The organism is Aliiglaciecola sp. M165 (genome assembly GCF_007197995.1).
Taxonomy (GTDB): Bacteria; Pseudomonadota; Gammaproteobacteria; order Enterobacterales; family Alteromonadaceae; genus Aliiglaciecola.
In genome coordinates, this window is the sequence record NZ_VKKH01000001.1 from 230,686 (window position 1) to 461,371 (window position 230,686).

The 230,686-nt window shown below is 43.2% G+C and carries 200 protein-coding genes and 2 tRNA genes (2 of these 202 running past the window's edge); 96 read left to right on the forward strand and 106 right to left on the reverse strand.

The features are described 5' to 3' along the window. Positions 1–465, reverse strand: the 5' end (the start) of a protein-coding gene (locus tag FM019_RS00995; RefSeq protein ID WP_143834023.1) for an alpha/beta hydrolase. 1,128 nt of this gene lie to the left of the window's left edge; 465 of the gene's 1,593 nt are visible here — the first part of the coding sequence; the start codon lies at positions 463–465; the stop codon falls past the left edge of the window. Positions 466–621: 156 nt separating this feature from the next. On the opposite strand from FM019_RS00995, the gene FM019_RS01000 reads away from it, so the two are divergent. After that, a complete protein-coding gene (locus FM019_RS01000) occupies positions 622–1,686 on the forward strand; it encodes a GGDEF domain-containing protein (protein ID WP_143834024.1) in 1,065 nt (354 codons plus the stop codon). 42 nt (positions 1,687–1,728) lie between these two features. After that, positions 1,729–2,700 carry an IS481 family transposase gene (locus tag FM019_RS01005; protein WP_143834025.1) on the forward strand — a complete coding sequence of 324 codons (972 nt, stop codon included), beginning with the start codon at positions 1,729–1,731 and terminating at the stop codon, positions 2,698–2,700. Between the two features lie 14 nt (positions 2,701–2,714). On the opposite strand, the gene FM019_RS01010 is transcribed toward FM019_RS01005, so the two are convergent. The 6 genes from FM019_RS01010 to FM019_RS01035 form a co-directional block, all read right to left on the reverse strand. After that, positions 2,715–3,575: a phosphate/phosphite/phosphonate ABC transporter substrate-binding protein gene (locus FM019_RS01010; protein ID WP_143834026.1), complete on the reverse strand. Its 861-nt coding sequence runs from the start codon at positions 3,573–3,575 to the stop codon at positions 2,715–2,717. A gap of 126 nt (positions 3,576–3,701) precedes the next feature. Continuing rightward, positions 3,702–4,262, reverse strand: a complete 561-nt coding sequence (locus FM019_RS21110) for a methylated-DNA--[protein]-cysteine S-methyltransferase (RefSeq protein WP_143834027.1) — start codon at positions 4,260–4,262, stop codon at positions 3,702–3,704. Positions 4,263–4,459: 197 nt separating this feature from the next. Then, positions 4,460–4,933 carry a GNAT family N-acetyltransferase gene (locus tag FM019_RS01020; RefSeq protein ID WP_143834028.1) on the reverse strand — a complete coding sequence of 158 codons (474 nt, stop codon included), beginning with the start codon at positions 4,931–4,933 and terminating at the stop codon, positions 4,460–4,462. A gap of 226 nt (positions 4,934–5,159) precedes the next feature. Continuing rightward, on the reverse strand, positions 5,160–6,257 hold the full coding sequence (locus FM019_RS01025) for a WD40/YVTN/BNR-like repeat-containing protein (RefSeq protein WP_143834029.1): 1,098 nt from the start codon (positions 6,255–6,257) through the stop codon (positions 5,160–5,162). A 527-nt stretch (positions 6,258–6,784) separates the two neighbouring features. After that, entirely contained in the window at positions 6,785–7,069 is a 285-nt protein-coding gene (locus FM019_RS01030) for a hypothetical protein (RefSeq protein WP_143834030.1), read from the reverse strand. A gap of 47 nt (positions 7,070–7,116) precedes the next feature. Next, complete coding sequence (locus FM019_RS01035; protein WP_143834031.1) at positions 7,117–7,914, reverse strand: alpha/beta fold hydrolase; 798 nt, start codon at positions 7,912–7,914, stop codon at positions 7,117–7,119. Between the two features lie 395 nt (positions 7,915–8,309). Here FM019_RS01035 and FM019_RS01040 point away from each other — a divergent pair, with 395 nt between their 5' ends. Next, the gene (locus FM019_RS01040; RefSeq protein ID WP_221934346.1) at positions 8,310–9,263 is read left to right on the forward strand and encodes a homocysteine S-methyltransferase family protein; all 954 of its coding nucleotides are present in this window, start codon (positions 8,310–8,312) and stop codon (positions 9,261–9,263) included. Between the two features lie 585 nt (positions 9,264–9,848). Next, positions 9,849–11,639 carry a hypothetical protein gene (locus FM019_RS01045; RefSeq protein WP_143834032.1) on the forward strand — a complete coding sequence of 597 codons (1,791 nt, stop codon included), beginning with the start codon at positions 9,849–9,851 and terminating at the stop codon, positions 11,637–11,639. A 336-nt stretch (positions 11,640–11,975) separates the two neighbouring features. On the opposite strand, the gene FM019_RS01050 is transcribed toward FM019_RS01045, so the two are convergent. From FM019_RS01050 to mutY, 3 genes are all read right to left on the reverse strand, one after another. After that, positions 11,976–12,051, reverse strand: a tRNA-Phe gene (locus FM019_RS01050). Between the two features lie 168 nt (positions 12,052–12,219). After that, entirely contained in the window at positions 12,220–12,492 is a 273-nt protein-coding gene (locus tag FM019_RS01055) for an oxidative damage protection protein (protein WP_143834033.1), read from the reverse strand. 20 nt (positions 12,493–12,512) lie between these two features. Continuing rightward, positions 12,513–13,568, reverse strand: coding sequence for an A/G-specific adenine glycosylase (gene mutY / locus FM019_RS01060; protein WP_143834034.1), 1,056 nt, complete (start codon positions 13,566–13,568; stop codon positions 12,513–12,515). 81 nt (positions 13,569–13,649) lie between these two features. On the opposite strand from mutY, the gene FM019_RS01065 reads away from it, so the two are divergent. Beyond that, positions 13,650–14,357 carry an alpha/beta fold hydrolase gene (locus tag FM019_RS01065; protein WP_143834035.1) on the forward strand — a complete coding sequence of 236 codons (708 nt, stop codon included), beginning with the start codon at positions 13,650–13,652 and terminating at the stop codon, positions 14,355–14,357. A 1-nt stretch (position 14,358) separates the two neighbouring features. On the opposite strand, the gene FM019_RS01070 is transcribed toward FM019_RS01065, so the two are convergent. Further along, complete coding sequence (locus tag FM019_RS01070; RefSeq protein ID WP_185969139.1) at positions 14,359–15,186, reverse strand: DUF2306 domain-containing protein; 828 nt, start codon at positions 15,184–15,186, stop codon at positions 14,359–14,361. 376 nt (positions 15,187–15,562) lie between these two features. Between FM019_RS01070 and trmB the strand changes: the two genes are divergently transcribed. The 8 genes from trmB to FM019_RS01110 all read left to right on the forward strand — a co-directional run bounded on the left by trmB (position 15,563) and on the right by FM019_RS01110 (position 23,300). Next, the gene (gene trmB, locus FM019_RS01075; protein ID WP_143834037.1) at positions 15,563–16,282 is read left to right on the forward strand and encodes a tRNA (guanosine(46)-N7)-methyltransferase TrmB; all 720 of its coding nucleotides are present in this window, start codon (positions 15,563–15,565) and stop codon (positions 16,280–16,282) included. Beyond that, positions 16,282–17,298 (forward strand): 16S rRNA (guanine(1207)-N(2))-methyltransferase RsmC, encoded by a 1,017-nt coding sequence (gene rsmC / locus FM019_RS01080; protein WP_143834038.1) that lies wholly within the window; start codon positions 16,282–16,284, stop codon positions 17,296–17,298. The genes trmB and rsmC overlap by 1 nt, the downstream gene beginning before the upstream one ends. A gap of 144 nt (positions 17,299–17,442) precedes the next feature. Next, complete coding sequence (gene glgA, locus FM019_RS01085) at positions 17,443–18,864, forward strand: glycogen synthase GlgA (RefSeq protein ID WP_143834039.1); 1,422 nt, start codon at positions 17,443–17,445, stop codon at positions 18,862–18,864. After that, positions 18,858–19,199 (forward strand): hypothetical protein, encoded by a 342-nt coding sequence (locus FM019_RS01090; RefSeq protein WP_143834040.1) that lies wholly within the window; start codon positions 18,858–18,860, stop codon positions 19,197–19,199. Before glgA ends, FM019_RS01090 begins: the two co-directional genes overlap by 7 nt. Positions 19,200–19,327: 128 nt before the next feature. Beyond that, on the forward strand, positions 19,328–20,995 hold the full coding sequence (locus FM019_RS01095) for an ATP-binding protein (protein WP_143834041.1): 1,668 nt from the start codon (positions 19,328–19,330) through the stop codon (positions 20,993–20,995). After that, positions 20,995–21,534 carry a YfiR family protein gene (locus tag FM019_RS01100; protein WP_143834042.1) on the forward strand — a complete coding sequence of 180 codons (540 nt, stop codon included), beginning with the start codon at positions 20,995–20,997 and terminating at the stop codon, positions 21,532–21,534. Before FM019_RS01095 ends, FM019_RS01100 begins: the two co-directional genes overlap by 1 nt. Positions 21,535–21,598: 64 nt before the next feature. Beyond that, positions 21,599–22,303: a two-component system response regulator ArcA gene (gene arcA, locus FM019_RS01105; protein ID WP_143834043.1), complete on the forward strand. Its 705-nt coding sequence runs from the start codon at positions 21,599–21,601 to the stop codon at positions 22,301–22,303. Between the two features lie 313 nt (positions 22,304–22,616). Then, positions 22,617–23,300 (forward strand): helix-turn-helix domain-containing protein, encoded by a 684-nt coding sequence (locus tag FM019_RS01110; protein ID WP_143834044.1) that lies wholly within the window; start codon positions 22,617–22,619, stop codon positions 23,298–23,300. A gap of 294 nt (positions 23,301–23,594) precedes the next feature. Here the strand turns inward: FM019_RS01110 and FM019_RS01115 are convergent, their stop codons facing one another. Then, a complete protein-coding gene (locus FM019_RS01115) occupies positions 23,595–24,494 on the reverse strand; it encodes a serine protease (protein WP_143834045.1) in 900 nt (299 codons plus the stop codon). A 584-nt stretch (positions 24,495–25,078) separates the two neighbouring features. On the opposite strand from FM019_RS01115, the gene FM019_RS01120 reads away from it, so the two are divergent. Beyond that, positions 25,079–26,269: a peptidoglycan-binding protein gene (locus FM019_RS01120; protein WP_143834046.1), complete on the forward strand. Its 1,191-nt coding sequence runs from the start codon at positions 25,079–25,081 to the stop codon at positions 26,267–26,269. A gap of 430 nt (positions 26,270–26,699) precedes the next feature. Here the strand turns inward: FM019_RS01120 and pmbA are convergent, their stop codons facing one another. Then, a complete protein-coding gene (gene pmbA, locus FM019_RS01125) occupies positions 26,700–28,034 on the reverse strand; it encodes a metalloprotease PmbA (RefSeq protein WP_185969140.1) in 1,335 nt (444 codons plus the stop codon). A gap of 140 nt (positions 28,035–28,174) precedes the next feature. Between pmbA and yjgA the strand changes: the two genes are divergently transcribed. Genes yjgA through FM019_RS01140 form a run of 3 tightly spaced genes read left to right on the forward strand, consistent with a single transcriptional unit; the run spans position 28,175 to position 29,924 of the window. Continuing rightward, entirely contained in the window at positions 28,175–28,693 is a 519-nt protein-coding gene (gene yjgA, locus FM019_RS01130; RefSeq protein ID WP_143834047.1) for a ribosome biogenesis factor YjgA, read from the forward strand. A gap of 4 nt (positions 28,694–28,697) precedes the next feature. Then, positions 28,698–29,150 (forward strand): aldehyde-activating protein, encoded by a 453-nt coding sequence (locus FM019_RS01135; protein WP_143834048.1) that lies wholly within the window; start codon positions 28,698–28,700, stop codon positions 29,148–29,150. Between the two features lie 42 nt (positions 29,151–29,192). Beyond that, on the forward strand, positions 29,193–29,924 hold the full coding sequence (locus FM019_RS01140; RefSeq protein ID WP_221934347.1) for a hypothetical protein: 732 nt from the start codon (positions 29,193–29,195) through the stop codon (positions 29,922–29,924). A gap of 169 nt (positions 29,925–30,093) precedes the next feature. Here FM019_RS01140 and tldD read toward each other — a convergent pair whose 3' ends face one another. From tldD to pilM, 25 genes are all read right to left on the reverse strand, one after another. Further along, positions 30,094–31,536: a metalloprotease TldD gene (gene tldD / locus FM019_RS01145; RefSeq protein WP_143834050.1), complete on the reverse strand. Its 1,443-nt coding sequence runs from the start codon at positions 31,534–31,536 to the stop codon at positions 30,094–30,096. Then, the gene (locus FM019_RS01150) at positions 31,529–32,341 is read right to left on the reverse strand and encodes a carbon-nitrogen hydrolase family protein (protein ID WP_143834051.1); all 813 of its coding nucleotides are present in this window, start codon (positions 32,339–32,341) and stop codon (positions 31,529–31,531) included. The genes tldD and FM019_RS01150 overlap by 8 nt, the downstream gene beginning before the upstream one ends. Continuing rightward, positions 32,334–36,188, reverse strand: coding sequence for a YhdP family protein (locus FM019_RS01155; protein WP_143834052.1), 3,855 nt, complete (start codon positions 36,186–36,188; stop codon positions 32,334–32,336). Before FM019_RS01155 ends, FM019_RS01150 begins: the two co-directional genes overlap by 8 nt. After that, positions 36,185–37,651, reverse strand: a complete 1,467-nt coding sequence (rng, locus tag FM019_RS01160) for a ribonuclease G (RefSeq protein ID WP_143834053.1) — start codon at positions 37,649–37,651, stop codon at positions 36,185–36,187. Before rng ends, FM019_RS01155 begins: the two co-directional genes overlap by 4 nt. Then, positions 37,641–38,222 (reverse strand): nucleoside triphosphate pyrophosphatase, encoded by a 582-nt coding sequence (locus FM019_RS01165; protein WP_143834054.1) that lies wholly within the window; start codon positions 38,220–38,222, stop codon positions 37,641–37,643. The genes rng and FM019_RS01165 overlap by 11 nt, the downstream gene beginning before the upstream one ends. A 15-nt stretch (positions 38,223–38,237) precedes the next feature. Further along, complete coding sequence (gene mreD, locus FM019_RS01170; RefSeq protein ID WP_143834055.1) at positions 38,238–38,714, reverse strand: rod shape-determining protein MreD; 477 nt, start codon at positions 38,712–38,714, stop codon at positions 38,238–38,240. Further along, positions 38,711–39,604, reverse strand: coding sequence for a rod shape-determining protein MreC (mreC, locus tag FM019_RS01175; protein WP_143834056.1), 894 nt, complete (start codon positions 39,602–39,604; stop codon positions 38,711–38,713). Before mreC ends, mreD begins: the two co-directional genes overlap by 4 nt. 56 nt (positions 39,605–39,660) lie before the next feature. Further along, positions 39,661–40,704, reverse strand: a complete 1,044-nt coding sequence (locus tag FM019_RS01180; RefSeq protein ID WP_143834057.1) for a rod shape-determining protein — start codon at positions 40,702–40,704, stop codon at positions 39,661–39,663. 204 nt (positions 40,705–40,908) lie between these two features. Then, on the reverse strand, positions 40,909–46,734 hold the full coding sequence (locus tag FM019_RS01185) for a DUF6701 domain-containing protein (RefSeq protein WP_185969141.1): 5,826 nt from the start codon (positions 46,732–46,734) through the stop codon (positions 40,909–40,911). A 2-nt stretch (positions 46,735–46,736) separates the two neighbouring features. Continuing rightward, on the reverse strand, positions 46,737–47,180 hold the full coding sequence (locus FM019_RS01190) for a type II secretory pathway protein (RefSeq protein ID WP_260681491.1): 444 nt from the start codon (positions 47,178–47,180) through the stop codon (positions 46,737–46,739). Then, positions 47,170–48,015, reverse strand: coding sequence for a prepilin-type N-terminal cleavage/methylation domain-containing protein (locus FM019_RS01195; RefSeq protein WP_143834060.1), 846 nt, complete (start codon positions 48,013–48,015; stop codon positions 47,170–47,172). Before FM019_RS01195 ends, FM019_RS01190 begins: the two co-directional genes overlap by 11 nt. Further along, positions 48,015–48,614, reverse strand: a complete 600-nt coding sequence (locus FM019_RS01200) for a prepilin-type N-terminal cleavage/methylation domain-containing protein (protein ID WP_143834061.1) — start codon at positions 48,612–48,614, stop codon at positions 48,015–48,017. The genes FM019_RS01195 and FM019_RS01200 overlap by 1 nt, the downstream gene beginning before the upstream one ends. Then, on the reverse strand, positions 48,601–49,134 hold the full coding sequence (locus FM019_RS01205) for a type II secretion system protein (RefSeq protein WP_143834062.1): 534 nt from the start codon (positions 49,132–49,134) through the stop codon (positions 48,601–48,603). Before FM019_RS01205 ends, FM019_RS01200 begins: the two co-directional genes overlap by 14 nt. A 43-nt stretch (positions 49,135–49,177) precedes the next feature. Beyond that, positions 49,178–49,693 carry a prepilin-type N-terminal cleavage/methylation domain-containing protein gene (locus FM019_RS21070; protein ID WP_143834063.1) on the reverse strand — a complete coding sequence of 172 codons (516 nt, stop codon included), beginning with the start codon at positions 49,691–49,693 and terminating at the stop codon, positions 49,178–49,180. Between the two features lie 121 nt (positions 49,694–49,814). Next, positions 49,815–50,453 (reverse strand): prepilin-type N-terminal cleavage/methylation domain-containing protein, encoded by a 639-nt coding sequence (locus FM019_RS01215; RefSeq protein WP_143834064.1) that lies wholly within the window; start codon positions 50,451–50,453, stop codon positions 49,815–49,817. Between the two features lie 35 nt (positions 50,454–50,488). Continuing rightward, positions 50,489–51,019: a hypothetical protein gene (locus FM019_RS01220; RefSeq protein WP_143834065.1), complete on the reverse strand. Its 531-nt coding sequence runs from the start codon at positions 51,017–51,019 to the stop codon at positions 50,489–50,491. A gap of 29 nt (positions 51,020–51,048) precedes the next feature. After that, a complete protein-coding gene (locus FM019_RS01225) occupies positions 51,049–52,278 on the reverse strand; it encodes a type II secretion system F family protein (RefSeq protein WP_143834066.1) in 1,230 nt (409 codons plus the stop codon). Continuing rightward, positions 52,265–54,031 carry a GspE/PulE family protein gene (locus FM019_RS01230; RefSeq protein WP_143834067.1) on the reverse strand — a complete coding sequence of 589 codons (1,767 nt, stop codon included), beginning with the start codon at positions 54,029–54,031 and terminating at the stop codon, positions 52,265–52,267. Before FM019_RS01230 ends, FM019_RS01225 begins: the two co-directional genes overlap by 14 nt. After that, positions 54,031–55,278, reverse strand: a complete 1,248-nt coding sequence (locus FM019_RS01235; protein ID WP_143834068.1) for a tetratricopeptide repeat protein — start codon at positions 55,276–55,278, stop codon at positions 54,031–54,033. The genes FM019_RS01230 and FM019_RS01235 overlap by 1 nt, the downstream gene beginning before the upstream one ends. After that, complete coding sequence (locus FM019_RS01240) at positions 55,275–56,180, reverse strand: ExeA family protein (protein WP_143834069.1); 906 nt, start codon at positions 56,178–56,180, stop codon at positions 55,275–55,277. Before FM019_RS01240 ends, FM019_RS01235 begins: the two co-directional genes overlap by 4 nt. A 4-nt stretch (positions 56,181–56,184) precedes the next feature. Continuing rightward, the gene (gene mshL / locus FM019_RS01245) at positions 56,185–57,852 is read right to left on the reverse strand and encodes a pilus (MSHA type) biogenesis protein MshL (protein WP_143834070.1); all 1,668 of its coding nucleotides are present in this window, start codon (positions 57,850–57,852) and stop codon (positions 56,185–56,187) included. Then, a complete protein-coding gene (locus FM019_RS01250; protein ID WP_143834071.1) occupies positions 57,842–58,195 on the reverse strand; it encodes a hypothetical protein in 354 nt (117 codons plus the stop codon). The genes mshL and FM019_RS01250 overlap by 11 nt, the downstream gene beginning before the upstream one ends. Further along, a complete protein-coding gene (gene pilO, locus FM019_RS01255) occupies positions 58,188–58,868 on the reverse strand; it encodes a type 4a pilus biogenesis protein PilO (protein WP_143834072.1) in 681 nt (226 codons plus the stop codon). The genes FM019_RS01250 and pilO overlap by 8 nt, the downstream gene beginning before the upstream one ends. After that, the gene (locus FM019_RS01260; RefSeq protein WP_143834073.1) at positions 58,865–59,470 is read right to left on the reverse strand and encodes a PilN domain-containing protein; all 606 of its coding nucleotides are present in this window, start codon (positions 59,468–59,470) and stop codon (positions 58,865–58,867) included. Before FM019_RS01260 ends, pilO begins: the two co-directional genes overlap by 4 nt. Then, positions 59,460–60,395: a type IV pilus biogenesis protein PilM gene (gene pilM / locus FM019_RS01265; protein WP_143834074.1), complete on the reverse strand. Its 936-nt coding sequence runs from the start codon at positions 60,393–60,395 to the stop codon at positions 59,460–59,462. Before pilM ends, FM019_RS01260 begins: the two co-directional genes overlap by 11 nt. A gap of 255 nt (positions 60,396–60,650) precedes the next feature. Between pilM and FM019_RS01270 the strand changes: the two genes are divergently transcribed. Together FM019_RS01270 and FM019_RS01275 are read left to right on the forward strand one after the other, a co-directional pair. Continuing rightward, positions 60,651–61,676: an alpha/beta fold hydrolase gene (locus FM019_RS01270; protein ID WP_143834075.1), complete on the forward strand. Its 1,026-nt coding sequence runs from the start codon at positions 60,651–60,653 to the stop codon at positions 61,674–61,676. Between the two features lie 139 nt (positions 61,677–61,815). Beyond that, on the forward strand, positions 61,816–62,964 hold the full coding sequence (locus FM019_RS01275; RefSeq protein WP_143834076.1) for an alpha-hydroxy acid oxidase: 1,149 nt from the start codon (positions 61,816–61,818) through the stop codon (positions 62,962–62,964). Between the two features lie 13 nt (positions 62,965–62,977). Here FM019_RS01275 and FM019_RS01280 read toward each other — a convergent pair whose 3' ends face one another. Then, positions 62,978–65,575 carry a serine/threonine-protein kinase gene (locus FM019_RS01280; protein WP_143834077.1) on the reverse strand — a complete coding sequence of 866 codons (2,598 nt, stop codon included), beginning with the start codon at positions 65,573–65,575 and terminating at the stop codon, positions 62,978–62,980. 220 nt (positions 65,576–65,795) lie between these two features. Here FM019_RS01280 and FM019_RS01285 point away from each other — a divergent pair, with 220 nt between their 5' ends. From FM019_RS01285 to FM019_RS01315, 7 genes are all read left to right on the forward strand, one after another. Then, entirely contained in the window at positions 65,796–66,470 is a 675-nt protein-coding gene (locus tag FM019_RS01285; protein WP_143834078.1) for a hypothetical protein, read from the forward strand. 223 nt (positions 66,471–66,693) lie between these two features. Continuing rightward, a complete protein-coding gene (locus FM019_RS01290) occupies positions 66,694–67,782 on the forward strand; it encodes a PstS family phosphate ABC transporter substrate-binding protein (protein WP_143834079.1) in 1,089 nt (362 codons plus the stop codon). A gap of 149 nt (positions 67,783–67,931) precedes the next feature. Beyond that, positions 67,932–69,320 carry a phosphate ABC transporter permease subunit PstC gene (gene pstC / locus FM019_RS01295; RefSeq protein WP_143834080.1) on the forward strand — a complete coding sequence of 463 codons (1,389 nt, stop codon included), beginning with the start codon at positions 67,932–67,934 and terminating at the stop codon, positions 69,318–69,320. A gap of 6 nt (positions 69,321–69,326) precedes the next feature. Beyond that, positions 69,327–70,637 (forward strand): phosphate ABC transporter permease PstA, encoded by a 1,311-nt coding sequence (pstA, locus tag FM019_RS01300; RefSeq protein WP_143834081.1) that lies wholly within the window; start codon positions 69,327–69,329, stop codon positions 70,635–70,637. A 142-nt stretch (positions 70,638–70,779) separates the two neighbouring features. After that, positions 70,780–71,526: a phosphate ABC transporter ATP-binding protein PstB gene (pstB, locus tag FM019_RS01305; RefSeq protein ID WP_260681500.1), complete on the forward strand. Its 747-nt coding sequence runs from the start codon at positions 70,780–70,782 to the stop codon at positions 71,524–71,526. A gap of 17 nt (positions 71,527–71,543) precedes the next feature. After that, complete coding sequence (phoU, locus tag FM019_RS01310; RefSeq protein ID WP_185969142.1) at positions 71,544–72,257, forward strand: phosphate signaling complex protein PhoU; 714 nt, start codon at positions 71,544–71,546, stop codon at positions 72,255–72,257. Between the two features lie 378 nt (positions 72,258–72,635). Next, a complete protein-coding gene (locus FM019_RS01315; RefSeq protein ID WP_143834083.1) occupies positions 72,636–73,994 on the forward strand; it encodes an OprO/OprP family phosphate-selective porin in 1,359 nt (452 codons plus the stop codon). A 284-nt stretch (positions 73,995–74,278) separates the two neighbouring features. On the opposite strand, the gene ssb is transcribed toward FM019_RS01315, so the two are convergent. After that, on the reverse strand, positions 74,279–74,839 hold the full coding sequence (ssb, locus tag FM019_RS01320) for a single-stranded DNA-binding protein (protein WP_143834084.1): 561 nt from the start codon (positions 74,837–74,839) through the stop codon (positions 74,279–74,281). Between the two features lie 11 nt (positions 74,840–74,850). Beyond that, positions 74,851–76,197 (reverse strand): MFS transporter, encoded by a 1,347-nt coding sequence (locus tag FM019_RS01325; RefSeq protein ID WP_143834085.1) that lies wholly within the window; start codon positions 76,195–76,197, stop codon positions 74,851–74,853. A gap of 287 nt (positions 76,198–76,484) precedes the next feature. On the opposite strand from FM019_RS01325, the gene uvrA reads away from it, so the two are divergent. From uvrA to FM019_RS01340, 3 genes are read left to right on the forward strand one after another with little or no spacing between them, the layout of a single operon-like run. Beyond that, entirely contained in the window at positions 76,485–79,325 is a 2,841-nt protein-coding gene (uvrA, locus tag FM019_RS01330) for an excinuclease ABC subunit UvrA (RefSeq protein ID WP_143834086.1), read from the forward strand. A 17-nt stretch (positions 79,326–79,342) separates the two neighbouring features. Beyond that, complete coding sequence (locus FM019_RS01335; RefSeq protein WP_143834087.1) at positions 79,343–79,747, forward strand: acyl-CoA thioesterase; 405 nt, start codon at positions 79,343–79,345, stop codon at positions 79,745–79,747. Between the two features lie 5 nt (positions 79,748–79,752). Continuing rightward, positions 79,753–80,448 carry a 2OG-Fe(II) oxygenase gene (locus FM019_RS01340; protein ID WP_143834088.1) on the forward strand — a complete coding sequence of 232 codons (696 nt, stop codon included), beginning with the start codon at positions 79,753–79,755 and terminating at the stop codon, positions 80,446–80,448. Positions 80,449–80,702: 254 nt separating this feature from the next. Here FM019_RS01340 and FM019_RS01345 read toward each other — a convergent pair whose 3' ends face one another. The 4 genes from FM019_RS01345 to ppa all read right to left on the reverse strand — a co-directional run bounded on the left by FM019_RS01345 (position 80,703) and on the right by ppa (position 84,970). Further along, a complete protein-coding gene (locus FM019_RS01345) occupies positions 80,703–82,322 on the reverse strand; it encodes a methyl-accepting chemotaxis protein (RefSeq protein ID WP_143834089.1) in 1,620 nt (539 codons plus the stop codon). Between the two features lie 136 nt (positions 82,323–82,458). Further along, positions 82,459–82,929 carry a DUF3299 domain-containing protein gene (locus FM019_RS01350; RefSeq protein WP_409553238.1) on the reverse strand — a complete coding sequence of 157 codons (471 nt, stop codon included), beginning with the start codon at positions 82,927–82,929 and terminating at the stop codon, positions 82,459–82,461. A gap of 15 nt (positions 82,930–82,944) precedes the next feature. Continuing rightward, positions 82,945–84,162, reverse strand: a complete 1,218-nt coding sequence (locus FM019_RS01355; RefSeq protein WP_143834091.1) for an MFS transporter — start codon at positions 84,160–84,162, stop codon at positions 82,945–82,947. Between the two features lie 259 nt (positions 84,163–84,421). After that, positions 84,422–84,970: an inorganic diphosphatase gene (gene ppa / locus FM019_RS01360; RefSeq protein ID WP_143834092.1), complete on the reverse strand. Its 549-nt coding sequence runs from the start codon at positions 84,968–84,970 to the stop codon at positions 84,422–84,424. A gap of 338 nt (positions 84,971–85,308) precedes the next feature. On the opposite strand from ppa, the gene FM019_RS01365 reads away from it, so the two are divergent. Together FM019_RS01365 and FM019_RS01370 are read left to right on the forward strand one after the other, a co-directional pair. Further along, positions 85,309–87,306, forward strand: a complete 1,998-nt coding sequence (locus tag FM019_RS01365; protein WP_143834093.1) for a sodium-translocating pyrophosphatase — start codon at positions 85,309–85,311, stop codon at positions 87,304–87,306. A 180-nt stretch (positions 87,307–87,486) separates the two neighbouring features. Beyond that, positions 87,487–88,152: a hypothetical protein gene (locus tag FM019_RS01370; protein WP_143834094.1), complete on the forward strand. Its 666-nt coding sequence runs from the start codon at positions 87,487–87,489 to the stop codon at positions 88,150–88,152. Positions 88,153–88,207: 55 nt separating this feature from the next. On the opposite strand, the gene FM019_RS01375 is transcribed toward FM019_RS01370, so the two are convergent. Then, entirely contained in the window at positions 88,208–89,179 is a 972-nt protein-coding gene (locus FM019_RS01375) for a class 1 fructose-bisphosphatase (RefSeq protein WP_143834095.1), read from the reverse strand. Positions 89,180–89,378: 199 nt separating this feature from the next. On the opposite strand from FM019_RS01375, the gene mpl reads away from it, so the two are divergent. From mpl to FM019_RS01390, 3 genes are read left to right on the forward strand one after another with little or no spacing between them, the layout of a single operon-like run. After that, on the forward strand, positions 89,379–90,734 hold the full coding sequence (gene mpl / locus FM019_RS01380; protein WP_143834096.1) for a UDP-N-acetylmuramate:L-alanyl-gamma-D-glutamyl-meso-diaminopimelate ligase: 1,356 nt from the start codon (positions 89,379–89,381) through the stop codon (positions 90,732–90,734). Then, positions 90,724–91,338 (forward strand): flavin prenyltransferase UbiX, encoded by a 615-nt coding sequence (locus FM019_RS01385; RefSeq protein WP_143834097.1) that lies wholly within the window; start codon positions 90,724–90,726, stop codon positions 91,336–91,338. The genes mpl and FM019_RS01385 overlap by 11 nt, the downstream gene beginning before the upstream one ends. Before the next feature lie 33 nt (positions 91,339–91,371). Continuing rightward, the gene (locus FM019_RS01390) at positions 91,372–92,169 is read left to right on the forward strand and encodes a S1/P1 nuclease (RefSeq protein WP_143834098.1); all 798 of its coding nucleotides are present in this window, start codon (positions 91,372–91,374) and stop codon (positions 92,167–92,169) included. A gap of 62 nt (positions 92,170–92,231) precedes the next feature. Here the strand turns inward: FM019_RS01390 and rraA are convergent, their stop codons facing one another. Continuing rightward, positions 92,232–92,717 (reverse strand): ribonuclease E activity regulator RraA, encoded by a 486-nt coding sequence (gene rraA, locus FM019_RS01395; protein WP_143834099.1) that lies wholly within the window; start codon positions 92,715–92,717, stop codon positions 92,232–92,234. Between the two features lie 269 nt (positions 92,718–92,986). Between rraA and FM019_RS01400 the strand changes: the two genes are divergently transcribed. After that, positions 92,987–93,499, forward strand: a complete 513-nt coding sequence (locus tag FM019_RS01400; protein ID WP_143834261.1) for a phosphatase PAP2 family protein — start codon at positions 92,987–92,989, stop codon at positions 93,497–93,499. A 9-nt stretch (positions 93,500–93,508) separates the two neighbouring features. Continuing rightward, positions 93,509–94,582, forward strand: a complete 1,074-nt coding sequence (locus FM019_RS01405; RefSeq protein WP_143834100.1) for an MJ1255/VC2487 family glycosyltransferase — start codon at positions 93,509–93,511, stop codon at positions 94,580–94,582. Positions 94,583–94,599: 17 nt separating this feature from the next. On the opposite strand, the gene FM019_RS01410 is transcribed toward FM019_RS01405, so the two are convergent. Further along, complete coding sequence (locus FM019_RS01410) at positions 94,600–95,541, reverse strand: hypothetical protein (RefSeq protein WP_185969143.1); 942 nt, start codon at positions 95,539–95,541, stop codon at positions 94,600–94,602. 203 nt (positions 95,542–95,744) lie between these two features. Between FM019_RS01410 and FM019_RS21115 the strand changes: the two genes are divergently transcribed. The 6 genes from FM019_RS21115 to FM019_RS01435 all read left to right on the forward strand — a co-directional run bounded on the left by FM019_RS21115 (position 95,745) and on the right by FM019_RS01435 (position 100,481). After that, positions 95,745–95,975 carry a lipoprotein gene (locus FM019_RS21115; RefSeq protein WP_409553280.1) on the forward strand — a complete coding sequence of 77 codons (231 nt, stop codon included), beginning with the start codon at positions 95,745–95,747 and terminating at the stop codon, positions 95,973–95,975. After that, the gene (gene lysA / locus FM019_RS01415) at positions 95,976–97,226 is read left to right on the forward strand and encodes a diaminopimelate decarboxylase (protein WP_143834102.1); all 1,251 of its coding nucleotides are present in this window, start codon (positions 95,976–95,978) and stop codon (positions 97,224–97,226) included. A gap of 31 nt (positions 97,227–97,257) precedes the next feature. Next, complete coding sequence (dapF, locus tag FM019_RS01420; protein ID WP_143834103.1) at positions 97,258–98,088, forward strand: diaminopimelate epimerase; 831 nt, start codon at positions 97,258–97,260, stop codon at positions 98,086–98,088. Beyond that, on the forward strand, positions 98,085–98,780 hold the full coding sequence (locus tag FM019_RS01425) for a DUF484 family protein (protein WP_143834104.1): 696 nt from the start codon (positions 98,085–98,087) through the stop codon (positions 98,778–98,780). The genes dapF and FM019_RS01425 overlap by 4 nt, the downstream gene beginning before the upstream one ends. Positions 98,781–98,782: 2 nt before the next feature. Next, positions 98,783–99,676 carry a tyrosine recombinase XerC gene (xerC, locus tag FM019_RS01430; protein WP_143834105.1) on the forward strand — a complete coding sequence of 298 codons (894 nt, stop codon included), beginning with the start codon at positions 98,783–98,785 and terminating at the stop codon, positions 99,674–99,676. A gap of 85 nt (positions 99,677–99,761) precedes the next feature. Further along, positions 99,762–100,481, forward strand: coding sequence for an HAD-IA family hydrolase (locus FM019_RS01435; protein WP_143834106.1), 720 nt, complete (start codon positions 99,762–99,764; stop codon positions 100,479–100,481). On the opposite strand, the gene cysE is transcribed toward FM019_RS01435, so the two are convergent. Further along, complete coding sequence (cysE, locus tag FM019_RS01440) at positions 100,470–101,252, reverse strand: serine O-acetyltransferase (protein WP_143834107.1); 783 nt, start codon at positions 101,250–101,252, stop codon at positions 100,470–100,472. The genes FM019_RS01435 and cysE overlap by 12 nt on opposite strands. Before the next feature lie 188 nt (positions 101,253–101,440). Here cysE and uvrD point away from each other — a divergent pair, with 188 nt between their 5' ends. Both uvrD and FM019_RS01450 read left to right on the forward strand, forming a co-directional pair. Continuing rightward, the gene (gene uvrD / locus FM019_RS01445; RefSeq protein ID WP_143834108.1) at positions 101,441–103,609 is read left to right on the forward strand and encodes a DNA helicase II; all 2,169 of its coding nucleotides are present in this window, start codon (positions 101,441–101,443) and stop codon (positions 103,607–103,609) included. Between the two features lie 47 nt (positions 103,610–103,656). Further along, complete coding sequence (locus tag FM019_RS01450) at positions 103,657–104,895, forward strand: diguanylate cyclase (RefSeq protein ID WP_143834109.1); 1,239 nt, start codon at positions 103,657–103,659, stop codon at positions 104,893–104,895. A gap of 17 nt (positions 104,896–104,912) precedes the next feature. Here the strand turns inward: FM019_RS01450 and rarD are convergent, their stop codons facing one another. The 3 genes from rarD to FM019_RS01465 all read right to left on the reverse strand — a co-directional run bounded on the left by rarD (position 104,913) and on the right by FM019_RS01465 (position 107,029). Beyond that, entirely contained in the window at positions 104,913–105,818 is a 906-nt protein-coding gene (gene rarD, locus FM019_RS01455; RefSeq protein ID WP_143834110.1) for an EamA family transporter RarD, read from the reverse strand. Positions 105,819–105,898: 80 nt separating this feature from the next. Continuing rightward, on the reverse strand, positions 105,899–106,357 hold the full coding sequence (locus FM019_RS01460) for a DUF3010 family protein (protein WP_143834111.1): 459 nt from the start codon (positions 106,355–106,357) through the stop codon (positions 105,899–105,901). Between the two features lie 75 nt (positions 106,358–106,432). Then, complete coding sequence (locus FM019_RS01465; protein WP_143834112.1) at positions 106,433–107,029, reverse strand: TetR/AcrR family transcriptional regulator; 597 nt, start codon at positions 107,027–107,029, stop codon at positions 106,433–106,435. 109 nt (positions 107,030–107,138) lie between these two features. Here FM019_RS01465 and FM019_RS01470 point away from each other — a divergent pair, with 109 nt between their 5' ends. Both FM019_RS01470 and FM019_RS01475 read left to right on the forward strand, forming a co-directional pair. After that, positions 107,139–107,540, forward strand: a complete 402-nt coding sequence (locus FM019_RS01470; protein ID WP_143834113.1) for an MAPEG family protein — start codon at positions 107,139–107,141, stop codon at positions 107,538–107,540. Between the two features lie 165 nt (positions 107,541–107,705). Beyond that, complete coding sequence (locus FM019_RS01475; protein ID WP_143834114.1) at positions 107,706–110,426, forward strand: EAL domain-containing protein; 2,721 nt, start codon at positions 107,706–107,708, stop codon at positions 110,424–110,426. On the opposite strand, the gene FM019_RS01480 is transcribed toward FM019_RS01475, so the two are convergent. Then, positions 110,407–111,132: a hypothetical protein gene (locus FM019_RS01480; protein ID WP_143834115.1), complete on the reverse strand. Its 726-nt coding sequence runs from the start codon at positions 111,130–111,132 to the stop codon at positions 110,407–110,409. The two genes, FM019_RS01475 and FM019_RS01480, sit on opposite strands and share 20 nt — an antisense overlap. A gap of 80 nt (positions 111,133–111,212) precedes the next feature. On the opposite strand from FM019_RS01480, the gene FM019_RS01485 reads away from it, so the two are divergent. After that, on the forward strand, positions 111,213–112,532 hold the full coding sequence (locus FM019_RS01485) for an AarF/ABC1/UbiB kinase family protein (protein WP_143834116.1): 1,320 nt from the start codon (positions 111,213–111,215) through the stop codon (positions 112,530–112,532). A gap of 30 nt (positions 112,533–112,562) precedes the next feature. Continuing rightward, entirely contained in the window at positions 112,563–113,594 is a 1,032-nt protein-coding gene (locus FM019_RS01490) for a mechanosensitive ion channel family protein (protein WP_260681492.1), read from the forward strand. Positions 113,595–114,090: 496 nt separating this feature from the next. Here the strand turns inward: FM019_RS01490 and cas6f are convergent, their stop codons facing one another. The 5 genes from cas6f to FM019_RS01515 form a co-directional block, all read right to left on the reverse strand. After that, positions 114,091–114,696 carry a type I-F CRISPR-associated endoribonuclease Cas6/Csy4 gene (cas6f, locus tag FM019_RS01495; protein ID WP_143834117.1) on the reverse strand — a complete coding sequence of 202 codons (606 nt, stop codon included), beginning with the start codon at positions 114,694–114,696 and terminating at the stop codon, positions 114,091–114,093. After that, positions 114,697–115,728: a type I-F CRISPR-associated protein Csy3 gene (gene csy3, locus FM019_RS01500; protein ID WP_143834118.1), complete on the reverse strand. Its 1,032-nt coding sequence runs from the start codon at positions 115,726–115,728 to the stop codon at positions 114,697–114,699. It abuts the gene before it with no gap. Positions 115,729–115,740: 12 nt separating this feature from the next. Continuing rightward, a complete protein-coding gene (locus FM019_RS01505; protein ID WP_143834119.1) occupies positions 115,741–117,675 on the reverse strand; it encodes a type I-F CRISPR-associated protein Csy2 in 1,935 nt (644 codons plus the stop codon). Between the two features lie 2 nt (positions 117,676–117,677). Further along, positions 117,678–118,868 (reverse strand): TniQ family protein, encoded by a 1,191-nt coding sequence (locus FM019_RS01510; protein WP_185969144.1) that lies wholly within the window; start codon positions 118,866–118,868, stop codon positions 117,678–117,680. Between the two features lie 163 nt (positions 118,869–119,031). Continuing rightward, positions 119,032–119,238 (reverse strand): helix-turn-helix domain-containing protein, encoded by a 207-nt coding sequence (locus FM019_RS01515; RefSeq protein WP_143834121.1) that lies wholly within the window; start codon positions 119,236–119,238, stop codon positions 119,032–119,034. Positions 119,239–119,361: 123 nt separating this feature from the next. Here FM019_RS01515 and FM019_RS01520 point away from each other — a divergent pair, with 123 nt between their 5' ends. The 7 genes from FM019_RS01520 (at position 119,362) to FM019_RS20945 (ending at position 126,399) form a co-directional block, all read left to right on the forward strand. Beyond that, entirely contained in the window at positions 119,362–119,880 is a 519-nt protein-coding gene (locus FM019_RS01520; RefSeq protein ID WP_143834122.1) for a hypothetical protein, read from the forward strand. Next, complete coding sequence (locus tag FM019_RS01525) at positions 119,880–121,268, forward strand: DEAD/DEAH box helicase (protein ID WP_143834123.1); 1,389 nt, start codon at positions 119,880–119,882, stop codon at positions 121,266–121,268. The genes FM019_RS01520 and FM019_RS01525 overlap by 1 nt, the downstream gene beginning before the upstream one ends. A 212-nt stretch (positions 121,269–121,480) precedes the next feature. Next, complete coding sequence (locus FM019_RS01530; RefSeq protein ID WP_143834124.1) at positions 121,481–122,872, forward strand: toll/interleukin-1 receptor domain-containing protein; 1,392 nt, start codon at positions 121,481–121,483, stop codon at positions 122,870–122,872. Then, the gene (locus tag FM019_RS01535; protein ID WP_221934349.1) at positions 122,862–124,382 is read left to right on the forward strand and encodes a hypothetical protein; all 1,521 of its coding nucleotides are present in this window, start codon (positions 122,862–122,864) and stop codon (positions 124,380–124,382) included. Before FM019_RS01530 ends, FM019_RS01535 begins: the two co-directional genes overlap by 11 nt. A gap of 16 nt (positions 124,383–124,398) precedes the next feature. Beyond that, positions 124,399–125,160, forward strand: coding sequence for a cyclodeaminase/cyclohydrolase family protein (locus tag FM019_RS01540; RefSeq protein WP_185969145.1), 762 nt, complete (start codon positions 124,399–124,401; stop codon positions 125,158–125,160). A 345-nt stretch (positions 125,161–125,505) separates the two neighbouring features. Next, on the forward strand, positions 125,506–126,054 hold the full coding sequence (locus tag FM019_RS01545) for a cytochrome b (RefSeq protein WP_143834126.1): 549 nt from the start codon (positions 125,506–125,508) through the stop codon (positions 126,052–126,054). 126 nt (positions 126,055–126,180) lie between these two features. After that, on the forward strand, positions 126,181–126,399 hold the full coding sequence (locus FM019_RS20945) for a GDCCVxC domain-containing (seleno)protein (RefSeq protein ID WP_143834264.1): 219 nt from the start codon (positions 126,181–126,183) through the stop codon (positions 126,397–126,399). A 100-nt stretch (positions 126,400–126,499) separates the two neighbouring features. Here FM019_RS20945 and cadR read toward each other — a convergent pair whose 3' ends face one another. Next, positions 126,500–126,889, reverse strand: a complete 390-nt coding sequence (cadR, locus tag FM019_RS01555; protein ID WP_143834127.1) for a Cd(II)/Pb(II)-responsive transcriptional regulator — start codon at positions 126,887–126,889, stop codon at positions 126,500–126,502. Between the two features lie 358 nt (positions 126,890–127,247). On the opposite strand from cadR, the gene FM019_RS01560 reads away from it, so the two are divergent. The 7 genes from FM019_RS01560 to FM019_RS01590 all read left to right on the forward strand — a co-directional run bounded on the left by FM019_RS01560 (position 127,248) and on the right by FM019_RS01590 (position 135,057). Then, positions 127,248–127,859 carry a cation transporter gene (locus FM019_RS01560; protein WP_143834128.1) on the forward strand — a complete coding sequence of 204 codons (612 nt, stop codon included), beginning with the start codon at positions 127,248–127,250 and terminating at the stop codon, positions 127,857–127,859. Further along, positions 127,856–128,233, forward strand: a complete 378-nt coding sequence (locus FM019_RS01565) for a DUF3703 domain-containing protein (RefSeq protein ID WP_260681493.1) — start codon at positions 127,856–127,858, stop codon at positions 128,231–128,233. Before FM019_RS01560 ends, FM019_RS01565 begins: the two co-directional genes overlap by 4 nt. Next, on the forward strand, positions 128,220–129,128 hold the full coding sequence (locus FM019_RS01570) for a cation diffusion facilitator family transporter (protein WP_143834129.1): 909 nt from the start codon (positions 128,220–128,222) through the stop codon (positions 129,126–129,128). Before FM019_RS01565 ends, FM019_RS01570 begins: the two co-directional genes overlap by 14 nt. 22 nt (positions 129,129–129,150) lie before the next feature. Then, positions 129,151–129,534: a hypothetical protein gene (locus FM019_RS01575; RefSeq protein WP_313901673.1), complete on the forward strand. Its 384-nt coding sequence runs from the start codon at positions 129,151–129,153 to the stop codon at positions 129,532–129,534. Between the two features lie 76 nt (positions 129,535–129,610). Beyond that, the gene (locus FM019_RS01580; protein WP_260681494.1) at positions 129,611–130,948 is read left to right on the forward strand and encodes a TolC family protein; all 1,338 of its coding nucleotides are present in this window, start codon (positions 129,611–129,613) and stop codon (positions 130,946–130,948) included. Positions 130,949–130,953: 5 nt separating this feature from the next. Beyond that, entirely contained in the window at positions 130,954–131,886 is a 933-nt protein-coding gene (locus tag FM019_RS01585; protein WP_143834130.1) for an efflux RND transporter periplasmic adaptor subunit, read from the forward strand. Between the two features lie 60 nt (positions 131,887–131,946). Next, a complete protein-coding gene (locus FM019_RS01590) occupies positions 131,947–135,057 on the forward strand; it encodes an efflux RND transporter permease subunit (RefSeq protein ID WP_143834131.1) in 3,111 nt (1,036 codons plus the stop codon). 218 nt (positions 135,058–135,275) lie between these two features. Here FM019_RS01590 and FM019_RS20950 read toward each other — a convergent pair whose 3' ends face one another. The 7 genes from FM019_RS20950 to FM019_RS01625 all read right to left on the reverse strand — a co-directional run bounded on the left by FM019_RS20950 (position 135,276) and on the right by FM019_RS01625 (position 140,555). Beyond that, positions 135,276–135,494, reverse strand: coding sequence for a GDCCVxC domain-containing (seleno)protein (locus FM019_RS20950; protein WP_143834132.1), 219 nt, complete (start codon positions 135,492–135,494; stop codon positions 135,276–135,278). Further along, entirely contained in the window at positions 135,482–135,871 is a 390-nt protein-coding gene (merC, locus tag FM019_RS01600) for an organomercurial transporter MerC (protein WP_143834133.1), read from the reverse strand. Before merC ends, FM019_RS20950 begins: the two co-directional genes overlap by 13 nt. 56 nt (positions 135,872–135,927) lie before the next feature. Beyond that, the gene (locus FM019_RS01605) at positions 135,928–136,305 is read right to left on the reverse strand and encodes a MerR family DNA-binding transcriptional regulator (RefSeq protein ID WP_143834134.1); all 378 of its coding nucleotides are present in this window, start codon (positions 136,303–136,305) and stop codon (positions 135,928–135,930) included. Between the two features lie 115 nt (positions 136,306–136,420). Then, entirely contained in the window at positions 136,421–137,428 is a 1,008-nt protein-coding gene (locus FM019_RS01610) for a TniB family NTP-binding protein (protein WP_143834135.1), read from the reverse strand. A 5-nt stretch (positions 137,429–137,433) separates the two neighbouring features. Continuing rightward, a complete protein-coding gene (locus FM019_RS01615) occupies positions 137,434–139,284 on the reverse strand; it encodes a Mu transposase C-terminal domain-containing protein (protein WP_143834136.1) in 1,851 nt (616 codons plus the stop codon). Beyond that, positions 139,284–139,910: a TnsA endonuclease N-terminal domain-containing protein gene (locus FM019_RS01620; RefSeq protein WP_143834137.1), complete on the reverse strand. Its 627-nt coding sequence runs from the start codon at positions 139,908–139,910 to the stop codon at positions 139,284–139,286. Before FM019_RS01620 ends, FM019_RS01615 begins: the two co-directional genes overlap by 1 nt. A 132-nt stretch (positions 139,911–140,042) precedes the next feature. Further along, positions 140,043–140,555: a thioesterase family protein gene (locus FM019_RS01625; protein WP_143834138.1), complete on the reverse strand. Its 513-nt coding sequence runs from the start codon at positions 140,553–140,555 to the stop codon at positions 140,043–140,045. A gap of 119 nt (positions 140,556–140,674) precedes the next feature. Between FM019_RS01625 and recQ the strand changes: the two genes are divergently transcribed. Continuing rightward, positions 140,675–142,486, forward strand: coding sequence for a DNA helicase RecQ (recQ, locus tag FM019_RS01630; protein ID WP_143834268.1), 1,812 nt, complete (start codon positions 140,675–140,677; stop codon positions 142,484–142,486). Positions 142,487–142,517: 31 nt separating this feature from the next. Here the strand turns inward: recQ and FM019_RS01635 are convergent, their stop codons facing one another. Both FM019_RS01635 and FM019_RS01640 read right to left on the reverse strand, forming a co-directional pair. After that, positions 142,518–143,180 (reverse strand): glutathione S-transferase, encoded by a 663-nt coding sequence (locus FM019_RS01635; protein ID WP_143834139.1) that lies wholly within the window; start codon positions 143,178–143,180, stop codon positions 142,518–142,520. Positions 143,181–143,296: 116 nt separating this feature from the next. Further along, positions 143,297–143,620, reverse strand: coding sequence for a c-type cytochrome (locus FM019_RS01640; protein WP_143834140.1), 324 nt, complete (start codon positions 143,618–143,620; stop codon positions 143,297–143,299). A 138-nt stretch (positions 143,621–143,758) separates the two neighbouring features. Between FM019_RS01640 and FM019_RS01645 the strand changes: the two genes are divergently transcribed. The 4 genes from FM019_RS01645 (at position 143,759) to ribA (ending at position 149,107) form a co-directional block, all read left to right on the forward strand. Beyond that, the gene (locus FM019_RS01645) at positions 143,759–145,195 is read left to right on the forward strand and encodes a YdiU family protein (RefSeq protein WP_143834141.1); all 1,437 of its coding nucleotides are present in this window, start codon (positions 143,759–143,761) and stop codon (positions 145,193–145,195) included. Further along, a complete protein-coding gene (locus FM019_RS01650; protein WP_143834142.1) occupies positions 145,183–145,491 on the forward strand; it encodes a hypothetical protein in 309 nt (102 codons plus the stop codon). Before FM019_RS01645 ends, FM019_RS01650 begins: the two co-directional genes overlap by 13 nt. Before the next feature lie 40 nt (positions 145,492–145,531). Beyond that, complete coding sequence (locus FM019_RS01655) at positions 145,532–148,393, forward strand: EAL domain-containing protein (protein ID WP_143834143.1); 2,862 nt, start codon at positions 145,532–145,534, stop codon at positions 148,391–148,393. A 75-nt stretch (positions 148,394–148,468) separates the two neighbouring features. Further along, complete coding sequence (gene ribA / locus FM019_RS01660) at positions 148,469–149,107, forward strand: GTP cyclohydrolase II (protein WP_143834144.1); 639 nt, start codon at positions 148,469–148,471, stop codon at positions 149,105–149,107. Positions 149,108–149,149: 42 nt separating this feature from the next. Here the strand turns inward: ribA and FM019_RS01665 are convergent, their stop codons facing one another. Both FM019_RS01665 and FM019_RS01670 read right to left on the reverse strand, forming a co-directional pair. After that, on the reverse strand, positions 149,150–152,320 hold the full coding sequence (locus tag FM019_RS01665; protein ID WP_143834145.1) for an efflux RND transporter permease subunit: 3,171 nt from the start codon (positions 152,318–152,320) through the stop codon (positions 149,150–149,152). Positions 152,321–152,334: 14 nt separating this feature from the next. Beyond that, complete coding sequence (locus tag FM019_RS01670) at positions 152,335–153,441, reverse strand: efflux RND transporter periplasmic adaptor subunit (RefSeq protein ID WP_143834146.1); 1,107 nt, start codon at positions 153,439–153,441, stop codon at positions 152,335–152,337. Positions 153,442–153,682: 241 nt separating this feature from the next. Here FM019_RS01670 and FM019_RS01675 point away from each other — a divergent pair, with 241 nt between their 5' ends. From FM019_RS01675 to FM019_RS01700, 6 genes are all read left to right on the forward strand, one after another. Beyond that, positions 153,683–154,153 (forward strand): (2Fe-2S)-binding protein, encoded by a 471-nt coding sequence (locus FM019_RS01675; protein ID WP_143834147.1) that lies wholly within the window; start codon positions 153,683–153,685, stop codon positions 154,151–154,153. A gap of 3 nt (positions 154,154–154,156) precedes the next feature. Then, the gene (locus FM019_RS01680; RefSeq protein ID WP_143834148.1) at positions 154,157–156,343 is read left to right on the forward strand and encodes a xanthine dehydrogenase family protein molybdopterin-binding subunit; all 2,187 of its coding nucleotides are present in this window, start codon (positions 154,157–154,159) and stop codon (positions 156,341–156,343) included. A gap of 9 nt (positions 156,344–156,352) precedes the next feature. Next, on the forward strand, positions 156,353–157,504 hold the full coding sequence (locus FM019_RS01685; protein WP_143834149.1) for an AraC family transcriptional regulator: 1,152 nt from the start codon (positions 156,353–156,355) through the stop codon (positions 157,502–157,504). Positions 157,505–157,594: 90 nt separating this feature from the next. Next, on the forward strand, positions 157,595–158,671 hold the full coding sequence (locus tag FM019_RS01690) for an alpha/beta hydrolase (RefSeq protein ID WP_143834150.1): 1,077 nt from the start codon (positions 157,595–157,597) through the stop codon (positions 158,669–158,671). Between the two features lie 87 nt (positions 158,672–158,758). Then, positions 158,759–160,201, forward strand: coding sequence for a DUF3300 domain-containing protein (locus FM019_RS01695; protein ID WP_143834151.1), 1,443 nt, complete (start codon positions 158,759–158,761; stop codon positions 160,199–160,201). 162 nt (positions 160,202–160,363) lie between these two features. Continuing rightward, positions 160,364–162,007, forward strand: a complete 1,644-nt coding sequence (locus FM019_RS01700) for a response regulator (protein WP_143834152.1) — start codon at positions 160,364–160,366, stop codon at positions 162,005–162,007. On the opposite strand, the gene FM019_RS01705 is transcribed toward FM019_RS01700, so the two are convergent. Further along, positions 162,004–163,140, reverse strand: coding sequence for an aminotransferase class V-fold PLP-dependent enzyme (locus FM019_RS01705; protein WP_143834153.1), 1,137 nt, complete (start codon positions 163,138–163,140; stop codon positions 162,004–162,006). The genes FM019_RS01700 and FM019_RS01705 overlap by 4 nt on opposite strands. Position 163,141: 1 nt before the next feature. Continuing rightward, positions 163,142–163,897 carry a tryptophan 2,3-dioxygenase family protein gene (locus FM019_RS01710; RefSeq protein WP_143834154.1) on the reverse strand — a complete coding sequence of 252 codons (756 nt, stop codon included), beginning with the start codon at positions 163,895–163,897 and terminating at the stop codon, positions 163,142–163,144. A gap of 131 nt (positions 163,898–164,028) precedes the next feature. On the opposite strand from FM019_RS01710, the gene FM019_RS01715 reads away from it, so the two are divergent. After that, positions 164,029–164,478, forward strand: a complete 450-nt coding sequence (locus tag FM019_RS01715) for an Lrp/AsnC family transcriptional regulator (protein ID WP_185969146.1) — start codon at positions 164,029–164,031, stop codon at positions 164,476–164,478. Between the two features lie 44 nt (positions 164,479–164,522). Here FM019_RS01715 and FM019_RS01720 read toward each other — a convergent pair whose 3' ends face one another. The 4 genes from FM019_RS01720 to FM019_RS01735 all read right to left on the reverse strand — a co-directional run bounded on the left by FM019_RS01720 (position 164,523) and on the right by FM019_RS01735 (position 167,867). After that, positions 164,523–165,392: a RimK family alpha-L-glutamate ligase gene (locus tag FM019_RS01720; protein ID WP_143834156.1), complete on the reverse strand. Its 870-nt coding sequence runs from the start codon at positions 165,390–165,392 to the stop codon at positions 164,523–164,525. Positions 165,393–165,555: 163 nt separating this feature from the next. Further along, the gene (locus FM019_RS01725) at positions 165,556–166,050 is read right to left on the reverse strand and encodes a hypothetical protein (RefSeq protein WP_143834157.1); all 495 of its coding nucleotides are present in this window, start codon (positions 166,048–166,050) and stop codon (positions 165,556–165,558) included. Positions 166,051–166,220: 170 nt separating this feature from the next. Next, positions 166,221–167,129 (reverse strand): hypothetical protein, encoded by a 909-nt coding sequence (locus tag FM019_RS01730; RefSeq protein WP_143834158.1) that lies wholly within the window; start codon positions 167,127–167,129, stop codon positions 166,221–166,223. A 195-nt stretch (positions 167,130–167,324) separates the two neighbouring features. Further along, the gene (locus FM019_RS01735) at positions 167,325–167,867 is read right to left on the reverse strand and encodes a DsrE family protein (RefSeq protein ID WP_143834159.1); all 543 of its coding nucleotides are present in this window, start codon (positions 167,865–167,867) and stop codon (positions 167,325–167,327) included. 502 nt (positions 167,868–168,369) lie between these two features. On the opposite strand from FM019_RS01735, the gene FM019_RS01740 reads away from it, so the two are divergent. Together FM019_RS01740 and FM019_RS01745 are read left to right on the forward strand one after the other, a co-directional pair. Further along, complete coding sequence (locus FM019_RS01740) at positions 168,370–169,533, forward strand: efflux RND transporter periplasmic adaptor subunit (protein ID WP_143834160.1); 1,164 nt, start codon at positions 168,370–168,372, stop codon at positions 169,531–169,533. A 13-nt stretch (positions 169,534–169,546) separates the two neighbouring features. Continuing rightward, positions 169,547–172,696, forward strand: a complete 3,150-nt coding sequence (locus FM019_RS01745) for an efflux RND transporter permease subunit (RefSeq protein WP_143834161.1) — start codon at positions 169,547–169,549, stop codon at positions 172,694–172,696. Positions 172,697–172,778: 82 nt separating this feature from the next. Here FM019_RS01745 and FM019_RS01750 read toward each other — a convergent pair whose 3' ends face one another. From FM019_RS01750 to FM019_RS01810, 13 genes are all read right to left on the reverse strand, one after another. Beyond that, positions 172,779–175,892: an efflux RND transporter permease subunit gene (locus FM019_RS01750; protein ID WP_143834162.1), complete on the reverse strand. Its 3,114-nt coding sequence runs from the start codon at positions 175,890–175,892 to the stop codon at positions 172,779–172,781. A 2-nt stretch (positions 175,893–175,894) separates the two neighbouring features. Beyond that, on the reverse strand, positions 175,895–177,400 hold the full coding sequence (locus FM019_RS01755; protein ID WP_143834163.1) for an efflux RND transporter periplasmic adaptor subunit: 1,506 nt from the start codon (positions 177,398–177,400) through the stop codon (positions 175,895–175,897). A gap of 1 nt (position 177,401) precedes the next feature. Further along, positions 177,402–178,751, reverse strand: a complete 1,350-nt coding sequence (locus FM019_RS01760) for a TolC family protein (RefSeq protein WP_143834164.1) — start codon at positions 178,749–178,751, stop codon at positions 177,402–177,404. A 104-nt stretch (positions 178,752–178,855) separates the two neighbouring features. Continuing rightward, on the reverse strand, positions 178,856–179,242 hold the full coding sequence (locus FM019_RS01765) for a hypothetical protein (RefSeq protein WP_143834165.1): 387 nt from the start codon (positions 179,240–179,242) through the stop codon (positions 178,856–178,858). Between the two features lie 86 nt (positions 179,243–179,328). Then, the gene (locus FM019_RS01770) at positions 179,329–180,075 is read right to left on the reverse strand and encodes a substrate-binding periplasmic protein (RefSeq protein WP_185969147.1); all 747 of its coding nucleotides are present in this window, start codon (positions 180,073–180,075) and stop codon (positions 179,329–179,331) included. 120 nt (positions 180,076–180,195) lie between these two features. Further along, on the reverse strand, positions 180,196–182,607 hold the full coding sequence (locus FM019_RS01775; protein ID WP_143834167.1) for an Ig-like domain-containing protein: 2,412 nt from the start codon (positions 182,605–182,607) through the stop codon (positions 180,196–180,198). A 131-nt stretch (positions 182,608–182,738) separates the two neighbouring features. Beyond that, positions 182,739–184,019 (reverse strand): sensor histidine kinase, encoded by a 1,281-nt coding sequence (locus FM019_RS01780; protein WP_143834168.1) that lies wholly within the window; start codon positions 184,017–184,019, stop codon positions 182,739–182,741. Between the two features lie 75 nt (positions 184,020–184,094). Next, positions 184,095–185,465 carry a sigma-54 dependent transcriptional regulator gene (locus FM019_RS01785; protein ID WP_143834169.1) on the reverse strand — a complete coding sequence of 457 codons (1,371 nt, stop codon included), beginning with the start codon at positions 185,463–185,465 and terminating at the stop codon, positions 184,095–184,097. A gap of 19 nt (positions 185,466–185,484) precedes the next feature. After that, positions 185,485–187,878 (reverse strand): ABC transporter permease, encoded by a 2,394-nt coding sequence (locus FM019_RS01790; protein WP_143834170.1) that lies wholly within the window; start codon positions 187,876–187,878, stop codon positions 185,485–185,487. 9 nt (positions 187,879–187,887) lie between these two features. After that, positions 187,888–188,607, reverse strand: a complete 720-nt coding sequence (locus FM019_RS01795) for an ABC transporter ATP-binding protein (protein ID WP_143834171.1) — start codon at positions 188,605–188,607, stop codon at positions 187,888–187,890. 21 nt (positions 188,608–188,628) lie between these two features. Continuing rightward, the gene (locus FM019_RS01800; RefSeq protein ID WP_260681503.1) at positions 188,629–189,879 is read right to left on the reverse strand and encodes an efflux RND transporter periplasmic adaptor subunit; all 1,251 of its coding nucleotides are present in this window, start codon (positions 189,877–189,879) and stop codon (positions 188,629–188,631) included. A gap of 194 nt (positions 189,880–190,073) precedes the next feature. Further along, complete coding sequence (locus tag FM019_RS01805; protein ID WP_143834173.1) at positions 190,074–192,707, reverse strand: serine/threonine-protein kinase; 2,634 nt, start codon at positions 192,705–192,707, stop codon at positions 190,074–190,076. Positions 192,708–192,710: 3 nt separating this feature from the next. Then, positions 192,711–193,253 carry an ECF-type sigma factor gene (locus FM019_RS01810; protein ID WP_143834174.1) on the reverse strand — a complete coding sequence of 181 codons (543 nt, stop codon included), beginning with the start codon at positions 193,251–193,253 and terminating at the stop codon, positions 192,711–192,713. Positions 193,254–193,549: 296 nt separating this feature from the next. Here FM019_RS01810 and FM019_RS01815 point away from each other — a divergent pair, with 296 nt between their 5' ends. Further along, a complete protein-coding gene (locus FM019_RS01815) occupies positions 193,550–195,544 on the forward strand; it encodes a PKD domain-containing protein (RefSeq protein ID WP_143834175.1) in 1,995 nt (664 codons plus the stop codon). A gap of 74 nt (positions 195,545–195,618) precedes the next feature. On the opposite strand, the gene FM019_RS01820 is transcribed toward FM019_RS01815, so the two are convergent. The 11 genes from FM019_RS01820 to gmk all read right to left on the reverse strand — a co-directional run bounded on the left by FM019_RS01820 (position 195,619) and on the right by gmk (position 206,751). Then, positions 195,619–196,800, reverse strand: coding sequence for an NAD(P)/FAD-dependent oxidoreductase (locus tag FM019_RS01820; RefSeq protein WP_143834176.1), 1,182 nt, complete (start codon positions 196,798–196,800; stop codon positions 195,619–195,621). Positions 196,801–196,882: 82 nt separating this feature from the next. Then, entirely contained in the window at positions 196,883–197,356 is a 474-nt protein-coding gene (locus tag FM019_RS01825; protein ID WP_143834177.1) for a peroxiredoxin, read from the reverse strand. A 16-nt stretch (positions 197,357–197,372) separates the two neighbouring features. Further along, on the reverse strand, positions 197,373–198,146 hold the full coding sequence (locus FM019_RS01830; protein ID WP_143834178.1) for a class I SAM-dependent methyltransferase: 774 nt from the start codon (positions 198,144–198,146) through the stop codon (positions 197,373–197,375). After that, the gene (recG, locus tag FM019_RS01835) at positions 198,133–200,208 is read right to left on the reverse strand and encodes an ATP-dependent DNA helicase RecG (protein ID WP_143834179.1); all 2,076 of its coding nucleotides are present in this window, start codon (positions 200,206–200,208) and stop codon (positions 198,133–198,135) included. Before recG ends, FM019_RS01830 begins: the two co-directional genes overlap by 14 nt. A 28-nt stretch (positions 200,209–200,236) precedes the next feature. After that, positions 200,237–200,902: a peroxiredoxin-like family protein gene (locus FM019_RS01840; RefSeq protein ID WP_143834180.1), complete on the reverse strand. Its 666-nt coding sequence runs from the start codon at positions 200,900–200,902 to the stop codon at positions 200,237–200,239. 163 nt (positions 200,903–201,065) lie between these two features. Then, positions 201,066–201,695, reverse strand: a complete 630-nt coding sequence (locus FM019_RS01845; RefSeq protein WP_143834181.1) for a peroxiredoxin-like family protein — start codon at positions 201,693–201,695, stop codon at positions 201,066–201,068. Between the two features lie 701 nt (positions 201,696–202,396). Further along, positions 202,397–203,077 carry a tRNA (guanosine(18)-2'-O)-methyltransferase TrmH gene (gene trmH, locus FM019_RS01850; RefSeq protein WP_143834182.1) on the reverse strand — a complete coding sequence of 227 codons (681 nt, stop codon included), beginning with the start codon at positions 203,075–203,077 and terminating at the stop codon, positions 202,397–202,399. A gap of 30 nt (positions 203,078–203,107) precedes the next feature. After that, complete coding sequence (locus tag FM019_RS01855; RefSeq protein WP_143834183.1) at positions 203,108–203,494, reverse strand: RidA family protein; 387 nt, start codon at positions 203,492–203,494, stop codon at positions 203,108–203,110. Positions 203,495–203,505: 11 nt separating this feature from the next. Next, positions 203,506–205,623, reverse strand: a complete 2,118-nt coding sequence (gene spoT, locus FM019_RS01860) for a bifunctional GTP diphosphokinase/guanosine-3',5'-bis pyrophosphate 3'-pyrophosphohydrolase (protein ID WP_143834184.1) — start codon at positions 205,621–205,623, stop codon at positions 203,506–203,508. Positions 205,624–205,731: 108 nt separating this feature from the next. Then, positions 205,732–206,001, reverse strand: coding sequence for a DNA-directed RNA polymerase subunit omega (rpoZ, locus tag FM019_RS01865; protein ID WP_143834185.1), 270 nt, complete (start codon positions 205,999–206,001; stop codon positions 205,732–205,734). 105 nt (positions 206,002–206,106) lie between these two features. Then, on the reverse strand, positions 206,107–206,751 hold the full coding sequence (gmk, locus tag FM019_RS01870; RefSeq protein ID WP_143834186.1) for a guanylate kinase: 645 nt from the start codon (positions 206,749–206,751) through the stop codon (positions 206,107–206,109). Between the two features lie 89 nt (positions 206,752–206,840). On the opposite strand from gmk, the gene cyaY reads away from it, so the two are divergent. The 9 genes from cyaY to FM019_RS01915 all read left to right on the forward strand — a co-directional run bounded on the left by cyaY (position 206,841) and on the right by FM019_RS01915 (position 213,659). After that, a complete protein-coding gene (cyaY, locus tag FM019_RS01875) occupies positions 206,841–207,155 on the forward strand; it encodes an iron donor protein CyaY (RefSeq protein ID WP_143834187.1) in 315 nt (104 codons plus the stop codon). 23 nt (positions 207,156–207,178) lie between these two features. Further along, entirely contained in the window at positions 207,179–207,850 is a 672-nt protein-coding gene (locus FM019_RS01880) for an alpha/beta hydrolase (protein ID WP_143834188.1), read from the forward strand. A 112-nt stretch (positions 207,851–207,962) separates the two neighbouring features. Next, positions 207,963–208,409, forward strand: coding sequence for a YHS domain-containing (seleno)protein (locus FM019_RS01885; RefSeq protein WP_143834189.1), 447 nt, complete (start codon positions 207,963–207,965; stop codon positions 208,407–208,409). 110 nt (positions 208,410–208,519) lie between these two features. Then, positions 208,520–209,446, forward strand: a complete 927-nt coding sequence (gene hemC / locus FM019_RS01890; RefSeq protein WP_143834190.1) for a hydroxymethylbilane synthase — start codon at positions 208,520–208,522, stop codon at positions 209,444–209,446. Between the two features lie 19 nt (positions 209,447–209,465). After that, on the forward strand, positions 209,466–210,209 hold the full coding sequence (locus FM019_RS01895; RefSeq protein WP_143834191.1) for a uroporphyrinogen-III synthase: 744 nt from the start codon (positions 209,466–209,468) through the stop codon (positions 210,207–210,209). Continuing rightward, complete coding sequence (locus tag FM019_RS01900; protein ID WP_143834192.1) at positions 210,210–211,400, forward strand: uroporphyrinogen-III C-methyltransferase; 1,191 nt, start codon at positions 210,210–210,212, stop codon at positions 211,398–211,400. It begins immediately after the preceding gene. Further along, complete coding sequence (locus tag FM019_RS01905; protein WP_143834193.1) at positions 211,397–212,560, forward strand: heme biosynthesis HemY N-terminal domain-containing protein; 1,164 nt, start codon at positions 211,397–211,399, stop codon at positions 212,558–212,560. The genes FM019_RS01900 and FM019_RS01905 overlap by 4 nt, the downstream gene beginning before the upstream one ends. Positions 212,561–212,762: 202 nt before the next feature. Continuing rightward, positions 212,763–213,347, forward strand: coding sequence for a TetR/AcrR family transcriptional regulator (locus FM019_RS01910; RefSeq protein ID WP_143834194.1), 585 nt, complete (start codon positions 212,763–212,765; stop codon positions 213,345–213,347). Between the two features lie 235 nt (positions 213,348–213,582). After that, positions 213,583–213,659: transfer RNA gene (locus FM019_RS01915), tRNA-Arg, on the forward strand. Between the two features lie 187 nt (positions 213,660–213,846). Here the strand turns inward: FM019_RS01915 and FM019_RS01920 are convergent. Then, positions 213,847–215,160 carry a type II toxin-antitoxin system HipA family toxin gene (locus tag FM019_RS01920; protein ID WP_143834195.1) on the reverse strand — a complete coding sequence of 438 codons (1,314 nt, stop codon included), beginning with the start codon at positions 215,158–215,160 and terminating at the stop codon, positions 213,847–213,849. After that, positions 215,160–215,426: a helix-turn-helix domain-containing protein gene (locus tag FM019_RS01925; RefSeq protein ID WP_143834196.1), complete on the reverse strand. Its 267-nt coding sequence runs from the start codon at positions 215,424–215,426 to the stop codon at positions 215,160–215,162. Before FM019_RS01925 ends, FM019_RS01920 begins: the two co-directional genes overlap by 1 nt. A gap of 746 nt (positions 215,427–216,172) precedes the next feature. Here FM019_RS01925 and FM019_RS01930 point away from each other — a divergent pair. Further along, positions 216,173–217,429, forward strand: coding sequence for a hypothetical protein (locus FM019_RS01930; RefSeq protein WP_143834197.1), 1,257 nt, complete (start codon positions 216,173–216,175; stop codon positions 217,427–217,429). 447 nt (positions 217,430–217,876) lie between these two features. Next, a complete protein-coding gene (locus FM019_RS01935; RefSeq protein WP_143834198.1) occupies positions 217,877–218,434 on the forward strand; it encodes a redoxin domain-containing protein in 558 nt (185 codons plus the stop codon). A gap of 230 nt (positions 218,435–218,664) precedes the next feature. On the opposite strand, the gene FM019_RS01940 is transcribed toward FM019_RS01935, so the two are convergent. Together FM019_RS01940 and FM019_RS01945 are read right to left on the reverse strand one after the other, a co-directional pair. Then, positions 218,665–219,081, reverse strand: coding sequence for a hypothetical protein (locus FM019_RS01940; RefSeq protein ID WP_143834199.1), 417 nt, complete (start codon positions 219,079–219,081; stop codon positions 218,665–218,667). A 127-nt stretch (positions 219,082–219,208) separates the two neighbouring features. After that, entirely contained in the window at positions 219,209–219,643 is a 435-nt protein-coding gene (locus FM019_RS01945) for a DUF3293 domain-containing protein (protein WP_143834200.1), read from the reverse strand. 143 nt (positions 219,644–219,786) lie between these two features. Between FM019_RS01945 and FM019_RS01950 the strand changes: the two genes are divergently transcribed. The 7 genes from FM019_RS01950 (at position 219,787) to FM019_RS01980 (ending at position 227,950) form a co-directional block, all read left to right on the forward strand. Next, positions 219,787–221,310, forward strand: coding sequence for a DUF2235 domain-containing protein (locus FM019_RS01950; RefSeq protein ID WP_143834201.1), 1,524 nt, complete (start codon positions 219,787–219,789; stop codon positions 221,308–221,310). A 34-nt stretch (positions 221,311–221,344) separates the two neighbouring features. Beyond that, positions 221,345–222,073, forward strand: coding sequence for a protein phosphatase 2C domain-containing protein (locus tag FM019_RS01955; protein WP_143834202.1), 729 nt, complete (start codon positions 221,345–221,347; stop codon positions 222,071–222,073). A 110-nt stretch (positions 222,074–222,183) separates the two neighbouring features. Further along, the gene (locus FM019_RS01960; protein ID WP_143834203.1) at positions 222,184–222,429 is read left to right on the forward strand and encodes a hypothetical protein; all 246 of its coding nucleotides are present in this window, start codon (positions 222,184–222,186) and stop codon (positions 222,427–222,429) included. Between the two features lie 104 nt (positions 222,430–222,533). Continuing rightward, positions 222,534–222,752, forward strand: a complete 219-nt coding sequence (locus tag FM019_RS01965) for a hypothetical protein (RefSeq protein WP_143834204.1) — start codon at positions 222,534–222,536, stop codon at positions 222,750–222,752. Positions 222,753–222,971: 219 nt separating this feature from the next. Next, positions 222,972–224,693, forward strand: a complete 1,722-nt coding sequence (locus tag FM019_RS01970; protein WP_143834205.1) for a CotH kinase family protein — start codon at positions 222,972–222,974, stop codon at positions 224,691–224,693. 164 nt (positions 224,694–224,857) lie between these two features. Beyond that, positions 224,858–225,259, forward strand: coding sequence for a cytochrome c5 family protein (locus tag FM019_RS01975; RefSeq protein WP_143834206.1), 402 nt, complete (start codon positions 224,858–224,860; stop codon positions 225,257–225,259). A gap of 57 nt (positions 225,260–225,316) precedes the next feature. Further along, entirely contained in the window at positions 225,317–227,950 is a 2,634-nt protein-coding gene (locus tag FM019_RS01980; RefSeq protein ID WP_143834207.1) for an EAL domain-containing protein, read from the forward strand. On the opposite strand, the gene rep is transcribed toward FM019_RS01980, so the two are convergent. Further along, positions 227,921–229,939: a DNA helicase Rep gene (gene rep / locus FM019_RS01985; protein WP_143834208.1), complete on the reverse strand. Its 2,019-nt coding sequence runs from the start codon at positions 229,937–229,939 to the stop codon at positions 227,921–227,923. The genes FM019_RS01980 and rep overlap by 30 nt on opposite strands. A 121-nt stretch (positions 229,940–230,060) precedes the next feature. Here rep and ubiK point away from each other — a divergent pair, with 121 nt between their 5' ends. Then, positions 230,061–230,318, forward strand: coding sequence for a ubiquinone biosynthesis accessory factor UbiK (gene ubiK / locus FM019_RS01990; protein ID WP_143834209.1), 258 nt, complete (start codon positions 230,061–230,063; stop codon positions 230,316–230,318). 115 nt (positions 230,319–230,433) lie between these two features. Here the strand turns inward: ubiK and FM019_RS01995 are convergent, their stop codons facing one another. Beyond that, positions 230,434–230,686, reverse strand: the end of a protein-coding gene (locus FM019_RS01995) for a methyl-accepting chemotaxis protein (RefSeq protein WP_143834210.1). Its footprint extends 1,694 nt past the window's final position; the window shows 253 of its 1,947 coding nt (coding positions 1,695–1,947); its start codon lies off the right edge, out of view — the gene reads right to left on this strand; its stop codon occupies positions 230,434–230,436.

A 230,686-nucleotide genomic window follows, 5' to 3' on the forward strand; every position in this document is an offset into this window, starting at 1 on the left:
TTTGGAAAATGTATCTTTGAAAAAAGCTTTATCAATCGTTGCCCATTGGGAAAGCTCGTCAGAAAAGTCGAAGTTTACACCTTCCAAGTGCTCCTTATTTAGAAGCGAGAAAAGATGATTGAGTGTTTTCTTGCTGGCGTCACGAAGACAGTGTTTTGCTAACGATAAGTCATCAACCACTGTTAGTTGCTTAGATAATCTTATACTATCATTCGAGTATTCGAAAATGTCACATCTGAACGCTTTATTTATATCCGATAGAACTGTACGCAAAGCCCCCTTTGCTTTGGAAAAGTCTGAATCTGGCCAGAACAAAGATGACAATTTGTTTCTGTCATTCCACCCCTTGTTTGCGTGGAGGTACACAAGAAGAATTTTAGATTTTTTTCTTGAGAGCCGTATATTTTGACCACGAAACACAAATTCGAGCCTTCCGATAGTTTTAATCTGCAATTTGGTGGTCATAGCGATACGGTCGTTTAATGCTGATGACTGAGTTTACTAAATTTGAAAACAAAAAAATATCTGATTAGCCACCCTTTAAACGCTTTCTGACCGTCTATATTTCCTTCCGAAAAAACCACATTTATTGTACGATTACACTTCTTTTTCGGGGGTATTATGGCGACAAATCAAAACCGCAGTCTTGAAAAATTTTATTTTGTCCGAAATACAAAGCTAGCTGTTTTTGTTCACCCGTTACTATTCCCTATTTTATACTTTTCCACTGACGAAACCTTATTTGATTTTAACGTTTTCATTCAAATAGAAATTGCCTTTCTTTGTATTGGATTGACACGTTATTTTTGTGCTAAAAAGTTCCTAGATGGATCAAGCTCAAGCGCTGTTGGTATGGTTGCAATATACGGTTTTGTTCTCGCTGGCCTCTTATGGGGGACAATAGGCGTACTTATTTCTGAAGCAAACATGCATTTATCATTCTTATTGTTTGCATCAACGAGCGTGGCGTTAGCCGCACATGGGAGCATTTCGTTTGCCCCGATTAGGCACGGTGCAATCCTCAATATATTAATTTTAATGAGCCCAATACTTTTTCACGTTTATGCACAAGGCAACTTTGCCGCTGTGACATACATAGTCGTTATCTCAGGAATGGCAGTAGCCTTTGTGTTTATCTCGAAAAGAAACTTTAGAGGAGATAAAAGGCATCTGTTAAGTATTGAAGAAAAAACTACTGTCGATCAAATGACGGGGTTACTAAATAAGACAATTGGAGTACAGAAGGCAGAGGCTTATTTAGAGAGTGGTTTTCCCCCCGGCGGGATTGCTATATCGATTCTCGACATTGACCACTTCAAAGCTATCAATGACACTCATGGCCACAGCGTAGGAGATAAATGCATATTGGAAATGGCCAATCTGATAAAGATAAATGTGCGATCTCACGCAGATCTTTCTATACGATATGGTGGCGAAGAGTTTGTGCTTGTGCTCACTTCAATAAAGCGCAATGAGTTAAAGGATGTGTTGGAACGAATAAGGGTTGCAACAGAGAGACTCGTTGTTAAAGAGGGTTCTTGTGAAGTGAAATTTACAGTTTCTGCTGGCGCAGCTTGGACATACAATGATGGAGATTCTTGTACGTTTAAGGAACTTTTTGAGATAGCTGATAAAAATCTTTACGCCGTAAAAAACGAGGGAAGAAACGGCGTATTACTTAGCTAAATTGTGTGATTCATAGACATCCTTTCATTATAATTGGATGTTATGAATGATGAAATTCAACAGAGATTGGTCTGGATAAAATTACTTGAATCATCAGGTGATGCAGGTTTAGTTTGTCGTAAATGTGGCATCACCAGACCAACTCTCCGTAAATGGTGGAGGCGCTATCAAGAGTTAGGCAAAGTTGGTCTGATTAGCCAAAGTAAGCGTCCTCATTTGTCACCAAATCTTAAAACCACAGACAAAGTTGAGAAGCTAATTTTGGAATTACGCTCAGCAAGAAATCTCGGAGCTAGGAGGCTTCAAAGCGAGTTATTTAGACTTCACAACATATCATTAGGTCTGGCGACAATTCACAAAGTTTTCAAAAAGCATCAAGTTAAACCTCTTCAAAAATTCAGGCGAAAGGTTGATTACATTCGATATGAACGACCATTGCCTGGCGATAGAGTACAAATGGACACTTGCAAAATAGCTCCTGGGCTTTATCAATATACTTCGATCGACGACTGCACTAGATATAGGGTTTTGAGGCTCTACAAGCGTCGTACGGCAGCCAATACATTAGACTTTATTGACGCTGTTGTTGAAGAAATGCCTTTTCCTATTCAGCGATTTCAAACTGATCGTGGCAGAGAATTTTTTGCTGAAAAGGTTCAGAAAAAAATGATGTCTCTGGGTATCAAGTTTCGTCCTAATAAACCAGCTTCACCACATCTTAATGGAAAAGTTGAGCGATCTCAGAAAACCGATAAAGCCGAGTTTTATGCAACTGTAGATATCGAATCTGATGACTTGGACAGTCAACTTTCTGAATGGCAGCACTACTATAATTGGAATCGTCCACATAGTGCTCACAAAGGCAAAACACCAATGGAAAAGTATTTCATTCTCTCTGAAGAAACTCCGTTCTCAGATGCTGTTATTGAAAGCTATAAACTCAAAAGTGAAAGGGTTCAGGATGCAAATTACAGACGAGATTTAGAGATCGCCAGATTGAAACGATCTCTATGAATCACACAGCTAAATTAAAGCTGTTTTAAGATCCTTACTAGTGGTTCGAGATCGCTTTTTTCCACTCTAACAAACGTTGTCGAATTTCCGAATTCTGGCCAACCTTTTTTTAGCCCTTCCAATATCTTTTCGCTCTCTTTAGCGTTTTTTATTAAAATATGTTGAAGCCGAAGACAAGAACTCAATGGTTCAATTGCACACACCAGAGGCCCAAAAGGAATAATCGATGACCGCCAAACTTCTGATACTTTTCCTGGATTTTTTTTACTTTCCTCTAAAAACACTTTGGTGGCAAGAATCCCGAATTCAAAGCTTAATTCCGCTACCCCTTTGAACACATTTACATGACTACCGACATATGCCGTTTCATAACTCAAGCCTTTGTTATTTAGTCTTGTATTGACATATGCTAATCCAACTAACCCACCGGATATAGAATCAGACCAGACGGTTGCAATAGGCTTGTTGGAAAGCGCACGTAAATCTGTCAACGTTGTTTGTCCTCTGAAACTTGTCACAATACTACTGGTATAACTTGACCCTAATGTGTCTGGGCTAGCAAGCAAAACGAAGTCAATTGTAGGGCTGAATGCGATCTGCAGATAGCCAGCAAGATTGGGAACTGCTATTTGAATTTGACCTTGCTTGAACGCATCTGCTAGCTCAGAAGGAGAGTCAAATAAAACTACCACAGCGGGGGCATTTAAATTGGCTACTACTGACTCTAATAGTGGCTTGATCGAAGCCGCCCTGTCTATTCCTGGGTATTTATACGTTCCTATCAATATAGGCGACTGACTACCATCTGCCTGAGCGAGACAAGACACGGCAAGCATTAATGCAAACACCATATATTTAACCAAAGTACATTTCATCCAAAACTCTAAAGCTGAAGGGGGCAGATTTGGCTACATAAACTGAAAGTTATGAGACAAAACGATTACTATCATCTAGTCAACAAGCATCTATTAGTATTTTCACATAGTTGAGCGAATGCCTAGTCACGAGCTACAGGCTTGTTCTAACGCTTTTGAAGCATACATCGCTCGGCGATTTACCAGCGGACTTTCTAAATTCCGCAGTAAAATGGAAGTTCGCTCAAAGCCGGCAAAGTCATTTATTTTATGGTCCTCGCATATCGCTCGATGGGTAGGGATAATTATTGATATAGGGCACGCAGCGAGAGCTCTTTTTATTTTTTCTTTGGAATCAAAAACATTTAAGCGTCGAGATATTTTGGAGTACGTCGAGCGTTGTCCAAAAGGGATTCTTCGAACTTGATGCCAAACTTCGGATTGGAAGTAAGTTCCATCAAGGGTGAAAGGAACAGTGAACGCCGTACGACATCCCGAGAAATACTCTTCAATTTGGTAAATCGCTTCTTCCAATAGAGGGGACTTACCTTTTCTAAAAGATGCCGAATATTTTCTGCAAAGTCGATTGTAAATAAGGATTCGATTGGATCTGCAGGACCAATCACACATAACGAGCCTTCCCTGAAAATCGCCTAAAACTAGTTCGCCAAGAGGAGACAGAAAAGTTTCACATACGATTGAAGCCATTTTGTACACCTAAACATCCACTTTATTACCAGAACGATACGATAATCCTTTAAATGCGTGACAAAACCGTCACAAATATTCTGGGTGAATGAGAAACTGTGCTCTTAAATTAAAAGGACTTTGTGCTTTAAAGAAAAGTACCATTGGAAAATACTGCTAGACGGGAACGAGATCACAATGCAATTTGTTAGGCTTTTCTACAAATCAGCAGAGCAACTTTCATTAGCATTAAGAATTTCTAATTCTAATAAACTTTTTTCCATATGAATTTTTGGTTCTTTGAGATCAGTGAAACCAAATTTAGAATATAATCCCTGAGCATCCAATGTAGATAACATGAACCTTCTTAGCCCTTGTAAATCCTTATGCCTGAAAATATTCATAAGTAACAACTTCGATAAACCAAATCCACGATATTCCTGCAATATATAAACATCAGATAGATAGGCAAAGGTTGATTTGTCAGATATGACTCTGGCGAATCCTACTTGCCTGCCCTGTGGAGAAATCACTCCAAAACAAAGTGAGTTTTCAACGGCTTTTGAAAGCCTTTCAAGTGTGATTCCCTTTGCCCAGTATGAAGACTCGAGGAACGAGAGCACAGAATACAAGTCAAATTCATCCTGATTGGTAGTAATACGAAAACCAGGAGTTAAATTATTGCTTACCATAGAGCCTATTCCCTATTTTTTATATACGTTTCAAAACAGCGATTAATAGATTGCTATTAAGAGTTTTGGTCCATAGTGTATGCATTTACCAAATAATACTTTTTATAAGCAACCTCGCATAGAAAGACGTGCATCTGCGTAAGTAATATTCCAACCTTCGCTCTTCATTGATATGTATGAAGTGACCGCTTGAGCTGCCAATATTAATTAGTGTGAAGACAAACTGTTAGTTAACAAAATCTTTAGGAATTTGGACCTGAAAAACGCCACCTTTGTAGAGCCCCAAATAAACAATAAAAAATTCTTCAGATTCTTTGAAAGTGAGGCTCCAAACGCCGCCAAAAAGATCATTATCGTCTAACGTATATTTATGCCAACTGCCTCCGCCATCACTGCTGACTTCTAGAATGAGAGGTTGCGACGAATCGAAATTTTTAGCCCAAGAGGAAGTCACCAATAAATTGCTTGTGCCTAACTCCACTAGGTCAAAGTAAAACCTTGAATTTTCATCTTCAATTAAAGCGGCCCAACTTTCACCTGAGTCATCTGAAAACACAATACCTCCCTCACCTGATACTACGACCCGCTCCTTGTTCGACCCTACAAGATTTATACTCTTCACTGAACTAGGCGACTCTAAGACATCAACTACACTAGTATAATTAATCGTTTCAAGAGTATTTTCGTCGAAGCTCCGAAGCAAGGCCCCCTCTATTGCGTTTTGACCTCCAAACCAAATTTCACTGCTTGCAGGCATTTTTAATAGAGTAAAAAGCCCTGTAGCAAAAGTCTGCCATTCGCCTGAAAGCTCTTGCCATGTAATACCGAAGTCGTCTGACTTTGCAAGAACGCCATAACCTACTGCGTAGAGCACGCCAAGTGTATCGTCGAACATAAGTCTATTCGCGGGTTCATATAGCTCGGAAGTTGGCTGAGGATTTGGTCCGCCAAAATTAGTTGAGATGATCTCCCAGGAAGCACCATTATTCCTTGTTTCATAGAGGAATTCGTTTTCATTGACAGACACACTGGCTATAAGGTGTTCTGGGTATAAAGACACAACATCACGGACATACCAATCGTCATTGCTGATTAACTGCCAATCGCTGCTATTGTTCAATATGAAAACGCCCGCACTTGTAGCAGCCGTTATGCTGTCATCAAAAACTGACTTTTCAAATTGGTTAATAATTAAACCTTCTAAACCCATACTTTGGAATTCAATTTTGGAAGGCGGGTCCAATGGTTCAGTAGATGCGTCTTCTTCAATATCACAGCCGAAAAGAATTAAACAAAAAATGAGGAGGAAAAAATAACGAAACATTGATTTGCTTCCATAAATTAAGAATTCAGTAAGAATAAGGAGTGGACGTCACAGAAACGTGACAAAAAAATAATACGGATATTGAAGCTACTAGTATTGCCAAAACATTTCTCGCTAGTTGGCATTTTTTATAAAGCGATCGTAAAAAAGGAAAGTAAAGCGTCCAGAAAATTGTTTGATGTGTTCTACAAATGAAAGCTAAGCCGAACTTAAGTATTAGAAACCGTGATTCACCTATTTAACTTGGATAAAATTTCAACTGTTACTCGGGAAGTCTAAGCAAGTTTTTTTGCGAGAACGCTGTATATATGCCAATTGTTGTTATCACATTCAGTGGAGGAACCCGAGCAGCGAATTTCATCAAAAGAAATGATTTCTAGATTTTTAAAGTACTCCCTGATTTCCTGTTCATGAATTGCTTCGGAATAGAACCAACTATGTACGTGTGGATAATTTTCAAGCATTGAGTCGTGCTCGCCTAAAAACGTAGCGAAAAAACGCGTCCTGGTCTCAGTGCAGGTAACATTCTAGATATTGAAAGTGCGAGTTGATCTAACGGCAAAAAATAAACTCGCATCTGCAGCAATGAACAAAGCATCTGGGTAGTCGAAATCCAAAAATACTAACTTTTTTACTTGAACAAACGAATTGTCTTTGAATCTACCTGATAGCATTTCTAGTGCTCTATCTTCATTGTCATAGCCAAATACTTCGTATCCTGTTGAAAGTAAAAACTCAATGTCACTTCCTGCACCACAATCACAATCACAATCACAATCAACGGCTATTGTGCGAAACTTATATGCGCACAACGCCGCTTTTAAACGCTCTCACACGGTTTTTGAGGTAATATATTTGGCTAGTGTGTGTTTTCATGTGAGTTTATTACGTTAATTGTTTCATTAATCAACTGCGCCGATTCTCGTGGCATTTCGAGTGGAAACATATGTCCCCCTTGGACCATTTGGACTGAACTTTCGAACATGCTATTCCTACACCAGCTCACATCCCAAGAAGAAATCATATTGCTTTTAGATCCAAAAATTATTGTGCTTTTTACATGTTTCAGTTGCCTTGGTATGTTGACAAGAATCGTGCGGAAAAGCTGGGCTTCAATCTCCGTTGAAAAAGACAAATGGATAGTTCCATCCTTTAAGTAAAAGCCGCTTTCCATAAAATCTTCAAAACATGCATTATCAAAATTTGAAAATAGGTTCTTTCGGGAGAAATGTATACGCGCATCATTGATTGTGGCAAATCGATTTTTTCGTTTCTTTGCTGCGCCGGAAGGGCCAAAGTAGTCAATTAGGCCCAATGTCTTTAAAAACCCAATAATCAGACGCTTTGATGTTGAAAGAAATATCGGTTCTAACATAATAACCCCTTTGAACAAATAGGGATATCGCGAAGCTGCCAAGCCTACCACACAAGCTCCTGTGCTATGCCCCATGGCGATGACTGGGGCTTCGAAGCCGGCCATAACAGAGTCAACAAACTCTTCAACCAGCGCATCCAAATTTTTGGGTAATACTGTGCTTTTGTGGGAAATTTTTTCAATTGCTTTGACTTCAACATTTTTTAGCATACCTAAAAAGCTAGAGTAGCAACCGGCTGGGAAGCCGTTTGCGTGAACGAAATGCAATTGTGTCGAACTCATATTTGAACCCACCTCAATGTTTTACATTTAATAGTATTTCTTAAGCGCTGCCTGTGAGGGCCATATTTACTAAACGATTCTGAATTCATACCCGACTGATAACGGGCCCATAGAGCGTATCGGTAACCAAATATTTGATAGATCTGCAATAGATGTGTCGCCCTTCGGTAGATGATTACCACACACCGTCACAAATACGTCACAATTTGAAATTCGTAACCCTGTATAAAATAAAACAAATATTAGATTTCACTTCCAAATAGTCGCCGCCAAAAAACTAGATATTGAATAGTCCAATATTGCTGATGATAATTATTGAAGCATTTTTGATTACTTTTTAGCTCACATAACGCCATCTGGCGTGATGTGATAACAAATAAAATACGGAGTCTAATTTGACGAATATCAATTTTCCCGAAAGCCGTCCCAATACAATTTTTCTTACAGAAGGCGGGATTGAAACTGAAATAATGTACAAATGGGGATTTGACTTACCTCATTTTGCTATGTTCCCTTTATTAGAAAACCCTGAAGCCTCAGAAACTATTAAGAATATGTATCGCAGATATCTTGACGTCGTTGCTAAATATGGCCATAACGCGCTCATTGGCGGTTTCGACTACAGGGCGAGCCCAGATTATGGCAAAGCCTTGGGGTATTCAGAAGACGGTCTTCGAGAGGCTAACATGAGATCAATCCAATTCTTACGAGATGTCGCAGCCGAATATAACGGGCAAATAGATCAGTGTTTATTTACCGGGTACGTAGGGCCTAGAGGAGACGCATACTTCGGTGCAAACAATATGTCGATAGAAGAATCAGAGCAATACCATAGTGTGCAAATTGAGACGCTAAAAGCGGCAGGTGTTGATCTGGTCTGGGCAGTTACGTTTTCACATGTGCAAGAAGCAATAGGTGTCGTGAGAGCTGCAAAAAAAATAGGATTGCCTATCGCGATTTCTTTCACGTTAACGAGTGAGCACAAGTTATCGAGTGGTTTGTCATTTTCGTCCGCTATTAAAATTGTTGATGCTCAAACTGCCGGATACCCTTCTTTTTTCAGTATCAACTGCTCACACCCGGATGAATTCGGGCCAGCACTTAGTGACGGAGAATGGATGCACAGAGTCAGATCGCTGAGGCCAAACGCTGCAAAGATGGACAAAATTTCATTGTGTAAGCTTGGTCACCTAGAAGAAGGGAATCCCGTCGAGCTAGGTATACAAATCGGAGAATTAAAAAAGCGGTACGAACATATGGATATTTGGGGTGGATGTTGCGGTACATGTGAGACTCATCTAGAGGAAATGGCCAAAAACCTCCCTTCAGGGCTTTATAAGTCTCCTTGATTTATCTACTAATAGTATTTACGCAACAAATGGCACTATGAGATACATTTTAGGGCACATATAGGTCTAATCTCGACTTTCCTTGGTTCGTTCAATCATTGGAACGAAAAAGCCCCGAAAATTTCAGCGCAGGGCTTAGAAATAATGGTGTTCGAGGCGGGATTCTCCTGAGGTTTGCAAACTCGTTGAGCCAGAATACCTGCGAACTTCATCGTCATCATGGGAAAGCCAGATGGTCCAAATAAGAACACTCATTATTCGACATGTTTTGCGCGTTATTACAAAGTGCTCTCAAATAAATGCACAAACATCTGCATATAGTTGGTATTGGACATTGATTAAGCGTTATAGTGAGACAGCACTGCTCAAATATTAACCGATTTTAAAGCGAGAAACGACCTGTTTGAGAACTCATTGCTCTCTTTGTAAGGGTAAATCATAAATTGGTCAACATAACGATACTAGGTCACAAGTTGTCTCAACTGTTATTCATTGCATTCCGACTAAGCGAGAAAGTTACAAATTTTAATAGGTTGACGCAGCGCTACGCGGAAGTTATTTCATACACCAAAGGGATAAACACTTATGCGGATATTAAATTTTAACGGTGGTGTTTTCTCCCATCGACTTTTTTCAAAAACGTTCCTCACAATCGCCTCACTGATTTTATTATTTGGCTGTGGGGATAATATTGATAGCAAAAACGCTGATACCGGTGCAGAAACGAAAACAGATTTGGAGCTTGCACAAAGCAATTGGCGGCAACCCTTATTTAGTGGTTTGGGCGAAGTGAACTTTCCCATCACTACCCAATCTGCTGTCGCGCAACAGTACTTTAACCAAGGACTTGCCTTATCCTATGCGTTTAACCATGCAGCCGCGGATTTCGCGTTTAACGAAGCAACCATTTATGACCCAGATTGTGCCATGTGTTATTGGGGCAGCGCGCTAGTTTTGGGGCCAAATGTGAATGCCGATATGGCAGCTGGAAATGCCCCCCGCGCTTTTGGTTTAGCTAAAATGGCGAAAGAACTAAGCGAAAACGTCAGTGCCAAGGAAAAAGCGCTCATCAATGCACTGCAAAATAGGTATTTAGAGACTGAGCCTGCGGATAGAACCTCGCTAAACGAAGCATACGCAGAGGGTATGCGCGCAGTAATGAAAGCCTACCCGAAAGACGCCCATATTACTGCATTAGCGGCCGAATCAATGATGGACGTTCACCCATGGGATTTTTGGGATGCAAAAGGTGTTACACGACCTTGGACCAAAGAAATAACAGATACCATTGAAACCGCTTTAGCGCTCGATAAAAAACACATTGGCGCAATTCACTTATATATTCATGCAGTAGAGCAATCTACAAACCCAGAGCGTGCAGAACCCTATGCAGATACGCTGGCGGAACTTGCCCCTGCGGCCGGGCATTTGGTTCATATGCCTGCGCATATTTATATGAGAGTGGGGCGTTACTATGATGCAACCCTGAATAACATGTTAGCGACTGCCGCAGATAATGAGTTTGTTCAAAGCTGTCGGTCAAATAGTCCAATCTATCTCGCTGGATACATCCCACACAATTGGCATTTTGGCTGGGTGACGGCAGCCATTAGTGGTTGGAAAAGTAAAGCCTACGAACTCGCTGAAGGGACTGCCGCGGCACTAACAGAAGAGCTACTTCGAGCACCAGGCATGGCCGTGGCACAACATTTTTATTCGCAGCCACTCTACGCAAAAGTCAGGTTTGCTGATTGGCAGGGGATCCTCGACACACCTGAACCAGCAGAGGATCTGCTGTACGCACGTGGAATTTGGCACTATGCCCGGGGGCAAGCGTTTGTTGGGCTTAATGACCCAACAAACGCCGAGTTAGAACTCACAAAATTAGCCGAAATTCGGAACATGCCAGAGACCGAATCTCTTCGTTTTTTTAATCGCGAGGGGGCACCAATTCTTTTGAAGATTGCTGAGACAGTGTTAACGGGCTCGATTGCAGAATATGCTGGAGATCTGCAAACAGCAATATCCACATTTAAGACAGCTGTAGTATTGGAAGATTCGTTGCCGTACTCAGAACCACCAGAATGGTTCTTTCCTGTAAGACATGCGCTAGGTGCCGCACAACTAGCAGCAGGTGAATTTGCAGCAGCAGAAGCGACCTATCAACGAGACCTTGAGATTATGGTCGAAAATGGCTGGGCGCTCCGCGGACTTGCCGAAGCCTTAATCTTACAAGGCAAAACTGAAGAAGCAAAGAATGTGGAGAGTAGATTTGAGGCCGCATGGAAGCACGCCGATATTACTATCAACGGATCAGTAATTTCTACAGATGAAACAATGCTCAGCGCTTCTACTAGAACACAAGGACCAGGTTAAATAGCTTAGATGAGTATTTTGACTCTAATTTGATAGTTGAAAATAATGATGCTTCGGCCCGAGATCGGAACGCGTGCGCGGCACAGGGTGAAACTGGGGCTTTCTGGAGCACTGTTCCAGCCGGTTGATAGACAGTCCACGGACGGACTGGCTAGAAGAGTGACCAAGGATGGGTTCAGTATGCGTTTTGTTTTGGATACCGTCGAAGAGGTTCTTTTGTCTAATTCGTCAGTCTTTTAAGGAGAGCCCGCACTGCGTGCGCGCCGTAAGAGCATGCCGGGATAATGTGACTGAAACGAAAAAGCCCCGCAATTGCTTGCAGGGCTTCTGGAATAGTGGTGCCTCGACCCGGGATCGAACCAGGGACACGCGGATTTTCAATCCGCTGCTCTACCAACTGAGCTATCGAGGCACAGACATATTGTCTTCAAACACAGCGCTTAAAAAGTGACTTGGCAGCGCCGTGGGTGCGTATTAAACGGATTCTTGGCTTTCAAGTCAACCGATTTTTCGTAATTTTTAAGCTTTATAACAAGATTGATGGAAAAGTCAGCAATAAACCGGCCAATGTAAGCCCAAATCAACTCTGAGGCGGCACATATCCCTCAATATTGGGCTCTTTGCCTTCAAACAAATAACCGACCATTTGCTCTTCCAAAAACGCGCGTGCTTCAGGTTGCATCATGTTCAATTTATTTTCATTGATTAACATGGTCTGTTTTTTTTGCCATTCAGTCCATGCTTCTTTACTGATGTTGTCAAATATGCGCTTTCCCAGCTCACCGGGATACAATTGAAAATCTAAGCCATCTGCATCTTTTTGCAATTTTTGACAAAAAACCGTTCTACTCATTGATTGATTCCGTGAAGTAATTAAAGATTTGCGCTTAGTGTACTAAAAAGTTTAGTGGTTGGCGCTGCTAATCCTACATTTGGTGGAGAGCGAAGGTCATACCAAAGTGTTTCGTTTTCGGACACCTGACCCGTAGGCGGTTTTTTTAACTCCAATAAAATTGGTTGAATGTCCAAATGAAAATGACTGAATGTGTGCCTGAATGGCTCAAGTTTTTGCTCGTTGTAAGCGCCAAGTTGCAACCTTTGGGAAATCGCTTGCACGTCACTTAGCTGTTGGGCTTCAAAAAAACCAAACAATCCTCCCCAAATCCCCGATGAAGGGCGTTTATAGATTAAAACCTGTTGTTGCCACATTGGCAGTATCATAACTGTGGATTTTGTTGGGATGACTTTTTTTGGCTTTTTGCCAGGAAACTCACTTTGAGTGCCCTGTGCAAACGCCAGACATTGATTTTGTACCGGGCAATCATCGCAGCTTGGCTTGCTGCGTGTGCAAAGGGTTGCGCCAAGATCCATCATCGCCTGTGTATAAATTCCCGTATCTTTTTTTGGTGTCAACGCATCAGCGTACTCCCAGAGCTGCTGCTCAACTGCTCGATTTCCAGGCCACCCAGAGACAGCAAAGAAACGCGAAAGCACTCTTTTAACATTGCCGTCTAGGATGCTAATTGATTGACCGCAAGCAATCGATAGAATCGCTCCTGCGGTTGAGCGTCCAATGCCAGGCAATGCCATGACACTTTGTAAATCTGTTGGGAAATTACCGTTGTTATCGTCCATTATTTTTTGCGCAGCCTTGTGCAGGTTTCTAGCTCGGGCGTAGTAGCCCAGCCCTGTCCAATGGTGTAGTACATCATCGGTATTTGCCTTGGCAAGCGCCTCAATAGTAGGAAAACTCGTCATAAATTTTTGATAATAGGGGATCACCGTTTTGACTTGGGTTTGCTGTAGCATAATCTCAGAGACCCAAACCCTGTAGGGTGTTTTGTCTTGCTGCCAGGGTAAGTCTTTCCTACCGTGTTGGTGGAACCATGCTAAAAGTTTTTCACTAAATGGTTGCTCAGTATGTTGCATCAGTTGCCTGTCAAATTTTGATTGGCGTTACCGCCTGATAGTGTGATCATACAAGAATCCAAAGAAAATAGACCACACTTAATGAAGACAATTGAACAACCCGTAATATTTTTCCCCGGAATGCTTTGTGACGAAAGAATATGGTTACCCGTGTGGCAACGTATGTCATTCCAGCAACGCAGTTACGTTCCTTTGCAGTGGGCGGATTCTTTGGCGCAGATGTTGGCGTTAAGCCAAGACAGAATAGACTCATTTGAACAGGAAGTTCACTTAGTCGGTTTTTCCATGGGCGGATTTATAGCGTCAGTTTGCGCAAGTCAGGCGCCAGGGAGAATCGCCTCGTTAACCCTCATTGGCTATAACCCCAAAGGCTTAACTAACGAAGAGATTCGCGCACGAGAACAATTGCTTAAAACCCTGCATCAAAATACAAAATTGACTATGAACAAAGCACGCCTAAAGCAATTTGTCACGTCTGACGAATTGAATAACGAAAACATTACCGGGCCAGTATTGGAGATGGAAAAAGACCTTGGCAATACTGTGTTGCGTGGTCACATCCAATCAACCACACCCCGTGAAGACATGAGCAAACAACTTCAAAACGCGCCTTTTCAGATTAATTTCATCACGGCTCAACACGACAAAATTGCAGATTGCGACTCAATTGCACAACTGAGCCAGCGCTGCCTAAAATCGACTCATCTAAATCTGCAAGATACTGCACATATGATGTTACTTAGTCAGCCAGATGTCATTGCAGATCAGCTTTACAAACTTCTAAATTAACCTAGGTCATTCTGGGCAACCACATGCCTGCAAAGGCCGCAAATATGCCCACTGACATACATAAGGTGGTCAACAAAACAATAACGCTTGCCAGCACTTTATTGAGGTGATTTGTTGACTGCTGACCAGCAAAATAACATTCGAGTATAAGAAGGGGTAACAAAAACTGTCCGACGGTCATTATTTTGATAGCGGGACCGGTGAAAGTCTCTAGGTCAACACCTACAGGCCCGCCATTTGCCGTAAACCAGAACATTAACATCACTCTAAACGTCCAAACGCCACTGACCACAACAAATAAACGCATAGCCCACTTGCGATGTTCTTCAATATTGCGGCGCATCGCCATATCAATGGTGAAATAGGCAAAAAGTAAAATGAGTAAGCCATTAAATGTGGTGATCAAGTGCTGGATCGTGTCACCAACAGTGCCTCGCACCAGAATCATATAAATTCCGGTTATGCTGGTGATGACCGCAGTGATTAAATAGACGCGTCCATTAACGCGGTGAAATGTTCTAAATCGATTTCGAATGGCTGGTACAAGCTGCAAACCACCCAACGACATAACTAAAATTGGCAATAAAATATGGATAATGATCATCGAATTGCCAAAGCTTTCTCCCTCTATGATCCCCTTTGGAAGTACATCTGCCCATTGTGACAAGTTTCCGCCAACGAAAGACAGACCATAAAAACCGATGATGTAACTGACAAATAACCACTGTCCGATTAAAGCCGTTGTTAGCCAAAGCGCACCGGTGCCGTTTAACAATTTATCGGACCAAAGACGCTCGTCGTCAGAAAAAGCGGCTAGGCTAGTCTGCATGACCATGCTCCTATTTTTTCTAAAATTAAATTATCCCTTTCCTTGAGCAACCATAATGCCAATTATTTTTCATATATTATTCAATTAGTTAGTCAAATATGGTGCTTGTGGCATCCTAAATTGAGCCAAAAAGTTGTGTAAATGACCAGATTGTTGAGATCCCCACAAGCATGCGCTCTAGCGGCGACTGTTTACCCTGTTACTTTCTATATCCACATTGCTGCATTAGACTCATACGGTCTGTCCAAAAAGTGACAGATTTAATCTGTCGGTTAGGTTTGATTTTTAAGGCAACCAGTGCATAATGCGCAGCCCCCATCCTCCAAGAGATTGAAGGATGTTATTAGGTCCCAATTCGAAAATTTTTAGGTACGTTATGAGTCAATTCAAAACTCAAGAAGAAGCCGAAGCTGCAGGCGTTTATGTTCAAAAAGTTCGTAGCTTCGTAAAGCGAGAAGGCCGATTAACAAAAGGCCAAGCGAGAGCTTTAGAAGAGTTTTGGCCGTCAATGGGTCTGGAACACAAAAACGGCATGCTGGAAATGGCTCAAACTTTTGGTCGCGATGCACCAGTGGTTCTAGAGATCGGATTTGGTATGGGCACATCATTGGTTGAGATGGCATCCAATGAACCTGACAAAAACTTTATTGGTATTGAAGTTCACCGTCCTGGCGTAGGAACCTGCATGGCTTCTGCGGATGAAAAAGGTGTCACTAACCTACGCGTTTTCGAACATGACGCTGTTGAAGTGCTAGCCGATTGCATCCCGGATGCTAGCTTGCAGCGCGTACAGCTGTTTTTCCCTGATCCCTGGCATAAAAAACGCCATCACAAGCGCCGTATTGTACAAGCCGATTTTGTTGAAAAACTTAGAAAGAAACTAGAAGTTGGTGGAGTTTTCCACATGGCAACAGATTGGGAAAACTACGCCGAACACATGCTTGAGGTAATGAAGCAAGCCCCAGGATTTAAAAACCAGTCCGTTACTAACGACTTTGTGCCACGTCCAGACAACCGTCCTTTGACCAAATTTGAACAGCGCGGCCATCGTTTAGGTCATGGAGTTTGGGATTTGATGTTTGAGCGTGTTAGCTGATGCTTTCTGCGCCTAGTCAGGTCATTCTAAGGAACCAAGATTTCTTTGAACAAGGGAACTGGTTGGTCGCCAATGCTCCTGAGGCAGAGATATTTACGAACTTGGATCGTCAGCGCTTTAGCGGATTCCATCAAATGTTCGACGTGTACCAACGATGTACCAATCAAGCCCCCGAGCAACGCCACGAATTCGCTGCCAGCATAACCGTAAAAGACGCCTACGATGGCGCAATCATCTACATGCCTAAATCCAAAGAACATGCGCAGATGTTGATTCAAAACATGGCAAGTTGTATCAAGCCTGATGGTTTGATTTATTTAGTGGGTGAGAATAAATCTGGGATTAAAAGTGCAGACAAGCTGTTCAAACAAGTCGCAACTCAGGTTAACAAAGTCGACTCGGCACGCCACTGTGCGCTGTATTGCGCGCAAATTAACAAAGCTGTGGCTTTTGATTTGGCTAATTGGGTAACCTACAGAGACATTACTGTAGCCGAAACTACTGTCTCTGTCGCATTTTTACCCGGCGTATTTAGTGCTGGAGAGCTTGATCCGGGCACCCGGTTGTTATTAGAAAATTTACCGCAAACGCTCAAGGGGGATATTTTGGATTTCGCTTGCGGTGCGGGGATCATTGGCTGCTTTTTAGCAAAAAAGCATGAGAATTTGCAGGTCACCTTCTGTGATGTCAGTGCATTGGCTATTCATGCAACCGAACTCACGTTGGAAAAAAATGGTTTTAAAGGCAAGGTTGTTCCTTCCAATGGACTGACCAATATTAGTCAAAGGTTTAATCACGTTTTTACTAACCCCCCTTTTCATACTGGGATCCACACAAACTACGATGTAACCCAGGATTTCATTGCGGGAATAAAAAACCATTTGGAGCCCAATGCTACATTGACCTTAGTCGCCAATCGTTTTTTACCTTATCCTGATCAACTCAAAAAATCCTTGGGAAATGTTAAGACGTTGGCGCAAACCAGTAAATTTAATTTGTACTTTAGTCGCGCTTAATACCAATTCCACTGAATACGAGACCGTCTTAGCTCAAAATGACAGCGCAATACTTGCGATCCTGTTGTTTGCTCGTATAGTCTTGCAGACCAGCATAAAAGCAATCTTAATCATCAATATGGTGGCATTTAGGAGTAGCAAAGTTTGAAAATTCTGTTTGTTGTTTCAGAAGTCCAGGATCTTGCCAAGACAGGCGGTCTAGCTGATGTCGCAAAGTCTTTGCCTATTGAGCTGAAAAAGCTTGGGCACGAAGTCATTATAGTGATGCCATTTTATAAATTGATTGAAGACAATCATGAAGCCAAAACAGTAGTTGATGAGCATACGATTCATGCTTACGACAGGGCTTATTCATTTGGTGTTCGTCAGGTATACATTGAAGATGTACCCGTTTATTGCGTCGCCCATGCAGACTTTTTCTCTCGAAATGGTTTTTATACCGATGGCTACCATGCCTACCCAGACAATGCTGAAAGGTTCGCATTTTTTGCAGATGCTGCTCTGCATACCGCGAAGTTGTTAGAATTCCAACCTGACATTGTGCATTGCAATGACTGGCACACCGCTTTAACACCTTATTTTTTGCGTACCGACAACAGTGGATTTTTTAAAGACAGTAAAAGCATTTTGACCATTCACAATGGTGCTTTTCATGGTACGCATCGTTTGGACGAAATTCCCTATTTACACCCGCATAAAGCGTTACACAGCCAACTTGACGGAGACGCAGTTAACTTTCTTCGGATTGGTATTCGTTATGCTGACAAAATCAATACGGTAAGTCCAAATTATGCCAGTGAGTTGTTAACCACTCTTGGCAGCCACATGCTGTATAACGAGTTTCAAGCGCGCCGCAAGGATGTCTCTGGAATTTTGAATGGGTGCGATTATAGCGAATGGGATCCGGCGACTGATAAGCTATTGCCAACTAATTATGATGTTGAGTCACTGCAAGGCAAAGGATCCTGCAAGCGGTCATTACAAATTAAAGCCGGGTTACCTGAAAATAGTTCAGTACCATTAATCGGTATGGTTTGCCGATTAACGGAGCAAAAGGGATTTGGCTATATCCTGCCCATTCTCGAAGACCTATTACAACACAATGTGCAGCTATTAATTGTAGGTACGGGCGATCCTTCAATAAGCGAGGTTTTGCATCGACACGCGTTGATCCATCCCGACAAATTTATTTTTATCGAGACATTCAGTGAAGAGCTGGCGCACCTATTGGAAGCCGGAAGTGATTTCTTTTTAATGCCTTCTCTTTTCGAGCCTTGTGGATTGAATCAGATGTACAGCCTGGCCTATGGAACTTTGCCGATAGTCCGTGCTGTAGGAGGATTAAAAGACACGGTGATTGATTTGAAGGAACAACCGGACCAATCGACTGGTTTTGTATTTGACCAGCCTGACAGCACCGCGCTACTTAGCTGCATTTTACGTGCACTTTTACACTATTACGAATATCCGCAGAGTTTTGCTAAAATGAAAAAGCGAGCAATGCATACAAAATTCACTTGGCATCAAGCTGCGCTCGACTATCAAGAGTTGTATGAGTCATGTTGAAAAAACAAAAATTAAAATTCAGCCTGGCTTTCGGCTTAGCGTTTTCCTTGTTTAGTCAAAACTCCTATTCTCAAGAAATGCCTGAACAATGTGTCCAGTTGCCGCAGCGAACCCAGGTTTGCCCGAACTTGTTATACAAAAGGGCTTCTTTGAGTCTTCCTTCGTTAAACGTGATTGAAGGCGAAATGGTGTGTATTTGCATGGCAGATTTCCAGTCAATAAGAATTGCAGCAGCAACAGAGCAAGGCAAAATCGATGAATTAATTGAACTAGGTAGATTGGCAAATCAACTTAGTATAAGTGAGTCTGATTTTGTCTCGCTAATTAGGGATTAATCACTGCCGCTTTTCACTTTTGCCATTGATTTTTTTACTATTTCCATCAAAAAGTTTCCTTTTTATTGGTTTTATATCAATATTAGAGTCACTGCTGAAAATAACGAGCGCAACCTAAGTTCGAATCAATGTCAGGCGAAGCTAAGTTTCTGTCAATCAAAACACTGATAGTGTGGGTGGTCATGGCCATCACCACCTTAGCCCTCGTGGTCACTGCGAGTATCTCGTTAATCAACCAAATCACTAACTACAAAAGTAAGCTTATCGATCAAGTTAACGTTTATTCGGAGCTTATCGGTAACAATGCAATTGCCAGCCTGGAGTTTGACGATAATATTGTTGAGGCGGAAAATCTCAAACGCTTAGAAGCTGCACCATTTATTGAAATAGTGCATATTTATCGGGCGAACGAGAACAGCGATCCAACCTTTTTCGCAAGCTATAACCGTGAAGGACAAGCGCCCGCTCCACAAATGTGGCATCGGCTCGAACAATTGCGCGAGCCAGTGCTAACCGGCAGCCATTTCGAGTTGATTAAACCCATAGTCGTTTCACAAAATACCGATGACATCGTTGAACAGAAAATAATAGGATATGTTTACGTAAGGGCCTCCGCCGATATTCTTAATGAGCTTACCGCAAGCTCGATCATTACCACCTTGACGGCTTTAGTGGTTATTCTGATTATTTGTTATTTCTTGACTCTTAAATTACAAAAAGCCCTGGCTGATCCCATTACAGACTTGGTTTCGCTAGTGCAGAGAGTCTCACGTCAACGGGATTACGAAGGCAGAGCAGAAAAAACCAATATCAAAGAGTTAGATATATTAGCAATAGCCTTCAACGACATGCTAGATCGCACTCAACATTATCTGAAGGAACGGGATAGAGCTGAAGAAGAACAACAAAAATTACAAACTAGCCTCGAAGAAAAAGTTGAACAACGCACCTTGGCATTAAAAGAGGCCAACCAAGAACTCATTCAAACCCTTGAAAAATTGCACCAATTCCAACGCCAGATGGTTCAAAATGAAAAAATGGCCTCGCTTGGAGATATGGTCGCTGGCGTCGCTCATGAGGTCAACACGCCAATTGGATTGGGCGTAACGGCTTCTACGATGATGTTGGACAGACTGACACAAATCGAAAAGGAATTTACTGACAAGAGCTTGAAGGCCAGCACGCTGTCGAAGTTTATTTCTGAAGGTCAGGAAAACCTAAATATTATCTATCGCAACTTAAACCGTGCAGCAGAACTTATTTCCAGTTTTAAGCAGGTTGCAGTGGATCAATCAACCGAGACAAACAGAGTCTTTTCTTTTGCACAGTTGATGGACGAAATTCTTCTATCAATGCGCCCCAAGCTAAAGAAATTTCAGCATGAAATTGCCCTGCATTGCGAGCAGGATCTATTTATAGAAACGAAAGCCGGACCGATTAACCAAATCATGATGAACTTGATCATGAATTCCATCATTCATGGTTTTGAGAATAAACCCCAAGGCAAAATTGATATTTTTGTCGATATGGTGACCCCAAATAAAATTAGTATTCGTTATTTGGACAATGGTAAAGGGATCCCAGAGCACTTAAGAAAACGTATTTTCGATCCCTTTGTAACGACAAAACGTGGTCAAGGCGGGAGCGGCTTGGGGATGCACTTGGTTTATAATCTGGTAACACAAGCCTTAAATGGCTCGATTACAATTACTAGCGAAGAAGGCAAGGGAGTCGAATTTAATATATTGTTTCCGGTGCGCAAAGTCGATGCAGAAACGTTGGCAAAGAGTTCGTAATGATTATTTATTACCGAATCATAGTTATTGTCTGTGCGTTACTGTGTAGCCTAAAATTGTTCGCCCAAGCGCAACCTAACAACGAATCAGCGACAAAAATCCGTGCAACCTTCATGTTTCACATCGTAAATTATTCTCGCTGGCAATCTGAATTTGCTGAATTGACTTTTTGCGTGTTGGAAGAGCGCCAATCACAAAAATATTTTTCGATGTTAACCAGCAATGAATTTAAAGGTGCGAGTGAAAAACCAATCTCAATTCTAAATGTGGATCGAATAGAAGATACCTTGGAAAAGCAGTGCAACTATTTGTTCGTAGATAGTGTCAATGAATCAGATGACGTTTTTCAACAACTGAATGAACTTGAGCGATCCGTTGTCAGTATTGGTGAAACCTCTCGATTTGTCGATCGAGGGGGGATGATGAGTTTGGTAGAAGAATTCAAAAAGATAAAAATCTATATAAATCGAGACAAGTATAAAAGTGCACCGACTAAATTCAGTGCGCGCTTGCTTAAGTACGCAAAATTTACTGGATAATCCCCTGATTTAGCGATATTTTCTGTTAAACTACTTGTATCACAAATGAGATGGTAAAAAGACGATGACCCCAAACATACTAATAGTTGAAGATGAAGTTGTTACTCGAACAACCTTGAAGAGTTTGTTTGAGGCTGAAGGATACAATGTATTCGAAGCAGAAGATGGCAGTGAGATGCACGATTACTTCGAAAATAATAACATCAATCTTGTCATAATGGATATTAACCTGCCGGGTAAAAATGGCTTAATATTGGCTCGAGAAGTCAGAGACAGAAAGAACGTAGGTCTTATCTTTTTGACGGGCAGAGACAATGATGTAGACCGGATCCTTGGATTGGAAATTGGTGCTGATGATTACTTAACAAAACCCTTCAACCCTCGAGAGCTTACGATTAGAGCGCGTAACTTGTTAAACCGCACTTCCAGCAGTGGTGATGACGACGATCTGCCAAGTCGTGTGAGCTTCAATGGTTGGATTCTAGATGGTGACAGTCGCAGCCTGATCTCTCCTAGCCAAAATGAGTTCCGTTTACCGCGCAGTGAGTTTCGCGCCCTGCACCTGTTCTTAAGTAACCCAGGTAAAATCCTAACTCGTGAACAGCTGATCATGGAGATGACCGGAAGAGAATTACGTCCTAACGACCGCACTGTAGATGTAACCATTAGACGTATTCGTAAACACTTTGAATCTGAGGTCGACTCAGAAGATTTAATCGTCACCATTCATGGTGAAGGCTATCGATTCTGTGGTTCTGTGGATGTCTAGTGGAAGCCACTGATTAGCAAACAAAAAAGGCCGTTTACGGCCTTTTTTAATGTCTCGGTGAACAAACTTATATGTAGTAGCTCATTAATCTGACACTTTTGGTGGAAAGCTTCGACTTAACCTGACAGGCGGCATTAGTCAAGGAGCGGTTAGTCAGGTTTTCAAGTCTGGACATCAACTTATGTGTTAAACAGTGAGTTGGCACCTTCCTGTAGCTATACTGTCACCTTAATGTCGGGCTATTGACGTGTTTAATTTAGCGCGAAGATCCTATAGTAATACTTGAGTGTAAACTGCAAGGAAACACTAAATTATGAAGGATACTAATTCGATTAAAGTTGAGCGTTTAAAGAAAGGTTGGACTCAGGCGCAATTAGCTGAGATAACAGGATTAAGTGAACGCACAATTCAGCGACTGGAGAATGGAGCGCAACCATCCATTGAGTCATTAAATGCACTGGCAACTGTGTTTGAAGTGGATTTAAAATCTTTTGAATCATCCAATCTGAGGAAACATTTTTCAGCCCCTATCGATCGAAAGTTGCTCACGGCATTTATTGTGCTTTGGCTTCTTATAATGGCTATTGAGTTTTTTAGCACCGGCACACCGTTTATATCAATTTTCTTTGTTACATTAACCTACTTAGTTTTTTCTATACAGGGTTATAGCGTTATTGATAATAGGTTACTAATTCACCATATAGGGTGGAGTAGCAATTTTGACCTAAGTTCACTATCGAGTATTGAAGTAAATCCATATGTAATGATGGGAGCGATCAGAATTTTTGGTGTAAGTGCATTATTTGTTTCTACTGGTCGTTTTAGAAGCAATGTTATCGGCAAATTCAAAGCGTACATAACAAATCCTAAAAATGGCTTAGTGCTTAGGTTTGATGATGAACAAATTGTTATCACTCCCGATGATCCTGAAGCCATGCATGCAAGCATCGAAGAAAGCATTAGTAGATTTAAAGCTGGAAAGCTATCAGTTCTATAGACAGTGCAAAGGATTCGATGATATGGATTGGTCGAAAAAACTTCAATTGGAGGTGGCTGAGGTGAAAGTAACATCGAACAACCTAGTGCGATTCATAGGTCGCTTTCAATAACTGTTTTGTCCGTGGTGGGGACGTACACTTAAAAGAAACTATCCGCTTACCTTTTGCCAATTCTTACCATCAGGAATCTAGACTTTGAGCGGCGGCTTCACGTACTTTGCCGTCCTAAAGCCATTGGCGACAGGCACAAATAGACAAAGAGCAGACATTCAATGGACAAAGCAAAGGAGCAATTACACGTCCTTCATGATTTGTTTCTTAAGTGCTAACTGGTTTAAAGCATTGACGATTTCTTCTTCTCTCTTATCTACCAGGGGAACCAGCTCTTTCAACTTTTGTGATGAAACCACAAGTCCTAAATTGTTTGGAATATTCGAACGAACTTGGAGCTTGGATTGCGCTATTGGGACCTCAACAACATCTCCAGTTGCAGTATGCTGTGGTCCTGCATATAGAATACCTAAGAACTTAAATAGCCCCTTGCCCATTTGATATGCCCCCGATTTTGATTGTGTCCCAAGAGGGTTGTACAAAAATACTGGGGAACCGCTGGAACCAGGAAAACATGCAGCATCAATCAAAAACACAGGTTTATTATTCCAGTTGAGGGCCGGATCTGTAGAAGTTACACCTTTGCGAATCACCGGTTGATTGTTGTGTTCATCCCATATTCCATTTGGATAACCAACCATTACAATATCTTGCACAGCAGCTAAATCGTTTAGTTCTTCTATAGTAGGAATTGTTTCAAACCCCATTTGGCCGTAATAGTAATAACGGCCTTTTTCACCCCTCATTCGAAGTGTCGGACTTAAAACGAAAGCGCATAAATCAACATCTTCTTCTGGATGACGAATCAAAAAAGCTTCAAACCCACTAATAGTTATTTTTTCAGGAGGTATATTCATAGGCATGTTATTTTCGTCTTTTCTAGTCAAGAAGATTGAAAAAGATTTTGCCCCTTCGAGAACATGCTTATTTGTAATTAATACAATCGTTTGCAGATTATCTTTTTGAGAGATGGCGAAGAAGAAGCCGGTTCCAGTTGTCATACCTCCAGAACTTAACGTGGTTTCAATTCGGGTTGTACAAAAACGCATCCATTCTGACTTTGATACAAGCTTTTGAGCCAAACTATCCTCCTTGATATTAACATTTTAGGATGCGCTCCTAGACAAACGCATATAAATCAAACACTACTGCCATTGTATAGCTTAACATTGTCAGTTCATACAGATTGCAGATGAGTAATAAAGTCTCATACTAAGTATTAAAGTATCATACTGAGGAATATAGTTTCATACTGGCAAAAAGCAGCATTAGACAATTTGCGGCCCGTCAATGAGTAGTTTGTCCTCTAATTCCAAGTGGCGCTTTCGCCGCAAAAAGGACATACACGCGAATACGGCTGAAACCTCTAATTATGGATGTGACTAATTAGGGGAGGTTTACACCAGAACATAAGTTGCACTCAACTATCCTAGGGGGGTCAAGCACATACATGTAATATTTGTTCTGTATGTGTATACTCTATTGAACGATTAGTTCAAAGTAACTAGTTAGCCAATGGAAGGATTTTGGGAAGAATGGAACCAAACTTTGAGCTACTGAAACAGCACATACTCCCCCTTTCAAATTCTCAAGTATTCCAGATAGCTAAAGATGACAGATAGAATTTAGAGAAAAGGAGATATGCGTGGCAGTCTTAAGGTATTTAGTGATGTTATTACTGCTGACATCAATTACAACGCAAGCAAGTGAAGAACACTCTCTAACAAAAAAAGATGTATTTGAGCTTCAAGAGCAATTGAGTCACGCGGGTTACGCCGTCAAATACTTTGATGGTTTACTCGGTAGAGAGACTCAGATAGCGATCAAAAGTTATGCAAAACACCATGACATTGAAAATGAACCAGAAGTTGTCCTTGGGCATATTAGGCGAAATCAAACATCTTACATAGGTAAAATTGAGAGCCTGAAAGATGAAATCAAGACTTTGCAGTCTGATATCAAAGCAGTCCAGAAGAAAATTGATACTGACGTTGAAAAGCCCTTTTTTACACCCTCAAGAGATATTCCTAGTCTAATTAAGTCTGAATCTAAGCAGTCAGATGTAGAAATATATAAAAACATCGCGTTTGGCTTGCTGTTATCAATACTGGCAGGTGTAGTCGGTATCTATTTTATGTTCGAAAAAATTAAGAAAGAGCTTAAAGAGCAGATTGAGAAAGATCTAAATAATAGCCTCAGTGATTCGATGACAGATAAAATCACCGAAGCTAAAACTGAAGTAGATCGACATGTGAAAAAGCTGAGCAAAAAAGCCCTTCGAGAACACCATGAAGATTATGGTGAACTAACAGGGCGGATCTCTTTTTTCTTATATGGAGTGAAAAATACATTGGCAACCTTCAAAGAGACCATACCAGCAGAAGATCCAATAGTAGACTCACTTGACAATATCAGCGGAACTATTCAAAAAACACATGAAGTCAGTAACTTTGCGGCAATGCAAACGATATTGAAGCTACCAATGAGTCAAATAAAGTCGAATGATGAACTGTTAACGTCTGTGACTAACGGCCTATACTATTTGGCTGATGATATTGCTAATGACAGTATGGTGCTAAGAACAGAAACGAAGGCTAAGAAGCTTATAAAAAGGACGATCAACCTATTTGAAAAATACGTTGTTGAAGAAATGCCTAAAGACGAAATGTGGATGGATGCAATGGATAACCTTTGCTACTCAGCATCAGTTACCTGTGAGTTCAATGATGAAAAACTAAAAGCATACCTAACCATGATGGAAAACTATATCCAAAGCGATAATAAGAGTAATTTTGAAAGTGTAGAGGAGTTACTGTCAGTATACCCTGAACGAGTTAAACAGCTAATGGCAAACTAAATTTTGCTATCTTAATTGTGGTCTCATCAAACGAACACCTTTTTTGTTGGAATAACATAATAAAGTAATAGTATCAATATAACGGCTATTTTTCAATTAAACAAGCTCAATCGTACTCGGTTGTGTGGTGCCAGTATCCTATACCAAGCGCACGCATAATCGCTACGAGGCATTATAATCGGCAGGGGTAATGATTGACTCTTGAGTTAAAACTTCTCCTTCCCTCGCCATGAAATATCACCTAAAAAAATTGCGCCTGAATCGCTACCAATAACTTAGACACTTTCCAGCCGTTCTTAGAGTGGAAATGTATCCTGTGCTCAACTTCCGCTCAACGTACACTTGAGACCATCAGATTTGATTGAGCTCTATTTTTTTAAAACGTCAGATAAATGGTGACTAATCCAACTTATATCATGTATTGATGAAATTAACCCTGTCCTGCAAGTTGCATTTGCGAAACCAAAACCGAACCACACTGGATGCTACTGCGTGTCTCTGGCACTTCTCCAATTGCCACAATATTCATCAGGATTTCTTTAAGGTTACCGGCTATTGTCACTTCATGAACTGGAAACTGAATTTCACCGTTTTCAACCCAAAAACCCGCTGCACCTCTTGAATAATCACCGGTCACCACATTAACACCCTGCCCCATTAACTCAGTAACGAGTAATCCAGTACCCATTTCCTTCAGTAGTGCTTGATCGGAGTGACCAGTATTTTTAACCACCCAGTTGTGTATTCCACCAGCGTGCCCATTGTTTTTCATACCCAATTTTCGTGCTGAATAGCTGGTTAATAAGTAATGATTGAGCTGACCTGCACTGACTATCTCCAGATCTTGAGTTTTCACCCCTTCGTTATCAAAAGGTGAGCTGGCCAGTGCCGCTTTTAAATGGGGTTTTTCAACGATATCTAGCCAATCTGGAAGGACTTGAGTTCCTAAACTGTCTAATAAGAACGACGAATTGCGGTATAAACTTCCGCCGCTTATCGCACTAACAAAATGACCAAATAATGATGTCGCGATATCTCGATGGAATAACACAGGTACTTTGGCAGTATTGACTTTTCTCGCATTGAGTCGACTTAAGGTAAATTCAGCGGCTTCACGCCCTACCTGTTCAGCACTAGCCAACAAATTACTCTTGCGATTTACCGTGTAACTATAGTCACGCTGCATATCACCGTCGTGCTCTCCAATCACAACGCAGCTCAAACTGTAGCGGGAACTCGGATAGCCACCAATAAAACCATGACTATTTCCGTAGACCTTCATTCCAATGTTTGCATTGTAAGATGCGCCATCTGAATTGGTGATCTTGTCATCCATTTCCAGCGCCGCTTGCTCAGCTTTAATGGCTTGTTCAATGCCTTTTTGCGTGTCCAGCTCGACAGGATGATACAAATCAAGATCAGGAAAATCGTAAGCCATGAGTTCAGCCTCTGCGGGGCCTGAAAATGGATCTTCACTTGTGTACTTAGCAATTTCACAGGCTTTTTCAACGGCAAGATTCAATGCACCTTGGCTCAAATCAGCTGTCGATGCGCTGCCTTTTCGTTGCCCAAAATAAACACTGATCCCTAAACCGCCATCATTAGTGAATTCTACCGTTTCCACCTCTTTTAGGCGAGTTGATACGGCAATACCTTGTACTTTTGACATACTCGCTTCGGCTTGGCTTGCGCCCTTTTTTTTAGCCAGAGCCAATACTTCTTCTACAGCTTGTTTAATTTGAGCGAGTTGTTGTTCCATCTGCATATTTGTCTCACTTACGATACAACCTTAGGTTGTACTTAATACTTACCTATTCCACTAAAACGATGTTCTCTAACAGAGAATTTAATGGAATGGTTATAATTGGGTTACAATGGTCCTAGTGTAACACTAAAGATGCCGTTATGAGCGATTCGAATTTTATATCTGAAGACCAAGAACCTGAATTTAAAAGCAAAACACAACTCAAGCAAGAGAGCCAGGCAATCCAGAAATTGGGAGAATCTCTGGTAGATTTAGGTGCTTCGGCATTAGCGAAAATCCCGTTAGATGATGAATTGTCTGAGGCGATCCAACTTGCACGGAAAATTAACCGTAAGAAGGACGGTTTTCGACGTCAACTGCAGCTGATCGGCAAAATGATGCGACATCGTGATTGCGCACCCATTCAAACAGCGCTTGATCAATTGCAAATGTCTCATTTGTTGCAAACCCAAAAGTTTCATCATATTGAACAAGCCAGAGATCGTGTTCTCGACCTTGGGGACGATGGTATCAATAGTTTGGTCGCCGAGCATCCAGATTTGGACCGCCAAAAACTTCGCCAACTGGTGCGCCAGGCAAACAAACAAAAAGAGCAAAATAAACCCCCCAAGGCTGCGCGAGAAATATTTCAATACCTCAAAGACGTCATCGGCGACTAATCCTGTGAAAAAATATCTTGGGCAATGTCAATGTGGCAAGGTTGAGATGACTCTGACCCTATCCTTGGCGCCTAACCAATACACGCCACGCCAATGTGATTGTGACTTTTGTACAGACTACTGCGCCGCCTATCTTTCTGATCCAAAAGGGACATTGGAGATTAATGCAAGGTCGGCTTTACTAAGAAAAATGCAAGGCAGCGAGCAGGCGATTTTTCTCGTTTGCCAAGGCTGCAACACACTCATATCGGCTGCGTATCAACAGGCAGATAATACCCTCCTTGGTGCGCTTAATAGCACCTTGCTAGCAGACAAAGCGCTGTTCAATGGCCCACAAAGTGCCTCTCCAAAAACACTGGCCGCTGATGAAAAGCTCGAAAGATGGAAAAAGCTGTGGATGAAAATTGATCTCAAAGAGGCGAAAAAAGCAACAACCTTAGCTAGCAGGTCATTTTAAGCTGGGTTTAAAGCTGGTAAGTTCAAAAATGGTTGATTTAGTGTGCAAACTAAACATGCAAAAAGAATAATCTTTCTTTGGTCTGTGCCCAGATCTGTCTCTACAGCATTTGAGAAAATGATGGCTCATTCAAACTGCTTCAACGTTGTGAGTGAACCCTTTATCGATATTTATAAAAAAAGTATCATCTCCAAGCAAGACTTTGAAATCGCTCAACGAGAATTTCATGGCAAATGTCAGTTATTGATCGAGCAAAGCGATGAAAGACCCGTTTTTGTCAAAGATATGGCATATCACGCGCTGCCGTTTTTGACCGACGAGTTTCTAAACCTGGTTCACAATACTTTTTTAATCCGCGACCCCCATCTTTCCATACCCTCTTTATACAAAATGCGAGCTGAATATAGCGAAGACCAAACGGGCTTTGAAGGCCAGTACAAATTGTTCAAGAAAATACAAGATATAACCGGTGAACGACCTTTGGTGATAGATAGTGAGAATTTAACGCGGGATCCTGAATCGATAGTTCCCAGCTACTTTCAACACATTGGATATAAAATGCCAAACGACGTTTTAAGTTGGCCTCCAGGCGCCAGAGAGGAATGGGCAGATAGGGAAACCTGGCATGTGGAAGCAATTAATAGTCGCGGATTTGTCATGCAGCCAAATGCAATAGACTACTCAAAGCTCCCAAAAAAGGTACTGAAGTCGATTGAGCGCAACATGGTATTTTATGAACAAATGAAAAATCATATTTTTACTCTTAATCCTTGAACATGTCCTTTACAGGTTGGAAGTGTCCTCTGATACGTTGACCAGAAAATGATACCAGCGTCATGTGTGTACTCTAGGCTCATAATCAAGTTAGGAATAAAAAGTGTATGTGAAATACCAAACACTAGACGACAAATTCCACATGAAAGAGCAATGAAAGTAACTTTACTTAGGCAGTACCACCTACTGTCAGCTCATCAACTTTGAGTGTTGGTTGACCCACACCAACTGGAACGCTCTGACCATCTTTTCCGCACACGCCAACGCCTTTATCTAAGCTCATGTTGTTGCCGATCATGGAGATTTTTTGCATAACATCAGGGCCATTGCCAATCAATGTTGCGCCTTTAATCGGTGTAGTGATTTTACCGTTTTCTATCAAGTAAGCTTCAGATGTGGAAAACACAAATTTGCCAGAGGTAATATCCACCTGACCGCCGCCAAAGTTTGGTGCATACACCCCTTTTTTGACACTCGCGATGATCTCTTCTGGCGTATATTGGCCTCCTAACATAAAGGTATTTGTCATACGAGGCATAGGAAGATGCGCATAAGATTCTCGACGGCCATTCCCAGTCGGTTGCACACCCATGAGTCGTGCATTGAGCTTGTCCTGCATATAGCCTTTGAGCACGCCATCCTCAATTAAAACATTGTGCTGACTCGGCGTGCCTTCGTCATCAACAGTCAAAGAGCCACGTCTGTCGGTCAGGGTACCATCGTCAACGACTGTCACGCCTTTGGCAGCAACTTGTTCGCCGATTCGACCACTAAAGGTGGAGGCGCCTTTACGATTAAAATCCCCTTCCAAACCATGACCAACGGCCTCATGAAGTAATACGCCCGGCCAACCGTTGCCTAAAACAACCGGCATAACACCTGCTGGCGCATCAACGGCTTGCATGTTGACTCTGGCCATATGTATGGCTTCATTAGCGAGTTTTTCATAGCGTAGTTGGTTGTCTTCAAGCTGATTAAAATATGCATAGGAATAACGCCCCCCCATGCCTGCACTGCCCCGTTCTCTGCGGCCATTGTCTTCGATCAATAATGAGCAGTTGAGCCTAATGAGTGGACGAATATCAGTGGCAAAAGTGCCGTCAGTTGCAGCAATCAACACTTCTTCGTAAACTCCGCTTAAGCTAACAACCACTTGCGTGGCTAATGGCTCTTGGTCTCGGATATACTTATCTACGGCTTGCAGCAAGGTGATTTTTTCATGTTCTTGCATACCCAAAATAGGATTCTGAGATTGATAACGGCTTGCGTGGTCTACTCTTCGAATGCCATTTACAGCTGTAGTTCCCCCGGTCGAGGCAATACTGCGTGAAGCCTTGGCCGCTCGGGTTAATGCTTCAGGGCTAAGTTCATCTGAGTAAGCAAAACCGGTTTTTTCGCCACTTACTGCACGAACACCGACACCTCGTTCAATGTTGTAGCTGCCATCTTTGATAATGCCATCCTCGAGCACCCAGCTTTCGTGCTGACTGGATTGAAAATAAATATCCGCATAATCGTTTTGATGCTGACAGATTAATGACAATGCAGTCTCCACATTACCTAATGATAAATCAGAGGCATGTAAAAGATTATTTTCAACCAGATTAGACAAGGGAACTCCTGAATTGATTGTGTTGATGAATGGGCATGTTAGTTCGTATACGCTTCAATAAATCGATATCAAAGTCAGCACATACTGTACCTTGATTTTTTGTTAATTCATCGATTATTTCGCCCCAAGGAGAAATGATACAAGAATGTCCAAAGGTTTCTCGCCCATTTTGATGTTTGCCTCCCTGGTTAGCCGCCACCACATAACATTGATTTTCGACCGCTCGTGCTTGTAACAGCGTATGCCAGTGAGCTCGGCCTGTCGTTTCAGTGAACGCACTGGGCAGCACGAGAACGTCCACTTGCCCCATTGCCTGAAACAAACCTGGAAAGCGAATATCATAACAAACGGCCACACCGATTCTTCCTACAGGTGAATCAACCACTAGGATTTTGTCGCCCGCCAGCGTGTGTCTGGATTCTTGATAATGCTTGGTTGAGTCTTGTACCTGCACATCAAATAGATGGATCTTTTGATATTCACCAACGCATTCCCCCAGGTCATTAAATACCAGGCAGGAAGCGGTAAATTTATTTGGATCTGGGGATTTAATCGGTACTGTTCCAGCAAATATCCAAAGCTTAAATCGATGGGCAAGCTCACTCAGGCGCTTTTGGATGGGACCATCGTGAAGGGGTTCGCTTTTCTGTAACAGAGTTTTGTCGCTGTCACCAAAACAAGCAAAACATTCGGGTAAAACCACGACCGAACCCGGCGCTTGTTTTTCAAGCATCAACTCAACTTGGCGCAAGTTCTGTTCAGGGTCGGGGCATGACACCATCTGACAAGCAACAAGTTTAGTCATTATTCAACTCTTGATTATTCACTTCCAGGTTGACTCGTTCACCCGGCAATTCTTCAGGAAGCATCCCAGATTCAGGGTTCTGAGCAGATGGTGGCACCCGTGCCGGCAAAGACACTTCTTTGCTCTTCCTATCCTTCTCAGTCAATATAGGTTCATCCAATGTACCTGTTACTGAGTAACGTACATTTGAAATAACTTTTGCTTCGGTAAGCACCTGATCGATTGCTAGCGCAGCAATTGCGGTGGCTGGATTAACCATCCAGTAAACCAGCAGGGGTAAACTAGAGGTGACATTAGGAGTAAACTCAATATCATAGTTAAGGGTTTTTGAATTTAGATCGGTATACCCCACGAGCACCATTTCTCCCGCTGCACCGTCAATAACGGTATCGCGGGTGTCTGCTCGTCCATCAACAATCTGGAATGAACCGCGCATTTTGTCGTAAAAGAAACCTTTGGCAAATACATCGCGAAAATCTAAACTTAATTTTCTAACTAGTGATTGAAGACTCAGAATACTGAATAATCTTGCCCCTTTGTCACTTACTTCAGACAAATAACCATCGGTTAGCCGCCAATCAATATCACCATTCAAACTGGCAAGGGAAAACTTGTGGGGTGAATCATTCCAATTTAAATCAAAATTAAAGGTCGCTTTGGAGTCCTTTATGCCTGAATCTAAACCAAGGCCTTTGAGAAGCGCACCAAAATCTGGGCTGCTTAGCTCTCCTTTCAAATGGGTACTTGCCCCTTGGTCAGACAGCAACCAATCTCCTGAAGCGTACAAAATTCCGTTGCTATTATTCATTCTTAAGCTGTCGATCTGCATCCCTGTTGGGGCCCGCGAAAGCGAAAAGTCTACTCGACCTAAATCTTTCCCAAAGAGTCTGCAGCTTTTACACTCAAATTTAACAGGTGGAAGATTGTTTAACACAGGCTGCTGATAGCCCATCGTCTGTTCGCCTTGCCATTCTGCCAAGTCGATAAAATCAGCTTTGATATCAATCCCTTGGTTCAACCAATCGTCATAAAACATAACGCTTGCTCGAATTTGGTCAGCGTTAAACTCCAAAAGCCAGTCGTCAGTTGAATGTTTCGCGACTAATTCCAATTGTTCGATTTTCTGTCCTGCGATTAACATGGAATCAGTTTTGACGTAGATGCGTTGTGGTTCGCTCAAAACAGGGTTTTCAGAATGGGGTAAATCGCTTACTAACACCGAAATGGCTTCGTACCAGGCGTCAAAATCAGCCTGTTCAACATTGGCCGATATACTAAATCCAAGTCCCATACTCATGGACTTTTCTTCACCAATAGCAAGGTGTGCACGTGAAAATTGCATCGTGTCGTGAGGCAATACCCCTTCAAAGCTAATTTGCTCGCCAAGGGTCGCACTAAAGTTTGATGCTTGATTCTGGCCGCTGCCGGTCAGAATAAAAGGTTTCACCTGGTCGATATCTTTACCAAATGGTGAAGGTAAACCTGATTCAATTCCCATTAAATCGGAGCGTAGCTCAAAACTATACGCGTAAGAGGGTCCGTTGAATGTCAGCTTGGTATCTGCTTGCCACTGGGTTTGACCTGTCAAGTAAGTTGTCATTTGTGGGCGATATTTATCTAACAACGGTTTTAACTGCCAATCCCCTTCTAGTTGAATATCAGCAAGGTAAGTTTCCGCTGGACCGGATTTACTCTCATAGTTCAATTTGACAGCCTGACCAAAAAGCTCTGCATTCAATTGATTGAAACTGACTTTGTCATTCTCAAATGCGACTTTGCCCTGGGCGTTTTCAAATGTAATGCCCAAACTGGGAACGAATACGGAATTACCCGCTAAAGTGACCTCTCCTTTTGCAACAACATCTTCGCCTGCAAGAGGAATGGTCAGATCCAAAGAGGTCTGGATGACTCCACCAACGTTCACCCCTTCGGTCAGAGCTACACCAACAGAATCTGCCAGGTCACTGTCTAACATTAATCTCGTGACCTGTTCATTAGTCGCTTGAGCATTGGCATCAATGTACAAAACAGCGCCAGACGACAAACTAGGGATATTTGCAGAAAGGCTTTGCAGCGAAACATCCTGCAATTTACCTTTTTGTGCGGTCATGGATAGACCTTCATTTTCAAAAAGCAGATCAACGTCAAGCTCTTTGATTGCTGGCCAGCCTTCATGGAATTTCAACGTCATCTGATTCAAATCAACCGATGCTTGAAACACCCCCTGGTCTTTTTCGAACGGGAATTGGTTTAGATCGCCATGCCACAGAATACGAGCAGAACCTAGCTGTCCTTCATCCATCGCACGATTTAGATAATTTTTTGTGTCCTCGCCCATGTAAGCTTCAGGAAACAACTTTTTCACTTGCGAGATAGGCAGCGTATCAATTTGTGCGTACAGAGATAATGACTGACTACTGGTGTCGAAGGCGAACCGCTGGCTAAGGCTTATTTGTTCGCTATCCAATCTAAACTCAGGGACCTCAAAACTGATCCCGCGAGCGTGTTTAGTATAATAAGCATCGACAATAAGGTTTCGATAAAAGATATTCTCATCAAGAATGTTTGTGAGTGTAATTTCTCCGGCTACACCTTGAATAGCCAATCGCCCTTGAGTATCGAAAGCGTCAAAACGCCCTGTCAGATTTGACATACCTGGCAGACTATCAACTTGATTCCAGGCAATTTGAGAAAACGCTGCTGTTGCGGCAAACTGATTTCCGAGCATGACATTGACATTGTCTAAGCGAGCTCTTGGTGACAATCGGTCAATAAATCCCATGGTACTTTGATTAAACACCAAGGGCAGTACCGGCAATATCGATTGCATATTTACCGGGTTGATATTGTTAAAGCGTGTGTTGCCATCTCGTCCTATGTGACCCGCCCAATTGGTCACCACACTTTGTTGGTTCGATTCGAGCGTCAAATCTTCAATATTAAAGGTCCAGCCTAAATCGTCTGGCACTGCAGTAATGTTTCCGCCGATAATCGCTGCGTCGACTTTGGTATCCGGAGTCGTCCAGGCAAATTCACTTTTTGATAGTTGGACTTGCACGTTCTCAACACGGTTATTATCGATGCCCGCCCAAAAGGTAAAATTACCCCGACTTTGGGTCAGTTGATTTTGTGTTTTTATCAATTGATTTAACCAAGGCGATAAATCCAGCTCTTCTCCTTTGGCAAAAAATGTCCCGCTAAGATCGTCTTTACCACCATGTAAATCTAAAATGAAAGTAGCCGAATTGTTAGCCAATTCCACCACCCGTAGCTGACCTACACCTTGGTGACGAGATTCTTTGTTTATCCAGCTTAGCTGTTGTATTTGGATTAGCTGCTGGTCATAGCGGGTAGTGACATCAACCACACTATTTCGCACAGAAAAACGATGAAGCTGCTCAAGGAACAGGTTTTCCAGTGCTTCGACAATAGGAAATTCACTCTCAGCGGTTTGGATTCTTGCTAAGTTGACCGACAGTGCCAGTCCATCCAGTTCAAAACGCTGGGACTGAAATTGTCGGGCTATAATAGAATTCCAGAAATCGATTTCAATGTGCGTTTCATTGATTTCTAAACCAATCGGAGATTGCTCGTCTTGTTTGAGAAACACATCTTTCAACACAAGGCTTGGACCGTTTTCACTCCAACTGGCGTTTAGTTCACCAATTTGCAGTTCGACGCCGTATTGACTACCCAACCAGTTTTGTACCCGGTCTTTTTGTTTGTCCATGTAGGGTAGAGAAAAACGCAATACACTGATAGACACCGCAAAAATCACCAGCAGTACAGCTGCCAGTGTCCACAATTTTTTAACGATGTAAGCGGCGTAAAAGGATGCGTTTTTCACATCATAACCACGTCAAACTTATCTTGGTTGTATAACAATTCTGTTTGTACCTTAATTTGTTTGGAAACAAATACTTCTAATTCTGCCAACATATGGGACTCTTCACCCATGAGTGCTTCTGCTACGGCAGGTGATGCATAAACAACAAATTTATCAGCATCATACGCGCGATTTACCCGAACAATTTCGCGCATGACTTCGAAACACGTTGTCTCGACGGTTTTAATAGAACCTCGGCCCTTACATACTGGACACTCACCACAGAGTATATGTTCCAAACTTTCTCGAGTTCTTTTTCGGGTCATTTCAATCAAACCCAAAGCCGTAAAGCCGTGAATGTTCGTTTTGGCGCGATCTTTTGAGGTCGCAACCTCTAAACTGTGCAGCACTCTACGTTTGTGATCCTCATCGGTCATATCGATAAAATCTATGAGTATCATCCCACCCAGATTACGCAGTCTCAACTGCCTGGCTATGGCTTGGGTCGCTTCAATATTGGTATTGAAGATAGTTTCTTCCAGGTTTCGATGGCCAACAAAAGCCCCTGTATTAATATCGATAGTTGTCATGGCTTCAGTTTGATCAATGATCAAATAGCCCCCTGACTTAAGGTCAACTCGGCGTTCCAATGAGCGCTGCGCCTCGTTTTCAACATCATATAAGTCGAAGATCGGACGCTCTCCCTGATAATACTCAAGCAACTTGTTTAATTCGGGCACATACTCTCGGGTAAAGTGCTGTAGCTCCTGAAAGGATAGCTTGGAATCAATTCGAATACGGTCCAGTTCTGTTCCCACAAAGTCACGCAACACTCGGCGCGCGAGAGGCAAATCCTCATATAAAACATTGCCTTTTCGGCCCTTCATGCGCGACTGGATCTTGGCCCACAAGCGTTTTAAAAATTCAGCATCGGAGATCAGCTCTTTTTCCTGCACGCCTTCAGCAGCGGTGCGTAAAATAAAGCCACCATCTTCGTTACAAAATTCCTGAACTAGGTCTTTTAAACGTTCTCGCTCTTCTTCATCTTCTATTCGTTGTGATACTCCAACATGGTCAACACTGGGCATAAACACCAAATACCGAGAAGGAATTGTAATATCCGTCGTTAGCCTGGCGCCTTTTGTGCCAATGGGATCTTTGACCACCTGAACAACGATGTCTTGGCCATCTCTGATCAGATCGCGAATATCTTTCTTTGCAATATGCGAGGTAGATACTTCTTCTTCGACCTCATTGTGAAAGGCGATATCTGATGCATGTAAAAATGCTGCTTTTTCTAACCCAATATCGACAAATGCAGCTTGCATGCCCGGCAAGACACGACTCACCTTGCCACGATAAATGTTACCAACCAGTCCACGCTTCGTATGTCTCTCAATATGAATTTCCTGCAAAATTCCATTTTCGATCAGCGCGACTCTTGATTCAGATGGGGTCACGTTAATTAGCAACTCAGCGCTCATACTGCTTTATTCCTGCTTGTTTTAATAATTGACTAGTTTCATACAAAGGTAACCCGACAACTGCGCTATAACTACCCTTAATGTGTTTCACAAATTGTCCAGCCAACCCTTGAATACCATACCCACCGGCCTTGTCTTGAGGCTCGTTGGTGTCCCAATACCATTTCATTTGTACGGCACTCATCATTGCAAAGTTTACCTGAGTTTCTACCAGGCATTGGTATGTAGTTTCATGCGTTGATAGTGCTACGGCTGTCATAACTGTATGTTCACCTTGACCAAGCAGGCGCCACATTCTGCAAGCGTCATCGAAATCTACGGGTTTACCTAAGACTTGCTCCTGTGGATGATTCACCACAACAATGGTGTCTGCCCCGATTGACGCCTGAACATCTAACTTTTGGGCCAATCCAGCCAAGGATTTTTGTTTTGCCAAACGACACACGTACTCTCTAGACCCTTCATCTGTATGTTGGGTTTCATCGATGTCCACATTAAGTGTAGTAAAGTTAACACCTAACTCTAGCAATAACGCTTTGCGTCTGGGGGATTGAGAGGCAAGTAGTAGCATTTGAGCCCCGTTTTGTTAGGTGATTCTGAATTGCCGACGAATTTTTCTAAGCAACGCAAAAATCCACGGCCACATTAACATTGACGTTAAAACCGGCCACAAATAGGTAAAAAGAAAATTAACGTCGGTCTGTAGATGTTGCAACCAAAACACTAGCAAGTGATACAACGCAGACAATATTCCGATGATTGCTGACTGTTGCCACAGTGAGTAGTTTCGCAACCTTTGATAATTCGCCGCCAGGATAAATAGTGTGCTACACAACGCAAAACTATGTACCCCCAGACTGGTGCCCAACAATATATCCAATACCAATCCAACAAAAAATGCCACACCAATATTCACTCTGTTTGGTAGCGCCAAGGTCCAATATGACAGCACTAACATAACCCAATCCGGTCTGAACTGGTCGACAGTAATTGGCATCGGGACGATTTGCAAAATCAAGGCAGCGATAATACTCAGGGCAATAACATAACTACGTAATTTCATTGTTCTGCCCCGTTTGTTGCAAAATCAGCCTGCGAATTTTCCGCGTCGGGCATGATTGGCCGGCTCGGTGCATCTTCTGGCCAAAGCAGTAGCAGATATCTCAATCTGTCCAATTGCGCTATTGGGGTTGCTGTCACTTGAGCAAAAGGACGACTTTCGTCACGAAGGATAGAGGTGATTTTTGCTGTTGGATAACCTTCAGGAAACACATCTCCCAAGCCAGAAGATACGAGCAAGTCGCCTACTCGCAGATCTGCGCTATGGGCTACATGCTCCAACAATAATTCGTCAATTTGTCCACTTCCATTGGCCACCAGTCGCACATTGTTTCTGGCGTTTCGCAGCGGAATGGCATGGGTAATGTCGGCTAGTAATAACACGCGGCTATTGGTTGTGCCCACCTGCATAATTTGACCCACGACACCTTTATCATCCAGAACAGTTTGCCCTTCGTAGACACCGTGTATAGCGCCCTTATCAACAACAATTTGCAGACTGAAAGGATTATTATCGACAGCCATTAATTCAGTGACCATGATTTCTGTTGGCGCGTTGACTGGGGAGCCTAACAAGGTTCTTAACCTTTCATTTTCCGCTTTTAGCAAATCAAATCTTTGCAGCTGTTCAGACATGCTCATAGCTTGCAAAGTCAGCTGGGCATTTTCTTCTAATAATCGTTGGTGAGAGGTAAAACGCTGAGCACTGGAGCTGAGCAACTGCCCAGGTAGACTTGCCACATACTGCAATGGGCTAACTAGCGAGTTGAGATAAACTTTGATTGACGCAAAACCATCATACTTATGATCAACAAAAATCATCAACGCTGAAACGAACAAAGCCAACGCTAATCGACTGATCAACGATGGCCCTTGAGTGAACATGGTATTCATCTGAAGACTATGCCCGTTGTGTGATGAAAGTTTGCATATGAGTGTCTGACAACAGACTATTCATAACTAAACAGATCACCACCATGTATATCTATCATTTCAAATGCCTTACCACCGCCTCGTGCAACACAAGTTAGCGGATCATCAGCAATGACTACTGGGATGCCAGTTTCTTCCATCAATAAACGATCCAAGTCTTTAAGCAAGGCACCACCACCGGTCAGTACCATTCCACGTTCAGAAATATCAGAGGCCAGCTCAGGAGGCGATTGCTCCAATGCGACCATCACTGCAGACACAATCCCGGTTAAAGGTTCTTGCAACGCTTCGAGTATTTCGTTGCTGTTGAGGTTGAAACCTCTTGGAACACCTTCAGCAAGGTTTCGACCACGGACTTCAATTTCGCGCACTTCTTCACCCGGATAAGCAGCGCCTATTTCGTGCTTGATGCGCTCTGCTGTTGCTTCACCAATAAGTGAACCAAAGTTACGGCGAATATAGTTGATAATCGCTTCGTCAAACTTATCACCACCGATGCGCACTGAAGATGAGTAGACCACACCGTTCAGTGAGATGATTGCAACTTCCGTGGTACCACCACCGATATCAACAACCATAGAACCCGTTGCTTCAGACACCGGAAGCCCAGAACCAATTGCAGCGGCCATCGGTTCATCAATCAAATACACATCACGGGCACCTGCACCCAAAGCTGATTCACGAATAGCTCGGCGTTCAACTTGTGTTGACCCGCACGGTACACAAACAAGTACACGTGGGCTGGGTTTCAAAAAGTTGTTGTCATGCACCTGTTTAATGAAGTGCTGAAGCATTTTTTCAGTCACATAAAAGTCGGCGATAACGCCGTCTTTCATTGGACGGATGGCTTTAATATTGCCAGGTGTTCTACCCAACATTTGCTTGGCAGCACTACCTACTGCGGCGACACTTTTAGGTCCGCCTGCGCGCTCTTGACGAATCGCAACAACGGAAGGCTCATTCAGAACAATGCCTTGACCTTTGACGTAAATAAGTGTGTTTGCTGTACCGAGGTCGATTGATAAATCGTTTGAAAACATTCCTCGAAGCTTCTTAAACATGAACAGACCGTACCCTGTGAGAGATTTAAACTAAGATCCGCTAACTTTACCAATGCACCATGTGATCAGCAAGCAAAGAGAGGGGTTGTAGGGGTAAAAACATCAATAAAGGCTGTTTTTATAACATTTCATTAAAAAGTCGGGCAAAAACCCGACTTTTGTTTACGGATCTATGCTGGTTTAACTTCGGATTTAAGCTTTTGATCAGTTGCCAACTTCGCGCCAATGAATCACGCGATCATTACCACGAAATTGACCAAAAGAGATTGTCGCCGATGGGTTACCAATTCCGTCCTCTGTGCCATTCCAATCAAAACTCAAATAATCGTCCCAGGTGATGGTTGCATCGCCCACAGGTTGCAATTCAATGCGATATTCACCCATCACAGATGTATCGTTGTTATGAATGCGGATCCCTTCAAAACCCAATGTTTGCCCGGAAGATACACCAAACTCACTGTCTAGCACACTGATGGCTCCCGTCGCTATGCCATTGCTATCTTGCAAAACAAAATCACTTGAATCCAGGTCAAGCGATGTGCAATTGTCGTCGGTATTGAGAACAAAACCAATGCCATCAAAATACTCAGTCGAAACGGCTAACAAAAGATCCTCAGTTTCTGGACCAAACCCGTTTTCAATGCGAAGTCGTCCCCATCGATACTCGGTTCCGGTAATATTTGGCATCTGTACAACATTGTTATTGTCATCCAAAGCATTAAATGACGTTGCGGTATCACAGTCATCGGCTGCATCAAAGGCTTGGTGATAACAAATTTCAAATCCGTTACCAAAGCTGCCGTCAGTAATGAAACTAGGTAAATAAGTCATCGTCATCGAGGCTGCAAACGCCGCGTATGGGTCAATGGATTTTGAGTAATTGATTTGCGCATCATCAATCACTAACAAGCGTGTTCCTGCATCTGCCGCACTGACATTCATTGTTGGTGAGCTGGCCAGTGTGACGCTGCCATTGAGCGCGGGATCTGTCAATTCTATAGCAGCCGGATCAGCGTTTGTAAGCCATAACCAATCATTGTCGCGGTTGTAATTCTGGGTTATCTGACCTTTGGCGTTCATTGCTGAAACCACCAATTGTGGCGATGCAATGAAACTCGTATTCTGACCTAAATAAGTAAAACCGTTGCTGCCACTACAGGTATCGGCTAATTGAGGGGCATTAACGCTCACATCAAAATAAGCAGGAATAAATGTCCCCAGGGTGATTGGTGAAGATGCCCCAGCACTTGCTGAGGAGATGGAACGGTTAAAATAGTTTGAATCACGCACATCCAATACGACCTGTCCAAACTCGGAATACTCGGCACTAAAGCTGTAAACACCGTCATTGTTTGCGACATTTGCATTAGTGTGTGTGATCACACTGTTTGCAAAAGCAGAGGATTCTGTAACGTTAATGGTTGCACTTTGAGCGTAGGTTAATACGCCGTCAAAAGTGCCATCTCCGATAGGCGAAGAGCGAGATAACGCAAACTGCATGTTGCCAGGTTGATAATTCTTCAACGCATTAGCTCCAACGGTTCCTAGTGCTTTGAGTTGAACCTCATATTCAACCCCTGCTCGTTGGAATGCATTAGGATCTGAGATTTCGACTTCCAATCTATCTGGCTGCACAACAAACTGCGTTGCACCGTTAACCAATCCAGCTCCGGCAAGTTCACCTTGCACAGATAAACTAATTTGCCCAGCATCAGCATAGGAAAAACTGCCAAGCGATGCGATACCATCGTCGTTAAAAGTCAACACGACATCGGTGGTGTTACCTTCTGAGATAGTCACGTTTCCTGCTTGAATATCTGTTAAACACACGTCAGGGTCATCACAAGACATCCCAAAGGTCAAAGTTTGATCACCCTCTAACGCCGCGGTACAGACATTCACTCCCGCATTGTTTTCAGCTCTAACCGCACGCAATTGCGCACTTGTGAATGCAGACTCTGCGATTTGGTCGGGAAAGGCTGAGTTAGCATCTGCACCAATAAATTGGAATCCGGCATCGGCAAATACCATGTCACAGGTGTTACTTGCAGTTCCTGTACACTCGGTAGTTTCATTTAAGACTTCCAGCGAGACCGTTCCAGCTGTCAGCTGACTTAGCTCAACGGTAGCAGGCGTATCAGCAAGAATGGTGACCGACGAACCATCTGGCCAACCTGTATTTGGACTCATGTCTACGGTGACATCTTGGTCATACAACTCTGAGCAGCTTTCATTGGCACAGGCTTTAATGATCACGGGTTCGGCTTCGCAGGTCAGGCCGGTGCCATCATGTTCGATTAAATATTTGTATACAAACGAACAGGTTGTCAGAGAGTCTTTATCATTGTTAACTTGTGTACTGTCTTGCACGTAATTATAGATACGCACATCATCAAACTCACCATTAGCTGAATTTTGCGTGCTGGTGACAACTAAATAATCTGAACGATTGTCGCCAATGTAGAGCGTATCCAAGTCGCCCAAGGTATTGGACAGATTGCTGTCGCTGTTGTCATTTAATGCCTGAGCGACACCATTGAGATAAATCGCTATCTGCTCGGTGCGTAAGTCCCAAGTGACGGCTACATGAACCCATTCTTCAGCGGCGTAGCTGAGGTTTAAGGTAGTCGAAGCACCAAAATTATCATCGTTGACGTCTTCCATATTGAAATCGAGTTGACCACTGGTATTAATCGCTAAATAGAAATATTTTGAGTCGCCATAATTGCCCAAATCGGTGGACGCATCAAATAACTGGCGAGCATTACCAGAGTTCCAGTTTTCATTGCTACGGTACCAGAAAGAGATGCTTCCCTTGTTACCCAAGCTATTGATATCTACCGTTGTATCAATCGCATTGTATTCACTGGTACGTTCGCTACTTGCGGGCACTTCCATAGCTCGGCAAGCGATCTGCTCAGAAGGTGCAATGGGTAAAACCGAGCCTAAATGGTTGGCATTATTGCCGCTGTTAGAGTTGTCTGTCACCGCTCCATTGCCGGACCAACTATCCTGTTCAAATTGATATTGGGCAACCAGAATGTCATTGTTGCAGGACGTGCAATCGTAGCTCGACTCGGCAAACAGGTCGCTGACAGTGCTACTGTCGATCTGTGTGCTGTAGAACTTAATCTCGTCAATTTGGCCTTGGAAGAAGTCTTTTAGATCCGTCGGCAAAGACTCGCTGTTTCCGGTTTGCCAAGCATTTGCGGCAAAAATGATAGGTTCTGAATTACCCACAGTACCTTGAGTGAAGTTTACATTCGAACCCACCAATGCGCCGTCCAAATACAAACGCATACCATCTGAACCCCATGTATAAACTAAATGGTGCCAGGTATTCGCACTGGCTAACACGCCCGTATTAATTTCATTGTTAGAACTAGTGTCTTGATGACGTACTCTGAAACTGCCATTCGGTTGCAACCAGATTGTGACATGACCACCATTGTCGTAACCCGTGGAGTCTCTTGAGAACAGTCCCTGGCCACCTTGAGAAGTGGTATTGGAATGACTCAGGTCAGCGGCATTGAACCAAAAAGACACGGCTCCTTTGCCTGCTTCAAACGCTGAAACGTTGGGTATAATCAGATGATCACCTGAACCCGAAAAATCACCCGACTGACAAAATTTGCCGTCTTCAAGAATAGCCGCACCATCAACGGACGCACCATTGTACCCATTGATCACGTCGAGGATTTCATCGCTAGTACCGTCCAAACTACACACATCGAGTGGCCAATGAGCCTCTAAAACATCATCATTGGGACAATCAGTGCAGTTATTATCTGTTTGATCGTATAAGGCGTCAATTTCAGTGCTATCCAATTCACCTTGGTACAATCTCACATCATCAATCTTTCCGATGAAATGATCGAATAAGTCCGCTGGGGCAGACTCGCTATTTCCGGTTCGCCACGCACCAGATCCTAAAATAATGGGCTCAGGGTTGCCTGACAAACCTCCTGTATAAACATTGGTCGCGACCAATTGCTTATCGAGATAGATTTTAACCCCGCCACTTCCAAAGGTGTAAACAAGGTGGTGCCACTGATTCTCACTTACCAGACCACTTGCCGATAATGCGTAAAAACTTGAAGAAGAACTTTGATGACGGGCGTTAATACTGCCATTGGTGCTAACGTAAATGGTTAAGTGGTCACCACCATTGTCAGTCCCTGTGGAATCCTTTGAAAACAACGACAGAGCGTCACGAGATGAATCCTTAGAATGGTTTAAATCATAGACTTGGAACCACATGGAGAGACTGCCGTTGCTGATTTCAAAGGCATTGTCGTGAGGAATATTGATATGTTGTCCATTACCTGCATATTCACTGGCCTGACACAGCTGCCCTGCTTCATCAATACTGGCACCATCAATAGCACTGCCGTTTGCACCGGCAATCACATCAACGACTTCTCCTGCCGTACCATCCAGTGAACAGACGTTCATGGGCCAGTGAGCCACCAGCTCAGTGTCTTGCGTATCACAAGAAGGCGTTGAACCGGCATTAGTTTGTGCTTCGTTAGAGGTTAATGCGTAGTTATATATTTCAAAGTTCTCAAATTGGCCATGGGCAGAATTTTCAGTGCTAATGCCGACAAAATAATTGCTGCGACTGTCGCCAATGTAAAGAGTGTCATAGTCTCCCATCCCATCAACAATACCGCCTTGTGAAGCTGAACTCGCACTCGAAGAGTTGGCTGTGTTTAAGAACAAGCTCAACGAATTGTTGGGCAAATTCCACACTGCAGTGATATGCACCCATTCATTAGCCGCAAAATTCAGGCCTGAGCGAGTAACCGAAATGTCACCATCGTTCTCATCTTCGACACCAAACTGCAACGCGCCGCCATCTAGTGAAAGAAAAAAATACTTGTCTGGAGAAGGTGCTTGATTAGACGCATCAAATAACTGTCGACCCGTGGAGTCGCTCCACGCCAGATCGCTTCGATACCAAAAACTGATACTGCCAACATTTCCCACATCATTGATGTCAATGCCAGTATCCACGGCATCAACAGTCCCTGAGCTGGTGTTCGCTGGAACGTCTAAAACAAGACAGGTACCCCCTGAATATGAAAGTGGTGACACGCTCCCCAAAGGGCTGCCATTAAAACCATTGCCCGAGCTATCTACAACCGTTCCCGCACCATTCCAGCCTGTCTGATCAAATTCGTAGAATGCTCTGCGGCTGGCTGGAGTTGTAGCCTCACAGGTATTGCTAAAATCGTAGGTTTCAAACAGGTCTGACACATAATTAATGGTTGAATTACTGTTTAACCTTACGTCAACAGCAGAAATCACGCCGGTAAATTCACTTCCGCCATTGAATGTAACTTCATCCAAAGCATAAATCAGACCCTCGCCCGTTGAATTGCTGTTGAAATTAATTTTGCCGTAGGTGCCAATATTAATCGCCGCGGTGTCGGTGATACCGTTTAACACGCGATTACCATTGACGACTACTTCATTAGCGTAAAGATAGACAGTCCCTGTTCCTGTAACATTCAATCCAATATCACCAGCATCATTTGATGAATTTAGCGTTAAGCTTTTAATCCAATAAGTGCCGGGTTTAAGGTTTATTGTTGCATCATCTTCAATCGTAAGGTTGTTGAGAAAGTAAATAGAGTAATTGTTAGAAAAGGAGCTCGTCCCTGACTTTACGGTAAGGTTACCAAAGACATTTGTATTAAGACTGCCTTCTCCAATTACGTCGCCATTTAAATCGTGGTTATTGCCACTAAATGAAGGGAATTCGCCACTAATGTTTAAGGCGTCCGCAGCGAACCCAGAAACAGAGCAATCAGCATTCCCACAACTGTTACCGGCGCTGGCATTGATAGTACCAGAAACAAAGGGAAGCACAGGAGATGCTAAATTATTGACTCTCACACCACTATTAACAGTCAATTCACCACTGTTAGAGTGGCTTTGAATTCCTGTAGGAAAAATGTCGCTACACTCAGCGCTAACCGCGACGCGACTAATGCTTAACAGCAGGATAAAAGTTAAAATACGCATGATCATTCCACTATGGCGTCGACGGCGACCGTTCGGCTGGCTATCACTTTACCCGCACCACAAGTTGCCGTGCTTTCAAAACTGTAGTGTGTAACTGTTTCGCCTGCAAATCCGTCGGTCGGGCTACAACTGGCAACAGTAAGACAATTTTCTAACCCTGGTACATTTACAAATAATTTTGTGCTAGTGGCACCATTCACACAATTTCCTTGACCTTCATTGTTCAAATCCTGGGTAAGCGGGAAGGCAAGTTGGATCTGTCGTTCAAGCGATGACTGTGCGGCTTGCAATGCTCTTACCCCATAGACTTCATGGATTACTGCGTCAGCCGAGGCACTGAGCAAGCGAACCATGGTCAAGCCCAGCAACGCCATAATGATAATGACAAATAAAGCAATCACTAACATGCTGCCTTGCTGGCGTTTTAGTCTGTAATTAAGGCGCATTGGGAATATGGACCTCATTGTTGAAAACGACGACTTCGTCGTTAATTTCAAATCTAAGCAAGGCTAATACAAATGCATTGCGGCTCAATGTCGCTTCGGCCACACGAAATGGCTTGTCTTGATCAGCAGCGCTTAAGTCATTTTGTAGGTTTTCTGCCATGAGTACAGCATTGCCCAAGGACGTATTCTGAATCGCATTAAAGCCATAATCAGCATGCCGATTTATCTGGCCGCCACTGACACAATAACTAACGGGCGAATCCACCACATAAGCCCTGGAGCTAGGCGAATCGGTCGCAAACTGAACCGCAGATGGCAAAGTTAAAATCAGTTTTTTGTTGTCGGCAGGATCAAGAGCAGGTGCTTCATTTAACAAATAGCGACGATTCGTCGATGCACTATAAACATCTGTTGTTGATGTTGGATAGATAACTAGTGCGTGATCACTTTGATAACTATAGTCTGTGGTATTGGCTTCGGTGGCGATAATTTTTACTTCGTCTGTGGCCGGCTCGGGCGCAACGGGTACATCAAAATAAAAACTACTAAATAACACCGGAACAAATTCCAGGCACTGAATAGACGCATCGCCACTGACACGCAGACTATTGGGAAGTGAATCACGCAATTCTCGGTTTAATCTCTCTACAACAAAGCGACCTTCACTCAAAACTTGGTCGCGCTCAGCCACATCAACATATATTTGTGTGCCCGTGCGCACAAAACCAGCGATACCCACCGACACAACCCCCAGTACAACCATCACAGTTACGAGTTCTATTAGGGTGAATCCAGCTGGAACACTGGGAGAATTGATTCGAGACCGTTTGCCCATCAGTAGTTACTCCGATAGGTAGAAAAATGTAAATCCTGACCACCGGGTGTGGTGACAGTTACAGTGATCAGTTTTGCACTTTGGTCGGAATCTGCAGCACCATCCATATTACCATCGTAGACAACGGTCACATTTACGGCAAAACCTGAGTACAGGTTTACGCCGTCGATGAGAATGGTTTCCCCTAACGAATTGCGGATCACCGGATCCGTTTGTCCAAGCCCTTGAACGAGATTATGATAATCGTCTACATCATCATAGTTTGATGCTGTGGCATTGCGATTTTCGCCTGCATCTGGACCAAATGAACCCGAGGCAGTGCAAGCACTTTCACCTGCACTATTAAGGTCTCCATCATCGTTGAGATCATCGTTGCAGCGAATATTACCGTTGCCATTTTCATCAAATCGTTTGGCACTGATTTCTCTTAAAAAGGTATTGGCAAGTTCGGTGGCTCTAACTTGCATAATGGGGTCAACACTGCGACCAGCCTGAGGGAATATCAAAGTAGTCATCAGGCCCAGCACCACAGCAAAAATCACGATGCCCACTATCATTTCAATCAGCGTAAAACCACGATTATGTTTAGTCACAGGCATGAATATACCCCTGTGACTCCACGCAAACGGCTACAGTAGAATCTGCTTGTAACTCGATGCGTACTGAATTGGCGCAAAATCCTGCACCCGTGTTTGGGCAACCAAATCGGTTGAAGGCAACGGTTCCTCCGCCACTGACAATGCGCACGCCATCGGCAGACATTTCGCTTATATCTGCGGTGACATAATCTGCGTCTTCACTGGTATCAATAGTGGTGAGGCAAGTGTTTGCACGATTGTTGTTAGCGTAGTTTAAAGTGGGAGGACCAAAGGATGAGTCAGTGCCGGTAAAGACGTTAACCTGAAAGCAAAAATTTGCTCTGGTATCGTTCATCGCTCGCTGCTGCATAGTGCGCAAAGACGAAATAAGACGTGACTGGTAGGTGTACTCAACATAACCGCCAGTGTTTTGAAAACGCGGTGCGACAGCGACCGCAAGGATCCCCAACAGCACAATGATCACAATAAGCTCCACCAGGGTGAAGCCTTTTGTGCCATTAAATGCGGGGAGATTCCTCACAGTTAGCCATTAGTATTGCTGGTTGCTAATTGGTTGTGCAAAATTAGCAAGCAGTGTCTGTCACCGTCACAGTAGGTGATGAGTCTGCGTCAGTCGCTTCGGTATAAATTACATAACATTCTTGCGTTGCATCGCTATAGTCTGTCGCTTCTGTGCCTTGCGCAATTCCGAAAGAGCCCAATGGAGGTGTCGTCGCGGCAGCGGTGCCTACAGTCAAAAAGAAATCGTTCACCAGATCAATTTGTACCCATCCACCTATCGTAGCAGCCGTAGCAGCTTCTGCATCTGGGTAACCAAAATCAGTCTCCACTGTTTGGCCACCGACGCTTACTTGGCTGGTTGAATTCCCAGCAGCGGCATTGGCTTGTTGCCCTTCAATCGCCGAGCGCGCGTATACCAGCTGTGCACCACTTTGCACAGCAGCTTGAACACCGCGCAAAACAGAAGCATTAGCATCCGAGCTTAGATCAATAAATCTAGGCGCTGCAGTTACCGCCAATATTCCCAAGATCACGATGACGATGATCAGTTCGATTAGAGTAAAACCCCGTTGTTGCATGATATTATCCTCAGTTATCAAAATGTATAATGTCTAAAATTCTTTAATTTTTAAATAGTTAAGCTAAATCGTAAGGTATAGTTTTTTATACATAGTTATTGTTTTTGTGCCCTCGACTCAATTAATTGTTGCTAAATACAATGACTTGACCAATCCGTGGATCATAAATAAATCCATTACCCACGTTTCTATCCGTTGGCTCTACCGTGCGGCTTTTAATGGTCTGGGTTAGATAGTAGAAACACATATCGTTACCACCTGAGCCCGTGCCCTCACTGGCATTAGTAAAATATCTAAAATCATCAAATGGACGCTGCTCCCAATTTGATGAAATTGTTGTTGCGCTTTGCATGATCAGATTGAAAATGCTTTCACAATCTAAATCGTTAATGCTGTCATCTTCACTACTGGCATCGTTGCTTAGCTGACCGGTTGGGTAGCCCGAATCTTTGTCGATTCCCACTTGGATGCCATCGATAACAACCGAGGTGCTATTTGGACCAAAGTTTTCTTCAGGTCGTCCCTCAAGCTCCCATGCCGCACGGACCAGCCCAACCCCTGATGCATAGCCACCAGCAACACCTTCAACGGTTGCGTCTTCAGCTTTTTCAGTAATGTCTAACATGCGTGGTAAAGCTGTGGCAGCCAGTAATCCTAAAACAATCACTACAACGACCAATTCAATCAGTGTGAAGCCCTGTTGTTTACGCATAGTCAATCCTCTTAAGCCCTGATTAGAGGCATGATTCTTAACATTCATTATTCACTCACCCCTGTATGTTTTCCGTTCATGTTTTACCTTTCTAATGTGCTGACTTGCCCATTGGCAATCTGATATTCAAATTTTGGCCCAACCGATAATCGAAAACGACACTTTGCATCGTCAATCGTATCGGTAGGGTCAGTGTCGGCAAAATATTCTGCAAACACTTTAAAACCTTCAATTTCCAGCGGCATATTCAATACCATTTGCCACAACTTGGCACAGCCTTCGCCGCTGGGCGTTGTTTTAGGATAACCATTTAAGCCCATCTCGATGGGGCGGCGATCTTTTTCTACTGGCACGCCGCTATCATCTGCTCGTGCTTCATAATGCACCAGAATTATCATCCTGGGCCGGCCCTCAGCCTGCCACTGCCAATGAGAATTTGTCACACTCTGGGAAAACCTCTGCTGCAGATTCTCCATCGTGATGTATTTAATATCTTCATCTGAGTCATTGAAATACATCACAAAGCTTGCCATCAAAATAACAAACACTAAGACGACCACAATCTTGCCGAAAAATGTGCTTGTGCTTTCTTGTGCGGCTTCGTTTTTATTCACAACCAAGACCTTTAATTAAAACCCCGAGCTTAACCACCTTGATAAGCTCCCATCATTTCCCACATTGGGGTAAAAATACCCAAAGCTAATACCAACACCATTACCGCAACAATAACGATCAAAATGGGTTCTATTTTTGAAGTTAAACTCTTTAAATCATAGTCCACTTCACGTTCGTAGTAATCTGCGACTTCGGCCAGTAATTCGTCAACACGGCCCGTTTCTTCGCCAACGGTAATCATCTGCATTACTAGCGGTGTAAACAATTGGCTCGACAAAGCAACCCGAGACAAACTTTCGCCTTTTTCGATACTTCGCCGCATATTTAAAATTCTTTCGCTCATAAAGCGATTATCCACCGCGTCGGCAACCAAATTCAGCGCTGCGGTTAAAGGAACTCCTGATATCAGCATCATAGAGAAACTGCGTGCAAATCTGCCCAGCAAAGTACGTTCCAGAACACTGCCGATGACCGGTAACGAAATTTTACGCTTGTCCCATTTGTAACGACCAACATCGGTAGCCAGATATCGCCGGATTGCAAAAACGATCCCTGCAATCACCAATAACATGAAAGGCCATTTGTTGACGAACATGTCTGACATTCCTAATAAGAATCGCGTCATTAGCGGCAGTTCAGCATTAAATTTTTCGAACATGGTGGCAAAGATGGGGATAACAAAAATATTCATGATCACCAGCGCCACGACTAGCGCAATAATCACAAAAATCGGATAGCGTGTTGCCGATTTAATCTGTTTACGGGTTTCCTGTTCGCGCACTAAGTAGTCAGACAACTGCAAAAAAGCTTCATCTAATTTACCGGTGTTTTCACCCACATGCACCACGGACACAAAAAGCTGATTAAAGATTTTCGGATGTTGATGCAGTGCCGAAGAAAAAGTACGGCCACGTTCCAATTGCTCAACTACGTCGCGCAATGCCAATGACATACGTTTAGAATTCGTGGTTTCTGCTAAACCATTGACCGCCCGTAAAATGGGGATACCGGAGCGCGTCAATGAATACATTTGCCGGGCAAAAATGACCAAATCTTCCAAACTGACTTTGGGTGTAAAAAAGCCAATGTCTTTACCTTGGGCAACGACAGTGTCTTCCCCAGCCGCTTCATAAATATTTAACGGAATAACATTGCGACCCGCCAAGGATTTAGCGGCCATGTTGGCATCTGCGGCTTCTATTAAGCCACTGATTAGTTCACCGTTGGCTGCTCGCCCTGTGTAACTAAACTGTGCCATCACCCTCTACCTCAGCTTCTTTTGCTGTCTCACTCTTTTCACTACTTTTGTCAGTTTCTGCAACCATTTCGACTAATCGCAAGACTTCTTCAACCGTTGTGAAGCCCATTTTTGCATAGGACAACGCAACACTCGCCAAAGGCGCATAATTGGGGTTAGATTCTGCCGCTTTGCTAAAGGCAACAGTATCAGAAGCCTTGAGTGCATCCATCATCGCCTCCGTCATTTCGAGCAATTCGAATACACCTACCCGACCTTTATAGCCTCGTTGGTTACAATTCTGACAACCGCTACCTTGCTTGAATGTTGCAGTTTTTGCACTTGGGTCGATATTGCCTAACCAAAACAATTCGTCTTCACTCGGATGATAATCAACCTTACAATTGTCACATATTCGCCTAACCAGGCGTTGCGCAACGATGGCTCGCAATGAGCTGGCGACCAAATAGCCTGGAGCGCCCATGTCTAACAGGCGAATCGCACTGCTGATGGCATCATTGGTATGCAGTGTTGATAATACCAAGTGACCAGTTAATGCACCGCGAAGTCCGATTTCAACAGTTTCAGTATCACGCATCTCACCAACCATAATGATGTCTGGATCCTGACGCAGGGTAGTCCGTAGTACGTTGGAAAAGCTTAGGTCAATTTTATTGTTGATTTGTACCTGATTAATTCGGGGCAATCGATATTCCACAGGATCTTCGACCGTAATAATTTTACTTTCCGGCTTATTCAGCTCACTCATGGCTCCATAAAGCGTAGTTGTTTTACCAGATCCTGTTGGTCCCGTTACCAGGATCATGCCGTGGGGGCGCTGCAATAACGTTCTGAATCGGCGCAATAAAGGCCCTGGCATACCTGTTTGGTCAAGGGTCAGTAATCCTGCAGATTGATCAAGCAAACGCATGACCACAGATTCGCCATTTTGCACCGGCATTGTCGATATACGCACATCAACAATGTGATTTTTAATTCTCACTTGCGTGCGGCCATCTTGGGGCAGACGTTTTTCAGAAATATCCAACCCCGACATCAGCTTTAAACGCAGCACTAATGCAGAAGCAATGTTCTTTTCTTTGATGATATTTTCTTGCAAGATACCATCCACGCGCTGGCGGATACGCAGCATCCCTTCGTCCGGCTCAATATGAATATCTGAGGCTTTTGCTTGCACGGCATCTTCAAAAATGGATTGCAACAAACGAGCAACTGCAGTGTCTTGTTCGCCTTCCAAACCACTAGTGAAATCGAATTCTTCATCACTTTGATACTCTTCTGCTAACTCTTGTGCAAAAGAAGCAATTTCTTCAGTGCGGCGATAAAAACTATCGTAAGCATCAAATAGCTGAGCTTGTGCCACGACCGCTAACTTGATGGGTTTAGGAAGCAGTCCAGAAAGCGCGTCGACTGCGTTGATGTCTGCCGGGTCACTCATGCCAACCAACAGTGTATCGCCTTGGTCTTCAAGCACGATAGCGCGATAGCGGCGCGCTTGAACTTCGGGCAACATCTTGACCGTTTCTGCCTGTACGCTGTATTCGGGAATATTTATCAAGGGCACATCTAAATGCTGAGACAGGAAAGTCAACAAATCGTGTTCTGATACAAAGCCTTGTTCAACAAGCACTGCGCCAAGTTTGCGGCCAGATTCTCGTTGTGCAGACAAGGCTTGCATCAATTGCTCTTCATTGATGATGTTGTTTTGAACTAACAAATCACCTAAGCGGATTTTGGCTTTCGGTTGCTGCATTAATTTATCCCTGCCAAATACTGTATTCGTTGTTCAACAAACTTATCTACCTCAACAGATAATTGATCCAGACCTTTTGCAGTTTGATATGCCTGCAATGCCGGTTGTAAATTGCCTAACCTTTCCTCAGCTACCGCTAATCCCAGCCACCATCGCGCATTTGCAGGTTGACTGTGTGTCAACTTTAAATAGTCAGCTTTCGCAGCATCAAAACGTGAAACTTGCTGCGCTAAAGAAGCACGATACGACACATAATCCGGCGCTAACTTTGCTGAAACTTGATAGGCGTTGAGCAGTTCATGGGCCTTGGATGGGTTCTTCATTTGCACCCATAAACGCGCTTGCATTAATCTCAGGTCGTGATCATCAGGATGCGCCAATACACCTTTTTGCAATACGTCGTCTGCCTGCAAGTGTTTGCCTTGGCCAAATAGCATCGCAGCGAGTCGTTTACGTGCCGCAATATTGTCTGGCGCTTTTTGCAGTAGCTTGGTTAGCAATTCAATAGCTTCGTTTTCGTCGCCACGTTTAAGGGCAATCTGTACTTGTTGTTTAAGACCGTCTAGGGTTTCGACACTTTGACTGCTACGAACCCGAAATTCCCCCTGTTGGTCATCAATGCTCTGCGTTTCGGGTTGGGTATCCGTAGAAGTTGCTGAAGACCGAGATTTGACCATGACTGCTGAGGAAGATGACTGGCTGTCAGCCAACCCATCATCAAATGAATCGGCCTCTGTTTCATTCATTGAAGGTTGCATCTTGGCCTGTTTCATTTGAGACAGTTCAGACTCTTCATTAACGAGTTCATCTAGCTCTTTCAACGCTTGTGCATTCGCCTGTTGGGCAGCAGGAGTATTTTGATTAAAGCTATATGCTTGAAGCTGTTCTGCGCTTAACGGAGCAGTTTGTGATGGTTGTTGAGTCTGAGGTTCTTCAAGCTCATCTGTCGATAAATTGCTGTGTACTGTGACGGAGCTGTCCACTTGAGATTCTGCACTATTTACTTGGTCTGACAACTCTCCAGTATCCAGGGGTTGGACTTGCACCGTCTGGCTATTTTGGCGTTGCTCTTGTTGCTGGGGATCTAAAATCATCCACGCAGCAAAGACCAGTACAATGATAGCCAGTAGCCCATAAATCCAAGGACGTGCGGATTTGCTCGCAGCAGGTGGCTGGTAATCAGCTGTCGAGTTGGGTTCAGTTTTTCTCGCTTCAAGATCCTGAAGCATTTTATTGACCACACTCATTGCCACCACCTTTCGTAAATGAAGGTGAACCCAATAGCAACTAACAACATCAATGAAATCGCTATGATCAAATTAAGATGTCTGTTAGGTATGACGGCGGCTTCAGTATCATTAATCGCCATATCAATATGCTGCAATGTGACTGCTTGTTTGCCTTCTCCGTAAGCAAGCATAAGCGCTTTGTGACAAAGCACATTAACAATTCGCGGTGTGCCCTTGCTAGCACGAAATAGTCTTTTGCAACATTTTCGATTGAAAATTTCTGTCCCTTGATAACCTGCAACCGCCATTCGATGTCTAACGTATTGATAAACCTGGTCGTCGTCCATTAAGCGCAAGTTATACGAGAACGTAATGCGCTGTTTAAGTTGACGAAGTTCAGGTAAAGCTAATTTTTCGTCCAACTCTGGTTGGCCAAAGAGTACAACCTGCAACAATTTGCGTGACTCTGTTTCCAAATTCGTCATCAAACGCAGTGCTTCAATGCTTTCCATAGGTAATGCTTGGGCCTCATCAATGATCAGCACCACCCCCTTATTCTCTTGATGAATATGAATAAGGCGTTGTTGTATTCGATGGGTGAATTCCTGTTGGTCAGCATGATCGGTAAGGGCGACATTGAGTTCGCTGGCTACAGAGCGTCTCAATTCTGCGGGGCTCAAGTAAGGGTTTGGAATGTAAGCGGTGACAAAATCTTTGGGAAGCTCATTCAACAACTTACGGCATATGAGTGTTTTCCCTGTACCCACCTCGCCGGTGACTTTAATAAAACCCTCACCAGTTTTTAAGGCCGTCACCAACACAGCAATAGCTTCTTTGTGACTGGGCAGCCCAAAGAAGTAACTTGTATTCGGCGTTAGTGTAAACGGTAATTCCTTTATACCGTAATGGTACAGGTACATGTCGTTATTCCACGTATAACCAGTCTGCCATTTGATCTCGACTTTGCTTGAGCTGCTGACGCCAGGTATTGGCATCAACCACTGTGGGTTTGAGCAAGATCACCAATTCTTTTTTCGTTTCTACGTCATTCTTACTTTTGAATAAATTCCCAATTAGCGGAATGTCACCCAAAAATGGAGTTTTTGAATCCCGCTCTGACACCATTGATTGCATCAGACCGCCAATGACCACGATTTCGCCGGAGTTTGCATGAATAACGGTGTCAGATTCACGAATATTGCTTTGCGCTAATGGCAGCACAAAACGCTCCTCATTCAGGGTAATTACCTTTTCCTGTTCATCGGTCTCAATAACCGAAGGATGAACGTGTAAAAGCACACCGCCGTTTTCATCAATTTGTGGTGTCACATCTAACGCGATACCTGAGAAAAATGGAGTCAGTTCAATGTTAGGCGTTACCGTTGTGCTGCCAGAAGTGATGGTATTCTGGTTCGACACTTCGGTAACAAAGTACTCGTCGTCCCCTACTTTGATAACGGCTTTTTGATTGTTCGTCGCAGTCACTCGAGGACTGGAAAGCACCTGCACATTTCCTTGAGTTTCAAGTAGTGACAAGACGCCGGAAAAGTCATCATTCAAAAAGGATAAGCTGGTGATCCCACCTAAGGCCGCTGTAATACCATTGCCAAATGTGCCCGCCGTTGTAGAGAAAGTAAATTCGGTGCTTCCGCCACGATCAGCGATTTGATTCCAGTTGATACCTTGTTGATATTCATCACTTAATGACACTTCGATAATACGCGCTTCCAACACCACCTGACGTTTAACAATTTCTTCCGAGACTTTTAGAAACTCTCTGACACTTTTAATTTCGTTGGGCATTCCGCGCACGGTGACAAGTCCAGCCTGAGGAGTGACCATCACCATACGGCCATCTTCAGAACCAATCATCGATTGCAAGGTAGCTTGTAAGTCTTTCCAAAAGTCTGTTTCAGTACGGGTACTGATATTCGTACCGTTGATTTGATTGCTGCTTAAGCCACCACCAATATTGTTGCCGTTGGTTGAATTGCCACTAAAATTGTTGGCGCCATTATTGCCACCGCTATTACCGTTATTCCCTTCTGCTTGCGTGACTCCACCTGATGCTATGCTGGTTTGGGTCATACCATCACGCTGCATCAGCAAATAATTCACCGGGAAGGTTTCGGTGCGAATACCCGATGGGAAGACGCGAAATATTTGGTCAAGTTTTTGAATGTCGTAACCGTACAGATCAGACACCAAATTGAATACTTGGTCCAAGGAAACTTGCTTGAGATTTAGTGAAATTGTTCCCGTTACATCAGGATGAATTGCAACGCTGTAGGGTGTGTCAGACACCAATCCTGCAAAAAAGCTAATGGCGTCAACAGATTTGGCGTTAATGTCGTACTTTTCCTCGCCAAACAACGGATCTTGTGAACTATTTTGTTCAGGCAACAACGCTTGGCTCACTGCATCGGGCAATGTATCAAGGGGTTTTGCCTGCTCATTGCGCATAGCCTCAACCTGCTGTTCCAGCGCTTTTTCCATTGAGGATGCTGCGGGCCCTTTGGTTGAATCAGAAGTTGATTGGCAACCAAATAAAGACAGCGCCAGTCCTATTATAAAAATGTGCTTAGAAGTCATTCGATGCATCTTTTTTAATTGAATGTTGATTGATGAAAAGTTCCGTTTCGCGCCCTTGCATGACTAGCACGACACCACCTTTATGAACCTTTTTGACTTTGTTACCTTGCCACGTTTGTCCTTCGGTGACAGTGTCACCGTTGATCACAGCTGTTTTACGTTCACCATTAATAAATACCGCCGAAATAATGATGGCGGTCGCGCCGCCAGAAGCTTCACTGTTCGCTGCAGTCGTTGGTATAAAATCCTGAGGCTGAGTGGGATCAACCATCTGCTGGGCAATGGCCCCCTTGCTTAACGCAAACGCAGCGGCTAGGAGGGTGTTGTAGAATACTCTATTCATTACTCCACACTCCAATAAAGGCTCGGCTTGTGCTTAATGTGTAAATCTCAATCGTAACTTGCGCATTTGGATATTCCTCTACCTCATAGGTAAACTTTTTCCAATAAAATTGATAAGGAAGGGCTTCAACCCGCTGCAAATATTGTTGAATATCAAAGTAGGTACCTTGCAAAGTTAATTGCACACCGTGTTGATACAAATTCACGTCTGTTTGCGAGTTTTCGTCATCAAGCACTAACATTGCGGTGGGGGCAATTGAACGCATTTCCATTAGCTTGAGGCTAGCAAATTGTGCAAATACGTTTTCCAGCAACGTTGGCATTTGATGTGCCGGAACCAAATCTTCAGTTTGTTGCGCCAATGAAGTGTCTGCTTCGCTGATTTGTCGTTTCAGATTTTCCAAGCGCGCTTTAATCGGCGCATTAGGGTCTTCTTGCAACGCCAACGTTAGGCCCGCCAACTGCGCATCTAATCGGGTTATTTCAGAGGTCTGACGTTGAACTTCTGCTTTTCTTTTATCCCACTCAATCAAAGAAGGCTCTACAAAAAGCACGTAACCGCCGAGTAATATGAGTGATAACAGTGCCACAAGTGTCAGTACGCGCTCTCGCTCTGTCAATGCAATAAATTTGCCTTGCAATTGTTCATAACGATTCACCGGCGCCGCGCTCATTGACCGTCCCCTTTCACATCATCTAGCTCAGAGCTCAGCACAAAACTCAGTGTTTCTTTTTCATTTCTGAACATTCTGGCGCCGGCAAATTCTTTGCCACTAAAATAATCAGCCTGCGCGAGTTTATTTACCCAGCGAGGAAGCGCTTCGGAGTCCGTTGCAGTCCCTTGTAAATATAGCTTTCGTTCGTCTAATCGGATATTTGTCAGCCACAAAGACGGTTGATGATGTGACGCTAAGTCAGTCATCAGTGCAGAAAAACCGTTACTTCTTTGGGATTCACGACTCCCCAATTCCTCAAGAATGGTCTTTTTAACATTCAGTTCCTGCTGATGGGCTTCAATTGCCGCAATAATCGACATATCTTGCGTTCGAGAATCTTTCGCTTCAATTAAGGTATCAACTAAGGCTTTCTTTTGTTTGACCGACGCCAGCAATTCATCCACTTGGCGATTACTGTTGTTAACTTGCATATTTGCCCAAACCCAGCCGCCAACAATGACTAACACGGCAAGTAACGATAACGCCACAACGAAGTTAAGATTGAGTAGTACAATCTTCGGTTTTAGGTCTTCTCGGAAAAAGTTAATTCTATTTTTCATAACTCAATCCATTCGACTGCATAAAAGCGGCACCTAAACTACCTAGCAAGCCGCTGCGGTATTCTAAGTCATCGACTTTTTCAATATCTATAGACAGAGGTTCTACAGTCATAAACGTTAGCTGCGCCATGATCTCTGTGAGTTTGTTTAAATGTTGAGATTCAATACCCATCAATATGCGCTTAACTGGCGCTTGGCGCAACTGACTCTCGAAGTAGTCCATGGAGCGCTGGATCTCAACACTAAGATTGTCGCCAACGCCCATTTGCAATTCCTGCTCGCTGAAAGTTGACAAGTTTTCGTATCCGCGAAGTCGACGGGAGAAATACACCTGACCATCTTTAATAATATTTAAGCAGATGTCTTGTCCTGCTTCTTGGACAAGCGTTAAAATAGCGTCGTCATTGCTGTTGACCATGTCGGCAACAACTAGCTCCAAAATACCAATACTTTGCAGTTCGAGCCCGGCCTCAGTGACGCCATCGGTAATCTGCTCGACTTCAGATTCAGGTAAGGCGACGACATTGACTTTGTTAGCACCGGCGCTTTGAGCAGGTAATTCAAAATAATCTACGGTGAGTTCGTCTTGATGGGAAACCAGATCTTTAACGCTCCAAACCAGAGCCTGTGACATTTCAGCGGCATCTACTTGAGGCTTATCGACTTGTAAAACCTGATATTTACTCGCAGCCATCACAACATGACAGGGCGTGTTAGTTAGCGATTCGTTTGCAACATAGCGACTAAGATGAGTCACCCAATCGTGTGCAGGCAATAGCTGTTGCTTCACCCAACGCACAGATTCTTTGTCTTTCCGCAACACTGAAACTTGAATGGAATCAATCCCAAATTCAAGTCCAACCGAATAATAACTAGATGGTTTTCTTAAGCGTTGCTTGAAATATTGACGCCAGCCTGCATGCATAGATCACGCTTTATTTTATAATTTATTTATTATCAATCCATTACATCAAACTTTGTTCAAAAGTGCTACAAAAAAAGCCCCCTAATCAGTGTTTCACCAGCAGACGAAAAACGCTAAATGTATGTTTGCTTCATCTGATGGACTAAATTTTTGCTGTTACTTGTCTAGAAATTTCGTCAACTGAACTTTTTTTTTGCTCTTATGACCCGTTCAATATGCAATGATGGGTGCATTACAACGACGAGAAGAAAAACAATGAAATCCGTTAAAGCGTTGAAAGATATATTATTTTTAACCTTCATAATTGGTGCACCAAGCGTCAACGCTAGTCCTCAGAGTATGGCACAACATGAAACTCTCATGGTTGATGAGCACCCGATACATGTGGCGACATGGGGTGATACGACAGACCAAGAACGTCCATGGATTGTGATGATATCTGGTCCCATAGATACTTGGCACTCGGACTCGGCCTGGTTTGCTGCAAACGCTAAGGTTTTAGCTAAGGATTATCGTGTGTTGGTGATAGACCGTGCAGGTCAAATTCTCGATACACCCGACGCACCAGTTGGTTATGATCATTTTGCAACGGATATGCATTTAGTTCTCACTCATTACGCTATCAATGACGCAACGCTCGTGTCTTTTGCTAGCGGCAATATCAGCGCACAAATCTATTTTTCAACCTATACCCAGCAGCGCGCCATCGACAATGCGCTACTCATTGACCCTGATGTGCTGACGCCTTTTTCTATCGCACGATATGTTGCTGATGCAAAGCCGTTTAAAGACAACCTTAGTCAGTATTTAGACTATATTTCCCAAGGTAAATACACCCCTCGCGTAGAGCAGAAAAATGCCGCAGATTTGGCAGTGTTACAAGCCTTAGGAAAACCTGACTCTATGGATTGGGATTATGTAGATTCGATTTTTAAAACGCGACTTTTGCTCAACAATCAATTGAATCTTTTCCGTGAGATAGCCCGCTACGAAGAGGATTTGCAATCAGCGTCGCAGTTAAATTGGCCCAAGCAAATACCCACCAGTATCGTTGATACACAATTTGAGAGTCACTACATACAAAATACTGATGAAACCGACGCCAAAGAAGGCTTAATTGCCTGGCAAAAAGATGCAAAAGCCTATTATCAGTCGCTGGCCAAACTAAGCACTAATAATTCTTACGTGGAGACAGATACCGAGGCGCATTTATTCCAAGTTGAACAGCCAAAAGCTGTGGCTAACTTGATCAAAGCGTTGCGTGCAAATTCGTCTGAGTAGTGACTCTTTTTAGAAAAAGAAACTCAGGCGCATTGAAACCTAAGTGTCCGACAACATTGTAATATCAAGATGTTTCTTATCTCATGCTCAGGCTATAGTGATAACCTAATCTTATGAGCAATCTGAGCATCGGCAAAATATGCGCTTAAAAGACTGTCACAATTTCCACGATTTTCGCAAACTGGCCAAAAAGCGCTTGCCCGGCCCCATTTTCCACTATATCGATGGCGGCGCAGACGACGAATCGACTTATCGACGCAATACCCTTGCGTTTGAACAGTGTGATCTTGTTCCAGATGTATTAGCTGGAGTATCGTCTATTGATCTATCTGTGACAGTTCTTGGACAGAAGCTGGATATGCCTGTGTATTGCTCACCCACTGCTTTGCAGCGTTTATTTCACCATCAAGGGGAAAGGGCAGTAGCGGCAGCAGCCCAGAAATATGGCACTTTATTTGGAGTTTCATCCCTAGGTACAGTGAGTATCGAAGAGATTGCTCAACAAGTAGACACCCCCCAGGCTTACCAATTTTATTTTCATAAGGATCGAGAACTGAATAAAGTGATGTTAGCGCGAGCAAAATCTGCTGGCGTGCCGGTCATGATGTTGACGGTTGATTCAATTACCGGTGGCAATCGCGAACGGGATTTACGCACCGGGTTTTCCATCCCCTTTCACCTCAATTTCAATGGTCTAGTCCAATTTGCCCTCAAGCCGGCATGGGCGATGAATTATTTCATGCACGAAAAATTTAGTTTACCTCAATTAGACAGCCACGTTGATATGAGTGCGGGAGTGAGCTCCATTGGCGACTACTTTACCAATATGCTTGATCCATCGATGAACTGGGATGATGTAGCACAAATGGTCGAACAGTGGGATGGTCAATTCTGTTTAAAAGGGGTAATGAGTCGCCAAGATGCCAGAAGAGCGGTAGAAATAGGATGTACTGGAATTGTTGTTTCAAATCATGGGGGTCGTCAATTAGATGGCTCACGTAGTTCCTTTGACCAACTATCAGAAATTGTTGACGAAGTAGGCGACGAAATTGATGTGCTTTTTGATTCAGGCATACAGCGTGGCACTCACGTTTTAAAAGCACTTTCAATCGGAGCAAAGGCGGTAGGCATTGGCCGAATGTATCTTTTTGCCCTTGCCGCAGCAGGACAGGTGGGGGTTGAACGGGCACTTGAGCTGATGAATAAGGAACTTGAAAGAGACATGAAGCTTATGGGTAAGACAACCATTGAGCAACTGAGTCGAAACAATTTGCGTTTTCGTCAATAACATTGACGCTGATTCAAATTTGCGAAGAATCCATCGCACTATCGAGCCTTTTCTGGGTTTTTTCGATATTAAAGCGATCACTTGGAAACGATGATGTAAACGCATTTAAGACATCATTCAAAATTGCCATCCCCTCTTCGTATTTGTTTTGACGACACAAAGCTTCCCCCAACGCACTGTCGAATCGAAGTAACATTCTGCGGTTGTCTGGGAAGTATTGCTGTTGCAGTTCTTTATTTGCTAAAAGGTAGTTATACGCTTTTTGAACTTGGCCCAACCCCAATAGAACTTCTCCATACAATAAACGGCTGGACAACTCATAAGCAGTAGGTTGTTCAAATACGTTTTGGTAAATCGCGATTGCCTGTTCGACTGTATTGAGGGCTTTTGTGAACTCACCATTTTGTGCCTGCATACTGCCAGCATTGCTGATGAAATAGGCTTTCAGCCAAGAATCATCGTCGTAGGCACCACGGGCTTTTTCCGCAGCTTGTTCTAGATATAGTTGTGCGTTTGGGTAGTCACCTATATGACGGTAAAACATTCCCAGATAATTTAATGCATCGATGATGTAAATACTGTTTTCAGGAAAAACCTTTTGGGAAAGCTGCAAACTCTTTTTATAGAATGCTTCAGCTTCGTCATTTTTGCCTTGCATTTTTAGTGTTTCTGCCAAGTTTCCCATGATAGCAATCGACTGACTATGCAGCTCACCATGCAATTCAATGGATAATTCTACAGCTTGGCGAGCTGTTGTTTCCGCAGGCTCATAATTACCCAAATAGTAGTGAGAGGTAGAAATCACACTTAAACTTGCCACCACCCCTTCATGCTCGCGTCCAAATACCCGAGAAAACATGTCAAGAGCCTGGTTTCCTAGGGTAACCGCTTCACGCAGGTCACCATGTAAAACATTCATCAATGAGGCATTGTGGTAGGCGTAGGCTAAGGTTTCACTGTCACCTGAATCTAACCTTTTTACTTGCTCTAACGTGCGTTTGGCTAATTCAAATATACTTTCGTCCGCTTCACCAAAGTCATCAATGATTGTCAGGATTTGATTTTGCCCATCGAGGTAATCTAGATCATCTTTGCCAAAGGCTTGGGCACGAATAGCCTGCGCACGTTGCATGGTATTTACGGCATTGTCACGGATCCCTAATTCAGTGAACACCAATGCGATGGTTTGTAATAAATTGGCTTTAAGACGAGGCTGGTCTTGTAGTCGTTCCACTAAACGCTGCTCACCTTTTTCCAATAGCTCACTGGCCGTCAGGGTTTCTCCATCTGTGACACTTGGATCAACGTTTTCAAATAGATCAAATAGAAACTCTGAAACCTGTTGCGCATTCTCTTTCTCCCACTGTGCTTTGTCTCGCTCTTGTGCAATAAGATGGGCTTGAATGCTCATGGTAATGGCAGACGCTATTGTCAAAACGCTAAACAAGCTGATTACGCTAAACGTCAGAGTGTTACGCCGAATAAAACAACGGCAGCTATACCACCAGCTATTAGGCAACGCCGACACTGGCTTTTTACGCATAAAATGACGGATATCCAAAGCGATATCGGCAACTGACTCATAGCGATTTTGCGGATCTTTTTGCATTGCAAACCCAACAATCGCATCAAGCTCAGGCTGCATTTTTTTGCCCATCATGGTGTTTTTGGCTATTTGACTAGGCGCCACAGGTGTCACCTGCAATACGGCTTTTCGGAGTTTTTCTTGGTCTTGCAGATATGCATGGTAAGGAGAATGTCCACTCAACATTCGATAAAGCATCACGCCTAACGCATAGATATCACTGCGAGTTGTGATTTTTTCATTCAAAATCTGTTCTGGGCTGGCACTCTCTGGAGTATGTGGAGTAACGCCTTTTGCCGCCTCATTGTCATAAGCCAGACTGTCTTGTTCAATTTTCGCTATACCAAAATCCAATAGTTTGATACCACCTTTATCTGTTACCAGAATATTGGCTGGTTTTAGATCGCGATGAATGATCAAATTTTGGTGAGCAAACCCAACTGCGTCGCATATTTGTAGAAATAATCCTAATCGTTGGTTTAGCCCGAGCTCGGATTCTTCAATATATTCCATGAGAGGTTTGCCAACTATGTATTCCATCACTAGATAGGGCACACCATATTCTGTGGTTCCGCCATCTAATAATCTTGCAATATTTCTGTGATCGAGATCAGCTAAAATCTGCCGCTCTGATTGAAAATAAGACAGCGCAAAGTCATTTTGCATATCGGCATGCAACAGTTTGATGGCCACTTCCTGTTCATAGCTGTCATCCGCCCGACTTGCCAAATAAACAGCCCCCATGCCTCCTTCGCCAAGTTTTCTGATAATCGAAAAATTGCCAATGTGGGTGCCTTGAGGAATATCGTAAATATCTTGTAAAGCTTGGGACGTTTGAGAAGATATGGCATCAAACAGGTCACTTTTTCCATCATCACTTTCTGCTTCCAACATACCCAGGACGGTTTTGAACAACGCTTCTTGATCTTGGGCCTGTTGTTTAACAAAGGCTACACGTGATTCAATCGGCCGCTCTAAGGCCTCATAGAACAGTGATTTGGCTTTATGCCAAAGCTCATCTCCCATGACTAGCGCCTGGTTTGATATTCAACGAAATTCTCCAACATAATCGACACGTAAAGGCCTCCAGATCCTTAACTGGTTAAATATTAGCCTATAATATCAATTATCTTGGACAATTAGTTTGAAGGTTTTTGCCTCAGGTTCTCGCTATATAAAATACGGCAAGTGATCAATCAACAAACCTCATACCTTGCCGTAATATTTTAAAAGCAGGAGTAAAATGATGAAATGGACAATTTTTTGTAGATTATCGCGCATAATATGCGGCGCTTTACTTGCCAGTCTTATTTCTTTCAGTAGTTGGGCGATACTGATACCCACAGGCGTCGACAATGTGTTGCTGGAGGTCGACAATCAAGGAACCTTAGTTGCTGCTCGAAATATTAGCGTGAATGGCCTGTTGTACGATGTTGAATTTGATGACCGATCTTTCACCGATATATTTGGTGATGCCACTGGCTTAGACGCCATATCTGATGTTGAAGCCTTTGATTTTTCGGTGGCACTGCTGGATTTTGTGCTGATCGACTTGAATAATTTCTTATTTGATTCTTTGCCGCTGACGACACTGGGATGTGAAAACGCGGACATCTGCCAAGTCATGACACCTTTTGACGTAAGTCAAACCGAGGTAAGTGTAGCCCGGGCGGTAAACGTCGCGTCAATCAATGGCGATAGCGTGACGTTGGGTAATACTACCCCTTTGGCGCCAGGCCTCGGAAGACCCAGACCATTACCCCCGGTGGACCCACCTACCGAGTTGGCAGTCTATGCAAATTGGAGCCTTTCCAATGTGGCAATCGACGTACCAGAACCACCCCCTTGGACTATCTTATTGGCAATGGTGTTAATCTTCGCAAGAAGGCGACTTAATCATCCTCGTCAAACGACAAGTTAGTCGGCATCTTTAAGCTTAAGCGTGTTGATAGTTATTCAAGCCTTGTAGTGCAGAATCAGCACGCGCCCATCGACAAAAATTTTGTTAGGGCCAAGCGACCCAGGGTACTTTGATAAAAAAGATTCAGACCCGTGATGTGAATTAAATCTTCAGCTGTAACAAAAGTGTCATAAAGCTGCAATATACTCCAGTTCGAATTTAAAACGAATGCTTGGAAAGTAAAATGAAAAAGCCTCTATTAATTGCAGCGATTGCATTATCTTCAACATTTACTATGAATGCTGCTCACGCCGCACGTGATTATATTAATGTCGTTGGTTCTTCCACCGTATATCCGTTCTCAACGGTTGTAGCGGAGCGCTTTGGAAAATCTACACAGTTTAAAACGCCTAAAGTAGAATCTACCGGTTCAGGCGGCGGTCTAAAATTATTTTGTCAAGGTGTTGGCGTTCAATTTCCAGATATTGCCAACGCATCACGTCGAATTAAAGCATCTGAAGTACAATTGTGCGCTGATAATGGTGTTACCGACGTAGTAGAAGTGCTGATTGGCTATGACGGCATCGTGTTAGGCAACTCTATTGACGCGAATCAAATGACTCTCACTACTAAAGATCTTTTCTTGGCATTGGCGAAAGACGTTCCTAATCCAGATGGTTCAGCGACTTTAGTTGAGAACCCATATAAAACTTGGAACCAGGTAAACCCTGCTCTTCCAAATCGCGAAATTGAGGTGTTAGGTCCACCACCAACATCTGGCACCCGTGATGCCTTTGCCGAATTGGCACTAGAAGGCGGTTGTAAGCAGATTGATTGGATCGCTGATCTAAACAAAAAGTCTAAGGCAGCGGGCAAAGCTGGCGATAGCGAGTTGTCTAAAAAGCTTAAAAATCAATATAAAGCTGTTTGTCACACAGTTCGCGAAGACGGAACTTTTATCGAAGCTGGAGAAAATGATAACCTAATCGTTCAAAAACTGAACGCCAATCCTAACCTATTGGGCATATTCGGTTTCAGCTTTCTTGATCAAAACATCGACAAGATTCAAGGCGCAAAGATTAATGGTTTTGAGCCAACTTTTGATTCAATTGCTGATGGTGATTACCCTGTTTCAAGGCCACTTTACTTCTATGTGAAAAAAGCTCACGTGGGTGTTATCCCAGGTATTACAGAGTTTTTGGCTGAGTTCACCAGCAACAAAGCATTCGGAGAAGAAGGCTATTTGACTGAAAAGGGTATGATCCCGCTTGGCGATGATATGCGCAAAAACGTTAAATCAGATGTGAAGACACTCAAAAACCTTTCATTATAGTGTAAAATATACAACGTACCCTTCAATGGATGGAGGGATTGAATTGAAAATTGAGCCAGCCTCTCCCATGAGGCTGGCTTTTTATCGTCAACTGTGGCTGGATTTTTGCGGCAATTTTCCATCTTATTTGTGCGAAGTTTTGAGGTGTTATGAGTACATCAATGTTATTACTCGTCGGGCTGCTATTAATAGCAACGGCGTTTTTTGTTGGTAGAAATCGGTCTATTTCCGTCAGTGCCAACCATGGCGGGATAAAAAACCTGAACTCCCTGCCTTCTTATTATGGCGCACTAACAGCCTTATGGTGCGGCATACCCAGCCTAATTGTGCTGTCATTGTGGGTGTTATTTGATGATTACTTCATACAGCAAAGTATCATTCAGATGTTACCGGCTGCCCAACAACAGCTTGCCGACAATGACATGAGATTGTTACTAAATACCGTTGGCAATATCGCCGCTAGTGGTACAAATGGCCTAAACACTGAACCTTATATTATCGAAGCTGCTGCAAGGTTAAATGAGCTAAATGCATTGAGTCAAAATGCCATTACGGGGCTTTTTATACTTCTCGCGGTGGCGTTAACATTTTTTGCATGGCTGCAGATCAAACCCAAGTTGCGTGCTCGTGTGCAAGTTGAAAGAGCGTTTAAAGGTTTGCTTTTGTTATGTGCAAGTATCGCTATCTTTACTACTGCAGGTATCGTCTTGTCGGTACTGTTTGAATCTTTGAAGTTTTTCCAAAGTGTCCCAGTCACTGACTTTTTATTTGGCATGGAATGGAGCCCACAAATGGCGCTGCGCGCTGATCAAGTTGGAAGTTCCGGCGCATTCGGTTCGATACCCTTGTTTGCTGGTACCATGCTAATTTCTTTGATTGCAATGTTAATCGCAGTGCCTGCAGGTTTGATGTCTGCCATATATCTTTCTGAATATGCGGCGCCTAAAGTGCGTATGGCAGTCAAACCTATGCTTGAGGTACTTGCGGGTATCCCAACCGTAGTTTATGGCTTCTTTGCGGCTTTGACGGTAGCACCATTCGTCCGTGATACTGGTGGAATATTTGGACTAGATGTATCTTCAGAAAGTGCCCTGGCTGCCGGATTAGTTATGGGTGTGATGATAATTCCTTTTGTTTCTTCTTTGTCTGACGATGTCATCAACGCGGTGCCACAATCGCTGCGAGACGGTTCATTTGGTTTGGGTGCTACTAAGTCGGAAACCATCAAAAAAGTGGTTATTCCTGCTGCACTACCAGGTATTGTTGGAGGTGTTTTACTTGCAGTATCGAGAGCGATTGGTGAAACAATGATAGTCGTCATGGCGGCAGGTTTGGCAGCAAACCTCACCGCAAACCCGCTGGAATCTGTGACGACGGTAACCGTTCAAATTGTGAAACTTTTGATCGGAGACCAAGAATTTAATAGTCCAAAAACACTTTCGGCCTTTGCCCTTGGTTTAATGCTCTTCTTGATCACCTTGATACTCAACTACGTGGCACTTCATGTAGTGAAGAAGTATCGCGAGCAGTACGAGTAATATCAAATGAGTATGAATACAGTGGATAAACAAACTAATAAAACCAATACAATCGATTTGGTTAACAAGAATCTGGCCAAACGTTATCGTGCTGAAAAGCGCTTCAAGGCCTATGGTATTGCAGCAATTTTGTTTGGTTTGAGTTGTGTGGTGCTGCTATTTACCGACATCATTGGTAAAGGCCACTCTGCCTTTTTACAAACTTATGTTTACCTTGAAGTTGAATTTGATCCCGAGTCCTTGGAGATTGATGACATCAGCGACCCAGGTCAGATAGCTCGCGCTGATTACACTGGTCTTATTCGAACAGCTTTAAGAGAACAATTTACCGATGCCAATGGTCGCCGTGATAGACGCAGCCTATATGCATTAGTGAGTAATGGTGCAGGATTTAACCTACGTGAAAAACTCGAAGATGATCCTACGCTGTTGAATCAATCCGTCGGCGTGTGGTTATTAGCCGATGATGACGTAGACACCTACTACAAGAGTCGTAATGATGATGGTAGCGAAGCATTCACCGGTCGTTTGAATGAGAAGCAAATTAACTGGGTAGAGACCCTTATTGCCAATGAGCACTTGGTCAAGCGCTTTAATACAACGTTCTTCTCATCCGGCGACTCTCGTGAACCTGAACAAGCAGGTATTCTTGGCGCAATGATGGGATCTCTATTCACGTTGTTGGTTACCATCGCTTTGTCTTTTCCTATTGGCATCGCGGCTGCGGTGTACTTAGAGGAATATGCACCGAAAAATAAATTTACCGACTTTATTGAAGTCAATATAAACAACCTTGCCGCTGTACCCTCAATCATTTTTGGTTTACTGGGGCTGTCTATTTTTATTGGCTTCTTTGAAATGCACCGCTCCTTACCGCTGGTGGGGGGGTTAGTTTTGACCTTGATGACCCTACCAACGATTATTATTTCAAGTCGAGCAGCAATTAAATCTGTGCCTCCTTCCATCAGAGATGCTGCACTAGGATTGGGCGCATCTAAAATGCAGGTTGTGTTACATCACGTATTACCTTTGGCCATGCCGGGAATGCTAACCGGTGCTATTATTGGTTTTGCACAAGCGTTAGGAGAAACAGCCCCCTTGTTAATGATTGGAATGGTCGCCTTTATTGTTGATATACCCGGAGGCGTTGCCGACCCAGCTACCGCCTTACCAGTACAAATATTTTTATGGTCCGACAGCCCAGAACGTGCGTTTGTTGAACGTACGTCTGCTGCAATTATGGTGTTGTTGGCATTCCTAATTTCAATGAATACGTTAGCAATCTGGCTCAGAAAACGCCTGGAACGTCGCTGGTAACAGTGGGAGAATTATTGTGGAAGCAGTTATGAAAGAAACCTCAGCGGCTGAAAAGTCAGCAAATATAAAGCAAGATTCTGATATCAATCAAGATATCCAAAATGTGCAGACAGTTGGAACACCTTTTTCTGACTCTGCAAAAATGACTATGCGAAATGTAGACGTTTTTTACGGTGACAAGCAGGCGATTCATGATGTCAGCTTAGACATTGGTAAAAATGAAGTTGTCGCAATGATTGGTCCTTCTGGTTGTGGTAAATCCACTTTTTTACGATGCCTAAACCGCATGAACGACACCATAGAGTCATGCAAAATCACCGGTGAACTAAAACTGGAAGACAGAGATATCTATCATCCAAAGCAGGATGTGGTGCCACTTCGCGCCCGTGTTGGCATGGTTTTCCAAAAACCCAATCCTTTTCCTAAGTCAATCTATGACAATGTTGCATATGGGCCAAAAGTGCATGGATTGGCAAGCCGAAAATCCGAGTTGGATGAAATCGTTGAACATAGCTTAAAAAGAGCAGGTTTGTGGGGCGAAGTTAAAGATCGTTTGAGTTCTCCTGGTACAGGACTTTCTGGTGGTCAGCAACAAAGACTGTGTATTGCTAGAACAATCGCCGTCAGCCCTGAAGTGATATTAATGGATGAACCTTGTTCTGCACTTGACCCTATTGCAACCGCGAGAATAGAAGAGTTGATTGCCGAACTGAGTCAAAACTTTACGATTGCTATTGTCACCCACTCGATGCAACAAGCAGCTCGAGTTTCTCATCGTACAGCTTATTTCCATATGGGGAAATTAGTAGAAGTAAACGCTACGCAGCGGGTGTTTACAAATCCGGAGCATGCATTGACAGAAGCCTACATTACTGGCCGCTTTGGTTAATTTAGGAGAAATTAGAAATGGAAAATATACATCTGGACAAACACATTTCTCAACAATTCGATACTGATTTGGAAGGACTGAAAAGCCAGGTTCTACAAATGGGTGGCATTGTTGAACAACAAATTTTAGATTCTGTAAAAGCCATTGAGTCGGGTGACAGTCAGTTAGCTGAGCGCGTTATCCAAATTGAAGACGACGTGGATTTACGAGAAGTAGCCCTAGACGAAAACTGCACAACCGTGCTGGTGCGCCGTCAACCTGCAGCGTCTGACCTACGCATGGTGCTAACCGTGATAAAAATGACCCGCGACCTTGAACGCATCGGAGACGAAGCACAAAAGATTGCCAAAATGGCTATCTCTTTAACCGAATCCGGTGCGGCTCCCAGTGGCTATGAAGAAGTCAGGCACATGGGTGCCCTCGTACAACAAATGGTTAATTCTGCTCTAGATGCCTTTGCTCGCTTTGACGCAGATAAAGCGCTAGATGTTGCCAAACAAGATAAAAAGGTAGACCGGGAATACAAAAGCGCCATGCGCGAGATTGTTACCTACATGATGGAAGATCCTCGCTCGATTACCCGCTCAATGAATATTATTTGGGCGCTACGCTCGCTTGAACGCATCGGCGACCATGCGCGAAATTTATCTGAGCATATCATTTATCTGGTTCGTGGATTGGACGTTCGTCATGACAGCATCAAAGAGATAGAAAAGAAACTTCATCGTTAGTATGAAAAACTAGCTAAACTTAGCTTCACGAAGTTTAGGTAGCGATAATGTTTAAATAGCCGCACTTAGATAATGCGGCTTTTTTTTGCGAACCAAAAGAGGCCCAACAACAGTTAAATTAAATATCTGCTATGACTTTAATAAATCTTTCACATAACTGTCATATTGTCATATTTTTGTAATATTACTGAAATATAGTCTTGGACGATTTTTGAGGGTGACCTTGTTTAATGTGTAAAAATGTTAATTCGAATAAACAACCACCGTCATTAACAAATTGCTACTTATCGTAAATTACTAATCGGCCCGCAGCGTACACGTTGTTTGACGTAGCTTTTAACAGCAATTTGAGAAAAGCACACACTGGAGAACACTTTTATGAAGTATACAAAAATAGCAGCATCAGTCATGTTAGTGGCTGGCCTAGCGCCAAACGCTACATTTGCAGCAAATATATCTGATGCTGAAGCCACAGCACTTATCGAGCGATTGAAGAAGCTTGAACAGGAAGTGGTTACGCTTCGTAGTAAATTGAATAATTCAGAATCTGAAAATACGCAGAAAAGTGATGCTCAGGTTCCTGCCAAGAAAACTGAATCGGCTAGCAACGTTACTTCTGTCAACTGGAAAGGTGCTCCAGAAGTAAAAGGAAAAGATGGTTGGAGCGTGAAACCTCGTGGCCGTATGTTGTACGATTTTGCCAATTTGTCTTCAGTGCCAGATACTATCGACATTCCAGGCGAAGGATTCTCAAACGAAGCCCGACGTGTACGTATTGGTATTCAAGGAACCATGCCTGGTGGCTTTGGTTATAAACTGGAAACCGATTTACCCGGCGGCACTTCTTTGACTGACGCCTACATCAGCTACAAAAATGACAACTGGAAGTTTACCTTTGGTCAACACAATAACTTCCAAAGCTTTGAAGAGCTAACCAGCAGCAACGACAGTAGCTTCATTGAGCGTGCAGCCTTTACTGATGCTTTTGGCTTTCAACGCAAATTAGGTATTTCTGCAGCGACCAAAGTCGGTAGTTTAAATGTTCAGGCTGGTATCTTTACTGATAACTTAGATGACCTTGACGATGGCAACGAAAGTATTAGCTTAGACACTCGCGTCTTTGCATCACCTAAAGTTGATGGTATGCAAATGCACTTTGGTGGCTCGCTTCACATGCGCGATTTAGGTGACAGCATAGATACCGTTCGCTACCGCGCTCGCCCTATGGTACACAGTGTAGACACACGTTTTATCAACACTGACCGCATTGCCGGTGCGCAAAAAGAAAATAGCTATGGTTTAGAAGCCGGAGTTATCGCTGGTCGTTTCCATGCAATGGCAGAAGTACATACTGTTAAAGTGGACCGCGATGGATTTGATGACCCATCATTCTTTGGCGGTGCGATTGAAGCAGGTTACTTCCTAACCAATGACACACGCCAGTACAAAGGCGGCGTTTTCAAAGGTGTAAAAGTTAGCGAACCCGTTAGCGCTGGTGGTATCGGTGCATGGCAGGTAAACCTTCGCTTTGACCGTCTAGATCTTGAAGATGGCGACATTGTCGGCGGCACACAAGACGCATACATGGCATCACTGATTTGGACCCCAATTAACAATGTACGTTTCTTGCTTCAATACGGCCACCTTTCTTACAGCAATGCAATGGACATTGTTGAAGGTGCTCCGAATGACTTTTCAGTTAACGTATTGGGCGCTAGAACACAGGTTAGCTTCTAAATCTTAGAGCAGATAGCGACTAAGCTAAACGGCTAAAAAAATCTGAATTGACAATTTGAAACCACCTGAGTACTTCAGGTGGTTTTTTTGTTGTTTCCCTTCAAGTATTGGCGATTCACCTTAACGTGCTTATTAAAGCCGCTTCACTTGGCATTTGTTAAAATATGCAAGCCAAATCAAAACTTATATCAGGCAAACGCACCACTGCAATTTCTTAATTTTTCGCAATAAAAAAGCCCTTAGTTCAAGGGCTTTAATCGCATTTCTCTATTTCTATTCAGAAATTAAAACGGAATATCGTCATCAAAATCGAAATCCGGCTCAGCCATTGGTGGCTTTTGAGCAGGTGCTGCACCAGGGTTTTGTTGAGGAGCATTGCCGTATGGCTGTTGACCATAGTTTTGCTGACTACCTTGCTGAGGCGGTTGCTGAGCAGGCTGTTGAGCAGGTGCTTGCTGTGGACGAGGTTGGTTTTGGAATCCGCCACCCACGTTTTCGCCTTGACCACCACGACCGCCAAGCATTTGCATCTGGTCTACGATAATTTCAGTGGTGTATTTGTCCTGGCCTTGTTGATCCTGCCATTTGCGAGTTTGCAATTTACCTTCAACATAAATTTGCGAACCTTTGCGCAAGTATTCACCTGCAATTTCGGCCAAACGGCGATACATGGTTAATCTGTGCCATTCTGTGCGCTCTTGCATTTGACCTTGCTGGTCTTTCCAACTTTCGCTGGTCGCTAAACTTAAATTGGCCACTGCATTGCCATTTGGCATGTATCTAACTTCTGGATCTTGTCCAATATTACCGACAAGAATAACTTTATTAACACCTTTAGATGCCATGATAACTCCTATTAAAATTCTGTTCTGGCGATTTGTTGCGCCTTTCTCAGGTCAAATTGATTTGCGTCGACCTTCAGATAAACTGCCCCTTGTTCTGGCACTATGGTGATGTCTTTGACGCCATCTAATGCAGCCAACTTTTGATTTAGTTCTGATTGTGGTTGCTTAGAGACCTGAACGCTAAGTGTATAACGTTTTAGCCCATCAATACCATCCAAACCCATCAGTAAAATATACCAAACGACACATATTGCGATTGCAATAATAAATACTAAGTGTGGCACAAAATATTCGTTAACTAGTCCAGAAATTAATCCGCCTGCGAAGGCACCAAAAAATTGGAAACTCGCATAGGTACCCATTGCGGAACCTTTCTTTCCTGCGGGCGCAATATTAGAAACCATTGCTGGTAAATTTGCTTCAAGATAATTAAAGCCTGTGAAGAAAATTACCGCTGAAATTGTCAGATACAAAAGCGTTGAAGACGACCAAAAACCAACAAAAGATAAAGCCAATAACAGTAAGGCTAACATTAAGACGGTGTTGCCTTGTACCTTTCGGTTAATCATCATCAACAGGCTTAAACCCACAATCGATAAAATCAAGATGGGCAAATACCATTGCCACTGGGAAGCTAACCCTAGCTGCTCTTCAACCAACATGCTTGGCAACATCACAAAGAGTAAGGTGATCAACATATGCAGTAAACACACACTTAAGTTTAAGCGCATAAGTTGCGGGTGTTTGATCAATTTTGATACATCTTTTAGTGTCGGCAATGTATCACCAGAAGGCGCGTGATTAGCGCCATTTGGCACTAGCCACCAAACCAAAGGCAAACATAACGCGGCTAACACTGCTGTAATAGTAAATATTCCCGACAGGCCATACGCGTTGGCAATTACAGGACCTAGAAGAAGTGAGAGATAAAACGAAAAGCCGATAGCAATACCTATGATCGCCATCACTTTAGCGCGCTGATTTTCCCGACTCACATCAGCGGCCAATGCCATAATAGCGCCAGCAATCGCGCCTGCCCCTTGTAACATTCGACCAACCACCAACATCAGCATGCTGTCTGCCATTGCAGCAATAATACTGCCAATACAGAACACGCATAAACCACCCATAATGATAGGTTTTCTTCCAAATTTGTCTGAAAACATACCCATTGGAATTTGTAAAATCGCTTGGGTCAATCCATATCCGCCAATAGCCACACCAACCAGCAGTGCGGAGTAGTCAGGGTAGTCTTTGGCCAAGATTGCCAGTACTGGCATCACCATAAACAAGCCCAACATCCTCAGGACGTAGACAAATGCAAGGGAGATGGCAGCACGAATTTCAGTAGCGTTCAAAACGAGTCACGATTCTTTTAGGTGTTTTGGGTTTTCAATCTGTTGTGTGGGCAAGGTATGTCAGAAACTAACCTTTTATCGCATTAAAACAGTGCGCTAAAAAAGTATTGCTTACTTCGCCGAATAACGGACGCGAAGTTTACCACAGCATATTAGGGTGTGATAGCAACAGCTTTTGTAAAAAGCAGAAAAGTTTTACGGCTTTTTCATTTTTTATAGTGTTGCCAATAGAGCAAGGTTGGCAAATATGTAATACTCGATCTTTTGCTTTGGCCAATTCTGATTCCATGGATAAAATTGAAGTTCGCGGTGCGCGCACCCACAATCTGAAGAATATTGATCTCACTCTTCCTCGCGATAAATTGATCGTCATTACCGGACTTTCTGGATCGGGAAAATCTTCTTTAGCTTTCGATACACTTTATGCCGAAGGGCAACGCAGATACGTAGAATCACTGTCTGCTTATGCTCGGCAGTTTTTATCGATGATGGAAAAGCCCGACGTCGACCACATTGAAGGTTTGTCCCCGGCGATTTCAATCGAACAGAAGTCGACCTCTCACAATCCTCGTTCAACTGTTGGTACCATTACTGAGATATATGATTATCTTAGATTATTGTACGCCCGTGTTGGCGAGCCTCGATGTCCAACTCACGAAGTCCCTCTTGCCGCGCAAACTGTCAGTCAAATGGTCGACAGAGTGATGGAAATGGAAGAAGGCAGCAAATTAATGCTGTTGGCGCCGGTGGTGCAAGACCGTAAAGGTGAGCACATCAAAACCCTTGAGGGCCTAGCAGCACAAGGTTATATAAGAGCTAGGATCGATGGCGAAGTTTGTGATCTGTCCGATCCACCTGAGCTCGACCTACACAAAAAACACTCCATTGAGGTGGTCGTTGACCGTTTCAAAGTGCGGGACGACCTGGCATTGCGTTTGGCCGAGTCGTTTGAAACAGCACTGCAATTGTCCAGTGGTACGGCAAAAGTTGCGTGGATGGACGAGCCTGATAAAGAAGCTCTGGTATTTTCGGCTAACTTTGCCTGTCCACATTGTGGCTACAGTATGTCTGAGCTGGAACCTCGATTGTTTTCATTTAACAATCCTGCTGGCGCGTGCCAAACGTGCGATGGTTTAGGTACACGACAGTTTTTCGATCCGACGCGTATTGTCAGTAATGACGAGCTAAGTCTCTCCGGCGGAGCAATTCGTGGCTGGGACAAACGCAGCTATTATTATTTCCAAATGCTCCAGGCCGTAGCTGACCATTACGGATTTGACCTTACCGTGCCATTTTCACAGCTAGACAAAAAAGCACAGGATGTAGTGCTGTTTGGCAGTAAGGGCACATCAATTAAATTTAAATACATTAACGACCGCGGCGACATTATGGAACGCAAACATCCGTTTGAGGGCATTATCCCCAATATGGAGAGGCGTTACCGTGAAACGGAATCTAACGCCGTGCGTGAAGAGCTGGCTAAATATTTAAGTCAACAGCATTGCAATAGCTGTAATGGTGCTCGTTTGCGTTTAGAAGCGCGCAACGTATTTTTGGGTCAAACGACACTCCCTACCATCACCAATATGTCAATTTCCGAAGCTTTGGATTTCTTCTCAGACTTGTCCTTGAGCGGTCAACGGGCACAAATTGCTGATAAAATTCTCAAAGAAATCAACGATCGACTCAGCTTCCTGGTTAACGTTGGACTTAATTACCTGTCGATGTCCCGCAGCGCAGATACGCTCTCAGGTGGTGAAGCCCAAAGGATCCGCTTAGCAAGCCAGATAGGCGCTGGTTTAGTTGGTGTAATGTATGTGCTAGATGAACCCTCAATAGGGCTACATCAACGAGACAACGAACGACTGCTCAAAACATTGCGTCACTTACGGGATCTTGGTAATACTGTGATCGTTGTTGAGCACGATGAAGATGCCATTAAAGAAGCTGACTATGTTGTGGATATTGGCCCTGGCGCTGGCGTTCATGGAGGCCAAATTGTCGCACAAGGATCACTTCAAGATATTTTAGATAGTGAAGACTCACTCACTGGAAAGTACCTGTCGGGAAGGGAGGAAATATCGGTTCCTGATACACGTCACGAAGTAAAAGATGACCTCTGGGTAGAGTTAAAGGGAGCATCGGGTAACAACCTGCAACAGGTGGATTTGCGTATACCCATCGGGTTGATGACTTGTGTGACAGGAGTGTCAGGGTCTGGAAAGTCGACGCTAGTAAACGATACTTTTTATAAACTCGCACACCATGAACTTAATGGCGCGACCACTGGGGAACCGGCCCCCTACACTTCCATATCGGGCCTAGAACATTTGGATAAAGTCGTTGATATTGACCAAAGCCCAATCGGTCGTACGCCTCGCTCTAACCCTGCAACCTATGCTGGGATTTTCACTCCCATCAGAGAGTTATTTTCAGGCACACAAGAGTCACGCTCTCGTGGTTACAAACCCGGTCGCTTTAGTTTCAATGTTAAAGGCGGTCGTTGTGAGGCATGCCAGGGCGACGGTGTAATCAAAGTTGAAATGCACTTTTTGCCAGATGTGTATGTACCGTGCGACGTCTGTAAGGGCAAACGATACAATCGCGAAACCTTAGAAGTACTTTATAAAGGCAAAAATATCAATCAAGTGCTCGACATGACCGTTGAAGATGCACGGGCATTCTTTGATGCAATACCAGCAATTTCTCGCAAGCTACAAACGCTTATGGACGTCGGTTTGTCCTATATACGGCTGGGGCAATCTGCGACGACTTTGTCTGGCGGTGAAGCTCAGCGGGTCAAGCTTGCCAAAGAATTATCGAAACGAGATACCGGACAAACTTTATATATTCTCGATGAACCTACCACAGGGCTACATTTCCACGATATAAAACAACTGCTGCAAGTGCTGCACAGGTTGCGTGATCACGGTAATACCGTTGTGGTGATCGAACATAATTTAGATGTAGTGAAAACTGCGGATTGGATTGTTGATCTGGGTCCTGAAGGCGGCTCAGGGGGCGGCCAAATAATTGCGCAAGGTACACCAGAAACAATTTGCAAAGTGAAGAAGTCTCACACTGCACATTTTTTGAAACCCATTTTAGACAAAGCTAAACAGCAATAAAAAGAGAGTCGTGCTTTATGTTAATGGAACAATTTAACGTCAGATTTTATGAAACCGATGGACTCGCACACGTCAGTAATACTGTCGTAGTCGGTTGGTTTGAAACTGGCCGCGAACCTATTTTTCGGATGTTCACTCCTGAACTGGATTTACAAAACTGGCCATTGATTTTAGCCAGTTATAATGTCGATTTTTTGAGCCAAATTTATTACGGCAAAGCTGTAGAAATTCGCACCTATGTTAGCCGCATTGGTAATAGCTCTTTCGAAACCTTGCAGGAAGTATGGCAAGACGGAATCAAGTGTGCCGCAGGTAAAACAACATTAGTGCGATTTGACTACACCCTTAATAAGGCAGTTCCCATTGATGACCATGTTAAAGAGCAACTGCAAGAGCACATGTTAGACAGTGACAAGGCGTAAACACTATGACAGATTTTATAGAAGTCATTGAAAATGCGATCCCGACCGAATTATGCCAACGCTTTATTCAACGTTTTGAGAGCAGCCCTAACACCAGTGCAGGTCGCACTGGTGGCGGGGTAGACACCGACAAAAAACGTAGTCTGGATGTTTCTGTTGTACAAAATCCTGAGTTTCAAACGGAATACCAAGCGTTGCTTCCTTTGTTATCGGGGCAATTGATACGCTATTTTGAGAAGTACTTTTTTGCCCTGATTGGCCCCATAGGATTGACAGTCGCAGATCCTAAAACCGGACAACCAGTAAAGTTGACTCAGGAAAACTTTGCGACCGTAGGCAAACCTAACCTACAAAATCTTGTGCAATATCTTTTTAGAATAGGCGATATTAACGCACAAAAATACGATGCCAATCACGGCGGTTACCCTTATTGGCATTCTGAAGTCTACCCCCAGGCGGGCCACAATGACGCTTTACATCGCATTTTGCTGTTTATGTATTACCTAAACGATGTTGAAGAGGGCGGCACGACAGATTTTTATTATCAAAATAAAAGCATACAGCCAAAAGCAGGCACCATGGTGATAGCCCCTGCCTACTTCACCCATACCCACAGAGGTTCTGTGCCGGTGTCTAATGATAAATACATTTTGACGTCGTGGGTTTTGTTTAACTCAGCTGATAAAATTTATACTGGCTAGACGCCATCACTTGGCATCACAATAGACAGACTCTTGCTTATACGATTGCAACGTCAAGGTGTTTACATCACTAAACGAAACACGTCATTATCCCGGCGCAGGCTAGTTTCTTTTAACATGATATTCTGTTTAATAGATTCCCGCCTAAGAGCTTCGCGGGCATGACCGTTAGGTTAGCGCTTCGCGGGAACGACGGTTAGGTTAGCTCTTCGATAACAACATTCAAAGATGAGAATTTACAAACAGCGTAAATTCTACACTTTAAATTGTTTGGTTATCCCTTCTAAATGCTGAGCTAACTGTGCAAGTTCAGCACTGACTGACGCCAATTTGCGAGAGCTGGTTGAGGTCTCAGAAGTGCGATGGTGAATTTCATCAACATTAGATGAAATCATATCGGCCACTTTTTGTTGCTCACCTGTGGAAGACGCTATTTGATCATTCATCGCGGTGATTTTACTAATAGTTTCCGTTATAACGTCCAGGCTTGCACCGGCTTTGTTGGCAGTCTCTACACTTTCACCGGCCTGCTCAGTACCTTTGGCCATGACGCTTACAGCAGAGCGGGCTGCACCTTGCAGCTGTTCGATTGTCGATTGGATTTCTTCGGTAGATTGTTGGGTTCTTGACGCTAGGGTTCGCACTTCGTCAGCCACCACTGCAAACCCTCGCCCTTGCTCACCAGCACGAGCGGCTTCAATGGCTGCATTAAGCGCTAGTAAATTAGTTTGTTCGGCAATCCCCTTAATTACATCTAACACCACGCCCACTTGATTAGAGTCGGCTTCTAGCTTACGAATAACCTCGGCGGTTTCTTCAACATTTGCAGCGAGTTGTTGAATACTGTTAACCGTATGATTGACCACCATTTGACCGTCACCGGCTGCCCCTGACGCATCACCTGCGGCCTTTGCCGCTTCTGCGGCACTGGTTGCTACAGCTGTGACGCTGGTCGTCATATTGTCTACCGCTTCTTTGGCTTGAGTGGCAGCAGATTGCTGTACCTGAATTGTTTGATTGGTGTCATCAGTAAGCTGATTAAGATTCTGTGCTAGCTCGGATAAAGGCAGTGACGCATTAACAATGTCTTTGACAACACCTTGTAGTTTAGCCATAAACATATTGAACCAGTGCACCAAATCACCTACTTCATCTTCACAATGAGTGTCGATGCGCACCGTTAAATCGCCATCTTCCTGAGCAATATCTTTTAGCGATTGAACCACCTTCACAATACTATCTTTAATTCCTTTAACAATTGGAATAGCAGTGGCAAATAACAGAATAGTGGTGATCAAGCCCATAATGACACCGACCCAAATAACTCGACTTGCAGCTGCATTGGAATCAGCGATTGCCCCTTTAAATGCCTCTAACCGTGCATTTTCAAATGCTGTTAAGGTGTTTTTGGCGTTGTCGTAATTGTTGTTCATTTGCGTGGACAGTTGCCCAAGTTTTGAAAAATCTGCAGTATTGTTGATCATGGATTCAGACACTCCATAGGCCAACTCAAAATAGGCATCAAAATTCTTCAGAATGTTGTTGGCTTCGCCGCTCAGCGAAGGTTCAATGGACTTAATTTGGCTGAGCAGGTTGCGTGTCTCGTCGGCAAATTCTTTGGCAGCCTCTAATCCCTCCTCATCCCCAGTGGTAATTGCACTGCTCAGCGTATCTTTCACTTTCTCCATATTCACCAAGGCACTACTTGATGCCCGAAGCGCAGGAAATTGCACGTCACTGGCATCATCGAGCAAAGAAACGTTATTCAGAGCCACCGTTGTGGTAATAATGAGATACAGTGCAAAGCCAGCTGTTCCAATGATGGGAATAAGGAACAATTTTTTGGCTATCGCCATTTTCGACAAAAAGTTCATTTGATTACCTTGTCTCTTCGTTAAGTCAAAGTCCGTTGAATTTTATACAGTTTTAATCCTATCCGTAGGAGTATAGCTAAAATATTTTGATGTAAATGGGTTTCTGACAAATAGCTAAGTAGTTTTAATTAAACTGCTAACCGTCAAAAGGCAGGACTTCCAAGCCGTCCATGGAATAGCCAACGGTAGCAATTTCGCCCGACCAACCTTGTGTGGTCAGTACACCAATTACCCAAACAGCATCGCTAAGATTTATTATCGGCACACCTTCAGAAAACTTCACATAAACGATTTGATTTGGCGGGGGAGGCGGTACATGGATACAGGCGCCAAAAAAGGGGACGAGCAAAAACTCAGTTGTGGTTCTTCCGTCACCTTCCAATGGCACCACAAAACCAGGTATTTTCACTTTTTGATTATTAAACGTATCCACTAAAGGAGCGTCTAAACTTTGTTGTGCCATAGGGTTGGAATGATCAGGAATGTAGGTCGGCTCAATATATCCTTTAGGCATCAAATCTTCCCAAAAAACCTCTTTTGGATCAGCAGCAAAACTAAGTCCACTGAAGAATATTAGGCACGATAAGAATAACTTTGTGATTTTCAAAACAACCTCTTTATGTCAACGCGCAGACTTTAACACAGTTTTATCATTGGCCCATAGGAACGGATTTTTGCGTACTTCATTCCCCCAAGCTGGATTTTTTGGAATGTTTAAAGCGAGTAATAACGAACAAAACGCAAACCCCGCGCCGATAAAGAATACTAATTTGGGTGATGTCAGCCAAACAATACCAAGCAAAGCAGGAATAACCACGGCGGCAATATGATTGATAGTAAAACTTACCCCTGCAGTCGAAGCAATGTCTTTGTGATCGGCTATTTTTTGGAAATAGGTTTTCATTCCGATCGCCATGGCAAAAAACAGGTGGTCGATAACATACAAACATGCCGCGATGTAAGGATCACTTACAAATGCATAGCTGATAAATACGCCAATTAAACCAAGGTATTCAATGGTCAGTGCACGGCGCTCACCAACTTTTGCAATCCAGCTTCCTATCTTCGGTGCAAAAAGTAGGTTAAATACGTAGTTGATAATGAATAGCAAACTCACTTGACCAACGGTGTAGCCAAATTTTTCGACCATCATAAAAGCGGCAAACACCATGAATATTTGTCTTCGTGCACCACTAAAAAACGTCAACGCATAGTAAAGCCAATAGCGCTTTCTCATTAACATATGTTTATGCTGAGTTGAGTGTTGTGGAAACTGCGGAAATATTCGCCAAAGACCAATGACAATGATCAGTCCCGCGCCACCAGCTAGCATATACATCCATTGATAGCTGACCCCACCCCACTCCATTAAGATCCAGATTGACCCGTAGGCAAGAAGGGACGCAAAACTTTTTACCGCCAGTTGTTGCCCCATAAAGTGTGCAGCTTTGTCCTTAGACAACCATTGCAAAGTAAGGGATTGATTTACTGTCTCAAAATAATGAAAACCAATCGACATAATGACGGTTGTGCAATACAAACCGATCTCAAACGGGAACCACCCCGTCAAGGCCACACCTACACAGGTTAGCGCCAAGGCCAAGAGTGCAAAGGTTTGCTCTTTTAACACCAATAAAACGAATACGGCAGTAAATGCCAAAAAACCAGGGACTTCTCTAAAGCTCTGCAATAAGCCAATTTCCGCACCGGTAAATTGAGCCTTTTCCACCACAAAATTATTAAGCAGCGCGACCCAAACAGAAAAAACGACAGGCATAACAAAAGCCATCGCCAACAATAAAAATTGTGGCTGTTGACGCAAAGCATTAAATTTATGCATGCCTATTCCCCACTTATCTTGCCAGGGAAAAACCCTTCAAAAAGACATAATAACAAGGCGCGACAGAAAATCGTGAACTTCATTGGATATTTTTGTGACATTACTTCGCTAAGCTCGTTAATGTTGCTTCTCGGCAGTCAAGTAGAATATTTGGAGAAGCAATCTTGGTTTGCGTTGGTACAGTGCAAATCATGCCAATGCAAAAGGGGCTAACACAGTTAGCCCCTTTTTTTGCGTCTTTATGATTAATGTAACGCTTTTAAAATGCTGGTTTTTCGTCTGCTTCTTCGTAGCGTTTAACACTATCAACGATTTCGGCTCTAGCATCTTCGCTGCCGCTCCAGCCTTCAATTTTGACCCACTTGTTCGGTTCTAAATCTTTATAGTGGGCGAAGAAGTGCTCAATTTGCTTTTTAGTCAGCTCATCAATGTGATCGATTTCAGTTATGCCACGATAAATAGTCGACAATTTGTCTGCTGGCACCGCAAGAACTTTTGCATCTTCACCTGATTCGTCAGTCATTTTCAACACGCCTACAGGACGGCAGCGAATCACTGAACCAGCCATCAATGGAAAAGGCGTTAGAACAAGTACGTCAACTGGGTCACCATCTAAAGATAGTGTGTGGGGAACATAACCATAATTGGTTGGGTAATGCATGCAAGTTGCCATGAAACGGTCTACAAAAATCGCACCGGATTCTTTGTCTACTTCGTACTTAACTGGATCCGCATGGGCGGGTATTTCGATGATGACGTTTACTTCATCTGGCAGATTTTTTCCTGCTGGAACTGCATTTAAGCTCATAGTGATACCTATAAAATATTTAATTAACGGGAATGAGCGAATTATAGAGTCTTAGTGGCTAATATGAAATCGATACCTGGCAGATATTGGGCAGTTTTTGGCGATAACTGATTATTTAATCATCAAAAGCTTGAATTCCTCTATGGAAGCTCGCTATAGTGGCTTGCAGATGTAAAAAATATGTTAATAAAACAAAGGGGTACCGCTATTTCGCGAAGTTCTAGAGCGATAAAGCAGTACTCAATAAAAACATCGCAAAGCGTGTCTTGGGTTGTTGTTAGCTAAAGCTACCTGAGAGTTGTCGCTCTTTGTGTCATAGCAACTCTTTTGGGAAAATTATGACCGAACTATTCTATATACCACCTTTGCTTGGCGTTCTTGGCCTTGTCTTTGCGCTGATTATCTACGTTATTATTAAAAAATATCCCGTTTCCAATCCGAAAATTGCCAAAATTGCCGACATGATCCATTTGGGCGCCATGGTCTTTATGCACCGTGAGTACAAAATGCTAATTATGTTTGCATTGGTTGTTGGCGTTGCTTTGTATTTCTCATTGGGATTTGACACGACACTTGCTTTTGCCGCCGGTGCAATATGTTCTGCTTTAGCTGGTTACATCGGCATGTTCACCGCAACAAAAGCGAATGTGCGCACCACTCAAGCAGCACATGATCAAGGTGCACCACAAGCGCTTTCTGTAGCATTTTTGGGCGGCTCAATTATGGGGTTATGTGTCGCGTCTATGGGTTTACTGGGATTAGGTAGCTTGTATTGGTTCTTCGGTGGAGACCCAGAAACCGCCCACGCTATACATGGTTTTGGGATGGGCGCATCAATTGTCGCACTGTTTTCTCGTGTTGGTGGTGGCATCTTTACCAAATCTGCGGATGTAGGTGCCGACCTGGTTGGTAAGATAGAAGCGGGTATCCCAGAAGACGACCCTAGAAACCCAGGCGTAATTGCCGATAATGTGGGTGACAATGTTGGTGATGTGGCCGGAATGGGGTCAGACATATTTGAATCCTACTGTGGTTCTATGATTGCCACCATCGCCATCGCATCGACTATGGCTGTCAGTGTATTAGGCAGCAAAGAAGCCTTAATGTTCTTACCGCTGGCTTTAGCATCTACCGGACTGCTTTGTTCAGTGGCAGGCATACTGCTGGTCAGAATGATGTCTGCTTCTAAGCCCGAAGTGGCACTGCGAGCCGGAACCATGGGTGCCGCAGTTATTTTCATTGCCGCCGCATATTTTGTGATAGGTCAGCTCGGTGTAGACAACCACGTATGGTGGTCGGTCATTTCTGGTGCCGTTGGCGGTATTATTATTGGCTTAGTCACCGAATACTACACAGCTGCCGCGCCCATTAGAAAAATCGCCAAGTCAGGCGAAACCGGCCCAGCAACAGTTATGATCACAGGCCTTTCTGTGGGAATGCAGTCTGTGGTCATTCCTGTACTCACCATCTGCGCCATTATTTATGTATCAACCACACTTTCTGGCTTGTACGGCGTCGGTATTGCCGCAGTGGGTATGTTGGCAACGGTTGGTATCACTATGGCCATTGATGCTTATGGTCCGGTAGCCGACAATGCTGGCGGAATTGCAGAAATGGGTGGTTTGGGTGCAGAAACTCGTGAAATCACCGACTCTCTTGATGAGTTAGGCAACACCACTGCTGCTATCGGTAAAGGCTTTGCAATTGGCGCTGCAGCCCTTGCCGCCTTAGCAATTATAGCGGCGTTTGTTGAAACCTTAACGCTGAAATTAGGCACATTTACATTGCACCTTGGCGACCCTATGGTCCTGATTGGATTATTCATTGGCGGTATTCTGCCGTTTTTAATTGCATCGATCACCATGACCGCGGTGGGTGACGCCGCATTTGAAATGATCAAAGAAATTCGTCGGCAATTTAAGGAAATTAAGGGGTTGATGGAAGGTGAAGCCGACCCAGATACTGGGCGCTGTGTTGATATTGCCACAACAGCCGCGTTGAAAAAGATGATCTTACCTGGTGCTATCGCTGTTGCCGTGCCGCCCATTGTTGGATTTGGTTTAGGTGCACACGCTTTGGGTGGAATGTTAGGCGGTGCATTGCTTGGTTGTGTATTGTTGGCCTTGATGATGGCAAACTCAGGCGGCGCCTGGGATAACGCTAAGAAGTATGTTGAGAAAGGCAATTTGGGTGGCAAAGGGTCAGATACCCACGCCGCAGTCGTTGTTGGCGATACAGTTGGTGACCCCTTTAAAGATACCTCGGGCCCATCCATGAATATTCTTATCAATGTCATGGCTATTGTTAGCTTAGTAATCGCACCACTTCTGAGTTAAAAAGATGAAATGAAAGTGAATAAGTAAGTATTCACTTTCACTCTTTAATCCAAAGCCAGAGTAAGATTTGGGATCTTGCTCTGGCTTTTTTTGTTGTGCTACAAAATTGAACATTTTTTAACAGGTTTTCAATCAACATTTTCCTATACTGTTAAAATGTATCTCTCTTTTGGAAAATCCGTGCCCGGCAAGTCGTATATGCTCAAAAATCTGCTAACACTAGTGATATGTTGCAGCCTGCTTGGGTGCAGAATCGAAGTGAATGTGGGTCTTGGCGTATATGATGACGGCGACTTCCGGTTCATCAATAATACAGATCTTACGATGACATTTTTTATCAAAAACACACTGCAAAGTGGCAATGTATTTGATAGTGACTATGAAATTGTAACGGTAAACCCACAACGCCTTAGTAACGATGTGCGCTATCGCTGGTTAAAAGAAAACGCCGTCAATCAAATTGCCAGTCAAGACACTAACTCCCGCATGATTGGGCAATCTCTCACCGCCAGCTTACGAGACAAAGAAGACTATTGGGTGGTCAGTTGGCTGCTCAATCAAAGCAACTACCGATTAAGCTTATTTTCTCGACGACAAAACGACACTGCGGGAGAGTTTCAAGTCAGAATATTTGCCAATCAAACACTACAAATTGATTTGAATGATCCCTCGACGGCATCTCTTGTTGCTGAAGCAGGGCTTGTCACACCATTTTATTCAATTGCACAGTGCGACGATTTGACCGTAGGTGACATAGCTGTCGATCTTTGCCAAGCTGGAGAAATTGGACGTTCTTATTTAGTAATCGTTGATGCCAATGGCCAAGTTGTCATTGCTAGAGAATAATTCAAGTTGGAGTATAAAAGCAGAGCCATGTGATTGACATGACTCTGCCTTCTTACTATTTCTCGTAGTAGGTAATACAGGTTTCAACTTCTTCTTTAGAACCCATTATAACGGGGATGCGCTGATGAATTTCTCGAGGCATAACTTCCAAAATGCGACCTTCACCTGTGCTCGCCGCGCCACCAGCTTGCTCAATCAAAAACGACATCGGGTTTGCTTCGTACAATAAACGAAGTTTGCCAGGGATCTTCGGGTTACGCTTGTCAAAAGGATATGCAAATAAACCACCACGTGACAAAACACGATGAATGTCACCCACCATGGCGCCAACCCATCGCATATTAAAATTCTTTCCTCGTGGACCTTCATCACCAAGCAGTAAGTCAGAAACGTATTTCTGCATGGGTTCTTCCCAGTGACGCTGATTCGAAGAATTAATCGCAAACTCTTTTGTTTGTTCTGGTACCTGGATGTTTGATTTGGTTAACAGGAAGCCGCCATGTGTTTTATCCAGCGTGTACAGATGAGTGCCTCTGCCGGTGCTCATGGCCAACATGGTTGACGGGCCATAAAGCACGTAACCAGCAGCGACAATTTGCGTTCCAGGTTGCAAAAATGCAGACGGGTCGTCAGCTTGCATCCATTGTGGTGCATGGGTAATAGAGAATATTGTACCGATTAAACTATTGATGTCAGTGTTGGACGAACCATCAAGTGGATCAAAGCTAACTAAATACTTACCATCCGGATGACAAGCAACAACATCATCTTCCTCTTCAGAAGAAATGGCCTTAACATAGCCAGATTCCTTAAGAATATCTTTGAGAATTTGGTTTGATATGACGTCTAGTTTTTTTTGCGTTTCACCTTGAACGTTTTCACTCAATAATGAACCTAACACGCCCGCCAGGGCTCCTTGGCTAACACGGAAAGATATTTCCTTGCAACCCGCCAATAGTGTGCGGATTAACAATATAAGCTCCATCGGAGCGCCGTCTTCTTGCAACTGTGAATTGAGTCGTTTCATTCTAAAAAGAACCTATTTTTTATCGTGTGAGGGTAGCGTTATTCGCAGCGGTTTTTATTATCATTATGTCCGCAGCTTGGAATTGTACCTTTGTTGAACAAAAAACTCAGCTAAAACAAGCTTATGAATTCACAGACGGGTTTTGTTGCGCGTAAATTGTCTGATACTCTTGGTTAAGTTTTATCTACATACATTGACTATGCACATTCATATTCTTGGGATTTGCGGCACTTTCATGGGTGGTATTGCCGCAATCGCCAAATCCATGGGCCATAAAGTGACCGGCTCAGATGCTAATGTTTACCCACCGATGAGCACTCAACTTGAATCCTTGGGGATTGCGCTAACCCAAGGGTTTGATCCCAGCCAACTTGCGCCCGAGCCGGATGTGGTGGTAATTGGCAATGCCATGTCGAGAGGCAACCCGTGCGTTGAATATATTCTGTCTCGGAATTTAAATTACACTAGTGGTCCACAATGGCTTTCTGAAAACGTACTCAAGCAAAGGTGGGTATTGGCTGCGTCGGGCACACACGGGAAGACCTCAACATCCAGCATGATTGCGTGGATTTTGGAGTCAGCTGGGCTTCAGCCAGGTTTTTTAATTGGCGGCATCCCTGAGAACTTTGGTGTTTCAGCAAGACTCGGTGAATCACCGTTCTTTGTCATTGAAGCAGACGAATATGACAGTGCGTTTTTTGATAAACGCTCTAAATTTGTCCATTACCATCCTCGAACCCTGGTTATCAACAATCTGGAATTTGATCATGCCGATATATTCGAAAACTTGGCAGCGATTCAAAAGCAATTCCACCATTTAATGCGCATCCTTCCACAAAATGGCCTAGCGTTAGTACCCTCTCAAGATCAAAATGTCGCTCAGGTCATCGAACAAGGCTGTTGGAGTGAATTGCAGTCATTGGGAAACCAATGGCAAGCGAATATCAACCAAGCCGATGGCAGTGAGTTTGATGTGCTGTTTGAAAAACAGATTTTAGGCACTGTGAAGTGGAATTTAATTGGTTTGCATAATGTGCATAATGCAATGATGGCCATCGCTGCTTGCCGTCATGCTGGCGTGCAACCTGCGCTTGCTATCGAAGCCCTTGAAAGCTTTGTTAATGCTAAACGTCGCATGGAAACCCGTGGAGTGATCCACGGTGTAACGGTTTATGATGACTTTGCTCATCATCCTACGGCGATAAAAACTACCCTTAGTGGTTTACGAGCTAAAGTTGGTAAGCAAAGAATACTCGCTGTATTAGAGCCGCGCTCTGCTACTATGAAGATGGGAGTGCATCAAAATACATTGGCGAACTCTTGGTCTGATGCGGATCAAGTGCTGCTTTTCCAACCGCAAAATATTCGTTGGTCTTTGGATGAACTGATTGAGCATTCGCACGTACCAACCTCAGTGCATAGTGATGTGCAAGCTATCATCGCGGAATTGCTGCAGCAAGTTCAGCCCGGCGATCACATCCTGATAATGAGCAATGGCGGCTTTGGTGGCATTCATTCTCTACTACTGGAGCAACTTAAACACCATGAGTTTTGACAAAAAAATCACCTTAGCGTTTACCGGTGCATCCGGGGCACCTTATGGGTTAAGGCTGCTTGAAACACTTGTAGCCGCGAATTATCAGGTTTACCTACTTATTTCATCCGCTGCTAAAGTCGTGCTGGCAACTGAAGAAGATTTAAAAGTCCCCTCCAATCCAGCGGTTTGCGCTGATTTTTTTATTGAAAAATATCAGGCCAAAGCTGAGCAAATTAAGGTGTTCGGGAAAGATGAATGGTTTTCACCCGTTGCTTCAGGTTCAGCGGCGCCAAAAACAATGGTGGTTTGCCCCTGCTCTACTGGCACCTTATCGGCCATTGCAACCGGCAAGAGTGATAACCTGATCGAACGTGGTGCCGATGTTGTGATTAAAGAGCGTGGGCAGCTCATCGTGGTACCAAGAGAAATGCCACTATCGACGATTCATTTGGAAAATATGCTCAAATTGTCTCAGTTAGGCGTTACCATCATGCCCGCAGCCCCTGGTTTTTATCACCAGCCCAAGCGTATTGAAGATCTGGTTGACTTTGTAGTGGCTAGAATTTTGGATCACTTGCAGATAGACCAAACTCTGATGCCTCGTTGGGGTTATCAGAAGTAATTGAATTATTCTAAATTTACAGAGAAGACAGTCATGGATCACAAAAAACGTTTTTCCGCTTTCGTAAAACTATCAGCCGCGACCCTGTTGTTGGTAATTACCACCGACGTACTGGCTTGGGGACAAATCGGCCATCGGGTAACAGGGGAGCTAGCAGAGCAATATTTAACGACTGAGGCAAAAACTAAGATTGCACAATTGTACCCTGACATGTCACTGGCTGAGATCTCTACTCACGCCGATGAAATGCGCTCCAACCCTTCGGAGTTTTGGCAAAAAACCGCAAACCCTTGGCATTATGTGACGGTGCCAGAAGGCAATCTTTATGACGTAGAGCAACACGCGCCTGAGGTCGGCGATGCTTACACAGCGCTGACATCATTCACTGCGACATTAAAAAGTGATACTTCAAGCGATGCAGACAAACGATTAGCTTTGCATTTTATTGTGCATATTATTGGTGACCTGCACCAACCCTTTCACGCTGGAGACGGCACCGATAGGGGCGGCAACGACGTAAAACTCGAATTCTTTTGGGAGGATTCAAATTTACATCGCGTTTGGGACAGTGGCCTGATTGACCGACAAAAGTTGTCTTATACCGAATGGACTAAATGGCTAGGACGCAAAATCACACCTGAAATGGCAGCCAAATGGCGCACCACAGACCCTAAAATATGGATCAAAGAAAGTATCGATTTTAGAACGGGTTTATACCCAGAAGGCGACAGAATTTCTTGGTCTTACCAATACGAAAGTCTACCTATTGTGAAAGCCCGGCTTCAAATGGCTGGTATTCGAATTGCTGCCTATCTTAACGAGCACTTATAGTGACACTGGAACGAATTATAAGGCCGTTCTTACGGCCTTTTTCAATTAAATTGGAAGTAACCTTATTCGATATCCAGGGGTTCAGGTGAAAGGATTACGCCAGTACTGTCTGCATAGATATGATCTTCGGGTAAAAACGTTACGCCGCCAAAATTTACCGCCACATCAATCTCTCCTACTTGCTCAAACCCTGCATTAACAGGGATAGACGCGACGGCGTGAATACCAATATCTAATTCTTCAAGTTGATCGATTTCACGAACACTGCCAAAACACACAATACCTTCCCAGTCGTTTTCTATGGCGATTTGCGCAGAGTTGACGTCAATCAGTGCACGGCGCGTAGAACCACCGCCGTCGATTAACAACACCTTACCTTTACCTGGCTGAGATAGCACTTTGTCGATTAAGCCTTTGTCTTCGTGACACTTAACCGTCGAAATTTCGCCGCCGTAAGACAAGCGACCACCATAATTCACAAAAATTGGGTCTACGACATCAACGCTGTCGGCAAATAAGTCGCACAGTTCAGAAGTGTTGTATTCCATTAGTCGATCCGCACCATCAGTGTTTGTGTTAATGGTAGTGCTATGTATTGGCTTTGTAAAACGGCTAAGACAAAAGGATACAAAAACTAAGCAATTCCGATATTTCTTATCCAGAAATGGGGTTAATTTAAAAAAGCCAAGTGTTTGCAGCGCTCGACTGTCACAAATCTGCAATATTAATGTCATAAAGAGTTCAATAATTCGTCAAACTGCTTTCATATTTCGGCTCTATTCTGCGCCCACGTGGTCAATAAGTAGGGAAAGTGATGATGAACGCATTTGACCGAGCAGATAGCAAACTGTTCTACACCTTATTTAATGCGACACAGAAAAGTGATTGCCGAATTATAAAGGTCATTTCTAAAAGTGGAGACGGATATCTATATCTTCTGCTTGGCTCACTGCTATGGGCATTTGAACCCAAATACGGGAAGGTATTTTTGTATACATCAATACTTGCATATGCATTGGAGCTGCCCGTTTACATTATCTTGAAAAAACTGTTCAAGCGTCAAAGGCCTTGTGATTTCTTTTACAATTTTCAGTCTCATATTACTCCTGCTGACAAATTTAGCCTTCCTTCAGGACACACGGCAGCAGCATTTCTCATGGCCTCTCTGCTAACCCATTTTTATCCATCTGCTGCGATTATCGTTTATCCATGGGCGTGTTTGATCGGGCTTTCAAGGGTCATGCTCGGTGTGCATTACCCCAGCGACATCGCCGCAGGTGCCGCTTTGGGGTTATTCATCTCAGCGATCAGCCTTTCAATACTAACTTAAGTGGCCATTATGAAAATACTTTACGGTGTGCAAGGTACAGGAAATGGCCATATAGCCAGAGCTCGTGTGATGGCTAAAGCATTATCTAAACGAAATGATATCGAGGTGGATTATGTATTTAGCGGACGCGATCCTGGGGGCTATTTCGACATGGAAGTGTTCGGAAACTATCGTACATATCAAGGGTTAACCTTTATCACTCAAAACGGGGCAATTAATCGCTGGAAGACGCTTAGGCAGGCAAACATTAAACAACTCATCAAAGATATAATGGATCTTGACGTTGCGAAGTACGATGTATTGCTGAATGACTTTGAACCCATTACTGCTTGGGCTGCAAAGTTTAAGTTTCTGGCTTCTATATCAATAAGTCATCAAGCTGCATTTAAACACAATGTGCCCAAAAGCGGTGAGTCACTATCAGACAAATTGCTTATGCGAACCTTCGCCCCATGTGAGATAAATCTGGGTGTGCACTGGTACCATTTTGGCTTTCCAATCATGCCACCATTTATAGTGGAATCTCTCAACGATGCAAAAATGGGCAGTAAAATCCTAGTTTACTTGCCGTTCGAAGATCTGAATGAAATAAAAGATATGCTCGATCAATTCGAGCACACTCAATTTGAATGTTACCACCCAGACATTGATCAAGAACGCTTCACAAAAAATACGCACTGGCGAAAGCTCTCTAAAGCGAATTTTCGAAAATCCTTATTCAATTGTGCTGGTGTGATTGCCAATGGTGGTTTTGAATTGTCGAGTGAGTGTCTTCAATTAGGCAAAAAAATATTGATCAAACCTTTAAAAAAGCAATACGAACAGTCATCAAATTGCGTAACTCTTACTCGTATGGGCAGAGGAAGTTGCATGAATGAACTGGACGTGAATGTAGTACAACAGTGGTTGCCAAAGGAACCCCCTGAACCAATCCAATATCCAGACAACCCAGATGTCTTTATCGATTGGCTAATGAAAGAGGATTGGTTAGATACACAACCACTTTGCGACGAGTTATGGCGAAAAACTAAATTTCCAACATCGGTACTGACATCATTGAACACCCATATTAGATCTGAATAAGTATTATTTATTGTTGATTAGTGTAGCGTGCTTTTGTCATCTTCAAACAATAGTTGGCTGATTCTTTCCAAACTTACTGACGGCGCGTATAACGGGTCTAACAATTCTGAATTTTCTAAATCAAGAATGGTTAAATCTTTAGAAAAAGCAATACTAAAGGCGTTTTTCGTTACTTTGTGAGTTTTTACAAAAGCATAGAAACTTCCATCTTGAACAGTTTTAGTGAAGGTCTCTGACAGTCTTTTTGAGAGTTTAGCGTCACCTTTGCGGACATAAAAATATGTTGGTAAATCGTATCTGAGCACCAGATGTTTGACGATTTCAAGCTCACCTGCACTGTAATGAGCCAGTTCGCTTTTCACTTCATGAATTGCAGTGGGTAAATAGTCGCATCGACCACGTTTTAACATTGCGTACATCGAATCTAAGGTAACGGTTCCCAATACTTGCAAACCAGATGACTTTAAAATACGAGTATCCGGCCAATGAGAACCTTGGCAAGCTATCATATTCGATAATGTATGTTGGTCATTGATTCTCTCAAACTTAGACAAAGAGTCATTTAGAACGACTAGTGTACGTATGCCATTCAAACCTAAATCGACAGGTATATTTAGCGCATGAACTCCTTCATTTCTGCCTTTTGCTGGCGAAGACCACAAAAGGTCAATTTTACATTCTGCAGATTGAAAATTGCCAGGCGTCCTCAAATACATGAACTGCCTTTCTTGAGTCAGGTAATTACGACAAACGTTAATTTCATAGTCACCAAATTCTTGTTTGGATTTGTGCAACAAAAAATTCAACACGCTCAGATAATAATTGTCTTCATTTTTTATTTGCGCTTCGGACTCCTCGATAACGACATGAATTTGGTGCACTTTGTCTTGAGCCCACGAAGTAGATAAAGTTGCGAGGGTAATTAAGAGGATATAAATGGAATTCAGTTTTGATATCAAATACCTATCTCCTATTGTTGGCAACTTAAGGCTGAGTATAGTGTTAATGTTTACTATTTACGAACAAGCTTGCATATAAAGACTTTATTGCCAACCAAACAGTGATTGCCCCATATAGTTAAAAGGGTTATTCCCTTAAAGCCTTGGTTAGGTCGTTTTCCCCTAAAGAAGTTACACAAATGAGGTTGTTTTTTCCGCCGTTGATGCGAAGATACAAGCAACTTCATTTTTGCGGTGCGTTTACTTTGAAAAACGTCAAATTCTTAATTCTAATCAGTATGTTGGGCTCAATCGTAGCGCTTTGTGGGTGCGGAGTGAAAGGTGACCTGATTCATCCTAGTGAACAAAATCGATCCGAGCAACAAGATATACAAAACTCCAATTTGGATGAATCGAAAACCACAGAATCAAACTCAACACAGGAGACTCTGTAATTGGACTTTTTTCAATACAAAGACACTACACTTTACGCCGAAGATGTTCCTGTCGCCGAGATAGCCGCACAATTTGAAACCCCCTGCTATGTCTATTCCCGAGCGACTATCGAGCGCCATTGGCATGCTTTTAATAAAGCGGCCAAAGATCATCAACACTTGATATGTTATGCCGTGAAAGCAAACTCTAATCTTGGCGTCCTTTCCGTTATGGCAAAGTTAGGCTCTGGATTCGACATAGTTTCTGGTGGCGAATTGTCTCGTGTAATTGAAGCGGGTGGTGATACAAAAAAAGTGGTTTTCTCCGGGGTAGGCAAAACTGAAAAAGAAATCGAATTAGCCCTTAATCACGATATTTTATGCTTCAATGTCGAATCCGCCCCTGAGCTTGAACGCATAAACCGTGTTGCAAAGAGGCTGAATAAAAAAGCGCCCATTTCTATTCGTGTAAATCCTGACGTGGATGCCAAAACTCATCCTTATATTTCTACCGGCCTAAAAGCCAATAAATTCGGAATTCCGCGCGAAAATGCCATTGAGATATATCAAATGGCTGCCAAACTTTCACATTTAGACATCAAAGGTATGGATTGCCATATAGGCTCTCAGCTTACCAATATTGAACCTTTTGTTGATGCGTTAGATCGACTGCTAATATTAATCGATGAATTAGCAGAAAAAGGCATTCAAATCTCTCATTTAGATGTAGGTGGAGGTTTAGGTGTTTCTTATAACGATGAGTCTCCCCCTCATCCAGACAAATATGTCGAAGCGCTGATGACCAGAATGGAAAGTCGCCCAGAATTGATGTTAATTTTCGAACCCGGTCGCGCAATTATGGCCAATGCTGGGATTTTGCTGACAAAAGTTGAAATTATCAAACAAGGTGAAGAAAAAAACTTCGCCATTGTTGATGCAGCTATGAATGACTTAATCCGTCCAGCATTATATTCGGCTTGGCAAAATATCATCCCAGCTGAAATATCAAATACTAAACCAACACAAGTTTATGACGTCGTTGGACCGATTTGCGAAACCGGAGACTTTTTAGGTAAAGATCGAGAATTGGCAATAGCTCCTGACGACCTGTTAGCAGTGAGAAGTGCCGGTGCGTATGCTTTTGTGATGTCTTCTAACTACAACAGTCGCTGTCGACCTGCTGAAATTATTGTTGATAAATCTCAATGCATTTTAGTCCGTGAACGAGAAAAATTAAAAGACCTCTGGAAAGGTGAGCATAAAGTTACGTAATATAGCAGTAACAAAACTTTAAGCAGTCAAAATGCAAATTCAATTTTCAAAAATGCATGGTCTGGGCAATGACTTTGTGGTCATTGATAACGTGACCCAGAATGTATTTTTTTCAAAAGACAAAATTCAGCAACTTGCTGATAGAAATTTTGGTGTCGGCTTCGACCAACTGTTGATGGTCGAACCTCCTTATGACCCTGAACAGGATTTTCATTATCGAATATTTAACGCCGACGGCTCTGAAGTCACTCAATGTGGCAATGGTGCTCGCTGCTTTGCGAAATTCGTTAAGATTAAGGGGCTTACAAACCGCAATAAAGTTGTAGTGAGCACAAAATCAGGAAAAATGGTGCTCTATTTGGAAAAAGACGGGCAAGTCACTGTCAACATGGGTCGCCCAATCTTCGAGCCAAGTAAAATTCCGCTTAAAGCCAACAAAGAAGAAGGCACCTACATTGTCAGATCAAACGATAACACCTTTATGGTCGGGTCTGTCTCCATGGGAAACCCCCATTGTGTTATGACGGTTGACGATGTCGCAACAGCAGACGTTGAAACCATTGGGCCGATACTCGAACGGCACGAACGATTTCCTGAAGGTGTTAACGTCGGGTTCATGCAGATTGTCAATTCTGAGCATATAAAACTGCGCGTTTTTGAGCGTGGAGCTGGAGAAACTCTGGCCTGCGGAAGTGGTGCATGCGCGGCAGTGGCAATTGGCCAAATTCAAGGTAAACTAGGCAAAGAAGTAAAGGTGGATTTACCCGGTGGGTCATTAAAAATACGCTGGCAAGGTAGAGATAGCGTGCTAAAAATGACAGGGCCTGCCGAACATATTTTTGATGGAACTCTCATAGTATGAGCGACACAGCACAACAACAGGTATCTAGGGACATGTTGACTGATTTTGAACAGGTAGCAGACGTCACTGCGCAAGACGTAAGAGACTACTTAATACAAAATCCTGACTTTTTTGTGGATTTTCCGGAGCTGGCAGAAAAACTGGCAATTCCGCATTTACATAAAGGCAGTGTTTCGTTAGTAGAATTGCAAAGTGAACAACTCCGCGACAAAAATAAGTTGTTGTCGCAAAAGCTTAATCAACTCATCACTATCGCCAAGCAGAACGAGGAAATTTATCGTATCTACGCTGACTTAAATCTGCAGTTACTCTCATGCCGATTTTTTAGCGAAGTAGAGGAGATCCTTGAAACCGTTATGCTTCAAAAACTGAAAATGTCTGCAGTGAAATTGAAGTCATTTACCGGTGCTCATGCGTTACCTGAAATTCAACGAAAATTATTTATAGAAAAGCGCTTCAAACAGGAATGCTTTTTCTTTGGCCGCTTGAGCCAACATGAAAAGCAACTGTTGTTTTCACAAAGTAATGTCGAATCTGTCGCCTTGATGTTACTTGGTGAAAAAGGGGAGCTAGGCATATTAGCAGTAGGAAGCCGTGACCCTGGTCACTTTAATCCTGACATGGACACCTTGCTAATTACCCAGCTTCAGCAATTTTTGAACGTTCTTATTCCAAACTTGGCAGGTTATTAACGGTGACTAAACCAGCCCTTGTGGATAGGCTGGAAGCATTTTTAGATGTGCTAAAATATGAGCGCAACCTGTCAGTAAAAACTCAGGAAAATTACCGCCGCCAAATCTTGGCAATCATGGACAATATCGACATCGAAGATTGGTCGGTTCTGTCTATCACCCATGTGCATAAAGTATTAAGTGAAGGACGCAAAAAAAACCTTTCTGCAAGGTCCATTGCATTGCGATTGTCGGCCTTACGTACCTTTTGTGATTATTTGGTCAGTCAGAACGTACTGCTTAGTAATCCTGCAAAAGCTGTTCAGTCCCCTAAATTAGGTAAGCCACTACCTAAAAACCTCAACGTTGATGAAATAAACCAGCTGCTAAATGTTGAGCCAGAATCGGTATTGGCAATCCGCGATCGTGCGATGATGGAGTTAACCTATGGTTGCGGGTTACGGCTGGCAGAATTAGCCGCATTGGATATACAAGATATCCAGACGGCGGGCCAAGTTAAAGTGCTAGGCAAAGGGAGTAAAGAACGAATTATCCCGGTTGGAAAAATGGCGCTTGCATGGATAAATAAATGGCTACAAGTGCGAAATCAGCTTGCACCTCCTGCCGAAGAAAATGCATTGTTTGTGAGCAAACACAAAAGGCGTATTAGCCACCGGCAGATCGCTAAGCGTATGTCGTTGTGGGCAGGTAAACAAGCGTTAGCCCAAAAAGTAAACCCACACAAATTACGCCACTCTTATGCCACACATATGCTTGAATCTAGCGGTGATCTCCGCGCTGTGCAAGAACTGCTCGGCCATGCCAATTTGTCGACAACACAAGTCTATACCCATTTGGATTTTCAGCACCTGGCAAAGGTTTATGACACGGCACATCCGCGTGCACGAAAAAAGTAACACGTATTTTTTATGGAAGAATAAATCTTTGTCGAATTCTATTCGTATTTATATCATCAGAGCATTAAGGAATAGGTATTCTTAAATGAAATTTTATCGTTCAATACATAAAATCCATGCGCTTAGTTTCGATTTGGATGACACCCTCTACGATAATCTGCCAATGATGATCAGAGGCGAAAAGCGCCTCATCGAACACCTCAACACTCAATATCCACTCACTGAAAAAATAACCATCGAAGATTGGCGTCAGATTAAAAAGACATTACTGATGAGTAGACCAAAGTTGGCATCTGATATGGGCGAACTCAGACGATTGACACTTAAAGAAGGGCTTTCACAAGTCGGTTATGCAGGTACTCAACTGGCTTCAGCAGTGAACGATGCCTTTGACTTTTTCTACTACATGCGTAGTGATTTTAAAGTGGATGAGAACATTCATTCTTTATTGAACAAACTGGCAAGTAAGGTTCCGCTAGTTGCCATAACAAATGGAAACGTTAATCTGGAACAAATCGATATTGCAAAATATTTTAGTCATTGTCTCAAAGCCAATATCGAACAACCAATGAAACCTCATCCTATAATGTTTGAGCGGGCTTGTATTCGCTTAAACCTAAAGCCAGAAAGCATATTGCACGTCGGGGATAACATGGAAAAAGACGTAATGGGAGCAATAAACGCAGGCATGAACGCAGCTTGGTTTGCCTGCAACCGAAGCATGCAAATAAACCATGAAAGAATAAGTGTTCTTCCACATGTTCATTTAGAAAAACTCGAAGAATTAGAGGATTTAATCCTCTAAAACGTTTTGATTCATCGTCTCACAGGGATTGTCACAACAAGGTATTCCAACAACTTTAGCGGGAACACCGACTACCGTCACATGTTCAGGTACGCTTTTTAACACCACGCTTCCTGCACCGACTTTTGAGCGTCTACCAATTTCGATGTTGCCAAGAATTTTCGCACCTGCACCAATCATCACCCCTTGTCTGACTTTTGGGTGTCTGTCACCAGACTCATTACCTGTACCGCCGAGTGTAACGGATTGTAAGATGGATACATGATCTTCAACAACGGCCGTTTCGCCTATCACAATCCCTGTCGCATGGTCGAACATGACACCCTGGCCAATTTTAGCACCTGGGTGAATATCGACACCAAAAACTTCAGAGTTACGGCTTTGCATAAACAGTGACAAAGGTTTTCTATCATGGTGCCATAAATAATGTGCAATTCTATGTGTTTGGATAGCCTGGAACCCTTTGAAATTAAGCAAAACAGTCAAACTAGAATCGACAGCCGGGTCACGGTCTAGAACCGCTTGAATATCCTTGATAGCAGCCTCAACGATAGCTGGATTTAACAAATAGGCCTGATCAAAGACCTCTCTAACTGCCAACGCTGGCATCACTTCATCTTTGATTTTATTTGAAAGAATAAAACTCAGGGAGGTTTCAAAATTGTGATGTGCTAATACGCATGCGTGTATATAACTGGCCAACAAGGGTTCTTGTTTAGCTAACGCATTCGCTTCGCTTTTTAACTTTATCCAAAAATTATCGATTGGCATGAGCAAATCCAGATATTATTCCATTCTAGTAGACAGGAAGTAAGGCCGACTTCTTTCAATACAAGCGCTGATTAACAATAATAGTATTCTGTCATCATAGATCCGCTAGATTGAAATGTTTTTATGTATAAAAACACAGTATAACTGATATACTGACTGCATTATAAATTGAACCCGCAAAGCGCTTTATGGATGTATCTCTCCTGCTAGACCAACTCAATGACAAACAACGCGAAGCCGTTGCCGCCCCTGCTTCTGACATGCTGGTATTGGCGGGTGCGGGAAGCGGTAAAACACGCGTCTTAGTCCACCGCATGGCCTGGCTGATGGAAGTCGAAAAACTCGCCCCCTTCAGTATTCTGGCGGTGACATTTACCAACAAAGCTGCTAGAGAGATGCGTGGTCGCGTGGAACGCCTTATGGGCTCTGCGCTAAACAGCATGTGGATTGGCACTTTCCATGGACTTGCTCACCGCTTATTGCGCACTCATTATAAAGAAGCAAAACTTCCTGAAAACTTTCAAATATTAGACTCAGACGATCAGTACAGATTAGTACGTAGAGTGATCAAATCGCTTAACCTAGATGAGAAGAACTGGCAACCTAAGTCTATCCAATGGTACATCAATGGCAATAAAGATGAAGGCTTGCGGCCCGAGCATATTGATACGGAAGGTGATCCAACCAAGCAAACCATGAAAAACATCTATCAGGCATATCAACAAACCTGTGACCGATCTGGATTGGTGGATTTTGCCGAATTGTTACTCCGCGCTCACGAATTATGGGTCAACAATCCGTTAGTGTTACAGCATTATCAACGTCGTTTTCGAGCTATTTTGGTAGATGAATTTCAAGATACCAACAATATACAGTACGCCTGGTTGCGCCTTCTCAGCTGTGCAGAAAACAACATGATGATCGTCGGTGATGATGATCAATCTATCTACGGTTGGCGTGGTGCTAATGTTGAAAATATCCAGCATTTTCTGAGGGATTTTCCAACCGCAGAGACCATCAGGCTCGAACAAAACTATCGTTCAACTGGCACCATTCTTAAAGCCGCCAACGCCGTCATCGACAACAATCAAGGTCGTTTGGGTAAAAACCTATGGACTGACGACAGCGAAGGCGAGCAGATATCACTTTATGCCGGATTTAACGAACTGGATGAAGCTAGATTCATTGTTTCCCGCATTAAGGAATGGTCAGACAAAGGCGATCCGCTAACCGATTGCGCTATTTTATATCGTAACAACGCCCAATCTCGAGTACTCGAAGAGGCACTTCTGCAGGAGTCTATCGCATATCGAATTTATGGTGGTTTGCGCTTCTTCGAACGCCAAGAGATTAAAGATGCCTTGGCATATTTAAGGATAATCAATCAGCCAATTGACGATGCAGCGTTTGAGCGGGTGATCAACACTCCAACACGAGGGCTTGGGGATAAAACCGTGGGCATCATTCGCGAGAATGCCCGTCAAAGCGAATTGTCGATGTGGCAATCAACACAAACATTATTAGCCGAGAAACGATTGCCAGGTCGCGCTTCAACGGCACTTCAAGGTTTTGTAGAACTGATCTTAAAGATGCAAACCGATATCCGTGAAATACCCTTGGACAAACAGGCAGATCACGTGATCAAACATTCTGGGTTGTTTGCCATGTACCAAGCTGAGAAAGGCGAAAAAGCACAGGCACGTATTGAAAACCTGGAAGAGTTGGTGACTGCATGCAAACAGTTCGAGGTGCCTGAAGAAGCGGAGAATATGACCCCATTGTCTGCTTTTTTAGCGCACGCATCGTTAGAAGCAGGCGAATCTCAAGCTGACGAGCACCAAGATGCTGTGCAAATGATGACCATCCACTCAGCTAAGGGTCTTGAATTTCCTCTGGTTTTCTTAGCCGGCGTAGAAGAGGGTATGTTCCCAAGCCAAATGAGCAATGAAGAACCTGGACGACTAGAAGAAGAACGTAGACTTTGTTATGTGGGTATGACCCGAGCCATGCAAAAACTCTTTATCACTTATGCAGAGAGTCGACGTTTATACGGCCAAGACAAATATCACACGCCGTCGCGCTTTGTAAAAGAGATCCCATCAGAGTGTGTGGAAGAAGTGCGTTTGCGAACAACTATATCTCGCCCAGTACAAAACCGATTTCAACCTGCAACATCACATATGGCATTTGAATCTACCGGTTTTCAGTTAGGGCAGCGTGTAAGTCATGGGAAATTTCAGGAAGGAACCGTGTTGAATTATGAAGGCAGTGGTGAGCATGCTAGAGTAGAAGTGAATTTCGATAATTTTGGCACAAAATGGTTAATGTTGGCCTATGCTAAGTTAGAAAAAATCTAATTGTTGCAGTTTTCGGAGCATCCTATGCAGGGATTCTAAGGGCAAAAATGAAGTTTAAAGTATTATTGATTGAAGACAGCGAAGCCAGTATGCGCGTGTTAAAGCGAGTGATTGGTAAAGCCAATTTAGATGTTGTTACTGCCAGATCGTTGGCTGAAGCGAAAGTCATTTTTAAAAATACTTCTCCAGAATCCTATTTGTGTGCGGTCATCGACTATACACTGCCCGACGCCCCCGATGGTGAGGCCATTGACTATGCCATTAATGCATTCATTCCAGCTGTAGTCATAACTGGACGAATTGACGAAGATGTAAGAGATCACATTCTGAGTAAAAACGTGGTCGATTACATTCCAAAACAAAACGCACAAATATTTGAATATTTAAGTCGATTGCTCTCGCGGTTAGAAAAAAACAAACAAATCGGCGTTCTGGTTGTTGATGATTCTCGGGTTAGTCGCTCTAAGATGACATCATTATTGACACGCCACAATTTCATTACACATAGCGCTTCAGGTGCGAAAGAAGCGTTAGAGATTTTAAGCAACACCCCGCAAATTAAGCTTATGGTCACCGACCAGAATATGCCTGACATGAGCGGTATTGAACTTGTCGCTGAAGCGAGAAAACTCTATGGCAAAGACGAATTGAGCATTATTGGCGTTTCCTCAGATAGAAGCCCAGCTTTGCTTGCCAGATTCATTAAAAGTGGGGCAAATGACTACCTCACCAAACCCTATTGCCATGAAGAGTTTTTCTGTCGAATAGTACAAAATGTTGAACACATTGAGCAGATTGAGGCAATCAGACGCGCCGCCAATTCCGATTATCTGACAGGCCTACCGAACCGACGCCATTTTTTCAATCAGGTTTCGACAACTATGCGTAGAGGACTTGAGTGCATGTCGCTGGCGTTGATAGATCTTGACCACTTTAAATCAATCAACGACACCTACGGTCATGACTACGGTGATGTCGTGCTAAAAGAAGTCGCAAAAATTATTACGCGCCATTTTTCCTCATTCCATGTCTCTCGATTTGGCGGCGAAGAGTTTTGTATTTTTCTGGGTAATGTTGAGCATCAACAGGCCCATCAACTCTTAGAAGCATTTCGACAAGATGTTGAGAACAAAGTGATTAGAAGTCGCAGTGTGAAGCACTCTTGCACACTAAGCATTGGTCTAACTAGCAACGCAGATAAGAAGATTGAGACGATGTTAAGTGTTGCAGACGAGTATCTTTACAAAGCTAAAGCCAATGGCCGAAATCAAATCGTGGGCGATTGAGTGTCATCACTTAGGAGTTAATTAGTATTTGCCAAGGCCATCTTTTGCTGTGAATAAGCGCGGTAAGAATCAGCACTAAATAGCAACAAAGCACACCAAACAAAACCAAATGTCATTAACCTTGCTTCATGCAAGGGTTCACCATACAAGAACACCGCCAGTAAAAACATAATGCTTGGGCCGATGTATTGGAAAAACCCTAACGTTGAATAACGTATACGCCTCGCTGCAGCGGTAAAGCATAAAAGTGGCGCAGTTGTGACAATTCCAGCCCCGATCAACAATAGATTTAGTGTCATCTCATTGTTGAATAAATTGCTTAATTCGCTGGTAAAAAACACCCAATAAACTAAAGCAAATGGCAACATCATCACTGTTTCAATTAACAGCCCTGGTAATGAGTCAACGGCAACTTGCTTTCTAAGCAACCCGTAAATACCAAAACTCACCGCTAAAATCAGTGCAATCCAAGGGACTTGGCCGTAAGAGAAAATTAACACGAGTACACCAAACACCGCTAAACCAACAGCGAGTTTCTGCATGCGTCTAAGCTTCTCAGCAAGAAAAATACGACCAAGAAATACGTTCAACAATGGATTGATGTAATATCCCAAGCTGGCATCTAATAAATGGTCGTTGTTGATTGCCCAAATGAATAACAGCCAATTCGCAGCCAAAAGCAATCCGGACGCCAATAAAATCAGCAACACTCGACTATTTTTTAGTGCATCGATGACTTTGTTTTTTTGCCCCATTGTCCACACAAGTAAAACCAGAACGGCTACCGACCATACAATACGATGAACCAGGATTTCCGGAGCAGGCAGTTCCATAAGCAGCTTAAAATACATTGGGGCAAATCCCCACATGCCATAAGCAGCAAGTGCGAATAAAACGCCAGCTTTAATGGTTTTATCTTGCATTGATTTCCAAAAACTTAAAATGTATCAATATAAACTGTTGCGTCGTTTTGGCGTGAATCGCTTACGCCATGCATTTGAAGTTAGTCAGAGGTATCTTCAGGCTCTAACCCAAATTTGTCTTTCATAATCATTGCATAAGCAGTATTGAACGCAGCTTCTTGAAACCCTTTTAGTCCCGTTTCGGAAAAAGGTACTGGTACAGGATTACGCTTAATAAGTGTTTTTATATGTGTTGCTGACAGCACGTCAACGTTCAATGTGTCAATCAATTGAATCGCGGCTTCTAATTTGAATCCTGCGGCACTTCCTGCAAATTTTCCTTTACTTGGGCGCTCGCGAATGACCACGCGTTGAATCTGATAGTCTTCCATTAGCTTTTTGAAGGCAAACTGAAATTTTCGAATTTCTTCAGTGGAATCTTGTTTTGGATACGTCAGCTTTCTAACCCGGCACTCAGGCAACATGAAGACTTCATTCTCAAAAGAGAGCAAACACAGATTCGCTTCACTGCCCTTCAAATCAATGCCACAAATTTTCATAACCACACTCCCATTTAATCGACGAGAGTATAACCCAATTGGATAAGGAACTTGAGGCTTTTAAATCGATCGCTGTTATTTTTCTACATAAAGCGACAAACCTACGAGTGTGGTTCTGGCTGCTGCCCATAATTTGTCATATTCGTTGATGGCTTTACTCATTATATTTAACCCAATGAAAAGGTTAGTGACAGCAAGTGCTAAGTGCTCCACGTTAGCACTTTGGTCAATTTCTCCCTGCTCCTGAGCCCAAAACAATAGCTCCTCAATTCGGCTATTACTTAAATCAAGTTGTGATTTTAGGTGACAGGTCAGCTCCCCTTCCTGACCACAGATTTCAGCGACACTGTTCATTGCCAAACACCCACGATGCATCGTGTCATTTGCACGCGCATGGCATAACTCATTGAGCGTTTGGGTCAAAAGCAAGAGTATCCGATCCCCCTTTTGCGCGCGTATGAGTTTTTGTAAAGGTGTGTAATTTGAGTACACACTTAACACCTCTTTAAACAGTGCTTCGCGACTCACAAAGGTATGATAAAAACTTGAACGCGTAATGCCCAACAATTCGGAAAGCGCTTTAACTGATGCAGCATGGTAGCCATCCTGCCAAATTTTAAACATCACTTTTTCTATCGCTGCATCACGCTCAAATGCTAATTTTCTCGCCACATTTTTCTCACAATCAACTTTTTGTACACATGTGTACAATTTTGTGCCATAGTTAATTGTACACTTATGTACAAATATAGAAAAGCAACGATTTAGAGAGAGAAAAGCAATGTCCACAGAACTATTAGTACTTTTTTACTTAGGCGTTATGACCTTTGTATTGGTGTTTATTCAAGGCATGCAGGTACCACTCAATTTTGGTTTTAAGTGGGGCTTGGGCAATCGAGATGAACCCAGAGAGCCCACCGCATTTATGGGACGGATAGCCCGCACCATTGACAATCAAATTCAGGCTCTGACTATGGCTGTTCCGGTACTCGCCGCATTGATTCTGTTCCCTGAAGCACAGAGTTCTACTACACAAACTGGTGCTTGGTTACTGTTATTTGGGCGTTTAGGCTTTGCAGTGAGTTACTTAGTCGGCATTCCTTATTTGCGTTCACTAATCTGGGGAGTGGGGTTGTTTGGCTGGATGATGCTTAGTTACGGATTTATTGTTGCGATGTTGTAATTGTTATTTAATCGGTAACATGTGTTTGTTCTTTTGCAAGTCCAGATCAATACGAACAAAAATTAATTATTAACTTTAAGCGCCGGTTTAAGTATGCGGATTGGCGCTTATTTTTTAATCCAAAGCTGCTACACTGTCGTCTCGTTGGCCTTTTTATAGAAGTAGATGACAATTACAAAGCAGCGAAGAATTTTTTGGCGTAGCATCATTCTGGTTTTACCCATAGTCCTCTATTTTGTCTGCGAATATTTGGCCACCGTTGTACAACCTGATCGATTTGAAACCCACAAATTTCAGCTCTCTCTTCCTTTATCAGAGGCCTTTCGACAGCAAAACCAGTTGCCGGAAGATCACAAAATAGAACGGATTGTTGTAGCTGGATTTTTCTCCGATTGGAACACAGATAACCCTGCCTATGATTTGTTTAAATCAGGTGACAGCCTCTGGACTAAATCCTTAGATTTGCCCGTTGGTCCAGTACAATACAAATATGTTCTCTACTACAAAAACCAACCTAGTCCTTATTGGGTAAACGACCCTAACAACCCGGGAACCATTAATGATTCCTTCGGCGGTTCCAACTCAGTTGTTAATATTCCTGACTATCAATCGATATTGGAAATCCTGCAGTTTTGCTTACTCATCATTTTTGGGTTTTCACTGACCTATTTCGTATTGCAAAAATTCTTTCTTTGGTTGCTTTCTAGACGCATGCCACTGGCTAAAAAAATCGTTTCGAGCACCCTAATCGTAGTATTTTTATCAAATTCAATGTTGGTGGTTTATCAAATTATTGAGTATAGACAATTGGTCAAACAAAGCGTCGTCGATTCAGTACATACATTTCATTTAGGCCTGCAGCAATTTGAAATTGACTTTTCAGATCTCAGATCACAACACGGAAAACTGGCGGCAGCTATGCCAACCATGCTTTGGGAAGCAAAAACTCGCGTCGAAAAAAACCAACTGTCAATAATGCAAATAACACTCTCAGATGTGGCGATTCTGGATAAGGATTTCAAACTCGTGCATGTTCAAAACCGCCAGCAAAACGCACGTTTGCAAGAAAGAAGAAGAGATGAAAGTGGATTTAAAGAACTTGAAGATTATTACATGCAAGGCGTTTTTGGTCCCACAATAGTGAAGGCGAAAAATGCGCTGGCTGCAAATGTTTTAACAGGAAACCCAAGTGCTGAAATCGCTGCAATTGAAACTCGAGAAACCTCATTGGCTCGCCGAGCACTAGGATTTAGCAATGTTCTTGTACCCATAGACATAGAAGGTAGCGTAACCGGTTACTATGTTGCCAGCCTCCAAGTTAAATTATATGGCAACGAAATTCGCCGAATTATGGCAATTAACCTATTACTAATCGGTGTTGTGCTGATTTTATGCTACGCCTTGTTAAATTCTGTGGCAGAAATCTTTACCTACAACCTAAAGCGGCTTACGTCTTGGACAAAGCGCATCAACAAAGGTGATTTTGCAGATACAGTAAAAATAAACACTCAGGATGAAGCACAGGAATTGGCAGAAAACTTTGCCATTATGCAAGACTCCTTAAAATCAAGCTTTGAAAAAATCGAAGAACAAAATGCCCAGCTAAACAAAGCTGCCTACACCGATATTCAAACAGGATTACGTAATCAAAACAAACTGTTGCGCGATATGTGCGAGTATCGTTTTCATTCATTAATTGTGCTCGAAATTCTCGATTACGAAAAGCTTTTAGGCTTTTTAGGAGAGCAATTTGTTGCCGATTTAGTAGACGAGGTGGTTGAACGTCTAACTGAAGAAATTAATCAAGAACGAGGTGCCACTCTTTACCGACTCACGGCCAATCAATTTTGTACCCTCAGTGAAGACTCACATACAAACCACTTAAAGGGATTTACCAGCAAGTTGCTTGAGTGTATTAGTCGCGAACCACTAAAAATTGGCCAGATCACACTTAAAGTTGGACTTGTTGCTGGGATATGTGGTGCTGAATTTGATATGGAACAACCAGCTTCCCAAGTTGATAAAGCGCAACAAGCAGTAAGTGCAGCAAAATCTCGAAGTGAGAAAATTCGTTTTTACAATCCATCAATGGAGCCACATAGAGATTTGGCGAAAAACATTGCACTCATTAACCGCCTTCGCGATGCCCTGCAGAGCAATCGTTTAGTACCTTTTTTCCAACCCATAGTTGAAACCAAGTCGATGCGTGTTTTCGCCTATGAAGGACTAGCAAGGGTATTTGAAACCGATCACAACATTATTCCTCCTAATGAGTTTTTGCCTGCAGCAAAGCATTGTGGCCTGTACCCTTCAATTAGCCAGACCATGCTGGAGCAATGCATTTTGATTTGTCGAGAGCAAGACGTCCGAATTACGTTGAATTTGTCAGCAATGGATATTGAAAATTACCAATCGAAGCAATTTTTGAGTCAGTGGATGCAGGCTAACAAAGATATTCTCAGTCGCGTAACCTTTGAAATAACCGAGACCGATAAAATCGAAGACTACGCGCTAATGAAAGTATTCATCGACAAAATCAGTGAAATGGGTTGCAGCGTTGCTCTCGATGATTTTGGTGCCGGATACTCTAACTTCACCCACTTGCTCAGCTTAAATGTCGATTATATTAAAATTGATGGCAGTTTAATTAGGAACCTTGATGTCGACGAAAATGCAAGGCTCATCACAACTGCTATTGTTGAATGTGCTAAAGCACTCAATATTAAGACAGTCGCTGAGTATGTGCACTCGGAACAGATTTACGAGTTGGTTAAACAATTAGGTGTGGACTATTGCCAGGGATATTATTTTGGCGCTCCTAGCCCTGAACTTAAACTTAGCCAAGAGCTAGTAACTGGCACCAATGCTAACGCACAAGGTGAATAGTTTTACCGCAGGCCTCTAACCTAGACACCCAGACTTGGCCGTTGTTTTGGTATTGGTCGGATAATTTTATCTCTTTTACAGATTTAGCCAGTGCCATCACTAAACTTTTATGACTTTTGTGCACATAGTGATAACTGGACGAACGTAACTCAGGAAAAAGTTTGACGTGAAACTCTGTATGTTTTGAGGAACAGACAACCTGAGTCGCAAACATCGTCTGTAATAATGCAGCATCTACCCATTTTTCATCTACCAATTTGGTGATATTACTAACTTGCGTTTCTTTTCGGCAATCCAGTTGATTCTTTTTACAATACTGTGATGCGCTTTCAAAACCGGCCTCAAGGGCAATTGCAGCCTCTTTCCCCATGCGGCAGCTTTGTTCAGACAAACAAAATAAACCTGAATGAAATTCACCCAAAGATTCCGGCACCTGCATTAAATTTGGATATTGCTTGGCAACTACTGGAAAGCGGCTTGCTTCGGCGTCTAATACACCTTGACCAACGAGTTTCAAGCCTCGTGTTGATGGGTAATAAACGAATTTTGGCTGAATCCCCAATGGCTGGTACAACACCGTAAAAAATTGCTCAACCGATTTTTTTTGTTGTTCTGACTGCACTGACTCTAGCAAATTGATGGTGTAGTCCTTTGCACCAGCAAAATGAGAAATCACAATACAAATCGCGACTATAAAAGTCCGCAAGCTTGACTACCTCAAATTGTTGCTACCTGATCATAATGAACGTAAATTGAACAATTGAAAAGTACTAAGTTGGATAGCATATGGCGAAGAAGCCAGAATCAAATGAAGCAAATATTCCCAAAGGGCGTGTGTCTCGGTTTACACGGCTTGGCACTATGGCATCAAAAATTGCAGGAAATGTGGTTGCAAGTGGTGTGTCCGAATTAGCCAAAGGTAACCGTCCGAAATTAAAAGATTTATTGCTTACGCCCAAAAACGTGAAGCGTGTGGCAGACCAACTTGCACAAATGCGCGGTGCCGCAATGAAAGTAGGACAGCTAATCTCGATGGATGCAAGTGACGTGTTACCAGAGGAATTGACTGAGTTGTTGTCACGATTACGCTCTGACGCAAAGGCCATGCCCCAGGAACAATTGATTGAGTTACTCAACAAACAATGGGGTGAACATTGGCAAAAGCGTTTTATTCAATTTCCAATGACTCCTATCGCTGCAGCATCAATTGGCCAAGTGCATAAAGTGATTACCCAAGATTTAAAAAGATTAGCAATTAAAATTCAATATCCCGGTATTAAGCAAAGCATCAACAGTGATGTGGACAACGTGGCAGGCTTAATCAGGTTGTCAGGATTGTTGCCAAAAGACATCGACATCAAACCTTTGCTCAAAGAAGCAAAAGCACAATTGCATGATGAAGCCAATTACACCTTGGAAGGCGAACGACTGAAACAATACGCCAAAGTCATTGAAGACGATGACGCCTTTATTATGCCTGAGCTTGATGAGGAGTTTAGTTCAGACGACGTATTAGCAATGACCTATTTAGACGGCGTGGCGATTGAGTCTTTTTATGACGCCGAACAGTCGACGAGAAATTTCATAATAAGTCAGTTGCTTAGATTGTTTTTCAAAGAGTTGTTTGATTTTCAATTGGTACAAACGGATCCTAATTTTGCCAATTACCAATTCGAACCTGAACTGAACTGCATTGTACTGCTGGATTTTGGCGCGACAAGAGACTTTAGCCAAGCTATGTCAAATGATTACCTAGCCCTAATGCGAAGTGCGGTAAATCAAGATAGAGATGGCGTCGCCAATGCCGCTTTGTCTCTGCAACTGCTCAAGCCCAGTTTGCCATCGCAGGTTAAATCGACCATTTTTGAGATGTGTTACGAAGCGTGCGAACCGCTCTACACCCAAGGTGAATACGATTTCGCCTCGACGGATCTTTTGCAACGGTTAAGAGAAAGAGGTTTGGAATTGGGGTTCGATAAGAGTTACGCTCACACTCCTCCCATTGATACAATCTTTTTGCATCGTAAACTCATGGGATTATTTATGCTTGCGATTAAGCTGCGCGCAAAAGTAGATGTCCGTGGTTTGTTTTTGCCTTATGCTTAAGTTTGTTTACCCTCTAATAAAGGCCTGTTTGTGACCATCGATATCGCTGAAGAATTCACCGCTTTTTTACCGCTGATTATTTCAACATTCTGCGTTGGTGTGGGGCTTTGGATGGCTCATCACATCATTATTGTAAGGTTTTCAGAAAACGGAAACGAAAAGTTATTCTCCCGTCAACTCATTATGTTGGGACTGACCCTGGTTTCAGTATTAATCATAATTTTGTCTCTTCCCATCAGTGAAAGTTCACGCAATCAAGTTATTGCCCTGGTTGGATTGGTTATTTCGGGTATTTTTGCGTTTTCTTCCAGTACTATTTTTGCCAATTTACTAGCAGGAATAATGCTACGCATTACCAAGCCCTTTCGCACTGGTGATTTTGTGAAAGTACAAGATAATTTTGGCCGAGTTGTTGAAAGAGGGCTGTTGGATACTGAAATACAAACCGAGGGACGTGATCTGGTGTCCATCCCTAACACTTATCTGATTACTCACCCAGTTACCGTTACACGAACGTCCGGGACAATCGTTTCAACGACTTTATCCTTGGGTTACGACTTATCAAATAGCGATGTGGAAAAGGCGCTACTCGAAGCGGCTACCAATTGTGGTTTAGTAGATGCATTTGTGCAAATCATCGAACTTGGCGATTTTTCTGTGACCTATAAAATCAGTGGTAAATTAGAAGAAATAAAAAACCTGATCAGTGCGCGTAGCGCCTTAAACAAACAGGTTTTGGACGTATTACACAGTCAAAAAATTGAAATCATGTCACCCACTTTTGTCAATCAAAGGCGCCTTGCAGAGGATTTCAAAGTTATTCCCGCGAAAAAAGTGGTGAAAACCGAAAGTCATGCGATTGCAGTAGAAGATGTGGCCTTTGATAAAGCCGAAGAAGCTGAAAAAAATGAACAATACAGATTAGAAATTACTTCTCAAATTGAACAAATGAAAGAGTCGCTGCGAGAGGCTGATGAAGACCAAAAAGTATCGATAAAATCTAAAATAGACGCTTTGGAAACACGACTCAAGCAGACAAAGTCTGAGGTTAAAGAAGGTTAAGTGGGTGTTGATCCAAGCATACGTTGACACTATAGAAGTGATATAAATCAACTATTTAATTGTTCCACAAGGATACCTTGGCATAAATAATAACAAGCATACCTTGTCATCATTTATCAAATTCGGGGACATGCAAATTTTACTTAGATAATTAATGTAAGAAACTTTCTTTCATCAACTGCCTTTTCGGCAGAAACTCCTGTTTCATTGTGAAGTTCGATTCGTCAGACATTTTTAGCTGCCTATGCGGCGGAACACTCGTTGCGATTAATTTGTGTTGTACCATTGATATTTTTAGCTGCCTACGCGGCGGATCATCCTGGCAATCTGGTCTGTCAGTGGGCGTGCCATTGAAAGCTGCCTATCCGGCGGAAATTGTCCCGGGAATGAAAAAATTTCCGGTTGTGATTTATTTAGCTACCTGTCCGGCAGAAATATACAACGCATAAATATGTCAAAATTAAGTATAGAAAGCATTGGTAAATCTGAAAAGATCTTAATCTAGATTTTTAGGGACCGATGCTTTCCGGCTTGATTTATTCGACAAACCATAAGAGGTATAATTCCCATAGGTAACGTTTTGCGCCATTTCTAATTGGATATTTAGACTGAAATTACGATCACTACTCTTGCTGTTCATTGGTATTTTGTGGAAATGTGGGAATACTTTCTCACTACTAGAAAGATAAGCTGCATTGTAGTTCTCCCCACGCTGCTTAGCTCTTCTGGCGCATCTTCTCAGTTTGCGTCTTACACCTGCTGGCGTTAGTTCATCAACAGCTTGATTTCGAGAAAACATTATTTCTTCCGACCCATTCTCAGGAACAGGTTTTAATGCAGAGATTTCGAAATACTCTAAATCTTGCATTTGTTGATAGTAATGTTGGTCAATTAACAAGTCGATACAAGCACTATCTACCGACACAAAGGCAATAGAGTTTCCAGGTGATTCATCAGACCAATCAGGAAAGGTCACACCAATTGAGTTCAATCGGTGTCGACAATTGACTCCATGGAGCACTTTCAGACACTTGCCAATTAGAAAGTTATGATTGCTATCGGCCGGGATAAAAGTAATTTTTCGATAGTAGCGAGACGCCATCTATTTGCTTCCTAAACTGAACAATCCACCCTTTACCAAATTCGCGGCAATAAAATGCGCATCGTTCAATTCCGATGATTTCATCTTTTTCTTGGATTTTAATCTGCTGTTCAATTGTTCGAGGCCACTTAGAAGGGTATAAAAATCTTTCTTGGATTCAGGATGCCGATAGACCGTTGCCCTATCTCTATCAACTGCAAAACTACCTACCCTCACTGGTATATCTGCCCCCTCAAACCAATCGTCAATGCTCGCTATCGCAGCCCCTATCTTATAAGCGCCAATAATCGCCGTGCGTTTTCCTTCCACTATCGTGTTTTGATATGTCCTGCTGCGTTCTAACTTGTTCGCTTGTTCAACAAACGCCTGACTGGGGTAAATTTCGCTAGCCAATGGTAATGATAATTCTGCCGTTACCTCTAAAAAAAGATACTTCTTGGGGTCTACTAAAGCATTTTCAAACTCGTTTACAAGCCCATCGAATTCAGTAATCTCATCAATCCAATTTGGTTCGAATCGTTTCCGGTTCACCCCTTTTATTGAACACTGTAATCCTCCTGAACTCTGTATTTTGATTGTTGTATCAAGCGTTCTTTGATTTCGCCACAGCCAGTTACCACTCAGCACATTGTTCAGATATCGCTCTGCCAGATATCTGTATCCGCCCAATTTACGATACTCAGCAGCGAAATTAGTCAGTAAACTTCTAACACCGTCATCATTACAGGCTCTCGGCTCAATTGAACTCGCATCTACGTTAAGAGAGAATTTACATAAGGTGTGCTTAGCATCTGCGGGTGCATAACAATAGTCAATTGTGTGAGGGTTTCCTTCAGCTAACTTTTTATTATCCACACCCTTTTTCAGACTCATATCATTAGCAAATGCTTCGCTAGGCCCACCTTTCTGCCCGAGAATTTTGACCGTGTTAATTTCTAATGGCTTTTGATTGCCCTGTTCATCTACTGAATAGAATACTGCAATACCAGGCGATATTGATCGTTGATAACTTAGTCTGTTTGGTAGCCTCATATTTAGTTATCTTCAAATTTTAGAACCCAAATATAAGCTAGTTGATGTTTCACTGTAGTGCCAAAAAAAGCGCTCTATATTTCCAAATGAAGCAATACAATTCAATTGGACGCCTGCCAAAATAGGTTCAGCAAATGCATGGACTGGATCATCTGAAGCACTATTCTTTTTGAAAGGTGTTTCGAGATAGTGATAACCAACACATGCGATATTGAGGTTGTACGAAACAGACGTTTTATCCAAGAAATCGATAAAATTAGTGGTACTCAAGGAATTAAAAGAAGGCGTTATCCATTTCCCATTCTTGACTGGGATCGCGTTTACCGCCGATTCGAAACTGTGATGGGTGTTTATTCCCTCTAGTTCAGAAAGTGGAATATGAACCGCACCACCACATATTTTTTGCGGTAACGCTGCCAACACCTCTTCTCGTTGCAGTATCGCACTAGTTTTAATGACGAGACTCAGGGCGAAGTCACATTGTCTGGAATCAATTATTGCAGGTGATCTAAGCTGTTTTTTGGAGATTTGAACCTGCTCTTTGGTTAAGCCCCGTTTATGGAAACTATATTCATGCATGCAAATAGCAAATTGCTCAAACCCAGCAGATAAACCAAATCTACTATCGAGTTGCCTTTGGAGATTATGTATAAAGCCAAAAATGCCGATCATAGAAGGCAAGCCAACCAAATAGGCACAGCTCTCTGCATTGGCATTAGAAACTCTAAGGCCAGGTAAAACAAGATGCGTATGTTTTTGCTGCGGTATTACTAACGGATAATCCTCCTTTTCGTTTTCAAGGATTATTTTGAATTCCTGTTCGACTATCTTGATGAAGGTCGGGTTGTAAGCGATATCATCTGTACTTTTTAAGCGAGACAGATCTGCATGGAAAAGTTGTGTGATTTGCTTTGACGGGAACTCGGATTCCAACAATTGTTCTAGAGACTTTCGATTGAAAGACATCCAACGTACCAGCATTGCTCCAAGTTTAGCCACTAACTCTTTATACCGCTTTTTCTTTTTATTCTCAGGCAAAAGCCAATCCCTACTTGAGGATAATGAGTGTAAAATAGCCAAGTTCTCTGCCGTCAGCCAGGAACTTTTTTGAGTATCTTTTGTGTGCTTACTATTGAGCCCTTTTGGCAAACTTTTTAGAACTTTGATTTTTCCTCCGACACAAGCCGGGAGTGAGCCAACACTGGAAGACCTAGGACAATACATGGTTTCCGACTGGCGAAAATTGGAAACAGACCAAGAGTGAATTGCAACCTGAACAATATGAGAGGGGACGGGCGTCAAACAAACATATCCATCTGAATGTTTCGGAAACCGAAGGTTTGTCAATTGATGACTAAGATATTCAGATTCAGTTTGATTTATTGGGATTTGGGACAACTCGTTTCTTATCAGCTTAAGATCTTTTTTAAACATCCCCGATTCAATCAAAGATTTCGTAAATGAAATGTTCTCGCCTATGATAGCCTCACCTAGCGTTAGCAGCTCTCCTTGCCAAACAAAGTCAGCACATAGAAACGTCGCATAATTGATATCAGCGGAATTCTGAGACCAGCCCAAACGACTACTAATTAGTTTTGAAGAACTAAAGCAGCCTTTCGGTATAACACCGATTGGAGACAGGCGAATGGCCCCTTTTGCACGATAATCTGGATACTTCAGATTGTGAGTGTGTCTATATCTAAACGTTTTTATACAGCGTTGAATCCAATTCTTATCCCTTAGCTTTGCTCTTGCATCATTTGAATCAAAGACATTGTTTATTAGTGACAGCTTCCAGGTTAAATTCGCTAAAACGACACACGCTAGTTTTTCATTTCCTGTGACATCTAAAGGAGGAGTAATAGGAGAAAGAGCCTTTTTCCATGCCACGTTTCGGTCTGTGTGATTTTCAATATTAAGTAACGACGTTATCTCGTTTGAAGCCATTGCTACCACCGTGAAATAAACACGTTACTGTGGGAGTTATCCGTTTGAAATTTAGCTAACCATAGACAAAAAACATCTCCCAGGGACAACACTCTCCAATTTGCGTTTAAAACTGAGTTAGCCTTCATTCTGGATTTAGTTTGTAGTTCACCTTGGTCAACTAAAACAGCTATTTGCTCTACTGATGTACCCAAAATAATTGCTGCTTCTATACTGTTTAGCTTAAGGTCACTCAACAGACATTCAGGTTCGAAAACATGTTCCTCTAGATAACGCACAATCTCCTTCAACACTATGTTTTCTGACAAATTGGTACTGGGTAGCCGAGAAGCTTGTATCAATAAAAGCCCAAACACATCTTTAAAAGACAGCTGATTGAAGGGTTTAAGCGCATACTCCTTTGAATGCGCCAGTTTACAGTTTAAATAGCTACGCAAACTATCTGGCCATTGTGCGAGAAACAGGTGAAGTTGTTCGGAATCAATGTCCTTCCCATCATTGAAAGTTTCCTGCCACCATAAACATATCCCCCATGAATGGCTTTGAATCACAGCAGGCAGCCCCTCTACTAGTCTCCCTGATAGCCAATGTGCGATTTCCCGCTGAGGAGCAGACGAGACAGTTGCCTCCAAATCAGCCAAATTACTGCCGCACTTTGCACACTGTGCAATCTCGTGGCTGCTTAAATAGTTAATTTCCTCGCCACAGTCACAGTGATTACGAAGCAACACAGAATGCTCCGGGCAAGCTTCAAATAGTGAAAAGTGCCAATGCTGCCTGATGTATACGTTCTCTTTGATGCACGCCGGACAAATCGGTATCCCTTTGGTTCTTAAGAAACGAAATGGAATAGTGACTCCGTTATTGAATACAGATGTGCGTTTTCTAGAAAACAATTGCCCTCCTCGAAACAAGGCCAACGATAGAAGTGGCAAAGGTTCGTGATTGGTAAGCTGACTCACAAGGCGCAAAGCATCCAGTCTTTTTGCACTGGATACATTGGCATGGCATATATTGATTTTTGATAATTCGCTCGGTAAAGCGGAATCAATTCCCCGAGTTGATTCGTTAAGATGAGATCTCACGCCAGCCCAAAACGACTGAAATTTATTGTAACCATTGTGGATACTAAGCCTTAGCAGGTAACTCTCAAGGCTTTCATCTAAAAAAGGCTTTGTCCTGATGAGCAGCATACTCATAAACCATGAAAAAAGAGGTATAAAGTTTAGTTGGTATTTTTATCCATCGCTATTGCCAGAAGATGAGCAAACATTTTTTGAAAGACTTATTCATTCAAAAAATTTGCAGGGTTGATTTCAATTGAAGCGAGATGAGCTGGACGGTTGTATTTTTAGGCTAAGGTAATAGGTCTTTCGCGTTGCAATCGAGAACATCGGCAAGCTGATACAGCATCTCCAACGTAATATTGGCTTCCCCTCTTTCGATTCTGCCCATATAACTACGATCAAGTTTTGCGCGCAAAGCTAGCCCTTCTTGAGAGAAGCCTTTTTCTTTGCGAATTAAACGAATCTTACTACCGACTTCCCGAGCAATGTTGCGCATATCTGGTCTTCTTTCAAAAACCAGTAATATCCTTAGTTGCGGCTTAACTATCCACGGATTATAATCCGCATTTCAAATTATCCTTTTGGATACCTAAATAACAAGAACAAATAAGGTCAATGCATGCCAAGAGGTATATACACGCCAAATGACAAACTCATTTCTGTTCTCAAATCACAAGGTAGAAATAAGTTCAGAGTAACAACGATTCGCGATCTCTTTTCTCAATCCAATTCAGATGGTCGTTCTGGTAACGAACTACGTAGATGGGTTAACGGACAATTCAGAACGTTACTAAAACATGGGTACATAAGAATCACGTCCTCGTCAGGAGTCAGAAAAGAATACAAGAACACAGCTTCGATATTGGGTACTCAACAGCAAGCATCAATCGCAGGTCATTCCAATGAAGGTGAAGTAATGAGTCAAGAAGTACTTGGTGTACTGAAAACGCGTCTACGCGAATGTAAATTAGAAATGATCACCTGTTCGGGCGAAACCAAAGAGTATGAAGAACTAAGTAGATTGTTTCCAGAAATGCGTGATGCGTTGCAGCGCAAATTCAATTCGGCAAAAGAGAAAAACATCGAATACATGGGAAGAATGAAAGCACTCGAATTATTGATCGCAGAGAGTTCCTGATGGCTCTGAGAAAATGGCAAGCTGAGTGCGCCAATCGTGCTGTTGATAAATATCTCTCGGGGCAACAACATTTTTTCTGTTTAGCTACACCAGGAGCCGGAAAGACTTTGATGGCAGCTGATGTAGCTAAAAAACTCTTTGCACAATCGAAAATAGACTTTGTAGTTTGTTTTTCGCCGTCAATTGCTACAGCAAAAGGTATGCAAGCAACGCTTGAAGCTACCATTGAGGCATCTTTAAACGGGCAACTAGGGGCGAAAGGAACGTGTGTGACTTACCAATCCCTAAATCACAAAGATAACGCGTTCTGGAATGTGTTCCGTCAATTCAGAATCTTTGCAATATTCGATGAAATCCACCACTGCGGCGGAAACGATATTAACGATGCAAATGTTTGGGCTCAGCATATCCTGGCCAATGTTCAGTCACATGCTAAATATACTATGGCGCTTTCGGGCACACCTTGGCGTTCAGACAAACGTCCAGTCACGTTGTCGAGCTATTGCGACCAAGACGGAAGTATTTATTGTGATTACGAGTATGGACTCACAGAGGCGATCAGTGAAAACGTATGCCGAATACCTCATGTAACCGTCATAGACAATAACCAAATCAGTGTCACATCAAACGAACAAACACCAGAGATCTACGGCAGTATAAAAGATGTGTTGCAACAAACATTAATCTCTTACCAGGCAATCGTAGAATCTGACCCGATCATCGAGTTCTGTTTAGAGCAAGCAAACAAAGAGCTCAGGAACGTTCGGAGCAAAAACCCAAAAGCAGCAGGGCTTGTTGTCGCATCAACCGTGGAACATGCAGAAAAAATCGCTCAAAAATTGAAATTAAAATATTCCAAGTCTGTCGAAGTGGTCACTTACAGGAATACTGAAAGTGACTCGATTATCAGTCGTTTTCAGAATACAAATACTGAGTGGCTGGTTTCCGTTGGAATGGTTAGCGAGGGAACAGATATTCCCAGGTTGCAGGTTTGTTGCCATTTAACCCGGATAAAAACAGAGCTCCACTTCAGGCAAATCCTTGGACGAATAATGCGTTTAACTCACACAGACAAAAGCAAACGAGCAAGTTTATTTGCGCCGGCGCAGCCCCAACTTATCGAGTTTGCAAGACGGCTACTCCAAGATATTCCCTCACAAGCGGCGTCAATAAAGATACAAACTGACCCAACTACAATCAATATTTCGGAAGTAGCCGCAGTTGAAGACATTACACCGTCAGAAACCCCTCAAGTCACCAATGTCTCCACCTTAAGTCTGATTGACGATGAATCTTCTTACCAAGACTTACCTACATTGACAGAAACCTTCCTCAGTGGATTGGGTTTTGATGGACAATTTTCAAAACACTCTATAGTCAACAGCTGAATTTCGGATTTGGCAGCGTTTTCGCGCCAATTTATCTCGTTCGTTCCAGAAAAGCCTTGGTAATCAAAAACTGTACCTTTTTCACGACAGAGTATATGGTAAATAAATATGCCGCTGGTTAAGTCCTACTTTAGTCTCGAAGCAGACATAGTACTGAAGCAGCTTTCTGTCTCCGTTTGTTGATTGTAGTTCTAGTTTAAGAAGGTAATAGGATGGCCGAGAAGGAAAGGAATAAAAGGAATTTAGTTTTTGTTAGCCATGCGACTCCAGAAGATAATCATTTTACGCTATGGCTCTCAACTCGTCTAAAGCTTATCGGATATGAAGTATGGTCTGATGTCACCAAATTATTTGGGGGCGAAAAATGGTGGGAAGATATTGGCGATGCAATTCAAGACTCCACCTTTAAATTTGTAATTGTCATCACAAAAACATCGTTATCTAAACCAGGCGTTCAACGTGAAGTTGAGTTAGCTTTAGCTGCTGAATTGCAGAACAAACTTCCAAATTTTATAATTCCTATAATTATTGACGACTCTGAGTTCGGCGGCCAGCCATATGGATTGTCAGATAGGAACATTATCCCATTCTCAAGAGGTTGGGGATTTGGCATAGAGCGCCTAGTTGAGCGTCTTGAGCGAGATCAAACTCCAAAATTCAATAAAAAAATTAACCTCGGAAGTGTTCTCGCTGACATTAGAGAACCATCTACAACAGTAGAATTAGAAGAAGACGTAGCGACAAGTAATAGCTTAGAAATTTCCGACATACCTGAAGAACTCAATTTTTTCCGTATACCTGGGGATGTAAACCTTTGGAAAAAACAGTTGTCAACATGCCCCTACGCCTGGTTTGAATGGAGTGGCATGCTGGGCACATTTGCTAATCGCGATGATCTTATGTCATTTTTACCTAGTCATGTCATACCTAGTGCATCCCCTAAATTAAATTTGCCTTCTGTTCTTAACAACGAGGTGCGTAACCATAAAGATTTCTTACGTGGAGAAATAATTAAAAAAGTAAATAATCTTGTGGTTGAAACTTGGAATAATTCCCTGTTTGAAAAAGGACTACATAAGTACGAATTATCAAACGGCCGCATTTCTTGGTTTTTCCCCAAAAATGACAAGTTTGAGGGCTTGCTTCAATTTCCTGACCAAGACGGGCAAATTAGACGCAAAAAAGTGTTAGGTTTCAGTCCCAAAAACAATGTGTATTGGCATTTTGCAATTGAAGCAAAAATTAAGTTTGGATTCTCTCCTAGAATAAGTTTAATACCGCATGTTGTCTTCACTGAAGATGGTCGCAACCCGCTCAAAGATAGCAATAAAATGCACGGATTGCGTCGCGGTTTTTGCAAGAATTGGTGGAACCCTCGATGGCGTGATTTGCTATTGCTATATGTACATTTATTGTCCGAGGGCAGTACTGAAATATTATTAGATGCTGGTAAGGACAAAATGATAACAGTAGCTAGTAGACCTACGGCCATAAAGATGAATTACAGACTTACTTCATCGACCCAGCCATCTGCAGAAATTGATGAAATAGCAGATGTGGAAGTTGAATTGATGGACGAAAAGGAGGTCGAAGATGACGATTAATAAGGAAATTCAATTGCTAGATGAACCAGAGTTATTATTTGGTTATCAGCAACAAACAGCTTTTGCCAAGGATGGGTTACTTTGGTTCGGTCCTCTAAACAACGAAAATAGACCAACTTCAATACGAGTTGGCTTTGTTGGTACGAAGAGTGGTTTGCAGTTGTATAAAAAGTGGGTAAACCAAATCAATTTGCCTATTGCAGCGTCATCAGACGTTGCACATCACATTCCTTTCCCAGGATTTGAAGCACTTTTTAGTGCAAAATGGCCAGAAAAGCCTGTGACTTCTATTTTAATATCGAACCAAGAGATTACCCAAGCCATTCGTATCAAAGATCGCCACCAGGCTATCTATAATAGTGTTTCAATATTTGAAAGTGAGATACGTCGTCACATCAACGAAGAGGACGACGGCGTTGACCTTTGGTTTGTTGTAATCCCTGAAGAAGTCTTTAAATATGGGCGCCCTAAATCTCGAGTGCCAGGCTCGATAGCTGAATTATCGCCACAACTAATGAATGCAAGGTTAGCAAAAAAACTTTCTGCTCAGCCTTCATTGTTTGAAGAAGATAATGAAACGGCTGAACTGTACCGCTACGAATTGAATTTTCATAACCAGCTAAAAGCTAGGTTGTTGGACGCAAAAGTGGTTATACAGGTTGTCCGCGAAACCACCCTTATGCCTGAAGAGTTCATGGAAAATGGAAGGCAAACAAGGCAATTGCAAGACAAGGCATCAGTAGCATGGAACCTTTGCACTACCGCATTTTTCAAAGCATCTGGTCGCCCATGGAAGCTAGCAAATGTAAGGCCTGGTGTCTGTTACGTCGGCCTAGTGTTTAAGAAAGATGAAACGCATATAGATAGCCAAAATGCTTGTTGTGGTGCTCAAATGTTCCTCGACTCTGGCGACGGTGTTGTATTTAGGGGGGCCGTAGGGCCGTGGTATTCATCAGAAACGAAACAGTTTCATTTACCTTTCGAAAAAGCAAAAATAATTGCTGAGCAAATCGTTGCTGCATATAAAAGGGATCATGGATTCCCACCCAAGGAGCTGTTTATCCATGGCAAAACTAGAATTAATGAGGGTGAGTGGGAAGGATTTAAAGCTGGTGTACCAGAAAACACAAAAGTCATCTCTATAAGAATAAGACACGAAAAGCAATTTAAATTGTATAGCCCAACTGACCATCCCTTGCTGAGGGGTGCATACTACATAGATAGTTACCGAAAAGCCTATTTGTACACTAAGGGTTTTGTTCCTCGACTTGGCACCTACCAGGGGCGAGAAGTACCCAATCCACTTGCAATCGAAATTTCATTTGGTGAAGCTGATATCAAACAGGTTTTAAAGGATATTCTTGGGCTAACAAAGGTGAACTTCAATCGCTGTGACTTTGCTGATGGTGAGCCCGTTACACTGAGATTTGCAGATCAAGTCGGTGAAATATTAACAGCAACACCAACTGCACATGATCTTCCTCCTTTGCCCTTCAAGCATTACATATAGTCGGAATTGCAATAATATGGACAGTAATTTAGTAACGACAAGTAGACTATTAGATAAGTCCGTTAATAACCTACTAGATGACTTTGGGGCTGGAAGTTCAGCTCCCGGATCTGGTAGCGCAGCTGCACTAATGGGCATACTCTCGGGAAAGCTGATAATAACCGTTTGCAGTCTCAGTTTAAAAAAAGCAGAACAAGAGAAACTAGGAATTGATAATGGCTCTATTAAATCAAACCAGCTTAAATTTATTCCTTTCGAAAATCAGCTTCGATTTATAATAGATGACATTAAGAACAACATAGAACCTCAACTGAAGTTTTTATTTGAAGAAGACTCCAAAGAATTCGAGAAGGTTGTAGAACTAAGAAAACAACGAGTCCAGGCTGAGAATGATGGCAACAAAGCGTTGCAATCTAAATACAACAAAGAATCTCTCGATAAATTGCAACAAGTTACTGATTTTGTTTTCAAAATATCTGAGCAGTGTTTTAAACTTATTGAACATGGAAATTTCATTTTTGATAAGGCATACACTGCCGTTAGGGGGGATTCTGGAGCAGCCATAAGTGCGGCCATCGCAGGAGTAACTTCTTCAATATTTATAATCAATTTAAACCTCGTCTCTCTTAACAGGAGAAAATGGTCTAAGGAAAAAAAGCAAGCCTGTGATGAAATGTACGAAATGCTGCAGAAAAAACAATTAGAAGCCTTCTCTAGAGTAGGAGCGTTAAGCTCTGAGGTTGTGGAAACAATGCAATTCGAAATAGGTGATATTTAATAAAAAATAGTTTTGGTGAGTAATCAAGCACCCTCTTAGAATTTTTAGAATTAAGCCCATATTTCTCAAATACCAAGCAAATTTCGTTTTCTTTATCCAGCAAGGAATCAGAAGACTTAACTTTTAGTGCCGACGTAGTTAACTGTCTCGGCCATACCCTGGCCGCTCGCATTTCGCGAGATCCCCCACGTTGCAAGATCAGATTTGTAGCATATAACCTTCGAATTCACTCGACATTTCCGACATAAAGCAATCAAGAAAAATCATAGGTAGTTGATATGAATCAACGATCGAAATGGGCACTTTGCTTCAATGTGTATTCAACACTTTTCGGAACATTCACAGATGAAAACAGTACAAAAGTATCATGGCGCATCTATTGTTCTTCACTGGTTGATGTTTCTTTTACTGATAGCAGTGTATGGGTGTATTGAACTGCGAGAGTTATTTCCAAAAGGAAGCGAGCCAAGGGAGCTGTTGAAGACCTGGCATTTTATGTTGGGCCTCAGCGTTTTTAGTTTGGTTTGGCTAAGATTGCTCTTCAGATTTATCACTACCCAACCAAAAATTGAACCGCCGCAGCCCGTCTGGCAAGCAAGGCTTGCGACGGCGATGCATGCCGCTCTTTACCTGATGATGGTGGGAATGCCCTTGGCAGGTTGGATCATACTCAGTGCAGAAGGTAAATCCATCCCATTTTTTGGCTTGGAATTGCCCGCTCTAGTAGCGGCTAATGAGGAATTGGCGGGCACGGTTGAAGACATCCACGAGACAATAGGTACTGCAGGCTATTACTTAATAGGTCTGCATACTATCGCTGCTTTATTTCACCACTATATCCAACGAGACAACGCTTTTCTGCGCATGCTACCTGGTGGCAAGCGGATTATTTAACGCTTGAGTGAAAGTAAGGAATAATGGTTTATTGGTCAAAAAACAATGTCGTTTTCTATTTTACTTTATACTCCCTGTAATTCTCACCACCTCAATTTGAGGCTTTATAATGCCAGCGAGAGCGCCATGCCAAATATCACCTTAGCATCAACCATTACTTGTCCTGAATGTGGCCACCAAAAGACTGAGGAGATGCCAACGGATGCGTGCCAATGGTTTTATGAATGTGATGGTTGTAAAACCGTCTTGAAACCACTCCAGGGTGACTGTTGTGTTTACTGTTCTTACGGCACGTTTAAATGCCCACCAATACAAGAGGGTTATGTATGCTGTTCTAGTAGTTAATGTGAGAAGTAATGATTTGGCAAGCATAGCGATGCTCTGCCTGATATTTTTCATCAAGGAAGCGCATAGGTGTATCTCTGATTTTGCGCGCACCCAATACTTAGCTAGTGAGCTCACTTAATATACCGCACTCTTTTATGGTTTTATCTGTCCCGCAGGATTTTGACATTTTTTCGAGTGTCATCTTAAGCTGAGACAATTCACTTATTTTCTCATTCACTTGAATTATATGTTCATCTATTAATGCATTTACGCTTGCACAACTTTGGTCAGGATTATTTTTATTTTGAAGCAGTGTCTCAATTTCCTTCATTGAAATATCCAATGAACGACATTGCTTAATAAAAGTGAGTTCTTCCAAGGCGACATTGTCGTAGGTGCGATAATTTGCCTCTGTACGACGTGGTTTTGCTAAAAGGCCCTTACGTTCGTAAAACCTTATAGTTTGAATACTACACCCTGTAACTTTCGCTAAATCACCGATTTTCATAAACTTCAAATTCCAGCTTGACCCTATTCTAAGTATAGACTTTATACTCAATTTAGCTCTTGGTAAATGAAATCGTCTTAGTTCAAACATGAGGAATTTAGAATGAAAAAGTTTTCTATTTGGTTGGGTGTTTTAACCATACTGATCTCAATAATGCACGGATTTTTTTGGGACCAGAGCATTATACATAGCTTATTACTGCATCCTGTTGTGTTGCTTTTCGGATTATCAATGATAGCAATCGGCGCAACTGAAACTGATACCGTCAGGTTTTGCCTGTTTAGAAAGAATAAGGCTTGACCCTATACCTACCACAGGGTTTAGAGTGGTCTTCAATGAATAGTCGCGGGGTACATAAATGAGCGGATGCGGATGTGAAGTTACTATTAAAGATGAAACGCAAAAACGCGTGCTGTATTGGCTTTTGGGTATCAACGCCACTATGTTCATCATTGAAATGAGTGTTGGGTTGGTCGCGGACTCTACCGCTCTGATTGCAGATTCGCTGGATATGTTAGCGGATGCTATTGTTTATGGCATCGGGCTCTATGCTATCGGTAAATCTATTTTACACAAGGCAAATGCTGCTAAGGCAAGCGGCTACTTTCAGCTTATGCTCGGTATCCTTATCTTGATTGATATCCTCCGTCGAAGTATCTATGGAAGTGAGCCAGTATCTGCATTAATGATGGGAATGGGTGCGGTCGCACTCGTCGCCAATGTAATCTGTCTTATTATCATTCGAAAACATAAAAATGACGAAGTTCATATGCGTGCCAGCTGGATATTTTCTGCCAATGACGTGATTGCCAACCTTGGTGTCATATTAGCCGGTGCATTGGTGTTTGCTTTTGATACACGCTGGCCTGACCTAGCCATCGGTTTGATTGTGGCTTGTGTAGTGTTAAGAGGCGCGAAAATGATACTCGCCGATGCTCACAATGAACTTAGAGCTGCGGAGGCTGCATGATTATGCGCTTAACGTTTACAACACTGGCAAGGCCTTATATTGAAAACAAACTGAGCCAATCAGATCAAGCGCGTGCGAACAACGATGTTCAAGCTGAATTCAAATATTTGGAAGACGCACATGTAATTGGCCAACAATCCACGTTTTATCACACTCTGATTCATTGGCGGATGCTGCAATATGGACTCAGAAATAGACGCCCAAAAGAAGTTTTGGGGCAAATAATTCGTTTAGTGGGTGCGTTGACCAAAACAGCGATTGGACTGCTACCTATGGGCAATACGGGCGGAGCGAATGTCAGCGCCTTTAAACCCATGCCTTTGTCGGAAGAAAACAAATCGATATTGGAGCAGATACGTCGTGCACAGTCATAACCACAGCCACGCTCATTCCCACAATAGTGACGGTGCTTCCAAAAGAATTGGTTGGGCATTCTTTTTAAATGTGGTGTTTACCATTATTGAGTTTATTGGTGGCTGGTTGACAAATAGTACAGCTATTATGGCTGATGCCGTGCATGATTTGGGGGATAGCTTGTCAATAGGCACGTCCTGGGGTTTGAATAAGCTAAGCGACAAAGAAGCGAGCAGTACCTTTTCTTATGGCTACAAGCGATTTTCACTGTTAGGCGCGTTAATAAACGGATTAGTTTTGATAACAGGCTCGGTATGGATCCTGTTTGAAGCCATACCGCGTATAGCGGCTCCAGAGATGCCACAGGTGGAAGGCATGTTTTTGCTTGCGATATTTGGGATAACAGTAAATGGGTTTGCAGCCTACAAACTCAGTGAAGGAAACTCCTTAAACGAACGCGTTTTGAACTGGCATTTGCTGGAAGATGTGCTTGGATGGGTAGCCGTACTTATTGTTTCCATCGTACTTATGTTCGTTGACTGGCCTATACTCGATCCCATCTTGTCTATCGGGTTTACCCTTTTTATTTTATTCAATGTGACGCGAAACCTAAAAGAAACTTTAATGCTATTTTTGCAGGCAACGCCAGATAAGACACAGCTTGAAAGTATTCAGACACTTATCTTGAGGCATGAATATGTAGGTGACATTCATCATTTCCATACATGGTCTCTGGATGGTGAAAAGAACGTCATGACTGTGCACATTGTGCTAAATAGCGATATCAATTTGAGGCAAATTAGGCAATTAAAACAAGATCTCCAAGATTCCTTAGCGGCGTACGAATTTGAGCATACAACAATCGAAATCGAGTTTGTTGATGAGCTATGTCGTGACGAGGCAATGGCTTCGTAGTAATATGGGACAACGAATGTGAGTGCAGAAATTGAATAATATTCGCTTGAAGCAAAAAACAATATACATATTATTGATGCTGATAATTTTTCAGTCGTTTACGGCTGTAGCGAATTCTCAGGACTTCCATTCGATTGATGCTCAACATATGACCCAAGAGCATGAACACTCCCATGATGAGCACCTTAGTAAAACGCCAATTTCAATAGACATTTCTGAGCAATCGGATTATCACAATCCGGCTGACTGTCACCATTGTGGTCATTGCCACGGTACGCATGTGCAGGGGCTTAGTCACACTAGTCTTGGTACTATCACCCCATCAGCGCATGCCCATCGCTTCTACTACTTAAAAACAGTTGTTGATGCGCCGCAAAGTAAGTTGCTGCGTCCGCCAAAAGCCTAGTCCTTAACATCTAAAAATCTTCCACGCCGTACTTTTGTGCCGCGTGACACATTTATTTGATAAAAAAGGACATCACATGAACTTGTCTTTATTAAAAGACGGATTTGTTTTGCCGCTGGCGCAAATTAAAACCGCCCTTTGTTTACTAGTCTTGATGCATTTTTCGGCTAATGGCGATGAGATGAAAATCCAATCGCTTACGCTTGAAGATGCGATTAAGAGAACGGTTGGGAGTCACCCTCAACTTGAAATATTTCGATTTAAGTCAGAAGCACTCGATGGTGAGACCCAAACGGCTGAACTTAATCCCGGCTATTCCATAGGGATAGAATTAGAAAACATCCTTGGCACAGGTGAAGTATCGGGAGTAAAAGAAGCTGAAGTGACCTTGAGTTTATCCTCTGTTATTGAGCTTGGCGATAAACCACAAGCCCGCATAGCAGTATTTGATGCCCAGCGTTCACAACTAGCTGTTGAAAAACGCGTTGCCACACTTGATGTTCTGGGCGAAGTAAATCGTCGGTACATTAACGTGCTCATGGAGCAAGCGTTACTTGCCTTGGCAGTAAAAGCAGAGGAATTGGCACGCTACACCTACCAAGCCGTAGCAAAACGTGTAGATGCAGGCGCATCGCCTCAGCTTGAGAAAATGCGGGCAGAATCCGCACTGGCTAAAGCACGACTCGATGTGATGTTAGCTAATAAGCGCCTCGAACAACGAAAGTCCAGTTTGGCCATTATGTGGGGAGATACGTCACCAAGTTTCGAAGAAGTTGAAGGTAACCTTTTCTCGTTTCCAGCCGCCACGTCATTGGCCTCACTGCTCAACATGCTATCAGCCAGCCCCAGTCTTCAGATCTATGCTGAAAAATCACGGGTAGGCGAGGCAAGACTTCGATTAGCACAAGCAAATAGCCAATATGACATAAGCTGGTCCGCCGGTGTTCGACGCATACAAGGCATTGACGAAACTGCATTTGCAGCGGGTGTAAGTGTGCCGCTTTTTCAAAGTCAGAGAAATTTGGGCCAATACAATGCCGAAAAGTCTCGTCTGGACGAGATAGAGCAGGCACGCCAAGCGCAACAACGAGAATTATTTCATCAATTGAATCAGTTAGTTTTCGCCCGCGAACGCGCTTCTTTGGAAGTACAAACCCTCTCTGAGAGTATTATACCTCCTTTGGAAAATGCGCTGGTGCAAGTTGAAAATGCCTACAACGAAGGGCGTTTTAGTTATCTTGAATGGACTGCAACGCGCAAAGAGTTGCTCGATAGGCAATATGCTCTGATACAGGCAGCAAGTGCCATTCATCATCGCAATGTCGATATCGAGTCGCTAACCGGCCTTTCAATTCAAACATCTCTTGTGAACGCGGCGCCAAACGCAGCTTATCCACGCAACAAATTCGAGTAAAGTTTATGAAACTATTATCACATTCAATCAAACAACTAAGTCAGATCCTACTTTGCAGTGTTGTCGCGACAATATTGGCGTTAAACCTAGCCAATGCTGGTGAAGAACACGGACACGATGACAAAGGCAATGAAGAGGTTGTGACGATGTCAGATGCAATGGCATTGGCAAATGGTATCGTCACGCAAGGCGTTCAGGAGGGAGTCCTCAACCAGACTACGCGCCTGTATGGTAAAATAACACCAGATCCTGCAGCGCTGAGCCATATTCGCGCCCGATTCGACGGTGTGATTGGCAATGTATCTGTCAACATCGGAGATAGCGTAGAGAAAGGGGATGCCCTAGCAAGCGTGGAGTCCAACGAAAGCTTGAAGCGCTATGCGATTACGGCACCTTTTAACGGTTTGGTAATTGCACGCCATGCAAACGCTGGAGAGCTATCCAACGGACAGGTCTTGTTCTCTATCGCCAACTACCAACGCGTTTGGGCACAATTGGCATTGTTCCCCAGCCAAATTACCGCTGTTAGAGCAAAACAGACTGCTATTTTATCACATTCGACAGCGAAGCAAGACACAAGAATTAATCATATCACTGCGTCAGCTGAAGATATGGCACACTCTGTCGTTTACGTTAGCGTCGATAATTCAGACGGGAAATGGCCAGTTGGCACCCTTGTCAGTGCCGATGTCACGACGGCAAAGGTTGACGTATCACTGGCTGTACCTCTATCAGCCTTGCAGGAATATGAAGGTGAGACAGTCGTATTTGTTAAAAAAGGCGATACGTTTTACCCAACACCAATCAAAACAGGTGAGGCGGACAACACCAACATTGAAGTGTTAAGTGGTCTTTCTTCCGGTGATCTGGTGGTCACACAAAACAGCTTTCTGCTCAAAGCTGATCTTGAAAAATCGGAGGCTGGACATGATCACTAAGCTTCCTTTTACCACAATCACTCATGCCAAATTAACCCAAAGTATTCGAGAGGTAGGGTTATGATAGCCGCCATCCTAAAGCTTTCAATTGAACGACGAGGGATCATGCTATTGATGGCGCTTTTCATCGTCTTTTTGGGGATGTGGAGCTACCAAAAACTCCCTATTGACGCTGTGCCGGACATAACCAATGTGCAAGTACAGATTAATACTCAAGCATCAGGTTACTCACCACTTGAAACTGAGCAGCGGATAACGTTTATCGTTGAGACTGCGCTCGCGGGTCTGCCTAAGCTGTCCTACACGCGGTCGCTGTCTCGTTATGGTTTATCTCAGGTCACCGCTGTCTTTGAAGAGGGGACGGATCTTTTTTTCGCTAGAAATCTGATAAACGAGCGTTTGGGTGTCATAAAAAGCCAGCTCCCCGATGAAGTAGAGCCTGAAATGGGGCCTATTGCTACCGGTTTAGGTGAAATCTACATGTATACGCTTCGGGCGCTCCCCAGCGCTATACAAAAAAACGGTAACCCTTATGACGCCATGGCACTGCGAGAGCTGCACGATTGGGTTGTCAAGCCTCAGTTAGCGTTGGTGAAGGGGATCACCGAAGTCAACGCAATTGGTGGGTATAAAAAACAGTTCCATATCAACCCTGATCCGCAAAAGTTATTACATTTTAATCTCAGTATCGATCAGTTGTTAAGTGCGATTGAGCGTAACAATACCAATAGGGGGGCAGGGTATGTAGAAAAGGATGGTCAGCAAATTCTTGTCCGCTCCCAAGGGCAACTTAATGGAATAAGCGATATTGAGAATGTAGTAGTAACGGCTGAAAATACTGTTCCCATCAAAATAAAAGACGTGGCAAATGTCGCTATTGGAAAAGAGTTACGTACCGGTGCCGCGACTCAGGAAGGTGTTGAAACAGTATTAGGTACAGCAATGATGTTAGTAGGTGAAAATTCACGTGCTGTTGCCATTTCTGTCGATGAAAAACTTGATCAAATTCAGGATAGTTTACCCGACGGTGTCATTGTTGAAACTGTCTATGACCGAACCACGCTTGTCGATAAGGCGATTGCAACGGTGCAGAAAAATCTTGTTGAAGGGGCGCTTTTAGTCATTGTGGTCTTGTTCGTTTTGCTGGGGAATGTGAGAGCCGCATTGATCACCGCTGCAGTGATACCTTTAGCCATGCTAGCTACGATTACAGGGATGGTACAAACAGGAGTTTCTGCAAATTTAATGAGCCTTGGGGCATTGGATTTCGGTTTGATCGTCGATGGCGCCGTCATTATTGTTGAGAATTGTATAAGACGATTATCCGATGCACAAAGGCGAAACGGCTCCGTATTGGAGTTAAAAGAACGCTTGAGTCTTGTGTTTGATGCCACGAATGAAGTGATACGGCCAAGCTTATTTGGTGTGTTAATCATTACAATTGTCTATATCCCCCTGTTCACACTGACTGGTGTCGAAGGAAAGATGTTCCACCCCATGGCGGCCACAGTCATCATGGCGCTGCTTGCAGCAATGGTGTTTTCATTTACTTTAGTACCGGCAGCTGTTGCCATGTTCATGAAAAGCAAAGTGAGTGAAAAAGAAAGCCCTGTTATTGTTGGCGCAAAATCGCTTTATCGACCTGTGTTGCTTATGGCGCTGAAAATACGCTGGTCTGTTCTAGTGTTTGCAATGGGGTTGGTGGGTATTAGTGTGTGGTTAGGCGGAAAGCTAGGATCTGAATTCGTACCTCAGCTCAACGAGGGCGACATTGCGTTGCATGCGATGCGTATTCCAGGCACAGGTATTGAGCAGGCAGTCAATATGCAAAAGCTATTGGAGGAAACTGTCATGGAATACGGTGAGGTTAAGACAGTATTTGCTAAAACTGGCACGGCGGAAGTAGCAACCGATGCCATGCCACCAAACGTAACCGATACGTTTGTGATACTCAAACCGCAAAATGAATGGCCAGATCCAAGTTTGTCAAAGCAAGACTTTGTGGAAAAGCTAGAGGAAAGACTGCGAAGCCTGCCAGGGAACAATTATGAGTTCACACAACCCATCCAAATGCGGTTCAATGAACTAATAAGTGGCGTACGCGCGGATTTGGGTATTAAGCTCTATGGTGATGATCTTGACACTTTGTATTCCTCGGCAGCAGACATTTTACAGGTTCTCAATGGTATCGAGGGAGCTGCCGACGCTCGGCTTGAGCAGGTTGATGCAGTCCCGATATTTACTGTCGATCCAAAACCCATTGAACTCGCTCGATATGGCCTCGATACATCAGACTTGCAATTATGGCTAAGCGCCGCCATTGGTGGTGAGCCGGCAGGCTTACTATATGATGGAGACAGGCGTTTTGAGATTGCTATTCGCTATAGCGATGACATTCGAAACGATTTGGATCGGCTTGGGGATATCCCCATAACAACACCAGATAATCGGTTTGTTCCGCTAAGCGAAGTCGCTATTTTGAAATATGTATCAGCCCCCAGTCAAATCAGCCGTGAAAATGGCAAGAGGCGAATTGTTATCACAGCGAATGTCCGAGACCGAGATTTAGGCTCCTTTGTCGATGAAGCACAAAAAGCAATTGGCAGACAGGTCGACTTACCTGATGGTTACTGGCTGGAATACGGCGGTACCTTTGAACAACTGCAAAGTGCCAGTCAAAGGCTTTCTATTGTCGTTCCCGCAACATTGTTCGTTATCCTCACTCTATTAGTGATTGCGTTCGGCTCAATTAAAGATGCGCTTATCATATTTACTGGCGTGCCTTTAGCACTCACTGGTGGCGTGTTTTCGTTGTGGTTGAGAGACATGCCTCTTTCTATTTCCGCTGCCGTAGGTTTCATCGCGCTGTCGGGCATTGCTGTGCTAAACGGTTTAGTCATGCTGTCATTTATTAAGCAACGATTGGCTGAAACGGGAGACTTGCTTAACAGCATAATAGACGGTGCACTCACACGATTACGGCCGGTACTCATGACGGCATTGGTGGCGAGCTTAGGATTCATACCCATGGCTTTAAACGTCGGTACTGGTGCTGAAGTGCAACGACCGCTGGCCACGGTTGTTATCGGCGGGATCATTTCGTCAACACTACTTACATTGATAGTACTTCCGGTGCTTTTTCAGTTAGTGCACAAAAGAGACTCTGAATAAAGGTAAGTGGGCTTTTCTTCGTAAAGGAAGCCCACTAATTTGATACCTTTATAGGAGAGTAATAAATCTCAAACTAAGTATTGAAGATTCATCCTGGAATGGACAGGTTTGAGCGAGCTGTCCTAATTAAACGATCGCCTTATTTATTTCAGTAAAAAGGTGCAAAAGCCGAAGTTCGATTTTCATAGAATCAATGTGCCAATAACAAACCTGAAAGTTTAAGGATTATTGCAACAACTATTCCCTTCTTGAATAGGTGGGCATTTAACTGTGCCATAGGAGCAATAAACGCAACAATCACCTTTCAGCGGTTTCAGCAACGTTTTACAACTCGCACATTCGTAGTACCATTGGCAAGCATTTGTTGGCATGGTCTCATTTTTACTAAACCCGCATTCAGGACATGTAACCTTTGACTGCAGTTCTATACCTTGCATATAGGCTCCTCAACTGGTTTTACAATATCCAAAACGGATATAACGACCATCAATATGATCCCAAAGTAAAATAAGTACGTGCTCCAGTCATATATCCACAACGGGTACAGAGTTAACAACACGGCAATTGGGCCAATTACACCTAAAATACCTCTTATCAAATGTTTATGTTGATACCAATTATACAAATTGGCCACCAGTGCAAGTGAAGCAAACAGAGGCAATAAGGTGTTAATCGCTATTCCCTCAAAAGGCGAAAGGAAACCAAGCCCCAAAGCTGATGCTAGGGAGCCGAGAGCTGGAAAACATGCAGTGCAGCTAAGTGCCGCGAGCCAAACGCCACCAGAGCCTACTTTATCTAGAATTTTACTTATCATAGCTACCTCGTTTTTTAAGGTAGTATAAAGGCCGTACATAAGTACGGAGTCAATGGCTAATTAAGTGAATTTATAATTGGGCAGGAGTTGGGGTCTTGGTTGGCCTTGCAAGAATCTGTCATCTCTTTAATCACCCCTTCCAATCGCTGTAAATCAGCAATTTTTTCTCGAATTAACCTGAGTTTCTGTAACCCCATGGATTCAACATCGGCGCAGTTACCGCTGAGGGACATAAGCGAGGCGATTTCATGGAGCGTAAACCCCAATGCTTTAGCTTTTAATATAAACTTAAGCTGATTGGCAAGGATATTATTGTATAGCCGATAACCGTTTTCAGGTTTCAGTGGTTGCACAATAAGCCCTTTGCGCTCATAGAAACGGATTGTTTCAACACTAATATCCAATTCTTTAGCTAACTTGCCGATAGTTTTCATAAACAGACTCTTTCAATCAACAAGCAATATTGTACCATTGATTAACTGGACCGTGATCTCTTTAGACCGATAAAATGAGAGGAATGCAAACAGATGATAGCTAAGTAATATATTACTAACGGGTAGCGAAAATATCTCCTACTGTGAATTGACGACTCGATTTACCGACAAGGATTTCGCCCGGTTTGTTTTTGAAATCTTCCCAACCTATATCCAAGTCCGGCTCGTCAATAGCGACGTCATTTATATGACTCACGTTAAAAGGGTTAACGGTATCCGAGTAATTTCCATTTATCTTATCAATGGCACTTTTAAAGTGTTCCGACGTAATACAATTGGCGGACATTAGGAGTGCATCCCGTGATGCTTGGTTAAGTAGCTCACGAAGTTTGCGCAGATTACCCTTTGAATGAGAATAAAGTCTTAGTGCAACCTCCCTGGTTTGCAGACTACTACTGTCAGGGAATGGCAACGCCAAATCAAACACCTTCAGAAATTGCAGATACACTTTGCGTTCTGATTCTTCTTCAACTCTAAATGGTGGTAGCCTTCTTTTAAACAGCATCCGATCGTTTAACTGAGAGTTCACGTCAAGAATTACTGAACTGTAAGGCATTCCTACTAGCACAACAGGAATATTGGAATCAATAATAATGGTTTTTAGCCAGTCTGCTGCTCTATGTAAGACCTTGTTGTTTTTTCGCTCAATCAAATGTTGAAACTCATCAATAATTATTAGCTCAACACCACAACTCACCAGTAAACAAATCAGTTTAATTCTGAGTTCTTCAAGATCACTGCTTACACAACTGAAGGGGTCTCCCAAATCAGTTAACATTTTCTGAGAAGCACGAACTGGTGTGGCGTTTTCAGGCAGACTTGTAAAAAAAACGGGGATTTTGGTTCTGTCAGCCAACTCCTTTCTTGGGTAGTTTTCCATATATTTTCGAATAAGTGTCGTTTTCCCTGAACCAGTGTTTCCCGTAATAAACATACACTGCGCTTCTCCACCCAACTTTGAATCTTCTTTGCATTCATCGATTTCGCACATCAAGGATTCAAGGTAAGGGCCAGCAATAAACAGCTCTCTGACCAACTTTAATTTTTCGCCAAATTCAGACATCCTAATCACTTCCTAACCTGACTAGATGTCCATTCGGAGATATCAACGTCTTCATCCCAACTTTCTTCTGAGAAAGGGATTTCTTTTTTTTCATTACGTTCAACGGTCTCGCTTGTATTTGGTGATGGCAGCTCCCGTCTGCGATCTGCTTCTAAATACCTCCCTGCTCGAACACGATTTGTCACACTGATCTTTTTACGTTTTCCAGTTGCCATCTCTGCCATGCAACCTTCCACTATATCGATAATTTCCGAACGTGCCTGGACTACATCTTGGTGGTTGTAATTCGCCTTGATAAATTCTTTTGTATATTTACGATGAAGATTGTGCTGCCAAAGAGTGAGTCCGTTCGCATAATCAAAATCAACGGCAGGCACAAAAAAATATTCTTTTTTGTCATTATCCAATACAACAATTCGACCCAAGTTATTAGGGTCTTGCTTGGCAATAACCCTATGGTCTCCATACCTTCCACGATAAGATGCCAGTCTGTCGCTATGATATCGAAGCTTGTCTTTGGTTATTCCTTCTTTACGTAGCTTAGGTTCAAACCTGCGCCCCAATTTAAAATCCAACTCATCTATCGAACCATTGTACGTGGCTGGAGGGAAAGATTGTGCCGCAACTGACCAGGACAAATTCGGCATATTTGTCCAACGCGCATTGGGGTCCTGTTGATAGTCGTCAATGATCCATTTATGTATTAGAAGGTTTATTTTAGAGAGCGAAATGACAGCATTTTTTTCAGGGTCATAGTCGTCCCGCTCGAAAATGTTGGGGAAAGTTTTCCCAGGGGGACTAGCTAATAAGCGAGAATTGACAGTTCCAAAGAAACGTTCCACAGAAGCTTTTAGGTAGGGCTTCTTAGTTGGGTTTTTGCCAACATGCATACCCAACTCTGCACACGCCACTTTAAAATCTTTGTCATCAAATTCTCGCCCATTATCTGTAACTAATAATTCGATTAGTCCCGAACATATCCATTCATTATTTACCTGAGGATAATTCTCTTTGACATAGCTTTTAGGCAATATTGCATTTTTTAGGGCGTGGCTTACTGAAACAAAACTGGGTGGTTCAAACCCTAAATAAAAACCCACTACCGACAAGCTGAAAGAATCTATCAACATCGTTAACCACGGGCGTCCCATAGGTATGAAATAGATATCGTCAATAACGAACAAGTCCAGTCTTGTGTGGTCAACTTCGACCCTTTCCAGAATTCTTGTTGTCTTTATTTTTTGGCCAATTGCTCGAAATTCATTATTGGCAGCGGTTAGCCCTTTTCTCGCTTTTATTTCCTCAAAAGGCGTAATTTTTCCCACTCTCAAGCGTAACGCTTCTGACGAAATACATTGCAACTGTGTGTCATTGCCTTTGTTGTATCTCAAGACCAAAGTTTCCAGAAAACGATGGCCCTCTGCAAGATTTGGTCTCTCTGCAGACATAATTCTCCCTATTGCTTCTGCTATTAGCGGCTCTAAAAGAGGATCCGCTTTGAAGTTCGAGTTTCCTTTCGTTATTTGCGGTACGAGAGCTACGATATCAAAATCAGAAGCTTTAAACAGTGACCACCATCTTGCCAACGTTCGCCAACTGGGGACATCATTGCCAAATTCCGTGACCAGATCAGGCAATAAGGGTGTGATAGTTTTTTCTGTGAAACTTCTGACTCCAGCTTTTAAAAGATATTTAATAAGATTTAGTCGATGTATTGCTTGATCACGTTGAATGGTAGTAAAAACAGAAAGCGCCCTAAAAGTTGCAGGCTCAGTTGGTTGCAACCCATCTGGCATTGAACAATTTTCTTCGACAACTAGATCGAAGAGTCCTGAAAACGTGTCTTCGGAAGCCATTACTTTGAACACCAAATAATCGAATCGGTACTGATAGGCATGTTCATGTCCAATTTCAGTAAATCCAGTGCAACCAGACTAAGGATATCCGGGAAAATTTCTCTGTAGTTCTGTCCCATCCTATGAATTAAATCCAGAATACTAAGCCGCTCAACGCGGCCTAGAATAGTTATAGCTTGATACTGCTGGTCGCTGAGATCATTTTCAGCAGAATGATAGCGATGCAAAATCTTAAGGTTATCAAGTAAGGGGTACACCCTAATGTTATTTTCTGTAATTAATTCAAGCCTTCCTCCCAAGGCTTCTGCAGCCACCTGCTTGGCCTTGAATTCAGATTTGAATATTTCTGACAATGTTTTTTTATAGAGTTTAACTTCATAAAAAGTAGATGGGAGTGTTTCAAGACGAGCAAGATAATCAGGTGTATAACTGCGGATTTTTCCGTCTAGCTCGTATTCAAAGCCTATGGGTTGAGATTCAAATTCGAGAACTTTAGCGGAATATTCGAAGTGAAAACAGGCATCAAACTCTAACGTGGATTCAACTTCAATGAAGTCATCCATTTTAAAACTGGCAAAGCGATGAATATTGTTCACCGCAGATTTGGTAAGTTTACGTTTTTTCATGTCTAGCGCTTTATTATTGTTGTAAACTTACTTAAAAGTAGTCTATTTTTTGAACTATGCCAAGGTATGCTTGTTGCTTATGTCAACGTATGCTTGGATTATGTCAAGGTATGCTTGGATCAACAGTGGGCACTAACCAATCATGTATGTCGCCGTGCCGAAAGCGATATGAACTCCTTTCTCGTTGTGTAATTCCATTCTGCAAACCGCGACTTTTTTACCTTTGCGGATCACTTCTGCTGTCGCAATAAATTCCGTCCCTTTACCAGGCCTGAGATAATCAACTCGCATATCGATGGTGCCGACATTGGGAAGGGCTTTTTGAAATTCTGCAATGGAAATAGATTCGTAATCTTTAATTGCGTACAAAATGGCCATCAAACCACCCACAGTATCCAAGATCGCTGCCGTCACGCCACCATGTAAGATTTTATGGATAGGGTTGCCCATGAGTTTGTTGTGCCAAGGTAGACGTATTTCTACTTTGTCGTGGCTCAGTTGATTGATTTCCAAGCCTAGTAGTTGATTAAAAGGCATGCGCTGGCTAAACAGCTGAGTAACATGTTCAGAAAGTGCAGCGGCACTGAGTCGAGTTTCGCTGTTGGTTTCTGTTGGTACAGTAGAATCCTGAATTTTTTGTGTCATAGTGAATGTAATTTGCTAAAAGTTTCATCCCGGTAGGCTGCTAGCATATACCAGCTGAGTCTATTTAGGTAAAATAGCGGTCTGATTGTTTATTGTTTGTGCAAGGAGAATACGTGTCATTGGCCCAAGCCAAATCTGTTGAAAATTCTGATCATGCACTCGATGCACTGCAACAGGTTTTTGGTTTCGATTCATTCAGAGACGGTCAAAAAGAAGTCATAGACACGATTGTCAGTGGTCGCGATGCGTTAGTGCTCATGCCAACAGGAGGCGGTAAGTCTCTGTGTTATCAGATCCCCGCGCTGATCATGCCTGGCATTACCGTGGTAGTGTCACCACTTATTTCATTGATGAAAGACCAGGTCGATGCGTTGACCGCGACAGGCGTGCCTGCAACCTTTATCAACTCCTCGATACCCAGAGAGCAACTATTGGGTATATATCGTAAGCTTCAAGATAGCCATTTTAAACTGTTATATGTTGCCCCAGAACGTCTGATGCAATTGGAGTTCATTGAACGTCTGCAAAGTTTGCAAGTGAATTTGATAGCTGTAGATGAAGCACACTGTGTGTCTCACTGGGGGCACGATTTTCGTCAGGATTATAGACACCTTGGCCAGTTAAAACATCATTTCCCTAATACACCTGTTGTTGGCTTGACCGCAACTGCTGATGTCGCTACCCGCGCAGACATTACTCAGCAACTCAATTTACAAAACCCTTTTATATTTCGTAGCAGCTTTGACAGACCCAATATTCGTTATGATCTGCTAGCAAAATACAGACCAGTGGACCAGCTCGTTCATCATGTAAAAAGTCAGGATGGCAGTGGGATCGTGTACTGTAATAGCAGAGCAAAGGTCGACGAACTTAGCTATAAACTGGCCAAGCAAGGCATCAACAGTGCTGGGTATCATGCCGGCATGGAACCAGAGATCCGCGAAAAAATTCAGCGCGACTTCATCAAAGACAATATTGATGTCATCGTCGCTACGGTTGCATTTGGAATGGGCATAAACAAATCAAATGTGCGCTACGTTGTCCATTATGATTTGCCCAGAAGTATCGAATCTTATTATCAGGAGACGGGCCGTGCTGGCCGTGATGGCATGCCCGCTCATGCTTTATTGTTATACAGTGAGAAAGATGCTGCGCGTATCAAACAATGGATTGAAATGGGGGAAAACCCTCAACGACACGACATCGAGTTACAAAAATTTGCCGCAATGGAAGCCTTTGCCGATGCGCAAACCTGTCGACGACAAGTGCTACTCAACTATTTTTCAGAATACAGTGGCGCCCATTGTGGAAACTGCGATATTTGTATTAATCCCCCAAAGCGGTTTGATGGCACCGTCGATGCGCAAAAGGTTTTATCTTGCGTTTATCGCATTGGGCAAAGCGCTAGTTCTCAATATGTGATCGACGTATTACGTGGAAAAAATCATAAACGCATTGTCGAACAACAGCACGATTCGCTCTCTACACATGGCATTGGAAAACAACAATCAGACGCTTTTTGGCACAACATCATTAGTCAGCTCATTCATCAAGGGTTGTTACGAATTGATATCACCCAGCATGCTTGTTTGAAATTGACGGAAGCGGCTCGTGCGGTTTTGAAAGGTGAAATGCCATTGAGTTTGGCGGTGCCACGATTAACTATCGATAACAAAAGGCCGTCTAAAGAAGATAAACGCATATACGACAGAGCCTTGTTTGCCAAGCTCAAGCATTTGCGCAAAACGATTGCACAGCAAGACGAAGTACCACCCTTTGTGGTATTTAGTGACGCGAGCTTAGCAGATATGGCTGAGCAGCTACCGCAAAACGATTCCGAGTTTCTGCAAGTCAGTGGGGTTGGTAATACCAAACTTGAACGTTACGGTGAACGATTCCTTAGCGCTATCAGTGAACATTTAGCCAACTAGTCTTTCGTTTTTCCCAGATTGAATGGGCGTGCTACGCGTAATCGTAGTCACCACCTTTGGCTAACGCGCGTTTGTAGCTGTCTAGTTGATGAATTCGTTGAACATATTCGGAAATCGCAGGTAATTGCGCACCTGCCCCTCTTGCAACTACAGCTTCTAACGGAAAACTCATCTGAAAATCTGCGCCACTTAGTTCATCACCGGCAAACCATTTATTGTTCTGTAGGTGTGTTTCGATAAACGACATGTTAGCTGCAGTAATGGGAGCGTAATAGCCTTCCATGACTTTGTCAGCAATTTTTTCAGCGAGCATTTTGACAAAAAACGGCTTAGCTTTTGTTTTCACTTTGTCAAAAACTAATTTAGCAACCATTGGCGGCATGAGTGAACCTTCGGCAAAGTGCAACCAGTAAGTATATTCACGCCTGGCTTGGCTGTGTTCTCCCGGCTTTAAGTGTTGTCCGTAGGTTTCAATTAAATACTCGATGATAGCTCCAGATTCAGCAACCGTTATATCGTTGTCGGTGATCACCGGCGATTTTCCAAGTGGATGAATCAGCTTTAGCGTTTTTGGCGCCAGGTTGGTCGTTGCATCACGTTTGTAGGGCTTTATTTCATAGTCGACGCCAAGTTCTTCAAGTAGCCAAAGTATACGTTGCGAGCGCGAGTTGTTGAGATGATGAACGACAATCATTGGAGTCCCGTTTATTTAACTGTAATAAAAGAGGTTACGTAACGAATTGAATATTAGATTGGAATTAATTTGTAAGGTGCCCGATTATTTTGGGCACCTTTGAAAAAGATACGTGATTAACCGGCAGGATTTAGGCCAGCATAGTATGCAGCTAGGTGTGCGATATCGTCATCACTTAAATTTGCTGCCATGGGTGCCATCACCATATTTTTTCTGTCACCATCGCGAAATGCTTTTAATTGCAGAACCAGATACTGCTCTTTCTGACCAGCTAAATTGGGATACATTGGGATCATTGAGATACCATTTGCACCATGGCAAGCAACACAGGTCGCTGACAGACCTTTGCCTTTAGCAGCGTCACCAGCGGCTAATGAAGATGCTGAGAAGCTTATTGCAGAAACGAAAGCGGAGAGAAGAACAGCTTTTTTAATTGTCATGATGTTGCCTCTTTTGAATAGGTTAATTGCAGTTTATACCAATAATATAACTGAACGAGATCACTTTTGCTTGGACACAAGTATTATTATTACGTCAGAATAAACTATACATTGGTGTAGTACTATACAGGTCGCAACGTGTTTTTTAATCATTCCTATGCAAAAGATCTTCAAGATCTAGTCTCCCCGGTCAAGGTTGCGCCTTTGTTTAATGCTAAGTTGCGGCTTTTTAATAAAACCTTAGCTCAAGAGATTAAATTTCCTGAACATTTACATCAGCCAGAATCGTTGATTTCGGCTCTGTTCAACCCCCAAAGCGAATTAAATCGTCACTCGATAGCACAAAAATATGGCGGTCATCAGTTTGGCAGTTGGAACCCTGAGCTAGGTGACGGTCGCGGATTATTGCTAGCGGAATTACGAACGTCAGAAAGTCGTAATGTTGATTTGCATTTAAAAGGTGCAGGTAAAACTCCCTACTCTCGCTTTGGAGACGGTCGAGCGGTTTTACGTTCAACCATCCGTGAATACCTTGCAAGCGAGGCACTTCATCATTTGGGAATTCCGACATCTCGGGCGTTGTGCCTGATTTCAAGCCAAGAACCTGTTTATCGAGAAAAGCAGGAGCATGGAGCTATGCTGATCCGAACTTGCCAAAGCCATTTGCGTTTTGGCCACTTCGAATATTTTTATCACAGCAAACAACCAGAAAAGTTGGAAAAACTTTTTCAATACACGTTAGCGAATCATTTTCCTCAGTGTCTTGAACAAAAGAATGCGCACCAAGCCATGCTGTCACAGATTGTCAACGATACTGCCGATCTTGTCGCAAAGTGGCAAAGTTTTGGGTTTTGCCATGGGGTAATGAATACCGACAACATGTCAATTCATGGTATCACGTTCGATTTTGGACCCTATGCGTTTCTCGATAACTTCGAACCTGGCTATATTTGCAATCATTCAGATCATCAAGGGCGTTATGCATTCGACCAACAACCGGGTGTAGCATTATGGAATTTAAATGCTCTGGCCCATGCATTTACGCCTTACATGAGTATTGATGAGATCAAAGAAACCTTAGGCGAATATGAACCCAGGTTGACCGAGCAATATGCAAAGTTAATGCGCAAAAAACTGGGCCTGCAACAAGAAAAGCAGGCGGATATGACATTAGTCAACCAATGGCTGTCACTGCTTGAAAACGACAAACGTGATTATACTGCTTCTTTTAGACTATTAAGCCAGGCTAATCTTAGTCAGCAAGATGTTATCGATCACTTTATTGGCAGGGAGGCGGCTGGCACCTGGTTTAAGCAGTATAGTCGGCGCTTAGAACTGGAAACCCAATCCTGTGAACAAAGAGCAATGTTAATGCGTGCCGCTAACCCGAAATATGTTTTAAGAAACTATCTTGCTCAAATCGCTATAGACAGAGCCGAAGAAGGGAATTTTGCGGAATGTGAGCGTTTACTGACAGTTTTACAATCGCCGTTTGAAGAACAACTAGAACACCAAGCATACGCAAAAACACCCCCGGATTGGGGCCAATCGATGGAAATATCATGCAGCAGTTGATGATTGGACAATGGCACCCCGTAGACAAAAATTTTCAAGCTCATATTGTAAGTCATCAAACACACTTCCCCAGTCAACAAGAATTTGTATCTTGGGTGAATCACAAGGTTGAGATGTCATCGCTTAAATTGATTGATTTAAGTACTGGCTCTGATCGTGCGCAAGCACACGTGGTTTTTAAAAAATCGGACTTTACGATATGTTTTGATGGCACTTGTGAAGCAATTTGGCTAGAACCGGTTGGCGGAATTCGACAAACAGATTTGGATAGCATCTTGGTTAAATTAACCCGTTAAGGTATGGTTTAATCCTGTGATGATTTAGGCGAAATTTGGATTGAAATTACAACGCATTATTCTGTTAATTTGTGGCTTGTTTTGGTCAACATTTAGTGCCGCGCAAAGTTCAGATATACGCGCTATTCAAATTACGGCTGAAACAGCGTATGTCAACTTGATCCCCCACATGCAAGCGCTACGAAGCGCTGAGCGCGATCAGCTTTCACAGATCCAATCGCTAACGCAGTGGCAACAGAAAACGGACACCATGCCCTTGAATAAGAAGCGAGCGCTATGGTTGAGGTTCTCGCTGGATCATCAAGACACTCAAGAAGGCAAGTTTTCTATCGTTATTGATAATCCATCAATTAATTATATTGATGCATATGTTCTTGATGAAAAAGACCGAATTCTCGAGTCTTTCCTGATTGGTGCTAAAAGACAAATTGAACCTGGCACCTACCAACACCGCAATTTTGTATTGCCTATAGACTTTTATGCTGATCAACAAAAGCAGGTTTACATCAGGATCCGAGATGATGGACCGACAGTTTTTTCTATTAGTCTATGGCGAGACACTTCATTAATTGCCCACGAACAATGGCATATGGCGTTTATTGGCGTAATAGGCGGTGCACTGGCCATTTTATTTTGTTATTTCCTTGTCACCTACATTATGCTTCGCAGCCCAGTGAGATTCTGGTTTGCGATTGCCAATTCCAGCTTACTACTCTTATTTCTCAATATCCAAGGGATCATCAGTCAGTTAACAGGCCTAGGAGCTTATTCTGCTCAACTAAATAGTCTGCTTGTGGCCATTACCATTTTTGCTGCGGCGAAAGTTTGTCATACCATGTTGGGAAAAGTGCCAGTTTACTGGCGTTTTATGTCTTATTTAATTGCCTTGGCGTTGATCATTATTGCGCCAATTTTCAACAGTTATTGGCAAATTGTACTTGGATCGGCGCTGATCGCTGCGGCGGTTTTATTGCAATTGCTTTTGGCGATTCTTTACCATAATCGCGACCACAGCATGCCAAATCGCTTATATGCCCTTGGCTGGCTTATTATTAGTGCAACGGCAATGTTAGATGTCAGTTTCTATTTGTCAGGCTCTGTAATAGACGCAGATTATGGCTTGTTGATGTCGTTTATTATTATGTTTGGTGTTCTGCTGATTGCAGTTGCAATAGAAAGTCATGAACAAGCAATACATCGTGCACTACAAGTCAGACAGCAAAGTGTCATCGACAACCTGCATCAATTTTATGACTTATTTAAAAATTCAGCTGAAGGACTCTATACGTCCAGTCTGGATGGAAAATTGGTTACCACAAACCCTGCCATGTGCCATCTGTTTGGCTACGAAAATGAAACACAGATGTTGCAGGAGATACAAGACACGTCACAGCTATATGCCAATCCCAGTGAGCGAGAGGACCTACTGAATGAAATATATCAGCATGGAATGCTACTCGGTAAAGAAGTTAAGGGGGTTCGAAGAGATGGAAGCGAATTTTGGTTTTGTCTGTCGGTTCAACTCACTCGAAACGAACATGAAGAGTATTTTTTCGGTTCGATTTTTGATGTTACCGAGAAAAAACAATCCAGTATCAGCCTGCAATATTTGGCAACCCATGATTCTTTGACAGGCGTGTACAATCGACGGGAATTTGAGCAAACCTTGCGCGAGGGTATTAGGCGTTGTCGTCAAATTAAACAGGATCTCACTTTACTTTACATGGACCTTGATCAATTTAAAGTGGTGAATGACACCTGTGGCCACAAAGCCGGTGACGCATTAATAAAACAACTATCACAATTGTTAAATGATGTCGTGATTAACAAAGGCCTGCTTGCTCGATTAGGGGGTGATGAGTTTGGAGTCATTATTGAAGGCGAGCATACTGACTCGGCATTCACCCTTGCCAATCAACTTCTGACGACCGTTAAGGAATTTCGATTCATTTGGGATAATCGAATATTTGCGATGGGGATCAGCATAGGCATGGCAAAGTGGCATGAAGATGTTGAAACCCCCGAGCAATTGATGAGTATGGCCGATGCCGCGTGTTACGTCGCAAAAGAGCAAGGTCGCAACAATATTCATATTTATTCCAGTGAAGATCAAAAGATGCAGCGTTATGAATCAGAGTTGCAATGGGTCTCGCAAATTAATCAAGCCTTAGAACACGATAGGTTTGTATTATATTATCAACACTACTACCCACTCTCACAGGTTGCCAACGGCTACCATTACGAAATTTTGCTCCGAATGTTGGACGCTGAAGATGCCGTAGTCCCACCGGCAGCATTTTTACCAGCAGCGGAGCGATATGGGCTGACCGCAGAAATCGACATTTGGGTAATATCGAACACTTTCAAATGGCTTTCAGAAAACCCTGAACATCTGGCCCAGCTACAACAATGCAACATTAATCTGAGTGGGCATTCATTGGCTGATAATGACCTAAAGCGAGAGGTATTGTTAGCGTTTGAAACATACAGCATTCCCTATGAGAAAATCTGTTTTGAGATAACAGAAAGTATGGCCATAGTGAAGATCGACGAGACTTTGCGATTCATCAACACTTTCAAAAAATTAGGATGTAGTTTTGCATTAGATGATTTTGGTAGTGGCTTTTCTTCTTACAGCTATTTAAAGAATTTACCCGTCAATTGTGTCAAAATAGATGGGAGCTTTGTCAGAGATTTACTAGCTGATCCTATCGACATGGCGATGGTTTGCTCGATGAAGGATGTGGCTAAGGCAATGTCTATGACAACGGTCGCAGAGTTCGTCGAATCGAAAGAGATTATGATCGAACTGGGCAAAATGGGTGTAGACTTTGCCCAAGGCTACGGCGTAGCTAAGCCAGCACCCCTATCTGAATTTGTTGCATGTAAAACTATTAATTGATCTTGTAAAACCTATCAACATGCCCATATTGAGTTTCTGCCCGCGAAAGAATAAACCTAAGGCGATTGAATATTAATGAGCGACGAAATTGAAAAGTATGAATATGTAAGCTCTGCCTTGCTACCCACTCGATTTGGCCAATTTACTATTCATGGCTTCGTAGAAACCGGAACAGAACAAGAACATGTCGCCCTTTCTTATGGGAAATGGAATGAAAACGATATCGTGCCGATTAGGATACACTCAGAATGCTTAACGGGTGATGCACTTTTTAGCACGCGCTGTGACTGTGGATTTCAGCTCGAAAAAGCACTGCAAAACATAGTCGAACAGGGCAAAGGGGTGCTTTTGTATTTGCGACAAGAAGGTCGCGGTATTGGCTTGTTAAATAAGATCCGCGCATACAAATTGCAGGACAGTGGTCTGGATACCGTTGAGGCCAACGAGCACCTTGGTTTTGATGCAGATCTACGTGATTACGGAATTTGCAAATTAATGCTCGACGTTCTTAAAGTAAACCGTGTTAATCTAATGACCAATAATCCTAAGAAACGTGCTGCCCTAGAAATCATGGGAGTTGACGTTGTGTCTCGCACTCCCATCGATCATGGTTTGACTGACGATAACCGTAATTATCTACGAACAAAAACGGAAAAATTGGGCCATCAATTTGACCCACATTTATTCAATCGCAAGGGCGATGATTTAAAGTAAGATAAGTTACCTGAACTCGGGATAAGTCGCGTCAATCAGATGCTATTCCCGTGCTTCTTTTAAAGGAACTTTGCCGTTCTCATCAAGTTTTTGGCCTTTAACCAACATTGAGAGTTTTCTGCACAGCACATAGAATACCGGTGTAAATATCAGTCCAAAAAACAACACACCTAACATACCACTGAACACCGCAACACCGAGCGCCTGCCGCATTTCGGCCCCTGCACCGCTTGCTATGACCAAGGGTACAACGCCTAAGATAAATGCAAATGAGGTCATTAATATTGGGCGCAAACGCAAGCTGGCAGCGTCGGAAGCAGCTTTATACAAAGGTTCACCTTCGTGTTCTTTTTGCCTGGCGAACTCTACGATCAAAATCGCATTTTTACTGGCAAGCCCCACCAGCACAATTAGCCCGACTTGGGTCAGAATATTGTTATCCATGCCAGCCAAAAACACCCCGGTAATTGCGCCAAGTAAACACATAGGCACAATTAAAATAACCGATAAGGGTAACGTCCAACTTTCATAAAGCGCAACCAACAATAAAAACACAAACACTACGGCAAATACAAACGCCAGAATCGCTGAGCTGCCCGCTTGTTTTTGTTGGTAAGCCAACTCAGTCCATTCATAGCTGATCCCATCTGGCAATATTTCAGCCGCGAGCCTTTCCATGGTCGCAATCGCTTCACCTGAACTGTAACCCGGTGAAGTATCACCTATTAAGTCTGCGGCAGGATAAAGATTATAACGAGGAACTCTAGATGGCCCGGAGCGATATTCGAAGGTCGCTACTGAGCTCAAGGGCACCATGTCGCCTTGATTGTTACGCACGCGGATCCTGCCAATATCGTCCGAGGACATTCTAAATGGCGCATCGGCCTGTGCAGTCACTCTGAAGGTCCGTCCTAAGTAATTAAAGTCGTTAACAAAAGAGCTGCCTAAATATATCTCTAGAGCACTAAACACTTCCGATACGGGGACCCCCAGTCTTTCCACACGCTCACGATCGATATCGGCATACAACTGTGGAGTGTTCGTTTCGAAAAAACTAAATACGGAGGTCGTTGCTGGCGCCTGATTTGCCGCCCCAGCCAACTCCCACATCGCCTGCTCTAGTACCGGTAAGCCACGGCCTCTGCGATCTTCTAACATCATCTTGAAACCACCGCCATTTCCAACGCCGCGCACTGACGGGGGTGGAATGACTACCACAAAGGCTTCTTTGATTTGCGCCATTTCACCGCGTACTGAGTTAACCAATTGATCAAATTCAATGCCTTTTGCAGCCCTGTCTTCAAAGGACGTCATTACTGGAAATATTGCTCCCGAATTTGACGCATTGGTGAATGTTGCTCCAGAAAAACCAGTAAAGCCCACTGAGTTTTCGATACCATCAATTTTCAATAGGCGCTCTACAGCCTCTTGCACCACCTTGTCTGTTCTTTCTAACGAAGCACCTGGTGGTAGTTGAATACCGACAATTAAATATCCCTGATCCTGAGCAGGAATGAAGCCTTGGGGCACCTTGGTAAAAAGAAAGCTGGTGAGTAACATTAATCCGACGTAAACAACAGACATGATCCCGCCCAAACGAACGAGCTTACAAACTAATTTTCCATAGCCACTAGCTGTAGCATCCATACCTTTATTGAACCCATTAACAAAAAAGCCTAGAGGTCCGCTGCCTTTTTTCTGCTCATCATGAGGTTTAAACAAGAGTGCCGCCAGCGCTGGGCTCAATATTAATGAAACGACAACAGAAATCATTGTCGCTACCGCAATGGTTATGCCAAATTGGCTATAAAATTGACCTGAAATCCCCCCGACAAATGCGGTGGGCAAAAACACAGCTACTAAGACTAATCCCATGGCCACCAGCGCCCCGCCAACTTCAGTCATCGTCTGTCGGGCCGCGGCAAATGGTTTCATCCCTTGAGCTAACAGCCTTTCCATGTTTTCCACCACAACAATCGCATCATCAACAACAATCCCAATGGCCAAAACGAGGCCAAATAGGGTGAGATTATTTAGCGAGAAACCTAAAGCACTCATGACCGCAAAGGTACCCACCAAAGAAATTGGAATGGCGAGAATGGGAATAATTGCAGCACGCCAATTCTGCAAAAACAGTAAAATCACCAATACAACCAGCGCTACCGCTTCGTATATAGTGACTTCGACGGCAGTAATCGACTCAGCAATGAATTCCGTGGGATTGTAAGCAATGTCGTAAGCTAAGTCTGGAGGAAAAGACTCAGCTAAGGTTTTCATTGTCGCTTGAATATTTGCAGCGGTTTCCAAAGCATTGGAGCCCGGGCGCTGAAAAATGGGTAATGCGACGGCTTTTTTGTCACCTAAATACCCACGAGTAGCATAGCTTTCAGCACCTAACTCGACTCGGCCAACATCTTTTAAACGAACAATGCGGCCGTCGGTATTTTTAATAATGACGTTGGCAAATTGCTCAGGTTCTATCAATCTACCCTGAGTTTGGACACTTAGTTCAAATGCCGTTTGACCATTTTCGACGGGTGCCTGATTCAAGATACCACTGGCTACCTGAATGTTTTGTCCGCGCAAGGCACCGATCACTTCTGAAGCGGTCATATCAATAGACGCAATCAGATCAGGATCTAACCAGATGCGCATAGAGTACTGACTGGCACCAAACACCAGAATATCTCCAACACCGTCGATGCGGGTTAGCTGGTCTTTTATTTGTAGCGTCACATAGTTGGCGATGTAAGTCTGATCATAAGTACCGTTGGGCGAAAACATGTTGACCACCATCATGAGATCAGGCGAGTTCTTTTTGGTGGTGATGCCAAGGCGTCTGACGGTTTCCGGTAATCGTGGCTCAGCGATGGCTACGCGATTTTGCACCTGAACCTGCGCTGTATCGAGATCGGTACCCAATTTGAACGTGACGGTAATGGTGACTCTGCCATCTGCAGTCGACTGTGATGACATGTAAAGCATATTCTCAATGCCATTGATTTCTTGTTCCAAAGGCGTTGCTACAGTTTTTGCGGCGATGTCCGCATTGGCACCGGGATAGGTTGCTGCAACCTGGATCGTCGGCGGTGCAATTTCCGGATATTGCTCAATCGGCAAAGTAAAATAGGCGAGGCCACCAATAATCAGGGTAATAATTGCCAGCACCGACGCAAATTTGGGTCGGTCGATAAAAAAGTGCGAAAAATTCATCTTATTTCTCCCACCTAAAGGCTAAACTGTTCGCGAATATCCACCTCAACAGGCTCTGCAGGCATCCCTGGACGGATACGCATTAAGCCGTTAACAATGATTCTATCGTTTGGTGCTAGCCCCGCTTCAATAACCCTCAACTCTGGCGTGTATAACTCACCAAGGGTAATGAATTTTCTACCTACTTGGTTTTCTTCATTTAGTGTGTAAACAAACTTGCGCGATTGGTCAGTACCAATCACCGCGTCAGGAATAAGCAGTGCCTCGACGTTTTCTCTCGCTAACAAACGCACTCGCCCAAAAATCCCCGGCAATAAAAACCCATCATCGTTTTCCAAAATCGCCCGAGCTAAAATTGTACCCGTGCTGCGTTCGACACGGTTGTCGACAAAATCCATCACACCCTCATGTGCATATTCAGTTTCATCCTGTAATTTAATTTTTACTGGATTTGGGGCAGTTCGCGAGCTCTCACGTTGAGCGGATTGGCTTAGACGCATGTATTTGAGCAACGCCCCCTCACCGGCGTCAAAATAAAAGTGGATGGGATCAATGGATACAACAGTAGTTAAAAGGGTTGCGTTGTTGGCCGAACCGTTGACTAAATTTCCAATATTGACTAAATCTCGAGAGACTAGGCCGTCTATTGGCGATTTAACTTCAGTGAATTCCATTTCTAATTTTGCGTTTTCGTAGCTGGCGCGGGCGTTTTCAAATTCGTTTAAGCGACGGTCAACTTCTTCCTGCGAAATCGAGTTTTTGCGACGCAAGTCATTGCCACGGTCAAGTTCTTTCTTGGCTAAATCAAACCTGGACTTGGCGCTTCGCAAAGCGATTTCAAAAGGTCTTTGATCGATCACAAATAACACATCGCCTTTGGCAACCGTTTGACCGTCTTTGAAATTAACCTTGTCCAGATAGCCACTTACCCGAGCACGGATCTCAACTTCTTCTACTGCACCAAAACGCCCGGTATATTCGTCCCATTGGGTGATAACCGAAGTGATTGGCGTACTCACATCCACCTGCGGAGCTTGCATTTGAGGCTGTGTTTGCTGCTGTTCGGAGCAAGCTGATAATGTGATCACCGAAATGAGTAACGCTGTATGAACTAGACGCATTGCAAAAGTCCTTGGTCGCAGATTTAAGAGAGTTTATCGAAAAACGATTGAAGTGTTTTGAATTCAATAATTAGTTAGTGTAGCCAATACTATTTCGATCACTTAAATATTGCTTAATATTTTTTGTAATCGTCACACAGGTGTCTAAGAAAAAGACTATTCTTAATATTCAGATTCTCGTAAGTTTCTTTATGCCTTAGAAACGTTTCATTACCACACACCCAAAAGATCGGAGGCCGTTATGGCGATAACGTTAAATATCAATGGAACAAAAAAATCGGTGGATGTTCCTGCTGATACCCCATTGTTATGGGTCATAAGAGACGAACTCAAACTTACCGGCACAAAATTTGGTTGTGGTATGGCGCAGTGCGGAGCTTGCACTGTGCACTTAAATGGCGCTCCTCAGCGTTCATGTGTCATGCCCGTCGGCGCTGCAGCAAGTATGTCAATTACCACTATTGAGGCAGTTGACGACCAATATAGCCAAGCCCTGCAAGCTGCGTGGGAAGAGCTCGATGTACCTCAATGCGGATATTGTCAGTCTGGGCAAATTATGAGCGCGATTGGCGTGTTGAAAAACCATCCTAATCCCACCGACCAAAATATTGATAATGGTATGTCTGGCAATATTTGTCGCTGTGCCAGCTATGGAAATATTCGCAAGGCAATCCTTTTGGCGGCTAGTAAAATTAAGACTACGGAGGTTTAAGCGATGGTTAACGACAACAAAACACTCAGTAGTTTAAGCCGACGCAGGTTTATCCAAGGTTCCGCAGCAGGATTGGTAATTGGCGTGCATCTGCCAATGTTTGTGGGGAAATCTGCCTTTGCTTCGCCAGCGAGTAACGATTTGGCAGCCAACGCTTTTGTGCGAGTTAACTCAGACAACACAGTTACGGTTTTAATCAAACACATTGAATTTGGTCAAGGCGCCTACACCGGGTTAGCGACGTTAGTTGCTGAGGACATGGAAGCCGCATGGTCACAAATGCGCGCTGAGCACGCACCCACTAATGTCGACTTATATAAAAATCTCGCGTTTGGCGTTCAAGGTACAGGTGGCTCCACAGGATTGGCGAATTCCTATTTACAAATGCGTAGAGCAGGAGCCAATGCAAAACAGCTACTGGTCAATGCCGCGGCACAAGAATGGGGCGTGCCAGCTACCGAAATTAGTGTAAATGAAGGTGTGGTTTCTCATTCTTCATCTGCAAAAAAGGCAACCTTTGGAGAGTTAGTCAAAACAGCTTCAACCCTTGAATTACCCAGTGAGGAACCTGTTCTCAAGTCTGCTGATTCGTTTCGCTTAATTGGTACTGACGTACCTAAAATCGATAGCATGGAAAAATCAACCGGTCAGGCTCAATACACCTTGGATATTTATCAACCCAATATGCTTACCGCTGTCGTTGCACATGCGCCTGCATTTGGTGCCACAGTGAAATCTTTTGATGCAACTGGGGCTAAAAAAGTAGCTGGTGTGGTCGATGTTAAGCAAATTCCTTCGGGTATTGCTGTTTATGGGAAAAACACCCACGCGGCGATTAAAGGACGGCAAGCGTTACAGATAGATTGGGATTTCTCCAAGGCTGAAACACGTAGTAGTGAACAACTCACCAAGGCTTTTCAGGCAGCTGTAAAACAGCCTGGCACTGAGGTGGTAAACCGTGGTGATGCAAAAAGTATTGTTGCAAATTCTAGCAACAGGTTGGAAGTCGAAATACTCTTCCCATATCTAGCCCATGCACCGATGGAAACCCTTGACGCGGTCATGGTGTTTGAAGGTGACAAGTTGACAGCTTGGTTTGGCAGTCAAATTCCAACCATGGATCAGGGCTCAATTGCTGGCAACCTGGGATTAAAACCAGAAAATGTCACCATTCACACTATGCTTGCTGGCGGCAGTTTTGGCCGTCGCACACAACCTGACGCTGGATTTGCTGTAGAGGCTGCGCAGGTTGCCAAGGCTGCGGGCAATGGGATACCCGTCAAAACTTTGTGGACCCGTGAAGATGATATTAAAGGCGGGCGGTACCGCCCAATGGCACTGCATAAAATGTCTGCTGCCATGGATCAACAAGGTAATATCACTGCTTGGCAACACGCAATCGCTACTCAATCTATTCTCAAAGGCACTATGTTTGAGAGCATGATGCAAAATGGCATTGACCCATCATCCGTTGAAGGGGTCAATGATTTGCAGTACGAAGTGCCCAATTTGTATGTGGATTTACATGATATGGAAGCGGGCGTACCAGTTCTTTGGTGGCGCTCAGTAGGGCATACCCACACAGCGTACGCAGTAGAAACCTTCATAGACATGCTTCTGGAAAAAGCCGAACAAGATCCAGTTCAAGGACGTCTTGCCTTATTGGGCGACAGACCTCGAGAAAAAGGCGTATTAGAGCATGTCGCTAAAATGGAAGCTAAAGCAGGACCAGTGCCCGAAGGTCGTGCGAGAGGCGTTGCAGTCGTGAAGTCATTTGGAAGCTATGTGGCTCAGATTGCCGAAGTCAGTGTGGGTGATAATCAACTGCCTGTTGTACACCATGTATGGTGTGCGGTTGACTGTGGTTTAGCGGTCAATACAAATGTGGTTAGGGCGCAAATTGAAGGAGGCTTGGGCTATGGATTGGATGCTATGTTACATGGCGAAATCACTTTAGGTGACAATGGTCAGGTAGAACAAAGCAACTTCCACGATTACACAGCATTGCGCATCAACCAAATGCCAAACGTGGAAATCGATATTATTAAATCAGCCGAGTCTCCCTCTGGCGTAGGCGAACCAGGAACGCCACCTATTGCCCCTGCAGTGAGTAACGCCTGGCGACGACTTACCGGTCAATATGTGCAAGTTTTGCCGTTCACAAAAGGAATCAAACGACAAAATGCATAAGGAAAAATCATGTTAGAAAGCCCACAAGGTGTATTTTATGCACTGGCGTTAACCCTGTGTGTGTTTTCTTGTCTGGTGGTCAAAGGTGACGAAAAGTCGTCTTTTCGTGCGCCTTTTTTCTTTAGCATCTATTTGCTGCTAGAAGCCACAGGATTTGCGTTTGAATTCCTCGCACAAAGCCCTGGGTTGCCTCTAGGCGCGCTTTTTCTTGGATTGTTAATGGTCAGTTCATTTCTTGTAGCGCCCTGTCTTTATTTATTGGGCCGAGAATTGACCGAAGCTAGTCGCCCTGTTTTGCCCTCTTTGTTATCAAAACACGGACTGGTCATTATTGCGGGTTCAATTTTTACTCTGCCCTTGCTACACAGTGTCTATGTGAATAGTCTCGCGCCAGCTGGCACGACGCCAATTGGTTCAGCTCACAGCCTAGTCATACACACAACCATGTTGATTAGTATTGCCATTTTTAGCTTTCAAGTGCCCTACTACCTTGTTAAAACTCGCAAACTTGTCGTTCCCATGCAAAGCGATAATTTAAGCAAAAAAACATTGAATATCATGAATTTGCTTATGCTGTTAGTGGTGACTAATTGGTTAATGAGCCTTTGTCGTGCGTTCAATTGTATGTTCATCAAGACAGACGGATTGCTGTTCGCCGCCATTGAAGTGGCGGTAACAGTTTGGGTATTGGTGCTTATCATTCGGCGCAGCCCCAATGCATTTGTTCAAGAGGAAACAACAGAGGCTCTCTTAAATAAAACACCATTGCAATCAAAATACGCTAGAAGTGGTCTGGAAGCGCAGCAACACAAACGTATCGCAGATAAACTGCTCTATGCGATGGAAAAACAACAAGTTTACATCGATAGTATGCTGACATTGCAGCGACTCAGCGCTCAAATAGGCGAAAAGTCCCATCATGTGTCCCAAGTGATCAATCAATCGTTCCATTGCAATTTTTTTGATTGGGTGAACCGCTACCGTATTACTCATGCACAAAATATGCTGTTGTCACAACCTAACATTACTATTTTAGAGGTAGCGATGGCATGCGGGTTTAATGCTAAATCAACCTTCAATACTGCATTTAAAAAAGCTACATCTCAGACACCAAGTGAGTTTCGTCAACTCAATAAAAACACGGAATTCGTTGTTCAATAAGTCATTTGCTGTATTAACCGATAAGACAGGACGCATCTAGCAAGTCATAGGGTTTTAATCCTTGCTCCTATTTCACCTTTGGAGCACCTCATGGTTAATTCACTATTTGTTCGTCTTATTTTTACATTGCTAAATGTCTATTTACTTCTTTTTATCTTGGCTACTTCACAGGCTCATGCGCAAAGTCAAGTCGTGACTCGCCAGATAAATTCAACGATTTTACAAAACAATTTAATCGGTTTAGATACTAGCCGGCATATGACTATTTATTTGCCTGATGGATATGACACTCAAAACAAGCGTTACCCCGTTGTGTATTTTCTGCATAGCTTTTTTTGGAGTGATAAACAGATGTTTGAAGATGGCATTGTCAAGTCAATGCTGGATAAAAGCATTGCTAACGGCACGATCAAACCTTTCATACTCGTTGCCGCAGATTTTGGTAATCATCAAGTAGGAAGTTTCTACGAAAACTCCCCTGTTAGTGGAAGGTGGCTAGATTTTATCACTCAAGAATGGGTGCCCTATGTCGATTCTGAATTTCGCACGATTGCAAACAAAAATAGTCGTGGAGTTACCGGAGAAATGATTGGCGGTTACGGCGCGCTGAAACTGGCGATGATGTTTCCAGACATCTTTTCCTCTGTGTATGCGCTGCACCCTGTTGGTACAGGGCTAGGATACAACCCAATGGTATCAAGACCAGATTGGCGGATCATCCATGAATCAAAATCCTTTGAAGAGCTGATGGCAAAAGGCAATATTTTTTCAACGATTTTTGCTGCGATGGCACAAGCCTATTCTCCCAATCCCAATCGTCCCCCATTGTATGCTGATTTTTTAGTGGAGCCTGTCGATGACGAATACAAAATCAATTATGAAACAGCGTACAAGTTAAGAAAGGCTTTTCTACTGGACAGACAGATTCATCAGTATGCTGACAACTTACATCAATTGAGAGGGATTAAATTTGATTGGGGACGCTACGATACCAACCAGGACCATGTTCTATCCAATCAAAACTTTACACGATTACTCGACGAATATGGCATTGAACACTCAGCCGAAGAATACAGAGGGGGTACGTTTGATAAAAATTGGATAGCAAATGGGCGCATAGAAGACAACGTACTACCGTTTTTTAATCGCTTACTTGAATTTGAATAACCTGAGGTGACAATCAATTTTCAGATTCGGTTCAGCTAGGGTTAAGGCCCACTCCTCTATAAATGAAGTATTAAAGAGGAGAAAACTATGCAAAGTAAAACAAAATATGCGGTGATTTACCTTTGCTTGATTGGATTAACCGTCGCGTTGGCCGTTGACCTGGCCCAAGCACAAGAGTCACAGTCTGTGTCTGTAGAGGTGGTCGATGAATTTGATCAAAATGCTTCCTTAGCTGATTCTACCGAATCATCTGAAGCTAAAGTTCTGTTAAATCAAGCTGAACTCGACCAGATGTTGGCGCCCATTGCGCTGTATCCAGATACAGTGTTGTCACACGTTTTAGTTGCAGCGACTTATCCTCTGGAGCTTATTCAGGCTGCTAGGTGGCGTGAGGACAATCAAGATTTGACTGAAGATGAAGTATTAGACTCGATTGAAGATATGGATTGGGATCCGAGCGTTAAGGCTCTCACGCCTTTTCACGACTTACTTCAACAAATTACTGACGATTTAAACTGGTTGCAAGATTTAGGGGATGCCTTTCTTGTCAATGAAGAACAAGTGCTCAGTAGCATCCAGTCGTTGCGTCAAAAAGCCTATGCACAGGGCAATTTAAACAATAACGAATACATTGAAGTTATCGAAGAAGATGAAGATATTATCATAGAGCCCGTTGAGCGCGAGGTGGTATACATCCCTTACTACGATACACGCGTGGTATACGGCAATTGGTGGTGGAATGATTATCCACCGAGATATTGGCATCGACCCGCACATTACTATTGGCATGCCGGTTTATATTGGAGCCCTAGGATCTACTTGCGCCATAGTATCTTTTTTGGTGCGTTTCATTGGAGCAACCGACACATCGTTGTAAACCATCATTATCCAAGAAGATATCGTTACGATGATGGTGTAAGACGAGTTGTCAATCACGAATATCAGCGCTGGCATCATAATCCTCATCACCGTAAAGGGGTGAGATACAGCCGCCACACACCTAAGTCGGTGTACCATCGTTCGCGTGTTAACAACAAGGTTGTGCGCTCTGTTGAGGGACAACGGCTAGTAAAAAGTTCACAAAATCGTCCGCCGCAAGTGAGAAACAGCCAAAGGCAGGTTCAAAAGCACGATAAAGTAGTGCGCACAAAACAAAGGCTGAATGAACAGAAGTATACAAAGTCATCCCAGCCAACGGTTAAACGCGGCCAAAGCCAGCGTAATCAGGTGGTAACGGCTTCTCGACAGCAGCAAGGGCAAAGACAGGTTAAAACTCAGCAAAAATCATATCGCAGCAATTCCAGCCGAGAAGATGTGGTGAAGCGAGAGAAACAAAGGCAGCCGACAACAAAACAGAATCGCCAGGCCGTTGTGCAAAGGCGTCCCGAACAGCGCAGAACTGTGCAACAGTCGAATAGACGGTCTGAGCAAAAAGTCCGAAGCAATCGGTCCCATCAGCGCCCAAGTTCGCAACCCAGGCGCAGCTCGACGAATGTCAGAAGCTCACAACCCAAACAAAAACAGCGCTAATACTGGCGTAAGTTTAAAAAAGCCTATGGATTTTAAACCCATAGGCTTTTTTAGTGTTTCTAGCTCGCATAACAAATTCATATGATAAATAAGGCTTTTCGTTAGGTAAATTATGCCTATAATGGAAAAAGTGTTAGGTAATAAGACGTTGGTAAACAGGAAGTGCTTAAAATCCCGCCGCAGAAGCCTTTAAATAAACTCAATGCATTAGTCATTGATGCACAGGCATTGGTTCATGACAGTATCAAAGCTGCATTGGCTGAATTGGGGATTAGCAATTGCAAGAATGCAGAAAACGCATATTACGCATTGCGCTTATGTGATGAGATAAAATTTGACATAGTGCTTATTTCCTTTGACATCCGCAGTGACAAGGACGGTTTCAATTTACTTGAAGAAATGCGACTCAAGGGTCACATCACAAAAACCACTATGGTGATTTTCCTGAGTGCAGATACTTCAATGGAGTTGGTAAACTGTGTTGTTGAGCTGCAGCCAAGTGATTTTTGGGTCAAACCCCTTGATCGTTCCAAAGTCGAAAGTCGCTTTACCTACTTGTTTGGTATCAAAGAAAAACTCTACAAGCTCTCTTACTGCATTGATAAAGGCGAATATCCAACTGCTATCTATTATGCTGAGAGGCAACTAAAAGACCCTGAGCTCACCCAATACTATCCGCAAATAAACCGCATGATAGGTGAATGTCTATTTAATTTGATGGAATTTGCTCAGGCAGAAGAGTTTTACCGAGAGCTAGGCGAAAAATATAAATATGGTTGGGTCCAAGTTAACCTTGCACGTTGCCTCTTGAAGCAAAATAAAATGGCAGAAGCTACCGCTTTAACGGATGAGCTGCTAGAAAGGGATGACACACGCTTCAATACCTACGATGCACTTGCCGAATACTACATTGAAAAAGAAGATTACGAAAAGGGTTATGAAATTATCCAGGAGGCGACCAAACTTGCGCCTCGAAACCTTGATCGCAATAAAAAATCATGGAATTTGGCGCGCTTGAACCATGATAAAAAAGGGCAATATGTCGCTACCATGAATATGGCAAAATTTGCCAAGAATTCTATTCATGATTCTCCAGATCTCAATCTCAATGTGATTAGAGCCGCGATTGACTTAGCAAGCTCACTCACAGGAGATGAGGCAAAACGGCTTCTGATTAAAACGGAAAGGGATATCGCTTTTTTTACCAAGGAGTTTGGTGCAGATTCACAAATTAAAGAACAATTGGCAGTTATCAATGCCCGGATGCTAAATCTAAAAAGCGATAAAAAGGGCGCCGAAAACGCAATTAAAGACCATATGCACAGTCGCTCCAATATTTCTGTGGAAGACGGGTTAGACAAAGTTAAAGCATTCCACGAAATGGGCTATTGGGAAGAGTCTATTCGTTTGCTTGATAATATTAAGTCGAAAATAGAGGGCGATTCATTTTTAGGCCAAGTCATAAACGAATATCTTGATCAGGAAACCCGTGAACGCACCGACATCCGTTATTCGCCAAAAGAGCTGGGCGAGATGGCGTCTTCACACTACAAAAACAGACGCTATGAACCCGCCTACGAGTTGTTAACACAAGCATTCACTCTGGCACCCAAAAATACCAATATTGCACTGAGTATTTTAAAGGTTATGGCGAAACTGATCGATGAAATCAACTTTCAAAATGAACATATACAATGCCTGCGTAATTGCAGAAAATTACTCGACGATTCGGCCTTGTCCCCCAACCAACAAAAAAAGCTAACGGAATACTTGAGTGTTATTGAGCCTCAATTAGAGACAGCTTAATTCAAGCTTACTTGAGCAAAAGCGTCATTCAATGCCTGGCATTCCCTTTCGTTGTTATAAATGTGAAAAGACAATCGAAAAACATGTTTCCGTTGGTCGAAGAATATCTTTTGCTTATTCAATATTTCAGACAATTTGTTGACTAAATTTTCTTTGACCGGCAGGCATAGAGTACCGCCAATATGGTTGATATCAACAGCATGTGACGCTACAGACTCCGAGTTAGACAAGACGCGCCTCATCAATACTCTATTATGATCAAGGATATTTTCCACGCCAATCTCAGTTATGCATCGAATTCCTCCCAAGGCTATGGCGTAGGGTGCAATGCTGGGCGTCCCCCCCCAAAAACGCTTTGCTGTGCCCGCATATTCGAATGAGTTGATATCCATCTCAAAGGGATCTTCGTGAGAGAACCAACCAACATCACTAGGGCGCAATCGTTGTAATATATTTGGATTTGTCCAGATAAACCCGGCTCCAGGCCCACCACATAGCCATTTAACACATGAACCAAATACTGCGTCGGCATTCCAGGATGAAAGGCTTATCGGCAAAATCCCTGCTGATTGGGCGATATCAACGGTGCTGTATACATTTTTTCCGGCACATAGTTTTACTATCTCGGACACGGGAGAGACGTGTCCAGTATTGGAATGAACATGAGTGATTAATGCGCAAAATATTGTGTCATTTAGGCTCTCTTCCCACATTTGCAATTGCTGTGTTGGCGCAGAGGGTTGGACATACGCCAACTCTAGACCCATTTTTTGCATTGCGTTGATAACAAACCCCATAGATGGAAATGCATCAGGGTGTATCAGCACCTTATTTCTTTTCGCGCTGGGCTTGGGTAATGACATGAGAAACTTGGTAAAGCCACTAGATAAATTCTGTTGTGGACAAAAGTAATCGGGATCCGAGTCCAGCAATCTAGCCAGTGCGGCGTCAAATTCGCCGATCAATTCTAGCCACGGACCCCAAGCATTTCCCCCTGACGTTTTCCAGGGCTCTAGAAAGTTTTGCGCCAACATAGATTCCGACAACTTACTTATACAACCCACTGAATGGCTTAAAAAATAAGGCGATTGGGGCAAATTAAAACGTTCGTAGTATTGGTTGGTATCAGCCATACTATTGTTCACTTTGCGAGGCTTTTTCCAATATTGATTCCCTTACTTTTCCGTAAGACTGGCCCCATGAATCTGTCATATTATTGCGTATTTCCCATAATTCAGGGAAAAATTGGTATTTTGCGCCTGACTTTAATAGATCCACAGGGCGCCCCTTTAACGAATGAGAGCCAATGCCAATCGATCTCTGGATAAGAAACAGATGCTGCCAGCGAAATTTTTGCAATAATTCATCGAACTCTATCAAGGCTTCAGCGACGGTATAAGCATCATCATGCTCGTATTCGCTATCATAGATTGCTTCCACTGACTTGTTACGCCCTTTAAGATATTGCTCACTAAATATATCCCACATATCCTTGGGCATTTTAACCAGAGTTCTAAACCCAGGGGATTCTTGCCCGCTGCCGTTGCCAAGCTGTAACCGTATTTCCTGATATTCTTTTGGTGACATTGTTTCGAGCAAATCCATTTGTTCAATCATCATCTTTTGGATCATGTGTACGCGCTTCATCAATGTAATGACTCTATGCGAATGTTGCTTTTCCATAAACTCTAAAACATCGATGAGAGTGTAAATCATCAACTTCATCCACAATTCCTCAACCTGGTGAACGATTTGGAATTGAAGCTCATCTTGGTTACACAAGCTCTTAAGAGGTTTTTGACACTGCAAAAGCGTGTCGCATTGCAGATAAGCGCCATAATCAAGAATTTCAGGGTTTTCCAACATGCTGGCGTATTTTTGTCGATACATGGTCTTCTCTTGATTAATTTGCTAAAAAAAGAATAGTACCGCCCTCAACACCAAACATTGTTCCTACTATGCCCAATATGGCACTATAATCAGAACAATGTTCCTATATATAGCAAATCACAAGAACAATAATGGATAATAATGATAAAAAAATAATTGCTGCACTAGAAGTAGATGGCCGGATGTCTTTTGCTTTACTGGGCGAAAAAGTAGGGGTCAGTAAAACGCCATGCTGGAATAGAGTAAAGAATCTCCAAGATAATGGCGTAATATGCGGTTACAGCGCGTTGATCGATCCTACGGCGATAGGTTTAAACATTCGAGCACTTGTTCATGTGGTGGTTGACTTTGGTCAATATCAAGCCTTTGAGAAAGGCATAAATCAACATTGTGCGATCAGATCATGCCATGCGGTAACAGGTGAGTTCGATTACGTGCTGGAAATACTGGCCCGTGATGTAGATCACTTTGATCAATTGCTACGCGGTGAACTAAGCCGGCTACCAGGCGTCATGCGCTTTAATACATCTATTTCAACCCGCATGGTGAAACAAAACGGTCGATACAGCGATATGTTGTAATGCTTTTAATTAGCCCCAATCCTGGATTAGAAATGTCGGTATAACTAGCCTTCACCGTGTTTATCGAGAAATGCTTGAGCAAAACGCCTCGGTGAGTCGTTGTCCATATTGAAATAAAGTGAGGGCTCGATGAGTTCCACTTCCATCAACAAAAACGCGTTATTGTGTTTTACAAAGTCGACACGAACATAAAGAGGCATCTCCGGAATTGCTCGTATAACTTTTTCACTGGCTTCGAGGATAGCTTGATCTGCCTGAACAGAACGCAATTGGCCACCATGCTCCTCTTGGACGCGGAAATCATTGTTTTTCGGCACTTTTAAAATGCAATGGCTAAACTGTCCGTTAAAGTAAAAAAGCGAATATTCTCCCTCGTTAACAATGTTTTGAATAAAGGGTTGAACCATATGAGGGCGAGTAGCAAACACCGACTGCAAAGCGTCTTTTTGTTCAACAACGTCGCTTTTACGCAATCGGTAGGTATGGTCAGCATTAGCACTTACCAGTGGTTTAATGACGATTTCAGAACAATCAAAATCCTCAAACGCAGCCAACAGGCCAGCGAAATTTGATTCGCTAAACCACAAAGTAGGAACAATCTCGATACCCTGAGATTGAAGGGCTTTCAGATAATCTTTGCTAATATTCCATTGCACGGTTTGCAGACTATTTTCGAGAACAGCAGAACTATTTTCAATTGACTCAAGACAAGCGATAAACTTTTCGGGATCCTCTTGGTAATCCCAGGTACTGCGGATCACCACTACATCAAATTCGTTCCAGTTTACGGAATCATCTCTCCAAGAGACTTCTGTGCATTCCCAATTGTTCTTAACCAGAAACGGATAAAATAAATGGTCGTAGACAAAAAACTCTTCTAAATCATCGGTGGAAAGTATCGCGAGTTTGCGCATAGACGTTCACCTTAATTAGATTAATGCCATTAAGGTTATCGAATTTCGACTCGCTTCTCCACTGTTTAGCGTAATATTCTAACTCGCTTAAATGATACGTTTGCAATCCTAAACAGATACCTTAGAAGTTCGGATATTTTTGTTAAACACGGCCAGCAAAAAATCAACATTTTGGCCAGTTTTTAATTTCTTTTGCTCCGTTTTGTTCATATAAATCCAATTTATCAACAACTTTGATGAAAGAACTTCGTGCGTCAGGTTTGAGAAAAATACTCACTAACAATTCGTCTTCTGGAAGCGATTTGTGCACACAGCTTCCATTAACACCAACGCCAAAGCTGCCCTCGCCTTTTTCTTTGCTGCGTTGATGTTGTGAAATGAGTCGTTGAGATTCGCGAAGCTGATTGGCGTCTGCTTCCGATAAATGCATGATGGTTAGGGTCTGGTCTTCTTCCAACTGATTAGCTAGGTCTTTATCCAAATAGTTAGGGCCTTTTACCTCGACCAGATACACATCTTGAATAACCAAACTGTCGTCTTCAGCGCGGTAGCCCAGACTCATTCTGACATCGCCTTTTTTAACCTGCAGCGCCTTGTGGGTAATAACTGCGATTTCGACTTGATTGGGATCCATAGTAAAAGGATCGAGTTGGCTCAATCGGACCATACTAAAAATGGGAACGGAGGAACATCCAGATAAATAAAGAAGCAAAATAAGAGAAAACAAAAGTGTGCGGTAAGACTTTGAAATAGGTAAGCAATGCATGATAACAATCCTTTGATAGCGCTGCATAGTGCGACCCGTTTTTTTACAATAAGTTCTAAAAATCAGCTCATTAAAGTAACAAACCAAGTTAAAATACCGGACCACGCCCAAGTCACCGTTGGGATTAAAAATATCAATGCAAATCGTAGTGCTAAATGAATATTTACCGGCCAGACTCTAGCTTTTAGGATTTCATCTTTGATGTTTGTAGTTTTACCTTGATGACGTTGATCAAGCCCCATATCCTCTAAACCGACAGCATCAATTTTTGGTTTTCTAGGATGGTGATTTCGAGCTTGACGAAACGCATCAAGAGCTTTGGTCTTTTTTTCGATGATGATGTGCCTGACTCGAAAAAGAGGATAAAACATTAGGTTTATCAGAATGACCAATAATGTCATTGTCATTAAGAAGTCTTTCATATGCGGAGGACCGCCCAACCAAAACAGTGGAGCCAATGCTACGCAGAAAGAAAAGAAAAAAGCGTTCCAAAAGACTGTGTTTGCAATTGGAAAAAGCTCTTCTGCACTAAATAAATCAACGTTCAGATGCAATTCAACGAACTCAGTAACTAGTCGAGTAATTCTATAGATTGTCAAAACGCCTAGTATAATACCCGTCCACATAAACACGGCTTGTGGCGCTAAGGGGAATCGAATCAGGTTCTTTTCGAATCCCAATTCCTCAACGTAAAACAGCCCTTCGGTGTAAAAATAAAAAAACATCATTACGACGGCCAGCGCTACTGATTTAAGCAGATTTTTTTTCGGTAAGCCTTTTATTTTATCTACAAACTGCTGGGCAACAACGGGATCTGAATTGGTCATTTGCGCACTTTCCACAATCGCTGCGCAAGCTTTCCTTATCAAAACGGGTAATACAACTAAGCTAAAGCCACCAATAATGGGTAGTGCAAAGGCCGCACCAATATCTCTTACTTGAATCGGGTGCAATCCTGAGTGAGGGCTCACTATCACACCGAGGATATAATTAAGGAGAACAAAGAAAAACGTTGTTAAACATGCAGCCCACTGCCACTTGTCGAATAAAGAACCTTTTATCACTGATATACTACTTTTTGGTTACAAGGCTTTTGTCGGCGGTTATCGCGTTAAACCCAAGAACAGCGCAGTATACATTTAAATTTGTGGTAGAAAAACCTCTCACTAAAAAGGGTTGTGAGTGAATCCTCTTTGACTCAATTGCGCATTGGCAGTCATTGCTGAAAGAGACATGGTAACCCCTTCAATCAAATGTTGATTTTCAATCCCATAATATGCCGCTGATTGACCACATAGGTATATCTCTACGTTGTTTTCGAGAAGCGCCTGTATGAGTGGAAGATTTTCATTGTTATTATCAAATTTGTCAGAATGTTGCTTAGCATTCAATAGGTCGAAACCTGCTTTTCCATGGACAACAAGCGCTAGCTGAATATTCTTAGGATTTACTCCATTAGCTACGTGCATATTGAGAAAGCGTGCCAGAGAATCAAATTTCCTATTCAACTGGCCATCACCGGCTGTTTGGCTGACATCAAAAGCAATTTTAAACGCGCTATTTTGATTGAGTGGCTGCGTTAAATTCACTGCAGCATGGCGGCCAAACTCCTTAATCAAAGGTCCATCAGCAAATCCCTCTTGAGCTAAACTGCAAGGAGCGCCCAATATTGAACAGAACAGGATCACAACAACGAATAAATGTTTCATGGCAAAATCAATTTTTTGATTAAAACGACAGTGTAAAGGTACAGCAATATTTTGTCATTTACGCAAATTAATAGTGAAATCAACCAACAAGCACTTGAACTAACTTGAATGCATACCCAAAAGGGTCGATCCCATTGCACAATTAGAAACAAGAAAATATCGCTATAACAACTAGTTAAGACTTTCTTGATGCATTTAATAGGCGTAACATAATGGACTTGGTATGGTTACTGCGTACACCAGATGGATTAGAGGTGTAACTGAGTGCTACTGCGAGCCTGAAAGCCGCAACCGCTCAATACGATATAAGCGCACTCGCTTTGTTTGAGACGTTAAATGAATGGCTAATGACTTTCGGCACATTCATTTTGCTGAAACTTAGTTACACTCTAAACAACAGATTGCTTTCGAAAATCACGAATAGTTACAAATGATCAGCATCACCAACGTACGGAAGTCGATATAATTGGTGATGTAATAAACGGATGAAATGTGAACGACTATGAATAACCCTTGGATAAAAGCACTATTATTTTTTGTTGTTGTCGGTATCGGCTTTGGCGGCATGATGGCAGTTGGCGCTTCTGGCGGAAACGAAGAAGAAAGAGAGGAAGTTGATACTAGACCTATCGTTAGAGTTGAATCTGCGGAATCAATGGACTATCAAGTTCTTATTCATAGTTTTGGCGAAGTCACACCTCTGGAAAGCACCAATTTGTCCGCACAAGTATCGGGTGAAGTTACCAGTTGGAACCCTAAATTTGTGGCCGGTGGACTGGTTAAGCGTGGTGAAGTCTTATTTAGTATAGAACGAGACACCTACGAAGCCGCATTGCTGCAAGCTGAGGCAGAATTGTCCCAGGCACAAGCGAATTTAATCGAAGAACAGGCGCGAGCTGAAGTTGCAAAACGCGAAGCAAAAAACCTTCCTGCAAATCAGGTTAGCGATTTGTATTTGAGAAAGCCGCAACTACTCAGTGCTAAAGCATCGCTCAAGTCCGCTGAGGCGCGACTTAAAATCGCCCAACGAGATTTAGACGATTGTGAAATCAGAGCACCTTATGATGCGTTGGTTGTCTCTCGAGAGATTGGTGTCGGAGAGTTTGTCAATCGTGGTGCTCCTGTGGGAATTATCAATAGTATCGAAAAAGCTGAAATTCATTTTCCAATTGCTGGGTTTGATAGTGCCTTTTTGCCTTCTACTTTGGAAAACCAAGAAGCCATTGTTATTAACAAGGGCGTTAAAACATTTAGCCGCGTAGGTGAAATCTCTCGTGATTTAGGGGTTATCGATCAAAGCACACGAATGAGCCAACTAGTCGTCACGGTCAATGATCCATATGGATTAAACGAAAATTTACCTGCACTGAAATTTGGCAGCTATGTAGAAGTAAACATCTCAGGGCAAACACTACAGAACGTGTATCGCCTACCTCAGGATTTAGTCACTAATCGCATCGTTTGGGTAGTCGGCGACGACAACAAGTTGGTGCCTAAACCTGTAGAAATTATTCGCGAAGAAGGCGCTCATTTTATTGTCAGCAGTGGTATTAGTGAAAACGACAAAGTTGTTGTGACTGTGCCTGAATACCCTCAAAGAGGGATGGAAGTGCGTCTTTCTACTGAAGTAGAAGATGACGCATTAGTCGCACAACAGCCTAACTAATAGGTCACAGCTCATGACGACTGAAACAAAACAAACCGGACTCATTGCATACTTTGCAAATAACTCTGTAGCGGCCAACTTATTGATGGGCTTTATCATCATCATGGGCATCATCAGCTACTTTACTATCCAACGTCAAATGTTCCCCAATATTGAGATTAACTACATCAATATTGAAGCTAATTACCGCGGTGCGTCACCTCAAGAAATTGAGGAAGGCATCATGGTGAAAGTGGAAGAAGCATTAAAAGATGTAACCGAAATCAAAAAGATTTGGGCCCGATCATTCCGTAACAGTGGACGGGTAACCCTTGAAATCAATCCCGATGAAGATCTTACCGACGTGCTCGATAAGGTTAAACTCAGGGTGGATGGCATAGCGACCTTTCCTGCTGACATGGAACCACTCACCATTTCACAGGTGGAATTTAATCAAGACGTGATTGAAATGTCTTTGGTAGGGGATTTACCCCTGACAGAGCTTAAACCCGTGGCGAAACAGGTAGAAGATGAATTGCTGCAGTTGGGCAACGTTTCGTTGGTCAATCTCGATGCGCCCGATGACGAAATCGCGATCGAAATTCAACCTGGTGAACTGCGCAAATATAATCTCACGCTGGATGAGGTGACGCGTGCCATCCGTCGTTATTCGGCAAACTTTTCCGCCGGTCAGTTGCGCACTGACTCAGGCATTATCTCAGTACGTGTAGAAAATCAGTCTTACAATGGTGATGAATTTAGACGCATTCCCATAAAAATTGGTAACAATGGCTCGCGGGTAATGCTCAGTGACGTTGCTATCATCAAAGATGGTTTTACAGAAGGCGAACGTTACTTCAAGTATTCAGGAAAAAATGCAATTTTCCTTTCAGTAAAAGCTACCAAAGAACAAAACATGGTACCCGTTGCCCAATCGGTAAAGGATTTTATTGCTCAGCGTAATGAAACCCTTCCCGACGGCATGGAGCTGAAAATCTTGGTAGATATGACCTTCTACCTCAATGCTCGCTTGGACATGATGTTGTCTAATCTATTCCAAGGCGCGATCTTGGTTGCGCTCATGTTGACCGTATTTTTGCGTTTCAGGTTAGCGCTTTGGGTGATGGTTGGTTTACCTGTGTGCTTCCTGGGCGCAGTGATGTCAATGAGTCTGTTTGGGATCAGTATTAATATTCTGTCGCTGTTTGCGTTCATTATGGTGTTGGGTATCGTGGTAGATGATGCCATAGTCATTGGTGAGGCGGCCTACACCGAGGTCGAGAAAAAAGGCGGAGGCGTTGAAAATGTCGTCCGCGGTGCTCGGCGAGTCGCGGTACCCGCAACCTTTGGTGTCCTGACAACCATTGCAGTGTTTGCTCCTTTTACCCAATCAAGTGGTCCAGAGGGCGCATTTTTCTACAACATAGCCACCGTTGTCATATTCTGTCTGATCTTTAGCTTAGTCGAATCTAAACTTATTTTGCCCGCTCATTTGGCGCATACAAATTTTAAACCCATTAAAGAAGGCAGTTGGCGTGATCGTTTCAACAAGCGCTTCTTTGGATTTGTTAACGGCACTTATCGTAATTTTGTTGCAAAATGTACCGAATTTAGATGGGTAGTTTTAGGTTTCTTCATTGCTATGTTACTCATTGCCTTTGGCTTGATCCAAGCCAATCATGTACGCATGGTACCCACACCTAAAGTCCCCCACGATTTCCCCGACATTCGCATTGAAATGAATGAGAACGTCTCTGACGCGGCAACAATCGAAGCACTACAAACTATCGAAGGCGTTGTTAATCGCATTGAACGCGACATCGTAGAAGAGTACGGCTCGGGTATGATCAAAGACATGCTGGTGTTTAACCAGGGGCGCACAAGTGGTCGTCTTGTCATCCCCCTTGTGGATGAAGAAGAGCGCCATTTTGATACCTTCGAACTAGCACGACGCTGGAGACAGGCCATACCGGAAATCCCCGGCATGCGTTCGTTCACAGTGCGAGATGATGTGAATGGTGGCGGTGATGACGGTGATTTTGGTTACTTACTGTACGGTTCAGACATCAATACTCTTAATGCTGCGGGACGTGCATTTATTGATATGTTGCAGCAAGAAAAGGGATTGTTTGACGTCAGTTCGACCATCGACCCAGCTAGCAAAGAAATTCAGATGACCCTATTACCTGTTGCTTACGATTTGGGCTTAGATTTGGCCACAATCGCTAATCAGGTAGGCGCAAGCTTCTTCGGTGGCGAAGCACAACGTGTGATCCGTAACGGCGAAGAAGTTCGAGTGATGGTGCGCTATCCAAGACTCACCAGAGAGCGCTTTGCGGAACTCAAATACACGGTAGTTACCACGCCAGGTGGGCGTGAAGTAATGCTTGGTGATGTAGTTCAGCTCGATGAGAAGCCCGGTATTAGCTACATCCGCCGAGAGGGTGGCTATCGCAGCGTTTATGTCTGGGGGGCCATCGATGAAGAAGCGGTTGAACCCAATGAAGTGGTTGAGAATATAAAAGAGAACTTGCTGCCTGACCTTCAAGCCAAGTTCCCTGGTGTGAAAACCGAGCTGGGTGGTGCCATAGAGGAACAGCAATCTCAGCAAAATGAACAACTGCTGTTTTTTGTTGCGGGTATCATCATGATGTATATCCTGCTGGCCGTGCCATTGAAAAGTTATTCTCAGCCATGGATGATTCTGATGGTTATTCCATTTAGTTTCACCGGGGCAATCTGGGGCCATTTCTTCTTCGGTGTAGACATTAGCATGATGTCGACATTTGGCTTGATTGCCGCGGCAGGGGTTGTGATCAACGACTCGCTGTTAATGACCGACTATGTCAATCAACGGCGAAAAGAAGGTTATCATGTCAAAGAAGCGGTTTTAGACGCTGGTTGTGCGCGTTTTAGAGCCATTACCCTGACGTCAATCACCACCTTCGCTGGGGTGTTACCCATCATGTTTGAAACCAGTTTGCAGGCTAGATTCGTCATTCCAATGGCCATAGCACTGGGCTTCTCGGTACTTTACGCGACGATTGTGACCCTTATTCTTGTCCCTTCTATGTATCTCATCATTGAAGATATCAAGCGTCCATTTAGATGGCTTATCAACAAGGTAAAAAACCGCAAAAGCGGAAGTTTACCGGTATCTGTGTCAATAGATGCCGATGCGTAATCAATAGAATAACCTAGACCATGTCCATTGCCGGTCAGCAAAATCTGACCGGCACTCCACTATCCAACCCGTTTTCAAAGAATTACTGCATTGGTATTTGTCTTTTTCGCCAGAGCAAGTACACAACAGGAAGGATAAATAGAGACAACAGCAACGCACTTGCCATTCCACCCACCATAGGCGCAGCTATTCTGCTCATTACCTCTGAACCTGTACCGTCACCGTATAAAACCGGCAGCAACCCCAAAATAACCGTTAGAACAGTCATGAAAATAGGACGAACTCTTTGCGACGCTCCCTGGCTTATGGAATCAATAATCTCTTGTTCTGTGTAAGACACTTTTTTGGTTTGCAACAATTCTTCATAGGATTGATTCAAATAAACGATCATCAATACACCAATTTCAACAGCCACTCCGGCAAGGGCAATGAATCCGACACCCACTGCAACAGACAAGTTAAAGCCTTCTAGATGCAGGAGCCCAATCCCACCAATCAATGCGAAAGGCAAGGTGATGATAATGATCAGCACTTCGGCGATACTGCGAAAATTAACGTACAACAAAAAAACAATCAGCACTAACGTGAGAGGAACCACATAGGTCAACTTTTCTTTTGCTCGTTCAATGTACTCGTATTGCCCTGCCCAGTTGAGACTATAACCAGGCGGCATATCTAACGATTGTGCTAAGCGCTTTTTCGCATTTTCAACATAGTTCCCCACGTCGATGTTTTGAGTATCAATGTACGTCCAGCCATTTATTCGCGCATTTTCACTTTTAATCCCTGGCGGCCCGTCTTCAATATAAACATTGGCAACATCAGCCAGTGCGATGCGCTGACCACTAGGCGTGACGACAGGCAACATTTCTAAGGCCTCGGGGGAATCACGATAGGCCTGCGGGTAACGTAAATTAACCGGGTAGCGCTCCAAGCCTTCGACAGTGTGGGTGATATTCATTCCGCCGATTGCTGTCGCGACAACTTGCTGCACATCACTAATATTCAAGCCATAACGCGCTGCTTTGTCTCGGTCTATATCTACTTTTATGTATCTGCCCCCCACGACGCGCTCAGAGTATACCGACGCGGTGCCGGGCATATCAGAAAGAATCGTTTCTATGTCTTGACCAATTTTTTGAATGACATTTAAATCTGCCCCAGCGATTTTGATCCCAACAGGGGTCTTGATACCAGTCGCCAACATGTCGATTCGCGTTTTGATTGGCATTACCCATGCGTTTGTCAAACCAGGGATCTTCACCACAGCATCTAGTTCTTCGCGGAGTTTTTCAGTTGTCAGCCCCTCTCGCCATTTATCTTTGGGTTTGAGTTGAATGAAGGTTTCAATCATGGTTAGCGGTGCCGGATCGGTTGCTGTTTCAGCTCGGCCAATTTTGCCAAACACGTTTTGAACCTCTGGGATCGTGTATATGAGCTTATCGGTTTGTTGCAAAAGCTCTCGTGCCTTACCGATAGACAAGCCAGCATAAGTGGTGGGCATATACATCAAATCGCCTTCATCAAGAGGAGGAATAAATTCCGTTCCCATGTTTTTCAGCGGTAGAAAGCCAAGCCAACAAATAATTACCGCCATAAAAATCGTGCTTTTGGGAAAACGCAAAACGACGCTTAACAACGGCAAGTAAATAGCTTTTATCCATCGATTTATCGGGTTCTTATCCTCGCTGAGTATTTTGCCTTTTACAAAATAGCCCATTAGCACCGGGATAAGCGTTACCGCTATCCCTGCTGATGCCGCCATCGCATAAGTTTTTGTATAAGCCAAAGGTGAAAACATCTTGCCTTCCTGAGCCTCTAAAATGAATACAGGCAGAAAACTTACGGTGATAATAAGTAAGCTGTAAAAAAGTGCAGGGCCGACTTCGGAAGCGGCTTTACCGACGATTTCCCAACGGTTTTTATCATTGATGGGGGTTTTTAACATGTGTTTGTGCATGTTTTCTATGAGCACAATTGCCCCATCTGTCATCGCTCCGATGGCAATTGCAATACCGCCTAGTGACATAATGTTGGCGTTGATGCCCTGGAAGTACATTATCGTAAACGCTACTAAAATCCCTAAAGGTAAGCTCACCACAGCGACCAATGCGGAACGAAGATGGAACAAAAACAACGCACATATCAGCGCAACGATGGCGATTTCGCTTAAGAGTTTTGACCAAAGATTGTCGACAGCGCGTTTGATCAAGTCAGAGCGGTCATAAACCGTCACCACTTCAACGCCTTCTGGCAGACTCGACTGTAATGAGGCCAACTTAGCTTTTACTCCGTCTATGGTTTTTTGCGCATTCTCACCATAGCGCATCACCACAATGCCACCAGCAACCTCCCCCTCACCATTGAGTTCGGCTATGCCACGGCGCATTTGTGGGCCTAACCTGACGTCAGCCACATCTCGCAGCTGCAATGCCGTGCCTTGGTCGTTAATACCTAATGGCACTGATTCTATGTCTTCAATGCCTTTGAAGTAGCCCGTGGCAGTCACCATATATTCCGCCTCAGCCATTTCGATGACCGAAGCGCCTACCTCCTGGTTTCCTTTACGAATGGCGGTTTGGATCAGGCTTAACGGTATGCCAAAAGCGCGTAATTTGTCGGGATCTATATTGACTTGGTACTGTTTAACCATACCGCCCACAGAGGCGACTTCTGATACACCATCAACAGTTTGCAACTCAAATTTTAGAAACCAGTCCTGAATGGAACGCAATTGGCTGATGTCGTGCTTACCCGTACGGTCTACTAGCGCATACAGAAATACCCAACCTACACCTGATGCATCAGGCCCCAGTTGTGGCTTAGCCGTTGCTGGCAGGTTTGAAGCGACTTGGGACAAGTACTCTAACACGCGGCTACGAGCCCAATATAGATCGGTGCCGTCTTCAAAAATCACGTAGACATAAGAATCCCCAAAGAATGAAAAACCTCTCACTGTCTTTGCGCCTGGCACTGAAAGCATAGCGGTGGTAATAGGATAAGTGACCTGATCTTCCACCACCTTGGGTGACTGCCCTGGATAGGAAGTTTTCACAATCACTTGGATATCGGACAGGTCTGGGATTGCATCAACCGGCGTATTTTTAACGGAATACACACCAACAGCGATTAAAAACAATGTCGCCAGCAACACTAAAAAGCGATTTTTAATCGACCACAGGATCACACTGACCATAACTATTTCACTCCCGACAATTCGATGGGCGTGAGCTCCACAATGACAAAATCGCCCTCGCGTATCTCGAAAGTAAAGCGGATGATTGTGACATTTTCTATGCTTCCAATGTCAATACTTTCACTTAGGTAAAAGTCCATGGTCGCTGGTCCCCGCCCCCATTTTTCGATAGCTCCTCGGGTAATATTTATCAAGCGATTTGAGAGATCGATTGTGTTTATCTCGCCCTCCACCGTTGCTGTTGGGAAAACATCAGGATCGTCTGATGCTTCGGACTCGTTGGGCATTGCGCTCATCCGCAAAAAGTCCGAATGGATGCTGCTCTCAGAGTCCAGTAAAAACTGTGCTGAAATGACCACTTCATCGCCTTCTTTTAAGCCCGACAAAATTTGTGCTTTGCCCGCTCTGACAAACCCTAAGTTGACCTCTACAGACTTAAACTCTCCATCACCCAACGCCAGTACTACGCGATCCTGGCTGCCTGTGCGAATAACAGCCTCTTTGGGAATAATGAGCGAAGGATCTTGCTGTTCTACATGAATAATAATTTGCGCAAACATATTCGGTTTCAGCTGCCTGTCTTGATTGTCAAAACGCAGTCGCGCACGCAGTGTCCGAGTCTGTTCGTCTAGATTTGGGTAAATATAGTCAACTAATCCCTGCCATTGCCGCCCAGGAAGGTAATCCATCGTCATGGTCACTTGCTGACCGACCTTTACTTGGCCAGCCATACGCTCTAACACTTCCGTCTCGACCCACACATCATCTAAGGACGCTATCGACATTAACGTCTTGTCGGGTTTAACATAAAACCCCTCTCGAATATTCAAATTATCAACGACGCCTGTTTGAGGTGCATAAAAAGTGATGGACTGCATCACTTGTCGATTTCGTTGCAATTGCGCAATTGCCTGTTGTGGCATTTGCAATGCTTTCAACCTGCCGATCGCTGCTTCAGTCAATGTCTCGCTTTTACGGCTCGCTGCAAGCAGAAACTCTTCTTGTGCATTGACCAACTGGGGCGAATAAAGTGTGTACAGTGGCTGATCTTTTGTGACTTTTTCACCCGCAGAATTAACAAAAATTGCATCCACCCACCCTTCTGCCCGGGGGTGAATATGGATAAGCTTATCTTGGTTGTATTTCACGTAACCGACGGTTTTAATCGGTAAACTAAGCCTTTGTTTACTTGCAGTTTGTGTTCTAACGCCCAGATTATTCACCACACTCGGATTAATTTTAACTGTGCCTGGTGACAAATCCTTGGCGGGCTCTTCGTAGACTGGAACCAAATCCATTCCCATAGGCGACTTACCTGGCCGGTCTCTACGAAAGTTTGCATCCATGGGTGCAACCCAGTACAGAGGCTTCTTCCCATTTTCAGATACGTCAGTATGTGTTGCTGTTTTGGGATTCAATAACCAAGTGAGCGCCGCGCCAATACCTATCCCAATTGCTAGTGCAGCGAACAACACCAACTTGGTTGTTTTATTGTTATCGACAGGCATGTTATTGGCCCTCCAATAGATTTATATTTTCGTTTCCTGGTTCCATTGATACGTGGCCCAAGTAATAAAGTAAGTGCTTACGCACTTTATATATTTCGATTCTTATATTTATCATTGCCAGCCGTCCATTGAGTTCAGCGATTTTGGCTTGCATCACTTCCGAAAAAGGTTTGTCGTCGCTTGTGTATGCCGTCAAGCTTGCCTCAGCTTGTTGCCTCAATTGAGGCAAAATGTCAGTTTGGTAACCATTGAAGCGTTCTATCAGGCGAGAATGTTTTGAAATAAGCACGTTAAGTTGAGAGATCATTTGTCGGATCATCAGTCTTTTCTGAGTTTCGATAGCGGCAGATTGATGTTTGGCAGACTGAATTTGACCATCTTGTTGCTGTGTGCCAAAAATTGGCATTTCCAAGCTTACTCCGATTGAAAAGAAGTCTGCCCGGCTCTGGCCTAATTGATTATCCTGGCGATAACTGTAACTGGCATCAAGCGCCCATTTTGGCCGATAAGCCTGTTGAGCGATTTCAATGGACGTTTTGCTTGCGGTAATCTTTTGTTGTAACGCCTGTATTGCTGGGTGCGTCATCAAAAAGCCCGAAACGAGTCGAGTGTCTAAATGAGCTGATTGGGTCAAGACCTGTGGGAAGGGAATCTCTAAGGGTGCGTCGGGAAAAACAATGTCTACGTCTTGTAGGTTTGCATCGTCCATTAGCCACAGACTCAAATTAGCAATTGACGCATCGCGCTGCTCTCGCAGTATCAAAAGTCTGTCGTTAAGTTTAGAAACCTCTAACTTGGCCCTGATAACATCGTCCTGCCGGGTATTTCCTTGAGCTGAGGAATATTGCGCTTCTACCGTTGAAGCAAGCTGTTCGAAAAGCCCTCTATCTTCTTCCAACACAGAAAGACTTAACTGAGCTCCGTAACCCTCTAACCACAATTGTGCGACTTTGGCAGCCACGTTGGCTTGACGGTCATCGCTGAGATAAGGGTATTGGCTCGCCATTGCCAAAAGCTGTTGCCGCTTCAGTTCTGCACTTTGTCCTCGATTAAACGCCTGTGATATGCCGATTCGCGCTTGTGTCATGGGTTCTTGGTCCAATGCAAACCCGTCAGTTGGCATATTCAGCAATCCAAAGGACAATTTAGGATCAGGCAAAGTGTTGACGGACTCACTTTGCGCAGTGAGTGCTTTTTGAGTTAGCCCATTAGAATGTTGCCACGGGTCAATCGTCACAGCTCTTTCGATAGCTTGGTCAAGAGTACGAATAGTAATTTGTGCGTTAGCTGTAACAGCTGTTAATGCAGTCACACAGGCTACAAAAATAAGTTTAAAACCTTTAATAAACATTGCTTTATCTCAAGAGAAATCACTGCACCATGCAGCGTAAAAAAAAACAACTTCAAAACACGCACAGGTCACCTGTGACGAATTTCAGACGGATCTATCTTGGGTTAAGCAAAAATGGGGGGTTTGAACTGAGATAAGGCATGTGCATCGAGCACAGTATGTAACACTTCCGATATTGAATGAGAATCTATCAAAAAATCTTGGATGGAATCATTAGCAAGAAGCGCATTGGAAAAACCAGTACTCATTGGGCACTGACAGTTTTCTCCACAACAATCTCCAGACAAATTCATTGAATGAGTGCTCTCGTCTGTACTGACGTTGTCACCATGCATCATATGACGGTCATGTGAGTCACTTGCAGTGGATTTTAGACTTTCAACTTTGAGTTCTTGTGAATTTGGCATTTCACACGCCATAACAGGCACAGCGAAGCTTTGCATTACAAGCAAAACAACAATCGCAAAACCTATTAAGGATTGAACTCTCATGTAAATCTCTCTAAAAAAATATTCCCAATACAGGGTTCTTAGAGTTTAGATGAAATATCGCTGGCTTCCAAGTGTCATCTAGTTCACTAATGTGCTGATGTTGTCTTTATCAGGGCCTTTAGCTCGTTAGACAGAAAATTCGCATGCTCTGACCATCGCGAGTTTTTGGATACGGCAATGTACACACCTCTTTTTTCCTCCACAGTGAAATTGCTTTGTACTAACACCCCTTGCTTATCAAAATCTGCCACGATTTCTGGCGTTAGCGACCGTTCAACAATAATAGTGTCAACACGTTTATTTATCGCCATACTTAATAAATTTTGATGATTGATGAGTGGTATTTTTTTAAGACCACTGCTTAAGTCAAATCTTGAAAAGTAGATATTTCCTCGCACATGCCCAACATCAAGCGGCAGTAAATCTTCAAAAGAATTAATCACAAAACGCGCGTTTTTGTGTTTGTAAAACCGAAATTTTGCGTTTTGAATAACATAAGGAGGATCAAGATAAATCAGGAAACTTTGTCTTTGAGGCGTAAGGTACAAGTGATCAACAATGTCTGCCTGACCACTTTCAAGCAACTTTAAACACCTTGCCCAAGGGCAGTATAAAATCTCAAGTTTTACATTAAGCCGGTCTATTAATTGATCGATAACAGGTTGTTCTGCCAATTCAATCGAACCATGATCGTGAGTTTGTTCTTTTACGAGTTTAATGATGGCAGGTAACTCATCTGCAAAACTGTTATTAATCGGTAACGAAAAAACGAAAATTGCTGTTACCAAGCAGATGTTTTTAATGCGAAGACTGTATTTTCGATTTCTGAACAAGATGTCTTCCTGGTTACCAACAGGTATCATGAAGATATTAAGTATATGCACGAAAGTAAAATACTCAATAAAAACCCCGCCAGTTGGCGGGGCTTAGCAAATCAAGTCCGCTTTAAAAAATTAATCCAAACTTCCCCTATCCAGAGTTTCTTGCCATGCATCTGGATAGTCGCTTAGGTTTATTCTCTCCAACATTTGCAACCTAGGTTGTATGACGAAGAGGGTGTTGTAGGGTGCGTCAGGATTGCTTGGATCAGTGGAAGACAATTGAGCATCGTGTTCAACCACATAAATGCGACCATTCTCATCCACCGTAACAATATGCCATTCTCTTTGGCGAAGAGATTGCCCCTCAAATCTGTTAAATTCGTAAACTATATTATTGCCTGTTTGAGACCAAGACCAATCCATCGAGTCCTGTGTGAAATACTGTAGTTCTGTGGACTCAGCGAAACCAGTTGAAAAAACGCGTCTCATCGTAAAGTTGTCTCTAAGGTGAAAGGAAAATATGTAATCTAGGTCTAATAAATCACCATCCCAATTTTGACCGTCATCGGCATTGATTAGCGTGGTATAAACAAAAGGCAAATCGCCGGTCAAAGAAGAAGCTTGTAGATCATTGCTTTCATCAAACTTTGCCATTTTTGCCGTATAGATTGAAACGAGACGGTTGTTTTGAAAATACCTAACCTGGGCAGAATATTCGATGCCATTGCTAATAAAAGGGGTGAATTCAAACCTTTCAGAATCTGAGCTTAAGGTTATTACCCCTTCGGAGATTGAAGATACAAACTGCCCTCCACTGAACTGGCCGGCCGCAGAGCCATCATCAAAAATGGTAACGATTTCCATTTTTTCACCTTGGCCAAAATCAGGGTCTGTATCAATGCCTAATACTTGACCAATGTATTCATAAACCAGAGGCAGTGCCCATTTACCAACTAAATCAGCCGCTGTCATGTCTTTAACAATGGATTCTACGCCAGCGAACACATCACGGTTTTGCGAATCTGATGAATCTAGTGAGAAAGAGACACCCTCTATGATATCGATTTTCTCTTGTTCAGTAGTTTCTATGACAACCTGCAATGGAGTACCACTTGCGATAAGTTTAAACGTTTGGGAAACAATACGTTGAGTGGACAAATACTGTCCACCGTCAAACAAACCATTTTGAATTAACGATTCAATCTCCGTGACTGCGTCAGCACCAAATCGTGCAGAAATTACGGGCGGATCATAAAATTCAATATTCTCAGACCCATTTCCATCTTCAAAAGAAAGGTGCAATTGACCATTTTCTACTACCCAAGTGAAAGGGTAATAATGCTCAAGCTGGTTAAAGTTCTCTGCATGGTAAACACCGGTGCCATCTGCATTAAATTCATAATTAACGCCACGATAGTAAACAAAGCCATCACGCAGTTCATCATTCACTGTGGTAATGATTTTCCCTGCAACCATGTCGGCGGTGAACTGCTGAGCAACATTGGGGTCATTGATGGTTTCAGTGATGGCTACATTCAGATCTTCTGTGTAGCTGGCTAATGGGTTGCCTTGCTCATCAACTCTACCCGTTTGTGCGAGATAGCTACTGACAGCCTCTTCAACATTTTCTACCACATCATTTCGCAGTTGAGAAAATGTGGTTTGGCCTTGCTGCACTTCGTAGTCAGGGTTATCTACAAGAAGTTTGATAAAGGCAGCTGTTTCCAGCAGACGGGTTGAACCAACTCTGGCAATGATTTCCCGGAATACTTCTGCATTGGCTGGAAGGGTATTCTCGTTATTCTCAAGGGCTAACAAATAGGCTGCAGTTGAAAGATGCGTTACGTTGACCGCGCGCAATTGCTCCGGCGTGATCTGTCTATCTTCCAGCGCTAATTGCAAGACTTCGTTAACGTTACCAAGGTAGCTGGTAAGTTCAATAAACTGCTGCTGATTGTCTTGTGCACCAACGGCAGATAAAACGACTTGAGAGGTTAATTCACGGATCACGATTGGTAACTGGTATTCACCATTTTGATCAGCGACCGTTTCAAAAACTTCACCGCCTAGTTGCAATGTCACTGTGGCGCCGGCAATAGGACTGTCTGTAACGATACCCGATAGGGTGGCCGTTTGTTCGTTTTGCAAAGTAACTTGAGCTTCAGCGGTTAATTCACTGTCGCTGATTTCATAGGTCATTGAATCAGTTCCTACATGCCCTGCATTGGGCGTGTAAACCAATTGACCATTTGCAATGGAAACTGTGCCGTTCGTTGGCTCTTGCACTATCCGCAATATGGTTAAGGTATCGTTTTCTCCATCGCTGTCATTTGCCAATACGTCAATGGTGACCGACAAATTATCGCGGGCAGAAGCCTGATCATTTGTGGCAACAGGCGCTGTATTTGGTGGTGGAGGTGGTGGTGGCGGAGGAGGAGTAGGCTCTCCACCACCGCCGCTGCATGCGGTCAACGTTGTGGACATCAACAACCCGAGCATTGTTAACTTAAACGGATTGATCTTTTTAAAGTTATTATTTCCCATGTACTGCTTCCCTTTGATCTAGATTTGTATGCAATGACAACATTGCCAGCGGAGATTCTAAAGTAAGTGGTTTAAAAAATAAAATAATGCCTTAAAAACCGAACTCTTAACGTCGGTTCAGTAAGAGAAGACTAAGCAATCTGTGCATTAGTTTTTGCATACGGTAACCAACACTCTGCAATGCACCCTGATTGATCGCTGCGGTTAATCAATCGCAACGTGCCATTATGCGCTTCGGCAATTTGGCGGCACAAAAACAGCCCAATGCCGTTGCCGTCTGGTTTGGTTGTGTAAAAGGGGACAAAGAGGTTGTCTGAACTGGGAAGACCAATGCCTTGGTCAATAATTTGAATTCGAACACCTTGATTAAAACCTTGCCACTGTATGCTCACCGGAGTTTTTGCGCTTGAGGCCTCCACGGCATTTTTCATTAGATTTATCAAAAGCTGCTGAAGCTGATCTGGGTCAACGTCTATTGCCAAAGGTTCTGTGTTTTTGATCGCAAACTCGCCTTCCAATAATTCGCTCAGCCCTTGCACCAATTGCAGTAAGTCGGTTTTGCGTTTTTCAGGTGTGGGTAATTTGGCAAGTTTTGTATAGGCTTCAGTAAACTTCAGGAGACTTTTACTTCGTTCCTGCATCAGCGATAGGGCTTTTTCGTAACTTTGATGCCAGGCCTGTGTCTTTTCATCATACAAACGCGTTATTAAGGTCTCGCTTACCGAAATCATTGAGGCCAGAGAGTTATTTAACTCATGACCCAGCACTCTTATCAAACGAAGCCATGCACTCCGCTCTTCCTCTCTGAGCGTTCGAGACAAGTCATTCACCAATAGCAATGAATAGCGCTGTTCGCCCTGGATAAAATAGTTTTTACGCAATTCCCACCGGCCGCCGCGACTTGGAAACCAATGTTCTACCACATCTCCTGAAGCATGCTCAATTAGTTGGTTTAAGTGCAGTTGTATTAAGTTCATACCCAATAACGAAGACTTGGATTTGGCAAACAGCTCACATCCCATGTCATTGATGTTTTTCAAGATATCATTGCGATCAAATACAAATACGGGAACATCGAATTCAGCAAGGAGTTTGTCGAGCAATATGTCTGTTTCAACAAATTGCAGGCGTTTTTTTTGGTGACCTTCTGCCAGAAGGTTAATCTCTCGATAAACATCGCTCCAGGCACTGTCTGAATTTTGCGCGGCTATTCTCATGCTGTAGTCGCCCATACGCAGACTTTCGATCACATTGGCCAGACTATAAAAATGCCGTTCCAAAACACTTTTTATATGAAAGGCAATCAATAACCAAACAACCACGATTAAGGGAATAAAAGTGAAGACGCTCAGCCAACTAGCTTCGGCGTACCAAAATAGAAAAATAACCACTATTAGGAATACTGAACCCATGAGTAACACCCATCGAAAAATCGTGGTTTCAAGGGTGTGAGATGGTTTATCGAGTTTTACATCCAAGATTTTCAGTCATCCTTTCAAATCTAGATCGTTTAAATCCTCATATTTATCTAACCGACGATACAGTGCAGCGCGAGAAATGCCAAGCTTTTCAGCAGCCAGTAAAATATTGCCATCACTTGATTTGATTGCGTTGGAAATCAGCAGTTTCTCAGCTTCCTCCAGGGTCATCTGAGTCAAATCCGATTGTTTTGTTGACGACGTTAAACCTAAGTCTTCTGCAACGATTGACTGAGCCGACGCCATCAGTACCGCCCGCTCTATGCAGTGGGACAACTCTCTGACATTTCCCGGCCAGGAGTGCTGAATAAGTGCTTTTTTAGCATCATCAGACAAGTCAAGTTCTGGACGTCGATACTTTGATTTCAATTTATTCAGGAATGACTCAGCTAGCGGCACTATGTCAGCATTTCGCTTGCGAAGAGGTGGTATTTCAATTGTGATGGTATTTAGTCTGTATAGAAGATCCTGGCGAAACCGACCTTCTTCAACCTCTAAGCCAAAATCAACATTACTTGCCGATATTATTCTCACATCCGCTTTTTTCGTTTTAGAAGAACCGAGCTGTTCAAATTCCCCAGATTCAAGCACTCTTAACATTTTGCCTTGCAATGCCATGGGAATATTTGCAATTTCATCTAAAAACAAAGTGCCTTTGTCTGCCATTTCAAAACGCCCCATGCGATTCGCCTTGGCATCGGTAAAAGCACCTTTTTGATGACCGAATAACTCACTTTCAAAAAGTGAATCGGAGAGTGCTCCCATATTCACACTCACCATTGGGGCGTTATTTCGTGGACTTAGGTTATGTATCAGGGTTGCAAACAGGCTTTTTCCAACACCACTTTCTCCTGTGAGCAAAATATTGGCATCGCTCGAAGCCGTGCGTTCTATAAGCTGCATGACTGGCTGCATGGCTTCGTCCACCGCTATGACGCTTTCAGACGTCTGCGGTTTCTTGGCTAGCTCGGTCAAGCGGCGATTGTTTAATTTTTCTTGGGCAAGGGAAATGTGGTTATTTATAAGTGAAAGTAAACGCGCGTTATTCCAGGGTTTCTCGATAAAATCATTAGCACCTGATTTTATCGCAGAAACACTAAGTTCGATGTTTGCCCACGCTGTCATGACAATGATGGGCAACGCTTGATCGATTAGACGAATCTGTTTTATTAACGCAATTCCCTCATCTCCAGATGTGGTGTCTTTCGCGTAGTTCATGTCCATCAGCACTAAGTCAAAGCTTTGCTTATCCAAGACATGCAGCGCACTCTGCGGCGTATCGACCTCCGTTATTTCGAACCCTTCGGGTTCAAGCAATAAGGCTAGCGATTGGCGTATGTGCGCTTGGTCATCAGCAATGAGTATTCTAGTGTTAGGCATAGGTTAAACGTCTTATTTTTTATTCATATTGTAAAGCTTGTTGGGGATGAACTCTGGTCGCTCGTCGGGCAGGTATCCAGGTAGCAAATAGCCCAACTAGAAACAACACAATAGGAACCGCCGCAAAGGTTATTGGATCCAAGGTATTCACTCCATAGAGTACACTAGCGATAAATTGACTGAAAATAAATGCCAGTATCATGCCGACTATCGCCCCTACTAAAACGGGTCGCGCTGTATCTCGAATAATCCAGCGTTTAATGACGTTGGGCCTTGCGCCGATGGCCATGCGAATGCCAATTTCGTTAGTGCGTTGACTAACCATGTTGTCGCTAATGCCGTAAACGCCTATGCTGGCTAACAATAATGCTATAGCAGCAAAAATGGCCAAAACGGTTAACAGCAATTTTTCTTCGACAATAGAAGTACGGGTCAACTCTTCTAAGGTTTCGATTAGGATCATGGGCGCCGTCGCTTCCAATTGAATAGAGGTCTGAAGCATATGATTTTTAATCGCGCCAATAGAATCCGCGTCTGTTTTTACCAAAACCGTCATACCTGGATAGTTTAGTTGTGTGATCGGCAAGAAAAATTCAGCTACGGGTGCTGCCCTCAGGCCACGATGTTTAACATTTCCCACCACGCCGACAACAGTATGGTCCCCGCCCATCCATTCAGGCAAACTTAAAATATTGCCGATTACCTGTTGATTTGGCCAGGCCTGTTCCGCAAGTTTTTGGTTTATTACAACCACTTTGGGACTTTCTTTGGTATCCCGTAAATCAAACTCACGACCTTCGAGCAAAGGAATTTCTAACAGATTGAAATATCCACTGGTAATGGTGCGAACATGACCAGATGGTTCTTCGCCTCGAGGTACTGATGGCGCACCAGGGAATGAATAGTTAATTGAAAAATCGATGCCAGTTCTTCCCATTGGCATAGTAGACGTACCCGCCACTTCTAAAATTTTGGGGTGTTGTTTCAAGGTTTCTACAACGTTAAACCAAAAACCGGCGCGAGTAGGTTGTGGCTCAAAATTATCAGGTAGCCAAATATGTCCTGTCACAACATTAGTTGTATTGAATCCGGTGGCTTGGTTAGACAATTGAATATAACTTCGCATAAGTAGCCCAGCGCAAATAAGCAATACAACTGCCACACAGACTTCACCAGAGACAAGCAATCGACGTACGCGCTGACTTTTTTCGTCACCGGTTACCTTGCGCCCGGCAGATTTAATCGCATCGGATAGTTTGTTGGGATTAACAATCGAGTATGCAGGGATCAATGTGGTTGCAAGGGTCGATAAAGTAATCAGTACCATTACAGCAATAACTGTATTGTGATCAATACCGACCTCATACAACCTCGGAAGTCTTGAACCCATTAGACTCTGAATCCATTCGATCGACCAAGCCGAAAGTAATAGCCCCAATATTCCGCCAACTGAACATAAAAGTAAGCTTTCAGTTAGCAGCTGACGCAGCAGCCGTGAGCGAGAAGCACCCACAGATACCCGTACTGCAAGTTCTTGAGTTCGATTGGCGTATTGTGCAAAAGTTAAATTGACCACATTTAACACAGCAATTAGGAAAACGGCGAGTACTGAAGCCAATAACAGATACAGGGAAGGCTTGGAATCACCCACTATCCGTTCTAGGATGGGCACATAATGAATTTCCCATACGTAATCTGTGTCTCCTCCGGACTGATTGATAAGACGCTGAATACCAGCAGATTGTTGCTTGGCTTGTTCTACATTCAGGCCTGATTGGAACCTGCTAACGACCAACACGGGTCTATCCAGCTGGTCAATAGGCATCCATAAATCGACCGATGTATAGCCTGTACTGGAGTAATTCGGTGGCATCACACCGATAACCTGAAAATCCTGATTGTTAAGTTTTATCATTCGATTGAGGATGTCAGGATCGCCGCTGAAATCTCGCTGCCAAACCTTGTGACTGATAAGCAGTGATTGAGTGTTGATATCGCTTTGCTCGTACCATCTTCCTAAGAATGGCTTAACGCCAAACATCGACAAGTAATTGTGGCTGGTAATAAGCATCGTCAGCGGTTTTTGTTGCTCTCCTTGGGCAAGCGTCGCTTGATCAAATGCGTAGTAGGCCATTTCTTTTAACGGCGATTGTGTATCTTGTATCTGTTTATAAAAATCGAGGTTGAAGCTGTTATTCAATTCGTTCTTCTTCACATTCATTGTACCGACAAACACCAGCTCCTCAGCATTTGGAAACGGCAAAGGTTTGAGTAACACGTTGTTTACAAGGGTAAACATCGCGGTAGTGATTCCAATACCCAGTGCCAGAGTCAAAATGGCGATGAACGAAAAAATGGGGCTAGCTTTCAAACTACGAAAACCAAATTCAATGTCCCCTAATAACCTTTCCATATGCGCCTCCTATTGATTTGCTGCCATGGGATGAAGAGGAATTTGCTCGTCTACCATTTTGCCGTCGAATAATTGCACCACACGATCCGTAAGATCGGCGTAGCGCGTATCGTGGGTCACCATGCAAATCGTCGTGCCTTGTTGATTAAGGTCACTGAGTAACTGGATGACCGCCTCACCATTCTTAGAATCCAGATTCCCAGTTGGTTCATCCGCAAGCAACAGTGTGGGCTCACTGACCAAGGCTCTGGCAACCGCAACACGCTGTTGTTGCCCGCCAGATAATTGTCCAGGGAAATGCCGATTACGGTGACTCATACCAACTTTTTCTAACGCAACGTTTACTTTTTCAAGACGTTGGGATTTGGACATGTCATCACGATAAGTAAGTGGCAATTCAACGTTCTCAAACACACTCAGGTTGCCGATTAGATTGAAGGCCTGGAACACGAAGCCTATGGATTCGCAACGAAGACGGGCACGTTGGTCTAAATCCAAATTTTCAGTGGATTGCCCGTTAATTAAATAGCTACCTGAGCTGGGCACATCCAGTAGGCCTAAAATGGACAACAATGTCGATTTTCCGCACCCTGAGGGCCCGGCTATAGATAAAAATTCGCCTTTTTGAATATCGAAACCAATGTTAGACAAGGCATGGGTTTCGATTTCATCTGTTCGAAAAACCTTGCTCACATTTTGAAGTGAAATGATTGTGTTTGAATTCGTCATGAGGGTCTCCGAGTTTGCTGTTTATTGCGTTAATCTAATGGCATCGTGTTGGGTAAATTCAGACATATCTGAAACAATTACCGAATCACCTTGCTGTAAACCTGCGATGATTTGAATGGATGATACCGATGCTTTTCCAAGTTTAATTTTGCGTTGTTGTGCTAACCGTTGATCGCTATCTAATGTAAACAATCGGGTATCGGTCAGCGCAACTGCACCGGCTGGACGATCAATATAAAGTGCGTTTTCAATCTGTTCGACAATGATGGTGCCAGTTACGCTTAAATCTGGACGGGCGCCGTTAGGAAGCTGCCCTGTCAATTCAACGTCTACTTGCACATTGCCGTTTTGCACTCGTGGATCAATGCGCTTCACTACGCCCTCAACCAATCCGTTTCGGGTGTCGATCGTCGCGACAAAACCCAGCTGTAAGTCCTGCACAAGATTCTCTTGAATCTGCAGCTCCGCCATAAGTGAATCTGGACGAGCGACTCGCGCAATATTCCCACCAACTTCAACCCGTTGACCGACATCGACCGATATTTGTTGTAAAACACCGTCGATATCAGCAGTAATTTTTAAGGCATTCAATTGGGACTCGAAGCGGTTGAGCATATTCCTGAATTTGCGTACTTTCGCTTCTTCCGCTGCCAACTTGGCACTGACCACATCCGCTCTACGCTTCTGGGTTTTTAATCGAATATCCAATTCCGCTTGCCTTTGCTTGGTGTTCAGTTGGGTCGTCGCAAAATCCAAATCAGAAATGATGTGTTTATCTGCTAAGGGCTGCTCAGCCTTTTGCTTTAATTTGGCAGTTTCCAGAAACATTCTGGATTGAGTAACCATTAGCTCTTGTTCTAATGTTTGTTCTTCGAGCTGCGCCGCCAGGGCCAATAAGTTTGCTTCAGCAGCATCCAACTCCCACTGTGCCTGCTCGTATTGGCTTAAAATGTCTGGATTAGATAGCTCAGCAATAACTGTATCGCGACTAACCAGTGCGCCGGGTTTGATCAATAGACGTTCAACCCGCCCTGCTGACGCTGCAGCAATCCAGCGTATTTCTGAGGGAGCAAGCACACCTACTCCACGAACTTTACGGGTAAACTCACCTTGTTTGACTTCGCTGATCCAAACATCCGTTTGTTTGACAGAAGGTACAGCCGGGTCGAAATAGCTAGCAGAGATAAAAGCAATCGCAATTAGCCCTGCAAGAATATATGCAAACCGGTACTTCTTTTTAAAAAGCGATTTGCTAGTAGTTTCAATTGGCATATCCACAATATGCTCCTCCCATTTGAAAGCACTTTTCTAATGCTATGAATGTTTGGGTTCACTATTGCGAGTTCTGTGCCAACCAGATAACGAAACTTAATCGATTGAAACATATAGAAAAAATAATTTTCAGAGGTTTTAGGCTAAGATAGTGTGTCCGATTTCGTAAATGAGGTTTACGGAATCGGACAGTGTTATTGCATCGACTTAATTCGATTTACAAAATCTCGGTATTGAGTCGTGTCAATATCATAGGTTTGTTTAAAACTCTCTACTGACGCAGTGAGGGCCTCTTGTAGCATTTCGTCAGACAATTTTTTCTCCCGCCATGCTATTAATGCGCCATATGCCTTTATGATGGAAAAACGATAATTGTCTTTTTCATCCAAGTGCTTTTCTGCATTTATTATTGCCATATCGAGGGCTTTTGAAGCCTCAGCATAACTATTTTGAAAGTACAAAGATGCACTAAGCTCAAGTGACATGACAATAATATCTGCTGAGCCATTTGGGTTGATTTCATTAAAACGGGAAAGGGCTTCCGTAAGGATATTCTCCGCTTCTTTGATATTGCCAGCAAGCAAATGAATCCTTCCAATCACACTTAATGAAATAGGATAAAAGGGATGTTGTTTCCCCACGGTCTGTCCTACAACCTCCAGCATTGCTTCTCTGCTTTCAATCGCCTTAGCATAGTTTTGCTGCGCTACAAGTATGTTGGCTACCATGCCCATACTTGCTGCAATCTCTATGCTTGGGCCTTTGTGTATATCTTGGCGAATTTTCAGACCTTTTTTCGCATAATCCAGGGCTTCGTCGTATTCGTTAAGCTGAAGAAGTGTATTAGAAAATTGATTCAAACCGTGAGCGAGATCCAAAGTAGGCTTCACATCATATTTGTTGTTAAATGCCAACCCCTTAAGCATATATTCCTTGGACTCTTCGAATCTAGACATATCACGAAGCACTGCACCTGCACCAAAATATGCACTCGCGGTATATTCTTCTTCGTATTGCGTATTTTCAGAAAGCGCAATCACTTGTTCAAAATTTTGCAAACTAGGCGCGTTTTTTAAGGTATAGGTTTGAGCCGCAGCCAAACTATAGTGAGCGGCTATTTTATAGTAATTGAGGTCTAAATTTACTACATCACGCAGTGAACTGATTATTTCCAAATTTTTGCGGTGAGAGTTGCTTGCACTTAGATAGTCACCTGTTACAACCTGTAAAGCACCGAGTTGGTATAGTGACATCACTCTTAGCCGCTGCTGCGCGCTGCCAGATAATGAATTCTCTGCAAGCTGAGTTTCAACATGTTGAATCAGCTCAAATGCTTTATCCACCTCATTTATTTGCTGATAAACTCCCGCCAAAACAATCAACAACTCTGCTTGAATAGCAGGTGCTCCATCCAACGCCAAAGCAGAAGCATAGGCTTCATCAATCAATGTCGCTGCACTAATGACCTCACCATCATTAACGTTTGGATCAGCAGATACAAATATATCGGTCAAGTATCGAGTAGTCTCTTGCGCAATTGAGGCTTGTTGCACTGCCCTGTCTCGTTGCTGTTGAATTTGGGCCGACTGATAAGACACTACAACAGCGAAACTCACCAGACCTATCACCAATACACCCGCTAAACTTGAACTGAGTTTATTACGCTGTACGAACTTTGAAAAACCGTACCATCGGCTGGGTGGTCTGGAAATTATCGGAAAATTAGAGCGGTAACACTGAATGTCATAAGCCAAGGCTTCAACACTCACGTAGCGCTTATCGGCTGCTTTGTTCAGCGCTTTTAAAACAATAGTATCTAAATCACCTTTTACGGCAGATAGCCTGGATTGTATGGTTAAATCTGAAGATTCCTTGCATCGTTGGCTCGGCTTTACAGGTGTTTGCTCGAGAATTTTAGTTTCAAGCTCACGTTGAGTAGAGTCCGTAAAATCAAACACTGGCGTGTTTGTCAGTAACTGCATCAATAGACTACCGAGACCATACACGTCGGTAGAGGTCGTAACGGGCTCTCCGAGTACCTGTTCAGGGGCAGCATTACTGTGAGTTAATACACGGATAGAAACTTGAGTGAGATGATTATTGGTATTTTCTTTGTCTTCTTCGAGAAGCTTTGCGATACCAAAATCAAGCAGCTTCACTCTGCCCCCTTTAGTTACCAAAACGTTACTTGGCTTGATATCCCGATGTACAACTAAATTTTGGTGAGAATAGGTTACAGCACTAAGCACTTGTTGATATAAATCGAGGACTTGATCTGTTGTTAACTTATTCTGTCGGCAATATTCACTAATATTTACCCCATCAACATATTCTAAAATGATATAGGGAAAACCTTCATGGGTTTGCCCACCGCCAATAAAACCTGCGATGTTAGGATGTTTTAGAGAAGCTAGTATTTGGCGTTCAAGCTTAAAACGTTGCTCGTTGAGTTGGCCAAGCATTCTTTGATGTATAACTTTTATCGCAACAAGTTGGCTAAAATCTGAGTTTTCGCGTTCAGCAAGAAACACGCTACCCATACCACCTTCACCTATAGGTGACACAATCCTAAACTGCTCGATGGTGTCTCCCACCGTTAGTTTTGCTTCAGATTCCAAAAATTGTGCGGCGTTGACATCAACGATCTTAGATATCTCGTTACCACTATCACTGATAGCCGTGCTTTCATTTAGCATAGCGAGTACTCGCTCAGCAAGTTCATCATCACCTTTTGTATGTCCTTGAATAAAGGCTTCTCGCTCGTCAGGTTCAAGTGTTAGTGCTTCGTTGAATAAATCCTTAATACGATCCCACTTGTGTTTATCCATTAATTAACCTTTTCCTAATTTCGCCATTTCAACCTTCAGCCACGCTCTAGCAGCTTTCAAATCTCGCTCTAAGGTTGCGTGCGACACATTCATGACAGAAGCAACTTCATTATTGCTCAACTCTGAAAACAATTTTAATTCAAAGGCTTGCGCACTTCTTTTATCAAACGCAGCTAGTTCCGTGAGCAATTTGTCCAAATAAATTAACTCTACCGTGTTGATATCTGACTGATCCGCTATCTCGCTGATTGTCACCAATACTGATTTTCCACTGCGCTTGTTTGTCAGTTTTTTACGAGCATGATCCACAAGGATTCGGCGCATTTGCCTGGCCGCAATGGCGATAAAATGTGCTTTATTGTCAACGTCTATCTCTTTACCCGCTAAATTAACATAGGCCTCATTCACCAATGCAGTAGCTTGCAGAGTGTGCCCGGAACGCTCTTTGAACATATAACGTCTAGCAATCTTTTTGAGCTCATCTAGTAACGCAGATTGCTGTTGTTCGCTTAGCTCCTTAAAACCGTCGTCGAAGCATATTTCCATCTAGAAACACCGTTGTGTATTTTTTAGGCAAAAATTGACTTTACTGCAAAAGTAAGGATTTGAATAGCTTGGCAAAACACACCAGACCACATGATTCTTCGCCTAATCAGATAATACTGTGGAAATACACTTTTTCTCTCACTTTCTAACTGCGAGAAATCTCCGATTTAGCCCTCAAAAACTTTTTTGAGGGCGTTTTAACACTTTTCACGCATTGGGTTAGTGAACATGAAAATAACTGTCAAACCGACGGTCTCGATTGCGCAGCAATCACGCTCATGTAAAAGGAGAAAAATATGAAAAGCTTACAAATAACAGCCCAAGAGAAGGGTATATATAAATTATCTTTGTTAACTAGCGCCATCCTTGGTGCCTTACTCTTAAGTGCATGTGGAGGCGGCGGTGGTGACAGTTCTACGTCGACACCGGTAACACCCCCTCCACCACCTCCTCCACCTGATACCCCACCAAGCGTTAGCGTAGACTCCCGTATTATTGTCAGCGTGGGGGATTCCGTGAGCTTTAGTGCCTCGGCATCTGATCCCGATGGAGACGACATATCTTATGAGTGGGTGCAGCAAAGCGGCGAGCCAGTGTCGAACTCTAGCGGCTTCGACACTGCTACCGCGAGTTTTAGCGCTCCAGACAGCGTGAGTAGTTTTACCTTTGAAGTGACCGCTACTGCTAATGGACAATCTGATTCAGCGTCCATTTTGGTAATCGTGTTAGAAGATGTCGACACGGCCGTGTTTATTGATGCGCAGTTTACCGGTGCATCTGATGGCTCAATCGATGCTCCGTATAAAGAGTTTGCTAGCGTCCTTGAGCAAAACCTCGACGACAACACTGACGTCGATTTCTATATCAAAACGCCTACAGATGATACGGTGTTTTCGTTGTGGGAAGGTGACACTAGGACAATCAGCCAAAACATCAGCTTTTATGGTGGCTACTTAGAAGATTGGCACCGAGATGCCACCAACCAACGTACCCCAATAATGACCGAGAATGAAGCGGGTATTCGCTATTCTAGCACTGACCAATACGTTGAAGTGTCAGGCATCGACTTAATGCTAAATCTAGATGCAGTCGACAACGGTACTAGTGTGGTCGGAATTCAGGGTGTCTCTCTTGATCACCTTATGATCCGAGATAACACTATCAGCTTGAGTGACTATCCCTTCGATAACTCATCGGCATCAGTTTATGGTGTTATATCTGACCAAATCACCTCTTTCAGCTTACTCAATAATACCATAACAAGTGGTTCGGCCCCGGCGAGCGCAAGAGATGCAGTGCAAAACAATCGAGGTGCTGGTGCTGATGGGCGAAATGGCAGTAATGGCGATGGTGCCGATGGTGGTATTGGCGGTGACTCAGATACGGGAATAAGCGGTGGCGGACAAGGGGGAGATGGAGGCAGAGGCTCTTCTGAAGATGGCGAAAGAGGTGAAGATTCCAGGCTGGGTTTCTCAACTGGTCCGGGCGCAGGTGGCGCTGGCGGCGATGCATCTGAAGATGAAGACGATGGTGTAAATGGTGTAAATGGAAACAATGGAATCACTGGTTCAGCAGGTAATGGTGGTACTGGGTTTGGCCGTTTTACTAATGGAGGTCGATTCGCTACGTCTAGCGGCTCTCTTGGGCGGAGTGGTTCTGATGGCGCGGGCGGCGGTGGAGGCGGAGGCGGCGGTTCGTCGACCTTAGGCTTTAATGGCGGCGGCGGTGGCGGCGGTGGCGAAGGTGGCGAAGGTGGTGAAGGTGGCTTTGGAGCCAATTCAGGCGGCGCATCCATTGGCGTTTATGTCATTCAAGGCGCGCTCAACGACATCGCGGGCAATACCATCACGACTAGCAATGGCGGTATTGGGGGCATCGGTGGCTTGGGAGCTAGCGGTGGCGACGGAGGTTCAGGCGGTAGCGGCGCAGACGGTAACTCAAGCAACTCTGGTGACGGCGGAAATGGTGGTAATGGCGGTGACGGTGGCGACGGCGGCATCGGCGGTTCAGGTGGCGGTGGCCCAACATTTGGCATATTACTTAACTCTGACACCTTTGCCACGATTAGTAATAATCAAATCACCACGGGTAATGGTGGTAACGGAGGTAGCGCAATCATTGCAATCGAGCAAGCCGCAGGCAAAGGTGGTTGGAGTATTGGCATTTTTGATGCGAACACAGAGGATGCGTCAACTCCTACTCTCGATGGTAACACCTTTACCATTGGCGAGGCAGGTGATGATGGCAACCCTTCTGCAGGAACCGGAACGGCTGCGGACACTAATTTTTAAACCTAGGTTTCATTACTAGTTTAAAGAATGAAAAAGCACCTACGGGTGCTTTTTTAATATGTGTATCTACTGGTTCAAACCACCTGCCCAGCAACCCACCCTGAGCTCCAGGCCCATTGGAAGTTGTACCCACCGAGCCAGCCAGTGACATCGACAACTTCACCGATGAAGTAAAGCCCCTCGACGTCTTTGGCCATCATGGTTTTGGATGAAAGCTGGTTGGTATCGACACCACCTAGAGTCACTTCGGCAGTGCGATAGCCTTCGGTGCCGTTGGGTTTGAGTTGCCAGTGATGGAAAGCGTCGGATACTTGTTGTAGTTGTTTGCCTTGGTACTGTTTTAGCGGTTTGTTGTCCAATCCCAAATATGGCAATGCGGTTTGAACATAACGTTTTGGATAGTATTTTGCCAAAGCTGTGGCTAATTGCGCGTCGGGTGATTGATTTTGTGCGCTGACAAGTTCTTGATGAAGGTCGCCATTGGGAAATAGATCGAATTCCACCGCTTGGCCTGGCTCCCAAAAAGACGAGATTTGTAGCACGGCGGGGCCACTTAGCCCGCGATGGGTAAACAAGATGTTTTCGTTGAAACTGGTGTCATTACAACTGGCTCGTGCATCTAAAGAGATACCGCTTAGATCGGCAAACACGGCTTTGTCGTGATCGTGCAAGGTGAAGGGCACCAGCCCTGCTCTTGTGGGTTTAACCGCCAATCCAAACTGCTCCGCAACTTTATAACCAAAAGGCGAAGCACCAAGCTTTGGCATCGACAAGCCGCCTGTTGCAACGACTAGAGATCCACACGCAAAATCTCCATGAGCGGTAGTCAGAGCGAATCCATTAACGGTTTTTTGTATATCGGTTATTTCACATTGGGTTTTGACCTGAGCGCCGGCTTTATCACACTCTTTTAATAGCATATTGAGAATGTCTTTTGCCGAGTTATCGCAAAACAGCTGTCCTAAGGTTTTTTCATGGTAAGCAATGCCATAGTCATTGACCAAGCCAATAAAATCCCATTGGGTATAACGGCTAAGTGCTGACTTGCAGTAGTGGGGGTTGTCAGATAAAAAGTTCTCTGGAGAGGCGTACATGTTAGTGAAGTTGCACCGCCCTCCACCTGACATAAGGATTTTCCCGCCGATGCGTTTAGCGTGATCAATGACTAACACTGAGCGACCACGTTTGCCCGCTTCAGCTGCACAAAACAACCCAGCAGCACCCGCACCTACGACAATAACATCTTTTTGAATCAATTCTTTTCCTCAACAAAAAGGAGCGATAATACGCTCCTTTTTCACATCTCTTAAAGCTGGGTTTTACCCAGCGTCAACACCACTATAAGGATTTTAACATGGTTTCCGCATCACTGACTTCAAAACGACCAGGATCTTCAATATTGATTTTTTTCACCACACCATCCTCGATCAACATGCTGTAACGTACGGAGCGAATACCACCAAAGGTGTCTGTGTCCATATCCAAACCAATTTTCTGGGTAAAGTCGCCGTTACCGTCGGCCAACATCAATATCTCGTCAGCGTTGTGCTGTTTACCCCATTCTGACATGACAAACGCATCGTTTACTGACAAACAAATTATTGTGTCTACACCTTTGGCTTTAATTTTATCTGCCAACGCCACATAGCCTGGTAAATGGGCTTGGGAGCAGGTTGGCGTAAACGCACCGGGAACTGCAAACATCACAACTTTCTTGTCATTAAACAGGTTGTTTGTATGTAGGTTCTGCATCTCACCATCCACCAGCGCGGATAATGTGGCTTCTGGCATAGTGGCGCCTTCTGAAATCATCTGTCATTCCTTATATTTATAGTAATTGGGTAAAATACACGTCAAAACGCAGTTTCTTACCCTTTATTTGCATATTTGGTTCTTTACCATCTAAAAAAGGCGCAGATTCTGGACGCTTCACCACCACGCGTTTTGTCGCTAATTTCAGTGCAGGTGCTAACAGTTTATCCGCATCTTCATCCGGTCCCAACATCTGCTGGAAGAGACGCATCTCTTTTTTTACCAGTGCAGATTTTTTCCGGTGTGGGAACATTGGATCTAAATACACTACATCAGGTAGGTTACCTTGCCAATCATTTAGTAGAGTATAGCTAGGTCCATGAAACAACTTCATTCGCTCGGGTAACCACTGGGACAATTCTGTTGACTGGCCTGCGCGATTTAAGCCATCCTCTAACAGGGCAGCAACAACAGGTGAGCGTTCTATCATCTCAACATGGCAACCTAAACTAGCCAACACAAAAGCATCTTTTCCTAGGCCAGCGGTCGCATCTATAACCGAGGGCGCATACGCGCCCTTAACACCAACAGCTTTAGCAATGGATTCTTTTTTTCCGCCACTGTGTAAACGCCTAAAGGTCAACGCATCTGAAGCAAAATCGACAAATACAGCACCTAACTTGGGTTCATCAAGTTGCCGCAATGACAACTGATGGCGCTCCAAAAACAACACCAAGCCCGATGACATAGAAGGTTCTTTTTTTAACCCCCAATTTTTTTCCAAAGCGGCTGCTTTGGCTTGCAAGTCTGCACTTTGCGGATCTGCCAATACCAGACTAAGCGTGTCCATAACGCTCCTTGTGACCTAACCAGCGGTTAATAATAGCTTGTGACTGTGCAGGGTAATTTTCCCACATGTGATTGGCAATGTTTTGCACTTGAGGAATGAGATGTGCGTCGCGGACTAGGTCAGCAATACGCATGTCTGCTAAGCCGGTTTGTTTGGTGCCGAGCAATTCCCCCGGTCCACGAATCTCTAAGTCTTGCTGCGCGATATAAAAACCATCGTGTGACTCACGTAACACACTTAGTCGTTTGCTGGCCGTTTTTGAAAGCGGGCTTTGATACATCAACACACAGTGACTTTCGACTGAGCCTCGCCCGACACGACCTCTGAGTTGATGAAGCTGAGCAAGCCCTAAACGTTCAGGATTTTCGATAATCATCAAACTCGCATTTGGAACATCTACGCCTACCTCTATGACCGTGGTAGCCACTAATAAATCCAAATTACCTTGTTTAAACTCATCCATCATTTGCTGTTTTTCTGCTGACTTTAAACGGCCATGAACCAGCCCAACTGATAACTCAGGTAGTGCTGTGCGAAGCGCAATTGCGGTGTCCTCAGCAGCCTGACATTGCAATACTTCAGACTCATCTATTAGTGTACAGACCCAATAGGTTTGACGTTTGTCTTCAATCGCGGCACGGCGCACTCGCTCAATCACCTCTCCTCTGCGGGTATCAGGCAATACAACAGTCGTAACAGGTGTTCGCCCGGGCGGTAATTCATCGATAATCGATGTATCTAAATCTGCATAAGCTGTCATTGCCAAGGTTCTGGGGATGGGCGTAGCGGTCATAATCAGCTGATGTGGAAATGCCCCTTGTTGTTCGCCTTTTTCACGCAGAGCGAGTCTTTGGTGCACACCAAATCTGTGCTGTTCATCAACGATCACCAATGCCAAATTATGATACTGCACGGCTTCTTGAAACACCGCATGGGTGCCAATCAATAGATCGATTTGTCCGGTTTTTAGCTCTTCAAGTACGGCATCTCGTGCCTTGCCTTTCAGTTTGCCCGCTAACCAGCCAATTCGAATATTTAGTGGCGTGAGCCATTGACTGAAGTTGTTTGCATGCTGTTCTGCCAGTAATTCTGTTGGTGCCATCATGACTGCTTGAAATCCCGCGCCTATGGCCGACAGCGCGGCGAGTGCTGCGACTAAGGTTTTACCGGACCCCACATCACCTTGCACCAAACGCATCATTGGAGAGGGCTGTTGCATGTCGAACTGGATTTCTTCAACAACACGCTGTTGTGCACCTGTGGGCTGAAAAGGCAAGGTTTCCAAGAATCGTTTTATGAGGATATTGTCGGGCTTTATTGCTGTTGTTTGTTGGCGCTTACTTTGATGACGAACTTTTAAAACACTGAGATGGTGTGCCAAAAGCTCCTCAATGATTAATCGGTTTTGTGCAGGATGTTGCCCTTCTTCCAACGACGATAGCACAATATCGGGTGGCGGCCGATGCACTAACTTTAAAGCATCTGACAAACTAATTTGGTTGGCATATAGTTTTTCTGGCAACAGCTCTGCCAATCCACCATTTTTCAGCGATTTAAGCGCCTGTTCAGTCAAATTTCTTAAAGTGATTTGTTTGATGCCTTCGGTCGTTGGGTAAACAGGTGTCAGAGACTCCTCTAATTGAGCAATTCCATTATCTTTAATCACTTTATATTCAGGGTGCATCATTTCCAGCCCATGCTTTCCAGCGCGCACCTCGCCAAACGCGCGGATCTTTGCGCCGATCTCCAGACTGTTTTTCTGCGCAGCTGAAAAATGGAAAAAACGCATGGTCAAGGTCGAAGATTTATCACTGACCCGAACCACTAGCATTCTTTTGCGCCCAAATTGCACATCACACGACATGACTTCACCCTCAATACTTGCATGTAAAAAAGGTTGCAGGTCTGCGATAGGGTAAATGCGAGTTCGATCTTCATAACGAGAGGGTAAGTGGAAGAGAAGATCTTGAACCGTAGCCAACCCGAGCTTTAATAATTTTTCGGCAACTTTACCGCCAACACCTTTAAGTTCGGTGAGCGAAGTTTGGGCAAGTAATTGCATTACGTCCTTGAGTCGTTGGTATGGAAGATTATTTGGCTACACGAGCAGCATAATACAATAACTGCGGCTCTATTCTTACTTTATAGTTTGGATTGGCATATTGAAATTTGATTAACCCGGTGTTGTCGACAATAAATGCCGAAGGTACTGGCAATGCCCGGCGACTCGTCCCTTCAACCGTAACAAGTTCTGCGCCCAGCTCGGACTGATATTTTTGCACCGTACTTTCTGGTAGATAATACGCAAGACCAAATGCACGGGTCGCGACTAACTTGCTGTCGGACAAGCGCACAACATCGAATTCAGAGCTGGTCTGCTGCTCTTTTAAGCGCTTTGGGGAATCTGGTGATATAACAACGATTTGATAACCTAGGTCGAGAATCTGCTGCTCTACTTCTATTAAGCCAGCCATTTGCCGGTTGCAATATGGACACCAGCCACCTCGATAAAAGAGGATGACACTAGGCCGGCTTTCAACGATGTCTAATAGTCTAATGTCTTTGCCAAATGCGGTTTGTACAATGACATCCGGTACAAATTGACCGTTTAAAAGTGGGGAAATATGTTCAGGGGATTCGTTAACACGAGTCCGGTCAAATGCCAATGCACTAGCACAAACCGCTAACGTGCACAGCGTTATTAAAAACAACCTCAATAATAGCTTTTTAACATTTGAATAGACTGAGACGAGCATGTCAGTTCCCACTTTGATAGTGTTATTAGGGTGTGCAATAAACCTTGTACGGCATAAAATGTTCTGCACACCCTAATGTTTACCAAGAATCGGGGCAATTGCCAACTAATTCACTCAATCGACCCAATGCCGAATGCTAATTAGGTTGAAGTTGTATAAAGCCTCACAGACTAAGTTTGGCTGCCTGAAGCAATAGCTCAACGGAAGGCCGCACCTTGTAATTAGGGTTCACATAATTAAATTTAATCAAACCGGTTTTATCAGCAATGAACATTGCTGGGGCGGGTAGCACTGCTCTGTCGCTGCCTGCTTCGTCGGTCAATTGGATATTCCATTTCGATTTGTACCGATCCTTAGTTTCTGCAGGTACATAAAATCCAACGCCAAATCCTCGAATGACGTCAAGACTCTCATCAGATAATAACTGCACAGCAAATTCAGTCTCCAATTTCTGTTCCTGAAGTTTGGCTGGAGACTCAGGAGAAATAGCAAGTACTTGATAGCCCATGTCTATAAGCTCTTGCTCAATGTCTTTCAATCCGGCAAGTTGACGATTGCAATAAGGACACCAACCACCGCGGTAAAACAAAATGATAGAAGGCTTTTGCATGATCATGGCTTGCAAACTTACTGGTGCGCCATCGGCAGTGCGCAATGTGCCTTTAGGCACCATCTGTCCGTTAAGAAGCGGCGTAACATCTTCAGCCGAGTCGGCAATTTGAGTGCGATCCAAAGCAAAAGATTGAAAAGATAAAATGACCAGCAGTGTTGCCAGTGTGTGAAATATATGCATGTAGAAATCCTGGATTTTTAGATAGTTGGCGACCTAGACCTTGCAGAGTGCATTTTGATTTCACTTTATTACTAATATTTCAGAATTCTATGTCTTTCCAGTACTGATTCTATTCCCACGTCATTCCGCAGATGCTCTTTATGCGGAATCTCTTACTAAAGGGCGCAATTCCTTGAGTTGGGCGGTGGAGGTCAGAGATCCCCCACTGCGTGCGCGACAAAGAGCACTCGGGGATGACGTTGTTAATGGTTTAGATGACGGGTTTGATGTTCCTTCTACCACGTCATTCCTCAGATGCTCTTTATGCGGAATCTCTTACTACGGAGTGCAGTCCTTAACGCTCGTCGGAATAGGTCAGAGATCCCCGAAAAGAGCACTCGGGGATGACGTTGTTAAAGGTTTGATGACGGGTTTGATGTACCTTCTACCACGTCATTCCGCAGATGTTCTTTATGCGGAATCTCTTACTACAGAGTGCAGTCCTTAACGCTCGTCGGAATAGGTAAAAGATCCCCGAAAAGAGCACTCGGGGATGACGTTGTTAAAGGTTTGGATAACGGGGTTGACGTTCCTTTTACCACGTCATTCCGCAGATGCTCTTTATGCGGAATCTCTTACTACAGAGTGCAGTCCTTAATGCTCGTCGGAATAGGTAAAAGATCCCCCACTCCGCACGCGACAAAGAGCACTCGGGGATGAATTTATTTATGCTGAATCGCGTGCCACCAATCTTCATCTGCGACAATCTGACCGTTTTCATCGATTTGAGGATAAGGCAGGTTTTTGCGGTCGCACATGTGTCTGAATTTTGGGTAGCCCCCTTCAAATAACATTTTCTGACAGGCTGCTTCGTCGAGTTGCTGTTGATCATACATACCGGCGATCTCCCGCTGACGTTGTGCTTCATAAAGCACTAAGGCTGCTGCAACACTGACGTTCAATGATTGCACCATGCCAACCATTGGAATAACAATATCTTGGTCAGCTAATTCAATGGCTTGCTCCGTAGCGCCATGCTTTTCTTGGCCTAAAATTATCGCAGTTGGCTTGGTATAATCGATTTCACGAAAATCGACCGCCTCATCGGATAAATGCGTGACAAGCACCTGCATATTTTGTGCTTTCAAATGAAACACCGCTTGAGAAATATCCTTATGGGTTTTCATATATACCCAGTTTTGGCTACCCATCGCGGTCCCGCCGCGCAATCGTTCGGTTTCATCGTCCCACACAGCATGTACCTGGTGAACACCAACGGCATCGCAGCTACGCACTACTGCCGAAACATTATGAGACTTATGCACTTGCTCCATGAGTACAGTAAGACTGGTTTGGCGCTTACTCAAAATTTGACGGATTTTGGCGTAACGTTCAGGCGACACAGCTTAAACCTCTGGATTGAAGCCTAACTATCATTCAGGCAATTCCATCACGCCGTCAATTTCAATTTGAGCACCTTTTGGCAACGCTTTGACACCAATCGCTGCTCTTGCTGGGTAAGGTTGCTTGAAATAATCACTCATGATTTCGTTTACAGTCGCGAAATTCGACAGATCGGTTAAGAAGATATTAACTTTAACCAAATCATTGGTACCACCACCAGCGGCTTCGCAAACAGCTGTCACATTTTTAAATACTTGTACTGCTTGCTCGGTAAAATCTTCCGAAACCATTTCCATCGTTTCAGGAACCAACGGGATTTGCCCTGACAGGTAAACGGTTGTGCCTGATTTAACAGCTTGGCTGTAAGTACCAATAGCTTGTGGGGCCCGGTCGGTATGAATAACGGACTTTGACATAATGAATTATCCTAATTTTGTCTGTTTTTACTGTGGCGAGAGACTTTTTGAACTTCTGGCATCGATCTTATCTTGCGCATGACCTTGGCAAGGTGAACTCGATTTTTGGTCGTCAATTCAATGTCGATGTAATAAACGTTACTTTCTTTTTCTTCGGTTTGTAGGCCGATTATATTTGAATCGCAGGATGCTACCGCATTGGTTAATGTCGCCAGCGTACCCTGATGATTAATCAATTCTATTCTCACTGACGCTTTAAACTCTCCCTGGGCTTCGCTATCCCATTGCATCGGCAAAACTCGTTGAGGCTCTTCTTTGCTCAATTTGCGAATATTGCTACAACCCACTTGGTGGATAACCATGCCGCGACCTGGGCTCAAAATTGCGATAATTTCATCATCTGGGATCGGATAACAACATCTTGGATAGGTCACCAATAAGCCTTCCGTGCCTTTAATCGCCACATTGCGATTCTTATCAGGCAATTCTTCTGATTCGCCGAGTAGCCGACGGGCGACAATGGCACTCAATTCGTTTCCTAAGCCAATATCAGAGAGTAGTTCATCAAAGGTGTTGTGTTTAGTTTCGGCGACAACGCGGTCTTTATCTTGTTGCGAGATGTCGTCAAGTTTAACCGCCCCCAAAGCATGGCGCAGCAGGCGATTTCCCATGCTGACAGCTTCTTCTGAGTGCTGCCGTTTAAGATAATGACGAATATTCGCTCTGGCTCTGGCGCTCACCACAAAGTTGAGCCAGTTGGCATTAGGTTTAGCTCGAGGAGAGGTAATAATTTCTACCGTTTGGCCATTTTCCAAAGGTCTGTTCAAAGAATAGTTTCGCCTTTCTACACGCACCCCAACACATGAATTTCCCACATCGGTATGCACTGCGTAGGCAAAATCGACGGGCGTCGCTCCCATCGGCAGCTCGATGATCCGGCCATCTGGGGTAAATACGTAAATTTCATCAGGAAAAAGGTCGGTTTTAACATTTTCAATAAATTCGAAAGATGAGCTGGCGCTTTGTTGTAATTCTAACAGGGACTGCATCCATTTCCGTGCTCGTACTTGCGCCGTAGTGCCTTGTTTTGACTCGCCATCATCTTTGTACAACCAATGCGCAGCAACACCTTTGTCGGCCATTTGGTCCATTTCATGGGTACGAATTTGAATCTCAACAGGAATGCCATGAGGACCAATTAACGAAGTGTGCAATGATTGATAACCATTGGTTCGAGGAATTGCCACATAGTCTTTAAAGCGCCCTTCAATAGGCTTATACAACGCATGCATGGCACCCAAGGCACGGTAACAACTGTCAACAGAATCCACGATCACGCGAAACGCGTAGATGTCCATGACTTCATTGAACATCAGCTCTTTGTTCTTCATTTTTCGATAAATGGAGTAGAGGTGTTTTTCACGGCCAACCACTTCAGCTTCGATATTATTTGCGGCCAAACGGGTTTCGACTTCTTTGCGGGTATTTTCGATGATTTCCTTTCGATTGCCCCTGGCCTGTTTCACCGCACCTTTTAACGCCCGATGACGCATGGGATACATCGCCTGAAACCCCAGATCTTCCAATTCGTTTTTAATGTCGTGAATACCTAAACGGTGGGCAATTGGAGCGTAAATCTCTAAGGTCTCTCGTGCAATACGTCGACGTTTTTCTGGGCGCAGTGACCCTAGGGTTCGCATGTTATGAGTGCGATCGGCCAATTTGATCAGGATAACTCGAATATCCTGCACCATCGCCATCATCATTTTTCGGAAATTTTCGGCCTGAGCTTCTTGTTTACTGCTAAATTGAATTTTGTCGAGCTTTGAAACCCCCTCGACCAACTCACCGACGGTCTCGCCGAACTGTTCAACCAAATCATCTTTGTTGTAATGGGTGTCTTCAATAACGTCATGTAACAAGGCGGCCATGATAGTTTCGTCATCAAGGCGCATATCCGCCAAAATACCGGCCACCGCAACAGGGTGAGTAATGTAGGGATCACCGCTTGAGCGCATCTGACCATCGTGGGCATCTTGCGCCAAAACAAACGCGCGCTGAATCTCTTCTACCGTTTTAGTAGAGAGATAATCGCTTAATTTATTTTTTAGGCCTTCAAAAAGATACACTTATGGTTCGCGTGAATTCCAAATTTGAATTAAGAATACGGGGATTTTTTTAGCTTGTCAGCCGTAAAGTTGATCCCAGGCGAGAATTGCCTGAGATCAAGAAAGGTTTTACTCAGAAATAATGTTTGCGACAGAGGCAAATTCTGCTTGATCTTGTTCGTGTTGGTCACGAATCTCTTCTGCTGCAATTGTAGAAGCGTCAACAAAGCCTTCTTCAATTTCACGCAATGCAATAACGGTTGCTTTATCGTTACCCATAGGTACGTGAGCATCTTTGCCTTCGATTGCAATCTGACGGGCACGCTTGGCTGCTACAAGAACTAAATCAAAACGGTTGCCAATTTTATCTACGGCATCTTCTACTGTTACGCGAGCCATATTTTTCTCCGTGGTCGAGTTTACAAAAGGGTGTTCAAAAAAAGGTCGGCTAGTTTACGTTTTTATTGGCCTCTTGAAAAGATCTTTAGCGATCTGAGTGCGATTTTATTCGTCTAATAAGTTTTCAAACAAATCGTCATGGCGAATGACTTGTTTCTCTTTTCTTAGTCGGCGAGCACTTACTATCGAATCTAGTTCATTTAAAGCCGAATCAAAATCATCGTTTACAATAATAAAATCAAACTCATGATAATGAGAAATTTCAGAAACGGCTTTGTGCATACGTTGCTGAATAACCTCTTCTGAGTCTTGGTTGCGTTGTGTCAGTCGACGGAGCAATTCGCTTTTTGACGGAGGCGCGACAAAAATCGTTGCGGTATCGGGTATCTGAGCTTTAACCTGACGAGCACCTTGCCAATCGATGTCAAGAAATACGTCGATCCCCCGTTGCAGTGTCTCTTCTATGACAACTCTTGATGTACCATAATAATTACCAAATACTTCCGCCCACTCAAAAAACACATCATGTTCGATTAAGGTTTCAAATTCCTCTCTGGAAACAAAATGATAATGCTTACCGTCTTCCTCACCTGGACGAGGTGCGCGAGTGGTGTGCGACACGGAAACCTGCATAGCATTTCCATGCATCGACGACTCACTGTGTCGAGAAAGTAGTGCATTGATTAGGCTTGATTTACCTGCGCCAGAAGGCGCGGCAAGGATAAAAAGATTTCCAGGGGCTAGTGACATAAAAATTTTTCTGAAAAATACTGCTGCAATGATTTTGCAATGTTAGCATATTCTGCAACGATACTTAATTTGTTAAGGCAAAAATCGATATGAATGACAACCAGTACCATCAACTTGTAGATGATGTGTTGATACGCTTGGAAGAAGCATTGGACGACTGTGAAGTAGACATCGATTATGAGTCTGCGGAAGGAATACTGACGTTGATATTCCCCAATACCACTAAAATTATACTTAACAAGCAACCGCCCTTGCACCAAATCTGGGTCGCGACCAAATATAATGGTCATCATTTTAATCTGGAAGGAGATAAATGGATTGACCAGCGCACAGGTGCAGAATTTTGGTCTTTCATTGATGAAGCGGCTAGCAAACAAGCCGGTCAACCTGTTAAGTTATCCTGATTAAAGCCAAGGGAAATTGAGCTATGAGCGACAACCTGTTGCCTTTTGTAGAAGTTAATCCAGATAAACCACACGATGCAGTCGTCATTTGGCTTCACGGCTTAGGAGATTCAGGCAATGGCTTTGCGCCAATTGTTCCAGAACTTAAGCTGCCAAAATCTTTAGCCATTAGGTTTGTGTTCCCTCATGCCCCTGTACGTCCAGTCACAATAAATAATGGAATGCCTATGCGTGCCTGGTATGACATTAAAAGCCTGGACTTCAATCAACGTGCTGACGTTGAAGGTGTGCTCGAATCAGCTGAGCAGGTATCGGCCTTGGTGGACGTAGAAATAGCCAAAGGTGTTCCATCTGAACGCATTTTGCTTGCAGGTTTTTCCCAAGGTGGCGTCATCGCTTTACATTTGGGAACTCGCTTTCCACAAAAACTTGCCGGAATCATGGCACTGTCAACCTACATGAGCCAACCAGAATCCCTGACTGAACAAGCACACAGTGCTAACAAACAAACAGAGATTTTCTGCGCACATGGGCAACAAGACGAGGTTGTTCCCATGTTTCTTGGTCACGCCGCATTTAAAACGTTAGAACAAAACGGCTACCCTGTGCAGTGGCATGAGTACAATATGCAGCACAATGTCTGCCTACAGGAAATTGAGCAAATCTCTTCTTGGATCCAAAAAGTTTTTAGTTAACCAATTGAAATTAATATAGTTTTATATTTGTGATAATTTTGTGATGAAATTTTAATCTAGCTTTCTCGGTTTTGTAGACGATACTTACGAACATGACTTGACTGGAGTGACGATGAAACTTTTTAAAACGTTATTTATTTCTTTTGCATTATTGATGTCCGCATCAGTTTTTGCAGCCGATCCAATTGAAACGGGCACATTCAATAACAAAGCCATTTATGGCTATGACACTGTCGCCTACTTTACCCAAAATAAAGCGGTTAAAGGTGACAAGAAAATTACCACCGAATGGCGCGGCGCTGAATGGCATTTTTCGACTGAAGAGCATAAACAGATGTTCCTTTCAGATCCTGAAAAATACGCCCCTCAATACGGTGGCTATTGTGCATATGCAATGTCTGATGGACGCCTAGTCGGAATTGATGAAGACGCATTCACCATTTTAGATGGCAAACTTTATTTGAATTACAGTAAAAGTGTCATGAACGAATGGCGTTCTAACACTGTGCAATTCATTGAAGAGGCTGATGGTCACTACCCTAAACTTGTTGACCTTTAAAAAGTCTACAATCGATATTTAAAAAGCAGCTTCGGCTGCTTTTTTTGTTTTGGTGGGAGACACCGAGCCAGCAAAACTCTAAAATGTGAAAAAAATCAATCGGAATAGCCATGATCTCACGTGTTATCAGGATCGCGACTCGTAAAAGTGCCCTTGCTCTTTGGCAAGCGGAATACGTCAAAAGCAAACTACTCGCCGCGCACAAGCATATTGATGTGGAACTTGTACCAATGACCACAAAAGGCGACATTATTTTGGACACACCGCTGGCAAAGGTGGGTGGTAAAGGACTATTCATCAAGGAACTTGAAGTGGCAATGCAAAATAATGAAGCGGACATCGCAGTACATTCGATGAAAGATGTGCCTGTAGATTTTCCTGAGGGTTTTGGACTGCACGCAATATGTGAAAGAGAGAATCCACTGGATGCTTTTGTTTCCAATCACTATTCATCACTGAGTGAATTGCCTGAAGGTGCAGTTGTTGGTACATCCAGCTTACGCCGCCAGGTGCAACTCAAACACGCCCGCCCGGACATTCAAATTAAAGATCTTCGTGGCAACGTAAATACGCGGTTGAAAAAGCTGGACGACGGCCAGTATGACGCCATTATTCTGGCATCTGCGGGTTTGATTAGACTGGGCATGCCACAGCGCATTACCCAATCACTACCAAGTGAATTGTCTTTGCCAGCAGTTGGACAAGGCGCGGTGGGGATAGAATGCCGTAATGATGACGCAGAACTCATCGAACTTCTGCAAGCCTTAAATCATTCCACAACAGCCTTGTGTGTTTCAGCAGAAAGAGCACTTAATGCTGAGCTTCAGGGGGGGTGCCAAGTACCCATCGGCAGTTTTTGTGAAATCGACGGTGAAACTATGACGCTAAGAGGTTTGGTGGGCTCTGTTAAAGGTAACGGCATCATTTTCGCGCAACAACAAGGTCCAGCGTCAGCCCCCTTAGCATTGGGAGAAGCAGTGGCACAAGAGCTACTGCAACAAGGCGCAAGCGACTATCTTGCAGAAGCCTATGATTAACAAATTGAAATAGCCATCAATGACTATTTTATTGATGCGGCCCAAAGAAAAAATTGAGATAAGCCATCAGTATATGCAGCAACAAGGGATTGAGACGGTTGGCCTGGCGTTGCAATGTATCAAGCCCGATAAAAGTGCTGCTGATGCATTCGCGGGCGACATGAATACCCTTAGCGAGCCTGAACTAAAAGATCATTTGGTGATCGTTGTTAGTCCCAACGCCGCGAAGGGAATTCGAGATATTGATGGCCTATTTTGCAAACCGTTAAGTTGGTTTGCTGTAGGTAAAAGTACTGCGAATGCACTAGTCGCTACGCAGAACAATTCGCCTACCGTGATAACACCTAGTGAGGAAACATCAGAAGGTTTGCTGTCTTTAGAGCAACTTCAAAAGGTTAATGGAAAGCAAGTTTCATTAATAAAAGGCAAACACGGCAGAACCTTAATTGAGGATACACTTAGAGCGCGCGGGGCAAGGGTAAACCTCTATGAAGTGTATGCCCGAAAACGCTTAACACCGGAGCTATCCACTTCGCCCTGGCGACCAGAGGAAATACAACTTATTGTCGCCACAAGTACTGAAGCCATGCAAATTGCGTGGGATACTTACAAACATAGTTGGTTAATTTCGACACCTTGGTTAGTTGTGAGTCGACGTTTAATGGATTTTGCGGCTAAACTTGGGATAGAGAATGTATTGTGCAGTAACGGTGCCACTGATCAGCAGTTAAGTGACGCAATCAAACAATTTTTGGAGCGCTAAATGACGGAAAAAGATAATCGCACTTCCCACGAGGAAGAAATGAAAGCCCTCGAAAAAGAGAATGCGTCTTATATCGAAGAGAAAGTTGTGGAAAAACAAAAAACCACTGTGGAGGAAAAACAGCCAGCACCGGCCTTTTCAGAATCTGCCAAAAGCAATTCAAACGAGAGTATTCAGCCAGCAAAAACCAAAACCGGAGGGTTATGGTTTGTTAGCTTATTGAACTTCATATTATTGTTGGTTGCAGTCGCTGCCGGATATTGGTTTTGGCAACAGTGGCAAGCGGAACTGCAAAACAAAGATGATTCTGTACTGACTCAACAAAATGCGTTGAATGCACAGAATCGTTTAATCGAAACTCTGCAAGCAGAATCTGCTGCACAAGCGCAAAATTTTCAACGTCAAGTAGAATTGCTTAAAGGACAAATCGATATTGCAGCCGAACAAGCCGCTGCAAACAGTCGGAACCTGGCAGATGTGTCAGGTCGTAGACCGTCTGATTGGCTGCTTGCTGAAGCTGATTATTTGGTCAGAATGGCCGGACGCAAATTGTGGTTAGAAAGTGATGTAAGAACTGCCATCGCCATGCTGCAATCGGCAGACAGTCGATTGCAAGATCTGGCCGATCCTTCGTTACTAAATGTAAGAAGGCTGATTGCCACTGACATTCAAACGCTTCAACAAATAAATCCAACATCCTTAACCTCTGTTGCGCTTGCACTATCTGGCATGGTCGCACAGGTGTCTAATTTACCCTTGTCGCTTCCAGAAGTTGAAGTTCAAGGCCCAGCGGTTGAACAACTGACTGGATTGGAAAGAGTGTTGCGCTACATCACCGACAACTTTAAGTACCAACCTAACTCACAACCCATGAAACCACTGCTTTCAGCCCAACAACAGTGGTTGGCCAGAGAACAGCTTCGGTATGCACTGCTCCAGGCACAAGCCGCAGTGACAAAGGAGCAGGAAACCCTGTTCAGACAGAGTATACAAAATGCAATTGGCATGCTGGTTCAGCATTTTGATTTAGAAGACATCGCTGTTGAGCAATTTATTGGTAGTTTGCAAAATATAGAAAATACACCCGTAGACAAAAACTATCCGCAAACATTAAATGCCGCTCAGCCCCTTCAAGACGTTCTAGAAAATAGGATGCGTAACGTATTTTCTAATGGGAAGTTTGAACTATGAAAAAGATCGTTCTGCTACTTCTCATTATTGCCATCGTTATCACCGGATTAGCGTTAGGGCCGGCATTCGTTGACTACGATGGGTACTTTCTCATTGCATTGGAAAGCGGCACGTATCAGCTTTCTATATTTGGATTTGTTGTTGCTTTGGTGACCCTGTTTTTAGTGTTGTGGCTAAGTATTTTAATTATCAAAAAAATCATTGATGTTTTAGCTGGCTCACAAGATTGGTTATTTGGTTTTAGTCGTCGCCGAAAACAAAAAGCCTTTACTCAAGGCCTTATCTCACTCGCAGAGGGAAACGTTGAAAAAGCGCAGAAATCTTTGAACAAAATTGTTGGTGAAGATTTTGATGGTTTAAATCTGCTTGCACTAGCCGAAGCGGAAACTCAACTAGGAAATAAAAACAGAGCAAGAGAGATTTGGATCTCGGCTGCACAAATACCAGAAACAGCACTTGCTGCGCATTTAAGTATCTGCAAAGATTTCATCTTAGAGAACAAATGTGAGCAAGCACTTACATACATAAATGGATTAGATGACAAGATCCAAGATGAAATTGCGATTATTAAATTGTGGGCGCGATGCTTAGATGAAACTAGCAAATACTCTGTACTTAAACAGAAACTACCAAAATGGAAAAAGGTGTTAGGCAAGGATTATGACTATTGGTCACTCATTGCCTCTAAGGGAGAATTTGCAGAAGTCGCTAGCAAAGACGGTGCAAATCAACTAAAAAGAATGTGGCAATCCTTGCCAAGGAGCACCCGAAAAGAGCCAGGGCAAATCGCAGCCTATGCACAACAATTGATCGATCAAGGCATGCACGAAGACGCACAAATCGTATTAGTTGAATCACAAAAATCGACCCCCAACCCACTTCTTTACGGACTTTATCGCCAGCTTAAAAACGTACAAACCAACAAGGCAATAAAACAACTTGAGTCTTGGTTAAAACACGATGATAAAAATGTCGACATGCTGTCTACATTAGGCCAATTGGCGTACAACTTGGATGACAATTTGTTGGCAGAAAAAGCATTATCTAAAGCCATTAAGTTGTCGAACGAAAAACGTGATGTTTTATTATTAGCTCAGATTAAAGAAGCTCAAAAAGACAATATTCACGCCTTAGAGTTATACAAAAAATCGGCGCTATAGGATTTAGTAAAATTTTTGTATCAATCACTACTTTAACATCGCACCTGCTCTTCTCTATTTTTGTAGTGACTGATACATTATATTACCTAAACATTTGACTTAGTTTACGCTTTTTCTCAAACAAATCCTCCACAAACATTGAAATTAATGTTTTTGTATCGTTTAATACAATAACATTTTGCAATCCAACAGGATTTAAGTAGTGAGCACTACAAATTTAAAAGTTGCACGAGGTCGCCCTAGAAAGCTTGATAGGGAAAATGGATTGGCGGCCTGTTTATTGCTTTTCCAAAAATACGGTTATGAGAATGTGTCAATCGCAGAATTATGTGAAACCTTGAATGTTCCGCCTACCAGCATTTATTCTACTTTCGGAAATAAAGAATCACTCTTTAAACTCGCCTATCAAAAATATGTTAGTAATTTTTTTGAGTCATTAGAAGACACATTATCGAAATCAAAAAATGCCTCTGAGATGTTTAGAAATGTGCTGGAATTTTCATTGGAATTCTACTTGGTTCGCAATCAAAAAATGGGTTGCTTAATGTTACAAGGACAATCTTTTTGTAGAAATGAAAATTTGCGAGTTGAAATATTACATTCAATAGAGAGGCTAAAAGAAACGCTCAAAAATCGATTTATACAACTTGAATCAGAAAACCCGAATGAATTAACAGATGTATTGATCACTCTAATGAATGGTTTTTCTCTATCTACTCAAACGGAAGAGGATGAAGATTCCTTGTATACCTCAATGGAGTTTTTCTGTTCGGCATTTGACTGTTAACAGCATTAGGTGCTTGCCGTTCGTAAAAAAAATCACGGCGTATTTGCAACGCTTAAGATAGTGTTTTGAGAGGATCCAAAGATTTAGGGCATCTAAACAGCTAACTATCAAATAATATTTTTGTTTGTTAGTACTTACTTTACTATATTTTGATTCACGGCATATTCTTATAAAAATAAAAGTGGAAAATGGCTGACAATTCATTAGAATCACCGCACTTCAATCATTGAAGTACGCACCCTTAGCTCAGCTGGATAGAGCGTCGCCCTCCGGAGGCGAAGGTCGCAGGTTCGAATCCTGCAGGGTGCGCCATTTTTTAAATGGTCTAAAGCCGGATTTCCTCTCCGCAAAATTCCTTTTTTAAATATGTGGCAAATGTGTAGTATGAAATGTTCTTGATACTTGCTAATAACCAATAAGGTTTTAACTAAGTTGATCCTCATTGTCGGATGATGGAGCATTCAGCCAATAACAGGGCATGAGATAAAAAAGCTGTACGTTATCCTTTTAGAAAGTTCGTTATTTTGCGCAAGCAAGTCAGTGTGCGCTCGGTTAGTACCTCCCCAACCCCCATATCAAAGAGATCATTCGCTTGCTTAAGAGAAGTATTCAGAGCGGACTCTATCTTGTTATCCAAGTAAGCCATGATGGCAAGTGTTTGATCCTCATCTATCCCCTGCTTTTTGCCGTGCTCTGGCCAGTGCCTCGCCATAATTTCGTTCCATTTGTAGTGTGTATTCTTACTATGGACTTTCATTGCCATCTTTATTTTTTTTGCCTGGATATTTCCTTGCCCGAAATAGGGGTAAGCACTTAACACATCATAAAAGGGCGTTAACCGGTAACCATCCTGATTTAGCGCAATGCTAAAGTTCTTTCCATGCCCATCAACCGCAGCAAGTAACCAAAATACGATTTGCACACGCAAAAATTCGAGTCTATCTTCGTATGCGTTTTTTGAGCCAGACAGAAGCTGCATAACTTGCTGAGAACCTGGGCCACCCTTTTCCTCATACTTTGAACCACTCACTTTCCCTAATGCTTGACAGATATCCTCCTGGGGAAGTCGGAAAATAGTGTCTTCCTCGATTCTGCGATCAAATCGTTCCACCACCAGTACTCTCTGATCCTCAAACTGCGCAATTTCACAATTTGCGACAACCAAACCGAGGTTTTTCATAAACCTCTGGCAGAACCATTCGTTGTCTACACTCGAAGATAAGTCTATTCCCAAGCTTTCATGATGAAGAATGGGCGGCTTGAATATATGCGTGGTTGGCGTTGAGCCATGCGGTCGGCACCAATTTCCTTCCCATAAGGTTAGTGCTGTCTTTTCCTGAGCACCAGCAAGAGAAATTCTGAAGTCATCATCTGAATTCATACCCAACATTTTCTCAAGGCGAGTTTCTCTGATAATTTGTGCGACTCCACCCTCAGACAATTTCGAGAGCGACAGCGCAGGCATTTCTCCTGTTGCAGATTCTTCTGCGAATGTGAGCGCACCCACACAATCTTTTCCAACTTTGGCCAGCAAGTCGAAGGGCTTAGCACTATCTGCACCTAAACGGTCTTTCATATGCTCTCTGATAGCGCTTGTATCCGGCAGTAAGTTGTCAAAATAAGCATGAACAGCATCGCCCAATATCTCTGCTTTTTGCATGGGCAGGCTTAGGGAGATAGCACGGCCGCCCTCTACTTCTAACCACTCTGTGGCGTACTTAAAGCTCATACGCCCTTTTTTTAAATACAACTCACCTACTGGAAATCCGTTCATGGAGCAATAGAGCGTTCGAGTATGTGATTTTCGTCCCATTAGAATCTCAGTGATTTTTTCGCGAGTGAAGTAGTCAGTATGGCCCCTTCATCTTTGGGCAGATTGCTGACCTTAAACTCCAACTCTAATGCCGCACACAGTCTGATGAGCATATCGACCGAGACTTTTTCAGGCTTGGTTTCACAGTTAGAAATATCTCTTTGATATACGCCTATGCGTTTTGCCAAATCGGCTTGAGTCCAGCCCTTGAGCTTTCGACTGTCCCTGATAACGGCGCTTAGGTCTTTCGGCGTGTTAATTTTCATATCAGTCTTTTATACACAAAAATGGATAAAATCACTTTATACTAAAATATGTATAAAGCAAGTTTATACAGATTTTGGCATAAAATTAGAATATACGAAATTTTGTATAAATTGCATTTATGCAGGATTCTATATATGACGATTAAATTGGTCGATAGTGAAGCCACTTCTTTAACCCAAATGTGACCAAGACCGATTTAACCGGCCTTAAGTGGCGATTTTAGACATACGCTAAATAAATCGTAACTTACTGTAATTACTATTTTTATGCGGTTTTCGCCATTTCATCCCTAGCTAAAACATTTCGCTGGGGTGCTGTGAGGAGGCAGAGGTCGCAGGTTCGAATCCTGCAGGGTGCGCCATTTATTTCAATCTTGACTGTTGCTATTGTCTAAAACTAGATTTTCTACGCGTATTGAATCACCACTAATTTCCTAGATACACCCGAATTAAATATATTTACCGTTTCACTCTGCCACTAAGATTTTGGGCGACTTTTTTGAAATGGCTTTGATTCTAGCTAGATCTCCCTAATCTCATATGATTCAACTCGACTGTTTTTTAGCCAGTGTGTGTTGAAGCGTTCCCGTGATGTGAAAACCACAGCGGCAATCCACCAAAATTAGGAAACATTCAGAATTATGCATTCAAAATAGTTTGCTTTAAAAATTATCTTGGCCCTATGCTAACCTTGAACATACGCAGAGAATGATGTGGCTGCATCGCAAGCGAGGCTGATTAAAACTATGAAAACACTGATTCGGTATTCTCATACCTTGACGACTTTTTGCGTTTTGTCGTTACTTTCATGGGGTTCAACTGCAAGGCAACAAGATCCTACTGATATTCTTGTTAGCGAAATTCAAACACACTCTTATGGCATTCAGTCAAAGGAGAATCGATTTGGTGGCAAAGGCTATGATTGGTTGCAAGCAAACGCGGCGAGCGCCCAATATTTTTTAATTGGTGAAGAGCACGGAATTGCAGAAAATCCATTGTTGGCAGCCCAGCTATTTGAATCTTTAGTCATTAAGGGATACCAGCATTTGGCGATCGAAGTATCTCCGCCAATGGCAAAACATTTAGACAACACCCTGAAGAATGGCGGTATCAATGCACTTAAAGATTCATTCTCACTAGGCACTGAACCGGCTTTTTTTGGAATGGCAGAAGAAGCACTGATGCTATCGAAAATTCGCAATGCATCACTTAAACCTAACGCATTTTGGGGGCTAGATTATGAAGTAGCGGGTGACAAAGTATTGTTAAAAAGGCTGGCTGAACTGCCCAAACCAGAGCCCGTCAAACCATATGTTGCTAAATTGGTCGCTGCGTCGCAACACGCATGGCAAAAATACATGGAAACAAAGGGGCCACAATATATTTTCAGTTTTTCCGGCCAACCACAATTGGTTAAAAATGTAATGGATCATTGGCCAAATCCTCCACAAGAAGCAACGCAAATACTCAAAACATTGTACGAAACACTCGCAATTAATAGTCTTTGGGTGTCAGGAGAAGGTTATTTGTCGAATCAACGAAGAGCGCAGCTTTTTCGAGACAACTTTGCAGAGTACTGGCGCCAGGCACCTGATGCTAAAGTGATGATTAAATTGGGAGCGTCACATGTAATGCGCGGTTTAAATATAAATAATACTTATGATGTAGGCAATTTGATCCCAGAACTTGCGACGATTAACGGCTCTAATACTTTTAGTATGTTGGTATTACCGGGAAAGGACAGTCATGTAGCAGTACTTGACCCAACACATTGGCGCTACCGCAGCGCACCAGCGAAAGATGGATATACAAAAGGCTTGGAGCTTTTCTACACAAACATTCTTCCAAAGGGTTTCACGGTATTTGATCTAACCCCACTCAGGAAAGTTGTGTTTGCTAAGCAATACTCGGAGCTTGAATCGATTCGGAACCTCGTCATGCGCTTTGATGCACTATTGATCATGACCGGCTCCACGCCAAGTGCCCAATGGGTAGAGCACTAGGCTGGTCAGCGTTCGAGCTTAAAAACTCTTTGAGAAACACAACCGGTAATCTTGATCATCCGCCGCATCGGAAATTCCTTCAAAGATCGCAAATTGATATTTGATATCTTGCCGCTAATGACTGGATCTATTTGATGCTTTTGGTCATCCCAAGAACCCATGTTGGATATTCGGCCATAGTCACTGACACCAGACAAATAGATTCTTCCAAACAGCTGCATTGCGAATTGTAGAAACTAAATACAAAACTATCTCCAAATTTGCTCTCCATTCGTCCCCCTCTCTTTTTGAGGAATAGCCATATTTTATTTTCATAAATATCAATAAGTTACGAACAATCAAAATCTCGACAGTAAGTTGGTACGTATAAATGTCATTATTAGCTAGCGCTATGGGCGTAACGCCGTAGCGTCTTTCATGATTAACAAAAAGCAAAAAGGAGAAATTATGCCTACCACTAAACCGACAGCGGGTTCGCAATTTCCACCCGTTTTGGTAAGAACCGAAGATAACCGCGAAGTGATGCTAGTTGAGGTCAAAAGCGATCCAGCCGAGAGTAAAAGAAATTCACACGAGTGGACTATGGTGGTAGTTTACAGAGGACAACATTGTCCTTTGTGTACAAACTTTTTGAACGCACTAGAGACTATGTCTGGAAGTTTCATGGGTATCAAGGTCAATATAATCGCTGTCTCTGCAGACTCAGCCGAACAGCTTAAAAAGAATAAGGAAAACGATTTAGTCGTGTCTTTCCCCGTCTTTCATAGTCTGCAATTAGATGATATGCGAAATCTCGGGCTGTACATCTCGAAGCCCCGGAATGAAAACGAAACGGATCATCCTTTCGCCGAGCCCGGATTGTTTGTGTTAAACGAGAAAAACCAGATCCAGTTAGTGGATATTTCCAACGGTCCCTTTACAAGGCCAAATATTGATCAATTATACCAAGGGCTGAAATTCGTTCGTGAAAATGGGTATCCGATTCGCGGAACGTTTACAGAGTGATCAACCGAAAATGCATGAAGTCCGCCTGTAAATTGGACTTTTCCGCGTTATAGGGGTCTGGCAAGGGCCCCTCTATACTCTGTTGATTTCAATGAGAGCTCCTGTGATCTTGAGAGGGTCAATAAATCTACAGCAAGCACCCTAAAAATAAGTCAAAGTGCAATTTACGCTGGAAACGCAGTGTGCGCTCAAACACCAACACTATCTGCTCTACAATCGTTGAAAGCTTCTTATTTACAGATCAGATAGACAGTAACGATAATCGCCAATGACATCAACGCGTTGATAAAATAGTACGTATAAGTAATGACTGGATTGATTTTAAATATATCAATGCTACCCACTGACAAACCAAGGGATTCAGACAATGCCTGTAATCGCCTATGACATAGGTTTATTTTATTTACATGCATTCGTACCCAAAATATCTTGAAAATTGCAAGGATACCAAAGGCAAATGCGGTTGCTGGCAATACAGTCTTCGCATTTGAATGGATAAATACTTGTGCGGTTTCGGCGGTGAGCAGCCAACCAATAATAATGATCATGGCAGCAGCTGTATTGAACTGGTATTCCGGTAACGTTTTCAATAAGTTCTCTGCTTGCGAGTAGATAATATCGAATTCTTTTTGCTTCGTAGTTTCCATGCCCATTGCCATTTTACTCGTCGAAGTTTCATATTACGCTGCTAAAGGGTTAGCCTCTAGTATTGTAGATATTTTGATATCAGTCATTATTGGATGTGAAATCTTCTTCGCAGAGAAAGCACAACTCCTAAGTAAATGATAGAGAGCTTGTTGTGTGCAAATAGGCTTGGTTGTGCTCAATCCACACAAAAGCATTTTGATCAAACTTGCGAGCAAGATTATTAGCACAATCAAAATCAAGACCTAAAATGAGAAAGCTTTCCTCATCGGGCCATTCACCTCGTGGGTCAATATTGCGGCCACTGAAAAATTCGAAACCGTGTTTTTTGATTAGTGTCATTAATTGCTCTTGGCGAGCGAGGTTTTCGATTCTTGTATGTAAGTAACTGTTAGGATTAAATGCTGTGATTATTGCGGCATGGTCAGCATTGCTAGAGCGCATCACTAAATCCAATTGTTTATTGGGAGTGTTTATTTTGAGCGATATTGGCGGTGAGCTCTCGATTTTATAGATTGCTCCCATGTATGCGGTAATCAAAGAATCTGACAATCTATTAGTCACGCTAATCTCATTTATTCACGTCTTCTAACTTCTGGACTGATCGTTGTGTAAAGGCTCTGCTATTCACCTTTGATTTTAACTAATTATGCTCTACGTTTAATGACAATAGCAGATCGCAAATATTTTACATAAGGAAGCAGATCATGACGACATTGGTACTGTGTTTTGATGGAACCTGGAACAACATGGAGCAGGAAGACAATGGCAATATAGCCCCAACTAATGTCGTCAAGTTCTACCACTCGCTGAGTGATAAAGATAGTGAAGGAAATCCTATCAAAAAATTCTATCACCCTGGCCTTGGTGGTGAAGATATTGGATTGAAGGCAAAAATTGTCGACGGTGCTATGGGAGCCAGTATTGGTGATCATATCTCCACTGGCTTTAAGTGGATTTGCGATAACTATCAAAGCGGTGATCAAATTTGCATAGTCGGTTTCAGCCGTGGTGCATTCACTGCTCGTTCGCTAGCTGGGATGCTAAGCGCAGGTGTAATGAAAACCAGCGCATTGTCAGTGGAACAAACCTGGAAACAGATTAAATCTCTTTACGCGCTTTATACTAAAGGCAAATTGAACGAGGCCCCTACTGATTGGTTTGTGACCGATAGCAGTAGCATACAGTTTTTGGGCGTGTGGGACACGGTTGGCGCCTTGGGCGTTCCCAATGAATTTGGTTTGCTCAATATTTTTGATAATAAAAAGAAGTGGCAGTTTCACAATACCGCATTGGGTGACCATGTCAAAGTTGCCCGGCACGCAATGGCCATGGATGAGATCCGAAGCAGTTTTACCGTCACGCAATGGAGTAATGCTCATACCCATGCGGATGCTAAGCAGATTTGGTTTCCAGGTGTTCATTCTGACGTGGGTGGTGGCTACGAGGATTGTGAATTATCCGATTTAGCGCTTGCCTGGATGATCGAAGAAGGAGCTGGGGCTAGCTTACAATTTAGAAATGAAGTGGCTGTCTCAGGTGATGCCAATGGCAGCCTGCACAATTCTTACAAAGGGATTTTTGCAAAAATGCGCTCACGTCCCCGAAATGTGCCTGAAGTGTCTCCTGCAAATAGTCATTTGTTCCACCCTTCAGTTTTTGCACGTCAGGCTAATAATCCGATTAAATATGGTCCTTATTGGCCTACTACTCACTTAGAGATTGGTGAATTCACTGAAATCGAAATATTTGCAAAACATAAATGGAATGCAATGAATTTGTTCTTATCTCAAGGAGAAGAATACGAGTTTAGCAGCCGAGGAGAGTGGGTGGACAAAACCGACAGTTGCGATTGGCGCGGAACTGAACGAGATGATTACACCATTGGCGATGCAGTAAGGTCTGCAGCATCATTTTTTGGTAAGTTTGAGGGGCTCTTTAATTCAGCAACGAATAACAAGGAATATGACATACCTTTCACCAAACGTCTGGAAAAAATAGACTGGTTCGCGGCAGTAGGCTGTATTGCCAATGACAGCGGAGTGAAGCGCGCCGCAGGTAACGATGGTAGCCCAACACCTCATAAATATTTTGCCATGGCTGACCATCAACAAAACAAATCTTTTAGAGTTGATAACTCTGGATATTTGTACGCGTTTGCAAACGACGGTTGGGCGTTTTATGACAATAATAAAGGCAGCGTATTAATCACTGTTAAACGTGTTGCGTGAGTCGATTATTATTACCTAGGAATTAACGCTGACCATGGCCTTCAATCCTATTCGCTGCACGAGTAAAACCTCAGTAGGCAGAGTACGTAGTCTAAATGAAGATGCCTTCGCGGTGCGACCAGATATTGCGCTTTGGATGGTTGCGGATGGTATGGGTGGACACAACAAAGGCAATGTCGCGAGTAATATGGCCTGTGAAGAAATTGTTAGTGCCGTGGCCAATGGCCTGTCAATTCCAGCAGCAATACAGCATTGCCACCAAAAAATTCAACTAAAAGGGTTTCGGAGCGAACGGCATCGCGGTATGGGCACAACGGTTATTTGTGTAAGTCGGGATGCAACGAAACTACAGGTTTTCTGGGTAGGTGATAGTAGAGCGTACCTATGGCACGATGAATGTCTAACACAAATCACTAAGGACCACTCTGTCGTGCAAAATATGCTTGAGCTTGGCACAATTACTAAAAGCCAAGCACGACTGCATCCCAAACGACACATCATCACCCAAAGCGTAGGCGCCGAGATGATATCAGATTTAACAATTGGTAATGTTTCCATTGATTTTGTACAACAAGACAAATTGCTAATTTGCTCTGATGGACTACATGACCAAGTCTCTGAACAAGAAATTCAAATGCTTTTTGAGCAACAGCAAAACTCTGCAGCCTTGGTCGATGAACTTGTCAATACGGCAAATGAACAAGGAGGCCATGATAATATTACCGCCATTATCCTTGAACTAGACCATACTGCTTCTATCTAACCTCAACTGATTCACACCGAATTCATTTACGATTAATGATTCAGGTCAAGGTGCCGGTACGCATAATCACTTAACTTTTACACATGTCCTGAATCACATAGAGGTTAGGGGTGAAAGACAACACGATTATCAGAATACTCAAAGTCACCATGACCATTGGAATATGCTTGATATTGTTAGGTGTGTATTTCCATCTATTCAATTCGCACATCGAAGAAATGGGCATTAAAGGTATAATTATCAGCGCTGCATGTGTGGCAATAGGAATGATCCTTTCGCTACCGACAAAAATGTTTCTAACATTCATTCTGGTCAACAGAGAAGCTGAACAAAACAAGCACTCCAACAAAAGCTAACATGCTTTAATTGCCGCCGGATAAGTGTTTAATCAAACTAGACTTGCATAATAATCGAACAACATTATACTGTATGTATAAACAGTATAATGTTGGAGGGTATCATGACTAACGAGTTACTAGATATGCAACAAAGTATTGCAAAGCAAGCTTGCGAAGCCGTTTTAATGGAACGAGAGTTGATACAAAGTCAACAAAGAGCGCGGCAAGACGAAAGCTTTAACCAATTACTTTCACGTATGGACAGATTGCGCAAAATGTCTCAACAGCGGCGAGGTAAACAAAGTTACGTTAAAAAGGTACAAACCAGCTTCATGTTTTAATCGACTTATTTTTCACAAACATGGATTAACAGGTAAGGGGATTCGCTGTAGGTTTTTGCCACATGCCAAATAATCAACTCCTGATTGTTGGTGGCAATTTATGAAATCGTTTTTTCGCATACGTATTCATTGCTTGTTTTTGTCTCCTCACTTGACCACAGAATTCGTGCTGCCTAGTTTTAGAGATTGAATCATATTTTTTGACGGATAAAGCGCCTTATGCGAAACGCTATGCCCATTTTGGCATTACTAACAATGCTTTTTGTTAACCAGGTTAATGGGGTCCAAAATACTGATTTTTTGGACGACCCTGATCACCAATTTTGGTATGACATCAACACACTACCTACGATTCGTCTTTCGTTCTCGCAGTCACAATGGGACCTTCTACTCACATCGTCCAGGGATGATCGCGAGGAAGTTAGTGGTGACTTCATATTCATTAAAGAAGGAACCGAATACCCACTTAGTAATATAGGTATTAAGCTAAGCGGCAATACTAGCTTTGTCTTACCAGAGACTAATCAAGATCCTTATACACAAGCAAATTTCACACTCGATTTCGACGAGTTTGTTGATGACCAAGCGCTGCGTGGTATCGCTGCAATGAAGCTAAAAAGGTTCAAAGACGACAGCACATTTGTTCACGAACCCCTTAGCAATCAGATCATGCACAATTTTGGCATTTGGACTGCCCACTCATCAACTTACACTCGTGTTGAAATTAAAGTTGGCAGCAACGACTTTCAGTATTTTGGTATGTATCGAATGAACGAGAGTGTGAATCGCCATGAGTATATCGACAAACGATTCGGCGAAAATAATGACGGCGGATTTTTGTGGCAAGGTAACCACAAAGCTTGGGGAATTGCCCATTTTTCCAGAATCGAACAAGATTGGGGCGGCATAGGAGATTTTGATCAAGCTTCCTTTGAGTACAAAGGAAAAGGCAGCAAGTTTGAAGAAGGGAAAGCACAGCTAGTTGAACTGGCAACAAACTTTACGCAATTGGAAGGAGCTGACTTTTACGAATACGCTGAACAACACATTAATGTGCCTCTACTTATGAAAGGCTTAGCTGCCGAGGCAGTGTTGGGCCATTGGGATGGTTTTTGGGGCAACGGCAACAATTTTATGTTCTATATAGACGAACAGGCTGTGTTACATTTTATTCCATTTGATACTGACAATACCCTAGGAACTTCATTGTTTGTCGATGATGTCGGTGAGCGAGATCCCTTTATCTTTGGCCGGCTTGCCACCACACCATCGCTAGTGACGAAGTTGATGGCAATCGACGAATACAAAAAGCTATTTAAAACCTACATTAAACAACTTGTTAATGAAGATAACCTGATGGTTCAAGCCTACAGTGTAGCGTGGATCAATGATGCTCACCGATTAATTGAAGATCATCTCGTTAATGTCACCGGCGACAATCAGCAAATCATTGATGAGCCTGCGGATTGGGCCAACCAAAGTAGTTATCGGTTGTTCGAGCTTACAACAGGTAAGAACTGGTATAGCACACGAAAATCTGCAGTTTTGGGCAGTTTTAAAGCGCCAATGGCTGATGCTGGAGAGAACTTAACCATTGAAGTAGGTCAAACTGTAACATTCGATGCGTCAGCTTCAACAGATGAAGATGGATCCATTGTTGATTACCAATGGTCTAATGATTTAAGCGGGATAAGTCCATCTTTTATATTTGATAGCGCTGGGACCTTTGTTGTTTCGCTCACTGTCACTGATGATGATGAAAATACAGATACAGACGAAATCACAATTACTGTTCGGGAGAGGCCTGCCGTTCCCTCCCCTTCTGCACCGGCTGTGGACAGTAGTGGCGGAAGCAGCCATCCAATAATTCTTTTACTACTAATCATTCTCTCAACCAGTAGGATTTACGGCAAAACGATTTTAAATTGTGAATCAAAATAGAATACTGGTTGAACACTCCATTTTACTGCTCATAGAGACATTTTTTGGTATTAATTTCATACCGATTTGATATTTAGACAGTAAATTGTTGTTCACAATCAATATCTCGCTATAATTTGATGCCTATACCTTACAATTTGAATTAGAAGCTGTTGGAGAACATTGTGAAATTAAAAGCGTTGCTAAGCGTGTTTGTTGGAAGCCTAGTTATGTTTGCCGTGCAAGCTCAAGACATGTCTAACGAAGACATATCCAAACGAATTAAACCTGTTGGATCTGTCCATATTGCTGGAGCACAAGCTGAATCAGCGGCTGCGGCGGGTCCACGTTCTGGCGAAGATATTTACAATGTGTCTTGCGCAGCATGCCACAGTGTAGGTGTGTTAGGCGCTCCTAAATTTCAGGTTGCTGCAGATTGGAATCCTCGAATTGAAGAAAAAGGGTTTGACACAGTTTGGCAAAATGCAATTGACGGCATCGGTGGTATGCCACCAAAAGGTACTTGTGGTAGTTGTTCAGACGACGATATTAAAGCAGCCATCGAACATATGATTGAAGGCATCTAAAAAGATGAAGGGATTTTGTGGTCTCATTACAAAACCCCTTCATTTGGATACGACTTTTTGAGCGAAAACATCAGTACAGGCCAGCTTTCCGTTGAGGAGTTGAGGGAGCTCATACCTCAGCTACAACAGCTCACGGAAAAATATAAACGGTCAGAACAAATCCAAAAAGCTCTGTTTGATATTTCAGAGTTGGCTGGCTCAATTAGTGAACTTTCACGCCTGTATATTGCTATCCACGAAATTGTCGGCGAATTCATGAACGCGAGAAACTTTTACGTCGCGCTCTATGAAAAAGACGATGAGTTTGTCAAATTTCCCTACCATGTTGATGAATTTGACCAGGAAGTTCTAGGTCAAATACCGGCTAGTGAGTTGATGGATGGCATTACTGGGTATATTCTTCGCAGTGGCAAACACCTGGTATTGACCGAAGAAAACTTTCTTCAAAAATCAAAAGAATTAAAATTCAAAACCTTTGGCAAGGTCCCTGTCGATCTTATTGGCGTTCCGCTAAAAAGAGGAAGTCGAGTCATTGGTACAATGGTGGTTCAAAGCTACGATAAGTCAGTGCGTTATGGTGAAGATGACCTGGACCTTTTGTTGTTTGTTTCACAGCATATCGTTAATGCACTTGATCGGGTTACAAGCCGTGAATTGACCGAGCAAACCATTCGCGAACGCACAAAGCAGCTACGCGATATTAACGATGAATTACAAGACGAAATACTTGAACGGCAAAAAATCGAATCTTTGCAACAAGCGTTGTTTGAAATTTCAGAAATTGCTGCATCCATTGAAGGCGAAATGCCCGATTTTTATGCAAGCCTCCACGATATTCTCGCTAGACTACTCAGTGCACCAAACTGCTATGTTGCAGTGTTAAACGACAAACGAGACCATTTAGAATTCCCCTATTACAGCGATGAAATCGAGAGCACTATTGAGTCTAGGGAATTAGGCCATGGCCTCACAGAGTACGTTCTGCGCACTGGAAAAGCAGAGTTGATAGACTCTTCTCGGGTCGGTTTTTTGGCTGAACAAAATGAACTTGATGAAGCGACTTCTGAGCATATGATCAAGCACTCGAACTCTTGGATTGGGTCGCCACTTATTGTGGAAGGGGAAATTTCAGGGATCATTGCCGTTCAGACGTACGGGGATGACACCAAATATACGTTTAAGGACTTGGAACTTCTCAAATTTGTTTCTCACCATATCGCTGTCGCTATCGAACGCAAGCGAGCTGCAGAGTCAATTCAGAAATACAATCTACAATTAAGTCAGAAAGTCAGAGAGCGCACAGACGAGCTGCACAAAACCAATCTCTATCTGAAAAAACAAATTGAAGAGCGTAAAGAAATAGAGCTGAAGCTGATCCATGATGCACACCACGACTCGTTAACCAACCTGCCAAATCGCGCAATGTTTAACAGCCGTTTAGAACTAGCCGTTGCGAACAAAAATCGCTACCCAGAGCACAATTTTGCTGTGCTTTTTATTGATCTGGATAGATTCAAACAAATTAATGACAGCCTTGGGCATCATGCAGGTGATATGTTTCTCGTTGAGGTTGCAGCACGCATTGGTAAATGTATACGCGCGCATGATTTACTTGCACGTTTAGGCGGAGATGAATTTGTTATTTTGTTAGACAGCTTTGACGATTTTGCTGATGTTGAAGAAGTCGCGAATCGAATCATTCAATCTTTGTCTGCACCATTCGAACTTGAAGGCAAAGAAATGTACTCCGGTGCGAGTATTGGGATTGCAAGCCTTGAAGTTGGTTACCAATCCGCAGATGAATTGATCCGCGATGCTGATGCCGCCATGTATCAAGCCAAAGCACATGGGAGAGGCAGATTTGTCCTTTTCGATACCAGCATGCGACAAAAACTCCTAGAAGAATTAGAGTTAGAAAACGAGTTTCGTAAAACGTTACGAGCAGGAAACTTTGATTGTCACGTCCAATCGGTTATTGACCTCACCCAAAACAGTTACTTGTATCATGAATTCTATGTGCGCTGGGTACACCCAACGTTAGGCAAGATTAAACGCGAACAATTTTGGAAGGTGGCCCAAAACAGTGGTTTAACTCGTGAAGTAGACAACTTCATGATTGATCAGGCACTTCGCGTTCTGCAACATTGGCAAAAAATCAAAGGTGGTGAGACAGATCAAAAGATTGCCATTAATCTGTCCATTAATCACCTTAGTCAGAGTCGGTTTGTTAACCACCTTATTGAGCGAATCAAAGAAGCAAATGTTAAACCTTCTAACCTGGTTTTTGAATTTGATGAAAATGAATTAAATCGCCGCGATCAATTTATGCTGCCGGCAATCAAGAAACTTAAGCGCTCAGGTGTCATTCTGGTATTAGATAATTTTGGTAGTGGCTTGGCATCCTTGAGTTATCTTTATTCCTACCCTTTTGATTACGTCAAAATTGATCATAGATTTGTTAAGTCTATCACCCGCTCAAAACGAAATTACAGTTTGATCCAATCAGTACTGGCGATTTCAGGTCAACTTGACTTTAAACTCATCGCTGAGGGGATTGAAACCAAAGAACAATTCGATGCATTAGCAGATTCTGGGTGTTGCCTTGGTCAAGGGATCTTTTTGGAACCAGCGATGGATATGCAGTCAATTCTGGACAAGCAATCAATTCCCACCAGAGAGAATGTTTCTTAAGTTAGCAACACCGATTTGTCCTTTTTGTTGCCGAACTTCTGCGCTATCTTTCTTTTTTTTGTGTTCCCAAACAATATCATCTTGAGGCAATTCATATAGAAATCGACTGGGTTCGGGTTGTATGACTTCACCGTACTGACGACGTTCTTTGCTGAGAGTAAAAAACAATTCTTGTTGAGCACGGGTTATCCCAACATAAGTGAGACGCCGCTCTTCTTCTATGTTGTTTTCATCAATACTACTTTGGTGAGGTAATAAACCTTCCTCCATACCCACCATAAACACATAGGGAAACTCCAAGCCTTTTGAGGCATGCAACGTCATCAACTGAACCTGGTCTGCATCCTCATCCTCTTCGCCTCGCTCCATCATGTCGCGCAGGATAAGTCGGTTAACGACTTCTTGTAAGGTCATCGGTGTATCAAGCTCATTCCCTTCAAGCATGTCGCTGACCCAACCAAATAGCGTACTAATATTTGCCATCGCCATTTCAGCGGCTTTGGGGCTTGGGCTGGTTTCGTATAACCACTCTTCATATTGAATGGTTTTAATCATTTCCCTGATTGCAGAAATACCATCACCTCTGTTTGCATTATCTGATAACTCAACCACCCAGCGAGTAAACTGCTGGATATTGTGCAAAGCTTTTCCAGAGAGCACACTATGAAGTTGATCATGACATGCTGCTTCGAAAATAGAACAACCCAGCTGATTAGCGAAGCTTCCTAGCTTTTCTAATGTCACGCGACCAATGCCACGCGTCGGCGTATTGATGACACGCAATAAGGCGTTGTCATCATCCTGATTTACCAGTAGCCGTAGATAAGCCATGATATCTTTTACTTCTGTCCTACCAAAAAACGACATCCCACCACTTATTTTGTATGGAATGCGGTTGCTCATCAGTAACTTTTCGAATAGTCGAGATTGGTGGTTACCACGATACAAGACTGCATAGTCTTTAAAATGCGTTCCTTTCATAAATTTATGTGCTAAAAGCTCCGCAACCACGCGCTCCGCCTCGTGATCCTCGTTCTTTGCAATAATAACTCTTAATGGCTCTCCGTAACCTAATTCGGAAAATAACTTCTTTTCAAATACATGAGGATTGTTCTGAATCAGAATATTCGCACTGTGCAAAATCCGCCCTGAAGAACGATAATTCTGCTCCAACTTTATCAATCTCAGTTTAGGGAAATCTTTGTTGAGCAAAGCTAGGTTTTGTGGCTTGGCACCGCGCCAGGAGTAAATAGACTGATCATCATCGCCCACCACGGTAAATCGGGCTCGTTCACCCACTAAAAGCCGCACTAATTCATATTGGCTAGTATTGGTGTCTTGGTACTCGTCCACCAGCAAATACTTAATTTTGTTTTGCCATTTTTGTCTAACCTGCTCATTTGATTTGAGCAGTAGAGTCGGGATTAAAATTAGATCATCAAAATCTAAGGCATTGTAAGCACGCAAATGTGTTTGGTATTCCAAATACACTTTCGCAAATTCAACCTCACCGGGTGAAAGTGCTTGTTTCTGAAGTTGCTCGGGTAAAATTAAGTCGTTTTTCCAGTTTGATATACACGATTGCAACAAGAACAATTGTTCTTTATCGCCATCCAAGGTTTCTTGAGTCAAATCTTTTAGAAGTGCAAAGGTATCTTTGTCATCAAAGAGCGAAAAACCCGGTTTAATACCAATACTTCGATATTCCGACTTAATGATTGATAAGCCCATGGTATGAAACGTAGACACTTTGAGCCCTCTGGCCTCTTTTTTACCAAGAGTTTGGCCGACTCGTTCTTTCATTTCTCGCGCTGCTTTATTGGTAAAGGTGACCGCAGCTATCTGTCTTGCAGGTAACCCGCATTCCCTGACGAGGTAGGCAATTTTATTAGTAATTACGCGAGTTTTCCCACTGCCAGCGCCAGCGAGTACTAAACAAGGTCCAGAAATGTATTTTACGGCCTGCTCTTGGCCATCATTGAGTTTCATTTTTTGCACGTCTACAAGAGGGCCGCAAATTGTAAGAAATAATCCACCCAATTACTATGCTCTTTGCGCTACAATTGTCGAACAAACACAAACTGATCTACCCCATCAAAGAGTTAAAATAATGCTGGATCCTAAAAAACTAGAAGAAATTGCCAAACAAATATCTGAAGCCGTGCCTCCAGGCGTGAAAACCATGGCTGAAGGTGCAGAGAACAAAATCAAACAGGTCTTACAGTCTCAACTAAGCAAATTAGATTTTGTCAGCAGAGAAGAGTTTGATGTGCAAAGTCAGGTATTGATCCGCACACGAGAGAAACTGGAAGCACTAGAAGCTCGATTGACAGAGCTAGAGAAGATTGATCAAAGTACTGAAAAATAATTTCCAATAAATATAATTTTATACCGATAAGGCCTGAGAGCTGGCAATTAGACGATTTCGTTTCCTGCGAAGATCCCTATTTTTTAGTGCCGTTTTTTCGCGTCACTCCTTGAGATTAATCACCTTTTTGGACCGTTGATAATTCATCTTGTAGGGTTTTCACTACATGTGAAAGACCGTCTGCTGATTGATCAGTTTCTACAGCACCAAGACGCGTCGACTCAGAAATAAGGGCTATTTCTTCCACTTTAGACGCGACAGTTCTAGTAACGTTAGATTGCTGAGTGGCCAACTCAGATATCTCAACATTGCCCAGTTTTATATTCTCAACGACCTGGCTAATTTGCTCCAAAGCCGAGCCCACGACA

Bases quoted from the DNA above. Each gene is read 5' to 3' on its own strand.
- FM019_RS01000 (WP_143834024.1), top strand. From the start codon at position 622: ATGGCGACAAATCAAAACCGCAGTCTTGAAAAATTTTATTTTGTCCGA.
- FM019_RS01005 (WP_143834025.1), top strand. From the start codon at position 1,729: ATGAATGATGAAATTCAACAGAGATTGGTCTGGATAAAATTACTTGAA.
- FM019_RS01010 (WP_143834026.1), bottom strand. From the start codon at position 3,575: ATGAAATGTACTTTGGTTAAATATATGGTGTTTGCATTAATGCTTGCC.
- FM019_RS21110 (WP_143834027.1), bottom strand. From the start codon at position 4,262: ATGGCTTCAATCGTATGTGAAACTTTTCTGTCTCCTCTTGGCGAACTA.
- FM019_RS01020 (WP_143834028.1), bottom strand. From the start codon at position 4,933: ATGGTAAGCAATAATTTAACTCCTGGTTTTCGTATTACTACCAATCAG.
- FM019_RS01025 (WP_143834029.1), bottom strand. From the start codon at position 6,257: ATGTTTCGTTATTTTTTCCTCCTCATTTTTTGTTTAATTCTTTTCGGC.
- FM019_RS01035 (WP_143834031.1), bottom strand. From the start codon at position 7,914: ATGAGTTCGACACAATTGCATTTCGTTCACGCAAACGGCTTCCCAGCC.
- FM019_RS01045 (WP_143834032.1), top strand. From the start codon at position 9,849: ATGCGGATATTAAATTTTAACGGTGGTGTTTTCTCCCATCGACTTTTT.
- FM019_RS01055 (WP_143834033.1), bottom strand. From the start codon at position 12,492: ATGAGTAGAACGGTTTTTTGTCAAAAATTGCAAAAAGATGCAGATGGC.
- mutY (WP_143834034.1), bottom strand. From the start codon at position 13,568: ATGCAACATACTGAGCAACCATTTAGTGAAAAACTTTTAGCATGGTTC.
- FM019_RS01065 (WP_143834035.1), top strand. From the start codon at position 13,650: ATGAAGACAATTGAACAACCCGTAATATTTTTCCCCGGAATGCTTTGT.
- FM019_RS01070 (WP_185969139.1), bottom strand. From the start codon at position 15,186: ATGCAGACTAGCCTAGCCGCTTTTTCTGACGACGAGCGTCTTTGGTCC.
- trmB (WP_143834037.1), top strand. From the start codon at position 15,563: ATGAGTCAATTCAAAACTCAAGAAGAAGCCGAAGCTGCAGGCGTTTAT.
- rsmC (WP_143834038.1), top strand. From the start codon at position 16,282: ATGCTTTCTGCGCCTAGTCAGGTCATTCTAAGGAACCAAGATTTCTTT.
- FM019_RS01090 (WP_143834040.1), top strand. From the start codon at position 18,858: ATGTTGAAAAAACAAAAATTAAAATTCAGCCTGGCTTTCGGCTTAGCG.
- FM019_RS01095 (WP_143834041.1), top strand. From the start codon at position 19,328: ATGTCAGGCGAAGCTAAGTTTCTGTCAATCAAAACACTGATAGTGTGG.
- FM019_RS01100 (WP_143834042.1), top strand. From the start codon at position 20,995: ATGATTATTTATTACCGAATCATAGTTATTGTCTGTGCGTTACTGTGT.
- arcA (WP_143834043.1), top strand. From the start codon at position 21,599: ATGACCCCAAACATACTAATAGTTGAAGATGAAGTTGTTACTCGAACA.
- FM019_RS01110 (WP_143834044.1), top strand. From the start codon at position 22,617: ATGAAGGATACTAATTCGATTAAAGTTGAGCGTTTAAAGAAAGGTTGG.
- pmbA (WP_185969140.1), bottom strand. From the start codon at position 28,034: ATGCAGATGGAACAACAACTCGCTCAAATTAAACAAGCTGTAGAAGAA.
- yjgA (WP_143834047.1), top strand. From the start codon at position 28,175: ATGAGCGATTCGAATTTTATATCTGAAGACCAAGAACCTGAATTTAAA.
- FM019_RS01150 (WP_143834051.1), bottom strand. From the start codon at position 32,341: ATGACTAAACTTGTTGCTTGTCAGATGGTGTCATGCCCCGACCCTGAA.
- rng (WP_143834053.1), bottom strand. From the start codon at position 37,651: ATGAGCGCTGAGTTGCTAATTAACGTGACCCCATCTGAATCAAGAGTC.
- FM019_RS01165 (WP_143834054.1), bottom strand. From the start codon at position 38,222: ATGCTACTACTTGCCTCTCAATCCCCCAGACGCAAAGCGTTATTGCTA.
- mreD (WP_143834055.1), bottom strand. From the start codon at position 38,714: ATGAAATTACGTAGTTATGTTATTGCCCTGAGTATTATCGCTGCCTTG.
- mreC (WP_143834056.1), bottom strand. From the start codon at position 39,604: ATGAATACCATGTTCACTCAAGGGCCATCGTTGATCAGTCGATTAGCG.
- FM019_RS01180 (WP_143834057.1), bottom strand. From the start codon at position 40,704: ATGTTTAAGAAGCTTCGAGGAATGTTTTCAAACGATTTATCAATCGAC.
- FM019_RS01185 (WP_185969141.1), bottom strand. From the start codon at position 46,734: ATGCGTATTTTAACTTTTATCCTGCTGTTAAGCATTAGTCGCGTCGCG.
- FM019_RS01190 (WP_260681491.1), bottom strand. From the start codon at position 47,180: ATGCGCCTTAATTACAGACTAAAACGCCAGCAAGGCAGCATGTTAGTG.
- FM019_RS01195 (WP_143834060.1), bottom strand. From the start codon at position 48,015: ATGGGCAAACGGTCTCGAATCAATTCTCCCAGTGTTCCAGCTGGATTC.
- FM019_RS01200 (WP_143834061.1), bottom strand. From the start codon at position 48,614: ATGCCTGTGACTAAACATAATCGTGGTTTTACGCTGATTGAAATGATA.
- FM019_RS21070 (WP_143834063.1), bottom strand. From the start codon at position 49,693: ATGCAACAACGGGGTTTTACTCTAATCGAACTGATCATCGTCATCGTG.
- FM019_RS01215 (WP_143834064.1), bottom strand. From the start codon at position 50,453: ATGAATGTTAAGAATCATGCCTCTAATCAGGGCTTAAGAGGATTGACT.
- FM019_RS01225 (WP_143834066.1), bottom strand. From the start codon at position 52,278: ATGGCACAGTTTAGTTACACAGGGCGAGCAGCCAACGGTGAACTAATC.
- FM019_RS01230 (WP_143834067.1), bottom strand. From the start codon at position 54,031: ATGCAGCAACCGAAAGCCAAAATCCGCTTAGGTGATTTGTTAGTTCAA.
- FM019_RS01235 (WP_143834068.1), bottom strand. From the start codon at position 55,278: ATGAGTGTGGTCAATAAAATGCTTCAGGATCTTGAAGCGAGAAAAACT.
- FM019_RS01240 (WP_143834069.1), bottom strand. From the start codon at position 56,180: ATGTACCTGTACCATTACGGTATAAAGGAATTACCGTTTACACTAACG.
- mshL (WP_143834070.1), bottom strand. From the start codon at position 57,852: ATGACTTCTAAGCACATTTTTATAATAGGACTGGCGCTGTCTTTATTT.
- FM019_RS01250 (WP_143834071.1), bottom strand. From the start codon at position 58,195: ATGAATAGAGTATTCTACAACACCCTCCTAGCCGCTGCGTTTGCGTTA.
- pilO (WP_143834072.1), bottom strand. From the start codon at position 58,868: ATGAGCGCGGCGCCGGTGAATCGTTATGAACAATTGCAAGGCAAATTT.
- FM019_RS01260 (WP_143834073.1), bottom strand. From the start codon at position 59,470: ATGAAAAATAGAATTAACTTTTTCCGAGAAGACCTAAAACCGAAGATT.
- pilM (WP_143834074.1), bottom strand. From the start codon at position 60,395: ATGCATGCAGGCTGGCGTCAATATTTCAAGCAACGCTTAAGAAAACCA.
- FM019_RS01270 (WP_143834075.1), top strand. From the start codon at position 60,651: ATGAAATCCGTTAAAGCGTTGAAAGATATATTATTTTTAACCTTCATA.
- FM019_RS01275 (WP_143834076.1), top strand. From the start codon at position 61,816: ATGCGCTTAAAAGACTGTCACAATTTCCACGATTTTCGCAAACTGGCC.
- FM019_RS01280 (WP_143834077.1), bottom strand. From the start codon at position 65,575: ATGGGAGATGAGCTTTGGCATAAAGCCAAATCACTGTTCTATGAGGCC.
- FM019_RS01285 (WP_143834078.1), top strand. From the start codon at position 65,796: ATGAAATGGACAATTTTTTGTAGATTATCGCGCATAATATGCGGCGCT.
- FM019_RS01290 (WP_143834079.1), top strand. From the start codon at position 66,694: ATGAAAAAGCCTCTATTAATTGCAGCGATTGCATTATCTTCAACATTT.
- pstC (WP_143834080.1), top strand. From the start codon at position 67,932: ATGAGTACATCAATGTTATTACTCGTCGGGCTGCTATTAATAGCAACG.
- pstA (WP_143834081.1), top strand. From the start codon at position 69,327: ATGAGTATGAATACAGTGGATAAACAAACTAATAAAACCAATACAATC.
- pstB (WP_260681500.1), top strand. From the start codon at position 70,780: ATGACTATGCGAAATGTAGACGTTTTTTACGGTGACAAGCAGGCGATT.
- phoU (WP_185969142.1), top strand. From the start codon at position 71,544: ATGGAAAATATACATCTGGACAAACACATTTCTCAACAATTCGATACT.
- FM019_RS01315 (WP_143834083.1), top strand. From the start codon at position 72,636: ATGAAGTATACAAAAATAGCAGCATCAGTCATGTTAGTGGCTGGCCTA.
- ssb (WP_143834084.1), bottom strand. From the start codon at position 74,839: ATGGCATCTAAAGGTGTTAATAAAGTTATTCTTGTCGGTAATATTGGA.
- uvrA (WP_143834086.1), top strand. From the start codon at position 76,485: ATGGATAAAATTGAAGTTCGCGGTGCGCGCACCCACAATCTGAAGAAT.
- FM019_RS01335 (WP_143834087.1), top strand. From the start codon at position 79,343: ATGTTAATGGAACAATTTAACGTCAGATTTTATGAAACCGATGGACTC.
- FM019_RS01340 (WP_143834088.1), top strand. From the start codon at position 79,753: ATGACAGATTTTATAGAAGTCATTGAAAATGCGATCCCGACCGAATTA.
- FM019_RS01345 (WP_143834089.1), bottom strand. From the start codon at position 82,322: ATGAACTTTTTGTCGAAAATGGCGATAGCCAAAAAATTGTTCCTTATT.
- FM019_RS01355 (WP_143834091.1), bottom strand. From the start codon at position 84,162: ATGCATAAATTTAATGCTTTGCGTCAACAGCCACAATTTTTATTGTTG.
- ppa (WP_143834092.1), bottom strand. From the start codon at position 84,970: ATGAGCTTAAATGCAGTTCCAGCAGGAAAAAATCTGCCAGATGAAGTA.
- FM019_RS01365 (WP_143834093.1), top strand. From the start codon at position 85,309: ATGACCGAACTATTCTATATACCACCTTTGCTTGGCGTTCTTGGCCTT.
- FM019_RS01375 (WP_143834095.1), bottom strand. From the start codon at position 89,179: ATGAAACGACTCAATTCACAGTTGCAAGAAGACGGCGCTCCGATGGAG.
- mpl (WP_143834096.1), top strand. From the start codon at position 89,379: ATGCACATTCATATTCTTGGGATTTGCGGCACTTTCATGGGTGGTATT.
- FM019_RS01385 (WP_143834097.1), top strand. From the start codon at position 90,724: ATGAGTTTTGACAAAAAAATCACCTTAGCGTTTACCGGTGCATCCGGG.
- FM019_RS01390 (WP_143834098.1), top strand. From the start codon at position 91,372: ATGGATCACAAAAAACGTTTTTCCGCTTTCGTAAAACTATCAGCCGCG.
- rraA (WP_143834099.1), bottom strand. From the start codon at position 92,717: ATGGAATACAACACTTCTGAACTGTGCGACTTATTTGCCGACAGCGTT.
- FM019_RS01400 (WP_143834261.1), top strand. From the start codon at position 92,987: ATGAACGCATTTGACCGAGCAGATAGCAAACTGTTCTACACCTTATTT.
- FM019_RS01405 (WP_143834100.1), top strand. From the start codon at position 93,509: ATGAAAATACTTTACGGTGTGCAAGGTACAGGAAATGGCCATATAGCC.
- FM019_RS21115 (WP_409553280.1), top strand. From the start codon at position 95,745: ATGCGAAGATACAAGCAACTTCATTTTTGCGGTGCGTTTACTTTGAAA.
- dapF (WP_143834103.1), top strand. From the start codon at position 97,258: ATGCAAATTCAATTTTCAAAAATGCATGGTCTGGGCAATGACTTTGTG.
- FM019_RS01425 (WP_143834104.1), top strand. From the start codon at position 98,085: ATGAGCGACACAGCACAACAACAGGTATCTAGGGACATGTTGACTGAT.
- FM019_RS01435 (WP_143834106.1), top strand. From the start codon at position 99,762: ATGAAATTTTATCGTTCAATACATAAAATCCATGCGCTTAGTTTCGAT.
- cysE (WP_143834107.1), bottom strand. From the start codon at position 101,252: ATGCCAATCGATAATTTTTGGATAAAGTTAAAAAGCGAAGCGAATGCG.
- uvrD (WP_143834108.1), top strand. From the start codon at position 101,441: ATGGATGTATCTCTCCTGCTAGACCAACTCAATGACAAACAACGCGAA.
- FM019_RS01450 (WP_143834109.1), top strand. From the start codon at position 103,657: ATGAAGTTTAAAGTATTATTGATTGAAGACAGCGAAGCCAGTATGCGC.
- rarD (WP_143834110.1), bottom strand. From the start codon at position 105,818: ATGCAAGATAAAACCATTAAAGCTGGCGTTTTATTCGCACTTGCTGCT.
- FM019_RS01460 (WP_143834111.1), bottom strand. From the start codon at position 106,357: ATGAAAATTTGTGGCATTGATTTGAAGGGCAGTGAAGCGAATCTGTGT.
- FM019_RS01470 (WP_143834113.1), top strand. From the start codon at position 107,139: ATGTCCACAGAACTATTAGTACTTTTTTACTTAGGCGTTATGACCTTT.
- FM019_RS01475 (WP_143834114.1), top strand. From the start codon at position 107,706: ATGACAATTACAAAGCAGCGAAGAATTTTTTGGCGTAGCATCATTCTG.
- FM019_RS01485 (WP_143834116.1), top strand. From the start codon at position 111,213: ATGGCGAAGAAGCCAGAATCAAATGAAGCAAATATTCCCAAAGGGCGT.
- cas6f (WP_143834117.1), bottom strand. From the start codon at position 114,696: ATGGCGTCTCGCTACTATCGAAAAATTACTTTTATCCCGGCCGATAGC.
- csy3 (WP_143834118.1), bottom strand. From the start codon at position 115,728: ATGAGGCTACCAAACAGACTAAGTTATCAACGATCAATATCGCCTGGT.
- FM019_RS01505 (WP_143834119.1), bottom strand. From the start codon at position 117,675: ATGGCTTCAAACGAGATAACGTCGTTACTTAATATTGAAAATCACACA.
- FM019_RS01510 (WP_185969144.1), bottom strand. From the start codon at position 118,868: ATGCTGCTCATCAGGACAAAGCCTTTTTTAGATGAAAGCCTTGAGAGT.
- FM019_RS01515 (WP_143834121.1), bottom strand. From the start codon at position 119,238: ATGCGCAACATTGCTCGGGAAGTCGGTAGTAAGATTCGTTTAATTCGC.
- FM019_RS01520 (WP_143834122.1), top strand. From the start codon at position 119,362: ATGCCAAGAGGTATATACACGCCAAATGACAAACTCATTTCTGTTCTC.
- FM019_RS01525 (WP_143834123.1), top strand. From the start codon at position 119,880: ATGGCTCTGAGAAAATGGCAAGCTGAGTGCGCCAATCGTGCTGTTGAT.
- FM019_RS01530 (WP_143834124.1), top strand. From the start codon at position 121,481: ATGGCCGAGAAGGAAAGGAATAAAAGGAATTTAGTTTTTGTTAGCCAT.
- FM019_RS01535 (WP_221934349.1), top strand. From the start codon at position 122,862: ATGACGATTAATAAGGAAATTCAATTGCTAGATGAACCAGAGTTATTA.
- FM019_RS01540 (WP_185969145.1), top strand. From the start codon at position 124,399: ATGGACAGTAATTTAGTAACGACAAGTAGACTATTAGATAAGTCCGTT.
- FM019_RS01545 (WP_143834126.1), top strand. From the start codon at position 125,506: ATGAAAACAGTACAAAAGTATCATGGCGCATCTATTGTTCTTCACTGG.
- FM019_RS20945 (WP_143834264.1), top strand. From the start codon at position 126,181: ATGCCAAATATCACCTTAGCATCAACCATTACTTGTCCTGAATGTGGC.
- cadR (WP_143834127.1), bottom strand. From the start codon at position 126,889: ATGAAAATCGGTGATTTAGCGAAAGTTACAGGGTGTAGTATTCAAACT.
- FM019_RS01560 (WP_143834128.1), top strand. From the start codon at position 127,248: ATGAGCGGATGCGGATGTGAAGTTACTATTAAAGATGAAACGCAAAAA.
- FM019_RS01565 (WP_260681493.1), top strand. From the start codon at position 127,856: ATGATTATGCGCTTAACGTTTACAACACTGGCAAGGCCTTATATTGAA.
- FM019_RS01580 (WP_260681494.1), top strand. From the start codon at position 129,611: ATGAACTTGTCTTTATTAAAAGACGGATTTGTTTTGCCGCTGGCGCAA.
- FM019_RS01585 (WP_143834130.1), top strand. From the start codon at position 130,954: ATGAAACTATTATCACATTCAATCAAACAACTAAGTCAGATCCTACTT.
- FM019_RS01590 (WP_143834131.1), top strand. From the start codon at position 131,947: ATGATAGCCGCCATCCTAAAGCTTTCAATTGAACGACGAGGGATCATG.
- FM019_RS20950 (WP_143834132.1), bottom strand. From the start codon at position 135,494: ATGCAAGGTATAGAACTGCAGTCAAAGGTTACATGTCCTGAATGCGGG.
- merC (WP_143834133.1), bottom strand. From the start codon at position 135,871: ATGATAAGTAAAATTCTAGATAAAGTAGGCTCTGGTGGCGTTTGGCTC.
- FM019_RS01605 (WP_143834134.1), bottom strand. From the start codon at position 136,305: ATGAAAACTATCGGCAAGTTAGCTAAAGAATTGGATATTAGTGTTGAA.
- FM019_RS01610 (WP_143834135.1), bottom strand. From the start codon at position 137,428: ATGTCTGAATTTGGCGAAAAATTAAAGTTGGTCAGAGAGCTGTTTATT.
- FM019_RS01615 (WP_143834136.1), bottom strand. From the start codon at position 139,284: ATGGCTTCCGAAGACACGTTTTCAGGACTCTTCGATCTAGTTGTCGAA.
- FM019_RS01620 (WP_143834137.1), bottom strand. From the start codon at position 139,910: ATGAAAAAACGTAAACTTACCAAATCTGCGGTGAACAATATTCATCGC.
- FM019_RS01625 (WP_143834138.1), bottom strand. From the start codon at position 140,555: ATGACACAAAAAATTCAGGATTCTACTGTACCAACAGAAACCAACAGC.
- FM019_RS01635 (WP_143834139.1), bottom strand. From the start codon at position 143,180: ATGATTGTCGTTCATCATCTCAACAACTCGCGCTCGCAACGTATACTT.
- FM019_RS01640 (WP_143834140.1), bottom strand. From the start codon at position 143,620: ATGACAATTAAAAAAGCTGTTCTTCTCTCCGCTTTCGTTTCTGCAATA.
- FM019_RS01650 (WP_143834142.1), top strand. From the start codon at position 145,183: ATGCAGCAGTTGATGATTGGACAATGGCACCCCGTAGACAAAAATTTT.
- ribA (WP_143834144.1), top strand. From the start codon at position 148,469: ATGAGCGACGAAATTGAAAAGTATGAATATGTAAGCTCTGCCTTGCTA.
- FM019_RS01665 (WP_143834145.1), bottom strand. From the start codon at position 152,320: ATGAATTTTTCGCACTTTTTTATCGACCGACCCAAATTTGCGTCGGTG.
- FM019_RS01670 (WP_143834146.1), bottom strand. From the start codon at position 153,441: ATGCGTCTAGTTCATACAGCGTTACTCATTTCGGTGATCACATTATCA.
- FM019_RS01675 (WP_143834147.1), top strand. From the start codon at position 153,683: ATGGCGATAACGTTAAATATCAATGGAACAAAAAAATCGGTGGATGTT.
- FM019_RS01680 (WP_143834148.1), top strand. From the start codon at position 154,157: ATGGTTAACGACAACAAAACACTCAGTAGTTTAAGCCGACGCAGGTTT.
- FM019_RS01685 (WP_143834149.1), top strand. From the start codon at position 156,353: ATGTTAGAAAGCCCACAAGGTGTATTTTATGCACTGGCGTTAACCCTG.
- FM019_RS01690 (WP_143834150.1), top strand. From the start codon at position 157,595: ATGGTTAATTCACTATTTGTTCGTCTTATTTTTACATTGCTAAATGTC.
- FM019_RS01695 (WP_143834151.1), top strand. From the start codon at position 158,759: ATGCAAAGTAAAACAAAATATGCGGTGATTTACCTTTGCTTGATTGGA.
- FM019_RS01705 (WP_143834153.1), bottom strand. From the start codon at position 163,140: ATGGCTGATACCAACCAATACTACGAACGTTTTAATTTGCCCCAATCG.
- FM019_RS01710 (WP_143834154.1), bottom strand. From the start codon at position 163,897: ATGTATCGACAAAAATACGCCAGCATGTTGGAAAACCCTGAAATTCTT.
- FM019_RS01715 (WP_185969146.1), top strand. From the start codon at position 164,029: ATGGATAATAATGATAAAAAAATAATTGCTGCACTAGAAGTAGATGGC.
- FM019_RS01720 (WP_143834156.1), bottom strand. From the start codon at position 165,392: ATGCGCAAACTCGCGATACTTTCCACCGATGATTTAGAAGAGTTTTTT.
- FM019_RS01735 (WP_143834159.1), bottom strand. From the start codon at position 167,867: ATGAAACATTTATTCGTTGTTGTGATCCTGTTCTGTTCAATATTGGGC.
- FM019_RS01740 (WP_143834160.1), top strand. From the start codon at position 168,370: ATGAATAACCCTTGGATAAAAGCACTATTATTTTTTGTTGTTGTCGGT.
- FM019_RS01745 (WP_143834161.1), top strand. From the start codon at position 169,547: ATGACGACTGAAACAAAACAAACCGGACTCATTGCATACTTTGCAAAT.
- FM019_RS01750 (WP_143834162.1), bottom strand. From the start codon at position 175,892: ATGGTCAGTGTGATCCTGTGGTCGATTAAAAATCGCTTTTTAGTGTTG.
- FM019_RS01755 (WP_143834163.1), bottom strand. From the start codon at position 177,400: ATGCCTGTCGATAACAATAAAACAACCAAGTTGGTGTTGTTCGCTGCA.
- FM019_RS01760 (WP_143834164.1), bottom strand. From the start codon at position 178,751: ATGTTTATTAAAGGTTTTAAACTTATTTTTGTAGCCTGTGTGACTGCA.
- FM019_RS01765 (WP_143834165.1), bottom strand. From the start codon at position 179,242: ATGAGAGTTCAATCCTTAATAGGTTTTGCGATTGTTGTTTTGCTTGTA.
- FM019_RS01775 (WP_143834167.1), bottom strand. From the start codon at position 182,607: ATGGGAAATAATAACTTTAAAAAGATCAATCCGTTTAAGTTAACAATG.
- FM019_RS01780 (WP_143834168.1), bottom strand. From the start codon at position 184,019: ATGGGTTCAGTATTCCTAATAGTGGTTATTTTTCTATTTTGGTACGCC.
- FM019_RS01785 (WP_143834169.1), bottom strand. From the start codon at position 185,465: ATGCCTAACACTAGAATACTCATTGCTGATGACCAAGCGCACATACGC.
- FM019_RS01790 (WP_143834170.1), bottom strand. From the start codon at position 187,878: ATGGAAAGGTTATTAGGGGACATTGAATTTGGTTTTCGTAGTTTGAAA.
- FM019_RS01795 (WP_143834171.1), bottom strand. From the start codon at position 188,607: ATGACGAATTCAAACACAATCATTTCACTTCAAAATGTGAGCAAGGTT.
- FM019_RS01800 (WP_260681503.1), bottom strand. From the start codon at position 189,879: ATGCCAATTGAAACTACTAGCAAATCGCTTTTTAAAAAGAAGTACCGG.
- FM019_RS01805 (WP_143834173.1), bottom strand. From the start codon at position 192,707: ATGGATAAACACAAGTGGGATCGTATTAAGGATTTATTCAACGAAGCA.
- FM019_RS01810 (WP_143834174.1), bottom strand. From the start codon at position 193,253: ATGGAAATATGCTTCGACGACGGTTTTAAGGAGCTAAGCGAACAACAG.
- FM019_RS01815 (WP_143834175.1), top strand. From the start codon at position 193,550: ATGAAAAGCTTACAAATAACAGCCCAAGAGAAGGGTATATATAAATTA.
- FM019_RS01825 (WP_143834177.1), bottom strand. From the start codon at position 197,356: ATGATTTCAGAAGGCGCCACTATGCCAGAAGCCACATTATCCGCGCTG.
- FM019_RS01830 (WP_143834178.1), bottom strand. From the start codon at position 198,146: ATGGACACGCTTAGTCTGGTATTGGCAGATCCGCAAAGTGCAGACTTG.
- recG (WP_143834179.1), bottom strand. From the start codon at position 200,208: ATGCAATTACTTGCCCAAACTTCGCTCACCGAACTTAAAGGTGTTGGC.
- FM019_RS01840 (WP_143834180.1), bottom strand. From the start codon at position 200,902: ATGCTCGTCTCAGTCTATTCAAATGTTAAAAAGCTATTATTGAGGTTG.
- FM019_RS01845 (WP_143834181.1), bottom strand. From the start codon at position 201,695: ATGCATATATTTCACACACTGGCAACACTGCTGGTCATTTTATCTTTT.
- FM019_RS01855 (WP_143834183.1), bottom strand. From the start codon at position 203,494: ATGTCAAAGTCCGTTATTCATACCGACCGGGCCCCACAAGCTATTGGT.
- rpoZ (WP_143834185.1), bottom strand. From the start codon at position 206,001: ATGGCTCGCGTAACAGTAGAAGATGCCGTAGATAAAATTGGCAACCGT.
- gmk (WP_143834186.1), bottom strand. From the start codon at position 206,751: ATGTCACTAGCCCCTGGAAATCTTTTTATCCTTGCCGCGCCTTCTGGC.
- cyaY (WP_143834187.1), top strand. From the start codon at position 206,841: ATGAATGACAACCAGTACCATCAACTTGTAGATGATGTGTTGATACGC.
- FM019_RS01880 (WP_143834188.1), top strand. From the start codon at position 207,179: ATGAGCGACAACCTGTTGCCTTTTGTAGAAGTTAATCCAGATAAACCA.
- FM019_RS01885 (WP_143834189.1), top strand. From the start codon at position 207,963: ATGAAACTTTTTAAAACGTTATTTATTTCTTTTGCATTATTGATGTCC.
- hemC (WP_143834190.1), top strand. From the start codon at position 208,520: ATGATCTCACGTGTTATCAGGATCGCGACTCGTAAAAGTGCCCTTGCT.
- FM019_RS01895 (WP_143834191.1), top strand. From the start codon at position 209,466: ATGACTATTTTATTGATGCGGCCCAAAGAAAAAATTGAGATAAGCCAT.
- FM019_RS01900 (WP_143834192.1), top strand. From the start codon at position 210,210: ATGACGGAAAAAGATAATCGCACTTCCCACGAGGAAGAAATGAAAGCC.
- FM019_RS01905 (WP_143834193.1), top strand. From the start codon at position 211,397: ATGAAAAAGATCGTTCTGCTACTTCTCATTATTGCCATCGTTATCACC.
- FM019_RS01920 (WP_143834195.1), bottom strand. From the start codon at position 215,160: ATGGGACGAAAATCACATACTCGAACGCTCTATTGCTCCATGAACGGA.
- FM019_RS01925 (WP_143834196.1), bottom strand. From the start codon at position 215,426: ATGAAAATTAACACGCCGAAAGACCTAAGCGCCGTTATCAGGGACAGT.
- FM019_RS01930 (WP_143834197.1), top strand. From the start codon at position 216,173: ATGAAAACACTGATTCGGTATTCTCATACCTTGACGACTTTTTGCGTT.
- FM019_RS01935 (WP_143834198.1), top strand. From the start codon at position 217,877: ATGCCTACCACTAAACCGACAGCGGGTTCGCAATTTCCACCCGTTTTG.
- FM019_RS01940 (WP_143834199.1), bottom strand. From the start codon at position 219,081: ATGGAAACTACGAAGCAAAAAGAATTCGATATTATCTACTCGCAAGCA.
- FM019_RS01950 (WP_143834201.1), top strand. From the start codon at position 219,787: ATGACGACATTGGTACTGTGTTTTGATGGAACCTGGAACAACATGGAG.
- FM019_RS01955 (WP_143834202.1), top strand. From the start codon at position 221,345: ATGGCCTTCAATCCTATTCGCTGCACGAGTAAAACCTCAGTAGGCAGA.
- FM019_RS01965 (WP_143834204.1), top strand. From the start codon at position 222,534: ATGACTAACGAGTTACTAGATATGCAACAAAGTATTGCAAAGCAAGCT.
- FM019_RS01970 (WP_143834205.1), top strand. From the start codon at position 222,972: ATGCGAAACGCTATGCCCATTTTGGCATTACTAACAATGCTTTTTGTT.
- rep (WP_143834208.1), bottom strand. From the start codon at position 229,939: ATGAAACTCAATGATGGCCAAGAGCAGGCCGTAAAATACATTTCTGGA.
- ubiK (WP_143834209.1), top strand. From the start codon at position 230,061: ATGCTGGATCCTAAAAAACTAGAAGAAATTGCCAAACAAATATCTGAA.